Annotated in this window: 162 protein-coding genes, 1 tRNA gene, 2 pseudogenes and 1 riboswitch; of the genes and pseudogenes, 98 read left to right on the top strand and 67 right to left on the bottom strand. The window is 68.9% G+C overall.

Annotated features, from left to right (window positions below; genetic code table 11):
• Positions 1-79: 79 nt before the first annotated feature.
• The 4 genes from ACTJLF_RS06225 (at position 80) to ACTJLF_RS06210 (ending at position 3,458) form a co-directional block, all read left to right on the top strand.
• Complete coding sequence (locus ACTJLF_RS06225; protein WP_019658515.1) at positions 80-850, top strand: SDR family oxidoreductase; 771 nt, start codon at positions 80-82, stop codon at positions 848-850.
• Between the two features lie 987 nt (positions 851-1,837).
• Positions 1,838-2,530, top strand: coding sequence for an HAD family hydrolase (locus tag ACTJLF_RS06220; protein ID WP_440882693.1), 693 nt, complete (start codon positions 1,838-1,840; stop codon positions 2,528-2,530).
• 87 nt (positions 2,531-2,617) lie between these two features.
• Positions 2,618-2,944: a thioredoxin family protein gene (locus ACTJLF_RS06215; RefSeq protein ID WP_354411726.1), complete on the top strand. Its 327-nt coding sequence runs from the start codon at positions 2,618-2,620 to the stop codon at positions 2,942-2,944.
• Between the two features lie 40 nt (positions 2,945-2,984).
• Positions 2,985-3,458, top strand: a complete 474-nt coding sequence (locus ACTJLF_RS06210) for a hypothetical protein (protein WP_440882692.1) — start codon at positions 2,985-2,987, stop codon at positions 3,456-3,458.
• A gap of 145 nt (positions 3,459-3,603) precedes the next feature.
• On the opposite strand, the gene ACTJLF_RS06205 is transcribed toward ACTJLF_RS06210, so the two are convergent.
• The gene (locus tag ACTJLF_RS06205) at positions 3,604-4,632 is read right to left on the bottom strand and encodes an AraC family transcriptional regulator (RefSeq protein ID WP_440882691.1); all 1,029 of its coding nucleotides are present in this window, start codon (positions 4,630-4,632) and stop codon (positions 3,604-3,606) included.
• A 141-nt stretch (positions 4,633-4,773) separates the two neighbouring features.
• Between ACTJLF_RS06205 and ACTJLF_RS06200 the strand changes: the two genes are divergently transcribed.
• The 9 genes from ACTJLF_RS06200 (at position 4,774) to yfcF (ending at position 16,040) form a co-directional block, all read left to right on the top strand.
• Positions 4,774-5,946 (top strand): isovaleryl-CoA dehydrogenase, encoded by a 1,173-nt coding sequence (locus tag ACTJLF_RS06200; RefSeq protein ID WP_354411733.1) that lies wholly within the window; start codon positions 4,774-4,776, stop codon positions 5,944-5,946.
• A gap of 147 nt (positions 5,947-6,093) precedes the next feature.
• On the top strand, positions 6,094-7,776 hold the full coding sequence (locus ACTJLF_RS06195) for an AMP-binding protein (protein ID WP_440882690.1): 1,683 nt from the start codon (positions 6,094-6,096) through the stop codon (positions 7,774-7,776).
• Between the two features lie 117 nt (positions 7,777-7,893).
• Positions 7,894-9,516 (top strand): carboxyl transferase domain-containing protein, encoded by a 1,623-nt coding sequence (locus ACTJLF_RS06190; protein WP_019656409.1) that lies wholly within the window; start codon positions 7,894-7,896, stop codon positions 9,514-9,516.
• Between the two features lie 43 nt (positions 9,517-9,559).
• The gene (locus tag ACTJLF_RS06185) at positions 9,560-10,678 is read left to right on the top strand and encodes a dienelactone hydrolase family protein (protein WP_440882689.1); all 1,119 of its coding nucleotides are present in this window, start codon (positions 9,560-9,562) and stop codon (positions 10,676-10,678) included.
• Complete coding sequence (locus ACTJLF_RS06180) at positions 10,675-11,475, top strand: enoyl-CoA hydratase/isomerase family protein (protein ID WP_440882688.1); 801 nt, start codon at positions 10,675-10,677, stop codon at positions 11,473-11,475. The genes ACTJLF_RS06185 and ACTJLF_RS06180 overlap by 4 nt, the downstream gene beginning before the upstream one ends.
• Positions 11,476-11,500: 25 nt before the next feature.
• Positions 11,501-12,175: a DUF4126 domain-containing protein gene (locus ACTJLF_RS06175; protein ID WP_019656406.1), complete on the top strand. Its 675-nt coding sequence runs from the start codon at positions 11,501-11,503 to the stop codon at positions 12,173-12,175.
• Between the two features lie 110 nt (positions 12,176-12,285).
• Positions 12,286-14,298: an acetyl-CoA carboxylase biotin carboxylase subunit gene (locus ACTJLF_RS06170; protein WP_440882687.1), complete on the top strand. Its 2,013-nt coding sequence runs from the start codon at positions 12,286-12,288 to the stop codon at positions 14,296-14,298.
• 72 nt (positions 14,299-14,370) lie between these two features.
• Positions 14,371-15,327 (top strand): DUF4349 domain-containing protein, encoded by a 957-nt coding sequence (locus ACTJLF_RS06165; RefSeq protein WP_440882686.1) that lies wholly within the window; start codon positions 14,371-14,373, stop codon positions 15,325-15,327.
• Positions 15,328-15,410: 83 nt separating this feature from the next.
• Entirely contained in the window at positions 15,411-16,040 is a 630-nt protein-coding gene (gene yfcF / locus ACTJLF_RS06160) for a glutathione transferase (protein WP_354425410.1), read from the top strand.
• Between the two features lie 22 nt (positions 16,041-16,062).
• Here the strand turns inward: yfcF and ACTJLF_RS06155 are convergent, their stop codons facing one another.
• A complete protein-coding gene (locus tag ACTJLF_RS06155; RefSeq protein ID WP_126184809.1) occupies positions 16,063-16,377 on the bottom strand; it encodes an EthD family reductase in 315 nt (104 codons plus the stop codon).
• A 128-nt stretch (positions 16,378-16,505) separates the two neighbouring features.
• Here ACTJLF_RS06155 and ACTJLF_RS06150 point away from each other — a divergent pair, with 128 nt between their 5' ends.
• The 14 genes from ACTJLF_RS06150 (at position 16,506) to ACTJLF_RS06085 (ending at position 27,951) form a co-directional block, all read left to right on the top strand.
• A complete protein-coding gene (locus ACTJLF_RS06150) occupies positions 16,506-17,426 on the top strand; it encodes a 2-hydroxyacid dehydrogenase (protein ID WP_019656401.1) in 921 nt (306 codons plus the stop codon).
• A 96-nt stretch (positions 17,427-17,522) separates the two neighbouring features.
• On the top strand, positions 17,523-18,272 hold the full coding sequence (locus tag ACTJLF_RS06145; protein WP_440882685.1) for an IclR family transcriptional regulator: 750 nt from the start codon (positions 17,523-17,525) through the stop codon (positions 18,270-18,272).
• Positions 18,269-18,667, top strand: a complete 399-nt coding sequence (locus ACTJLF_RS06140) for a cupin domain-containing protein (protein WP_019656399.1) — start codon at positions 18,269-18,271, stop codon at positions 18,665-18,667. Before ACTJLF_RS06145 ends, ACTJLF_RS06140 begins: the two co-directional genes overlap by 4 nt.
• 31 nt (positions 18,668-18,698) lie before the next feature.
• Positions 18,699-19,715, top strand: a complete 1,017-nt coding sequence (locus tag ACTJLF_RS06135) for a Bug family tripartite tricarboxylate transporter substrate binding protein (RefSeq protein WP_132800912.1) — start codon at positions 18,699-18,701, stop codon at positions 19,713-19,715.
• Positions 19,716-19,842: 127 nt separating this feature from the next.
• Positions 19,843-21,069, top strand: coding sequence for a CaiB/BaiF CoA transferase family protein (locus ACTJLF_RS06130; RefSeq protein ID WP_440882684.1), 1,227 nt, complete (start codon positions 19,843-19,845; stop codon positions 21,067-21,069).
• Positions 21,066-22,235, top strand: coding sequence for an acyl-CoA dehydrogenase family protein (locus ACTJLF_RS06125; protein ID WP_440882683.1), 1,170 nt, complete (start codon positions 21,066-21,068; stop codon positions 22,233-22,235). Before ACTJLF_RS06130 ends, ACTJLF_RS06125 begins: the two co-directional genes overlap by 4 nt.
• A gap of 16 nt (positions 22,236-22,251) precedes the next feature.
• Positions 22,252-22,548, top strand: coding sequence for an acylphosphatase (locus tag ACTJLF_RS06120; RefSeq protein ID WP_440882682.1), 297 nt, complete (start codon positions 22,252-22,254; stop codon positions 22,546-22,548).
• Between the two features lie 139 nt (positions 22,549-22,687).
• A complete protein-coding gene (locus tag ACTJLF_RS06115) occupies positions 22,688-23,608 on the top strand; it encodes a hydroxymethylglutaryl-CoA lyase (RefSeq protein ID WP_019656395.1) in 921 nt (306 codons plus the stop codon).
• A gap of 42 nt (positions 23,609-23,650) precedes the next feature.
• Complete coding sequence (gene rhtB / locus ACTJLF_RS06110; protein ID WP_440882681.1) at positions 23,651-24,286, top strand: homoserine/homoserine lactone efflux protein; 636 nt, start codon at positions 23,651-23,653, stop codon at positions 24,284-24,286.
• Between the two features lie 37 nt (positions 24,287-24,323).
• Positions 24,324-24,812 carry a YbaK/EbsC family protein gene (locus ACTJLF_RS06105; RefSeq protein WP_019656393.1) on the top strand — a complete coding sequence of 163 codons (489 nt, stop codon included), beginning with the start codon at positions 24,324-24,326 and terminating at the stop codon, positions 24,810-24,812.
• On the top strand, positions 24,809-25,078 hold the full coding sequence (locus ACTJLF_RS06100) for a DUF1289 domain-containing protein (RefSeq protein WP_126184803.1): 270 nt from the start codon (positions 24,809-24,811) through the stop codon (positions 25,076-25,078). The genes ACTJLF_RS06105 and ACTJLF_RS06100 overlap by 4 nt, the downstream gene beginning before the upstream one ends.
• A complete protein-coding gene (locus ACTJLF_RS06095; RefSeq protein ID WP_440882680.1) occupies positions 25,075-25,722 on the top strand; it encodes a 2-hydroxychromene-2-carboxylate isomerase in 648 nt (215 codons plus the stop codon). The genes ACTJLF_RS06100 and ACTJLF_RS06095 overlap by 4 nt, the downstream gene beginning before the upstream one ends.
• 189 nt (positions 25,723-25,911) lie before the next feature.
• The gene (locus tag ACTJLF_RS06090; RefSeq protein ID WP_019656390.1) at positions 25,912-27,606 is read left to right on the top strand and encodes an MFS transporter; all 1,695 of its coding nucleotides are present in this window, start codon (positions 25,912-25,914) and stop codon (positions 27,604-27,606) included.
• 195 nt (positions 27,607-27,801) lie between these two features.
• Positions 27,802-27,951 carry a hypothetical protein gene (locus ACTJLF_RS06085; RefSeq protein WP_019656389.1) on the top strand — a complete coding sequence of 50 codons (150 nt, stop codon included), beginning with the start codon at positions 27,802-27,804 and terminating at the stop codon, positions 27,949-27,951.
• A gap of 114 nt (positions 27,952-28,065) precedes the next feature.
• On the opposite strand, the gene ACTJLF_RS06080 is transcribed toward ACTJLF_RS06085, so the two are convergent.
• Together ACTJLF_RS06080 and ACTJLF_RS06075 are read right to left on the bottom strand one after the other, a co-directional pair.
• Positions 28,066-29,178, bottom strand: coding sequence for an ABC transporter substrate-binding protein (locus ACTJLF_RS06080; RefSeq protein ID WP_132753402.1), 1,113 nt, complete (start codon positions 29,176-29,178; stop codon positions 28,066-28,068).
• Between the two features lie 179 nt (positions 29,179-29,357).
• Positions 29,358-30,470 (bottom strand): ABC transporter substrate-binding protein, encoded by a 1,113-nt coding sequence (locus tag ACTJLF_RS06075; protein ID WP_132753404.1) that lies wholly within the window; start codon positions 30,468-30,470, stop codon positions 29,358-29,360.
• A 186-nt stretch (positions 30,471-30,656) separates the two neighbouring features.
• Here ACTJLF_RS06075 and uvrA point away from each other — a divergent pair, with 186 nt between their 5' ends.
• From uvrA to ACTJLF_RS06055, 4 genes are all read left to right on the top strand, one after another.
• Entirely contained in the window at positions 30,657-36,497 is a 5,841-nt protein-coding gene (uvrA, locus tag ACTJLF_RS06070) for an excinuclease ABC subunit UvrA (RefSeq protein WP_019656386.1), read from the top strand.
• A 203-nt stretch (positions 36,498-36,700) separates the two neighbouring features.
• Entirely contained in the window at positions 36,701-37,750 is a 1,050-nt protein-coding gene (locus ACTJLF_RS06065; protein ID WP_440882679.1) for an ornithine cyclodeaminase, read from the top strand.
• A 33-nt stretch (positions 37,751-37,783) separates the two neighbouring features.
• Positions 37,784-38,830, top strand: coding sequence for a histone deacetylase family protein (locus ACTJLF_RS06060; RefSeq protein WP_132753412.1), 1,047 nt, complete (start codon positions 37,784-37,786; stop codon positions 38,828-38,830).
• Between the two features lie 125 nt (positions 38,831-38,955).
• Entirely contained in the window at positions 38,956-39,933 is a 978-nt protein-coding gene (locus tag ACTJLF_RS06055; RefSeq protein WP_132753414.1) for a tripartite tricarboxylate transporter substrate binding protein, read from the top strand.
• 14 nt (positions 39,934-39,947) lie between these two features.
• Here the strand turns inward: ACTJLF_RS06055 and ACTJLF_RS06050 are convergent, their stop codons facing one another.
• Complete coding sequence (locus tag ACTJLF_RS06050) at positions 39,948-41,012, bottom strand: Fic family protein (protein ID WP_132753416.1); 1,065 nt, start codon at positions 41,010-41,012, stop codon at positions 39,948-39,950.
• Between the two features lie 106 nt (positions 41,013-41,118).
• The gene (locus ACTJLF_RS06045; RefSeq protein ID WP_132753418.1) at positions 41,119-41,691 is read right to left on the bottom strand and encodes a TetR/AcrR family transcriptional regulator; all 573 of its coding nucleotides are present in this window, start codon (positions 41,689-41,691) and stop codon (positions 41,119-41,121) included.
• A 90-nt stretch (positions 41,692-41,781) separates the two neighbouring features.
• Between ACTJLF_RS06045 and ACTJLF_RS06040 the strand changes: the two genes are divergently transcribed.
• Positions 41,782-43,047, top strand: coding sequence for an MFS transporter (locus tag ACTJLF_RS06040; RefSeq protein ID WP_132753420.1), 1,266 nt, complete (start codon positions 41,782-41,784; stop codon positions 43,045-43,047).
• 181 nt (positions 43,048-43,228) lie between these two features.
• On the opposite strand, the gene ACTJLF_RS06035 is transcribed toward ACTJLF_RS06040, so the two are convergent.
• Positions 43,229-44,059, bottom strand: coding sequence for an HAD-IIB family hydrolase (locus tag ACTJLF_RS06035; protein WP_132753422.1), 831 nt, complete (start codon positions 44,057-44,059; stop codon positions 43,229-43,231).
• 95 nt (positions 44,060-44,154) lie between these two features.
• Here ACTJLF_RS06035 and ACTJLF_RS06030 point away from each other — a divergent pair, with 95 nt between their 5' ends.
• From ACTJLF_RS06030 to ACTJLF_RS06020, 3 genes are read left to right on the top strand one after another with little or no spacing between them, the layout of a single operon-like run.
• Entirely contained in the window at positions 44,155-45,150 is a 996-nt protein-coding gene (locus ACTJLF_RS06030; RefSeq protein ID WP_126184789.1) for an ABC transporter ATP-binding protein, read from the top strand.
• Complete coding sequence (locus tag ACTJLF_RS06025) at positions 45,147-45,998, top strand: ABC transporter permease (RefSeq protein WP_132753424.1); 852 nt, start codon at positions 45,147-45,149, stop codon at positions 45,996-45,998. The genes ACTJLF_RS06030 and ACTJLF_RS06025 overlap by 4 nt, the downstream gene beginning before the upstream one ends.
• Before the next feature lie 14 nt (positions 45,999-46,012).
• The gene (locus tag ACTJLF_RS06020) at positions 46,013-46,816 is read left to right on the top strand and encodes an ABC-2 family transporter protein (RefSeq protein ID WP_132753426.1); all 804 of its coding nucleotides are present in this window, start codon (positions 46,013-46,015) and stop codon (positions 46,814-46,816) included.
• A gap of 6 nt (positions 46,817-46,822) precedes the next feature.
• On the opposite strand, the gene ACTJLF_RS06015 is transcribed toward ACTJLF_RS06020, so the two are convergent.
• From ACTJLF_RS06015 to ACTJLF_RS05975, 9 genes are all read right to left on the bottom strand, one after another.
• On the bottom strand, positions 46,823-47,482 hold the full coding sequence (locus ACTJLF_RS06015) for an SIMPL domain-containing protein (protein ID WP_126184786.1): 660 nt from the start codon (positions 47,480-47,482) through the stop codon (positions 46,823-46,825).
• Between the two features lie 9 nt (positions 47,483-47,491).
• The gene (locus ACTJLF_RS06010; protein ID WP_019656373.1) at positions 47,492-49,120 is read right to left on the bottom strand and encodes a peptide chain release factor 3; all 1,629 of its coding nucleotides are present in this window, start codon (positions 49,118-49,120) and stop codon (positions 47,492-47,494) included.
• 80 nt (positions 49,121-49,200) lie between these two features.
• Positions 49,201-49,815 carry a GNAT family N-acetyltransferase gene (locus ACTJLF_RS06005; protein WP_126184785.1) on the bottom strand — a complete coding sequence of 205 codons (615 nt, stop codon included), beginning with the start codon at positions 49,813-49,815 and terminating at the stop codon, positions 49,201-49,203.
• On the bottom strand, positions 49,812-50,900 hold the full coding sequence (locus tag ACTJLF_RS06000) for an alpha/beta fold hydrolase (RefSeq protein WP_440882678.1): 1,089 nt from the start codon (positions 50,898-50,900) through the stop codon (positions 49,812-49,814). The genes ACTJLF_RS06005 and ACTJLF_RS06000 overlap by 4 nt, the downstream gene beginning before the upstream one ends.
• Positions 50,897-51,340, bottom strand: coding sequence for a hypothetical protein (locus ACTJLF_RS05995; RefSeq protein ID WP_440882677.1), 444 nt, complete (start codon positions 51,338-51,340; stop codon positions 50,897-50,899). The genes ACTJLF_RS06000 and ACTJLF_RS05995 overlap by 4 nt, the downstream gene beginning before the upstream one ends.
• Before the next feature lie 51 nt (positions 51,341-51,391).
• The gene (locus ACTJLF_RS05990; RefSeq protein WP_440882676.1) at positions 51,392-52,312 is read right to left on the bottom strand and encodes an alpha/beta fold hydrolase; all 921 of its coding nucleotides are present in this window, start codon (positions 52,310-52,312) and stop codon (positions 51,392-51,394) included.
• Between the two features lie 43 nt (positions 52,313-52,355).
• Positions 52,356-52,850 carry a TIGR01841 family phasin gene (gene phaP / locus ACTJLF_RS05985; protein ID WP_019656368.1) on the bottom strand — a complete coding sequence of 165 codons (495 nt, stop codon included), beginning with the start codon at positions 52,848-52,850 and terminating at the stop codon, positions 52,356-52,358.
• A gap of 168 nt (positions 52,851-53,018) precedes the next feature.
• A complete protein-coding gene (locus ACTJLF_RS05980) occupies positions 53,019-53,669 on the bottom strand; it encodes a hypothetical protein (protein WP_019656367.1) in 651 nt (216 codons plus the stop codon).
• 155 nt (positions 53,670-53,824) lie between these two features.
• A complete protein-coding gene (locus ACTJLF_RS05975) occupies positions 53,825-55,903 on the bottom strand; it encodes a hypothetical protein (protein WP_440882675.1) in 2,079 nt (692 codons plus the stop codon).
• A gap of 187 nt (positions 55,904-56,090) precedes the next feature.
• Positions 56,091-56,159, top strand: a riboswitch (S-adenosyl-L-homocysteine riboswitch).
• A 66-nt stretch (positions 56,160-56,225) separates the two neighbouring features.
• Between ACTJLF_RS05975 and ahcY the strand changes: the two genes are divergently transcribed.
• From ahcY to ACTJLF_RS05955, 4 genes are all read left to right on the top strand, one after another.
• Positions 56,226-57,665 carry an adenosylhomocysteinase gene (gene ahcY, locus ACTJLF_RS05970; protein ID WP_019656365.1) on the top strand — a complete coding sequence of 480 codons (1,440 nt, stop codon included), beginning with the start codon at positions 56,226-56,228 and terminating at the stop codon, positions 57,663-57,665.
• A 31-nt stretch (positions 57,666-57,696) separates the two neighbouring features.
• On the top strand, positions 57,697-58,482 hold the full coding sequence (locus ACTJLF_RS05965) for a TlyA family RNA methyltransferase (RefSeq protein ID WP_440882674.1): 786 nt from the start codon (positions 57,697-57,699) through the stop codon (positions 58,480-58,482).
• Positions 58,483-58,492: 10 nt separating this feature from the next.
• On the top strand, positions 58,493-59,317 hold the full coding sequence (gene metF, locus ACTJLF_RS05960; RefSeq protein ID WP_019656363.1) for a methylenetetrahydrofolate reductase [NAD(P)H]: 825 nt from the start codon (positions 58,493-58,495) through the stop codon (positions 59,315-59,317).
• 62 nt (positions 59,318-59,379) lie between these two features.
• Positions 59,380-60,000: a septal ring lytic transglycosylase RlpA family protein gene (locus tag ACTJLF_RS05955; protein WP_019656362.1), complete on the top strand. Its 621-nt coding sequence runs from the start codon at positions 59,380-59,382 to the stop codon at positions 59,998-60,000.
• 28 nt (positions 60,001-60,028) lie between these two features.
• Here ACTJLF_RS05955 and ACTJLF_RS05950 read toward each other — a convergent pair whose 3' ends face one another.
• Positions 60,029-60,982, bottom strand: a complete 954-nt coding sequence (locus tag ACTJLF_RS05950) for a 23S rRNA (adenine(2030)-N(6))-methyltransferase RlmJ (RefSeq protein WP_145761399.1) — start codon at positions 60,980-60,982, stop codon at positions 60,029-60,031.
• 197 nt (positions 60,983-61,179) lie between these two features.
• Here ACTJLF_RS05950 and rplM point away from each other — a divergent pair, with 197 nt between their 5' ends.
• From rplM to mdtD, 4 genes are all read left to right on the top strand, one after another.
• Complete coding sequence (gene rplM / locus ACTJLF_RS05945; RefSeq protein ID WP_019656360.1) at positions 61,180-61,611, top strand: 50S ribosomal protein L13; 432 nt, start codon at positions 61,180-61,182, stop codon at positions 61,609-61,611.
• Between the two features lie 12 nt (positions 61,612-61,623).
• On the top strand, positions 61,624-62,016 hold the full coding sequence (gene rpsI / locus ACTJLF_RS05940; protein ID WP_019656359.1) for a 30S ribosomal protein S9: 393 nt from the start codon (positions 61,624-61,626) through the stop codon (positions 62,014-62,016).
• A 189-nt stretch (positions 62,017-62,205) separates the two neighbouring features.
• The gene (gene erpA / locus ACTJLF_RS05935) at positions 62,206-62,571 is read left to right on the top strand and encodes an iron-sulfur cluster insertion protein ErpA (protein ID WP_019656358.1); all 366 of its coding nucleotides are present in this window, start codon (positions 62,206-62,208) and stop codon (positions 62,569-62,571) included.
• Between the two features lie 100 nt (positions 62,572-62,671).
• Positions 62,672-64,096, top strand: coding sequence for a multidrug transporter subunit MdtD (gene mdtD, locus ACTJLF_RS05930; RefSeq protein ID WP_019656357.1), 1,425 nt, complete (start codon positions 62,672-62,674; stop codon positions 64,094-64,096).
• Between the two features lie 7 nt (positions 64,097-64,103).
• Here mdtD and ACTJLF_RS05925 read toward each other — a convergent pair whose 3' ends face one another.
• Together ACTJLF_RS05925 and ACTJLF_RS05920 are read right to left on the bottom strand one after the other, a co-directional pair.
• Positions 64,104-65,231, bottom strand: coding sequence for an anhydro-N-acetylmuramic acid kinase (locus tag ACTJLF_RS05925; RefSeq protein WP_132753444.1), 1,128 nt, complete (start codon positions 65,229-65,231; stop codon positions 64,104-64,106).
• 10 nt (positions 65,232-65,241) lie between these two features.
• Complete coding sequence (locus ACTJLF_RS05920; RefSeq protein WP_126184777.1) at positions 65,242-66,588, bottom strand: M23 family metallopeptidase; 1,347 nt, start codon at positions 66,586-66,588, stop codon at positions 65,242-65,244.
• A 185-nt stretch (positions 66,589-66,773) separates the two neighbouring features.
• Between ACTJLF_RS05920 and tyrS the strand changes: the two genes are divergently transcribed.
• Positions 66,774-67,982, top strand: a complete 1,209-nt coding sequence (gene tyrS / locus ACTJLF_RS05915; RefSeq protein WP_145761402.1) for a tyrosine--tRNA ligase — start codon at positions 66,774-66,776, stop codon at positions 67,980-67,982.
• 44 nt (positions 67,983-68,026) lie between these two features.
• Here tyrS and ACTJLF_RS05910 read toward each other — a convergent pair whose 3' ends face one another.
• Positions 68,027-68,650, bottom strand: a complete 624-nt coding sequence (locus tag ACTJLF_RS05910) for an OmpA family protein (RefSeq protein ID WP_051127628.1) — start codon at positions 68,648-68,650, stop codon at positions 68,027-68,029.
• Positions 68,651-68,655: 5 nt separating this feature from the next.
• Positions 68,656-69,198 carry a FecR family protein gene (locus ACTJLF_RS05905; protein WP_240650067.1) on the bottom strand — a complete coding sequence of 181 codons (543 nt, stop codon included), beginning with the start codon at positions 69,196-69,198 and terminating at the stop codon, positions 68,656-68,658.
• A 155-nt stretch (positions 69,199-69,353) separates the two neighbouring features.
• Here ACTJLF_RS05905 and ACTJLF_RS05900 point away from each other — a divergent pair, with 155 nt between their 5' ends.
• Together ACTJLF_RS05900 and dtd are read left to right on the top strand one after the other, a co-directional pair.
• On the top strand, positions 69,354-70,271 hold the full coding sequence (locus tag ACTJLF_RS05900; protein WP_132753450.1) for a cation diffusion facilitator family transporter: 918 nt from the start codon (positions 69,354-69,356) through the stop codon (positions 70,269-70,271).
• Positions 70,268-70,711 (top strand): D-aminoacyl-tRNA deacylase, encoded by a 444-nt coding sequence (dtd, locus tag ACTJLF_RS05895; protein ID WP_126184774.1) that lies wholly within the window; start codon positions 70,268-70,270, stop codon positions 70,709-70,711. Before ACTJLF_RS05900 ends, dtd begins: the two co-directional genes overlap by 4 nt.
• Positions 70,712-70,729: 18 nt before the next feature.
• On the opposite strand, the gene ybeY is transcribed toward dtd, so the two are convergent.
• Together ybeY and ACTJLF_RS05885 are read right to left on the bottom strand one after the other, a co-directional pair.
• Positions 70,730-71,197, bottom strand: a complete 468-nt coding sequence (ybeY, locus tag ACTJLF_RS05890; protein WP_019656349.1) for an rRNA maturation RNase YbeY — start codon at positions 71,195-71,197, stop codon at positions 70,730-70,732.
• 1 nt (position 71,198) lies between these two features.
• Positions 71,199-72,146 (bottom strand): PhoH family protein, encoded by a 948-nt coding sequence (locus tag ACTJLF_RS05885; RefSeq protein ID WP_019656348.1) that lies wholly within the window; start codon positions 72,144-72,146, stop codon positions 71,199-71,201.
• A gap of 168 nt (positions 72,147-72,314) precedes the next feature.
• Here ACTJLF_RS05885 and ruvA point away from each other — a divergent pair, with 168 nt between their 5' ends.
• Positions 72,315-72,887 carry a Holliday junction branch migration protein RuvA gene (ruvA, locus tag ACTJLF_RS05880; protein WP_019656347.1) on the top strand — a complete coding sequence of 191 codons (573 nt, stop codon included), beginning with the start codon at positions 72,315-72,317 and terminating at the stop codon, positions 72,885-72,887.
• A gap of 24 nt (positions 72,888-72,911) precedes the next feature.
• Here the strand turns inward: ruvA and ACTJLF_RS05875 are convergent, their stop codons facing one another.
• The 8 genes from ACTJLF_RS05875 to ACTJLF_RS05840 all read right to left on the bottom strand — a co-directional run bounded on the left by ACTJLF_RS05875 (position 72,912) and on the right by ACTJLF_RS05840 (position 82,475).
• Positions 72,912-73,910, bottom strand: coding sequence for a Bug family tripartite tricarboxylate transporter substrate binding protein (locus ACTJLF_RS05875; protein ID WP_440882673.1), 999 nt, complete (start codon positions 73,908-73,910; stop codon positions 72,912-72,914).
• A gap of 24 nt (positions 73,911-73,934) precedes the next feature.
• Positions 73,935-75,212, bottom strand: a complete 1,278-nt coding sequence (locus ACTJLF_RS05870; RefSeq protein WP_145761404.1) for an alkyl sulfatase dimerization domain-containing protein — start codon at positions 75,210-75,212, stop codon at positions 73,935-73,937.
• Complete coding sequence (locus tag ACTJLF_RS05865; protein ID WP_440882672.1) at positions 75,209-76,552, bottom strand: DUF1254 domain-containing protein; 1,344 nt, start codon at positions 76,550-76,552, stop codon at positions 75,209-75,211. The genes ACTJLF_RS05870 and ACTJLF_RS05865 overlap by 4 nt, the downstream gene beginning before the upstream one ends.
• Positions 76,553-76,554: 2 nt before the next feature.
• A complete protein-coding gene (locus ACTJLF_RS05860; protein WP_184607012.1) occupies positions 76,555-77,970 on the bottom strand; it encodes a DUF1254 domain-containing protein in 1,416 nt (471 codons plus the stop codon).
• 8 nt (positions 77,971-77,978) lie between these two features.
• Positions 77,979-78,962, bottom strand: coding sequence for a Bug family tripartite tricarboxylate transporter substrate binding protein (locus tag ACTJLF_RS05855; RefSeq protein WP_405054331.1), 984 nt, complete (start codon positions 78,960-78,962; stop codon positions 77,979-77,981).
• 22 nt (positions 78,963-78,984) lie between these two features.
• Positions 78,985-81,096 carry an acetate--CoA ligase family protein gene (locus tag ACTJLF_RS05850; protein ID WP_440882671.1) on the bottom strand — a complete coding sequence of 704 codons (2,112 nt, stop codon included), beginning with the start codon at positions 81,094-81,096 and terminating at the stop codon, positions 78,985-78,987.
• 23 nt (positions 81,097-81,119) lie between these two features.
• On the bottom strand, positions 81,120-82,184 hold the full coding sequence (locus ACTJLF_RS05845; RefSeq protein ID WP_440882670.1) for a porin: 1,065 nt from the start codon (positions 82,182-82,184) through the stop codon (positions 81,120-81,122).
• Positions 82,185-82,319: 135 nt separating this feature from the next.
• Positions 82,320-82,475 (bottom strand): hypothetical protein, encoded by a 156-nt coding sequence (locus tag ACTJLF_RS05840; protein ID WP_019656339.1) that lies wholly within the window; start codon positions 82,473-82,475, stop codon positions 82,320-82,322.
• Between ACTJLF_RS05840 and ACTJLF_RS05835 the strand changes: the two genes are divergently transcribed.
• On the top strand, positions 82,474-83,085 hold the full coding sequence (locus ACTJLF_RS05835) for a Crp/Fnr family transcriptional regulator (RefSeq protein WP_126184766.1): 612 nt from the start codon (positions 82,474-82,476) through the stop codon (positions 83,083-83,085). The genes ACTJLF_RS05840 and ACTJLF_RS05835 overlap by 2 nt on opposite strands.
• Before the next feature lie 20 nt (positions 83,086-83,105).
• Here ACTJLF_RS05835 and ACTJLF_RS05830 read toward each other — a convergent pair whose 3' ends face one another.
• From ACTJLF_RS05830 to ACTJLF_RS05800, 7 genes are read right to left on the bottom strand one after another with little or no spacing between them, the layout of a single operon-like run.
• Positions 83,106-83,699: a YdeI/OmpD-associated family protein gene (locus ACTJLF_RS05830; protein ID WP_354411834.1), complete on the bottom strand. Its 594-nt coding sequence runs from the start codon at positions 83,697-83,699 to the stop codon at positions 83,106-83,108.
• A complete protein-coding gene (locus ACTJLF_RS05825) occupies positions 83,696-84,652 on the bottom strand; it encodes a phosphatidate cytidylyltransferase (RefSeq protein WP_019656336.1) in 957 nt (318 codons plus the stop codon). Before ACTJLF_RS05825 ends, ACTJLF_RS05830 begins: the two co-directional genes overlap by 4 nt.
• Positions 84,649-85,341, bottom strand: coding sequence for a lysophospholipid acyltransferase family protein (locus ACTJLF_RS05820; RefSeq protein ID WP_063827422.1), 693 nt, complete (start codon positions 85,339-85,341; stop codon positions 84,649-84,651). Before ACTJLF_RS05820 ends, ACTJLF_RS05825 begins: the two co-directional genes overlap by 4 nt.
• 53 nt (positions 85,342-85,394) lie before the next feature.
• On the bottom strand, positions 85,395-85,841 hold the full coding sequence (locus ACTJLF_RS05815) for a hypothetical protein (RefSeq protein ID WP_019656334.1): 447 nt from the start codon (positions 85,839-85,841) through the stop codon (positions 85,395-85,397).
• On the bottom strand, positions 85,831-87,174 hold the full coding sequence (locus ACTJLF_RS05810; RefSeq protein WP_440882669.1) for a phosphatase PAP2/dual specificity phosphatase family protein: 1,344 nt from the start codon (positions 87,172-87,174) through the stop codon (positions 85,831-85,833). The genes ACTJLF_RS05815 and ACTJLF_RS05810 overlap by 11 nt, the downstream gene beginning before the upstream one ends.
• Positions 87,171-88,937: a bifunctional alpha/beta hydrolase/class I SAM-dependent methyltransferase gene (locus tag ACTJLF_RS05805; RefSeq protein ID WP_440882668.1), complete on the bottom strand. Its 1,767-nt coding sequence runs from the start codon at positions 88,935-88,937 to the stop codon at positions 87,171-87,173. The genes ACTJLF_RS05810 and ACTJLF_RS05805 overlap by 4 nt, the downstream gene beginning before the upstream one ends.
• Positions 88,934-89,560 carry a CDP-alcohol phosphatidyltransferase family protein gene (locus tag ACTJLF_RS05800; RefSeq protein WP_132753470.1) on the bottom strand — a complete coding sequence of 209 codons (627 nt, stop codon included), beginning with the start codon at positions 89,558-89,560 and terminating at the stop codon, positions 88,934-88,936. Before ACTJLF_RS05800 ends, ACTJLF_RS05805 begins: the two co-directional genes overlap by 4 nt.
• A 169-nt stretch (positions 89,561-89,729) precedes the next feature.
• Here ACTJLF_RS05800 and ruvB point away from each other — a divergent pair, with 169 nt between their 5' ends.
• Together ruvB and dmeF are read left to right on the top strand one after the other, a co-directional pair.
• Positions 89,730-90,794, top strand: coding sequence for a Holliday junction branch migration DNA helicase RuvB (gene ruvB / locus ACTJLF_RS05795; protein WP_019656330.1), 1,065 nt, complete (start codon positions 89,730-89,732; stop codon positions 90,792-90,794).
• Between the two features lie 5 nt (positions 90,795-90,799).
• The gene (gene dmeF / locus ACTJLF_RS05790; RefSeq protein ID WP_354425468.1) at positions 90,800-91,768 is read left to right on the top strand and encodes a CDF family Co(II)/Ni(II) efflux transporter DmeF; all 969 of its coding nucleotides are present in this window, start codon (positions 90,800-90,802) and stop codon (positions 91,766-91,768) included.
• Positions 91,769-92,017: 249 nt separating this feature from the next.
• Here dmeF and ACTJLF_RS05785 read toward each other — a convergent pair whose 3' ends face one another.
• Positions 92,018-93,766 (bottom strand): lysoplasmalogenase family protein, encoded by a 1,749-nt coding sequence (locus ACTJLF_RS05785; RefSeq protein WP_440882667.1) that lies wholly within the window; start codon positions 93,764-93,766, stop codon positions 92,018-92,020.
• 94 nt (positions 93,767-93,860) lie between these two features.
• Here ACTJLF_RS05785 and ACTJLF_RS05780 point away from each other — a divergent pair, with 94 nt between their 5' ends.
• The 6 genes from ACTJLF_RS05780 (at position 93,861) to ACTJLF_RS05755 (ending at position 101,559) form a co-directional block, all read left to right on the top strand.
• Positions 93,861-94,730: a UDP-2,3-diacylglucosamine diphosphatase gene (locus ACTJLF_RS05780; RefSeq protein ID WP_019656327.1), complete on the top strand. Its 870-nt coding sequence runs from the start codon at positions 93,861-93,863 to the stop codon at positions 94,728-94,730.
• 510 nt (positions 94,731-95,240) lie between these two features.
• The gene (locus ACTJLF_RS05775; protein ID WP_440882666.1) at positions 95,241-96,437 is read left to right on the top strand and encodes an acyl-CoA dehydrogenase family protein; all 1,197 of its coding nucleotides are present in this window, start codon (positions 95,241-95,243) and stop codon (positions 96,435-96,437) included.
• 10 nt (positions 96,438-96,447) lie between these two features.
• Positions 96,448-97,590 (top strand): acyl-CoA dehydrogenase family protein, encoded by a 1,143-nt coding sequence (locus tag ACTJLF_RS05770; protein ID WP_440882665.1) that lies wholly within the window; start codon positions 96,448-96,450, stop codon positions 97,588-97,590.
• Between the two features lie 73 nt (positions 97,591-97,663).
• Positions 97,664-98,776: a CaiB/BaiF CoA transferase family protein gene (locus ACTJLF_RS05765; RefSeq protein WP_440882664.1), complete on the top strand. Its 1,113-nt coding sequence runs from the start codon at positions 97,664-97,666 to the stop codon at positions 98,774-98,776.
• Positions 98,777-98,807: 31 nt separating this feature from the next.
• On the top strand, positions 98,808-100,367 hold the full coding sequence (locus tag ACTJLF_RS05760) for a long-chain-fatty-acid--CoA ligase (protein WP_440882663.1): 1,560 nt from the start codon (positions 98,808-98,810) through the stop codon (positions 100,365-100,367).
• Positions 100,368-100,410: 43 nt separating this feature from the next.
• A complete protein-coding gene (locus ACTJLF_RS05755) occupies positions 100,411-101,559 on the top strand; it encodes an acyl-CoA dehydrogenase family protein (protein WP_126184753.1) in 1,149 nt (382 codons plus the stop codon).
• A gap of 21 nt (positions 101,560-101,580) precedes the next feature.
• Here the strand turns inward: ACTJLF_RS05755 and ACTJLF_RS05750 are convergent, their stop codons facing one another.
• The 4 genes from ACTJLF_RS05750 to ACTJLF_RS05735 all read right to left on the bottom strand — a co-directional run bounded on the left by ACTJLF_RS05750 (position 101,581) and on the right by ACTJLF_RS05735 (position 106,849).
• Positions 101,581-101,958 (bottom strand): hypothetical protein, encoded by a 378-nt coding sequence (locus ACTJLF_RS05750; protein WP_019656320.1) that lies wholly within the window; start codon positions 101,956-101,958, stop codon positions 101,581-101,583.
• A gap of 73 nt (positions 101,959-102,031) precedes the next feature.
• Positions 102,032-102,838 (bottom strand): AP2 domain-containing protein, encoded by an 807-nt coding sequence (locus tag ACTJLF_RS05745; RefSeq protein WP_440882662.1) that lies wholly within the window; start codon positions 102,836-102,838, stop codon positions 102,032-102,034.
• 254 nt (positions 102,839-103,092) lie between these two features.
• Positions 103,093-103,944 carry an AP2 domain-containing protein gene (locus tag ACTJLF_RS05740; RefSeq protein ID WP_440882661.1) on the bottom strand — a complete coding sequence of 284 codons (852 nt, stop codon included), beginning with the start codon at positions 103,942-103,944 and terminating at the stop codon, positions 103,093-103,095.
• Between the two features lie 223 nt (positions 103,945-104,167).
• Positions 104,168-106,849 (bottom strand): LuxR C-terminal-related transcriptional regulator, encoded by a 2,682-nt coding sequence (locus ACTJLF_RS05735; RefSeq protein WP_440882660.1) that lies wholly within the window; start codon positions 106,847-106,849, stop codon positions 104,168-104,170.
• Positions 106,850-106,951: 102 nt separating this feature from the next.
• On the opposite strand from ACTJLF_RS05735, the gene ACTJLF_RS05730 reads away from it, so the two are divergent.
• The 3 genes from ACTJLF_RS05730 (at position 106,952) to ACTJLF_RS05720 (ending at position 110,202) form a co-directional block, all read left to right on the top strand.
• Complete coding sequence (locus ACTJLF_RS05730; RefSeq protein WP_019656316.1) at positions 106,952-107,734, top strand: SDR family NAD(P)-dependent oxidoreductase; 783 nt, start codon at positions 106,952-106,954, stop codon at positions 107,732-107,734.
• A gap of 48 nt (positions 107,735-107,782) precedes the next feature.
• Positions 107,783-108,961 (top strand): acetyl-CoA C-acetyltransferase, encoded by a 1,179-nt coding sequence (locus tag ACTJLF_RS05725; protein ID WP_019656315.1) that lies wholly within the window; start codon positions 107,783-107,785, stop codon positions 108,959-108,961.
• Positions 108,962-109,032: 71 nt separating this feature from the next.
• Positions 109,033-110,202, top strand: a complete 1,170-nt coding sequence (locus ACTJLF_RS05720) for a GGDEF domain-containing protein (RefSeq protein WP_126184750.1) — start codon at positions 109,033-109,035, stop codon at positions 110,200-110,202.
• Positions 110,203-110,314: 112 nt separating this feature from the next.
• Here the strand turns inward: ACTJLF_RS05720 and ACTJLF_RS05715 are convergent, their stop codons facing one another.
• Positions 110,315-110,986, bottom strand: a complete 672-nt coding sequence (locus ACTJLF_RS05715) for a nitroreductase (RefSeq protein ID WP_440882659.1) — start codon at positions 110,984-110,986, stop codon at positions 110,315-110,317.
• 120 nt (positions 110,987-111,106) lie between these two features.
• Between ACTJLF_RS05715 and ACTJLF_RS05710 the strand changes: the two genes are divergently transcribed.
• The gene (locus tag ACTJLF_RS05710; protein WP_126184748.1) at positions 111,107-112,747 is read left to right on the top strand and encodes a long-chain-fatty-acid--CoA ligase; all 1,641 of its coding nucleotides are present in this window, start codon (positions 111,107-111,109) and stop codon (positions 112,745-112,747) included.
• Between the two features lie 455 nt (positions 112,748-113,202).
• Positions 113,203-113,514 (top strand): hypothetical protein, encoded by a 312-nt coding sequence (locus tag ACTJLF_RS05705; protein WP_126184747.1) that lies wholly within the window; start codon positions 113,203-113,205, stop codon positions 113,512-113,514.
• A 63-nt stretch (positions 113,515-113,577) separates the two neighbouring features.
• Here the strand turns inward: ACTJLF_RS05705 and ACTJLF_RS05700 are convergent, their stop codons facing one another.
• The 5 genes from ACTJLF_RS05700 to ACTJLF_RS05680 form a co-directional block, all read right to left on the bottom strand.
• Positions 113,578-114,036, bottom strand: a complete 459-nt coding sequence (locus ACTJLF_RS05700; protein ID WP_126184746.1) for a hypothetical protein — start codon at positions 114,034-114,036, stop codon at positions 113,578-113,580.
• Positions 114,037-114,348: 312 nt separating this feature from the next.
• Positions 114,349-114,828, bottom strand: a complete 480-nt coding sequence (locus ACTJLF_RS05695) for a copper chaperone PCu(A)C (protein WP_026346548.1) — start codon at positions 114,826-114,828, stop codon at positions 114,349-114,351.
• A 39-nt stretch (positions 114,829-114,867) separates the two neighbouring features.
• Positions 114,868-115,482: an SCO family protein gene (locus ACTJLF_RS05690; RefSeq protein WP_019656303.1), complete on the bottom strand. Its 615-nt coding sequence runs from the start codon at positions 115,480-115,482 to the stop codon at positions 114,868-114,870.
• A gap of 126 nt (positions 115,483-115,608) precedes the next feature.
• Positions 115,609-116,010, bottom strand: a complete 402-nt coding sequence (locus ACTJLF_RS05685) for a DUF2946 family protein (RefSeq protein ID WP_354325535.1) — start codon at positions 116,008-116,010, stop codon at positions 115,609-115,611.
• Positions 116,011-116,092: 82 nt separating this feature from the next.
• Positions 116,093-116,169 (bottom strand) — tRNA-Met (locus ACTJLF_RS05680).
• Between the two features lie 222 nt (positions 116,170-116,391).
• Between ACTJLF_RS05680 and ACTJLF_RS05675 the strand changes: the two genes are divergently transcribed.
• The gene (locus ACTJLF_RS05675) at positions 116,392-117,060 is read left to right on the top strand and encodes a sigma-70 family RNA polymerase sigma factor (RefSeq protein WP_440882658.1); all 669 of its coding nucleotides are present in this window, start codon (positions 116,392-116,394) and stop codon (positions 117,058-117,060) included.
• On the top strand, positions 117,057-118,448 hold the full coding sequence (locus ACTJLF_RS05670) for a hypothetical protein (RefSeq protein WP_440882657.1): 1,392 nt from the start codon (positions 117,057-117,059) through the stop codon (positions 118,446-118,448). The genes ACTJLF_RS05675 and ACTJLF_RS05670 overlap by 4 nt, the downstream gene beginning before the upstream one ends.
• A 15-nt stretch (positions 118,449-118,463) precedes the next feature.
• On the opposite strand, the gene ACTJLF_RS05665 is transcribed toward ACTJLF_RS05670, so the two are convergent.
• Positions 118,464-119,243 (bottom strand): enoyl-CoA hydratase, encoded by a 780-nt coding sequence (locus tag ACTJLF_RS05665; RefSeq protein WP_019656299.1) that lies wholly within the window; start codon positions 119,241-119,243, stop codon positions 118,464-118,466.
• Positions 119,244-119,349: 106 nt separating this feature from the next.
• Between ACTJLF_RS05665 and ACTJLF_RS05660 the strand changes: the two genes are divergently transcribed.
• Both ACTJLF_RS05660 and ACTJLF_RS05655 read left to right on the top strand, forming a co-directional pair.
• On the top strand, positions 119,350-119,685 hold the full coding sequence (locus ACTJLF_RS05660) for an SMR family transporter (protein WP_440882656.1): 336 nt from the start codon (positions 119,350-119,352) through the stop codon (positions 119,683-119,685).
• 66 nt (positions 119,686-119,751) lie between these two features.
• Complete coding sequence (locus ACTJLF_RS05655) at positions 119,752-120,339, top strand: DUF2325 domain-containing protein (protein WP_354411871.1); 588 nt, start codon at positions 119,752-119,754, stop codon at positions 120,337-120,339.
• A gap of 7 nt (positions 120,340-120,346) precedes the next feature.
• Here the strand turns inward: ACTJLF_RS05655 and ACTJLF_RS05650 are convergent, their stop codons facing one another.
• From ACTJLF_RS05650 to ACTJLF_RS05640, 3 genes are read right to left on the bottom strand one after another with little or no spacing between them, the layout of a single operon-like run.
• Complete coding sequence (locus ACTJLF_RS05650; RefSeq protein WP_440882655.1) at positions 120,347-122,176, bottom strand: M61 family metallopeptidase; 1,830 nt, start codon at positions 122,174-122,176, stop codon at positions 120,347-120,349.
• Positions 122,176-122,898, bottom strand: coding sequence for a DsbC family protein (locus ACTJLF_RS05645; RefSeq protein WP_019656295.1), 723 nt, complete (start codon positions 122,896-122,898; stop codon positions 122,176-122,178). The genes ACTJLF_RS05650 and ACTJLF_RS05645 overlap by 1 nt, the downstream gene beginning before the upstream one ends.
• A gap of 56 nt (positions 122,899-122,954) precedes the next feature.
• Complete coding sequence (locus tag ACTJLF_RS05640; protein ID WP_416492061.1) at positions 122,955-124,082, bottom strand: FAD-dependent monooxygenase; 1,128 nt, start codon at positions 124,080-124,082, stop codon at positions 122,955-122,957.
• Positions 124,083-124,276: 194 nt separating this feature from the next.
• Here ACTJLF_RS05640 and ACTJLF_RS05635 point away from each other — a divergent pair, with 194 nt between their 5' ends.
• Complete coding sequence (locus ACTJLF_RS05635; RefSeq protein ID WP_019656293.1) at positions 124,277-125,158, top strand: MOSC domain-containing protein; 882 nt, start codon at positions 124,277-124,279, stop codon at positions 125,156-125,158.
• 117 nt (positions 125,159-125,275) lie between these two features.
• Here ACTJLF_RS05635 and rbsD read toward each other — a convergent pair whose 3' ends face one another.
• The 6 genes from rbsD to ACTJLF_RS05605 all read right to left on the bottom strand — a co-directional run bounded on the left by rbsD (position 125,276) and on the right by ACTJLF_RS05605 (position 131,432).
• Complete coding sequence (gene rbsD, locus ACTJLF_RS05630) at positions 125,276-125,671, bottom strand: D-ribose pyranase (RefSeq protein WP_354425509.1); 396 nt, start codon at positions 125,669-125,671, stop codon at positions 125,276-125,278.
• Complete coding sequence (gene rbsK, locus ACTJLF_RS05625; protein ID WP_019656291.1) at positions 125,668-126,645, bottom strand: ribokinase; 978 nt, start codon at positions 126,643-126,645, stop codon at positions 125,668-125,670. Before rbsK ends, rbsD begins: the two co-directional genes overlap by 4 nt.
• Positions 126,642-127,739, bottom strand: coding sequence for a LacI family DNA-binding transcriptional regulator (locus tag ACTJLF_RS05620; RefSeq protein ID WP_019656290.1), 1,098 nt, complete (start codon positions 127,737-127,739; stop codon positions 126,642-126,644). Before ACTJLF_RS05620 ends, rbsK begins: the two co-directional genes overlap by 4 nt.
• A 34-nt stretch (positions 127,740-127,773) precedes the next feature.
• Positions 127,774-128,766, bottom strand: coding sequence for an ABC transporter permease (locus ACTJLF_RS05615; protein ID WP_132753510.1), 993 nt, complete (start codon positions 128,764-128,766; stop codon positions 127,774-127,776).
• Positions 128,763-130,361 carry a sugar ABC transporter ATP-binding protein gene (locus tag ACTJLF_RS05610; protein WP_440882654.1) on the bottom strand — a complete coding sequence of 533 codons (1,599 nt, stop codon included), beginning with the start codon at positions 130,359-130,361 and terminating at the stop codon, positions 128,763-128,765. The genes ACTJLF_RS05615 and ACTJLF_RS05610 overlap by 4 nt, the downstream gene beginning before the upstream one ends.
• A gap of 117 nt (positions 130,362-130,478) precedes the next feature.
• On the bottom strand, positions 130,479-131,432 hold the full coding sequence (locus tag ACTJLF_RS05605; RefSeq protein WP_019656287.1) for a sugar ABC transporter substrate-binding protein: 954 nt from the start codon (positions 131,430-131,432) through the stop codon (positions 130,479-130,481).
• Between the two features lie 208 nt (positions 131,433-131,640).
• Between ACTJLF_RS05605 and ychF the strand changes: the two genes are divergently transcribed.
• From ychF to ACTJLF_RS05585, 4 genes and pseudogenes are all read left to right on the top strand, one after another.
• The gene (ychF, locus tag ACTJLF_RS05600; RefSeq protein ID WP_019656286.1) at positions 131,641-132,732 is read left to right on the top strand and encodes a redox-regulated ATPase YchF; all 1,092 of its coding nucleotides are present in this window, start codon (positions 131,641-131,643) and stop codon (positions 132,730-132,732) included.
• A 25-nt stretch (positions 132,733-132,757) separates the two neighbouring features.
• A pseudogene (locus ACTJLF_RS05595) lies at positions 132,758-133,275 on the top strand (AAA family ATPase).
• A complete protein-coding gene (locus tag ACTJLF_RS05590) occupies positions 133,272-133,457 on the top strand; it encodes a hypothetical protein (protein ID WP_440882653.1) in 186 nt (61 codons plus the stop codon). The pseudogene ACTJLF_RS05595 and the gene ACTJLF_RS05590 overlap by 4 nt, the downstream one beginning before the upstream one ends.
• Positions 133,458-133,521: 64 nt before the next feature.
• Positions 133,522-134,196 carry a glutathione S-transferase gene (locus ACTJLF_RS05585; protein ID WP_019656283.1) on the top strand — a complete coding sequence of 225 codons (675 nt, stop codon included), beginning with the start codon at positions 133,522-133,524 and terminating at the stop codon, positions 134,194-134,196.
• 83 nt (positions 134,197-134,279) lie between these two features.
• On the opposite strand, the gene ACTJLF_RS05580 is transcribed toward ACTJLF_RS05585, so the two are convergent.
• Complete coding sequence (locus ACTJLF_RS05580) at positions 134,280-134,750, bottom strand: YqaA family protein (protein WP_019656282.1); 471 nt, start codon at positions 134,748-134,750, stop codon at positions 134,280-134,282.
• A gap of 176 nt (positions 134,751-134,926) precedes the next feature.
• Here ACTJLF_RS05580 and dusB point away from each other — a divergent pair, with 176 nt between their 5' ends.
• Genes dusB through purH form a run of 3 tightly spaced genes read left to right on the top strand, consistent with a single transcriptional unit; the run spans position 134,927 to position 137,875 of the window.
• A complete protein-coding gene (gene dusB, locus ACTJLF_RS05575) occupies positions 134,927-135,991 on the top strand; it encodes a tRNA dihydrouridine synthase DusB (RefSeq protein ID WP_354325559.1) in 1,065 nt (354 codons plus the stop codon).
• A gap of 19 nt (positions 135,992-136,010) precedes the next feature.
• Entirely contained in the window at positions 136,011-136,247 is a 237-nt protein-coding gene (locus ACTJLF_RS05570; RefSeq protein WP_007838304.1) for a Fis family transcriptional regulator, read from the top strand.
• 20 nt (positions 136,248-136,267) lie between these two features.
• A complete protein-coding gene (gene purH / locus ACTJLF_RS05565; RefSeq protein ID WP_019656280.1) occupies positions 136,268-137,875 on the top strand; it encodes a bifunctional phosphoribosylaminoimidazolecarboxamide formyltransferase/IMP cyclohydrolase in 1,608 nt (535 codons plus the stop codon).
• 50 nt (positions 137,876-137,925) lie between these two features.
• On the opposite strand, the gene ACTJLF_RS05560 is transcribed toward purH, so the two are convergent.
• A complete protein-coding gene (locus tag ACTJLF_RS05560; RefSeq protein WP_440882652.1) occupies positions 137,926-138,648 on the bottom strand; it encodes a TetR/AcrR family transcriptional regulator in 723 nt (240 codons plus the stop codon).
• A 132-nt stretch (positions 138,649-138,780) separates the two neighbouring features.
• Between ACTJLF_RS05560 and ACTJLF_RS05555 the strand changes: the two genes are divergently transcribed.
• Positions 138,781-139,224 carry a hypothetical protein gene (locus ACTJLF_RS05555; protein ID WP_026346545.1) on the top strand — a complete coding sequence of 148 codons (444 nt, stop codon included), beginning with the start codon at positions 138,781-138,783 and terminating at the stop codon, positions 139,222-139,224.
• A gap of 17 nt (positions 139,225-139,241) precedes the next feature.
• Here the strand turns inward: ACTJLF_RS05555 and ACTJLF_RS05550 are convergent, their stop codons facing one another.
• The 3 genes from ACTJLF_RS05550 to thiD all read right to left on the bottom strand — a co-directional run bounded on the left by ACTJLF_RS05550 (position 139,242) and on the right by thiD (position 142,109).
• Positions 139,242-139,727 carry a hypothetical protein gene (locus tag ACTJLF_RS05550; protein ID WP_440882651.1) on the bottom strand — a complete coding sequence of 162 codons (486 nt, stop codon included), beginning with the start codon at positions 139,725-139,727 and terminating at the stop codon, positions 139,242-139,244.
• A 5-nt stretch (positions 139,728-139,732) separates the two neighbouring features.
• Positions 139,733-141,019, bottom strand: a complete 1,287-nt coding sequence (gene hemL / locus ACTJLF_RS05545) for a glutamate-1-semialdehyde 2,1-aminomutase (RefSeq protein WP_440882650.1) — start codon at positions 141,017-141,019, stop codon at positions 139,733-139,735.
• 124 nt (positions 141,020-141,143) lie between these two features.
• Positions 141,144-142,109, bottom strand: coding sequence for a bifunctional hydroxymethylpyrimidine kinase/phosphomethylpyrimidine kinase (thiD, locus tag ACTJLF_RS05540; RefSeq protein ID WP_184607049.1), 966 nt, complete (start codon positions 142,107-142,109; stop codon positions 141,144-141,146).
• Positions 142,110-142,220: 111 nt separating this feature from the next.
• On the opposite strand from thiD, the gene ACTJLF_RS05535 reads away from it, so the two are divergent.
• From ACTJLF_RS05535 to ACTJLF_RS05510, 6 genes are all read left to right on the top strand, one after another.
• Positions 142,221-142,391, top strand: a complete 171-nt coding sequence (locus ACTJLF_RS05535) for a rubredoxin (RefSeq protein WP_007838397.1) — start codon at positions 142,221-142,223, stop codon at positions 142,389-142,391.
• An 84-nt stretch (positions 142,392-142,475) separates the two neighbouring features.
• Entirely contained in the window at positions 142,476-142,874 is a 399-nt protein-coding gene (locus ACTJLF_RS05530; protein ID WP_019656274.1) for a response regulator, read from the top strand.
• Positions 142,874-143,239 carry a response regulator transcription factor gene (locus ACTJLF_RS05525; RefSeq protein ID WP_019656273.1) on the top strand — a complete coding sequence of 122 codons (366 nt, stop codon included), beginning with the start codon at positions 142,874-142,876 and terminating at the stop codon, positions 143,237-143,239. Before ACTJLF_RS05530 ends, ACTJLF_RS05525 begins: the two co-directional genes overlap by 1 nt.
• 19 nt (positions 143,240-143,258) lie before the next feature.
• Positions 143,259-143,792, top strand: a complete 534-nt coding sequence (locus tag ACTJLF_RS05520) for a chemotaxis protein CheW (RefSeq protein WP_019656272.1) — start codon at positions 143,259-143,261, stop codon at positions 143,790-143,792.
• Between the two features lie 43 nt (positions 143,793-143,835).
• Positions 143,836-146,142, top strand: coding sequence for a methyl-accepting chemotaxis protein (locus tag ACTJLF_RS05515; RefSeq protein ID WP_126184733.1), 2,307 nt, complete (start codon positions 143,836-143,838; stop codon positions 146,140-146,142).
• A gap of 186 nt (positions 146,143-146,328) precedes the next feature.
• The gene (locus ACTJLF_RS05510; protein WP_440882649.1) at positions 146,329-152,562 is read left to right on the top strand and encodes an Hpt domain-containing protein; all 6,234 of its coding nucleotides are present in this window, start codon (positions 146,329-146,331) and stop codon (positions 152,560-152,562) included.
• 70 nt (positions 152,563-152,632) lie between these two features.
• Here ACTJLF_RS05510 and ACTJLF_RS05505 read toward each other — a convergent pair whose 3' ends face one another.
• Entirely contained in the window at positions 152,633-154,132 is a 1,500-nt protein-coding gene (locus ACTJLF_RS05505) for a cryptochrome/photolyase family protein (RefSeq protein WP_440882648.1), read from the bottom strand.
• Between ACTJLF_RS05505 and ACTJLF_RS05500 the strand changes: the two genes are divergently transcribed.
• The 6 genes from ACTJLF_RS05500 to ACTJLF_RS05475 all read left to right on the top strand — a co-directional run bounded on the left by ACTJLF_RS05500 (position 154,133) and on the right by ACTJLF_RS05475 (position 159,205).
• Positions 154,133-154,732, top strand: a complete 600-nt coding sequence (locus tag ACTJLF_RS05500) for a YqgE/AlgH family protein (RefSeq protein ID WP_019656268.1) — start codon at positions 154,133-154,135, stop codon at positions 154,730-154,732.
• 118 nt (positions 154,733-154,850) lie between these two features.
• Positions 154,851-155,282 carry a Holliday junction resolvase RuvX gene (ruvX, locus tag ACTJLF_RS05495; protein ID WP_020723217.1) on the top strand — a complete coding sequence of 144 codons (432 nt, stop codon included), beginning with the start codon at positions 154,851-154,853 and terminating at the stop codon, positions 155,280-155,282.
• Between the two features lie 144 nt (positions 155,283-155,426).
• A complete protein-coding gene (pyrR, locus tag ACTJLF_RS05490) occupies positions 155,427-155,927 on the top strand; it encodes a bifunctional pyr operon transcriptional regulator/uracil phosphoribosyltransferase PyrR (protein ID WP_440882647.1) in 501 nt (166 codons plus the stop codon).
• Positions 155,928-156,890 (top strand): aspartate carbamoyltransferase catalytic subunit, encoded by a 963-nt coding sequence (locus ACTJLF_RS05485; RefSeq protein ID WP_019656265.1) that lies wholly within the window; start codon positions 155,928-155,930, stop codon positions 156,888-156,890. It begins immediately after the preceding gene.
• A 139-nt stretch (positions 156,891-157,029) separates the two neighbouring features.
• Positions 157,030-158,316 (top strand): dihydroorotase, encoded by a 1,287-nt coding sequence (locus ACTJLF_RS05480; RefSeq protein ID WP_126184730.1) that lies wholly within the window; start codon positions 157,030-157,032, stop codon positions 158,314-158,316.
• Between the two features lie 142 nt (positions 158,317-158,458).
• Positions 158,459-159,205 carry a lysophospholipid acyltransferase family protein gene (locus ACTJLF_RS05475; protein ID WP_019656263.1) on the top strand — a complete coding sequence of 249 codons (747 nt, stop codon included), beginning with the start codon at positions 158,459-158,461 and terminating at the stop codon, positions 159,203-159,205.
• Positions 159,206-159,281: 76 nt separating this feature from the next.
• Here the strand turns inward: ACTJLF_RS05475 and ACTJLF_RS05470 are convergent, their stop codons facing one another.
• Positions 159,282-160,079 (bottom strand): IclR family transcriptional regulator, encoded by a 798-nt coding sequence (locus ACTJLF_RS05470; protein WP_019656262.1) that lies wholly within the window; start codon positions 160,077-160,079, stop codon positions 159,282-159,284.
• 186 nt (positions 160,080-160,265) lie between these two features.
• Here ACTJLF_RS05470 and ACTJLF_RS05465 point away from each other — a divergent pair, with 186 nt between their 5' ends.
• The 12 genes from ACTJLF_RS05465 (at position 160,266) to ACTJLF_RS05410 (ending at position 172,049) form a co-directional block, all read left to right on the top strand.
• Positions 160,266-162,026, top strand: coding sequence for an FAD-dependent oxidoreductase (locus ACTJLF_RS05465; RefSeq protein ID WP_019656261.1), 1,761 nt, complete (start codon positions 160,266-160,268; stop codon positions 162,024-162,026).
• Between the two features lie 43 nt (positions 162,027-162,069).
• Positions 162,070-162,846 carry an SDR family NAD(P)-dependent oxidoreductase gene (locus ACTJLF_RS05460; RefSeq protein WP_440882646.1) on the top strand — a complete coding sequence of 259 codons (777 nt, stop codon included), beginning with the start codon at positions 162,070-162,072 and terminating at the stop codon, positions 162,844-162,846.
• Between the two features lie 67 nt (positions 162,847-162,913).
• Positions 162,914-164,122 carry an ABC transporter substrate-binding protein gene (locus ACTJLF_RS05455; RefSeq protein WP_019656259.1) on the top strand — a complete coding sequence of 403 codons (1,209 nt, stop codon included), beginning with the start codon at positions 162,914-162,916 and terminating at the stop codon, positions 164,120-164,122.
• Positions 164,123-164,197: 75 nt separating this feature from the next.
• Complete coding sequence (locus ACTJLF_RS05450) at positions 164,198-165,121, top strand: branched-chain amino acid ABC transporter permease (RefSeq protein WP_019656258.1); 924 nt, start codon at positions 164,198-164,200, stop codon at positions 165,119-165,121.
• Positions 165,118-166,908, top strand: a complete 1,791-nt coding sequence (locus ACTJLF_RS05445) for a branched-chain amino acid ABC transporter ATP-binding protein/permease (RefSeq protein ID WP_440882645.1) — start codon at positions 165,118-165,120, stop codon at positions 166,906-166,908. The genes ACTJLF_RS05450 and ACTJLF_RS05445 overlap by 4 nt, the downstream gene beginning before the upstream one ends.
• A 20-nt stretch (positions 166,909-166,928) precedes the next feature.
• On the top strand, positions 166,929-167,639 hold the full coding sequence (locus tag ACTJLF_RS05440) for an ABC transporter ATP-binding protein (RefSeq protein ID WP_019656256.1): 711 nt from the start codon (positions 166,929-166,931) through the stop codon (positions 167,637-167,639).
• A gap of 30 nt (positions 167,640-167,669) precedes the next feature.
• A complete protein-coding gene (locus ACTJLF_RS05435; RefSeq protein ID WP_019656255.1) occupies positions 167,670-168,638 on the top strand; it encodes an MBL fold metallo-hydrolase in 969 nt (322 codons plus the stop codon).
• 168 nt (positions 168,639-168,806) lie between these two features.
• Positions 168,807-169,070, top strand: a complete 264-nt coding sequence (locus ACTJLF_RS05430; protein ID WP_440882644.1) for a hypothetical protein — start codon at positions 168,807-168,809, stop codon at positions 169,068-169,070.
• A gap of 9 nt (positions 169,071-169,079) precedes the next feature.
• Entirely contained in the window at positions 169,080-169,769 is a 690-nt protein-coding gene (locus tag ACTJLF_RS05425; protein WP_440882643.1) for a DMT family transporter, read from the top strand.
• A gap of 12 nt (positions 169,770-169,781) precedes the next feature.
• Positions 169,782-170,972, top strand: coding sequence for an NADH:flavin oxidoreductase/NADH oxidase (locus tag ACTJLF_RS05420; RefSeq protein WP_416492048.1), 1,191 nt, complete (start codon positions 169,782-169,784; stop codon positions 170,970-170,972).
• A complete protein-coding gene (locus tag ACTJLF_RS05415; protein ID WP_440882642.1) occupies positions 170,969-171,670 on the top strand; it encodes an EthD domain-containing protein in 702 nt (233 codons plus the stop codon). The genes ACTJLF_RS05420 and ACTJLF_RS05415 overlap by 4 nt, the downstream gene beginning before the upstream one ends.
• Positions 171,671-171,725: 55 nt before the next feature.
• Positions 171,726-172,049, top strand: a complete 324-nt coding sequence (locus ACTJLF_RS05410; protein ID WP_019656251.1) for a hypothetical protein — start codon at positions 171,726-171,728, stop codon at positions 172,047-172,049.
• 219 nt (positions 172,050-172,268) lie between these two features.
• On the opposite strand, the pseudogene ACTJLF_RS05405 reads toward ACTJLF_RS05410, so the two are convergent.
• A pseudogene (locus ACTJLF_RS05405) lies at positions 172,269-172,801 on the bottom strand (hypothetical protein); the annotation flags it as partial.

The following is a 172,801-nucleotide window of genomic DNA, read 5'->3' as shown; positions in this document are numbered from 1 at the left end:
GAGGTGCGGCGAGCGCGACGCGACGCACAATAAGCTCGGTTTCCTGAACCCGATCACTCATTCAGGAGACATCCGCACCATGGACACCACCCAACTCTTCTCGCTGAAGGGCCGCACCGCGCTCATCACCGGCGGCTCGCGCGGCATCGGCCGCATGATCGCCGAGGGCTTCCTCGCGCAGGGCGCGCGCGTCTACATCTCGGCGCGCAAGGCCGCGGCCTGCGACCAGACGGCGAAGGAGCTTTCGGCATTCGGGCACTGCGTGTCGCTGCCGGCCGACGTGTCGACGCTCGAGGGTGCGCAGGCGCTGGTCGATGCCTATGCGAAGCACGAAGGCTCGCTGGACATCCTGGTGAACAACGCCGGCGCTGCCTGGGGCGCGCCATACGAGGAGTTCCCCGAAAGCGGCTGGGACAAGGTGGTCGACCTGAATCTGAAGACGCCGTTCTTCCTGACCAAGGCCCTCACCCCGATGCTCAAGAAGGCCGCGACGGACCACCTGGCGAAGGTGATCAACATCGCCTCGATCGACGGGATTTCGATCAATCCGCAGGAGACGTACTCCTATGCGGCCAGCAAGGCGGGCTTGATCCAGCTGACTCGCCGGATGGCGCTGCGGCTGGCGCAGGACCGCATCGTGGTCAGCGCGATTGCGCCTGGGGCGTTTGCTTCGGACATGAACAAGGTGGCTCGTGACCACGGGGATGAGATCAAGGGGCGGATTCCTGCGGGGCGGATCGGGGTGCCGGAGGACATGGCGGGGGCTGCGATCTACCTGGCTTCCAGGGCTGGGGACTATGTGATGGGGTCTACGTTGGTGGTGGATGGGGGGGTTACTCACGCTCGGTGAGTTGGTTGTTGTTGTTGCTGGCTGCTTGCTTCCCGGGGCCGGGACTCGCCCCGGCGGGCGACCTACTTTCTTTTGCTTCGCCAAAAGAAAGTAGGCAAAGAAAAGGCGACCCCACTGTCTGCGACCCCTTCGCTGCGCTACGGGGCAACCTGCGGTGCTCGCGTTTCGCGGGGTCTCGCCCAAACTCGCTTCGCTCAGACAAGGGCGAGCCCTGATCCGCGAAACGCTGCGCTCCTCGGCGCAGCCAGAGGGGAAGGGAGACGGTCGGGCCATCGCTGCGCTCGGCCTCCAAGGCACTGCAGGCGCTGCGCGCCTACAGTGCTTGGAATGAATTGAGAGGTCGCCGCGGGTCTTTTCGAGGGGCGCTTGCTGGTGGTACGCAGCGGTGCCGGGAGCCGAGAGTCTTCTTGTGCACCTCGAGCGCATCAGCATCTCACCGAAGACAACGATCCTGAACGCAGGCTCGAAATCAATCCGCGGCCCAAATCCCTGGCCGAGCAAAGCGAAGGCCAGCCCAGGCTGCTCAAGAAGCCGAGCGAAGCGATGGCGCGGGTCGCTCCCTTCTGGCTGCGCCGAGGAGCGCAGACGTAGGAGGGACAAGGGCCGCAGCTGTCTGAGCGCAACGCAGTGGAGCGAGTTCTGCGGACCCCCTCCTACGTCGAGCACCGCAGGTTGCCCGTAGCGAAGCGAAGGGACGCAGACAGCAGGGTCGCCTTTCTTTTGCCTACGTTTCTTTGGCGAAGCAAAGAAAAGTAGGTCGGCCGCCGGGCCGAGACCCGGCCTCGGGAAGCAAACACTCAAAAGCTTCTCGTCAAGGCAAAAGCCTGCCGGGGCCCCCCGAGAGGCAACCACCCCACAGCGTCTAATCAAGCCAAACGCTAGCGCAATGAGTTAGCAAAAGGCCAAGACCCGACCTCGGCAGAAGAAGCCAGCCCAACAGCCGATTGCTACCATCAAGGCCAGTCCCCAAGTCAGGCCCCAAAAGCAATGCCCTCCTTCCCCTTCTCAGCAGTCCTCTTCGACTGCGACGGCGTCCTCGTCGACTCCGAACCCATCACCAACCGCGTCCTCGCCGAAATGCTCGGCGAGCTGGGCTGGCAAATCACCACCGAAGAATCGATGAACACCTTCACGGGCAAGGCCGTGAAGGACGAAGCCGCACTGATCGAGCGGAAGACCGGCTTCAGGATCACCGACGATTGGCTCAAGACCTTCCGCGCCCGGCGCAACGAGGCCCTGGAGCGCGACCTCGTCGCGATTCCGCGCGCCCCCGAAGCCATCCGCGAGATCCACGCCAGGCTCGACGGCCGGATCGCCTGCGCCTCGGGCGCCGACCGCCACAAGGTGGAACTGCAGCTCGCCAAGGTCGGGCTGCTGGAGTACTTCGAAGGGCGCATCTTCAGCGGCCACGAGATGCCGCGCTCCAAGCCGCACCCCGACGTGTACCTCGCGGCGGCCAAGGCGCTGGAGGTGGAGCCCGGGCGCTGCGCCATCGTCGAGGACACGGTCACCGGGGCGATGGCCGGGGTGGCGGCGGGTGCGACGGTGTTCGGCTACAGCACGGGCGAATCGGGCCACAGCGGACCGGGGCCGCTGCTAAGCGTGGGGGCGGTGAGGGTGTTCAGCGACATGTCCGAACTGCCTGCGCTGCTTTCTGGGTACGGACTGCAGGCCGCCTGAGTTTCTGTTGGAATGCAGGGAGACTGGCCAGCTCCCGAACACACGAGACGGAAGGCCGGCCCGCAGGAAGCAAGGAACCAAGCACCCATGACCTCCGAATACAAAACCGAGCAGCCCGACCGCAGCGAGATCGACGCGCTCACCGGCCCCGCCGTGGTCGAGTTCGGCACCAACTGGTGCGGCATCTGCAAGGCGGCCCAGCCGAACATCACCGAAGCGTTCGCCAAATACCCGAACGTGCGCCGCATCAAGGTGGAGGACGGCAGCGGCCGGCCGCTGGGCCGCTCGTTCAACGTGCGGCTGTGGCCCACGCTGGTGTTCATGCGCGACGGCAGGGAGGTCGCGAAGCTGGTCCGTCCGGAAGACAGCAAGTCGATCGCCGATGCGCTGGCGCTGATCGATCAACCGGCCTGAAGCTTCACGCGGTACATCCGCGCGGCGCGGCAGCAGTCTCATGAACACCGAACTGCATCGGCTCGCGAAGACGGCCGATCTCGACGCGCAGGCGCACACGCAACTGCGGCTGCGCTTCGGCCATGCATGCGCACAGCGCGTGCGGCACCTGCTGGAGTCGCCCGAGGCCGTGGAAGGGCTGGACGTGCTGGGCGCATTCCTCGAGGGCAAGGCCGATTCCGCCGTCCTGGCATCGGCCGAACAGCGGATGGCCTTGGTGGCCGGCAGCCATCCGGGTTCCCGCTCCATCGACGGAACGGCGCACGCAGCGGTCTCCGCGACCTATGCCGTTTACCAGGCCGTCGCCGGCCGCGCGCTGCAGGCCGCCGAATACGCGGCCTATGCGACCGTCTACGCATACGGCGCCTACGCCATCACCGATCCCGACGCCTTCGCCGAGGAGTTCGCGTGGCAGGTCTCGACGCTCGATCGGCTCCTGCGCGAAGAGCAACCCCTGTCGATGCGAGCCGGCTGAAATCGCACCAGTCATCGACCGAGAAAATCTGCGCTAAATCCGCAGAAGAAACCAAGACCGTCTTTCGGTTTTTCCTTTCGCGTCCTTCGCGAAACCTTCGCGCCCTCTGCGTACGGCTGTCCGATCCCGGCCCCGACGCAGCTCCCTACTTGTCCCGCAGCCTGAAGTCCCGCGGCGCCTGCCCCGTCCACTGCTGGAAGGCACGCGAGAAGCTCTTCTCGTTGCGGAAGCCCACTGCCAGCGCCACCTGCTTGATCGGCCGCGTGGTGCGGCGCAACTGCTCGATGGCCATCTCGTGGCGCACTTCGTTCTTCAGCGCCTGCAGCGAGGTGCCTTCCTCGTGCAGCTGGCGGTGGAGCGTGCGGCCCGACACGTTGAGCAGCGCGGCCAGCGCCTCCGCAGTGGTGGCTTCGCCAGCGCGCGAGCGCAGCAGCTCGCGCACGCGCTGGCCCAGCAGGCGGTCGCGGCGGTATTGCAGGATGGTGAGCGGCAGCGCGCGCTTGAGCATGGTGCGCAGCGCGCGTTCGTCGCGCTGCAGCGGCAGGGCGAGGTAGCGCTCGTCGAAGGCGATGCCGGCCTGCGGCGCGCCGAAGCGCACGTCGGGCGTGAACATCAGCGGATAGGCGTCGCTGTGCGGCGGCGCAGCGAACGGAAAGCTCGCGTGGCGCAGCGAGATGCGCGAATCGATGGCCCAGCACATGTAGCCGTGCACGAAGCGCAGGATGGTCACCAGGCAGAACTCGCGGAAGGCGAGATCGAGTGCGCGGTGCTCCGCGATGCGAAGCGTGGCCAGGCCGCCGGCCACGTCGAGCGACAGGCCGATGTCGTCGGTCAGGAGCCGGTGGTGGCGGCACCAGCGCTTGAGGGCCACGCCCAGATTGGGCGAGCTCAGCGAGGCGCGGCACAGCATGCCGTAGCTGCCCCAGGGCAGACGCCGCGTGAACCAGCCGAGCGTCTCGTCGTCGAGCTCCTGCATGGCGTGGCTCGACAGCGCCTCGAATTGCGCGGCAGTGACCCGTGCGCCCGGCCGGGTCAGTTCGCGCGGCGTGATCTGTGCCGCCTTCAGGGCCTCGGTGGGGTCCTTGCCGTACCCCTCGTAGGCCTGCACGATGGCTCTCACGAACGCCATCGGCGTGACGGCGCGGGTGGGGCGGAGGAACGACGGATGGGACATGACTTGGCGGGCGGCTCGTGGCGCAATTTGCAACCATTGTGGCGCCAATTGAGGCACGGCGAAGCGTAAGCTGCGGTCTTTCAAGCAAGCGCCATTCCGCGCGGGTAGCTCTGCGCGCCGACCTCAGAGGAGACAAGACCCATGCACGATCCCGGACTGAACTTCGACCTGGGCGAGACCATCGACTCGCTGCGCAGCGCGATCCAGGACTTCGCCGCCAACGAGATCGCACCCCGCGCCGCCGACATCGACCGCGAGAACCTGTTCCCGCACGACCTCTGGAAGAAGCTCGGCGACCTCGGCCTGCACGGCATGACGGTGAAGGAGGAGTACGGCGGCACCGAGCTGGGCTACCTGGCCCACATCGTGGCCATGGAGGAGGTCTCGCGCGCGTCGGCCTCGGTGGGCCTGTCGTACGGCGCGCACTCCAACCTGTGCGTGAACCAGATCCACCGCAACGGCAGCGAGGCGCAGAAGAAGAAGTACCTGCCCAAGCTGGTGAGCGGCGAGCACGTGGGCGCGCTGGCCATGAGCGAGCCCAACGCCGGCTCCGACGTGGTGAGCATGAAACTCAAGGCCGAGAAGAAGAACGGCTACTACGTGCTCAACGGCGGCAAGATGTGGATCACCAACGGCGGCGATGCCGATACGCTGGTGATCTACGCCAAGACCGAGCCCGAGATGGGCGCACGCGGCATGACGGCCTTCATCGTCGAGAAGAGCTTCAAGGGCTTCTCGGCCGGCACCAAGCTCGACAAGCTGGGCATGCGCGGCTCCAACACCTTCCCGCTGTTCTTCGACAACTGCGAGGTGCCCGAAGAGAACGTGCTCGGCGGCGAAGGCATGGGCGCCAAGGTGCTGATGAGCGGCCTCGACTACGAGCGCGCCGTTCTCTCGGGCGGCCCGCTGGGCATTATGGCCGCATGCATGGACGCGGTGATCCCCTACATCCACGAGCGCAAGCAGTTCGGCCAGAGCATCGGCGAATTCCAGCTGATGCAGGGCAAGATCGCCGACATGTACTCGACCTGGCAGGCCACGCGCGCCTACGTCTACGCCGTGGGCAAGGCCTGCGACCGCAACGACCATGCGCGCACCTTCCGCAAGGACGCGGCCGGCGCCATCCTCTACTCGGCCGAGAAGGCGACGTGGATGGCCGGCGAGGCGATCCAGGCGCTGGGCGGCGTGGGCTACACCAAGGAGTTTCCGGTCGAGCGGCTGTGGCGCGACGCGAAGCTGTACGAGATCGGCGCGGGCACGAGCGAGATCCGGCGCATGCTGATCGGCCGCGAGCTTTTCGCAGAGACGGCCTAGGATGTTTTTCTCCCTCCGCCTCTGGGGGAGGGCTGGGGTGAGGGCAAGCAGCGTCGAATGAGGCATTGCGCTGAACCAGCGCCGCCTGCCCCCATCCCCACCTTCCCCCGGAGGGGGAAGGTGCCAGACAAGGAGACAAGGAAGGAAATGAGCATGACCGCTGCATTGACCGAGAGCTACGGCAAGGGCGCCACCGACGTCCCCCTCATCGAACAGACCATCGGCGACTTCTTCGACGACATGGTCGCGAAGCAGCCCGATCGAGAGGCGCTCGTCAGCCGCCATGAAGGCAGGCGCTACACCTACCGCGAACTGCAGGCCGAGTCGAACCGCCTCGCCAGCGCGCTGCTGAAGCTGGGCCTCGTGCCCGGCGACCGCGTCGGCATCTGGTCGCACAACAACGTGCCATGGGTGCTGATGCAGATCGCCACCGCGAAGGCCGGCCTGATCCTCGTCAACATCAACCCGGCCTACCGCACCTCCGAGCTCGAATACGCGCTCAACAAGGTCGGCTGCAAGGCGCTGGTGACGATGGCGCAGTTCAAGACCAGCGACTACCTCGGCATGCTGCGCGAGCTGGGCCCAACGCGCCTTCCGCAGCTGGCCCACACCTTCTGGATCGATGCGAAGCCGGGCGAGGGCGAGGAGCAGCCCGGCATGCAGCGGTTCTCGCAGCTGCTCGCGAGCGGCGACGCCGGCGACCCGCGCGTCGCGCAGGTGCAGAAGACGCTGAAGGCTACCGATCCGATCAACATCCAGTTCACCAGCGGCACCACCGGCTTCCCGAAGGGCGCGACGCTCACCCACCGCAACATCCTGAACAACGGCTTCTTCATCGGCGAGTGCATGAAGCTCTCGCCAGCCGACAGGCTGTGCATCCCGGTGCCGCTGTACCACTGCTTCGGCATGGTGCTGGGCAACCTGGCCTGCCTCACGCACGGCTCGGCCATCGTGTACCCGAACGACGGCTTCGACCCGCTGACGGTGCTGGAGACGGTGCAGGCCGAGAAGTGCACCGCGCTGCACGGCGTGCCGACGATGTTCATCGCCGAACTCGACCATCCGCGCTTCAAGGAGTTCGACCTCTCGACGCTGCGCACCGGCATCATGGCGGGCTCGCCGTGCCCCATCGAGGTGATGAAGCGCGTGGTCAGCGAGATGCACCTTGGCGAGATCACCATCGCCTACGGCATGACCGAGACCAGCCCCGTGAGCTGCCAGAGCAGCACCGACACGCCGCTGGACCGCCGCGTGTCGACCGTGGGCACGGTGCAGCCTCACCTGGAGGTGAAGATCGTCGACCCCGAGACCGGCGCGATCATGCCGCCGGGCAAGTCGGGCGAGCTGTGCACGCGCGGCTATTCGGTGATGCACGGCTACTGGGACGACGAGGCGAAGACCCGCGAGGCCATCGACGCCGAGCACTGGATGCACACCGGCGACCTCGCCACCATGGACGCAGAGGGCTACGTCAACATCGTCGGCCGCATCAAGGACATGGTGATCCGCGGCGGCGAGAACATCTACCCGCGCGAGATCGAGGAGTTCCTCTACCGCCATCCGAAGGTGCAGGACGTGCAGGTGGTCGGCCTGCCCGACCCCAGGTACGGCGAGGAGCTGTGCGCGTGGATCATCGTCAAGCCCGGCCAGAGCGCCACCGAAGACGACATCCGCGAGTTCTGCAAGGGCCAGATCGCACACTACAAGGTGCCGAAGTACATCCGCTTCGTCGCCGAGTTCCCGATGACCGTGACCGGCAAGATACAGAAGTTCAAGATCCGCGACGAGATGAAGGCGCAGCTGGGGCTGGACGAGGCTCGTACTGCATGAAGACGGATGCCGGACGCGCAGGGCTCGAAGGTTTCGCGAAAGACGCGAAAGGACAACCGGACCGTTCGACTGAATTCTTCGCGTCCTCTGCCTCCTGCCCCCGAATTTGATTCCAACATGACCCAACTCGAAACCAAACTCAACGCCCGCTCGGCGGACTTCCAGGCCAACGCCTCTGCCATGCGCGCACTGGTCGACGACCTGCGCGCACAGTTCGCGAAAGTGGAGCAGGGCGGCGGCGAGGCCGCGCGCGCCAAGCACACGGCACGCGGCAAGCTGCTGCCGCGCGACCGCGTGGCCGAGCTGCTCGACCCGGGCACGCCCTTCCTGGAGATCGCGCCGCTGGCCGCGCATGCGATGTACCTCGACGGCAAGGGCGTGGAGTCCGCGCCGGGCGCCGGCATCATCGCGGGCATCGGCCGCGTCAACGGCGTGGACTGCATGATCGTGTGCAACGACGCGACGGTGAAGGGCGGCACCTACTACCCGATGACGGTGAAGAAGCACCTGCGCGCGCAGGAGATCGCCGAGCAGAACCGCCTGCCGTGCATCTACCTCGTCGACTCGGGCGGCGCCAACCTGCCGAACCAGGACGAGGTGTTCCCCGACCGCGAGCACTTCGGCCGCATCTTCTACAACCAGGCCAACATGAGCGCCCAGGGCATCCCGCAGATCGCGGTGGTGATGGGCTCGTGCACGGCCGGCGGCGCCTACGTGCCGGCGATGAGCGACGAATCGATCATCGTGAAGAACCAGGGCACCATCTTCCTGGGCGGCCCGCCGCTGGTGAAGGCTGCCACAGGCGAAGTGGTGACGGCCGAGGACCTGGGCGGCGGCGACGTGCACACGCGCCTGTCGGGCGTGGCCGACCACCTCGCGCAGAACGACCTGCATGCGCTGGCGCTCGCGCGCGCGGCGGTGGCGAACCTCAACGCCAAGGCCGCACCAGCCCCGGCGAAGGCCGAGGTGCGCGAGCCCGCGTACCCGCGCGAGGAGCTCTATGGCGTGATCCCCACCGACACGCGCAAGCCCTTCGACGTGCGCGAGATCATCGCGCGCATCGTCGACGGCAGCGAGTTCCACGAGTTCAAGGCGCGCTTCGGCGCCACGCTGGTCTGCGGCTTCGCCGAGATCGAGGGCATGCCGGTGGGCATCGTCGCCAACAACGGCATCCTGTTCTCCGAATCGGCGCAGAAGGGCGCGCACTTCATCGAGCTGTGCTGCCAGCGCAGGATTCCGTTGGTGTTCCTGCAGAACATCACCGGCTTCATGGTGGGCCGCAAGTACGAGAACGAGGGCATCGCGCGCCACGGCGCCAAGATGGTGACCGCCGTGGCCACCGCCAACGTGCCCAAGTTCACCATCATCATCGGCGGCAGCTTCGGTGCCGGCAACTACGGCATGTGCGGCCGCGCGTACAGTCCGCGCTTCCTCTGGATGTGGCCCAACGCGCGCATCAGCGTGATGGGCGGCGAGCAGGCCGCGAGCGTGCTCGCCACCGTGAAGCGCGACGGCATCGAGGGCAAGGGCGGCAGCTGGAGCAAGGAAGAGGAAGAAGCCTTCAAGGCGCCGATCCGCCAGCAGTACGAAGACCAGGGCCACCCCTACTACGCCACTGCGCGGCTTTGGGACGACGGCATCATCGATCCGGCCGACACGCGCCGCGTGCTGGCGCTGGGCCTGGCCGCTTCGCGCAACGCGCCGGTGCCGGAGCCGAAGTTCGGCATTTTCCGGATGTGAGGCGATGACGCTCGCGCCCATGATCGGCTCAAGGATTCGGCGGATGGCGGCCCTGCTCGGGCTTGCCGCTGCCGCGCTGGCATGCACGCAGGCGCTGGGCGCGGCTGCGCTGCTGGAATCGATGGTGATGGTGCCGAAGAAGTCCGGCCTGTTCACGACCGAGCTGGAGACCACGATCTACCGGCCCGATGGCGCCGGGCCGTTTCCGATCGCCGTGATCAACCACGGCAAGGCTGGGGGCGATCCGCGCTTCCAGGGCCGCTACAGGCCGCTGGGTGCGGTCCGCTTCTTCCTGGCTCGAGGCTACGCCGTGGTGGTGTCGATGCGGCAGGGCTTCTCCAAATCTTCCGGCAGCTACATCGGCGGCGGCTGCAACGTGGAGAGCAATGGCCGCGAGCAGGCCGGTGACGTTGCTGCCGTTCTCGACTACGTGACGGCGCAACCCTGGGCCGACAAGACGCGCATCGTGGTGGCAGGCCAGTCGCACGGCGGCTGGACCACGCTGGCCTTCGGCACGCTGGACTATCCGGGCGTGAAGGGGCTGATCGACTTCGCCGGTGGGCTCAAGCAGGAGCAATGCGTCGGCTGGCAGCAGGGCCTGATCGGCGCGGCCGGCAGCTACGGCAAGCAGACCGGCGTGCCTTCGCTCTGGTTCTACGGCGACAACGACAGCTACTTCCCGCCCTTCGCATGGAAGGGCATGCACGAGAGCTACACGGCTGCGGGCGGCAAGGCGAGGCTGATCGCCTTCGGCACCTTCGGAGGCGACTCGCATTCGATGTTCGGTGCTGCTGACGGCGCACGCATCTGGCAGCCTGAGGTCGCCAGGTTCCTGCGCGAGATCGGCCTGCCCGACGAACCGCGCGCGGAGTTCGCGCGCTACGAAGCGGAACCGCCGATGCCGGCCAGCGGCTATGCGGCGCTCGATGCGATGGAACGCCTGCCGGACCAGAGCGCAGCCGCGCTCGATGGCTACCGCGTCTTCCTGGGCAAGTCGTCTCCCCGCGCCTTCGCCGCCAGCGCGCAGGGCGGCTGGGGCTCCGCCTGGGGCGGAGAGGATCCGCGCGGCCGCGCCATGGAAAGCTGCGCGCGCAAGGCGCGGTCCGGCGGATGCCAGCTCTATGCCGTCGACGGCAACGTCGTCTGGAAATCGACACCATGAACGAATACACCAAACTCCAACTGAACTTCGAAGGCGCCATCGCCCGCATCTGGCTCGACCAGCCCGATGCGCGCAACGCCTTCGACGACGTCGTCATCGCCGAACTCACGCGTGCCTTCACCGAAGCCGGTGCCGCGCCGCAGGTCAAGGCCGTCGTGCTGGGCGCGAACGGCCCGGCCTTCTGCGCGGGCGCGAACCTCAACTGGATGCGCCGCATGGCCGACTACACGCGCGACGAGAACATCGCCGACGCGGGCAAGCTGGCCGCGATGCTGCGCACCATCGCCGAGTGCCCCAAGCCGACGATCGCGCGCGTGCAGGGCGATGTGTATGCGGGCGGCATGGGCCTCGTTGCCGCATGCGACATGGCGGTGAGCGTCGATACCGCCTGGTACTGCCTGAGCGAAGTGAAGATCGGCCTCGTGCCCGCGACCATCAGCCCGTACGTGCTGCGCGCGATGGGCACGCGCGCCTCGCAGCGCTACTTCCTCACGGCCGAGCGCTTCACCGCGGCGGAGGCGCATCGGATCGGCTTCGTGCACGAAGTGGCGAGCGCGGACGCGCTCGATGCGAAGCTCGACGAGCTCGTGAAAGCACTGACCGGTGCGAGCCCTGCCGCGGTGCGCGCCTGCAAGCAGCTGATCGCCGACGTGGCCGGCCGCGAGATCGACGATGCGCTGATCGCGAAGACGGTCGAGGGCATCGCCGACATCCGCGCGAGCGACGAAGGCCGCGAAGGCGTGCAGGCCTTCCTGCAGAAGCGCAAGCCCTCGTGGCTCGAAGCGAACAAGTCCTGAAGACCCATCCTCCGGAGGTCGCGCCATGAACACCAGCCTCGACATGCCGCAGCTGCTCGCACTGGCCGCCGCCATCGGCTGGGCCAGCGGCGTGCGGCTCTACCTGGTCGTGCTGCTGACGGGCCTGGCCGGCTACTTCGGCTGGGTGCCGCTGCCGGGCGGGCTGCAGCTGCTGGCGCATCCGGTAGTGATCGCAGCCAGCGGCTTCATGGTCTTTATCGAATTCTTCGCCGACAAGATCCCCGGCCTCGATTCGCTGTGGGACGTCGTGCACACGGCGATCCGCATCCCGGCGGGCGCGGCGCTCGCGGCCAGCGTGTTCGGTGTGGACCACGGCGTGATGGCGATCGTCGCGGCGCTGCTGGGCGGCAGCTTCGCGGCCACGGCGCATGCGGCCAAGGCCACGACGCGCGCGGCCATCAACACTTCGCCCGAGCCGTTCTCGAACGTCGGCGCCTCTCTGGCGGAAGACACGATGGTGCCCGCGGGGCTGTGGCTCGCGGTGGCGCATCCCTTCGTCTTCCTCGTGCTGTTCGTGCTGGTGCTTGTGGCGAGCGTGTGGCTCATCCGCAAGAGCTGGCGCTTCCTCAAGGCGCTGTTCGCCCGCGTGGCCCGCATCTTCAGCGGCCGGCCCGATCCGGGCGTGGTGCCCGCGTTTCAACTGAAAAAGAATCCTCCGGGAGACACTCCGAATGTTTAAGAAGATCCTCATTGCGAACCGTGGCGACCAGCCGCGAAGCGGCGCAGCGGCGCAGCCAGATTGCCTGGCACGCGCAGCGTGCGCAGGCGATTCCACCGCGAAAGTCCACCATGTTTAAAAAAATCCTTATCGCCAATCGCGGTGAAATCGCCTGCCGAGTTGCCGCGACTGCCCGCCGCATGGCGATCCGCACGGTCGCCGTGTATTCCGATGCCGACGCGCACGCCAACCACGTGCGCGCCTGCGACGAGTCGGTGCACATTGGAGGCAGTGCGCCGAAGGACAGCTACCTGCGCTGGGAAAAGATCCTCGAGGCCGCCAAGGCCACGGGCGCAGAGGCTGTGCACCCGGGCTACGGCTTCCTGAGCGAAAACGAGGAGTTCGCGCAGGCCTGCGCCGATGCCGGGCTGGTCTTCATCGGCCCGCCGCCCTCGGCCATCAAGGCGATGGGCCTGAAGGCCGAGTCGAAGCAGCTGATGGAGAAGGCCGGCGTGCCGCTGGTGCCCGGCTACCACGGCCACGACCAGAACCCGCAGCTGCTGCAGCGCGAGGCGGACCGCATCGGCTACCCGGTGCTCATCAAGGCCAGCGCGGGCGGCGGCGGCAAGGGCATGCGCGCGGTCGACAAGGCCGAAGACTTCGCAGCCGCGCTCGCCTCGTGCCAGCGCGAGGCCATCAACAGCTTCGGCGACGACGCGGTGCTGATCGAGAAGTACGTGCAGCGCCCGAGGCACATCGAGATCCAGGTGTTCGGCGACACGCACGGCAACTGCGTCTACCTGTTCGAGCGCGACTGCTCGGTGCAGCGGCGCCACCAGAAGGTGCTCGAAGAAGCGCCCGCGCCCGGCATGACGGAGGCGATGCGCAAGCAGATGGGCGAGGCGGCAGTGGCGGCAGCGCGCGCCGTGAACTACGTGGGCGCGGGCACTGTGGAGTTCATCGTCGAGCAGCGCGAGGGCGGCGAGATGAACTTCTTCTTCATGGAGATGAATACGCGGCTGCAGGTGGAGCATCCGGTGACCGAGGCCATCACGGGCCAGGATCTCGTCGAATGGCAACTGCGCGTGGCCTCCGGCGAGGCGCTGCCCGCGAAGCAGTCGGAACTGCAGATCCACGGCCACGCCATCGAGGCGCGCATCTGCGCCGAGAACCCCGACAACAACTTCCTGCCGGCCACAGGCACGCTGCGCGTCTACCGCAAGCCGCAGGCCACCGCCTTCCAGCGCAGCCGCGTGCGCATCGACGACGGCGTGCGCGAGGGCGGCGAGATCTCGCCCTTCTACGACTCGATGATCGCCAAGCTGATCGTGCACGGAAGCACGCGCGAGGAAGCGCTGGCCCGGCTCGACGCGGCGCTGGCACAGGTGCAGATCGTGGGCGTGGCGACCAACGTGCAGTTCCTGCGCGGCATCCTGGCGACGCAGTCGTTCTCGAAAGCCGACCTCGACACTGCGCTGATCGAGCGCGAGCGGGCGGTGCTGTTCGACCGCGAGCCGCTGGGGCTGCCGCTGGCCGCTGCCGCCGCGATCACGCGCACGCTGATCGCCGAATGGCCCGGCAAGTTGCCCGAGCCCTTCGCGCGGCGCGACGGATGGCGTTCGCTGGGCGAGTACCGGCGGCACTTCGACTTCGAGTTCCGCGGTGCCGAACAGACCGCCGTGCTGACCTACAGGCGCGACGGCAGCCTGTGGCTCGAAGCCGGCGGTGCCGAAGGTCCGCTGGTCATCGGCCAGTTCCCGACCGGCGAGTTCGAGGTGGAGTTCGCCGGAAGCCGCCAGACGCTCGACGTGCACCTCGATGGCGCCGTGGCCCACGTCTTCGCCTCGAAGGGCGCGACGAAGATCACCGCCATCGACCGGCTGGCCCACGCGGGCGACACGCAGGCCGAAGGCGGCCGGCTCACCGCGCCGATGCCGGGTAAGGTGGTGTCCTTCGCGGTCAAGGCCGGCGACAAGGTCAGCCGCGGCCAGCCGCTGGCGGTGATGGAGGCCATGAAGATGGAGCACACCATCGCCGCGCCGGCCGACGGCACGGTGGAGGAGCTGATGTTCGCGCCGGGCGAGCAGGTGGCCGAGGGCGACGAACTGCTGCGCATGAGCGCGGCGGCGGTGGCGGCTGCCTGAAAAAAATTTAACCCCGTTGCGGGCGCCCGCCCGTATCAGCTGCGGTAGTCAACATTCAAGGGAACACCTTCCATGACCTATCGCATGCCCACTTTCCTCGTCCGCCGTCATGCGGGCATCGCCCTGCTGGCCCTTTTGGCCCTGTCGGCCGCGCTGTCGCTGGCGGGATGCAACCGCAACGGCGGTGAAGCCGGCGTGGTCGCCGAATCGGCTCCGCCGCCGGCGCCCATGCAGGCCGCGGCCGGCTATGCCGGCGGCATGGCCATGAAGGACCAGCGCATGCGCTCGGTCGAGCCTGCCGCCGAGCCTTCGGCCTCCGAAGCACAACAGGACGGCACGCCCCTGCAGCGCTTCCTGGCCGTGCGCCAGGATCTGAGCGTCGAGGTGCCGGCCGAGCAACTGGCCGATGCCTGGGGCAAGGTGCGCGACCTGTGCGGTACGCTGAAGTGCGAGCTGCTGTCGTCGTCGCTGCTGCGCGAGACGCCGCAGCAGCCCGGCAATGCCATGCTGGAGATGCGCGTGGAGCCCGCCGACGTCGACAGGCTGCTCGGCGGCCTCGCCGGCGTGGCCAGCGTGGTCTCGCACACCACCACCAGCGAGGACAAGACCGCCGAGGTGATCGACGTCGAGGCCCGCATCAAGAACCGCACCGAGTTCCGCGACAGCCTGCGCACGATGCTGCGCGACACCGTCACCAAGCGCACCATGACCGACCTGCTGGCCATCCAGCGCACGCTGTCGGACACCCAGGCCGAGCTCGACGCCATCGCCACGCAGCGCAAGGTGCTGGCGCAGCAGACCAGCAAGCAGCACATCCAGATCCAGTTCACGGCCAAGCGGGCGCTGGTGAGCAGCGGCGACGGCTACAGCCCGATGCGCAATGCGCTGCGCAACGCGGGCTCGGTGCTGTCTGAAAGCGTGGGCTCGCTCATCACCTTCATCGCGGCGGTGCTGCCCTGGCTGCTGCTGGTGGTGCTGCCGCTGGGCTGGCTGGCGCGGGTGCTGTGGCGCCGCCGCCGCGCCAGCTAAGAATCAGTCAGTAAGATCGCGCACCTACCGCTTCAAGGCCTTTTGTTTTAAAGGCACCCATTCGCGCAGGAGCCTTCTTCCCGATGCCGGACCCGCTACGCCTCTATGTGGACGCCCAGTTCGTCAGCCCCTATGCCATGTCCGTGTACGTGGCGCTGCACGAGAAGCAACTGGACTTCCACATCTCCGCCGTCGACCTGGGGGCGCTGGAGCACCGGGCGGCCGGCTTCTCGCAGCTGTCGCTGACCCAGCGCGTGCCGACGCTGTTGCACGGCGATTTCGCGCTCTCCGAATCGTCCGCCATCACCGAGTACATCGACGAGACCTTCGCCGGCATCGCGCTGTATCCGCGCGACCCCCGGGCGCGTGCCCGTGCTCGGCAGCTGCAGGCCTGGCTTCGCAGCGACCTGATGCCGGTGCGCCAGGAGCGCTCCACGGAGGTGATCTTCTACGGCCCGGCCGGCGTGCCGCTGTCCGCAGCCGCCCACCATGCGGCCAAGACGCTCTTCCAGGTCGCGCAGGCGCTGCTGCCCGAAGGTGCCGAGAACCTGTTCGGCGACTGGTCGATCGCCGACGTCGACCTGGCGCTGATGCTCAACCGCCTGGTCATGAACGGCGACGCCGTGCCGAAGCGGCTGGCGTCCTACGCCGACCGCCAGTGGCAGCGGCCCTCGGTGCAGCGCTGGGTGGCGCTGGAGCGGCCGCCGCGCTGAGCCTGCGGCGGCGGCGAATCCGTCAGCCCACCACCACTTCGCTGACCTGCGACACCGGCGCGATGTCGGTGTAGTTCTTCACGTCGCCCAGGATTTCCTTCGCGTGCGGGCCGAAGGACTTCTGGAACGATTCGACCGATTCGGCGAAGACGTGGCACATGGCGACGTAGGCGGGCGCGGAGCCCGGCGCGCCGCCGGCGAGGCCCTTGTCGATGGTGTACGAGAGGCAGGCATCGCCCATGCGGGCCTTGAGCAGGGGCATGTGCTTGTCGCGGTAGTAGTCGTGATCGAACCGTGCGCCGGGGGTATGGGGGTACATCACGCTGAACTTGATCATTGCAGGAGTCTCCGGAGGTGGGCGTTCGAGGATAGGAGATGGCCCATGCCCGCACAACCCGGGGGCGATGCCGGGGCGACGCGGGCGCGACCCGGCGCGAGCGTGGTCAGGCCCTAAGATGCGCGCCCATGCGAATCACCGTCTACCTCACCGACAACCGCCCCGAACCCTGGGTCGAAGGCCTGAAGGCCGAACTCCCCGATGCCGTCATCGAAGCCTGGAAGCCCGGCGCGCCGCAGGCCGACCATGCCGTGGTGTGGGCGCCGCCGCAGGAGTTCCTCGACGAGCAGCCGAAGCTGCGCGGCATCTTCAACATCGGCGCGGGCGTCGATGCGCTGCTCAAGCTGAAGGTGCCGGCGCACACGCGCATCGTGCGGCTCGACGACGCGGGCATGTCGGTGCAGATGGCCGAGTACGTCTGCCACACGCTGATCCGCCACTTCCGCGAGTTCGACGTCTACGAGGCCGATGCACGCGAGGGCAAGTGGAGCTACCGCAAGCCGAAGATGCGGCGCGACTTCCCGGTGGGCATCATGGGGCTGGGCGTGCTCGGCGAGCGCGTGGCGAAGGCCGTGGGCCAGTTCGAGTTCCCGGTGCTGGGCTGGAGCCGCTCGCCGAAGCAGATCGAGGGCGTGCGCGTGTTCAGCGGGGAGGCGCAGTTCGACGAGTTCCTGTCGTCCACGCGCGTGCTGGTCAACCTGCTGCCGCTGACCGATGCGACGCGCGGCATCCTCAACCGCGACACGCTGGGCAAGCTGAAGCCCGAGGGCTATCTCATCAGCATCGCGCGCGGCGGCCACCTGGTGGAGGACGACCTGATCCCGCTGCTGGACGCGGGCCGGCTCGCGGGGGCGACGCTCGACGTGTTCCAGGTCGAGCCGCTGCCTTCCGACCACGCCTTCTGGCGCCATCCGAAGATCACCGTGACGCCGCACGGCTCGGCGCGCACGCTGCGCGAGGAGTCCATCGCGCAGATCGCCGGGAAGATCCGCGCGATGGAGCAGGGGCTGCCGATCTCTGGCGTGGTCGATCCGGCGCGCGGCTACTGACGACGGGGGCACGGCCTCCCTCCGGGCCCGCCGGAGTGCATCGCGGGCAGGGGAAACCCTGAAACATTGATTTTTCACAAGTATGAAAATCTTTTCATGACTGTGAAAACTGCGTTTCGGGTGATCGAGATCGTCGAGCTCTTCGCCCGGGAGAAGCAGCCGCTGGCTCTTTCCGAGATGGCGCGGCTGCTCGACATGCCGGTGTCGAGCTGTCTGGGCCTGATTCGCACGCTCGAGGAGCAGGGCTACATGTACGAGACCGGCCGCCGCCAGGGCTACTACCCGACCGGCCGGCTGCTGGCGATGGCGCAGGTCATCGCCGCCCACGACCCGGTGCTCGACCGGGTGAAGGCCACGCTCGAGGAACTGCGCGACGCCGCGCGCGAGACGGTGGTCTTCGGCAAGTTCCGCGACGCGGGCCAGGTGGTGTACCTGGAGGTGCTGAGCGCGCCGCAGAGCATCCGCTACACGGCAGAGTCGGGCGAGACGCGCCCGGCCTACGCCAACTCCATCGGCCGCGCGCTGCTGTCCACGATGGACCCCGATGAGCGCCGCCGGCTGCTCGAAGGCGCGACGCTCGCGCCGCTGACCGACGCCACGCTCACCACTGCCGAGGCCATCGAGGCCGAGCTGCAGCGCTCCGCCGTCCGCGGCTGGTACGGCAACGTCGGCGAGAGCATTCCCGACCTGATCGGCCTGGCCTGGCCGCTGCGCATCGGCGGCGAGGCCTATGCCATTTCCGTCGCCGGCCCGCGCTACCGCATGGAGTCACGCATCGAGGAGATCGCCGCGATGCTGCGCTCCGCATGCCTCGCCATCGAACCCAAGAACGAAAGCCCCCGATGACAGCAACGACCGCCGCAACCCCCCGCTATTTCGTCCGCGAAGCCGAGATCGCCGGCTACCACCCCGCCAACCACACCGGCACGCTGAACAAGCGCCTCATCGGCCCCGAGACCGTGGGCGCGAAGCAGCTCGAGGTGCTGGTGGGCCACATCCAGAAGGGCAAGGGCGCCCTGCCGCACGCGCACCCGGGCATCGAGCAGGTCTGCTACATGCTCGAAGGCCGCGCGGTCGCCGAGGTGGGCGGGCAGCGGCAGGAGCTGCACCCGGGCGACAGCTGCTTCTTTCCCGCCGACGCGATGCACACCTTCACCGTGGTGAGCGACGAGCCGGTGCGCGTGCTGGTGATCTACAGCCCGCCCTACGAGGAATCGCCGGAGCGCGTGATCCGGCCCTGAGAACCGACAGCGCAACAACCGGAGACAAAGCATGCAGACAACGAAGAACGCGACCGGGCAACCGGCCGCGATGGCGAACCGTCGCCGTTTCATTTCCATCGGTGCGGCCGCCGGCCTCGCGGGAGCCATGCCCTGGGCCTTCGCGCAGGACGGCTACCCCAGGCAGCCGATACGCATCGTCGTGCCCTTCGCCGCCGGCAGCGGCACCGACGCGGTGGCGCGCATCGCGGGGCAGATGCTCGGCGATGCGCTGAAGGGCTCGGTCATCATCGACAACAGGGCGGGCGCCAACGGCGTGATCGCGGCCGAGTACGTCGCCAAGGCAGCGCCCGACGGCTACACGCTGTTCATGACGACCAACACCACGCACTCGGCCAACCCGAGCCTGATGAAGTCGCTGCCCTACGACCCGGTGAAGGACTTCGCGCCGGTCAGCCGCATGGGCAACCTGCCCTTCATGCTGGTGGTGAACAACGACCTGCCCGTGAAGAGCGTGGCCGAGCTGCTGGCCTGGGGCCGCGCGCACCCGGGCAAGCTCACCTACGCGAGCGGCAACAGCACCGGCATCGTCAGCGGCGCCACGCTCTCGCGCATGAGCGGCGTGCCGATGCTGCACGTGCCCTACAAGAGCACGCCGCCGGCCATCGCCGACCTGATCGGCGGGCAGGTGTCGATGATGGTGGTCGACCTCGCCGCGGGCCTGGCCACGGTGAAGGCCGGCAAGATGCGCGCGATCGCCGTCACCACGCAGGAGCGCACCAAGCTCTTCCCCGAGCTGCCGCCGCTGGCCGACACGCCCGAGCTCAAGGGCTTCGACATCACCTCGTGGAACGGCGTGTTCGCGCCGGCCGGCACACCGCGCGACATCGTGCTGAAGCTCAACAAGGTGCTGGCCGAGATGGCGAACGGCCCGGTGTTCCGCGAGCGCGTGGCGAAGCTGGGCTTCGACGCCTTCGGCAGCACGCCGGAAGAGCTGGGCGCGTTCACCGTGTCGGAGCTGGCGAAGTGGAAGAAGCTGATCCAGGCCGCAGGCATTCAACCCGAATGAGCGAACTGAATTTCTCCCTCCCCCGCTGGGGAAGGGCAGGGGTGGGGGCAAGCGGCGTACCCGATGGGCGCTCTGCCTGCCCCCATCCCAGCCTTCCCCCAGAGGGGGAAGGAGCCAAGACCAAGACATGAATACCTCCGGACCTCTTCAAGGCATCCGCATCCTCGACCTCACGGCCGTGGTGATGGGCCCCTACGCCACGCAGACGCTGGGCGACCTCGGCGCCGACATCGTGAAGGTCGAGCCGCCCGGCGGCGACAACCTGCGCGCCGTCGGGCCGATGCGCAACCCGGGCATGGGTGCGATGGCGATGCACCTCAACCGCAACAAGCGCTCCATCGTGCTCGACCTCAAGCAGCCCGAGGGCCGTGAGGCCTGCCTGCGGCTCGCAGCGGGCTGCGACGCGCTGATCTACAACACGCGGCCGCAGGCGATGGCACGGCTCGGGCTCGGCTACGAGGCGGTGTCGGCGGTGAACCCGAAGATCGTCTACCTCGGCGCCTTCGGCTATGGCGAGCAGGGGCCCTATGCAGGCAAGCCGGCCTACGACGACCTGATCCAGGGGGCGGCCGGCGTCGCCTCTCTCTTCGCGCAGCAAAGCGGCGGCGCGCCGCGCTATGCGCCCGTCACGCTGGCCGACCGCGCGGTGGGGCTGCAGGCGGCCATCGCGCTGCTCGCGGCCGTGCTGCACGCGCAGCGCACCGGCAAGGGGCAGGCGGTCGAGGTGCCGATGTTCGAGGCGCTGTCGCAGTTCGTGATGGGCGATCACCTCGGCGGCCACAGCTTCGAGCCGCCGCTGGGCCCCACCGGCTATGCGCGCCTGCTCGCGCCGCACCGCAAGCCCTACGCCACGGCCGACGGCTACCTCAGCGTGCTGATCTACAACGACAAGCACTGGCAGGCCTTCTTCGACGTGATCGGCCGGTCCGAGCTGCGCGACTCGCCGATGTTCGGCACGCACACGGCACGCGCCGCGAACATCGGCGCGGTGTACGCCTTCGTGGCCGAGGTGATGGCCACGCGCACCAGCGACGAATGGTTCGCCGCGCTGTCCGGCGCCGACATCCCGGTCGCGCGCCTGCACAGCACCGAAAGCCTGCTCGACGACCCGCACCTGCGCGCCGTCGGCTTCTATCCCGAGCTCGACCATCCGAGCGAAGGCCGCATCCGCACGCTCGCGCCGGTCGGCCGCTACAGCGCCACGCCGGCCGGCATCCGCCGGCCGGCGCCGCGCATCGGCGAGCAGAGCGTGGAGCTGCTGCGCGAGGCGGGCTATGGCGACGAGGCCATCGAACGCATGCTCGAGCGCGGCGTCACGCTGCAACCGGAACCCACGAAAGACAGCGAAGAATGAACTTCTCCCTCAACGAAGACCAGCGCTCGCTGGTCGCCGCCATCGAACGCCTCTGCGAGGACTTCCCCATCGACTACTGGCGCGACCACGACGACCGCGCCGTGTTCCCGCACGAGTTCCATCGCGCAGTGGCCGAGAGCGGCTGGCTAGGCATCGCCATGCCCGAGGCGCAGGGCGGCGCGGGACTTGGCATCACCGAGGCGGCGCTGATGATGCGCGCCATCAGCGCATCGGGCGCGGGCATGTCGGGCGCGTCGTCGGTGCACATGAACATCTTCGGACTCAACCCGGTGGTGGTGTTCGGCAGCGAAGCGCAGCGCCAGCGCTTCCTGCCGCCGCTGATCGCGGGCACCGAGAAGGCCTGCTTCGCGGTGACCGAGCCCGATGCGGGGCTCGACACCACCCGCCTCAAGACGCAGGCCGTGCGCCAGCCCGGCGGCAGCTACGTGCTGCACGGCCGCAAGATCTGGATCTCGACCGCGCAGGTGGCCGACCGCATGCTGATCCTCGCGCGCACCACGCCGCTCGACCAGGTGAAGAAGCCCACGCAGGGCCTCACGCTCTTCTACACGCCGCTGGACCGCAGCAAGGTCGAGGTGCGAGAGATCCACAAGCTCGGCCGCGCGGCGGTGGACTCCAACATGCTCTTCATCGACGGGCTCGAGGTGCCGGAGGAGGACCGCATCGGCGAGGAGGGCCGGGGCTTCGAGTACATCCTGCACGGCCTCAACCCCGAGCGCATATTGATCGCGGCGGAAGCCATCGGCATCGGCCGCGCCGCGCTGCGCATCGCCTCGCAGTACGCGCAGGAGCGCGTCGTGTTCGGCCGCCCCATCGGCCAGAACCAGGGCGTTGCGCATCCGCTGGCGCGCGCCTGGGCCAACCTGGAGGCGGCCGACCTGATGATGCTCAAGGCCGCCACGCTCTACGACGCGGGCGAGCCCTGCGGCACCGAGGCCAACGCCGCCAAGTACCTCGCTGCAGAGGCGGCGCACGACGCCTGCCAGAACGCGGTGCTCACGCTCGGCGGCATGGGCTACGCGAAGGAATACCATGTGGAGCGTCTGCTGCGCGAGAGCTACATCCCGCGCATCGCCCCCGTCAGCCCGCAGATGATCCTGAACTTCATCGCCGAGAAGGCGCTGGGGCTGCCCAAGTCGTACTGATCTCTTCTGTCGAGCCATGAACACCGTCACCCGCCATCTCTTGATCCGCGGCCTCGTGCAGGGCGTGGGCTACCGCTGGTCGATGGTGCAGGCGGCCAGGCGGATCGGGCTGCGCGGCTGGGTGCGCAACCGGCGCGACGGCAGCGTGGAGGCGCTGGCGGCCGGCGAGGCTTCCGCGGTGGAGGAGCTGATCCGATGGGCGCGTCGCGGACCGCAGGGCGCGCGCGTCGATGCGCTCGACGCGGGCGAACCGGCCGGCGCCATCGCGGCCCAGGTGCTGCCCGACGGCTTCGAGCAGAGGGAGACGGCCTAGCAACAGCTGCCTGGCGCCATTTGCAACCTCGCAGGCGCGCATTGCTACCTTCCCCGACTGCCGCCGCGGACAGGGGATTTCCATGTGGCCGACAATCCAGGGCGGTCTTCCATCCTCCAGCGATACAAGAGACATCCCCATGAAACTCCCCACTAAAGTCCAGCTCGTCGACGTCGGCCCGCGCGACGGCCTGCAGAACGAGAAGCAGCCCGTGTCCGCCGAAGTGAAGATCGGCCTCGTGCACCGCCTGCAGGACGCGGGCCTGAAGGAGATCGAGGTCACCAGCTTCGTGAGCCCGAAGTGGGTGCCGCAGATGGCCGACAACGCCGAGGTGATGCACGGCATCGAACGCAGGCCCGGCGTGCGCTATTCGGTGCTCACGCCCAACATGAAGGGCTTCGAGGCGGCCATCGCCGCACCGCGCGAGGAGTGGCCCGACGAGATCGTGGTGTTCGGCGCGGCGAGCGAGGCCTTCAGCCAGAAGAACATCAACTGCTCCATCGCCGAGAGCATCGAGCGCTTCGCACCGGTGGTGGCCGCGGCGCTCGAAAAGGGCATCCAGGTGCGCGGCGCGATGTCGTGCACGGTCGGCTGCCCCTACGAGGGCGAGATCGCGCCGGCCAAGGTCGGCTACCTCGCCCAGCTGATGAAGGGCATCGGCGTGCAGCGCGTGGACGTGGCCGACACCATCGGCGTGGGAACGCCGCGCAAGGTGCAGGCGGCGATGGAGGCCACGCTGGCGCACTTCGGCGTCGACGCAATCTCCGGCCACTTCCACGACACCTACGGCCAGGCGCTGGCCAACACGCTGGCGGCGCTTGAGCTGGGCGTGTGGAACTTCCAGTCGTCCTCGGCCGGCCTGGGTGGCTGCCCCTACGCGAAGGGCGCGACGGGCAACGTGGCGACGGAGGACGTGGTCTACATGCTGCACGGCATGGGCATCGAGACCGGCATCGATCTCGACCGGCTGATCGACGCGGGTGTCTACATCAGCGAGGCACTCGGCCGCGAGCCGAACTCGCGCGCGTCGAAGGCCATCCGCACGAAGCGGGCCGGCTGAATTTCCTTGTCGATTGCTGTATTGAATGAACGGGAGTAGGTAGTGGATCTGCATGTCTGGCTTGCATTCCTGGTGGCCAGTTGCGTCATCGCGGTGTCGCCCGGTTCGGGCGCTGTGCTCAGCATGAGCCACGGGCTCAGCTATGGTGTGCGGCGCACCACGGCGACCATCGTCGGGCTGCAGCTGGGGCTCGCGGTGATCCTGCTGGTGGCCGGGCTCGGCGTGGGCGCGGTGCTCACCGCCTCGGCCAGCGCCTTCCTGGTCGTCAAGGTGGTCGGTGCGTGCTATCTGCTGTGGCTGGGCTGGCGCCAGTGGCGCGCCCCCGTCGCGAAGATCGAGGGCGACGCGGCGGAGGCTGCCGAGCCCGACCTCAGCGCATCGCAGCGCGTGCTGCGCGGCTTCCTGACCAACGTGACCAACCCCAAGGGCATCGTCTTCATGGCGGCCGTGCTGCCGCAGTTCATCCAGCCGACCCGGCCCCTGTGGCTGCAGCTGCTGGTGCTGCTGGCCACGACGGTGATGGTCGACGTGACCGTGATGCACGGCTATGCCTGGCTGGCCGCGCGGCTGCAGGGCGTGCTGCGCAGCGTGCGTGCGCGCCGGGCGCAGAACCGCGTCTTCGGCGGCGTGCTGATGGCCATGGGCGCGATGCTGTTCATGTTCAAGCGCAGCGCCTGAGGGCGCCCCTTCTCAGCCTGATAGATTCGAAGCCATCATGTGCGGATCCGAACTCCATAAGCTCCCCGAAGGCGTCCAGCGCGTTTCCCGCGCCCTGCAGGATGCCGGCCACCCCCATTCCCCACGCATGCTCGACGACGCCTGCCGCACTGCGCAGCAGGCGGCCGACGCGCTCGGCATCTCGGTCGGGCAGATCGCCAAGAGCATCATCTTCCGGCGCAAGAGCGACGAGTCGGCGGTGCTGGTCATCACCTCGGGCGACAAGCGCGTGGACGAGAAGAAGGTCGATGCGCTGGTCGGCAAGACCGGCCGTGCCGACGCCGACTTCGTGAAGTCGCGCACCGGCTTCACCATCGGCGGCGTGTCGCCCGTGGGCCACCTGACGCCGCCCGTGGTGCTGATCGACCGCGAGCTCTTCCGCTTCGAGGAGATCTGGGCGGCAGCCGGCCATCCGCACGCGGTGTTCCAGCTGCGCCCGCACGACCTCGAGAAGCTCACCGGCGCGCCGGTGGCCGACGTGGTGTGAACTTCGCGGAAGCCGAGACGCTGGCCGAACGAGCCGTGGCGGTGCAGGCCTCGGCGGGCGACGTGCCTTCGCCGTGCTGCTCGGTCTGCCGCATGGATCGCCTGAGCGGCTTCTGCGAAGGCTGCCTGCGCACCATCCCCGAGATCGCGGGCTGGAGCAAGATGGAAGACGAGACCCGGCGCCACGTGTGGCGGGCGATCGAGCTGCGGGCCAAGGCCGGCATCTGGCGCGTGCCCGCGGCGAATCCAGGAGACAGCAGCCCATGAAGCACATCGACTTCCATCTCGACTTCATCTCTCCGTATGCGCATCTCGCCTTCGAGCACCTGCCGCAGGCGCTCGAGGGGCTGAGCTACAGCGTCGCCTACAGGCCGGTGCTGCTGGGCGCGCTGCTCAAGCAGCACGGCCAGCTCGGGCCGGCGGAGATTCCGTCGAAGCGCAGCTGGACCTATCGCCACGTGCTCTGGCTCGGCCACACCCACGGCATCGAGATCCGCATGCCGGCCTCGCATCCCTACAACCCGCTGGCGCACCTGCGGCTGGCGGTCGCCACGAGCGACGACGGCACCATCAGCCGCCTCGTGGCCGAGACCATCTTCCGCCACGTCTGGCGCGGCGGCGAGGAAGCCGCGGACCCGGCACGCCTTGCCGCGCTCACCGGGCAGCTCAAGCCCAAGCGCGACGCGAACAGCGACGAGAGCAAGGCCCTGCTCAAGCGCAACACCGACGAGGCCCTGCAGCAGGGCGTCTTCGGCACGCCGACCTACGTGGTCGACGGGCGCCTGTTCTGGGGCTTCGACGGCCTGCAGATGCTGCGCGCCTACCTCTCGGGCGACGCGTGGTTCGACGGCCCGGACTGGGCTTCGGCCGACCAGCGCCCGGCCTTGCTGCGCAGCAGCAAGGCCGCCTGAGGACAAACCCGCGGTACGCGGGAAAGCGCCCCGATTTCCTACAGGCTGAAACGAGCCGCGCGGGTTTCACCCTAGAACGTAAGCGCCGGTTCAGTTTCGCGAAAGGATCGGGTCAGTCGCGTCTCCAAGAATGCCTTCACGGTCCCGGATGCCGGGTGCCGCAATGAACGCAAACACAGGAGACGACCAATGGCAGCCACACTAGATTCGAGGGGAGTGCCGCACCCGGCCCCCCGGCCCATGTCCTCGGAGGAGAAGAAAGTCATCTTTGCCTCCTCGCTCGGCACCGTGTTCGAGTGGTACGACTTCTACCTCTACGGCTCGCTGGCCGCGATCATCGCGAAGCAGTTCTTCAGCGGCCTCGATGCGGGCGCTGCCTTCATCTTCGCGCTGCTGGCCTTCGCGGCGGGCTTCCTGGTGCGTCCGTTCGGCGCGATCGTGTTCGGCCGGCTGGGCGACATGATCGGTCGCAAGTACACCTTCCTGGTGACCATCCTGATCATGGGCCTGTCGACCTTCATCGTCGGCCTGCTGCCGAGCTACGCGACCATCGGCGTCGCGGCGCCGGTGATCCTGATCGCGCTGCGCATGCTGCAGGGCCTCGCGCTCGGCGGCGAGTACGGCGGTGCCGCCACCTACGTGGCCGAGCACGCGCCGCACGGCAAGCGCGGCGCCTACACCTCGTGGATCCAGACCACCGCCACGCTCGGCCTGTTCCTGAGCCTGCTGGTAATCCTGGGCGTGCGCGAGTTCATGGGCGAGGCCGCGTTCAACGACTGGGGCTGGCGCGTGCCGTTCCTGGTGTCGATCCTGCTGCTGGGCATCTCGGTGTGGATCCGGCTGACGCTGTCGGAGTCGCCCGCCTTCCAGAAGATGAAGGCCGAGGGCAAGACCTCGAAGGCGCCGCTGGCCGAATCCTTCGGCCAGTGGAAGAACCTGAAGATCGTGATCCTGGCGCTGGTGGGCCTGACGGCCGGCCAGGCGGTGGTCTGGTATTCGGGCCAGTTCTACGCGCTCTTCTTCCTGACTGCGCAGCTGAAGGTCGATGCGACCACGGCCAACCTGATGATCGCCGCCGCGCTGCTGCTGGGCACGCCCTTCTTCGTGGTGTTCGGCACGCTGTCGGACAAGATCGGCCGCAAGCCGATCATCATGGCCGGCTGCCTGCTGGCCGTGGTCACCTACTTCCCGGTCTTCAAGATGCTGACCGAAGCCGCCAACCCGGACCTGGCCCGCGCCCAGGCCACCGCCGGCGTGACGGTGACGGCCGACCCCGCGACCTGCTCTTTCCAGGGCAACCCGGTGGCACGCGAGATCGACTTCAAGAGCTCCTGCGACATCGCCAAGCGCTACCTGGTGCAGAACTCGGTGAGCTATGAGAACGTGGCCGGCGCGCCGGGCTCGAAGGCCATCGTGAAGATCGGCGACAAGTCGATCGAGGCGCCCATCGGCAACGTCGTCAATTCCAAGTTCGACGAGAACTCCACCAAGGAAATCGCCGCCTTCAAGAAGGGCGTGGCGGAGGACCTGAAGGTCGCCGGCTACCCCGCCAAGGCCGACCCCGCGAAGATGAACAAGGTGCTGACGGTGGTACTGCTGTTCTGGCTGGTGCTGCTGGTGACCATGGTCTACGGTCCGATCGCCGCGATGCTGGTCGAGCTCTTCCCCACGCGCATCCGCTACACCTCGATGAGCCTGCCGTACCACATCGGCAACGGCTGGTTCGGCGGCCTGCTGCCGACCACCGCCTTCGCCATCGTGGCCTCGACCGGCAACATGTTCAACGGCCTGTGGTATCCGATCATCATCGCCGGCATCACGCTGGTGGTGGGCACGCTGTTCATCCGCGAAACCAAGGACGTGGACATCTACGCCAACGATTGATTGACCCCCAGGCTTCGCGCACTTCGTGTGCTTCGCCAACCCCCTCTCCGAGGGGGCAACACCAGCGGCCCGGCAAAGCCGGTTCCGCGGTGTTCCTTGCGAAATACCGAGACCGCCTTTTCTGCCTGTTCAACAAAGAGGCTTCATGCCGACCGCATGAGGCCTTTTTCTTGAACCATCCAGGAGACAAAACCCATGTGGAAACTCGTCGTCGGCTTCGTCATCTTCGCCGCCATTGCCCTGTACGTGATCTCGAAGGCCGGTGACAAGGTCGACATGTCGGGCGAGAAGCATGGTGGCGACACCACCACGCACGAGCCCGCGCCCGCCGCTGCGCCGAAGTAGGCCCGGGGATTCTTCAGGCCGGAACACCGCGGAACCGGCTTTGCCGGGCCGCTGGTGTTGCCCCCGGTGGGGGGTGGAGAAGCGACACGAAGTGCGCGAAGCCTGGGGGCGAGCCTATCGCCTGAATCGGCCGTCGCTCACGATCGAGAGGTCGACGTAGTCGATCCCCGTGTGGTCGGTCGGCGAGTAGCTGACGTCGAGCCCGCCGCCCACGTCGTACTGGAAGCTGTTGAGCGTGGCGATCAGCTTCGCGCGCGTGGGCTTCGGGCCCGTGCGGCGCAGCGCCTCCACCATCACCTTCGTGGCGACGAAGCCTTCGAGCAGTGCAGGCGAGAGCTCGTTCTGGCCCTTGGCCTTGGCCAGCGCCAGCGCTTCCTTGATGAGCGGATGGCCGAAGGCGCGCTCGTAGGGCAGCACCTGCGTGACGATCACGCCCGCACTGGCCGAGCCCAGTTCCTTGATGAAGCCCGAGGCCGCGTTGTTCGACAGCGTGATGATCTGCGCAGCCGAGCCCGCCGCGCGCAGCGCCTTGATGCCGTCGGTCACGGCGGTGCCGGAGCCGATCCACAGCACCGCCTGCGCGTTGGCCTTGGTGAGCTGCGGCACGATGGCCGCGTAGTCGGGCTTGCTGCGGTCGGCCAGCGCCACCACGGCCGGCTTCAGGTTGGCCTTCTCGAAGCCCTTGCTCGCGCCTTCCATCGCGTCCTTGCCGAAGGAGTCGTCGGCCTGCACGACGGCGATGCGCTGGATGCCGGTGGTCTGCAGGTGCTGCACCGCCTTCTCGGCCTCGCGCTGGTAGGTCGAGCGCACGTTGAAGATGTTCTTCTGCACCGGCTTGTGCAGCGCCATCGCGCCGGTGGAGGGGCCGACCAGCGGCACGCCGTGCTTGTCGAGCAGCGGGATCACCGCGAGCGTGTTCGGTGTGCCGCGGTTCAGCAGCAGCGCGAGCACCTTCCTGTCCTCGATGAGCACGCGCGTGTTCTCCAGCGAACGCTTCGCGTCGAGCCCGTCGTCCATGCGGATCACCTCGATCTGCTCGCCGTTGATGCCGCCCTGCGCGTTGACCTGGTCGATGACCAGTTGCGAGCCCAGGATGGTTTCCTTCACGCTGGCGGCCACCGGGCCCGAGAGGTCGGCCGACTGGCCGATCAGTATCTGGGCCGCCGCGCCCGGCGCCGCCAGGGCGAACAACAGCGCAGCGGCGCAGGACGTGAGCGTCTTCTTCATCGAGCGAAGCCTTTCCGGGGCGTGTGCCTGTGTCAGAAACTGTGTAATGTGTTGCTGAACGTCACTTGTCGCCAGTTGACGCAAACCCTGTCAAACCAAGGTTTCCAGCGCCCGGAAAAAAAGCGGCCCGCCGGTGCGCCGGCGGGCCGTTCAAACTCGCCCCTTCCGGGGCGGGGGACTCAACGCTTGAAGCGACCGTCGCTGATGATCGACAGGTCCGCGAAATCGATGCCGCTGTGGTCGGTGGGCGAATAGCTCACTTCGAGCCCGCCGCCGAGGTCGTAGCCGCGCAGGCCGTCGAGGGCGGCCACCATCCTGGCCCGCGTGGGCTTGGGCCCGGCGCGGCGCAGCGCCTCCACCAGCACCTTGGCCGATGCGAAGCCTTCGAGCGCGGCCGGCGACAGCTCCGACTGGCCCTTGGCCTGTGCGAGCGCCAGGGCTTCCTTCACCATCGGATGGCCCAGCGAGCGCTCGTTGGGAAACACCTGCGTCACGATGACGCCCTTGCTCGCGTCGCCCAGTTGCTTGATGAAGCCCGACGAGGCGTTGTTCGACAGCGTGACCACCTGCGCGGCCGAACCCGCGGCGCGCAGCGCCTTGATGCCGTCCACCACCGCTACGCCGGAGCCGATCCACACCACCGCCTGTGCGTCTGCGCCCTTGATGGCGGGCACGATGGTCTTGTAGTCGGGCTTGTCGCGGTCGGCCGGAATGGTCACGGTGGGTTTCGCCTTGCCCTTGGCGAAGCCGGTCATCGCGCCTTCGAGCGCGTCGGCGCCGAAGGAGTCGGTCACGTGCACGACCGCGATGCGCGTGAGGCCGATGGTCAGCAGGTGCTGCACCGCCTTCTCGGCCTCGCGCTGGTAGGTGGCGCGCACGTTGAAGACGTGCTTCTGCAGCGGCTTGTGCAGCACCATCGCGCCGGTGGAGGGGCCGATGAGCGCCACGTCGTACTTGTCGAGCCAGGGAATGATCGCCTGCGAGTGCGGCGTGCCGCGGCTCATGAAGAGCGCCAGCACCTTCCTGTCCTCGATCAGCACGCGCGCGTTCTCGCTGGCGCGCTTCACGTCGAAGCCGTCGTCCATGCGCAGCACCTCGATCTTCTCGCCGTGGATGCCGCCCTGCGCGTTGGCCGCGTCGATCACGAGCTGCGCGCCGCCGATGGTCTCGTTCACGCTCGCGGCCACCGAGCCGGTCATGCCGGCGGTCTGGCCGATCAGGATCTGGGCCGACGCGCCGAGCGCGCTGAAGGCCAGCAGGGCTGCGGCGCAGAGCGTGCGTGTTCTCTTCATGGAGTCCTTTCGAGGCAATGCAGTCGCGCTGTCGGGCAACGATGCAAACAAATGTGGTATTTGTTTCTGAAAGTGTCCTGAATGCCATCAGGACAAACCCCTGCGCGGCCATCGCCCTTGTGACCTAGTGCGCAAACCCGTCACGGACCACTCCCTAGAATGTTTGCCCCACCCCCCAAGGCACTCATGACACAGGGCTCCATCCGGATTCGCGGCGCGCGCCAGCACAACCTCCAGAACCTCGATCTCGACATTCGCACCGGCGAAATGACGGTGGTCACCGGGCCCAGCGGCTCGGGCAAGTCGAGCCTCGTTTTCGACACCCTCTATGCCGAAGGCCAGCGGCGCTACGTGGAGACCTTCTCCGCCTACGCGCGCCAGTTCCTGGACCGCATGGACAAGCCGGCCGTCGACAAGGTCGAAGGCGTGCCGCCCGCCATCGCCATCGACCAGACCAACCCGGTGCGCTCCTCGCGCTCCACGGTCGGCACGATGACCGAGCTGAACGACCACCTGAAGCTGCTCTTCGCGCGCGCAGCCAACCTGTTCGACCGCGAGACCGCGCTGCCGGTGCGCCACGATTCGCCCGACAGCATCTACGCGCAGATCGTCGAGCGAGCGGCTGCGGCAGGCGATCCGCGGCTGGTCGTCACCTTCCCGGTCGAGCTGCCCGCGAGCACCACGGCCGACGAGGTGCAGCAGTGGCTTTCGGCCAGCGGCTTCACGCGCGTGCAGGCCGAGCGCGAAGTGGCCACGCCCACGGGCCCGCGCAAGGTGCTCGACGTGGTGGCAGACCGCTTCCGCGCATCGAGCGCCGAGCGCTCGCGCGTGGTGGAGGCCATCGAGGTCGCGCTCAGGCGCGGCAGCGGGCGCGTCACGGTGCATGCCACGGGGGCCGAGGAAAACGCGCCGACCGATGTCTGGAAGTTCTCCACCGGCCTGCACTGCCCCGAGAGCGACATCCGCTACGCAGACCCGATCCCGTCGATGTTCTCGTTCAACTCGGCCGTGGGCGCCTGCGACACCTGCCGCGGCTTCGGCCGCGTGATCGGCGTCGACCTGGGCCTGGTCATTCCGAACGACAAGCTCACGCTGCGCGCCGGCGCCATCAAGACCATCCAGACGCCTGCCTGGAAGGAAGCGCAGGACGACCTCATGCGCCATGCCGAAACGGCCGGCATTCCGCGCGATACGCCCTGGAACAAGCTCACCGACGAGCAGAAGCACTGGGTGATCGAGGGCACGCCCAACTACAAGGAAGGCAACTGGAACAAGCAGTGGTACGGCGTGCGCCGCTTCTTCGCCTACCTGGAGAGCAAGGCCTACAAGATGCACATCCGCGTGCTCTTGTCCAAGTACCGCAGCTACACGCCGTGTCCCACCTGCAGCGGCGCGCGCCTGAAGCTCGAGAGCCTGCTGTGGCGCATCGGCAGCAAGGAAGACGCCGACGCGGTGCTGCCGCCCGAGAAACGCTTCATGCCGACCGGCGCGAAGTGGACCCGCGCGCAGCTGGAGGCGCTGCCGGGGCTGTGCCTGCATGACCTGATGCTGCTGCCCATCGAGAGGCTGCGGCAGTTTTTCGACCGCATGGGCCAGGGAATGGCTCCGTCCCCCTCCGGGGGAGGGCAGGCGGCCTCCGCAAAAGCCGTGGCCGTGGTGGAGGCCGAGAGCCCCCATCCCAACCTTCCCCCAGCGGGGGAAGGAGCAAGACAGGGCGAGGCGCAGGCGCTGAAACTGCTGTTCGAGGAAATCACCACCCGCCTGCGCTACCTCCACGACGTCGGCATCGGCTACCTCACGCTGGACCGCCAGAGCCGCACGCTCAGCGGCGGCGAGGTGCAGCGCATCAACCTCACCACCGCGCTCGGCACCTCGCTGGTCAACACGCTGTTCGTGCTCGACGAGCCCAGCATCGGCCTGCATCCGCGCGACATGAACCGCATTACCGAGGCCATGCTGCGCCTGCGCGACGCGGGCAACACGCTGGTGGTGGTCGAGCACGACCCGGCCGTGATGCTGGCCGCCGACCGCGTGATCGACATGGGCCCGGGCCCCGGCGCACGCGGCGGGCAGGTGGTGTTCGACGGCACCACCGACCAGCTGCGCGATGCCGACACGCTCACCGGCCAGTACCTGGGCGGGCGCAAGAAGATCGGCATGGGCTTCAAGCGGCTGGTGAGCGAGAACACGCACCGGCTTATCCTAGAGGGCGTGCGCGAGCACAACCTGAAGAACGTGACGGTCGAGTTCCCGCTGGCGCGCCTGGTGTGCGTCACCGGCGTGAGCGGCTCGGGCAAGTCCACGCTGATCCAGGACGTGCTGGCTCCGGCGCTCATGCGCCACTTCGGCAAGGCCACCGAAAGCCCGGGCGCGCACGACCGCCTGCTCGGCGCAGACCACCTGGGCGACGTGGTGTTCGTCGACCAGTCGCCCATCGGCAAGACCGCGCGCTCCAACCCCGCGAGCTACGTGGGCGCCTGGGACGCCATCCGCGAGATCTTCGCCACGGCGACGCTGTCGCGCCAGCGCGGCTACACCGCGAGCAAGTTCAGCTTCAACTCCGGCGACGGTCGCTGCCCGACCTGCGGCGGCTCGGGCTTCGAGCATGTCGAGATGCAGTTCCTGTCCGACGTGTACCTGCGCTGCCCCGACTGCGACGGCAAGCGCTACCGCCCCGAGATCCTCGAAGTGCGCGTGGAGCGCAAGGGCAAGAGCTACAACGTCGCCGACGTTCTCGAACTCACCGTGGCCGAGGCCGCGGCCGTGTTCGAGGCCGACCGCGACGTGCTGCGCGTGCTGCAGCCGATCTCCGACGTGGGCCTGGACTACGTCAAGCTCGGCCAGCCCGTGCCCACGCTCTCCGGCGGCGAGGCGCAGCGCCTGAAGCTCGCGGGCTTCCTGGCCGAGGCTGCGAAGAACGCCACCGCCAGCAAGCAGTCGGTGGCGCGCAAGGGCACGCTCTTCCTGTTCGACGAGCCCACCACCGGCCTGCACTTCGACGACATCGCGCGGCTCATGCGCGCGCTGCGCAAGCTGCTCGATGCCGGGCACTCGTTGATCGTGATTGAGCACAACCTCGACGTGATCCGCGCGAGCGACTGGCTGATCGACCTCGGCCCCGAGGGCGGCGAGGGCGGCGGCCAGGTGGTGGCCGAGGGCACGCCCGAGCAGCTGCGCGAGAACCGCGCCTCGCTCACCGGCGCCGCGCTGGCCGACTACGAACTCGCCATCGGCCCCGAGGCCTACAAGGTGGCCGAGCGCGCAGCGCGCCGCTACGTCGCCAACGCCAAGACGGCGCCGGGCGCCGATGCGGTGCAGATCGTCAACGCGCGCGAGCACAACCTGAAGAACCTGAGCGTGGACATCCCGCGCGGCAAGTTCAGCGTGGTGACGGGCGTGAGCGGATCGGGCAAGTCGACGCTGGCCTTCGACATCCTCTTCAACGAGGGGCAGCGCCGCTACCTCGAATCGCTCAACGCCTATGCGCGCAGCATCGTTCAGCCGGCGGGCCGGCCCGAGGTGGACGCGGTGTACGGCATTCCGCCGACGGTGGCCATCGAGCAGCGCCTGTCGCGCGGCGGCCGCAAGAGCACCGTGGGCACGACCACCGAGGTGTGGCATTTCCTGCGCCTGCTGTACGTGAAGCTGGGCATCCAGCACTGCATCCACGACGGCGCGGCCGTGCAGCCGCAGACGCCCGACAGCATCGCCGCACAGCTGATGCGCAACTTCAAGGGCCAGCACATCGGACTGCTCGCGCCGCTGGTGACCAACCGCAAGGGCGTCTACACCGAGCTGGCCGACTGGGCGCGGCCGCGCGGCTTCACGCACCTGCGCGTGGACGGCGAGTTCCTGCCGACCACCGGCTTCCCGCGCATCGACCGCTTCAAGGAGCACAGCATCGAGCTGCCGGTGGCCAGCCTCGACGTGCTGCCCTCGAACGAGAACGAGCTGCGCGCGGCGCTGGCCAAGGCGCTGGAGCACGGCAAGGGCGTGGTGCACGTGCTCAGCGATCTCGACGGACTGCGCGCCGCGATGATGGCCGGCGTGTCCACCGCGGGCATCGGCCGCGTGAACGTGTTCTCCACGCTGCGCGCCTGCCCGGTGTGCAGCACCAGCTACGCCGAGCTCGATCCGCGCCTCTTCAGCTACAACAGCAAGCACGGCTGGTGCCCCGACTGCGTGGGCACCGGCGTCAAGCTCAGCAAGGACCAGCGCAAGGTGTTCGACGACTCCGTGCTGGCCGGCGACGACAAGGGCCGCGAGCAGACCTTCGCCGAGCCCGAGGTGGAAGACCTGGCCGACGTGGCCTGCCCGACCTGCGAGGGCACGCGCCTGAACGCCACCGCGCGCGCCGTGAGCTTCGGCACCGCGGCCGACGGCACGGGCGGCATCGGCATCACCGAGCTCGCGCGCATGAGCGTGACCGAGGTGCGCCAGTGGTTCGAGGGCCTCGCGCTCACCGGCCGCGAAGCCGAGATCGCGCGCGACCTGGTGCCGGAAATCAGGAGCCGTCTCGAGTTCCTGGAAGAAGTGGGCCTGGGCTACCTCACGCTGGACCGCGGCGCGCCCACGCTCTCGGGCGGCGAGGCGCAGCGCATCCGCCTGGCGGCGCAGCTCGGCAGCAACCTGCAGGGCGTGTGCTACGTGCTCGACGAGCCGACCATCGGCCTGCACGCGCGCGACAACCAGATCCTGCTCGATGCGCTGCACAAGCTCGGCGACAAGGGCAACACGCTGGTGGTGGTGGAGCACGACGAAGACACCATCCGCCGCGCCGACCACATCATCGACATCGGCCCGAGCGCCGGCAAGCGCGGCGGCCGCCTGGTGGCCGAGGGCACGGTCGCCGACATCCAGAAGGCCGACGACTCGCAGACCGGCCGCTACCTGCGCGACGCCATCCGGCACCCGCTGCAGGCGCGCCGGCTGATCCCGTCGCCCGACCCGAAGGCCGAGGAAAGCGGCGAGTGGCTCACGGTGCACGGCGCCGACCTGCACAACCTGCAGGACGTGACGGCCACGCTGCCGCTGCGCCGCCTGGTGGTGGTCACCGGCGTCAGCGGCTCGGGCAAGTCGACGCTCGCGCGCGACGTGCTGCTGGCCAACGTGCAGGCCATCGTGACGCAGCGCTCGACCAAGGCGGGCCGCGATGCCGACGCCGCCGGCAAGCGCCCCGCGTGGGCGGGCTGCCGCAAGGTCGAGGGCTACGAAACCGTCGACCGTGTGCTCGAGGTCGACCAGACGCCCATCGGCAAGACGCCGCGCAGCTGCCCGGCCACCTACATCGGCTTCTGGGACACCATCCGCAAGCTCTTCGCCGACACGCTGGAGGCCAAGGCGCGCGGCTACGGCCCGGCGCGCTTCAGCTTCAACACCGGCGAAGGCCGCTGCCCGGGCTGCGAGGGCGCGGGCGTGCGCACCATCGAGATGAGCTTCCTGCCCGACGTGAAGGTGCCCTGCGAGGTGTGCCACGGCGCACGCTTCAACCCGGAGACGCTGGCCGTGAGCTGGCGCGGCAAGAGCATCGGCGACGTGCTGAAGATGGAAGTCGACGAGGCCGTCGAGTTCTTCGCGAGCATGCCCAACATCAGCCACCCGCTGCAGCTGCTGAAGGACGTGGGCCTGGGCTACCTCACGCTGGGGCAGCCCTCGCCCACGCTCTCGGGCGGCGAGGCGCAGCGCATCAAGCTGGTCACCGAGCTGAGCAAGGTGCGCGACGACATCACCCGCCGCGGCCAGAAGGCACCGCACACGCTGTACGTGCTCGACGAGCCGACCGTGGGGCTGCACATGGCCGACGTCGAGAAGCTGATCCACGTGCTGCACCGGCTGGTGAACGGCGGCCACAGCGTGGTGGTGATCGAGCACGACCTCGACCTGATCGCCGAGGCCGACTGGATCCTCGACCTCGGCCCCGAGGGCGGCAGCGCCGGGGGGCGCATCGTCGCGGCGGCGCCGCCGGAAGAGGTGGTGCGGCTGGGCACGCACACCGGCGTGGCGCTGAAGCCGGTGCTGGCGCGCTGAGCGCGAAAAGGGCCTCGCCGGTGCAGGTCGCCGGCGAGCCTCTTCACCTCGGCGCATAGGCCTTTCGAGGGTATCGCCAAGGTCATGCAAAGCGGCGCACAATGGCTTCCAACCCTTGGCGCAGGCGCATCCTGAATCAGCCACGGTGGAGTGAACATGCGAGGGATGAAGCGCCGCGGCGGGGCTACGCAAGGAGCCATGTCATGACCCGCTTCATCGATGTTCACAGCCTGGTCCGCCTGGTCGACGAGACCGGCGTCCCGCAGTTCCTGACCGCGCTGGCCGACGCGCTGCGCGACGACTTCATGCGGTGGCGGGAGTTCGACAAGAAGGCGCGCGTGGCCAGCCATTCGCACCTCGGCGTGATCGAGCTGATGCCGGTGGCCGACGACGGCGCGTACGCCTTCAAGTACGTCAACGGACATCCGCACAACACCGCGGTCGGGCTGCCGACCGTCATGGCCTTCGGTGTGCTGGCCGAGGTCGACACGGGCTACCCCGTGCTGCTTTCCGAACTCACGCTCACCACCGCGCTGCGCACGGCCGCCACCTCGGCGATGGCCGCGAAGGCGCTGGCGCGGCCCGATTCGCGCAGCCTCGCGCTGATCGGCAACGGCTCGCAGAGCGAGTTCCAGGCGCTGGCCTTCCATGCGCTGCTGGGCATCGAGGAAGTGCGCGTGTACGACATCGATCCGCACGCCACCGACAAGCTGGTGCGCCACCTGTCGGCCTGCACGCCGCTGGAGATCGTGCGCGCCCGCTCGGTGGCCGAGGCGGTGCGCGGCGCGGACATCGTCACCACCGTCACCGCCTACCAGGGGCGTGCGACGGTGCTCACACCCGACATGATCGAGCCGGGCATGCACATCAACGCGGTGGGCGGCGATTCGCCCGGCAAGACCGAGCTGCATCCCGGTGTGCTCGACAAGGCGCGCGTGTTCGTCGAGTACGAGCCGCAGACCCGCGTCGAGGGCGAGATCCAGCAGGTGGCCGCCGACTTCCCGGTGAGCGAACTCTGGCGCGTGCTGCTGGGCGAAGTGCCCGGGCGAGAGAGCCCCGCGCAGGTCACGCTGTTCGACTCGGTGGGCTTCGCGCTGGAGGACTACACGGCGCTGCGCTACATCCAGCGCATCGCCACGGAGCGCGGCATCGGCCGGCAGATCGCGCTGGTGCCCGAGCTCGACGACCCGAAGGACCTGTTCGGGCTCACGGCCTCCGGCAGGCGCCGGGCGGTGCTGCGGCGTGCGGCATGATGGGCGGCTTCGCCACTGCCGCCTTCCGTCTTCATGCTCACCATCTACAACGACCGGCACGCTCTCCACCAGGGCAAAGTCGAGATGTTCCGCGGCGAGCTCGTGCCGTGCTTCGAGGTGCCTGCCCGCGTCGACCATGTGAGGCATGAGCTGGAGCGCAGGCGCATCGGTGCGCTGCAGGCGCCCGACGCCTTCGACGAAGCGCTGCTCGCGAAGGTGCATGCGCCGCGCTACCTGGATTTCATCGCCCATGCGTGGGACGAGTGGGTGGCGCTGGACCCGTCCAACGCGACGCGCGATGCGCTGCCCTCGTACTGGCCCACGCGCGGCATGCGCAGCGACGTGCTGCCGAAGAGCTTTCCCGCGCGCCTGGGGTTCTTCTCCTTCGATGCGGGCACGCCGTTGATGGCCGGCAGCTGGGCGGCGGCGCGACACGGCGCGGCCTGCGCCTGGACCGCGGCCCAGCGCGTCGTAGGCGGCGAGCGCGCTTCCTTCGCGCTGACGCGCCCGCCGGGCCACCACGCGGGCGCCGATTTCTTCGGCGGCTACTGCTTCCTCAACAACGCCGCCGTGGCGGCGCAGGCGCTGCGCGACGCGGGTGTCGAACGCGTCGCGGTGCTCGACGTCGACTACCACCACGGCAACGGCACCCAGGCCATCTTCTACGAGCGCGACGACGTGCATTTCGCAAGCCTGCACGGCGATCCGCTGACCGACTACCCCTACTACCTCGGCCATGCCGACGAGCGCGGCGCCGGACGCGGCGAGGGCTTCAACCACAACCTGCCGCTGCCCCGCGGCACCGACTTCGCCGCATGGCGAGCCGCACTGAAGACCGCGCTGGCCCGCATCGCCGAAGTGAAGGCCGGTGCGCTGGTGGTCTCGCTGGGCGTCGACACCTTCGAGGGCGACCCGATCTCCGGCTTCAGGCTCAGGAGCGACGACTACCTGCGCATGGGTGAAGACCTTGCGCGGGCCGGATTGCCGACGGTGTTCGTCTTCGAGGGCGGCTATGCAGTGGCGGAGGTGGGCGTCAACGCGGTGAACGTGATCGAAGGGTTCGCGCAGGCCGGCAGCTGACGCACAGGCGACTCGGACGCCGGAATTCGCCCTGTTTTCCCACGGAAATCAGGGCAGCCCCGATTGCCTTCGCCGATGCGGCGGGGCCCAATCGGCGCTTTTCTCTCGTCAGGATCCAGTCAGCCATGCTCCGCCGCTCCACCTTTCTCCGTACCGCCGCCGCCATCGCCGCAGCCGGCGGCCTCGCCCTTCCGATGGCAGCGCTCGCGCAGGCCTTTCCCGCCAAGCCCGTCAAGCTGGTGATCGCCTTCCCGGCGGGCGGCCCGACCGACATCACCATGCGCCAGCTCGCGGAGAACGCGAGCAAGATCCTCGGCCAGCCGGTCATCATCGACAACAAGCCCGGCGCCGGCGGCACGCTGCCCGCGCAGGCGCTGCAGACCGCGCAGCCCGACGGCTACACCGTCGCGCAGATCCCGCTGGGCGTGTTCCGCCTGGGCTACACGACCAAGATCAACTGGGATCCGCTCAAGGACATCACCTACGTCATCAACGTCACCGGCTACGCCTTCGGCATCGTCGTGCCGGCCGACAGCCCGTTCAAGACCTGGGCCGACTTCGTCGCCTACGCCAAGGCCAACCCCGGCAAGCTGACCTACGGCTCCACGGGCACGCTGACCAGCCCTCACCTGACCACGGAGATCGTCGCGCAGAAGGCCGGCATCCAGCTGCAGCACGTGCCCTACAAGGGCAGCGCCGACCTCATGCTCGCGGTGGTCAGCGGCCAGCTGATGGCCGCGGCCGACAGCACCGGCTTCGCACCGCAGGTCGAGGCCGGCAAGCTGCGCGTGCTCAACACCTGGGGCGAGAAGCGCCTGGCCAAGTTCCCCGACGCCCCCACGCTGAAGGAACTGGGCTACGACGTGGTGCAGAACTCGCCCTTCGGCATCGGCGCACCCAAGGGCACGCCGCCCGAGGTGGTGAAGAAGCTGCACGACGCCTTCAAGCAGGCGATGGAAGAACCCAGCTACGTGGCCGCGCTGGGCCGCTACGACATGCTGCCGAACTACATGAGCTCGGCGACCTACACCAGGTTCGCGCAGGACACCGTGGTGAAGGAGAAGGCGATCATCGAGAAGCTGGGGTTGGCGAAGGAAAAGTGAGCCGACCTTAGGTGTCACCCCCTCAGGATGGATGCGAGCGCTATGTTGATGTAGTAGTTGCTCCGTCCCATCCTGTGTTTCTGGACGAAGCCGCCTTCGACCAGTGTCTCGAGATACTTGGTTGCGGTGAGACGCGAGACCTGCAGGTCCTGCTGCACGAATTCGATTTTCGTGTAAGGGTGCATGAAGAGGTTGTTGATCAGGTCCTGGCTGTAGAACTTGTACTTCTCGCGAATGCGGTGCTTGTAGTCGAACAACGCCGACTTGATCGCATTGATCGTCTCGATGGTCTGGCTGGCGGTCTGCTCCACCGCCTCGAGCAGGTACAGCACCCACTCTTCCCATGCGTCCTGGTCCCGCACTGCCTGCAGTAGTCGGTAATAGTCGGCTTTCGTCCGCACTATGTGACTGCTCAGGTAGAGCACCGGAATATCGAGCAGCCGTTCCTTCACCAGGTAGAGCACATTGAGAATTCGACCGGTACGGCCGTTGCCGTCGTAGAACGGGTGAATGCTCTCGAATTGATGATGGATCAGCGCCATCTTGATCAAGGGATCGGCGGCGAACGAATCTGTCTCGTTGACGAAGCGCTCCAATGCGCGCATCAGCGCCTCGATCTCGCCCGGATCCTGCGGCGGCGTGTAGACGATGCGGCCAGCCGCGTCCTTCAGGGCGGTCCCTGGCAGCTTGCGAAAGCCCGCGTTGTTGCGTTCGAGCTCGGACTGGATCCGGATGATGTGGTTCGACGTGATCAATCCGCTCTCGCGGACTTGCTCGAAGCCCACACGCAAGGCCTGCCGGTAGCGCAGCACTTCCTTGGCTGAGGGATTCGCGAAGGCCTCCGGCAAGACATCGTCCTTGAACAACTCGTCGTGTGTCGTGACGATGTTCTCGATTTCCGAGCTGTCCTTGGCTTCCTGGAGGGCCAGCGTGTTGATCAATATTCCCTGATTGGGTATTGCGGCAGCAATTCCCTTGAGTTCAGCCAACCTGCGGCTGGCGCTGGCGAGCTTCTTCAGTATTGCGGGGGTGTCGAACCGCGTGGGGTTCAGTTGGTCGAGCGACGCAAGGATATGCATGGAAATCAAGGGTTTCCATACATGTTAGGCCCGACATGTATAGAAATCCTAAATTTCTATACATGAAGGCAGACTCAAGTCCGCAAAAACCAGAAAACTGCACAGATCATCGATGCGGATGGATTGCAAACAGCTCGTCCACCAGCCGGCCCGCCAGCTCCGGCTGCACCCCGTCCCCGCCGAACACCAGCCGGAACACGATCGGCGCGATCAGGTGGTCGATCACCTGCTGCGGCTCCGGCGCGGGCTCGCCGCGGGCGTGGGCCTGCTCGACCAGGGTGAGCGCTTCCCTGCGGCGATTGCGCAGGCAGTCGGTGTCGGAGTTGCCGTTGGCCAGCGCGGCCGCGGCTTTCAGCAGCGAGGTATTGCACGGCCTGGACAGGTGCTCGATGAGTTCGCGCGCCCAGGCTTCGAGGTCGGCGCGCAGGGTGCCGGTGTCCGGCAGCGGGCGGTTGGGATCGAGCCGGTGGGTGGCGGTTTCGGCCAGCAGGCCCTGCAGGTCGCCCCAGCGGCGGTAGATGCTCGATGCGCTGACGCCCGCCCGCTCGGCCACGGCCGGCACCGTGACGCGCTCCCGTCCCTGTTCGGCCACGAGTTCCTCGAGGGCGGTGCGCACGAGCGCCTGCACCTGGGCGCTGCGGCCGCCGGGGCGCTTGTTGGGGAGGGCGGTGTCGGTCATGGCGATGGACTTTAACGCAAAGATATTTGCTTTAGTGGATTCACAGTTCTAGAATCACAAAAGCAAAAAAAGTTGCGTTAAGGATTCGCCATGCCGTCCTCCTGCCCCGAACTCGCCTCCGCCACCGCCGAGATCGCTGCCCGCTCCAGGCCCTGGCGCCTGCCGCAGCGCGCCGCCTTCGCGCTGCTGGCGACGGTGCTGTTCGCCTTCTTCTTCGCGGCGGCGGCGCCTTCGCCTCTCTTCGTGGTGTTCCAGCATGCCTGGCACTTCTCGTCCTCGCTGCTCACGGTGGCTTTCGCGGTCTACGCGATCGCGCTGCTGGTCTCGCTGCTGGTGGCGGGGTCGCTGTCGGACCACATCGGGCGGCGACCCGTCGTGCTGGCGGCGCTGGTGCTGCAGGCGGTGGCGATGGGGCTCTTCCTGCTCGCGAACGGCATCGGCGGGCTGATCGTCGCGCGCGTGGTGCAGGGCATCGCCACGGGTGTGGCGAGTGGCGCGCTGAGCGCGGCGGTGGTCGAGGCCGCGCCGGCTTCGCGCAAGCGGCTGGGGGCGATGATCACGAGCGTGTCGCCGCTTGCCGGCCTTGCCGCCGGTGCGTTGCTCACGGGCGTGGCGGTGAAGTTCTCGGTGCAGCCGGTGATGCTGGTGTTCGGCGTGCTGGCCGCCGTGTTCGCACTCGGGGCGGCAGTGGTGCTGTGGATGCCAGAGACGGTCACGCCGCGCGCCGGCGCGCTGGCCTCGCTGGTGCCGCGCGTGTCCATTCCCGCCAAGGCGCGCGCCGAGTTCGCGCGCGGGCTGCCGGTGTTCGTCGTGGTTTGGGCACTCGGCGGGCTGTACCTGTCGCTGGCGCCTTCGCTGATGCTGCACGTGTTCGGCATCGACAACGGCGTGGTCAACGGCCTGACCGTGGCAGTGCTCTCGGGCACGGGAGCGATCGCGCCGACGCTGCTGGGCCGCCTCGCGGCACCGCGCCCGGCCATCGCCGGCATGGCCAGCATCGCGCTCGGGCTGCTGCTGCTGCTGGCTTCGCTCGCCACGCGCTCGCTCGCGCTCTTCTTCGTCGGCACGGCGGTGGCGGGCGTCGGCTTCGGCGGGGCCTTCTCGGCGCTGGTGCAGACGCTGGCGCCCATGGCGCAATCGCACGAGCGCGGCGAGCTGTTCGCGGCGATCTTCGTGGTGAGCTACCTCGCGTTCAGCCTGCCTGCGATGCTTGCGGGCTTCCTGGTCGCGCCGCTGGGCTTGCTGAACACCACCGAAGGCTATGCAGCGGTGCTGCTGCTGATCGCGGCCTTCGGCACCTGGAGCCAATGGGCCTTGCTGCGCCGGATGCGGCGCGAGCTGCCTTTGCGCGGGTGAGCGAAGGGAGTTGCTCGGGTCAGGCCTTCCATGCCCTGGTTCCAGCCGTCTCGGCTCCCGCGGCGTGACGGATATCGGCAGCTACCTGTGGGCCGGCTTCCGACTCGAAGCGATAATCACCCACGACGAGGGCGCCACCGGCATCTCCAGCCTCAGTTGACCCCCTACCGCGAGCCCGGCCTCAGCGTGCCGACAGAACCGCGCGCGCCGCCTCGGCGAAGCCGGTCCCGCGTTCGCCCTGCGTCACGTAGCGCGGCAGATGCTCGAGCTGCGGCACGAAGCGCGCGACGTTCGCCACGCCGATGCTGTGCGCGAAGGTACGGAACATCAGCTGGTCGTTGGTGGAGTCGCCCACGTAGGCCCAGCGGTCCATCTCGTCGTCGAGCCGGCGGCCCCACAGCTCGCGCACGATCCAGCGCGCGCCCTCGAGCTTGTCGTTGTCGCCGTACCAGCCGTTGACGTGGATGCTGCTGACGGTGGCGTGCATGCCCTCGCCGCGCATCAGCGCAACCACCTGCGCGATGGTGTCTTCGCTCAATTGCACGAACTCGCTGTGGTCGATGGCGATGTCGGTCTCGCGCCCCGGCGAGTCGGTGGCGCGGCCCACGCCCGGCAGCTCGCGCTCGATGCGCTCCAGCACCGACTGCATGCGCGCGAAGTTGGCCGCGCGCGTGGGCTCGTCCTGCTGGTAGCGTTTCTCGACCTTGCCATCGGCAGACGGCAGCAGCGCCACTGCGCCGTTCTCTGCCACGATGGCATCGACAGGCCAGGTGTTGACGAAAGGAAGGCTCCAGCCCATCGGTCGGCCCGTGATCGCCACCACCGAGAGGCCCGCCGCCTTGAGATCGCCCAGCGCCTGCAATGCATCTGGCGTGATCGCGCCCTCGTGCGTGAGCGTGTCGTCGATGTCGGTGAACACACCGATGAGCCCGGCGCGCGCAGTCTCGGGCCAGTCGGCCAGCGGCAGCAGATGATGGGGCGAGGAGGGCAGGGAAGGCGGCTGCGAAGGCATGGCGGAAAGAATGCGAAAAGGAGCGGCGATCGTACCGGCGCTTTCGTGTAGCATCCCGCCCCCGCCGTGCCATGGAGGCCGGTGCGGCGCCCTCCATGCCCCACATCCTCGTCGACGACCTCCGCAAGACCTACCGCATCTCCGAACGCGACCCTGGCGTGATCGGTGCGCTGCGCGGCCTCGTGCAGCGCCGCCATCGCACGGTGGAGGCGCTGTCGGGCGTGTCGTTCGCGCTGGAGCGAGGCGAGCTGCTGGGCTTCATCGGGCCGAATGGCGCGGGCAAGTCGACCACCATCAAGATCCTCTCGGGCATCCTGCGGCCCGACGGCGGGCGCGTGGAGATCGACGGGCGCGACCCCTTCGCCGACCGCGAGCGCCACGTGGCGCGCATCGGCGTGGTCTTCGGCCAGCGCACGCAGCTGTGGTGGGACCTGCCCGTGGGCGACGGCTTCGACCTGCTGCGCGACATCTACCGCGTGGAGCCCGCGCGCTACCGCCGCACGCGCGACGAACTGGTGGCGCTGCTGAACCTGGAGCGCGTGCTCGCGCAGCCGGTGCGGCAGCTCTCGCTGGGCCAGCGCATGCGCGCGGAGATCGCGGCGGCGCTGCTGCATGAGCCCGACATCCTCTTTCTCGACGAGCCCACCATCGGCCTCGACGCGCCCTCGAAGCTCGCAGTGCGCGACTTCGTGCGCCGTGCCAACCGCGAGCGCGGCACCACGGTGCTGCTGACCACGCACGACATGCACGACATCGAGGCGCTGGCCCGCCGCGTGATCATCATCGGCCACGGCCGCGTGCTGGCCGACAGTCCGGTCGAGGCGCTGCGCGCGCAGGTGATGGCCGAGCGCCGCCTCGTCGTCGATTTCGCGCAGGGTGCCGAACTGCCTGTGGAAGTGGCCGGCGCCAGGGTGCATTCGCGCGACGGCCAGACGCTGGTGCTCGACTTCGATCCATCGCAGACCGCGGCGCCAGCGCTCATAGCGCGCATCGCCGCCGCGCACCCGGTGGAGGACATCCGCCTCGAAGGGCTGGCGATCGAAGCCGTCATCGCGCGCTTCTACGCCATGCACGGGGCGGCAGAGGCATGACGGCGGCCAGCCCGCGCGATCTTGCGCGCCCGTACCTCGCGGCCTTCGCATCGCGTTTCCTGCAGATGCTGCAGTACCGCACCGCCGCGCTCGCCGGCTTCGCCACGCAGTGCTGGTGGGGCGGCATCAAGGTGATGGTGTTCGCGGCCTTCTACGGCCATGCGGCCACGACGGGAGCCAGCACGTCGATGTCGCTCGCCCAGGCCATCACCTACACCTGGCTCGCCCAGGGGCTGCTCGTGCTGCTGCCCTGGCTGGGCGATCCGGAAGTGGCGCAGGCCGTTCGCACCGGCGCAGTCGCCTACGATCGGCTGCGGCCCGTCGACGCCTACGCGCTGTGGTTCGCGCGCAGCGCCGGCTGGATCGCCGCGCGCGTGCTGCCGCGCGTGGCGCTGATGGCGGCCTTCGCGATGGTCGCGCTGCCGCTGCTCGGCCTGGGCGAGTGGGCATGGCAGCTCCCGGCGGGCGTGGCGGCGGGGCTCGCGTTCGTGCTGTCGGCCGTGCTGGCGCTGCTGCTGTCGACGTCGATGGTGATGTTGCTGAACGTGGCGGCCACCGCCGCGCTCAACGAACGCGGCATCAGTGCGGTCGCCACGCCGGTGGTCATCGTGTTCTCGGGCAACCTGCTGCCGCTCGCGATGCTGCCCGACGGCTGGCAGACCGCGCTGCTGCTGCAGCCCCTGGCCGGGCTGATGGACATTCCGGCGCGGCTGTACTTCGGGCAGCTGCAGGGCTGGCAGGCCATCGGCGGGCTAGGGCTGCAGGTCTTCTGGATCGCGGTGCTCGTGGCGCTGGGACACATGGCGATGAGCCGTACCATGCGCGGCCTGCAGGTGCAGGGCGGATGAAGGTGGTGAGGGCGATGGGATCGATTCCGCTCTTCTTCCGGCTGGTGGGCGCTTCCCTCGGCGGCCAGGCGCGCTACCCGGCCTCGGCGCTGATGCTGACCGTCGGCCAGTTCCTCGGCACTGGTATCGAGGTGATCGCCGTATGGGCGCTGTTCCACCGCTTCGGCGACGTGCAGGGCTGGCGCATCGGCGAGGTGGCCCTGTTCTACGGCCTGGTGAACTGCATGTTCGCGCTGGCCGATGCGCTGGGCCGCGGCTTCGACCTGCTCGGCACCGAGTTTTTGCGCACCGGCGCCTTCGACCGCCTGCTGCTGCGCCCGCGTCCGCTCGCGCTGCAGCTGATGGGCAACGACTTCCGCATCAGCCGACTGGGCCGGCTGCTGCAGGGGCTGGCGATGGTGGCTTTCGCGACGCAGCAGACGGGCATCGCGTGGACGCCGGGCGCCATCGCCATCGCGCTGCTTGCCATCGCGGGCGGCGTGGCGCTGTTCCTCGGCATCCTGGTGCTGCAGGGCACCCTGGCCTTCTGGACCGTCGAGAGCCTCGAGATCGCGAACGTGCTGACCTACGGGGGCGTGCAGGCCGCGCAGTACCCGCTGGCGCTCTATGCGCGCTGGTTCCGGCGCGTGCTGACCTTCATCGTGCCGCTGGCCTGCGTGGCGTACTACCCCGTGCTGGCGATCCTGGGGAAGACCGATCCGCTGGGGGCGCCGGCGTGGGCGGGGCTGGTGTCGCCGCTCGTGGGGTTCGTGTTCCTGGCGGCGGCGTTCGGGGTGTGGCGCTTCGGGTTGCGCCGCTATGCGTCGACGGGGAGCTGAGGAGCTTCAGCCGATCAGGAAGCGCACGCGGTAGCGCAGGGTGCGGGTCCGCTTTGCTCCGGCCAGTTCCTCGAAGTCGCTTTCTGGGCTGCCGGAAGCCGATGCCGCGGCGCCTCCGGCGTACGCCCAGGTGTGGTCGCCATAGGCACCCGAGTTGTCCGCCTGCGAACCGAGTTCTTCCACCTGTGCGATTGCACCCAGCGTGACGCCCGCTTCCTTCGCAAGGATCAGCGCCTTGCCGCGCGCATGCCGGATGGCGGCCATCCGTGCCTCGGCTTCCGCGCCTTCCTGTGCTTCGAAGCGGGGCTGCTGCATGTCGACGCCCATGGTGTAGCGGGAGTTCGTGAACAGCGGTTCGAGGGCGTCGAGTGCCTGATAGAGACGACGCGTCTCCTTGCAGGCGATCAGCACGCGGTGCGCCACTTCCTGGCCCACGCTGCGCTTGAGATACCAAGGCTGCCAGGCGTCGCGCCCGCCTTCCGTGATCTCGTCGGACGTGAGGCCGGCCTCTTTCAGCGTCCGGATCGTGTCATTGCGAAGGCTCGTCGCTTCGGCCAACGCCACCTCGGTCTTCGAGGCCTTGACTGTGATCGTCAATGTGGCTCGCTGCTCGGTGACCCGTTCGATCAAATCACCGAGCCCTGCGACCTGGATAAAGGTTTCCATGACGGCTCTCTAGCCCGCGCTCTGCAGCGCCAGCCCCGCATGCTCGCGCAGCGGATGGAAGTGGATCTTCGGAAACCGCTCCTGCGCCAGCCGCACGTCGTAGGGCGATGTGCACAGGAAGGCCAGCGTGTCTGCCGCGTCCTTGGCCATGCGCTGCGGGTAGGCATTGACGAACTCGCGCAGCTCGGCCGGCGTATCGGCCGTGATCCAGCGCGCGCCGGTGTACTGGCAGCCTTCGAGCCGCACGTCGGCGTCGTACTCGGCCTTCAGGCGGTGCTGCACCACTTCGAACTGCAGCTGGCCGACCGCGCCCAGCAGCATCGGGCCGCCGATCTCGGGGCGGAACACCTGGATCGCGCCTTCCTCGCCGAGCTGGGCCAGGCCCTGCTGCAGCTGCTTGGTGCGCAGCGGGTTCTTCAGGATCACGGTCATGAAGAGCTCGGGCGCGAAGAAGGGCAGGCCGGTGAACTGCAGGCTGGCGCCATCGGTGATGGTGTCGCCCAGCTGCACGCCGCCGTGGGTGGTGAAGCCCACGATGTCACCCGCGTAGGCCTCTTCCACAGCCTCGCGGCGCTGGCTCATGAAGGTCACGACGCTGGTGGGGCGCAGTTCCTTGGCGGTGCGCTGCACCTTCAGCTTCATGCCCGGCGTGTACTTGCCCGAGGCCATGCGCACGAAGGCGATGCGGTCGCGGTGGTTGGCGTCCATGTTGGCCTGCACCTTGAAGACCACGCCCGCGAAGTCCTTGTCCTCGGGCTGGATCTCCTTGGTCACCGGCTGGCGGTTGACCAGCGTGGTGCTGATGCGCGAGCGCGGCGAGGGCGCCAGGTCGACCAGCGCGTCGAGCACCTCCATCACGCCGAAGTTGTTCACGCCGGAGCCGAAGAACACGGGGGTCTGCTTGCCGGCCAGGAAGGCCTCGCGGTCCCAGGCGGGCGAGGCGCCGGTGGCGAGCTCCATGCTCTCCATGGCGGTCTCGAAGTCGGCGCCGAAGCGCTTGACCAGCGTGTCGCGCTCGGCAAGCGGGATGGTCTCGAAGTCCTGCGGCAGGCGCTCGCTGCCCGACTCGAACACCGTCATCGCCTGCGTGCGCAGGTTCATGATCCCGCGGAAGCTCTTGCCCTGGCCCACGGGCCAGGTCATGGGCACGCACGGCATGCCCAGCTCGCGCTCCACCTCGTCGAGGATGTCCAGCGGCTCGCGCACTTCGCGGTCCATCTTGTTGACGAAGGTGATGATGGGCGTGTCGCGCTGGCGGCAAACCTCGATCAGCCGCCGCGTCTGCGCTTCCACGCCGTTGGCCGCGTCGATCACCATCAGCGCCGAGTCGACGGCGGTGAGCACGCGGTAGGTGTCTTCCGAGAAGTCCTTGTGGCCGGGCGTGTCGAGCAGGTTGATGACGTGGTCGCGGTAGACCATCTGCATCACCGACGAGGCCACGGAAATGCCGCGCTGCTTCTCGATCTCCATCCAGTCGGATGTGGCATGGCGCGAGGCCTTGCGCGCCTTCACCGAGCCGGCGATCTGGATCGCGCCGGAGAAAAGCAGCAGCTTTTCGGTCAGCGTGGTCTTGCCGGCGTCAGGGTGGGAAATGATCGCGAAGGTGCGGCGGCGGCGGGTTTCGGCTACGAAAGACAAGGTGGGCAATCTGCGGGGGGAATCCGCGATTTTAAAAGGCTGGCGGCTTGCGGCCCCTCCGCCCCCGTGCCAGGGGCGCTTCAGCTCCCCAGCGCCTCGCCCATCCCATACGCCCGCATCTGTGCCTCGAACCGCGCCACGTCCTGGCTCAGCACCACGAGGTCGTGCGCCAGCCCCTGGCGATCCTTCACGTGCTTGTTCAGGAGCGCCTCGGGCTTGAAGCCCAGGGCCTGGAAGACGGCGATGGCACCGCGCTGGTCGACGGTCATGCGGGCGACGAGCTTTTCGGCCCCGCGCTCGATGGCCAGCGCGCAGGCTTCGCGCGCGAGCTTGTGGCCCAGGCCGCTGCCTCGCAGCTCGGGCGCGGCGAGCACGCGCAGCTCGGCGACGTGGCTCGACCAGGAGTGCGGATCGCGGATCACCGCCGCGCAGCCGAGCACGGTTTTCTCGCGCACCGCGAGCACGCTGTCGATGTCGCCGCGCTCGATGGCGCGCACCCAGGCGTTCATCACCTTGGGCTGGGTGATGTCGCGCGGCAGAAAGAGCAGGTCGTGCGCCGGCAATGCCTGTGCGAAGGCGAGCACGGCATCGGCGTCTTCGGCGGCCATCAGGCGCAGGACGATGCTGCCCTCGCTGCTGGTCACGGTGCGCGGGTAGGTCCGCGAGAAGGAGTCGGTCACGGTGGTGATGCTCATGTCGATCGCACTCCAAGCCATTCGTCGAGTCTGGGCCACAGCCGGCGCACCGCGTTGGGCCCGGCGGCGAGGCTGACGTGGCCGCCCTTGAGCACCACTTCCTCCTTGTCTGTGGAGCCGATGCCGGCCACCAGCGGCTGCCCGGCCTCATACGGAACGATGTGGTCGTGCTGCGCGAGCGCATGCAGCACCGGCACCCGGATGTTCTTCAGCCGCACCTTCTGTCCGCCGATCACCAGCTCGCCCTTGTGCAGCTTGTTGCCCCACATGAGTTCCTTGACGGTCTGGCGGAAGTACTCGCCGGCCAGCGGCAGCATCTCGTTGCCCCAGCGGTCGAACATGCGGTACGACTTGACGAATTCGTCGTTGTCCATGTTGTCCCACAGCTGCACCATGCCCGCGCTTCGGCCGGCGGGGCGCAGCATGTCGAAGGAGGTGAAGAGCATCTCGGGCGGCACGTTGCCCACGGTGTCGACGAGGCGGTCGACGTCGAAGTAGCGGCGGTCCGACCACGCATGGAACAGCTTCATGCGGCTGAAGTCGACGGGCGTGGTGAAGAGTGCGAGGTTCTTCATCGGCCCGCTGGGGTGCAGCGCGGCATAGAGCGTGGAGAGCACGCCGCCCATGCAGTAGCCCACGAGCGTGACGTCTGCCTCGCCCGAGCGCTCCTGCACGCGGCGGATCGAGTCGGGGATGAAGTCGAGCACGTAGTCCTCGATGCGCAGGTACTTCTCCTGCGGGCGCGGCGCGTTCCAGTCCATCATGTAGACGTCGTAGCCGCGCAGGAGCAGGTGCTCGACCATGCTCTGGCCCGGCGCGAGGTCGAGGATGTAGCCGCGGTTGGTAGTCGCCATCACGATGAGCAGCGGCACTCGGTAGATCTCGTCGGCCATCGGCCGGTAGTGGTACAGGCTCAGCGTGCCGCGACGGTGGATCTCGTCCTTGGGCGTCTGCCCCACGGCGGGCGCGGCGGTGGTGAGGAAATCCAGGCCCTTGATGTTGCGCTGGATCGTGCGCTCGATCTCGGCGGCCATGTCGACCGCGATGTCGGGCAGGGCGAATGTGTTGTCTGCCCCGGCGGTCATGGCGAGCGCTTTCCTGCGGGCTTGCGTGTGCGGGCCGGCGCCTTCGGCACTGGCGGCGATGTCGGGGTCATGGAGGCCGCAGGCGGCTGCCGGGTACGGCGCGGTCCCGGCGCCGCCTTGGCCGATGCAGCGGCCGCAGAGGGGCCGGCTTCCACCGCACGGGCGATGCGCGCCAGGTGGTCGTCGATGCGCTGCAGCTGCTCGCCCAGCACCTGCAGGTCGGCGCGCGTGGGCAGGTTCAGCATCGCGAGGTAGCGCGCCATCAGGTCGCCCAGTGCCTTCTGCGCGGTGAACGAGGCGTTCATGCCGCCGTGCATGCCCTGTCGGAACGGGTCCGAGGCCATGGTCTCGTTGGCGAACTCGTTGGTGCTCTTCTCCCACTGGGCGGTGAGCTCGCGCCACATGGCCATCGGGTCGAGGGGGGAGAACTTGTTCGTCATGGCGGATGCTCCCTTCTTGTCTGTCGCCTCGTCGCTCGTGTCCCAGCCGTTTCAGGTGCCGGCGTGTCTCGCCGTGTGCGCCGCGATGGCGTCGATGATCTGCGGCCACATCGGGATCGGCAGGGCGTGCCCCATGCCCGGAATGCGCAGCAGCTGCGCGCCTGCGATCGCATCGGCCACGTCGATGCCGCAGGCCACCGGAACCAGCGGGTCGTCGTCGCCGTGGACCACCAGCGTGGGCACGCGCACCTTGCGCAGCGCGGGCTTGCGGTTGCCGGAGGCGAGGATGGCCGCGAGCTGCCGCGCCACGCCGGCCGGGTTGAGCCCGCGCAGGAAGACGAGCTGCGCCTTCTCGGCGTCGCGCGATTCGTCGAGCGGGAAGCTCCCGGGCCCGCGCAGCACGCGCCACACCTTCGCGTAGTGCGCCTGGTAGGCCGCGAAGGTGGTCGGCGCGGGCGAGAACAGCACCGCCATCGCCTCGGGCGTGGGCGGCGGCAGGCCCGGCGCGCCGGTGCTCGACATGATGCTGGTGAACGACAGCATCCGCTGTGGATGGTGGATGCACAGTTCCTGCCCGATGGCACCGCCCATCGAGGCGCCCACGACGTGGGCCCGCTCTATGCCCAGCGCATCGAGCAGCCCGACGCAGTCGGCCGCCATGTCGCGCAGGTCGTAAGGCGTCCGCAGCGGAAGCCCGGCCACCGCCTGCGCCATCAGCGCCTGGATGTCGGGCACGCCCAGCAGCGTGAGGTGCGTCGAATGGCCGATGTCGCGGTTGTCGAAGCGGATCACGCGGTGCCTGCCGGCCTCGGCGAGCCGGGCGCAGAAGGCGTCGTCCCAGGCCACCATCTGCGCGCCGAGGCCCATCACCAGCAGCAGCGGCTCGGCGGCCGGGTCGCCGAAGCTGTCCCAGGCCAGCTCGATGCCGTTGGCGCGCGTGCGGTGCTCGATGCGCGGTGGAATTGCAGTCATGGCTGCGCGCGGAGGCCGTCCGTCGGAGCTGTCTCTTGCCGGCTCACTTGCGCTGCAGCATCTTCGTCACTTCGTCGACGTTCGCCTGGATGCGCTGGCGCACCACGTCGAAGGCATCGGCCTGCGACTTGGCCGCCAGGTTGGCCAGCTCCTTGATGTCGTCGATGGCGCGCTGGAACGACTGGCGGCCCAGTTCGTCGAGCTTGGCGAGGTTCTCCTTCGGGTCCTTGCCCGGCATCTCCTTGGCGGCGGCCTGCCATTCGGAGATGGCGCTCTTGATCATCTCGGTCTGGCGCTGCACGACGGTCTGCAGGCCCTGGTAGGACTTCTCGTTGGCCTCCATCAGCGCCGCGAGGTCCTTGCGTCCCGCTTCCAGCAGCTTGCCGGCGCCGCCGGTCAGGTTCAGGCCCTGCAGCCGGTCGGCCATGCCCTTCAGCGGATTGAGCATGTCCGCGACGTCGGGCGCCGCCTTCTTCGCGCTGGCGGTGCTGCTGCTGGCAGTGGTCTTCTTGGCGGCGGCTTTCTTGGCAGTGGCCATGGTGCGGAATCTCCTGTGACGGTGGACGTTGGTAGGGAGGGACCGGCCCGGCGGCCGGAAACCCTCGCCACGATACGCCGCGCCGGCGCGCCGGAGCTCACCGCGGCCGCAAAAATGCCTGCGGGATTTCCCTTGGGTGCGTGCCGCCTTCGCTGCCCGCCTTCACTCCTACATCGGCGGCGCGAAGCCGTTGCGCCCGGCCGTCACGCGCAGCGCGGTGGGCGTGCCGTTCTTCTCCTGCGCATTCACCAGCACCCGTGCGCCCGGCACCAGCAGTGCGTCGGTACCGGGCCGGAAGGTGACCACCGGAACGTCGGGCGGCACCACGACGGTCTTCTCGCCGCCCTTGTAGGTCAGGTGCAGCTGCTGGCCGCCGCGCACCGACTTCGGCGCCGCGGCCAGGTCTGCGACCGTGGCGTTGGTCATGGTGCTTTCGGGCAGCAGGTCCCAGGGACGATGGCCCTCGCCCGTGCCGCGCGCAGCCTCGGGGAACACGACGACTTCGAGCGCCTTCTGCGTGCCGTCGGGTTGCGGCATGGCGGCGGTGCCGATGAAGCTGCCGCGCTTGATGTCCGAGAGCTTGATCGGGTAGACCTCCGACACGGGCAGGCCGGCGGGCCGGGCGAGCGAGACGACCTCGCCGCTGCGGTCCTGCACGACCAGGGTGTTCGCATCGACGCGCACGAGGGTGCCGCGGATGCGGACGGTGTCGGCGTTCTGGGCGGACGCGCCCGCCGGAAGCAGGGCGGCGGCCAGGCCGACGGCTGCAGCAAGGGCTGCGAGCAAGGTCCTGGGCGTGCTGGAGGAGTGGATCTGCATGTTGGCTTTCAGGGGCTGTGGGCCGGCCAATGTACGTCGCGCCGGCGAAACGTGCAGGCGGCCGTCTTAGGCCTGAATGAGCAACGAAAAAAGGCCGCATGCCACGCGATGCGGCATGCGGCCTTCCTGGCTTTCAGGGCGAAGCGCCCGCGGCGTCAGTCGATCAGGCCGATCTCCATCGCGCCGGCCGTGGCCGGGTTGCGCGAGCCGACCATCGCGAAGAGCTTGCTGCTCTGGCTCGCGAAGTGGTAGTTCGGGCCGATGAAGGTCGCCGCGCGCATGTTGAGCGGGCCGTTCGTGCCCATCGGAGCCAGCGACGCGTTGAGCGTGGCGCTGGTGCCGTCGGGCAGCGTCTGGGTGCGCGTGTAGTAAGACGCGTCGATGCCGGTGCTGCCCCAGCCGCCGATGGTGGCGCCGCCGCGCGCGATGACGGTGGGCCATGTGGCGCGTTCGGGCAGGCCGATGCGGAACACCGACCTCGGGGGCGTGGACGCCACGTTGCCGGCCGAGAGGTAGATGTTCTCGCCTGCGACGCGCGCGACCGCGAAGGTGCCGTTGTCCGACGGATTGGCCACGTTCACGATGCGCCAGGTGTCCACGGTGGTGCCAGCCGACACGGTGTACGTCAGCACGGATGCGGAAGGACAGTTGTCGATCCGGTAGATCACGTTGTCGTTGCACAGGTAGAGCACGGTGCCGCCGTTGGCGATCTGGATCTGGGTGATCGACGAATCGCCGCCGGTGGCCGTCATGTTGATGCCCAGCCGGTTGTAGGTGCCGTCGAGCGCAGCCTGCGTCTTCACCAGCGCGCGCGATGCCACGAAAGGCCGCACGGCGTAGCTCTCGGGCGTGACCTGCGCGACCGCGAACGGGAACGCGCCGACCACCGTATCCGTCGTGAAGCGGAAGCGTGCCGTGTTGGCGGCGCCCGTGATGCGGCTGCTCGCGAAGATGAAGCTGCCCGGCTCGGCCGTGTCCTCGGCGAAGCTGCCCGAGGCGACGGTGCCGGCGGCATCGGTCATCTCGTAGCGCTTGCTGTCGACGTTCAGCGCCAGCGTCTGCCGCGAGCCGTTGGTGGCGTAGACCTTGTAGCGCCCGTTGCGTGCGTCGGGCGTGGCGCCGTTGTCGATCAGGTTGAGCTGGATGTAGCCCTGCGTGGCGGTGTTGCTGCGCGCGCCCACCAGCACCGAAAGCTCGCCGGCCTGCATCGCGAAGTACTTGTTCGCCCCGGTGAAGTTGACGCCGCGGATGCCCAGGGGCTGGTTCGCGTAGGCGGTGCTGTCCACCGGCATCGTCAGGGTGCCGTAGGTATCGTCGGTGCCGGTGGAGGTGCGCACCGTGCTGGTCGTGCTGATCAGGTTCGTGCCCCAGCTGCCCGTGGTCGACGAGCCGATGCCGCGCGTGGTGGGCCAGCTCGACGACTCGGGCAGGGCGATGCGCAAGAACTGCTGGGCCGGCGAGACGCTGACGCCTGCGCCGAGGTACACGTTCTGGCCGCCGATGCGCGCCACGCGGAAGTTGGCGACGTCGCTGCTGTTGGCCACGTTGGTCGCGACCCAGGCGTCGTCGACCCCCGGCGTGACCGCATAGGTGCGCTTCGAGGCGGCGGGGCAGAGGTCGATCCTGTAGACGATGGCGTCGTTGCAGAACTCCAGCACAGTGCCGCTGCCCGACAGGCGCATCGACAGGATCGTCGAGTCCTGCGCGCCGCCGGGGCTGCGCGTGACGCTGAAGCGGTTGTAGGTGCCGTCGATCAGCGCCGCGGTGGTGACGAAGTCGCGCGCCGCCACGAAGGGCTGCGCGGCGTAGGCAGCGGGGCTCGAGTACGCGGTCTGGAACGGGAACGCGCCCACGATGGTGTCGCTCGTCACGCGGAAGCGCGAGGTGTTGGCCGCGGTGGCGATGCGGCTGCTCGCGAACACGTAGGTGCCCGGCTCGGTGAAGTCCTCGGCGAAGGTGCCGGATTCGGCCACGCCGAGGTTGTCCGTCATGGTGTAGCTGCCGGCGTCGAAGTCGACCGAGAGCTGCTGCTGCGTGCCGTTGGCCGCGTAGACGCGGTAGTTGCCGCTGCGCGCATCGGCCGTGGTCTTGGCTGCCGCCGCGGGCGCTTCCGGCTTCGTGCTGCCGCCGGTTCCCAGCGAAAGCCCGCCGCCGGAGCCTCCGCCGCCCCCTCCGCAAGCTGTCAGCAGGGCGACGAGGCCCAGGCTTGCGAGATGTCTTTTTTCCATCCTCATGTGACGCTTCCCTCTCTTTTTGAATGGGCCCGGCAGGGCGCCGGCCGGCTCCTGGACCGAGCCCGGGAGAATCGTAACCAAAGGTCAACACGGGGCCGGGGACGCCGGATGTCAGCCCCCCGGCAGCTGCGGCGCGGCCAAATCCCGCGGCATTGGCGCGCCCGGTCGCCCCGTCTACAATCCGCCCCTCCGAGGAGCGTTGCAGCGCCGTCAGGCGTGAGGCTCGGACCACATACCGCAACGACGCTCACCCGCTGTTCTTGCGGTGAGCCCATTTCCCGTATCCGGCGGCATCTTTCAAACCAGTTTTGTTGGAGTTCCCATGAGCGCTGTTCTCAAGCCCACCCCCGTTTCGACCGCCGACCAGGCGATCGCCGACCTGTCCCTGGCCGCCTGGGGCCGCAAGGAAATCCGCATCGCGGAAACCGAGATGCCCGGCCTGATGGCCATCCGCGAGGAGTTCGCGAAGTCGCAGCCGCTGAAGGGCGCGCGCATCACCGGCTCGCTGCACATGACGATCCAGACGGCCGTGCTGATCGAAACGCTGCAGGCGCTCGGCGCACAGGTGCGCTGGGCCTCGTGCAACATCTTCTCGACGCAGGACCACGCCGCCGCCGCCATCGCCGAGAAGGGCACGCCGGTGTTCGCGATCAAGGGCGAGTCGCTGAAGGACTACTGGGACTACACCCACGCCATCTTCGACTTCGGCCCCAAGGGCTCGAAGGGCGAAGGCCCGAACATGATCCTGGACGACGGCGGCGACGCCACGCTGCTGATGCACCTGGGCCAGCGCGCCGAGAAGGACCAGAGCGTGCTCGCCAACCCGACCAGCGAGGAAGAGCGCATCCTCTACGCCGCCATCAAGGCCAAGCTGGCCGTCGACGGCACCTGGTACACCCGCAAGTCGGCCGAGATCATCGGCGTGACGGAAGAAACCACCACCGGCGTGCACCGCCTGAACGAGATGTCCGCCAAGGGCACGCTGCTGTTCCGCGCGATCAACGTGAACGACTCCGTCACCAAGAGCAAGTTCGACAACCTGTACGGCTGCCGCGAGTCGCTGGTGGACGGCATCAAGCGCGCCACCGACGTGATGATCGCCGGCAAGGTCGCCTGCGTGGCCGGCTACGGCGACGTGGGCAAGGGCTCGGCCCAGGCGCTGCGCGCGCTGTCGGCGCAGGTGTGGGTGACCGAGATCGACCCGATCAACGCCCTGCAGGCCGCCATGGAAGGCTACAAGGTCGTGACGATGGAATACGCCGCCGACAAGGCCGACATCTTCGTGACCACCACCGGCAACCGCGACGTGATCCGCCACGAGCACATGGCCGCCATGAAGGACCAGGCCATCGTCTGCAACATCGGCCACTTCGACAACGAGATCGACGTCGCTTCGATCGAGAAGTACGAGTGGGAAGAGATCAAGCCGCAGGTCGACCACATCAAGTTCCCCGACGGCAAGAAGATCATCCTGCTGGCCAAGGGCCGTCTCGTGAACCTGGGCTGCGGCACGGGCCACCCGAGCTTCGTGATGTCGTCGTCGTTCGCGAACCAGACCATCGCGCAGATCGAGCTGTTCACCAAGCCCGACGCCTACCAGGCCGGCAAGGTCTACGTGCTGCCGAAGCACCTCGACGAGAAGGTCGCGCGCCTGCACCTGAAGAAGGTCGGTGCCATGCTGACCGAACTGACCGACGTGCAGGCCGCCTACATCGGCGTCGACAAGAACGGCCCCTACAAGCCGGACACCTACCGCTACTGAGCGGGGGTGGCAGCGACAGCCGCAGCAGCGCATGCGCGCCGATCAGTTGCTGGTGGAGCGCGGCCTGGCCGCGTCGCGTTCGCAGGCCGTGCGGCTCATCGCCGGCGGCTTGCGCTGGCGTGACGCGGGCTCGGGCGACGCCTGGCGCAATGTCGTCAAGAACAAGGACGACGTGCCGGAGTCTGCCGAGCTCGAACTGGTCGATGCGGCGGAAGCGCGCTATGTTTCGCGCGGCGGGCTCAAGCTCGAGGGCGCGCTGGCGGCGAGCGGCATCGACCCGGCCGGCTGGCTGTGCCTCGACGTGGGCCAGTCGACCGGCGGCTTCACCGACTGCCTGCTGCAGCGCGGCGCCGCCCGTGTGGTGGGCGTCGACGTCGGCCACGGACAGCTGCATGCGCGGCTGCGCGAGGACGAGCGCGTGGTGGCCATCGAGGGCATCAATGCGCGTGCGCTGTCGGCCGACGATCTCGGCGAAGAAGGCGATGAAGATGGACCCCGCTTCGACCTGATCGTGGGCGACCTGTCGTTCATCTCGCTCACGCTGGTGCTGCCGGCGGTCGTCGGATTCATGGCCGATGAAGGGCGCCTGCTGATGCTGGTCAAGCCCCAGTTCGAGCTGCAGCCGGGCCAGATCGGCAAGGGCGGCATCGTGCGCGACGACGCGCTGTACGCGGTGGTCGAGAAGCGCCTGCGCGATGCCTGCGAGGCGCTCGGCCTGCGGGTGCTGCAGTGGTTCGACAGCCCGATCGCCGGGGGCGACGGCAACCGCGAGTTTTTCATTCACGCCGTTCGCGCTGTTCAGGCGAGCGGTTCCTAAGGAGACGCAGGTGCGCCTTCCGTTGAGTTTCGAATTCTTCCCGACCAAGACGCCCGAAGGCGCGGTCAAGCTGCGCGCGGTGCGCCAGCAGCTGTATGCGCGCAAGCCGCAGTTCTGCTCGGTCACCTACGGCGCGGGCGGTTCCACGCACCAGGGCACCTTCGGTGCGGTGCAGGAGATCCTGTCCGAAGGCGTGGACGCCGCGAGCCACTTCTCGTGCATCGGCGCCACGCGCGCCACCGTGCGCGAGCAGCTCGCCGAGTTGAAGGCCATGGGCGTCAAGCGCCTGGTGGCCCTGCGCGGCGACCTGCCCAGCGGCTACGGCATCGGCGGCGAGTTCCAGTATGCGAGCGACCTCGTGGGCTTCATCCGCGAGGAGACCGGCCGCGACTTCCACATCGAGGTGGCCTGCTACCCCGAGATCCACCCGCAGGCCCGCTCGCCCGAGGCCGATCTGCAGGCCTTCGCCGCCAAGGTGAAGGCGGGCGCCGACTCGGCGATCACGCAGTACTTCTTCAGTCCCGAGGCGTATTTCCGCTTCGTCGACGACGTGCGCAAGCTGGGGCTCGACACGCCGATCGTGCCGGGCATCATGCCGATCACGAGCTCGACGCAGCTCATGCGCTTCTCGGACGCCTGCGGCGCAGAGATCCCGCGCTGGATCCGCCTGCGGCTGCAGAGCTTCGGCGACGACACGGCGTCGATCAAGGCCTTCGGCCTCGATGTGGTCACCGACCTGTGCGCGCGCCTGCAGGAAGGCGGAGCGCCGGCGCTGCACTTCTACACGATGAACCAGTCGGCGGCCACGCTGGCTGTGCTGGAGCGCCTCGATTGAGAGGGCGCGCGGGGTTCCGGGCGGCGCTTGTCGCGGCGACCTGCGTTCTTGCGGGATGCGCCATGCCGCCTGCCACCGACGCCGAAGGCGGCGGTGACGGGACGAAGCTGCTGCCCCTGCCTCGCGCCATCGCGGTACCTCCGGGCGCTGCCGCGCGCTCCAGCGTGCCGGCGGTGCGCTATGACCTCGCCGTCTCAGGCATGGGCGAGCAGGCCCCGGACGACGGTATTCCCGACGACGGGCCGCGCGAAATTTTCGAGCGCGGCGGCGCCTCGTGGTACGGCATCCAGTTCCACCAGCGCAAGACCGCCAGCGGCGAACGCTTCGACATGAGCGCCATGACGGCGGCCCACAAGACGCTTCCATTCAACACGCGCGTGTGCGTGCGCAGCCTCGTCAACGGCAGCGAGGTGCTGGTGCGCATCAACGACCGCGGCCCCTATTCGGCGGGACGCGTCATCGACCTGAGCCGCGCGGCGGCCGACCGGATCGGCCTGACGGGGCTGGGCATCAAGCAGGTGGCGCTGACGGTGATCGACCGCGACGGCATGCGCTGCGGCGGCCTGCCGGTCGAGGCCGGCGATGCGGCGGCGCCCGTCGCTTCGAGCGAACCGCAGCAGCGGGCGCGTGCGCCGGCTCCGGCGCGGCGCAAGGCCGTGGTGCCGCCCCGCCGCCGCAAGTAGGCAGGCAGATGCGACAAGGGCGGCTTGCTCAGCCGTCCGAATCGAGCGAGAAGGCGGCGTTGCGGTCCTGGCCCAGGCGCTGCACCAGCTGCGGCAGCGCGGCCGCCAGCAGCGGCTTCAGCGTGTAGGGCGGGTTGATCAGGAACATGCCGCTGGCCGGCAGGCCCGGCCGGTGCGTCGCGCCCGATGCGGCGTCTTTCGTGATCTTGCTGGACTTGACCGTCAGCGTGGCGTGGAGCCACGACTTGCCGGCCTTGGTCGCCATTGTCTTGAGCCGGCGCGGCAGGTCGTGCGCCTCGGGCCGCGGAATGATCGGATACCAGACCGCGTAGGTGCCCGTGGCGAATCGCTTGAGCGCCTCGGCCATGAAGTCGAGCACGCGGCCGTAGTCGGTCTTCATCTCGTAGCTGGGGTCCATGAGCACCAGCGCGCGGCGCGACGGCGGCGGCAGGAACTTGGTGGCACTGCCGAAACCGTCCTCGCGCAGCACCGCGATCTGGCGGCCGGCCTCGAGCTGGGCGATGTTGGCGTCCAGCGTGCGCGCGTCGGTGGGGTGCAGCTCGAAGAGCTTGAGCTTGTCGTGGTCGCGCAGCAGGTGCTGCACGATGAAGGGCGAGCCGGGGTAGACGCGCGCGCCGCCCTTGGGGTTGAAGTCGCCGATCACGCCCAGGTAGCGGGCGATGGCGTCGGCCAAGGGGGCATCGGCCTCGGCTGCCGCTTTTTTGATAGCAGGCTTCGCCGGGGCGGCGGGGCTGTCGGACGTTTTACTGTCGGAAAGGAGGCGCAGCACGCCGTCGGCAGCCTCACCGCTAGTGCCGGCGTAGTCGCCGTCCAAACGGTAGAGGCCGGCGCCGGCATGGGTGTCGACGACCGTCAGAGCTGCCTCTTTTTCGAGCAGGTGGTCGAGCGTGGCAATCAGCACCGTGTGCTTGAGCACGTCGGCGTGGTTGCCGGCATGGAAGGCGTGGCGGTAGCTGAACATAGGGGGAGGATGGTAACGGTGTTGGGGCCGCCAAGGCATGAATTTGCCTGCGTGGGGCCATTCTTCGTATAATCGTGGGCTTCGCAGCGTTTTTGTGGTCCCGCGGCGAAGACTTCGAAACCCACCTAAGAGATTCCCGTCAGAGGAACGCCGACCGTGGAAAAGGGCCCGCCAAACCTTCTTGCAAGAGAAAACTCATGACCAAAACGTTCAGCGCCAAGCCCGCTGACGTGACGCACGAGTGGTTTGTGATTGACGCGACCGACAAGGTCCTCGGACGAGTAGCCAGCGAAGTTGCTCTCCGTCTGCGCGGCAAACACAAGGCCATTTATACGCCTCACGTCGACACCGGTGACTTCATCGTCATCATCAACGCATCGCAACTGCGCGTCACCGGCGCCAAGTCGATCGACAAGGTGTACTACCGTCACTCGGGCTACCCGGGCGGTATCACGGCGACCAACTTCCGCGACATGCAATCCAAGCATCCGGGCCGCGCCCTGGAAAAGGCCGTCAAGGGCATGCTGCCCAAGGGTCCGCTCGGTTACGCGATGATCAAGAAACTCAAGGTGTACGGTGGTGCTGAGCACCCGCACGCCGCCCAGCAGCCCAAGACGCTGGAAATCTAAGGAGCCTTGAGAATGATTGGTGAATGGAACAACGGCACCGGCCGTCGCAAATCGAGCGTCGCCCGCGTGTTTCTGAAAAAGGGCTCGGGCAAGATCACGGTCAACGGCAAGGACATCCAGGATTTCTTCGGCCGTGAAACCTCGATCATGATCGCGAAGCAACCCCTCGCGCTGACCAACAACCTCGAAACCTTCGACGTGATGGTCAACGTGCACGGCGGCGGCGAATCCGGCCAGGCCGGCGCGACCCGCCACGGCATCACCCGCGCGCTGATCGACTACGACGCAGGTCTGAAGTCGGTGCTGAGCCAGGCTGGCTACGTGACCCGCGACGCTCGTGAAGTCGAGCGTAAGAAGGTCGGTCTGCACTCCGCCCGTCGCCGCAAGCAGTTCAGCAAGCGCTGATCCGCTTCCTGCAAGCGAACAAGAAGCCGCCTTCGGGCGGCTTTTTCATTGGAGGCCCTGGTGCCAGGTTGCTCCGACCCCACTTGCAATGGGGTGCGAGCCGGCCATGGCCTGCCGAGATCGCCTCATTGCAGTAGGATTCGTCCCATTGGCCGCACATCCGGCCCCCTCCCAAGGAGTTATCAGTCCATGAGCGCCGTAGCCGAAAACATCCAGACCCAGATGCCCGAGCCGATCATCTTCACCGACAGCGCGGCAGCCAAGGTGGCCGACCTGATCGCCGAAGAAGGCAACCCCGACCTCAAGCTGCGCGTGTTCGTGCAGGGCGGCGGCTGCTCCGGCTTCCAGTACGGCTTCACCTTCGACGAGATCACCAACGAAGACGACACCACCATGACCAAGAACGGTGTGTCGCTGTTGATCGACGCGATGAGCTACCAGTACCTGGTCGGCGCCGAGATCGACTACAAGGAAGACCTGCAGGGCGCCCAGTTCGTGATCAAGAACCCGAACGCCACCAGCACCTGCGGCTGCGGCTCGAGCTTCTCGGCCTGATCCGCCGGATGCCGTTGAACCCCCAGCCCGCCTGAAGAAGAAAGCCGCCTTCGGGCGGCTTTTTCGTTCCCGTCCCTTCTTTCTGCCCAGCCCGCCCCCCATGACTTCCGAGGCCGAAGCCACCGAACATCCCGTCCGCAAGAGCCTGCTGTGGCTCGTCGCCGTCGGCTTCTTCATGCAGACGCTCGACGCCACCATCATCAACACGGCGCTGCCGGCGATGGCCGCGAGCCTCGGCGAAAGCCCGCTGCGCATGCAGTCGGTGGTGGTGGCCTATGCGCTCACCATGGCGATGCTGATTCCCGCCTCGGGCTGGATCGCCGACCGCTTCGGCACGCGGCGAGTGTTCTTCTCGGCCATCGTGCTGTTCGCGCTGGGTTCGGTGCTGTGCGCGCTTTCGCACAGCCTGGGCCAGCTGGTGGCGGCGCGCGTGCTGCAGGGCCTCGGCGGGGCGCTGCTGCTGCCCGTGGGCCGGCTGTCGCTGCTGCGGACGGTGCCGCGAGGGGAATTCCTCCAGGCGATGAGCTTCGTGGCCATCCCGGGGCTCATCGGGCCGCTGCTGGGGCCGACGCTGGGCGGGTGGCTGGTGCAGTACGCCTCCTGGCACTGGATCTTCCTGATCAACGTGCCCGTGGGCCTGCTCGGGTGCATCGCCACCCTCAAATACATGCCCGATCTGCGCGGCGTGACGCTCAAGCGCTTCGACAGCGTGGGCTATGCGATGCTGGCCTTCGGCATGGTGGCGATCTCGCTCGCGCTGGATGGCGTGGGCCTGCGCCAGGGCGGCGTGCTGGTCGTGCTGATCTTCGGCTTCGCGAGCATTGCCGGCTACTGGCTGCGGGCCTCGCGCACGCCCGAGCCGCTCTTCGCGCCCTCGCTCTTCCGCGTGCCTACGCTCAGCATCGGGCTGATCGGCAATCTGTTCTCGCGGCTGGGCAGCAGCTGCATGCCCTTCCTGGTGCCGCTGCTGCTGCAGGTGTCGATGGGCTACTCGCCCGTGCACGCCGGGCTGATGATGCTGCCGATCGCCCTGGCCGGCATGGCCATGAAGCGCGTCGCCACCCCGCTGATCAGGCGCAACGGCTACCGCAAGGTGCTGGTGATCAACACCATCCTCGTGGGCTGCACCATGGCCAGCTTCGGGCTCACGGCGCCGGGCCAGCCGATGGCGCTGCACGTGCTGCAGCTGCTGGCATTCGGGGCGGTCAATTCGCTGCAGTTCACGGCCATGAACACCATCACGCTGAAGGACATGGACGGCAGCATGGCCAGCAGCGGCAACAGCCTGCTGTCGATGGTGCAGATGCTTGCGATGAGCATGGGCGTGGCAGCCGCCGGTGCGGTGCTGGCGGGCTACAACGGCGTCTTCGGCACCGACACGCCGGCCCACACGCTGGACGCCTTCCAGGCGACCTTTGCGACCATGGGGCTCATCACGATCGCTTCTGCCTTGATCTTCTGGCATCTGCCGTCAGAAGTGCGCGCGCCGCACCCGGCACAGCCGGAGGTTTCCGGCCAGGGCTGACCCGGCCTCAGGCGGGGTAGATCGCGCCCAGCACCCGCGCGCCGCGCGCGCCGGTCACGCTGGCGAGATTGCCGGGCTCGCGACGCACGGTGGCGCGGGCAAGCCAGGCGAAGGCGGCGGCCTCGACCTGCAGCGGCGGCAGACCGTGGTCTGTGGAGGCCTCGACCGCAACGCCCGGCAGCAGGGCGCGCAGCCGGTCGAGCAGGTGGCCGTTCAGTGCGCCGCCGCCGCAGACGATCAGCAGCCTGCCATCTTTTCCGTAGCTCTTGAGGTCCGCTGCGCAGGCGTGTGCGGTCAGCTCGGCCAGGGTCGCCTGGATGTCTTCCGGGGCCATGGCGGTGGTGCCGAGCTGCGCCGCCAGCCAGGCGGGGTTGAAGAGGTCGCGGCCGGTGCTCTTGGGTGGCGTCCGGGCGAAATACGGATCCGCCAGGAGCTGCGCGAGAAGCTCGGGCAGCACCTTTCCGCTGGCCGCCCACCGGCCGCCGCTGTCGAAAGGCTGCCCTTGATGAGCCTGGCACCAGTGGTCCATCAGCGCGTTGCCGGGGCCGCAGTCGAAGCCCAGGACGCTGACCGTACCCTCCGGCCTGTTGGTGGCCGGCAGCAGGCTCAGGTTGGAGATGCCGCCAATGTTCAGTACCGCGACCGTCTCGTCGGGCCTGGCGAACAGCGCGCGGTGGAAGGCCGGCACCAGCGGCGCGCCCTGGCCGCCGGCCGCGAGGTCGCGGCTGCGGAAGTCGGCCACCACGTCGATGCCGGTCAGCTCGGCCAGCAGCGAGGGGTTGTTGATCTGGAGCGTGTAGCCGACCTCGTCGAACTCGAGCGGCCGGTGCCGCACGGTCTGGCCGTGCGCGCCGATGGCGGTGACTGCGCCGGCGTCGGTGCCGCTGTCGGCCAGCAACTGGGCCACGACACCCGCGTAGGCGCGGGCCAGCCCGTTTCCGGCCAGTGCGGCGCGGTGGAGTTCGTTGTCGCCCGGTGTGTTCAGCGCCAGCAGCTCGGCGCGCAGTGCCACCGGAAACGGGGCGGTCGCGTAGGACCGCACCGCGATGCGTCCGCCTGAAAAGTCGGCGAGCACGCCATCGACGCCGTCGAGCGAGGTGCCCGACATGAGGCCGATGAAAAGCTCGGCCGCCATCGCCGCGGAATCAGTCGGCGCTGGCCTGGATGACGGAGAAGGCCGCAGCCAGTTCGGTGCGCGCGCCGGAAGCGACGCGCTCGAAGGCCGGACGCATGGCAGCGGTGATCGGCGCGCCGCCTTCCTGTGCGATGGAGGTCGGGTCCTGGTAGACGCCGCCCACGCGGAATTCGAAGTGCAGGTGCGGGCCGGTCGCCCAGCCGGTGGAACCCACCGCGCCGATAGCCTGGCCCTGGCTCACCGCCTGGCCGGCCTTGACGTCGATGCGGCTCAGGTGCGCATACGCCGTCTGCTGGTTGTTGCGGTGGTTGATGATGACGATGTTGCCGTAGCCGTTCTGCGTGCCGGCGAAATCGACCGTGCCGTCGCCGACGGTGCGCACCGAGGTGCCGGTGGGCGCTGCGTAGTCGATGCCGTTGTGCTGGCGCCAGCTGTTCAGGATCGGGTGCATGCGCATCGCGAAGCCGCTGGACACGCGCGAGAACTCGACCGGCGTCGCCAGGTAGGCCTTGCGCAGGCTGTCGCCGTTCGGGCGGTAGTAGCTGCCCTTCTGGCCCGCGCCCGGGGGCTGGAACCAGACCGCCTGGTGGATCTTGCCGTTGTTCTCGAACTCGGCCGACAGCACGCGGCCGCTGCGCAGCGCCTGCCCGTCGGCCTCGAAGGTCTCGTACACCACGGCGAAGCGGTCGCCCTTGCGCAGGTTGCGCACGTCGACGTCGCCCGCGAAGATGTCCGCGAGCTGGCTGGCCACGGCGTCGGGAATGCGCGAGTCGTCGGTGGCGGCGAACAGCGAAGTGCGGATGGTGCCGCTGGCCAGGCGCGTGCCCGGGGTCAGCGAGTCGCGCTCGGTCACGCCGGAGAAGCCGGTGGGCGTGCGCTCGATGACGAAGCGCTTGAAGCCGCCGTCGCCGTCGGGAATCCAGCGGGCGCTGAGCTTCTTGAGCTGGTTCTCCTGCGTGGCCTCGGCCGTCACGGTGCGGCCGGCGCGCGAGAAGAGCGCGTTGCGGGCCTCGACGCTGCCGCGCACGAAGGCGGTGGCGGCCGGGTCGGAGATGCCCAGGCGCTTCAGGAGCGCATCGGCGGTGTCGCTGGAGCGGGTGACGTCGGTGCGAAAGAGGGTGAAGCTGAAGTTCTCGAGCGATTCGCTCTGGTCGGCGAACGAGACCGGCGCCGTGGCTTCGAGGATCTGGTGGACGGGGAGGTCGGATGCGTCCGGACCGAGCGATGCCACCGCGAGGGTGCCGGCGCTCAGCAGCACGGTGGCGATGGCCGCGGTGATCTGCCTTGGGTACGTCCGGAATGTATAGGCCACGCGAGAAGCGAGAAGCTCCTCGGCGGCAAGAATGCCGTTGATCAAACTATGAATTCCAGCTCAGGTTCTGCAGGTCCGTGCTGCAAGGCCCAGTCACGTTCAGGGCGGCAGGAGACGGTGCGGAAAGAAGCGCCGCTTAGAATCCGGCGCTTGAAAAGTCGGGCTGAGTATAGCTTCGGCCCCCCGAAAATCAGCAAAAAAAGCCCGTAAAGGCCGATTCTGTTACATCCATGAGCCTCTCGAATAGTGTAGGACGCGCGCTCGAAATCTCCCTCCGGGGCGCCGACGAGCTGCTGCCACAGGACGAATGGGTGCGCAAGCTCCAGCGGTCCGAAGCCACCGGAACCCCGCTGCGCATCAAGCTGGGCCTGGACCCGACCGCGCCGGACATCCACATCGGCCATACCGTGGTGCTCAACAAGATGCGCCAGCTGCAGGACCTGGGCCACCGGGTGATCTTCCTGATCGGCGACTTCACCACCACCATCGGCGACCCCTCCGGCCGCAACAGCACCCGCCCGCCGCTCACCCGCGAGCAGATCGAGGCCAACGCCCAGACCTACTACAAGCAGGCCAGCCTGGTGCTCGATCCCGAGAAGACCGAGATCCGCTACAACTCCGAATGGAGCGACCCCCTGGGCGCCCGCGGCATGATCCAGCTGGCCGCCAAGTACACGGTGGCCCGGATGATGGAGCGCGACGACTTCAACAAGCGCTTCAAGGCCGGCCAGTCGATCTCGGTGCACGAATTCCTCTACCCGCTGATGCAGGGCTACGACTCGGTCGCCCTCAAGAGCGACCTGGAACTGGGCGGCACCGACCAGAAGTTCAACCTGCTCGTCGGCCGCCATCTCCAGCAGGAATACGGCCAGGAACCGCAGTGCATCCTCACCATGCCGCTGCTGGAAGGGCTCGACGGCGTCGAGAAGATGTCCAAGAGCAAGAACAACTACATCGGCATCAGCGAAGACGCCAACACCATGTTCGCCAAGGTGCTGTCGATCTCCGACGACCTGATGTGGCGCTGGTACACGCTGCTGAGCTTCCAGTCGCTCGAGCAGATCGCGGCGCTGAAGGCCGAGGTGGAGGGCGGGCGCAACCCGAAGGACGCCAAGGTTGCGCTGGCCAAGGAAATCACCACCCGCTTCCACAGCGCAGCGGCGGCCGATGCGGCCGAGCAGGACTTCATCAACCGCAGCAAGGGCGGCGTGCCGGACGAGATTCCGGAGGTGTCGCTGTCGGGGGCGCCGCTGGGCATTGCCCAGGTGCTCAAGCAGGCGAACCTGGCGGCTTCGGCTGGAGAAGGCAACCGCCTGATCGACGGCGGCGGCGTGCGGATCGATTCCGCCGTGGTCAGCGACAAGGCGCTGAAGCTGCCCGCGGGCAGCTACGTTGTGCAGGTCGGCAAGCGCAAGTTCGCGCGCGTGACGCTGAGCTGAACCGGAACGAGCCCCCGCGGGGCCTGCTCCGCATCCTTATTTATCTACCGGACCTCGATGGTCACGCGCCGGTTGCGCGGCTCGTCCACCTCGTCGGCGGTCTGGACGGCCAGGTCGCGTTCGCCGCGGCCCACGGCCTCGATGCGGTTGGCCGGGAACTGGCGCTCGACGAAGAGCTGGGCCACTTCCTGCGCCCGGCGGCGCGATAGCTCGTCGTTCTGCGGACCGCTTCCCTTGGTGTCGGTGTGGCCGGTGACCACGATGTCGCCGCCGCTGCGCGCCAGCGCTGCCGCCAGCGCCTCGCTCATGATCTGCTGCGACGCCGGCGTCAGCGTGGTTCCGCCGAGCTCGAAGTAGACCGTGTAGCGCTGCGGCGGAGGCGGGCGCATGTCGAACAGCGGCTTGTTCTCCGCCTGCACCTTGGCCGGATCGACGTTGTCGACCACCGGGGCGCCCTTGGCGCCGACTGCGGCCGTGGCGCGCTGGTAGGGCGTGGAGAGCACTTCCTCGCCGTCCTTGGCGCGGACCACCACCGCCGAGGGCTTGCCGTCGGCCTGCGGCAGCAGCACCACCCGCGTGCCGGGCGTGGAGCAAGCGGCCAGCAGGGCGGCGGCCAAAGTGGCTGCGAGAAGGGAGGGGAAACGGGAGGATGGGAGTTTCTTCGGCATCTTGATCATGGCTGGCCGTCGGCTTGCACGATGAAGTCGGTGCCGCGGATGCCGATGGTGGCAGTCTGCGTCTCGACCCGCACCGCGTCGGGGTTGGTCTTGCCGATGAGGCCGGTGATCATGCGCATGGAGCCGCGCAGCAGCGAGAGCAGGATGCCGCCGTCGCGCGTGGTGCCGTCGAAATGGAATTCCTTGAGATCGAGGCGCGTGGAGGGCCCGACCACCAGCGTCGTGTCGTCGCGCAGCACCAGGGAGGCCGAGGAGTCGGGGCCGGTCACGATGCGGTCCACCGCGCCCACCGCGTCGCCTGCGCTGGCCGTGCGGGCTGCGCCGGCTCCGTTGAGCAGCTGGACGCTGCCGCGCACCGACTTCACGAAGCCGGCCTGGAGATCGGGCTTGGCGGCAGGCACTGGCGCGGGAGCCGCTTCCGCAGCTGCCGGCGCGGGTGCTGGAGCGGTCGCGGGAGCGGCCGGCGGCGTCTGGGCCTGCGCCAGCGCGGCGTATCCCGCGATGGCGATGCCGCCGAGGACGGTCACGAGGTTTTTCATCATCTGGCTCTCTGTGCTAAGAGTTGCGCAACGTTAGTCAAACATTATTAATGCGAAGGCGTTACATATGGACACGAGGCCGATAATTCAGGCTGTTTCTGCGCCCTTTTACCGCTTTTCGCCCTGCTTCCTGCACTGTTCACGGTGGTTTTCGAATGATGTTTACCCCTAAGGCGCTGCTTCGCGCGTCGGTTGCCGTGGCTTTGATCACGATCGTGCTCAAGGGACTGGCCGGCTACATGACGAATTCCATGGGCCTGATCTCGGACGCCATGGAGTCCTTCGTGAATCTCGCGAGCGCCGTCTTCGCGCTTGCGATGGTGACCATCGCCGAGCGGCCGGCCGACGACGACCACCCCTACGGCCACCACAAGGCCGAGTACTTCTCCTCGGGTTTCGAGGGCATCCTGATCGTCGGGGCGGCCATCGCCATCCTCTGGGTCTCGGTGCAGCGGCTGCTGTCGCCCCAGCCGCTGGAGCAGCTGGGCTGGGGCCTGGCGCTGTCGGTGATCAGCTCGGGCTTCAACGCGGGGCTGGCCCTGCTGCTGTTCCGCGCGGCGCGCGCCCACCGCTCGATCGCGCTGGAGGCCGACGGCCGCCACCTGATGGCCGACGTCTGGACGTCCGCCGCCGTGCTGATCGGCATCGTCGGCGTGATGGTCACCGGCTGGCTCTGGCTCGATCCGATCCTGGCCATCGGCGTCGCGCTGAACATCGCGCGCGAGGGCGTCAAGCTGGTTTGGCGCTCCTCGCAGGGGTTGATGGACGAGGCGGTCGACTCCGAAACCCTCGGCACCGTGCGCGCCACCATCGATGCCTTCGCCGCCCGCGTGCCCGAAGGCCGGCGGCTGCGCTTCGACGACATGGTCACGCGCAGCGCCGGCCAGCGCCGCTTCGCCGACCTGCACATGCACGTGCCCGGCGACTGGACGCTGCAGCACGCCGCCGGCATGCGCGACGAGCTCGAGCAGGCGCTCATGGACGCCGTGCCCGGCCTGCGCGTCACCATCCAGCTGTTGCCCTTGACCATGGAAGCCCGCGCCACCCAGGCCGGCGAACATCACCCCCTATGAAAGCCGTTCTCCAGCGCGTCGCGAATGCCCGCGTCGACATTTCCGGCCGCACCGTCGGCGCCATCGATGCAGGCCTGCTCGTGCTGCTGTGCGCCGAGCGCGGCGACGTCGACGCGCTCGCCGACCGCATGCTCGCCAAGATCCTCAAGCTGCGCATCTTTGCCGACGAGGCCGGCAAGATGAACCGCAGCGTGCAGGACATCGGCGGCGGCCTGCTCGTGGTGAGCCAGTTCACGCTGGCGGCCGATGCGAGCGCAGGCAACCGCCCCAGCTTCACCCAGGCCGCGCCGCCCGACGAAGGGCGGCGCCTCTACGAATACTTCGTGGCGCAGGCCCGCGCCGCGCATCCGGTGGTGGCCACCGGCGAGTTCGGCGCCGACATGCAGGTGCACCTGCTCAACGACGGGCCGGTCACGATCCCGCTGCAGATGACGGCGTAGCGGCGGCCGGCCGCCCGGCTATTTGCCGTAGGGGTTGCGCACGCCCAGCCCCGCGAGGATCTCGATTTCGTACGCCTCCATCTCGTCGGCGTCGGCCTCGCTGGTCTCGTGGTCCCAGCCCTGGGCGTGCAGCGTGCCGTGCACCAGCAGGTGCGCGTAGTGGTCGGCCAGCGTCTTGCGGTTTTCCTTCGCCTCGCGCGCGACCACCGGCGCGCACAGCACCAGGTCGGCCATCACGACGGGGCCCTGCGCATAGTCGAAGGTGAGCACGTTGGTCGCATAGTCCTTGCCGCGGAACTCGCGGTTCAGGCGCTGGCCTTCGTCGGCATCGACGATGCGCACCGTGATCTCGCCGTCGATGTCGAGCGCATGGCGTATCCAGCGCGTCACGCTGTGGCGCGGCAGCGCGGCGCGGTGGCGCTCCACGCCCTTGAAGCGGCCGAACTGCAGCGACAGCGAAAGCGCCGGGAGCTTCGATGCCGCCATCTCAGTGGCTCCCCGCGCGCTTGCGCTGGCCGTCGTAGGCATCGACGATCTTCGCCACCAGCGGGTGGCGCACCACGTCCGCGCTCGTGAAGTGCGTCATGGCGATGCCGTTCACGCGCTTGAGCACGCGCTCGGCGTCGATCAGGCCGCTCAGCTGGTTCTTGGGCAGGTCGATCTGGCTCACGTCGCCCGTCACCACCGCGCGCGCGCCGAAGCCGATGCGCGTGAGGAACATCTTCATCTGCTCCGGCGTGGTGTTCTGCGCCTCGTCGAGGATCACGAAGGCGTTGTTCAGCGTGCGCCCGCGCATGAAGGCCAGCGGGGCGATCTCCAGCGCATTGCGCTCGAAGGCCTTCTGCACCTTCTCGAAGCCCATCAGGTCGTAGAGCGCGTCGTACAGCGGGCGCAGGTACGGGTCGACCTTCTGCGTCAGGTCGCCCGGCAGGAAGCCCAGACGCTCGCCTGCTTCCACCGCCGGGCGCGTCAGCACGATGCGCTGCACCGCGGCGCGCTCCAGCGCGTCTACCGCGCAGGCCACTGCCAGATACGTCTTGCCGGTGCCGGCCGGGCCGATGCCGAAGGTGATGTCGTGCTTCGCGATGTTGTCGAGATAGATCGCCTGCGTGGGCGTGCGCGGCCGCAGGTCGCCGCGGCGGGTGACGAGCATCGCCGCATCGTCGTCGCCGTCGAGCATCCCGCCGTCGCCGGCCAGCGTAAGCTGCACCACGGCCGCGTCGATCGGCCGCTGCGCGATCTCGTAGAGCGCCTGCAGAACGTCCATGGCGCGCTGCGCGGGGGCCTTGTGGCCCTCGACCTTGAACTGCTCGTGGCGGTGCGCGATCTTCACGTCCAGCGCCTCCTCGATGCGGCGCAGGTGGGCGTCCAGCGGGCCGCACAGGTGGCTCAGGCGCGAGTTGTTCAGTGGGGTGAAGGTGTGTCGCAGAATCACGCGGTATCCATTTCCATCTAATCGGCAGCCCATGCAAGACCAGCCACGCTCGAAAAAACGCAATCCAGGGCGGGAAACACCGCGGAACCGGCTTTGCCGGGCCGCCGGTGTTGCCCTCTTGAGGGGGAAAGCGGCTACACGGAGTGAGCAAGCAACGGGGGGAAGCCAATGATAGGCAAACTGACCGGCACCCTGGCCGAGCGCAATCCGCCGCAGGTCGTTGTCGACTGCAACGGCGTCGGCTACGAGGTCGACGTGCCGATGAGCACGTTCTACAACCTGCCGAACGTCGGTACCAAGGTGTCGCTGCTCACGCACTTCGTCGTGCGCGAGGACGCGCAGATTCTCTACGGCTTCGGCACTGCCGAGGAGCGTGCGGCCTTCCGCCAGCTCATCAAGATCACCGGCGTGGGTCCGCGCACCGCGCTGGGCCTGCTTTCGGGCATGAGCGTGGGCGAACTCTCGCAGGCGATCACCACGCAGGAGCTGGGCCGGCTGGTGAAGATCCCCGGCATCGGCAAGAAGACGGCCGAGCGGCTGCTGCTGGAGCTCAAGGGCAAGCTCGGCGCCGACATCGGCCTGCCGGCGCACGCCGCCTCCGACGCGCAGGCCGACATCCTGCAGGCGCTGGTCGCCCTGGGCTACAGCGACAAGGAAGCCGCGCTCGCGCTCAAGGCGCTGCCCAAGGACGTGGCGGTGAGCGAAGGCATCAAGCTGGCGCTGAAGTCGCTGGCCAAGTGAGGCCGGCGGCGCCGGCGCTTCTCTTCACTCCAGCGTCAGTCCGATGTCCTTCACCAGCACGTTCCAGTCGTGCAGGTCCTTCTGGATGGTGGCGGCGAACTGCTCGGGCGTGTTCTGCGGCAGGTCGGTGAAGTTGAGTTCGCGCAGGCGCTGCACCACCGCCGGGTCCTTCAGCAGCTGGTTCACCGCGAGGTTGAGCTTCTTGACGATGGCCGGCGGCGTCTTCGCGGGCGCCAGCAGGCCGTACCACGAATAGTTCGCGAAGGGGTAGCCGGCCTCCGTCATCGTCGGCACGTCGGGCAGCATCGGGATGCGCGAGGGTCCGCTGTTGGCCAGCGCCTTCAGCCGGCCCGCGCGCACCAGCTCCACCGTGGACGACATGTCGGCGAAGGCCGCATCCACCTGCCCGCCCATCAGGTCCTGCACGCAGGGACCGCTGCCCTTGTAGGGCACGTGCGTCATCGCAAGGCCGGCCTGCTTCCTGAGGCTCTCCATCGCGAGGTGGCCGCCCGAGCCGTTGCCCCACGAGCAGTAGTTGAGCTTGCCCGGGCGCGCCTTGGCATAGGCGACGAATTCCTTGAGCGTCTTCACCGGCAGGTCCGGCCGCACCAGCAGCAGGTTGCCGCCGCGCCCGATCTGCGCCACGGGCGCGAAGTCCTTCACCGGGTCGTAGGGCAGCTTCCTGTAGAGGCTGGGGTTCACCACCATCGCCGCGGCGTAGGTGAACAGCAGCTTGTAGCCGTCGGGCGTGGCGCGCGCCGCGAGCTCGGTGCCGAGGATGCCGTTGGCGCCCGGGCGGTTGTCGATGATGAAGGGCTGCTTCATCGACTTGGAGAGCGCGTCGGCGATCAGCCGCGAGATGGTGTCGGTGCCGCCCGCCGCCGCCGTGGGAACGATCAGCGTCACCGGCTTGTCGGGGTAGGCATCGGCATTCCCCTGTGCATGGACGGCCATCGCCGCCCACGCCGCGAGCGCGCCCACGGCCAGCGAGCGCAGGCGGTGCCGGAGGAGTGTGGTTGTCATGTGTTGTCTCCTGTCGTCTGTTTTTCAGTGGATGCCGAAGCGCGCCTGCGTTCCCTGCTCGATCATGTCCGCGCCCACGCGATACAGGTTGCGCGAGACGTAACTCGGCACCTGCCGTGCACGCTCGCGCAGCCATTCGGCCTTCAGCGAGCGCGCCTCCACGATCTCGGGCGCGTCGCCCTCGGCGATGGCCAGCAGGTCGATGACGTGCAGCGCGAGCTGCCAGCGGCCTTCCTTCGCGAGACCGCATGCACGCGCGATCACGCCGCGCTTGTCGGTGATGGCCTCGGCCACGGCCCGGCCGACGGTCTCGGGCGCCTCGGGGTGCAGCGAGGTCGGGTTGCGGTCCCACCAGCCGTTCTCCGAGCGGTAGATGTCGCGCACGATGTAGCCGGGGTCGCCGTAAGTCGGCTTCATCCACTCGACGCCGAACAGCTCGTCGGGAAAGCGGATGCGCGCGAGCACGCCGCGCTCGTTGTGCCCCTCGTTCATCAGCCGCACGACCTCGGCGCGTAGCCAGCGCAGCGCACGCGCGGTGTGGGTGAGCACATGCCGCACCTGCTCCTCGCCTTCGAGCGTGGCGCCGAACTCGCGCACCGCCTTGTGCGCGCCGAGCGCCGCGAGCGCTTCGAGCGTGTCGGCCCAGCGCACCGTGTCGCGCATCGTGCGAAAGGGCGTGCCGATGTTGGGAATCGAATCGATCAGCGCAGCGCCGCCGTAAAGCACGCGCTGCGACGGGCTCCACAGCGCGATCGCGTCGTCGGTTTCCGATGGCGCCCAGCGCAGCTCGACATGGCTGTCGCCCTGGCCGATCTGCAGCCGGTCGTCGAAGGTCTCCGTGGGCGCGTGCATGGTGAGCCGGCGGTCGAAGAAGCCCGCCGGCCGGTTGAACTGGATCTCCGCCATGCGGTGCTGCAGCGCCTCGGTCTCGCGGTAGCGGGCCTGGCGCCGCAGCACGTTGCGGTGCGCGATGACGCGCGGCGGCGCATCACCGCGCTGCTCGGCATGCGCGAGCCACATCGGCACGCCGGAGTTGTAGCCCACGTGCCCGTGGCTGTAGCAGAGCGCATGCAGCGGCGCGTTGCTGAGCTTGCGCACCGCGTCGATCATTCCCTGCGTCACCGGGCCGCCAGGCCCGGCATCGATCACCACGAGGCCGGCGTCCGTCTCGGCCACGAAAGACTGCCCCTGGCCGCGCAGGATGTGCAGGCCCGGCGCCACCGTCTCGGTGCCGGTGCCGACGATGAGGAAAGGCTTCTCCTGTCCGGCGCCGTTCGTGTTGTTCGTGTCGTTCGTGTTCATGCGGCCTCCCCGGTACGCACCAGCGCCGGCAGCGCATAGCGGCCGTCCAGCATTTCCTCGCGCGGCACGTAGGCGCGCAGGCACAGATAGAAGTCGCCCGCGGGCGCCGGCAGCCAGTTCGCCTGCGCGGCTTCGTCGTCCGGGCGCGCATGCTGGATGTGCAGCGTGAGCCCGCCGTCCGGGTCGCGGCGCAGCCCGGGCGTGCGGTCGCCGATGGCGTAGCGGTCGATGGGGTTGTCCACCAGCATGTAGTCGCGGCTGTCGTACATCGTGAGCGACCAGAAGGCATCGACCGGCGGCAGCGCGCCGGGCGCGAAGCGCAGCGTGTAGCGGCCGCTGCCGTCGAGCTTGCGCCCGGATGCGTCGTGCCACGCCAGCGGGTAGGTCGCCTCGCGGCTCTCGAGCATGCCGATGTACTTGAGCGCCACCAGCGCGCGCGCCAGGTGGTCGTCGCCGAAGCTGCCTTCGACCAGCGGCATCTGCACCCAGCCGGTGGAAGAGGTGGCGCCCGACTGCGCATGGCGCAGGCGCGGCAGCACGGCGTCGAGCGCTTTCTGCAGCACGGCGAGCTGCGCCTCGTCGGGTTCGCCGGTACCGAGGCCCAGCCCGAGCCGCGTGAAGCGTGCCAGCAGCCCGGCATCGCGCGCCGGCGGCGGGTTCTCGCGCAGTGCGCGGTTCACCTGCGCCGCGAAGTGTTCGGCGCTCAGCGGCGCCTTCGGATCGCAGGCCGGGTCGAAATGCTTCGGCATCGACGAGGCCTTGCCGGCCCGCCAGTCGCCGAGCGTGCGCACGACGAAGCCGTCCTGCAGCGCATTCACGGCCGGCACGTCGCCGGGTCCGTCGACCAGGATGCGGCCGATCACCCACAGCCAGCGCGTCGGCGCCTCGATGTGCGAGCCGGGCCGCGCGAATGCGGCCGGCACTTCCCCGCGCCAGCCCGGCGGCGTGACGAGGAAGGAGCGCGCCGCCGTTCCGGTGAGCCGCTGGCCGATGTGCGCGAAGGGGTTCGTGTAGAAGTCCAGCAGGCCCAGCACGTAGTAGCGCCCGGCCGTGTCGGGCACGTCGATCACCAGCGGGCCTTCGCCCAGGTCGAGCCAGGCGTTGGTGTAGAGCGTGTCGTTGTTCGGCGTCACCACGCGGCTCTTGCCTGCGCTCAGCAGCTGGCGTGCGTGGGTGAACACGTTGCACCAGCGATGCGGCCTGGGTGCTTCTCCCGCGGTGTCGGTGCGCTGCGGCGAGGTGGCCGCGCGCATGCGGCTCATCTCGTAGAGCGGGAAGGCGTAGACGACGGCCTCCTCGGCCAGCGTGCGCAGTCCGTCGTCGATGGTCGTGGTCTGCATCCTCAGGCCTCCCGTGCCCGCAGGGCGGGAATGCGCCAGCTCTGCACGCCCTCGCGCGGGTAGTACATGCGAAGGATCAGATAGAAGCGGCCGGCCGGCGCGGGCAGCCAGTTGGACGCGTCGGCCGGGCGCACATGGCCGAACTCGATCTCCAGGCTGCCGTCGGCTGCGCGCTTCAGGCCGGGCGTGCGGTCGCCGATGGCGTGGCGCCTGATCTCGTTGGGGTAGAGGAAGCGGTCGGCGTCGTAGAGCGTTACCGACCAGAAGGCGTCCGCGGGCGGCATGTCGTCGGCCTCGAAGCGCATCGTGTAGCTGCGCTGGCCGTCCAGCGGCTCCTGCCTCTCGTCGTAGTGCGCGGCGGCGTACACCGCCTCGCTGGTGGCCAGCGCACCCAGGCCCAGGTAGGCGGTGCGGGCGCGGCCGAGAAACTCGTTGCCGTAGCGGCCGGTGGAAGGCGTCATCGACCAGGGCTTGGGCCGCCGGTTGCGGCCCACGGCGCCGACCAGCTGCACGCCTTCGGCGAAGCCCTCGATCAGGCCTTCGCGCGTGGGCTCGTCCAGCGTGTCCCATGAGAACGCGGCGTCCGGCCGCAGCCCGGCTTGGCCGAACCACGCGACCAGCGCGCGGTCCTCCACGCGGCCCGGCGCCTCGGCGAGCTCCCGGCACATGTTGGTGAAGAAGCGCGGCGCCACCTGCGCGGCCGGCTCGCCGTTCTCGAAGGCCGCGGCCATCGCGTCGACCGCAGGGCCGTCCCAGTGCTCGACGGCGGACGGCCGACCCTGCAGCACAGTGCCGGGCGCGGGCGCCAGCCCGATCTCGGACTGCAGCGTGCGTGCGGCGGGCCAGTCGCTTTCGTCGCCCACGAGGATGCGGCCGATCAGCCAGACGAGATCGGTCGGGCAACGCACCACGCGGTGGCCCGCGAGCGATTCCGGCACAGTGCCGCCCGGCCCGACGAGCACCACCGTCTCGCCCTCCGGGTTGCAGTTGCGCGGCCCCAGGTTCTCGAAGTTCTCGGTGTAGGCGTCGTACAGCGGCAGCACGAAGTAGCGGCCCGGATGGCGCGACGATGCGGGCACCGTCAGCAGCATCGGCCCATGGGCCAGGTGCACCCACGCGATGGTGTAGAGCAGGTCGTTGGCCGGCGTCACCACGTCGCGGTCTTCATGGGTGGAGGGGCGCGGCGCGTGATGCAGCGTGTTCAGCGGCGCACGCACGTCCGATCCGTGCGAGGCGCCGGCGCGGCGCTCGGCCTGGGGCGCGGTCTGCATGGCGCAGGTGCGGTAGGTCTCGGTGAGCGGGTAGCCGTAGACGAAGGCGGCCAGGCCGATGGAGCGGGCCAGCGCCTTGCGCGCGAGGACAACGGCGAGATTGGGATCGGGAGCGTTCATGTCGGATGTCTCTTTGCTGGAGTTCATGGATCGGTTCAATCGAGCTTCACGCCCGTGGCCTGCGTCAGGCGCAGCGTCACGGGGAGGAATGCCTTGTAGGCAGCGGTGGCCTCGGCCGGCAGGTTGCCCACCGGTTCGGCGCCCAGCTCCTCGATGCGGCGGCTGACCTCGGGCTGGCGGATCACCGCGCTGACTTCGCGTCCCAGCCGTTCGACGATCGCATCGGGCGTCTTCGCGGGCGCCATCAGCGAGGTCGGGCCGGTGAGCGCATAGACCTCGTCGGCGTAGCCCTGCTCGGCGAAGGTCGGCACGTCGGGCAGCGCCTTGGCGCGGCGCGGTCCGGCAACGGCCAGTGCGCGCAGCTTGCCGGCCGCGATGTACGGCTGCAGCGTGGTGACCGAGCCCACGGTCATGTTGATGACGCCGCTGATCAGGTCCACCGCCATCGGGCTCTCGCCCTTGTAGGGCACGTGCAGCGTCTGCAGGCCGTAGGTCTTGTCCATGTAGACCTGGATCTGGTGCGGCTGCGTGCCCGGGCCCCACGAGCCCATCGTGTACTTGCCGGGCGCGGCCTTCACCGCGGCGATCAGGCTCTTGAAGTCCTTCGCCGGCACCGAGGGGTGCACGGCCAGCACGGTGCGCGTGGTGGCGATGTCCGAGACCATGCGCAGGTCGGTGCGCGGGTCGTAGGGCAGCTTGCTGTAGAGCACCATGTTCGCGGTGACGGGGCCCGGCACCGTCAGCAGCAGCGTGTAGCCGTCGGGCGCGCTCTTGGCGACGTAGTCGGTGCCGATGATCCCGCCCGCGCCGCTGCGGTTCTCGACCACCACCGGCTGGCCCAGCCGCTTTGACAGCCCCTCTGCCACGATGCGCGCGAGGATGTCGGTGGAACCGCCCGCCTGGTACTGCACCACGATGCGCAGCGGCTTCGACGGAAAGGGCGCCTCGGCCTGCGCACCGCCGGCCGCGAGCGCGATGGCTGCGCCGAGCATGGCAAGTTGTCTCTTCGATGTCGTCATGCGGTGTGTCTCCCGTGGTTGTTCATGCGGCGCGCCCGACCACCAGCGCATCGACCGCCACGCAGCCGCCATCGGCCCGGGGCCGCGCGATCAGCGGGTTGATCTCGGCGCTGTCGAGCGAGTCGCCGGCACGCAGCGCGAAGCCGGCCAGCGCGCACAGCGCATCGGCGATCGAATCGAGATCCACCGGCGCACGGCCGCGCGCGCCGTCGAGGATCGCGAAGGCGCGCAGCTCGCGCACCATGGCCAGCGCGTCGCCGCGCGTGATCGGCAGCGCGCGCAGCGACACGTCGCGCAGCGTCTCGACGTGGATGCCGCCCAGGCCGAACATCAGCACCGGGCCGAACACCGGGTCGCGGTGCACGCCTGCGATGCATTCGACGCCGCCTGCCAGCATGCGCGCCACCAGTGCGCCGTCGAGCCGTGCGTCGGGCCGTGCGGTGAGTGCCCGATCGCGCGTGCGCTCGAAGGCCGCCTTTGCCTGCGCCGCGCCGCGCAGCCCGAGCGCCACCCCGCCGACGTCCGACTTGTGCGGGATGTCCGCGCTCACGATCTTCACCACCACCGCGTCGCCGATGGCCTCGGCGGCGGCTGCTGCCTCGTCGGCGCTGCGCACCACGCGGTGCTCGACGACAGGCACGCCGGCTTCGGCGAGCAGCGCCAGCGCGTCGGGCTCGGACATGGTGCCGGGGGACAGCTTCAGCGGATTCGAGGCGAGAGCCGGGACCGCCGAAGGCGGCGCACCGGTCTTCAATCCGGCCAGCGCGGCGATCGTGCGGATGCCGTCCGACGGATCGGCGAACACCAGGCAGCGCATCGCTTCCAGCTCGGCGCGGCGCTCCGGCGCCAGCAGCGTGCTGATGGCGAGCAGCGTGTCGGGATAGGCCGCGCGCAGCGAGCCCACCAGTTCTCGCAGCACTGGCCAGAACGCGTCCGACGCGCCTGCAGCCGCAAGGAAGCCCATCCACGACGCGAAGCCGCGGTCGTCGAGCATCACGCGCGCGCTGCGCTCCAGCAGGCTCATGTCGTTCGTGACCTGGCCGGTGATGTCGACCGGGTTGCGCGGCGCCGCGAAAGGCACCCAGCTGCGCAGCGTGTCCTGCGCGGCATCGCTCAGCGGCTGCACGTCCAGGCCCTGCGCCGAGGCCTCGTCGGCCATCAGCGCGCCCACGCCGCCCGAGAGCGTGAACAGGCCGATCGAGCGGTCGCGCGGGCGGCCGGCCACGGCCGCGCTGTGGGCCAGGTCGAAGAACTCGGTGAGGTTGCGCGCTCGCAGCACGCCGTACTGGCGGAACACCGCGTCGTACACCGCGTCGTCGCCGGCCAGTGCCGCGGTGTGCGAGGCCGCGGCCTGCGCGCCCAGCGCGGTGCTGCCGACCTTGACCATCACAACCGGCTTGCCGTTCGCCTGCGCGAGGGCCAGCGCGGCGCGCAGCCGCGGACCGTCGCGGCAGCCTTCCATGTAGCCCATGATCACGTCGGTGGCCGGGTCCTGCGCGAGCCAGGCCAGGCAGTCGGCGAACTGCACGTCGGCCTCGTTGCCGGTGGTGGCCCACAGCGACAGGCCCACGCCGCGCGCCCGCGCCATCGAGTAGGCGTACGCGCCGAACGCGCCCGACTGGCTCACCAGCCCGATTCGCCCCGCGCTCACGCGGCCCACGCCGGGCGCCGGCGAGAAGGTCGCGTAGACATTGCGCGCGATGTTCATGAAGCCCAGGCAGTTCGGGCCGACGAGCCGCACGCCGGCCGCGCGCGCCTTGTCGCCGAGCCGGGCCTGCGCGGCCATGCCATCGGCGCCGGTCTCGGCGAAGCCAGAAGAAAACAGCACCACGCCCTTCACCTTCGCGGCGATGGCATCGTCGAGCGCGCCGTCGACCAGCGCGGCCGGCACGGCGAGGATGGCCAGGTCCACCGGTCGGCCGATGGCGCTCAGGGTGGGCCAGGCCTGCAGGTCCTGGATGCGGTCGGCCTTGGGGTTGACCGGATAGAGCGCGCCGTCGAAGCCGAAGCGGCGCTGGTAGTCGACCGGTATGCCGCCGATCTTCTGCGGGCTGGAAGAGGCGCCGACCACCGCGATGGAGCGCGGCGCGAACAGGGCCGAGAGCGATTCGGCCTGGGAGCTGAAGAAATCCATGGGTCGATGCGGGAAGAGCGGGTTCAGAAGTTGTGGCGGATGCCGGCGGCGAGCACGCGCACGCCGTTGCCGCTGTCGGGCGCGACGGTGATGGTCGCGAGCGAGGCCGAGGCGCCGTTGCGGTTGAGCAGGCGCAGCCAGCGCGCGTAGAGCACGGTGCGCTTGCTCAGGTAGTAGTCGTAGCCCAGCGTCCAGGCCAGCTGCGAGCGGCTGGAGTCGTCCACCTTGCGCTGCATGGCCTCGAACATCAGGTTCGAGGCGGGCGTCACGTTGTAGGTGACGCCCAGGCTCGCGAGCTTCGCCGTGGGTACGCGCGGCAGGTTCGAGCTGTTGCGCACGTAGTTGGCGTAGAACTGCAGCCCGATGTCCGGCAGCTCGTAGGCGCCGCTGAGCGCCTGGTAGGTGGTGGCGGCCGGCTGGGCCACGGGCGCGGCGGCCGAGCCGGAGCGCGCGCGCTGAAACGCATAGGCGATGTAGTAGGGCTTGCGCGACCAGCCGAGGCTGCCGCCGTAGAAGTTGCCGCTCTGGTGGCTGGGCGCGCTCGATTCCCCGGGTGCGAAGGCGATGTCGGCGAAGAAGTCGCTGCTGGCCGGCGTGCGGTAGCGCACCATGTTGCTCGCGCGGGCCGCGAAGGGCGTGAGGCCCGGCTGCGCGTCGGTGGCGGCCACCAGGTTGATCGGCGAGAACACCGAGTTCACGCCGTACGGGTCGGCCTTGAACAGCGTGTAGAACATCGGCGTGTACATGCGGCCCGCGTCGATCTGCCCCCACGGCCCCGACAGGCCGACGAAGGACTGCCGGCTGAACGACATGGCCGGCCCCGGCAGCGTGCCGTTGCCGGTGTCGGGCGCGAAGCCGCTTTCGAGCGTGAAGTGCGCGCTGAGCCCGCCGCCGAGGTCTTCGGTGCCGCGAAAGCCCAGGCGCGAGGCGGTCTGGCCGCCGTCTTCGAGCCGCTTCGACGAGGTGATGCCCGACTTGGCGAAGGCCATGTAGAGGTCGACCGTGCCGTAGATGGTCACGCTGCTCTGCGCCGGCGTGAGCGATGAATAGGCCGCCAGCGCGAGGCCGGCGGCTGCTGTCTTCTTCATGTGCTGCTTGTCTCCGGTAGGGCTTGCCGCATGCGGGTGCATGGCGGTGCCGCTTGTGTGCTTGTGGATGTCCGGTGCTTACGATAGAAATGACGCCCTCCCGAATCTGTCAACGCTTTGACAGATTCATGAACATCACGGCAGGGAGAACCCGCTGACCCGATCGCCTCGCTCGACCCCCAGGAACGCCGAAGAGAGCGCCGCGCTCATCGAGCGCGCGCTGCGCTGGAACGAGCTGTTCTCGCGCTGGCCCGACGCGCGCCGCGCCGAGCTCATGAAGTCCGCGCGCATGGAGCGCTACAGCCGCCGCACGCAGGTGCTCGCGCACGACCGCCATCGGCGCGAGCTGCTGGTGGTGGTGTCGGGCTGCCTCGAGATCAGCAGCATGAGCACCCACGGGCGCAAGTACGTCAATGCGCTGCTGGGACCGGGCCAGGTGGCGCCGCTGGTGCGCCTGCTCGAGGACGTGCCGCTGCCCTACGACTACCACGCGCACGAGGACTCGGTGATCATCCACCTGCCCAGCGATGCCGTGATCGCGGTGCTCGACGCCGAACCGGTGCTGTGGCGCGACGTGGCCAAGCTCGGCCTGCAGCGCCAGCGGCTGAGCATCGTGCTGCTGCAGAACCAGATGCTCAACTCCATCCACGGGCGCGTGGCCGCGACGCTGATGAGCCTGGTCCACTTCTACAACGGGCAGGGACCTGGAACGGGAGAGAGCGACGGCGGCCCGCTGGTGCGCCTGTCGCAGAACGACCTGGCGGCCATGCTCGGCCTCTCGCGCCAGACCATCAACAAGGAACTGGGGCGCCTGGTGGAAGAGGGCGCCATCGACATGCGCTACAAGCGCATCCGCATCGTCGATGCCGAACGGCTGGCGCGCATCGCGGCCGGCACCTGAGCGGAAAACTCAGCAGGGGCTCAGGGGTAGATCTTCTCGCCCCTGGCCAGCATCTCCACGAACTGTGCGATGCGGCGTGCGCGGGTCTCGGGCTTCTTGGCGCCCTGCGTGCGGAACAGGATCGCGAAGCGGTTGCGCGAGTCGAGCGTGGCGAAGAACTTCGCGGCCTTCCTGTCGGCATCGAGCGCGGCCTGCAGGTCGGGCGGCACGGTGGCCTTGGCGACCCCCTCGTAGGCCGCGTCCCAGCGGCCGTCGGCCTTCGCGCGTTCGATCTCGGCATGGCCAGCCGGCTGCATGCGGCCTTCGTCGATGAGCTTCATCACCTTGTCGCGGTTGACCTGCGACCAGATGCTGCGCCGGGTGCGCGGCGTGAAGCGCTGCATGAAGTAGTGCTCGTCCTGGCTCTTGCGCTGGCCGTCGATCCAGCCCCAGCACAGGGCTTCCTCTACCGCGGCGGGATAGTCGATGGAGGCGATGCCGCTGTCTTTCTTTGCGATGCGAAGCCACACGCCGGCGGCGCTGGCATGGTGGCGCTTGAGCCAGCGCGCCCACGAGGCCGCGTTGGTGCACTCCACCGGTGTGTCGTGCACGATGCGCTCTTCCGTCTTGCTCAAGGCACCCACCAGTAGCGCAGCGCGTGGAAGTAGATCGGCGCCGCGAAGATCACCGAATCGAGCCGGTCGAGCATGCCGCCATGGCCCTCGATCATCGAACCCCAGTCCTTCACGCCGCGGTCACGCTTGATGGCCGACATCACCAGCCCGCCGAAGAAGCCCATGAGGCAGATGGTGAGCGACATCAGCGCCGCCTGCCACGGGTTGAAGGGCGTGGCCCAGTAGAGCGCGGCACCCAGCGCGGTGGCACTCGCGACGCCGCCGACCAGGCCTTCCCAGGTCTTGGAGGGCGAGAGTTCGGGCGCCACCTTGCGCTTGCCGAAGAGCTTGCCCCACACGTACTGCAGCACGTCGCTGCCCTGCACCACGATCACCAGGAAGGCGATCAGCAGCAGGTTGCGGCCCTCGAAGCCCGGGATCTGCAGCGTGAGCAGCGCGGGCACATGGCTGATGCAGAACACGCACACCATCAGGCCCCACTGGATCTTCGAGGTGCGCTCCAGGAAGCGCCGCGTGTCGCCGCTCACCGCCGCCAGAATGGGCAGCAGCAGGAAGGCATACACCGGGATGTAGATGGCGTAGAGCCCGTACCAGTCGATCCAGATCAGGAAGTACTGTCCCGGCAGCGCGAGGTAGAAGGCCAGTGCGATCGGTGCATGGTCGCCGCGGCGCGTGTAGGCGAGGCTGATGAACTCGCGCAGCGCGTAGAACGAGATCAGGTAGAACAGCACGATCACGCCGCCCTTGCCGAAGGCGAAGGCGATGCCGATCACCGCCACCATCACCCACCACGCGTTGACGCGCGAGTTGAGGTTGTCGATCACCGAGTGCGGCTGGCCGTGGGCCACCTTCCACTTGAGCAGCGCGCCGATGGCCGATGCCAGCACCAGCACGCCGGCCACGCCGCCGAAGAGCTTGAGCGTGGTCCACGCGAAGGGAGAGAGCTCGATCATGCTGCGGCCCCTCCGTTGCCGTTCTGGCTGCCGGCCGTGCCGTTCTCCTCGATGCGGTCGTACTCGGGCCGCAGGTCCAGCATCGCCGTGCGGGCCCGGGCGATGAAGCTGTTCTTGTCTTCGCCCTCGGCCAGCGAGATCGGCGCGCCGAAGCGCACCGTGCAGGCCAGCGGGATCGGCACCAGCGTGCCCTTGGGCAGCACGCGCTTGAGGTTCTCGATCCATACGGGCACCAGCCGCACGTTGGGGCAGGCGCGCGCCAGGTGGAAGAGGCCGCTCTTGAGCGGCAGCAGGATCTCGTCGCCGGTGTTGCGCGTGCCTTCCGGGAACATGATGAGCGAGTCGCCGGCGTCCAGCGCCTGCTTCATCTGCTCGACCGGGTTCTCGCCCTGGCCCGAGCCGTCGCGGCGGATCATCAGCGCGTTGAACACGTCGATGCCGATGAACTGCCGCAGCTTCGAGGCCATCCAGTAGTCCTGTCCGGCCACCGGCCGCGTCAGCGCGCGCAGGTCGGGCGGCAGCGTGGCCCACAGCAGCACGAAGTCGCCGTGGCTCGTGTGGTTGGCGAAGTACAGCGTCTGCTCGGCCTTGGGCGTGGAGCCCGACCAGATGGCACGCACGCCGGTCAGCAGCCCGGCCGCGCCGATGATGAGCTTGCCCGCCACGATGGCGAGGCCGCGCCGCAGCACGGTGCTTTCGGGCTTGTCGTCCTCGATCTTCTTGTCGTTGTTTTCTTCCGGGTTCAAGAGAGGTCCTGTGTCATCAAGGCAAGGAGGAACATGGCGCTCTGGCAGGCCACCACGATGGCGTGGCGCTGCATGAGCTGGCGGGTGCCCTGCACGCGGTCGTCGAGCGGGCGGGGCGCATGCTGCGAGGCCGGCGGCTCGCGCAGCCCGAGGGAGGCGAGCGCGCGGTCGAGTGCGTCGAGCGAGGCGACGGTGTTGCGAGCGAGGCCGTCGAACAGCGCCTCGTCGAAGCGCAGCCGGAACGCGAAGTAGCGCTCCAGCGCGCCGAGGATGACGACCGCGCCGAAGCCCATGGTGGCAGTGGTGGAGAGCGAGCGCAGCGTCAGCGCGAGCACCAGTGCCGAGATGCAGGTGAGCGCGAAGCCCCAGAGGGCCAGCAGCGCCACGGCGCGCAGCAGCGCCGCGAGCGCGGCGCAGGTGGTTCTGTCGTTGTCATCGGTCATGGGGCGGCACCTCCTGCAAGGGCTCGAACGGCTCCAGGGAGACCCGCCACGCATCCCGCAGCACGATCTGCGGCCGTGCCCGGCGCACCGCGTCCTCGGCCTGGGCGACGCCGCCGGCCGCCCCGTAGCGGCCCAGCCAGGCGATCACCGCCGCCGCGCTGCGCGAGAAGCCGAGCGCGCAGCAGACCCACACTGTGGCACCGTCCGCGCTCCTGCGCTGGCCTTCGATGACGACGGCCGCGCGCTGCAGGCGCACGGTGGGCGGCACCGTCAGGTCGAGCACCGGCACGCAGCGCGCGTGCGGCACGCCGGCGGGCATCTGCAGCTCGGCGCACAGGCTCACCAGCCGGGGCCGGCCGGCGGCCAGCCACTCGGCATGCGTCGGCCGCCGGCCCAGCCGCAGGCCCGGCACCACCTCGACCGAGGCCGGCAGGCTGCGCGTCCAGAGCCAGGCATTGACAGCGGCGCCGAGCCGGTAGGGTGCCAGCATCCAGCGCGCCGCCCAGCCCATGCGGCCGCGGCCATCTATCTGGAAGCCGCGCGCGCCGAAGCCCGCGTAGTTCAGCGCCACCAGAGCCAACGAGGCAGCCGGCCACGCGAGCCACAGCGCGATGCCGCCGCCGTAGAGCGCCGCCGCCAGGAACAGTGCCGCACCCACCGCGTAGAAGCCGGCCAGCTTCCAGCGCTGCGGGTCGCGCGTGGTGCGCCATGCGCGCGGCATCGACACCACGCGCTCCAGCGGCCACAGCCACACGCAGAACAGGCCCAGCAGCGCGCCGGTCGGGATGTCGATGAAATGGTGCTGCCAGGTCGTGAGCACCGAGGCGCAGATGGCGAAGGCCCACGCATGCAGCACCAGCCGTGCCCACAGCGGCCGGATGAACTGCCGGTACCAGTCCCACAGGATCACCGCCAGCGCGATGTGCAGCGAGGGCGCCTGGTTGAAGGGCTGGTCGAAGCCCCGCAGCGCGTTGAACAGGAAGGCCGGCGCGCCGTCGACCGGCGGCTGTCCGAAGCTGAAGTGCAGCGGCCACAGCACGAAGCAGGTGCAGGCGACGAGCGTCGCCGTCAGCAGCCGCAGCGCATGCCGGTCGAGCGCGTGCCTGCTGCGCGCGAGGAAGAGCGACAGCGCGTAGAAGGCGTTGATCGTCCAGTACGGGAAGATGGTCCACGGCCAGAACGGCACGTGCCGCTCCCACTCGAAGGCCATCGACGGCACGTTGGCGCGCGTGGTGGCCCACCAGTTCGCGAAGCCGTAGGTCGCGTAGAACAGCGGTCCCAGCAGCACCAGCCATGCGGCGGCGCGCTTCCAGGGCCGTGGGGTGCTCTTCATTGCGTGACGCGCACCGCCAGCGACACCGTGAAGATGCCCCACTCGTCCACCCGCTGGTCGATCTTGCGGAAGCCGGCTTCCTCCACCAGCTGGTCCATCTCGTACTGGGTGCGGCGGCGCATCACCCAGGCCTCGCCCTGGCGGTGGCTGGTGAGGGCGCGCGCGATCATCTCGAGCTGCGGGTGCCAGGGCTGGCCGGTGTAGACCAGGTAGCCGCGGTCTTCCACCGCGTCGCCCACGCCCGCGAGCGAGCGGCGCACCATCTCGTTGTCGGGAAAGAGCTCGTACAGGCCCGACACCACGGCCAGCGTAGGCCGTGGCGTGACGCTGGCCAGGCTCATGCGGTCGAAGGCGTCGGCCTGCACGAACTGGGCGATGTCTTCCAGGCCCTTCTCGGCGATGAGCGCGCGGCCGTCGCGCACGTTGATGTCGCTGTAGTCGCGCAGCAGGATCGAGCTCGCCTTGACGGGGCTCGCCAGCACCGCGTCGAGCACGTAGCGGCCGTGGCCGGCGGCGATGTCCATCACGCGCACCTCGCGGTGCATCTCGGCCAGCCGCTCCATCGCGATGCGCAGCAGCTCCTCGACGTGGATCTTGCGCTGGCGGATGCCGCGCCAGCCGATCGACTCCAGGTAGGTCTTGTCGATGGAGCGGCCGATGAACGAGCTGCCCTGCGGATGGTTGCGGTAGACGTAGTCGAGCGTGCTGCCGGAGTCGAAGCCGGTTTCGTGGCCGAGCTTGATGCCTTCCGACATGGTGCCGCCCAGCTTCAGCCCGGCGCGGGTGATGGCCCAGTAGGCGCCGCGCGGCGACAGGGGCGAGAGCGGCTCGGCCAGCGCGCGCGACTCCTCGGCCGTCTCGCCGCTGAGGTGCGCCTCGCGGCGGTCGACCGGCACGGCGGGCTCGTCGAAGCGCTGCAGGATGAATTCGCGGATCTGCGCCACGGCCGGCGCCCTGTCCTTCTCGCCCAGCGTGTCGTGGAAGAAGCCCGGCAGCTCGACCTTGGTCTTGACCGCGCTGCCCAGCCGCTCGAAGAACTGGTGCTGCGGCTTGTGGTGCACCACCCAGTCGGCACCCGATACGAGCAGTTGCACCGGCAGCGTGATCGCGTTGGCGTCGGCCACCACGCGCTCGGCCGCCTCGTACAGGCCCAGCAGGATGTTGACCGCGATCGGCCGGCTGATGAGCGGATCGCTCTCGTAGCTGGCGATGCGCTCGGGGTCGTGCGTGAGGAACTTCGCCTTCACGTAGCTGTTGACGAAGAAGAGCCCGCGCAGCTTGTGCATCAGCGCCAGGCCCGGCCGCGCGAAGGGCACGTAGAGCTTGACCTTGAAGGCCGGCGAGGCGAGCGTGAGGCCGCGCACCTTGGGCGCGTAGTCGTGCGCCCAGGTGGCGATCAGCACTGCGCCCACGCTCTGCGCGACCACGTGGATGTCGTGCTCGGGCACGCCGTGCACGGCGCCGATGTGCTGCACGAAGGTCTGCACGTCGCGCACCGAGGTGCCGAAGCTGGGGCTGTAGCCGCGCTGGCCGGGCGAGCGGCCGTGGCCGCGGGCGTCCCAGGCGTAGAAGTCGAAGTCGGGCAGGTCGAGCTCGTCGACCAGGTGCGCCATGCGCGCGCCGTGCTCGTGGCCGCGGTGGAACAGCAGCACGGCGCCGCGCCGCGCGGCACCGGTGGCGGGCCAGCGGCGGTAGAAGAGCGATTCGCCGTCGTGCGTCTGGAAGTGGAGTTCTTCGGCGATGCGAGGAGTCGTGTTTGTCATTGAGTCCCTGTTGAATTCTTGTCGTCTGCCTCCGCCAGTGCCCGGCGGATGCGGTTGATGGTGGTCCAGGCCACGAGCGCGGCCAGCAGCGGCATCAGCCAGGCCGTCCAGCCCGGCAGCGGCCCGCCCAGCGCCACGTACAGGCCGAGCGCGCCGAAAACGAAGGCCCGGTCGCTCTTGCCCAGCGGGCCGTCGTAGCGGCGCGAGGCGCCGACCGTGGGGCCCAGCGCGCCGGCGAATTCGCTCAGCCCGGCCAGCACGATCACGGTGCCGACCCAGAAGCCGCTGAAGGGCTGCACCAGCGCGAAGGGCAGGTACAGCGCCGCGTCGGAGACCACGTCGGTCAGTTCGTTGAGGAAGGCGCCGAGCCTGCTTTGCTGGTTGTGCTCGCGCGCCAGCATGCCGTCGATGGCGTTGAAGGCCATGCGCAGGAACATCCACAGCGGGATGAGCCCGAAGGCCGCCAGCGAGGGCGCCGCGAAGAAGAGCCAGAGTCCGAGCGCCACCGATACCGCGCATGCCGCCAGCGTCACCTGGTTGGCGGTGACGCCCATCGCATGCAGGCGGACCACCAGCGGCCGCAGCAGTGCCTGGAAACGCGGCTTCAGTTCGTAGATCGACACGTGCTGGCTTCCCCTCGTTCGTTATATGGCCGAAGCATTCTGCCAGTGAAGGACGGGCCCCCACGCTCGGCACTGCGTGTCCTCGCTGCCCCCCCGGGGGGCGCTCGCTTGCTTGGGGCGGCCCGGCGCGGCGCTCGGGACTAAACTCGTCGGCGCACACTTCCAGCAAATGACCATCCAGACAGACGACTTCGCGCCCGCCCCCCAACGCGTGGTGTCCGCGGCCCCCGCATCGCCCAACGAGGAGGCGATCGAACGGGCGTTGCGCCCCAAGCTGCTCGACGAGTACGTCGGCCAGGCCAAGGTGCGCGAGCAGCTCGAGATCTTCATCGGCGCCGCGCGCAAGCGGAAGGAAGCCCTCGACCACGTGCTGCTTTTCGGCCCGCCGGGCCTGGGCAAGACCACGCTGTCGCACATCGTCGCGGCCGAACTGGGCGTCAACCTGCGCCAGACCTCCGGCCCCGTGCTCGAGAAGCCCAAGGACCTGGCGGCGCTGCTGACCAACCTGGAGCCGAACGACGTGCTCTTCATCGACGAGATCCACCGGCTGAGCCCGGTCGTCGAGGAAATCCTGTATCCGGCGCTGGAGGACTACCAGATCGACATCATGATCGGCGAGGGCCCCGCGGCGCGCAGCATCAAGCTCGACCTGCAGCCCTTCACGCTGGTGGGCGCCACCACCCGCGCCGGCATGCTGACCAACCCGCTGCGCGACCGCTTCGGCATCGTCGCGCGGCTGGAGTTCTACACGCCCGAGGAGCTCGCGCTGATCGTGCACCGCAGCGCCGGCCTGCTGAAGGTGGAGGCCGATGCGGCCGGCGGCTTCGAGATCGCCCGCCGCTCGCGCGGCACGCCCCGCATCGCCAACCGCCTGCTGCGCCGCGTGCGCGACTACGCCGAGGTCAAGGGCAACGGCCGCATCACCGAAGACATCGCGCATCGCGCGCTGGCCATGCTCGACGTCGATCCGCAGGGCTTCGACCTGATGGACCGCAAGCTGCTGGAGGCCGTCATCCACCGCTTCGACGGCGGCCCGGTCGGCCTGGACAACGTGGCCGCCAGCATCGGCGAAGAGCGCGACACCATCGAGGACGTGATCGAGCCCTACCTGATCCAGCAGGGCTACCTGCAGCGCACGCCGCGCGGACGCATCGCCACGCTGGCCGCCTACCGCCACCTGGGCGTGGCCCCGCCCTCGGGCCGTGCCGACGGCCCCGATCTCTTTGGAGCCTGATTCCCATGCACACCCATGACCTGAGCGCCTGGCAGCACGACCACCATTTCGGCGCCGACACCTCTTCCGCCGAGCGCAGCACGCGCCTGGTGATGTGGATCACCTTCGCGATGATGGTCGTCGAGATCGGCGCCGGATGGTGGTTCAACTCGATGGCGCTGCTGGCCGACGGCTGGCACATGAGCTCGCACGCGCTGGCCATCGGCCTGAGCGCCTTCGCCTATGCCGCCGCGCGCCGCTATGCGCGCGACCCGCGCTTCGCCTTCGGCACCTGGAAGATCGAGGTGCTGGGCGGCTTCGCGAGCGCGCTGGCGCTGCTGGGCGTGGCGGCGCTGATGGTGGTGGGCTCGCTGGAGCGGCTGTGGTCGCCCTCGGCCATCCATTACCCCGAGGCCATCGCCGTGGCGGTGCTGGGGCTGGTGGTCAACCTGGTCTGTGCGCGGCTGCTGGGCGGGGCGCATCACCATCACGGGCACGACCATGGACATGCACACGACGACCATCACCACGGGCACGGCCATCACGATCACCATGGCCACGACCTGAACCTGCGCTCGGCCTACCTGCACGTCGTGGCCGACGCCGCCACCTCGGTGCTCGCCATCGCGGCGCTGCTGGGAGGCTGGTTCTACGGCTGGGCCTGGCTCGACCCGGCGATGGGCATCGTTGGCGCGGTGCTGGTGGCGGCCTGGGCCAAGGGGCTGCTGAAGGAGACCGGCAAGGTGCTGCTCGACCGCGAGATGGACCACCCCGTCACCGCGGAGATCAAGGAAGGCGTCGAGACCCTGCTGGCCGATTCCGAGACCCGCGTGGCCGACCTGCACGTGTGGCGCGTGGGCCGCGACGCCTACGCCTGCGCGCTCACCGTGGTGACCCACTCGCCGACGCTCACCGCCGACCAGGTGCGGGCCTGCTTCTCGATGCACGAGGAGATCCGCCACTCGACGGTGGAAATCCAGCGCTGCGTGGATTAGGTTCTTCCTCCTTCCCCCGCTGGGGCAAGGCTGGGATGGGGGCACGACGGCGCGACCATTCCAACGCCGCCTGCCCCACCCCAACCCTCCCCCAGCGGGGGAGGGAGCGAGCCGAAGTCAATTGACCGGGGCGCCCTGTTCTTTCTCCTTCCCCCTTTGGGGGAAGGTTGGGATGGGGGCACGACAGCGTGCCTATTCCAACGCCGCCTGCCCCCACCCCGGCCCTCCCCCGGAAGGGGACGGAGCAAGTCAAATCGAGGCGCTGCGCCTCGCGTGCCGCACGATCAACACCTGCGCCGCGTAATACGTCGCCAGCACCCACAGCTGCGCCAGCGGCAGCGGCATCACGAACCGGTTGATCGCCAGCAGCGAGTCGCTCAGCATGAAGAAGCAGGCACCCACCGCCACCCATGGCGCCGATGGGTCGCTCCGGCGCAGCACCGCCGCGCGCCCGATGGCCTGCGCCGCCATGCAGGCGATCACCACCACATAGGCGCCGACCGGAATCCGCAGCGCCGCCGGCAGCCCGCCATGCCAGAGGAAGGCGTACATCGCCGCGCCGACCAGCAGCGTGGCCGCCAGCGCCCCGGGGCGCGGGAACAGTCCCACGCCGATGCGGAACAGCGCGATGTAGGCGAGGTGGGCCAGCAGGAAGCACACGAGGCCGGGCACGAACATCCCGGCCGGCCCCATCAGCAGCACGTCGCCTGCCAGCGAAGCGACCAGGCCCGCCACCAGCAGGCCGTCGAAGCCGGTGACCGGGCCGGCCGCGAGCGCCCGCCGGGCCGCGAGGAAGATCGCGATCGACAGGGCCAGCGGCTTGAAGACGTGGTGCAGCCAGCCGATGCCCAGTGCCGCGCTGGCCGTGGCCAGGGCTGCGGTCTCGATCAGCAGCACCTCGGTGACCGTCAGCCGCCCCTGCAGAACGCCGCCGATCGCCCACAGCATCGCCGTCAGCGTGGCCAGCCAGACGGCGGCGTGCGACAGCGGCATGAGGTCGGAGAACCACAGGAAGACCACAGCGCACCCGACCAGCAGCAGGAACTGGATGCCCGCGAACCACTGCACGCCCGCGCTCACCGCCGGCTCGTAGCGCGTCACCTTCGCGATGTCGAAGGCCGGCTTGGGAAAGCGCGCCGCCACGTCCGCCGGCCGCCAGCCCGGCGGCTTGAGCCACACGCGCAGCTTGTCGGCCCAGCTGCGCGCGTGCCATGAATCCTTCGCGAGCGCCCAGTAGACCTCGGCGTTGGCCCACAGCGGGTCCCAGCTGCGCAGCCCGCCGCGCGTGCCGTAGATGCAGCGCTCGTCCTCCTCGCGGAAGGTGCCGAAGATGCGGTCCCACACGATCAGGACGCCGCCGTAGTTGCGGTCGAGGTACTTGTCGTTCACCGCGTGGTGCACGCGGTGGTTCGAGGGCGAGCAGAACCAGCGGTCGAACCAGCCCAGCCTGCCCACCTGCTCGGTGTGCACCCAGAACTGGTAGAGCAGGTCGACGAGCGCCACCACGCCGAACACCAGCGGCGGCACGCCGGCCACCGCCATCGGCAGGTAGAAGATCCAGCCCAGCAGCGCGCCGCTGGAGGTCTGGCGCAACGCGGTCGACAGGTTGTAGTGCTGGCTCTGGTGGTGCACCACGTGCGCCGCCCACAGCACGGCCGACTCGTGGCCCATGCGGTGCAGCCAGTAGTAGCAGAAGTCGTAGAACACGAGCGCCAGCAGCCAGCCGTACCAGGTGGTCCAGAACTGCCGGGCCGCTTCCTGCGGAAAGAGCGAGATCGCCGAGTACACGGCCGTGTAGATGCCGATGCGCAGCAGGCCGGTGAGCACCGCGCTGACTTGGCTGAGCATGCCCAGCCCGACGCTGTTGATGGCGTCGGCGAGGCGGTAGGTGTCCTGCCCGGTGCCGCGGCGGGCCCGGGCACGGCCGACCGCGAACTCGATCCCCATCAGCAGGAAGAAGACGGGTGTCGCAAGAACGATGATCTGGCCAGGTCGCATCGCGCGATTGTGGCGTTGCTGCACTGCCACAAGTCACCGGCATGTCACGGGGTCGCCATCGTACGGTCACCCGGCGGTGGGAGCCTACCGGGCCATGCAACGCGACGACGCTTTCCTTCGCGCATGGCGCGACACCGCGGCCCGGGCACTCGACCCGGAGGACGACGATCGCGGGCGTCCGCCGCTGCACTTCCGCACCCTCTGGATCTCCGACCTGCACCTGGGCACCCCCGGCTGCCAGGCCCGGGCCCTGCTCGATTTCCTCAAGCACACAGAGTGCGAGACGCTGTTCCTGGTCGGCGACATCATCGACGGCTGGCAGCTCAAGCGGCACTGGTACTGGCCGCAGGCGCACAACGACGTGATCCAGAAGCTGCTGCGCAAGGCGCGCAAGGGCACACGCGTGATCTTCATCCCGGGCAACCACGACGAGTTCGCCCGCAAGTACCTGCACCACAACTTCGGCGGAATCGACGTGGCCGACGAATGGATCCACGAGACGGCCGACGGCCGCAAGCTCTGGATCATCCACGGCGACCTGTTCGACGGCGTGATCCAGTGCGCCAAGTGGCTGGCCTACGTGGGCGACTCGCTCTACGAGTTCACGCTCAAGCTCAACCGCCACCTCAATTCGCTGCGCGCGCGCATGGGGCTGCCTTACTGGTCGCTTTCCAAGTACCTCAAGGGCAAGGTGAAGCGCGCCGTGAGCTACGTGGGCGACTTCGAAGTGGCCGTGGCGCGCGAGGCCAGCAAGCGCGGCGCGCAGGGCGTGGTCTGCGGCCACATCCACCATGCCGAGATGCGCGACATCGACGGCATCCTCTACTGCAACGACGGCGACTGGGTCGAGAGCCTCACGGCGCTGGCCGAGCATGCCGACGGCACGCTCGAAATCATCGACTGGGCCAGGCACATGCCCGTGCCGTCGAAGGCGACGCCGCAGCGCGAGGCCGTCGCCGCCTGAAGCGCGGAAAAAAGAGGCAGGGCTGCCGCGCTCAGCCTCTGCGGTCGCGCCCGGTCGAGCTGCTCGCGCCAGGCGTCGTAGTGCTTCAGCATGCTCCTGCCCAGCTCGTCCATCCACAGCCACCAGGCCAGCGCGAGGTTCTCGGGGCCGTCGGAATCGGGTGGGTCGAGGGCAGGCGTGGCGCCGGGCTGTTCCGGCAGCTCGTAGTCGCACAGGCGCTCGACGCTGCTGTGCGGAAAGCCGGGAATGACAGTGCTCACTGCAGTGCTCCTTCGAGGGCGGCGCTTTCTTCTCTGCCGCACGGAACAGCTCCCCGCGAACGATTGAAGCAGCAACCGATGCCCCGCCGTATCGGACTATCCCGCATGCAAACCATGTTCCACGGAAATCCGTGAGCCTCCGCAGTGCATGCATGGGGCGCGCCGCCACGTTCGTCCGATCCGACGATGCCGGCCGGCCCGGACGGCATCACACTCGGCCAGGGCATTCCCGAAGGAGACGACGAACACCATGGCCTGGGCACTCACGACCGCGGAGGCCGCGTTCCGCGACGAGGTCAGAGACTTCCTCGCGCGCGAGCTGACGCCGGAGCTGCGCGCCGCCGGCCGGCGCAGCTCCGGCATCTTCAGCGACCATGAATACGGCAACCGCTGGCACCGCATCCTCGCCGGGCGCGGCTGGAGCGTGCCGCACTGGCCGGTGGAGCACGGCGGCACCGGCTGGACGCCGATGCAGCACTACATCTTCTCGGCAGAGCTGGCGGCCGCCGACGCCCCGCCGCGCGCCCCGATGGGCCCGGGCATGGTCGCGCCGGTGATCATCGCCTTCGGCACCGAGGCGCAGAAGAAGGCCTGGCTGCCCGGCATCCGCTCGGGCGAGGACTACTGGTGCCAGGGCTACTCCGAGCCGCAGTCGGGCTCCGACCTGGCCTCGCTTCAGTGCAAGGCCGTGCGCGATGGAGACCACTACGTCATCAACGGCACCAAGATCTGGACCACCCACGCCCAGTACGCCAACCGCATGTTCTGCCTGGTGCGCACCGCCTCGGGCGGCAAGCCGCAGCAGGGCATCAGCTTCCTGTGCTTCGACATCCCGGCGCCGGGCATCACCATCCGGCCGATCGTCAGCATCTCGGGCGACCACGAGCTCAACCAGGTGTTCTTCGACGACGTGCGCGTGCCGGCCGAAGGGCTCATCGGCGAGGAGAACCAGGGCTGGGCCATCGCCAAGTACCTGCTGCAGCACGAGCGCGGCGGTGCGTGGGCGCCGATGCTGCGCGCGCGCCTGCGCCGCCTGCAGCAAGCCGCGGACGCAGCCTTCGCGGCGGCGGGCGACGCGCAGGAGGCCGACGACATGGCCCTGCGCCTGGCCGAAGCCGAATGCGCCATCGACGCGCTCGAGGCCACCGAGCTGCAATCGCTGCGCGCCCAGGCCCGCGGCGAGCCGCACGGCATCCGCCCTTCGATGGGCAAGGTGCTGGGCTCCGAACTGCGCCAGCGGCTGACCGAGCTCGGCGTCGAGATCGCCGCCCACTACGCAGCCGCCGACCTTCCGCTGGACGACCAGCTGCAGGGAGGCGAACTGCCCGTTCCGGAGGACGGCGTGTTCTCGATGTCGGCCTACCTCAACGACCGCGCGGCGTCGATCTACGCGGGGTCCAACGAGGTGCAGCGCAACATCGTCGCGGCCCATTTGCTGGCGAACTGAGGGCTGTGCCATGAACGCCACCACCGAACGCGACGACACCCTGGCGATGCTGCGCGACAGCCTCGCGCGCTACCTCGACGACAACCACGGCTTCGAGCAGCGCCTGTATGCGCTGCGCAAGGCCGACGACGCGCCGCCGCCTTTCTGGCAGGGCCTTGCCGGCGAACTCGGCCTGCTGGGCGCGGCGCTGCCCGAACCGCAGGGCGGCCTCGGCGGCGGCATGCCCGCGCATCTCGCCGTGATGGAAACGCTGGGCGGCGCACTCGCCGCCGAGCCCTACCTGTCGACCATGGTCATCGGCGCCGGCCTGCTGCAGCGCAACCCGGGCGTGCAGGCCGATGCGCTGCTCGCTCGCACGGTCGCGGGCGAGGCCGTGCTCGCATTCGCCCATGGCGAGCCGCAGAGCCGGCACGACCGCGCCGATGTGCGGACCGAAGCCGTGCGCGATGCCGACGGCTCCTTCTGCCTGAACGGACGCAAGGCCGTGGTACACGCCGCGCCATGGGCCAGCCACCTGCTCGTGAGCGCGCGAGGCGGCGCCGGTCTCTCGCTCTTCGTCGTTCCGAAGAACACGCCCGGCCTGAGCCTGCGTGCCTACCCGACGCGCGACGGCGGCCGTGCGGCGGAGATCGCATTCGACGACCTGCGCCTGCCGGCCGACGCATTGCTGGGCGAGGAGGGCGGCGCGCTGCCGCAGATCGAACGGGCGCTCGACGAGGCCACGCTCGCCGTGTGCGCCGAATCGGTCGGCGTCATGCGCCGCCTGATGCGCGACACGCTCGACTACGTGCGGCAGCGCAGGCAGTTCGGCGTGCCGATCGCGAGCTTCCAGGTGCTTCAGCACCGGTTGGCCGACATGCACATGGCGCTGGAACAGGCCGCGGCGCTCACGGCCAGCGTCGGCGAAGCCATCGACGGCGCCTCGCCCGGCGAACGCGCACGCGCCGTCTCGTCCGCCAAGGTGGCCGCCGCCAGGGCCTGCAGGGCGGTCGGGCAGGGGGCGGTGCAGCTGCATGGCGGCATGGGCATGACCGAAGAGCTGGCAGTGGGCCACTACGTGCGCCGCGCCACGCTCATCGAGGGCCAGTTCGGACCGCCTTCGTGGCACCTGCGCCGCGTCGCGAAGCTGCGCGCCGCGGCGGCGCTGGCGTAGCGCATTCGTCGCTTTCGACGATGCGGCGCCAGGGGGGCGGCGCCAAGATGCCTCCACACACAGGAGACAGACCATGGCAGGTCCACTGCAAGGCCTTCGGGTGATCGAGATGGCGGGCATCGGCCCCGGCCCGTTCTGCGCGATGCTGTTCGCCGACATGGGCGCGGAGGTGATCCGCATCGAGCGCCCCGGCACGCGCACCACGCCGCACGACATCCTCGCGCGCGGGCGCAGCACGCTGCAGGTCGACCTGCGCGCGGAAGGCGCCGCGCAATCGGTGCTCGACGCCATCGCCAGGGCCGACGTGCTCATCGAGGGCTTCCGCCCCGGCGTGATGGAGCGCCTGGGCCTCGGCCCCGCCGAATGCCACGCGCGCAACCCGCGGCTGGTTTACGGCCGCATGACCGGCTGGGGCCAGCACGGTCCCCTCGCGCATGCGGCGGGCCACGACATCAACTACATCGCCATCAGCGGCGCGCTGCACGCCATCGGCCGCGCGGGCGAGCCGCCGGTGCCGCCGCTGAACTACGTGGGCGACTTCGGCGGCGGCGCGATGCTGCTGGCATTCGGCATCCTCGCCGCGCTGCACGAGGCCAAGGGCTCGGGCCAGGGCCAGGTGGTCGATGCCGCCATGACCGACGGCGCGGCGCTGCTGTCGGCCATGATGTACGGCTTCAGGTCGGCCGGACAGTGGAGCAGCCAGCGCGGCGAGAACATGCTCGACGGCGGCGCGCACTTCTACGACACCTACGCCTGCGCCGACGGCAAGTACGTGGCCGTGGGCGCCATCGAGCCGCAGTTCTACGCGCTGCTGCGCGAGCGCTGCGGCATCGCCGACGACACCGCCTTCGACGCGCAGATGGACGCCGACCGCTGGCCGATGCTCAAGCTGCGCATGGCCGACGTGTTCCGCACCCGCACGCGCGACGAGTGGTGCGTGCTGCTCGAGGGCAGCGACGCCTGCTTCGCGCCCGTGCTCGACTGGGACGAGGCCCCGGAGCATCCGCACAACGTGGCGCGCGGCACCTTCGCCAACGTGGGCGGCGTGGTGCAGCCCGCGCCCGCGCCGCGATTCAGCCGCACCGCGCCGACGGTGCCGCAGGCCACTGCCGGCGAAGACGGCCCCGCCGTGCTGCGCCGCTGGGGCGTGGCGGCGGAAGCCATCGCGCCGCTGTGCGGTGCTTGAACAGAGAAAACAAGAACGGAGACAGCCACCCATGTTCCTCACCCAACCCCTGCACAAGGGCCGGCGCGAGAAGCCGAAGGGCACCGCCATCGTCTGCGGCGCCACGCGGCAGGACTTCGTCACCCTCGCCGATCGCGTCGCGCGCCTGGGTGCGGTGCTGAAGCGACTGGGCATGGCGAGCGGCGACCGCGTCGGCATGATGAGCCTCAACTCGCACCGCTTCGTCGAATACTTCTTCGGCACCTGGTGGGGCGGCGGCGTGATCAATCCGGTCAACATCCGCTGGAACCCGAAGGAGGTCGCCTATTCGCTGGACGACTGCGACACCCGCATCCTGCTGGTGGACGACCTGTTCGTGCCGATGGTGCCGTCGCTGCGGCAGCTCTCGGCCTCGCTGCGCACCGTGGTCTATTGCGGCGACGGCGCGGTGCCCGAGGGCATGGTGGGCTACGAGGCGCTGCTGGGCGAGGCGCAGCCCATCGAAGATGCGCCGCACGCGCCCGACGAACTCGCCGCCATCATGTACACCGGCGGCACCACCGGGCAGCCCAAGGGCGTGATGCTCACGCACGGCAACCTGTGCATCAACGCGCTGAGCACCGTGGCGGCGCTGCCGCGCGATGCGCAGAACGCGGTGGCCCTCGTCGCCGCGCCCATGTTCCACGTGGCCGGCTGCGGCGCCACCATCCAGAACATGCTGCGGCTCACGCCCACGCACGTGCTGCCGATGTTCGACGAGCTGGCCGTGCTGCAGGCGGTGCAGTCCGCGCGCATCACCGAGATGTTCATGGTGCCGACCATGATCAAGCGCGTGATCGAGCATCCGCGCTTCGCGGAGTTCGACCTGTCTAGCCTGCGCCTGCTGTTCTACGGCGCTGCGCCGATCGATGCCGCGCTGCTCGACCAGGCGATGCGCGCCGTTCCGGGCGCCGCCTTCGCGCAGGTCTACGGCATGACGGAGCTGTCGCCCGTGGTCACGGCGCTGTCGCCCCGTTGCCACCTGCCCGGCCCCGATCGCGACCGGCTGCTGCGCTCCGCCGGCACGCCGGTGCCCATCGCCGAAGTACGCATCGTCGACGGCGAAGACAACGAACTGCCGCCCGGCCAGGTCGGCGAGATCGTCGCGCGCGGCCCCATGGTCATGAAGGGCTACTGGAACAAGCCCGAGCAGACCGAGGCCGCGCTGCGCGGCGGATGGATGCACACCGGCGACGGCGGCTACATGGACGACGAAGGCTTCGTCTATGTGGTCGACCGCATGAAGGACATGATCGTCAGCGGCGGCGAGAACGTGTATTCGGCCGAGGTCGAGAACGCCATCGCGAAGATGCCGCAGGTGCTGATGTCCGCGGTGATCGGCGTGCCGGACGACCAATGGGGCGAGCGCGTGCACGCGGTGATCGTGCGGCGCGAGGGCAGGGCGCTGGAGGCCGAGGCCGTCATCGCCCACTGCCGCGAGCACATCGCGAACTACAAGTGCCCGCGCAGCGTGGAGTTCCGCGACGCGCTGCCGCTGTCGGCGGCCGGCAAGCTGCAGAAGTTCCAGCTGCGCGAGCCCTTCTGGGCCGGCAGGCAACGGCGCGTGGGCTGAGCCGCGGGATCCGGCAGAAACAAGGAAAGCAAAGGAAGACAACATGGCCATCGATTTCCGCCGCTCCTGGAGCGACGAAGACCTGGAGCTGTACCGCGACAACGTGGTGCGATTCATCGAGACCGAAGTGCTGCCGCACGACGAGGAGGCCCGCAAGCGCGGTCACGTGGGCCACGAGGTGTGGCGCAAGGCCGGCGCGCTCGGCCTGCTGTGCGCCGACATTCCCGAGGAGTACGGCGGCGCCGGCGGCGACTTCCGCCACGAGGCCGTTTTCTACGAGGAGATGTCGCGCCGCGCGCTGACCGGCATGGCGACCTCGGTGCACAGCATCGTGGCGCACTACTTCCTCAACCACGGCACCGAGGCGCAGAAGCGCCACTACCTGCCGCGCATGGCGCGCGGCGAGCTGGTCGGCGCCATCGCCATGACCGAGCCGGGCGCGGGCTCCGACCTGCAGGGCGTGCGCACCCGCGCCGAGAAGAAGGAGGGCGGCTACGTCGTCAACGGCTCCAAGACCTTCATCACCAACGGATTCCTGGCCGGCGTGGTGCTGGTGGTGTGCAAGACCGACCCGACCCAGGGTGCCAAGGGCACCTCGATCCTCATCGTGGAGACGGAGGGCTGCAAGGGCTTCCGCGTGGGCCGCGTGCTCGACAAGATCGGCATGAAGGCGCAGGACACCTCCGAGCTCTTCTTCGACGACGTGCGCGTGGGCGCCGACGCGCTGCTCGGCGGCGCGGAGGGCCAAGGCTTCTTCCAGCTCATGAGCGACCTGCCCTATGAGCGCACCATCATCGGCCTGAGCGCGCTGGCCACCATGGAGGGCGCCTACCAGGCCACGCTCGACTACGTGCGCGATCGCAAGGCCTTCGGCAAGCCCGTCGCCGAGTTCCAGAACACGAAGTTCAAGCTCGCCGAGATCGCCACGCAGATCAAGGTGGGCCGCGCCTTCATCGACCGCTGCATCGAGGACCTGGTGGCCGGCAGGCTCGACACCGCCACCGCCTCCATGGCCAAGCTCTGGGGCTCGGAGGCGCAGGGCCGCGTGATCGACGAGTGCCTGCAGCTCTTCGGCGGCTACGGCTTCATGAACGAATACATGGTGGCGCGCATGTACGCAGATGCCCGGGTGCAGCGCATCTACGGCGGCACCAACGAGATCATGAAGGAGGTGATCGCCCGGGCCCTGTGAGACCCGGCTCTCCGGGCACGCTCAGGACAGCCGCCTGATCTGCGCCCGAGCGATCTCGCGGTGGGGGTAGGAGGGCGACAGCCCGATGAACTGCGTGTACTTCTCGCGCGCGGCCTCGGGGTTGCCTGCGTCCTCCAGCTCCAGCGCCTCCATCGTGTACTGGGTGAAGAGCAGGTTGGCATCGCTCTCGCGCGAGTCGGCTGCCAGCGACCTGGGCTGCAGCTCGGGCTGCGCGGCGTAGAGCTGCCGCTGCACCTCGATCACCTCGATCAGCGCGCGGCCGATGCGCTGGATGTTCTCGTCCACGGGGCCGAGATCGGTGCTGCGCACTTCCGCCGCGGCCTGGTCCATCAGGTGCGACGCGACGCGCAGCAGCTGGTGCAGGTGCTTGTGATTCATGGGCGGGCCGCTCCGCGCGGACGGCCGTCCCCTGGCCTCGCGGCGCGCGCGAGGCCTGTTCCTTGCAATGGACTCATCCGTTGTTCCGCCTCGTGCCGGTCGTCGCGCGGACGCCGGCCTCGACTTTTCCTCTCTGATGTCGTTCTTCTTCCCCGGCCGCAAGCTGCTTCAGGGCGAGCTGGTTCGCGCGTTCGGCGATGGCCATGTTCTTCGCCGCCTCGGCGCCGTACGTCTTCACCGAGAAGGCCTTGCTCACGCTGCCCTTGCCGGCGGTGTAGGTGATGGCGAGCCAGTAGCCCGGGTGGCTGGGGTTGGGCGCCTTGAAATGCACGCCGCTCACGCCGCTGGTGTTGTTGCGCCGGGTGATCTCCGACTTCGAGCGCTTGGGTTCGCGCGGCCCGGCAGGGTGGGCCGACAGCCCCATGCGGATCGCCTCCTCGGCCGGGTGGATGCGCGCCAGCCCGGTCATGCGCTTGAGCTGCTGTGCGCGCTCCTGGATCGCGAGCGCCTGCGCGTCGTCGCCCAGCTCGGCGACGGAGAAATCGGTGCGCAGTATCTCGTCGGGCGCGATGTAGGTCTTGGCCATCCAGGCGCGCACCCGGCCGCTGGGCGCGAGGTGGTGGAACACGCCGGTCACGCCGGTGCTGTTGTTGGCGCGGGGCTTCTCGGCCCGCGCACTGCGCGGCAGCGGCGGCACGCTGCGCACGATGTGGTCGCGCCAGTCCTGCGCGTGAAGCAGCGCCTGTTCCGCGCTGCCGTAGCTGGCCTTGCCGAACAGCCTGTGATGGCGGACGCCGTTGCGGACGATGGAGACTTCGAAACCCCAGGACCTGGCGTAGATGCCATACATGGCTGCCGGGTTCGGTACACCTTTGGGCATTCTCGATGTGATGCTGCTGCTTGCGTACTCAGCATCGCCGATGCTGATTCCGATGGGCTCCCCGGCTCGCGCGTCGCCGTCGCCATTGCTGTGGCTATCGGGCGCGCATTTTTCGCAGCTATTCTGGCCGAAGCGCCGCCATGAATCCGTCCGGGCGGCGGAGGCGGTCGGAAAAATATCCCCGGCGGCCCGCGCCGGGCACGGATATCCGCCGGCCGCCGCGCGAACGGCGCCGGGCGCGGACATCCACGGAATCACTGCGCCGGCCTCGCCTCGGCGGCGGCCATGCCGTGCAGCAGGGAGGAAGCCCGGAAGGGCTGGTCGGGCAGGAAGGGGATGGAGATCGCCGGCGTCTTCGCCGCGGCGCTGCTTTCCTGCTGCATGAACGCGTGCTTCTGCTCCAGCTGGCGCTGGCGTTCCTCGATGGCCAGCTGCTTCGCCTTCTCGGCGCCGTGCTCCTTGATGGAGAAGGCCTTGCTCACGCTGCCCCGGCCGGCCGTGTAGGTGATGGCGAGCCAGTACCCCGGATGGCCCGGATTCGGCGCCTTGAAATGCACGCCGCTCACACCGCTCGAATTGGTGCTGCGCTTGATCTCGGACTTGGAGCGCTTGGGCACCAGCGTCTCGGCCGGAGAGGCCGGCGGGCTCGTCCGGATGGACTCCTCGGCCGGATGCAGCCTGGCCAGGCCGTCCATGCGTTCGAGCTGCCGCGCCCGCTCCTCGATGGCCAGCGCCTGCGCCGCCTCGCCCACAGTGTTCACGGGAAAGTCGGTGCGCAGGATCTCGTCCTGCCCGATGTAGGTCTTGGCGACCCAGGCCCGCACCTTGCCGCCCGGCGCGACCTGGCAGAACACGCCCGACACGCCGGTGGTGTTGTTGACGCGCAGCTTCTCGGCGCGCGTGCGCCGAGGCACCGGCGGCACGCTGCGCACCACGCCGTCGCGCCATTCCTGCGCCTGGCGCAGCGCCTGGGCGTCGCCGCCGTAGCTGGCGCGGCCGAACTGCTGGAAATAGCGCTTTCCGTTTCGCACGATCGACACCTCGTAGCCCCAGCTGCGGGGGTAGATGCCGTACATGGCTGCGGAGTTGGGGATTCCTTTGGGCATGGTGCTTCGGCTCGAGTCCGCTCTCTGGTTCTTGCATGGCTTTCCCGCCGGGCGCTGGGGGGGGGCGGCGCCGGGCGAGGATTCCCGTGCGCCGCGATGCGCCTTGCGCTATCGCGGCAGTTGGAACACAGAGGGAAATGCTAGGGAAGCAGGCACCGGTGGGGTATCACCGGAATCCGTAGTTCAGGGGGTAGGCGGCGCCGGAATGAGGCCGGATGTAAGGCTATCGGATGACACCCAGCCTGCGCGCGATCGCCACCGCCTGCGTCCGGCTCTTCGCGTCCAGCTTCATGTTGATGTTGCGCAGGTGCGTGCGCACCGTGCTGTCGGAAACGAAGAGCTTCTCGGCCATAGCGCTGTTCGAGTAGCCCTCGGCCAGCAGCTGGAGCACGCGGATCTCCTTGCGCGTGAGCGGCTCCTTCATCGCCTCGCCGCCGGAGAGAGCCTCCGACTCGGCCGGCGCCGGCATCGGCCCCACGGCCTGCAGCAGCCGCTGCAGGTGGTCCGCCAGGATCGGGTCGCCGGCGCCGCCTTCCTGCATCGCGGCGGCGCTGCGGTGCACCAGCGTGCCCACGGCCGGGCCCTCGTCGAGGATCAGCCGCATGAAGCCCTCCTGGCTCGCGGACTGCAGCACGCCGGCGAACTCCTCGGTGGCGGCGGCCGGGTCGCCGGCGCGCTGCAGGGCCAGCGCACGCAGCACCCTGAGCTTGAGCGCGCGCCGGTTGCGGGCCGCGGCGAGCGCGGCGTGCAGTTCGGCGTCGAGCACGGACAGCGCCGCGCGCGCGTCGCCGAAGGCGATCTCCCAGCGCGCCTTGGCCAGCGCCAGGTAGTCGAGGTCGTGGGCCGGCAGGCGCTGGCGGCGCTCGCGGTCCCACAGGGCGGGGTCGTCGGCGCGCAGCAGCTCGTCGTGCGAGGCGGGGCCGTTGCCCTGCAGCAGCAGCATGCGCGAGCGCTCCAGCTTGGCGCCGGCCACCACGCGCGGCAGCTGGCGCTGGTGGCCCAGGTACTCGAGCTCGGTGAGCGCCTGGAAGGCCGCGTCGATGTCGCCCGCGTGGAAGGCCAGCCGCGAGCGCATCGCGTGGCTCAGGATCATGTGGTCGGGCAGGCCCACGTCGCGCGCCAGCGGCAGGTAAACGTTCAGCAGGCGCTCGGCCTGCACGAGCTGGTTGGTCTCGTACACGGCGCCCGCGTAGAGCACGCCGGCCCATGCGTTGCCGTGGCTGTGGTTGTACGACACCGCATGCGTGGAATCGACCGCCATGCGCAGCCGCGCGGTGGCCTGCCGCAGCCGGCCTTCGTGCAGGTCGAACAGGCCCGCCAGCGACTCGGTGTACATGCGGTTGAAGGCGCTGTTGCCCTGCTCGCGCCGGGCCGCGTCGAGCAGCCGCTGCGCCTCGTGTTGGTCGCCGCGCACCGCGAGGATGTGCGCCATCGCGTTGAGCAGCACGCTGTCGGCGAAGGCCAGGCCGGTGGGCAGGCGCGCCAGGCTCTGGCGGCCGGCCTCGTAGGCCTCGTCGTGGCGGTCCTGCATGGCCAGCAGCAGCGGCACCAGGGTGTGGGCGCTCGCGCGCACCTCGGCGATGGGGCTGTCGAGGCAGCCCGATTCGTCGAGCTGCCGCATCGCGTCCCACGGGCCGTGGGTGAAGCAGGTGGCCCACAGCGAGATCGGCTGCAGGAACGGATGCCCGCGCAGCTGGTGCTCGGGAATGGCCGAGAACCAGCGCGCCAGCATGCGCATGCGGCCCTCTTCGAGGAACTGCGCGGCGTGATGGTCGAGCAGGTTCAGCGCATGCGGATGGTCGCCGCCCTCGATCGCATGGTCGATCGCCGGCACCGGGCGGCCGTGCGATTCGTACCAGCCCGAGGCCGCAAGGTGCAGCCGCGCAGGCTCGCCAGGCATCTCGCGCGCGAGCTGCGCGCGCAGGAAGTCGGCGAAGAGGCTGTGGTAGCGCCACGCATCGCCATCGCCGCTCACCGGCGTGAGGAACAGGTTCGACGCGGCCAGCTGCTCGAGGATGGCCGCGCAGTCCACGCGCGGGCACAGCGCCTGGCACACCGATGCGTCGAGCTGCCTCAGGATGCTGGTGCGCAGCAGGAAGTCGCGGATCTCCTTCGGCTGGTGCGCGAGCACGTCCTCGGCGAGGTACTCGGCCACCGCGCGGTCGGAGCCCGAGAAGCGCTCGACAAAAGCAGTGGCGGTGGCGCCCGCCGAGCCCGCGCCGTGGCGCTCCAGCGCCATCGACGCGAGCCAGATCGCCGCCACCCAGCCCTCGGTCTTGCGGTGCAGCAGCGAGAGCATCTCGGCCGGCAGCGACTGGCGCAGGCCGAAGAAGGCGCCGGTCTCCTCCAGGCTGAAGCGCAGCCGGTCGGTGTCGATCTCGGTGAGCTGCCCGCGCGCGCGCAGCCGGCCCAGGCCCAGGTCGGGCAGGCTGCGCGAGCCGATCACGATCTGCCCGCGGCGCGGCAGGTGTTCGACGATCTCGCGCACCAGCCCCAGCACGGCCGGCTCCTGCACCCGCTCGAAGTCGTCGAGGAAGAGCGTGAAGGGCGACTCGTGCGCCGCCAGCGCGGCCACCGCATCGAAGGGGTTGTTGCCGCCGTTGCCGCGCGGGTCTTCCACGCCCAGGCGCTGCACGGCCTCGGCCAGGCAGTCGAGGAAGCGCGAGACGTCGTTGTCGGCGCGGTCCAGCGTAAGCCATGCGGTGGCGATGCCCCGGGCCTCCATGCGCTCGCGGATCTGCGCCATGGCGGTGGTCTTGCCGAAGCCGGCCGGCGCGCGCACGAGCACCAGCTTCACGGCCGCCGAGGCGACCTCTTCCCCGATCGCGGTGCGCGGCACCTGCGTGGCGACGAAGGCCGGGGGATTGAGCTTTGTTTCGAGGATCCGGGGGGTGGACGGCTGCATGCGGCGCTGAAATCCCGTCGTTTCCGACGATGTGTGCGGCCGATTCTGCTTCCTAAACTGGACGGGGACAAACCGTTCAAGACACCTCAAGGACACCAGCAGATGCAACTCGATTCCAGCATTGCCGCCGTGGTCACCGGCGGCGCCTCGGGCCTGGGCGCCGCCACCGCGCGCCGGCTCGCGGGCCACGGCGTGAAAGTCGCGCTCTTCGACCTCAACGCCGAGCAGGGCGAGGCGCTGGCCAAGGAACTCGGCGGCATCTTCTGCAAGGTCGACGTCACGTCGGAGGAACAGGTGGACGCCGCCTTCGCCAAGGCCCGCGCGGCGCACGGCCAGGAGCGCGTGCTCGTCAACTGCGCCGGCACCGGCAACGCGGTGAAGACCGCGAGCCGCGACAAGGCCACCGGCGAGATCAAGCACTTTCCGCTCGCGAATTTCGACCGCATCATCCAGATCAACCTGGTGGGCACCTTCCGCTGCATCGCCAAGTCGGCCGCCGGCATGCTCACGCTCGACATGCTGGAAGACGGCGAGCGCGGCGCCATCGTCAACACCGCCTCGGTGGCCGCGCAGGACGGGCAGATGGGCCAGGCGGCCTACACGGCCTCGAAGGCCGGCATCGTCGGCATGACGCTGCCCATCGCGCGCGACCTCATGAGCGAGGGCATCCGCGTCAACACCATCCTGCCGGGCATCTTCGACACGCCGCTGCTGCAGGGCGCGCCCGACAACGTGAAGGCCGCGCTGGCGGCCTCGGTGCCGTTCCCCAAGCGGCTGGGCAACCCGGCGGAATACGCGACGCTGGCCGAACTGATGATCACCAACGGCTACTTCAACGGCGAAAGCGTGCGGCTCGACGGGGCCATCCGCATGGCGCCGCGCTGACACGCCACCCGAACCCGCACAGATAGACAGAAACACAGGAGAACTCCCATGCCCGAAGCCTTCATCGTCGCCGCCGCCCGCACCGCCGGCGGCCGCCGCAACGGCCGCCTCGCCGGCTGGCACCCGGCCGATCTCGCAGCACAGGTGCTGAACGCGCTGGTGGACCGCACCGGCGCCGACCCGGCGCTGGTCGAAGACGTCATCATGGGCTGCGTCGACCAGGCCGGCGAGCAGTCTTCCAACATCGCGCGCAACGCGGTGCTGGCCTCGAAGCTGCCCGAGTCGGTGCCGGCCACCTCGGTCGACCGGCAGTGCGGCTCGTCGCAACAGGCGCTGCACTTCGCGGCGCAGGCCGTGATGTCGGGCACCATGGACATCGTGATCGCCGCTGGCGTGGAGAGCATGACGCGCGTGCCCATGGGCATGCCCGTCACGCTGCCGCTGAAGAACGGGCTGGGCTTCTACGTGAGCCCGCTCATGGCCAAGCGCTACCCCGACGTGCAGTTCAGCCAGTTCACCGGCGCCGAGATGATCGCGAGGAACTACGGCATCGAGAAGGACGAGCTCGACCGCTATGCGCTGGAAAGCCACCGGCGCGCCATCGCCGCCACCAGGGCCGGCCATTTCGAGCAGGAGATCGTGCCCGTGTCGGTGCGCATGGCCGACGGCACCGAGCCCGGCGAGCAGCACACCGTGGACGAAGGCATCCGCTTCGACGCCACGCTGGAGAGCATCGCCGCCGTGAAGCTCATCGCCGAGGGCGGGCGCTGCACCGCGGCCACCGCCAGCCAGATCTGCGACGGCGCGAGCGGCCTGATGGTGGTGAACGAGCGCGGCCTGAAGACGCTGGGCGTGGAGCCGCTCGCGCGCATCCACCACATGAGCGTGATGGGGCACGACCCGGTGATCATGCTGGAGGCCCCGCTGCCGGCCACGCAGCGCGCGCTGAAGAAGGCGGGCATGAAGATCTCCGACATCGACCTGTACGAGGTCAACGAAGCCTTCGCGCCGGTGCCGCTGGCCTGGCTGCAGACGCTGGACGCCGACCCGGCGCGGCTCAACGTGAACGGCGGCGCGATCGCGCTGGGCCATCCGCTGGGCGCGTCGGGCACCAAGCTCATGACCACGCTCGTGCATGCGCTCGGCCAGCGCGGCAAGCGCTACGGCCTGCAGACCATGTGCGAGGGCGGCGGCATGGCCAACGTGACCATCGTCGAGCGGCTCTGACGCGTCGGCAGGCCAGGCGCGGGAGGCCGCCTGCGGGGCGGGGAATGCCGATGCCAACATAATCGGGGTCCATGGGCGCCTCGCCATCCATCCTCGATCCCCGTTCCATCATCCTGCTTGCGGGAGTGATGGGTGTCATGATGGCCCTCGTGGTCTTCTTCATGCAGCGCAGCTATCCGCGCAGCATCCAGGGGCTGGGCGACTGGGCGAAGGCCCCGCTGGTCGCGTTCGTGAGCACCATGCTCTTCGCGGCGCGCGGGTACTTTCCCGACTTCCTCACGATCGTTGTCGCCAACTTCGTGCTGTACCAGGCCTGCATCCTGTACTACGCCGGCAGCCAGAAATTCCTGTTCGGACGCAGCGACACCCGCAGCTGGACGGTGCTGAACTGCGTCCTGACGGCGGCGCTGTTCTGGTTCGGCATCGTGAAGCCCGACTTCGAGATGCGCCTGCTGTTCGTCACCCTGGCGGTGGCGGCGCTGTTCTTCCGGCACGCGCAGCTCTACATGCGGCATGCGGGCGAAGTGTTCGGCAAGCGGCTGATGACCGGGCTGCTGCTGGCGCAGGCGCTGGTGGCGGCGCTTCGCTTCGTGTCGGTGGTGGCCGGGATGGCGGGCAACGGGCTCATGGAGGGCTCGTGGATCCAGTCGATCTACATCAGCATGTACTCGTTCACCGTTCTGCTGCTGTCCATCGCCGTCATCCTGATGGCCACCGACCGCGTGCACACCGAGTTCGAATACCTCGCCACGCGCGACCCACTGACCGGCGCGCTCAACCGCCGCGCCGTGCTCGAGGCCAGCGAGCGCGCCTTCTCCTCGGGCGAGCGCGGCGGCGCGCTGCTGATGGTGGACCTGGACCACTTCAAGGACATCAACGACCGCTTCGGCCACCAGATGGGCGACGCCGTGCTGCGCGAGGCGGTGCGCCGCATGCAGCGCGCCATCGGCGACAAGGGCGTTCTCGGCCGCTACGGCGGCGAGGAGTTCGTCGTGCTGCTGCCCGAGGCCGGCCAGTCCGAGGCGATGGCGATCGCGGCGCGCCTGAGGCACGCCATCGGCGAGCCCTTCCCGGCGGACTCGAGCATGGCCGTCGTCGGCTCGATGGCCGTGAGCATCGGCGTGGCGGCCGGCGCGAGCAGCGCAGGCGGCTCCAGCATCGACGACATGCTGGCGCTGGCGGATGCGGCGCTCTACCGCGCGAAGGCGATGGGGCGGGATCGGGTGATTGCTGCGGCCTGAGCGATGCGCTCAGCGTTGCTATTGCACAGTAGCGGGCTGCAGGCTTGCATGGCGGCGCGCCGCAGACGACGCACGGCGGACGTGAAGCTCGGGTAGTGATGCGGGGCCGTGCTCAGATCCCCACGAACTCCGCCACCTCCGACAGCGCCGCGCGCTCGGTCACCAGCCCATCGAGCGGCCGGCTGCGGTCGGCGTAGCCGATGGCCATGCCGGTGAAGAGCATGCGCTCGGGCGGCAGGTCGATGAAGCTGCCGATGGTCTGCGGGTAGATCGCCCAGCATTCCTGCGGGCAGCTGTCCAGGCCCTCGGCGCGCAGCAGCAGCATCACGTTCTGCAGCAGCATGCCCAGGTCGGACCATTGCGGCGGGCCCATGCGGTGGTCGACGCTGCAGAAGAGCGCGAGCGGCGCGCCGAAGAACTGGTAGTTGCGCGCGAACCATTCGCGGCGCGCGGCCTTGTCCTCGCGCGGAATGCCCAGGCGCGCGTACATCGCCTCGCCGACGGCGAAGCGGCGGTCGCGGTAGGGCGCGACCAGTTCGCGCGGGTAGATGTCGTACTCGCTGCCTTCGCCGGCGGGCGCTTCCTTCACGCGCGTGCGCATGATGGCCTTGAGCTCGGCGAGCTTTTCGCCGCCCACCACGTGCAGGTGCCAGGGCTGCAGGTTGCCGCCCGAAGGTGCGCGCAGCGCCTGTTCGATCACACGGCGGATGACGTCGCCGGAGACGGGCGTGTCGAGAAATTCGCGCACAGAGCGGCGGGTGGCGATGGCGTCCTGAACGTTCATTCCAAAGTCCTCTTGAGGGGATGCTAGGGGCAACCCTCGGATGCGCTCAATCGTCCGTTCCGACGATGCCGCGCGGCGTGGCGCCTGCCTAGCATCCGCCCAGCGTACAGGAGACAAGACATGTTCGGATTGATGCAAGACCGCCCGCTGCTGATCTCGTCGCTCATCGACTATGCGGCCACTTTCCATCCGCACGCGGAGATCGTGGGCCGTACCGTCGAGGGGCCGGTGCATCGCACCGACTATGCGCAGATACAGCGCAGCGCCAAGCAGGTGGCCAATGCCTTGAAGACGCTGGGCATCGAGCCCGGCGACCGCGTCGGCACGCTCGCGTGGAACACATGGCGGCACCTCGCGCTGTACTTCGGCGTGTCGGGCTCGGGCGCGGTGCTGCACACGGTGAACCCGCGGCTCTTTCCGGAGCAGATCGACTACATCGTCAACCACGCGGAAGACAAGGTGCTGTTCTTCGACACCACCTTCGCGCCGCTGGTGGAGAAGCTCGCGCCTGCACTGAAGTCGGTGCGCGCCTTCATCGCGATGACCGACCGCGCGCACATGCCGCCCGTCGACGTGCCCAACCTGCTGTGCTTCGACGAGCTCGTCGGTTCGCAGAGCGAGAAGTACGAGTGGCCCGAGTTCGATGAGCGCACCGCGTCGTCGCTCTGCTACACCTCGGGCACCACGGGCAACCCGAAGGGCGTGCTGTATTCGCATCGCTCGACCGTGCTGCACTCGCTGATGGAGTGCGCGCCCGACACCTTCGGCGTCAACTCGCAGATGACGCTGCTGCTCGCGGTGCCGATGTTCCACGCCAACGCATGGGGCATGCCGTACGCGGCGGCGATGACCGGCATGAAGCTGGTCATGCCCGGCCCGCACATGGACGGCCAGAGCCTCTACGAGCTGATGCGCGACGAGAAGGTCGGCTTCTCGCAGGCCGTGCCGACCATCTGGCTGATGCTGTTCCAGTACTTCGATGCGCACCCCGAGATCGACACGCGCGCCATCGGCCTCAAGCGCATCGGCGTGGGAGGCGCGGCCACGCCGCGCAGCATGATCGAGCGCTTCGAGCGCGACTTCGGCGCCGACTTCGTGCAGGGCTGGGGCATGACCGAGACCAGCCCCATCGGCGTGATCGGCAACCTGCTGCCCAAGCACCTGTCGATGCCGAAGGAAGAACAGCTGCGCGTGAAGATGCGCCAGGGCCGCGGCGTGTGGGGCGTGGAGCTGAAGATCGTCGGTGACGACGGCCAGCGCCTGCCGCACGACGGCAAGGCCTTCGGCCACCTGCACGTGCGCGGTCCGTGGATCGCGAGCGGTTACTTCAAGGGCGAGGGCGGATCGGTGCTCGATGCCGAGGGTTTCTTTCCGACGGGCGACGTGGCCAACATCGACGAGGACGGCTACGTGCAGCTCGTCGATCGCGCGAAGGACGTCATCAAGTCGGGCGGCGAGTGGATCTCGTCCATAGACCTCGAGAACTCCGCGAGCCTGCACCCCGCGGTGGCCGAAGCGGCGGTGATCGGCATCGCGCATCCGAAGTGGCAGGAGCGTCCGCTGCTCATCGTGGTCAAGCGTGCGGGGATGGAAGCCACGCGCGAGGAACTGCTCACATTCCTCGCGGAGCGCGTCGCGAAATGGTGGCTACCGGAAGACGTGGTCTTCGTCGACAGCCTGCCGCATACAGCCACCGGAAAACTGCTGAAGACGAAGCTGCGCGAACAGTTCAAAGGTTACGTGGCGACGACATCTGTTTGACAGTTCGGTGACTTGTTCGATTTTTCTGTGGACAACTCTGTGAGTTGTGGGTGGAGGCGGGACAGCGGAGCGAGAACTGGCGTGGCTTCCCGCCACGTTGCCTGTTGAATAGGCAGCGGTGCCGGCCCGGTGCAAGTTCGTGCGAGCCGCATCGGGATGCGGGGGCTTCGGCGTCGATTGACGGGGGTAGGGCTGACGGCTACATTCCAGACCGCCTCGCGATGAGCGAGGCCGGGTTTAGCAGCCTGAAGTAACCGCGGCGAAGAGCCGCATACCGCAATGGTCTCGCGGCTTTTCTATTCCAGCTTCCCGTTTCAGGCGGCTCGGATGGGAGGGCTCGCGCCCTGCCGGTTTCGCCTAGCGGTTCCCGGTCTGCTAACCCGTTCGAGCCGCCGCCTTCGTTTAGCAGCGGATGCGGCGGTTGCAGCAAAGCCGAACCGACAGGGAGGGCCGACATGGCCGATTCATCAAGTACCGCGCAAAGCACAGGCGCGGAGTTCAAGCCGTTCGCATGGAACCCCGTTGACGGGCTCGACCACGAGGAGCGACGGCGGGCCTCGTTCCTCAACGATGCGCGCGACGTGATCGACGGCGCGCACACGCTGATGCAGCTGCTCGCGTGGGACGAAGGGCGGCGCGACGCAGCGCAGCCCCTGCTCGACGAAACCCATCGCTCGTCGATACAGCGCCTGCTGATCGCATCGCTGGGCATGCTGCACGCCGGCATCGAAGGCCAGTGCGAAGCGCTCGAAACGGCGCGGATATAGGCGAAAGAAGCGCCGCCGGCCAGGCCGCGAAGCCGGTCTGTCGAAATTCCGAAAGCCGCGAAATCACCTGGTGGCGCCGCGCGCGAGCTGCGCGCGTCCGAAGGGCGTGATGCGCTTGATCACCGCCAGCTCCTGCGGCTCGCCGCCGGCATCCTTCCATGCCAGGGCAGGGCTGATGACGGCATCGACGAAGCCGGCCTGCTTCAGCGCCTCGACGCAGCCGATCTCCTGGCGGTCTTCCACGCGAAGGGGGAAGGCCGAACGTTCTATGGCGCGCAGGTAGTCGAGCGGTTCGAGCTTCGACTTCGATGCCTTCTTCGGCGTTGCGCCGCTGCCCTCGCGGCCGCGCAGCCTCTCGATCTCGGCATGCCCCTCGTCGGTGATGCAGACCACCAGCGCGGCCTGCGCGAGCCTGTAGCTGCCCTGCGCGGTGTCGTAGGCCGGATCGATGGCGGCCTCGATGAGGCCGGTCGCCTTCAGGACCGAAACCCGACGCACGTCCCGCGCGTCGGTCACGTGCATGGGCAGGCGAGCATTCTCCAGATGGAGGAGGTAACTGAGCGGCACGGAACAACCCCTGTGTACACCTCCCTCGGCCGTCGATGCCACCCGGAGTCACCCAGCCGGAGCAGGATCGGCGCGAACGCCCTCCTGCTCCCCGGACAACCTCACGAGCCCCCGCGCGATCCGTTCCACGAAAGGGCCGGCCGGGGAGGGGATGAATTGTGAATATTTGTCAACATTCTTCTGTGTCCCAGGGGTAGGCGCCATCACCGAAACAGGGTAGTCCCTCCGGCCAGTCTCCGTGGTGCAGGGGTGGCCGGCTCGGGCCGCTCAGTGCTTGTGGCTGCCGTGCCCGGCAGGCTGCGCCGACGCATTCAGCGCCCGCACCGGCGCCTTTACCTCGACCGATTCGCGCTGGCCGTCCTTGCCTTCGAACACCAGCGTGAGCGGCACGGTGTCGCCTTCCTTCACCTGCTGCTTGAGGTCGAGCAGCATCACGTGATAGCCGCCGGGCTTGAGCTCGACGGTCTTGCCGGCGGGCAGATCGAGCGCGGGGATCTGGCGCATGCGCATCACGTTGTCCTGCATGGCCATCTCGTGCACCTCCACCACGGGGGTGACGGGCGAGCTGGCCGAGACCAGCTTCGTGTCTTTCGCGGCGCTGATCTGCATGAACGCGCCGGTGGCCTTCTGCTGCGGCACGGTGGCACGCACCCATGCGTCCTTCACGGTGACCTGCGCGTTCGCGGCATGCGCGGTTAGCAGCGCGGCGCTTGTGATGGCGAGGATGTGTGCAATGCGGTTCTTCATGGTCATGGTCTTTATCTCCTTGGATTCGAATGATGGAAGTCAGGCCCGCAGGAGCCTGCGCAGGTCGTCGGCGCATTCCTGCGCGCTCTGCTCGTGGCGCAGCACGATGCGGATCTTGCCCTTGGGGTCGAACACATAGCTGAAGGCCGAATGGTCCATGGTGTAGGAGGAGCCGGTGGGCACCTTCCGATAGAACACCTTGAAGTCCTTCGCCGTCTGGCTGGTGCGCTGCATGTCGCCGTACAGGCCGATGAAGCTCGGGTCGAAGGCCTGGGTGTAGGCCTTGAGCACGACGGGCGAATCGCGCTCGGGGTCGACGGTGACGAAGATCACCTGCAGGCGATCGCCGTCGGCGCCGAGCATCTTCCTGATCTCTGCCGCGCGCACGAGGGCGGTGGGGCAGACGTCGGGGCACTGGGTGAAGCCGAAGAACATCATCACGGCCTTGCCCTTGAAGTCGGCCAGCGTGCGCTCGCGGCCGTCGGCGTCGGTCAGGCGGAAGTCCTGCGCGTAGTTGGCGCCGGTGATGTCGACGCCGTTGAAGCGCTCGGGCAGCAGCCTGTCGCAGCCCGCAAGGCTCGCGACGGCTGCGAGGCCGCCCGCGCAGAGCAGCAGGCGCCGCCGCGTCGGAGGGTGGGATTCGTTTCTGGTCATTGGATGGACTCGCTCCGGCGCCTGCAGGAGGCGCCGATGGATTCGTTGCAGGAACGCGCGCGGCGTATGAGAGACGGGCCTCGTCGGGAGGCCGGCATCACGCGCGCGAAGACTGGGGAAGAAGCCTCAGACGAGCGAGGGAGGCCCGCGGGCCGGCAGTGGCGCGGTGGCGGCCGCCGCAATGTGCGCCGACGGAACCGGCCGCACCACACGGGCCAGCGGCGCGAACGCCGGCAATTCGACGGTGGGCGTGGTCGCGGGCGGGGCACCGCTGAGCACGCACAGCGGGCAGTCCATGTGGCCCGCGCCCATCTCCTGTACGCCGTCGTCGCCATGGATGATGGCCTTGACCGACCCGGCGTTGGAGCAGACCAGCTCCACCGTCTGCGGATGCACGAGCGGTGAGGCCATGGCCACGCCCAGCGAGAGCGCGAACCACAGCAGCGCCAGGCGGACCAGGCCCACACCCGGCCGCGGCAATGCCAAGCCGGGGCGGCTGGGCAGGAAGCGGAAAGGCGTCGCAGGCATCTCCGGGGATTATCGGCCAGTGCCGCGCCGCAAAGAAAAAAGCCTTGCAAGTCGTTGACCTGCAAGGCTTTTTCGGTTGTTTTGGTGGCTCTTCACGGACTCGAACCGCGGACCTGTGGATTATGATTCCATCGCTCTAACCGACTGAGCTAAAGAGCCTTTCAGTGAGTTGCTCACCGAGCCTGCGATTATAGCCCAGACTTTTGCGGCCGCTCAACCACCCGAAGGCAACCGGCCCAATTCTTCCGCTAGATCCTCCGCGCAAGGCTTTCGGTCCGCCGCCTGTGGTGCAGGTGGCCGACGATGCTGCTCGTCGTGTTTTTCCCGTCCCGAACCCCGATGCGCCTCTTGGCCCGTACAAGCTCGGGTGAAAATCCTCCGATGTCCGCGCTCCCCCGCGCCCCTTCAGCCAAGAACGCCCCCGAGCGAGACGCCATGCCCGACGATCAGTTGATGCTGGCCTACGCGCAGGGCGACGCCGCCGCGTTCGACGTGCTCTACGCGCGCCACGAGGGCGGGCTGTTCCGCTTCGTCAAGCGTCTGCTCGGCGCGCGGCTCGCGGCGCAGGCCGACGAGGTGTTCCAGGACACCTGGGTGCGGATCATCTCCGCGCGCGAGAGCTTCTCGCCGCAGGGCGCGGCATGGCGCACCTGGGCCTTCACCATCGCGCACAACCTGGCGATGGACCGCCTGCGCGTGAGCGGGCGCGAAGTGGTGCTCGAATCGCACGCGGACGACGACGACAGCCCCGTGCCCACGCTCGAGCACGGCGTGCGCGGCGCAGCGGCCGATGCAGCCTCGCATCCTTCGGCCGAGGAACTCGCGTTCTGGCGCGCCGCGGGCCGCCGCCTGCTCGCCTGCCTGGACGAACTTCCGGCCGAGCAGCGCGCCGCCTTTCTGCTGCACCATGAAGACGGCCTCACCGTCGAGGCGCTGGCCACGAGCCTGGAGATCGGCTTCGAGACCGTGCGCAGCAGGCTGCGCTACGGACTGCAGAAACTTCGCGGCTGCATGGAGCGCTACCTGTCGGTGCTGGAGAAGCGGGCATGAGCGGCGGCAACGACAACTCCAACTTCGACGACCTGCACGACCCGGCGCTGCGCCGCGCGCTCGACCACGCGCCGGACAGCGAGGCCACGCCGCATCCGCGCACGCGCGAGGCGATCCTGAAGATGGCGCACAACCTGGCCGCTGCTCCCGTCGATGCAGGCGCGGCAGCCAACAACGCCAGTGCCGCGCCCTGGTGGCGCCGCCTCTTCGGCGGCGGCGAACCGCATGCGCGCATGCCGTGGAACGCCGCCTTCGCCACCGTGCTGGTTGCGGCTTTCGTGACGGTGCTCTGGCACAAGGAGCCCGTGCCGGACGCGCAGCTCGATGGCGAGGCGCGCGTGGGGGGAGCGGCTGCGCCGGCACAAGCACCTGCAGCGCTGCCAGCACCGGCAGCACCGGCAGCACCGAAGCCGGCCCAGCCTCCAGCAGAGGCTGCCGCGGCGCAGGCAGAGACACAGGCAGCGCCCGCCGCAGCGGCACCGGCTCCCGCAAGAACGCCCGCAGCACGTACGCCCGAATCGGAACAGCGCGCCAGGATTGCGCGCGAGTCGGCAGACTCGTCCGCCAAAAGGGCGCCCAAGGAGGCCGCCAATACGGCGAACGCGGATGCCGCACGCAAAGCCGAGCCGGCGCCTCCACTGCTGCAAGCGACGCCTGCTGCGCCTAGCGCTCCGGTTGTTCCGGCTGCTCCGGCACCTGTCGCGCCACCCGCTCCGTTCGCATCGATCGCACCGGCTCCGCCGCCTCCGGCCGTGGCCGAGCGGGCTGAACCGGCACCGCTGCCCGCGCCGCTCGCGCGCGATGAGCGTCGGGAGGCGCAGGTGGAGGGCGAACAGCGGCGCCGTGCCTACGCGGCGGGGGCGCCTGCGGCAGCCGCCCCGGCATTGCCGCCGGCGACCGTCGTTCCTGCGCCCGCACCTGGCGCGGCGCAGGCGTATCGCGAACCGCTCCAGGATTCCGCGCCCGCGCTCGCCCGTCAGGACCACGCCGACGCAACTGCCTCCGGCGCGGTGCGCCCATCCGCACCGGCACCGTCGGCAGCCAAGGCCATTGCGCCCAGAAGCGCTGCGCCTTTCTCGGCGCTGGATCGATGGACTTCCCTGGGCTTTACGCGCAACGGCGAGAGCGTGCGCCGCGAGCGCGGCGACGTCGAAGGCTTGGCGGCGCTGGTCGGCACCGTCGCGCGTTCGGCCACCGCGCCCGACGAGCCGCTGGCCGCACCGGTGGAGGCGCGGCTCGAGCTCTATCGGGGCAAGGCGCTGGTCGCGGTGCTGGAGATCGCCGGCGACCAGGTGCGCTGGACGCCGCAGCCCGGCGGCGCCGCGCTGGTCGGCACGCCGCCGGCCCAGGCGCTCGACGCGCTGCGTTCGCTGCTGTCGACGCGCTGACCGGATCGGCCGGCGTCAGGCGTTCTTGAAGTCGGGCTGGCGCTTGGTCAGGAAGGCGTCCATGCCTTCCTTCTGGTCCTGCGTGGCGAACAGCGCGTGGAACAGGCGGCGCTCGAACATCACGCCGTCGCTCAGGCCGCTCTCGAAGGCGCGGTTGACCGACTCCTTGGCCGCGATCACCGAGATCTGCGAGAAGCCGCAGATCACCAGCGCCGCGCCCAGCGCCTCGTCGGCGAGTTTCTCGAAGGGCACCACGCGGCTGACGAGGCCGGCGCGCTCGGCTTCGGCCGCGTCCATCATGCGTGCCGTGAGCACCATGTCCATGGCCTTGCTCTTGCCCACCGCGCGCGGCAGGCGCTGCGTGCCGCCGGCGCCGGGGATCACGCCGATCTTGATCTCTGGCTGGCCGAACTTGGCGTTGTCGGCCGCGATGATGAAGTCGCACATCATCGCCAGCTCGCAGCCGCCGCCCAGCGCGAAGCCGGCCACCGCGCCGATCACGGGCTTGCGGATCGAGCGGATGGTTTCCCAGTTGCGCGTGATGTAGTCGCCCTTGTAGGTGTCGATGAAGCTGTACTTGGCCATCGCCGCGATGTCGGCGCCGGCCGCGAAGGCGCGCTCGCTGCCCGTGAGGATGATGCAGCCGATGGCGTCGTCGGCATCGAAGGCCTTCAGGGCCTGGCCCAGCTCGGTCATGAGCGCGTCGTTCAGCGCGTTCAGGGCCTTGGGGCGGTTGAGGGTGATGATGCCGACCTTGCCTGCTTCGGTCCGCACTTCGATGTTTTCGTAGCTCATGGTGTCTCCGGGGGGAACGGGAAAGAGGAGGGAAAAACGCGCTTCACTATACCCAGCATGGCCGGCGGGGGCGCGGGGCATTGCCGGTTCCCATAGAGTGGCCGCCATGAACTCCAACTACGCCTTCCTGTTCGTCGCCATCGTGGCCGAGGTCGTCGCCACCAGTTTCCTCAAGGGCTCCAAGGGCTTCACGCGGCTGTGGCCCGCGCTGGCTGCGGTGGCGGGCTACGCGGTCGCGTTCTACTTCCTCTCGCTGACGCTGCGCACCGTGCCCACGGGCATCGCCTACGCGATCTGGTCCGGCGTGGGCATCGTGCTGATCTCGCTGGTGAGCTGGCTGTGGTTCGGCCAGAAGCTCGACGCGCCTGCGATCGCCGGGCTCGGGCTGATCATCGCGGGCGTGGTGGTAGTGAATGTGTTCTCGAAGTCGGTTGCCCATTGAGAGGCAAGGGTCGAGTGCTCCAATTGAGAATTGCTCTCATCTAGAATGCCCGCCATGGAGTTCCCGATGCAAGAACATGCCGTGTTGCTGCGGGCCTATGCCCGGGTGCAGGAGCGCTGCTCGCGCCTGCTGGTCGAGCAGGCCGCCCTCATCGAAAGGCTCGAAGCGCAGATCGTGCGGCTGCGCGGTGCCCTGGTGGCGCGGGATTCGGCGGTCGCCATCGTGCGCGAGGAACTCGCGGCGCGCGCCCTGGCCGGCAGCGCGCTGCCGAAGCGGCTGCACGCGCTGCTGGCGCCTGGCGGCAGGCGGCACCTGAAGCCGTCCGGCACGCCTGCGCCGGCCGACCTGCGCGAGAAGGCGGTGCTGTGCGTGGGCCAAGAGCAGGAGGCGCCGTCGTCGCTCGCGCGCCAGCTGGTGGAGATCGCCGGCGGCCGCTACCTGCATCACGACGGCGCCGACGATGCCGACGACGCCGCGCTCGAAGCCAGCCTGCGCGCGGCCGATCTCGTGATCTGCCAGACCGGCTGCGTCAGCCACGGCGCCTACTGGCGCGTGCAGGACCACTGCCGGCGCACCGGCAAGCCCTGCGTGCTGGTGGGGGAGCCCCAGCCGATGATGTTCGTGCGCCACCCGAAGACGGCGGAAAGCGCCTAGCTGCCGGCTAGCCGGCCAGCCAGCCCGTCACCTTGGCGGCATCGTGCGAGAACAGCCGCCAGGTGGTCGCGCCGGTGGGCAGCACGAGCGGCAGCCTGATGAGCTTGCGGTCGCGCGCCACGATGGCGGTGCACTTCGTCGCATCGCCCAGGTAGAGCGCCAGGTCGTCGAGCTTGGCGATGCGCCAGGCCTGGGCCGGCCGCTGCTGGCTCTTCCTGCCGGAGGCGGGCAGTTCGATGCCGATCCACTCGTCGTTCGCGGAGAAGCCGGCTTTCTCGGCAGCACCGCCGCGCAGCACCACCTTCACCTGCACGCCGCCGTTGGCCTCGGCCACGCGCAGGCCCAACGCCTGTGCCGGCTGCGAGGGGTCTTCCAGTGTGGCGACGCCATGCGAGCGCAGCAGCAGTGCCAGCGGAAGCTCCTCGGTCGAGTGCACCCAGCGCGCCAGCTCGGCCTTGTACGAGCGGCCGCCCACGGCTTCGAGCGCCGCCGCGATGTCCTGCTCGCTGATCGGCCCGCCCTCGCTGTGCTTCCACAGGTGGCGCATCACGTCGTCGAGCGTGCCCTTGCCTTCGTGGCGCAGCGTGAGGTCGAGGCACAGCGCCACCAGCGCGCCCTTGGTGTAGTAGCTCACCGTGCTGTTGGGCGTCTGCTCGTCCTGCCGGTAGTACTTGACCCAGGCATCGAAGCTCGCGTCGGCCACCGGCTGCACGAGCCTGCCCGGCGTCTGCACGACCTGGTTGATGGTCTTGTTGAGCAGGCGCAGGTAGGCCGCGTCGTCGATGCGACCGGCGCGCCGCAGCAGCAGGTCGTCGTAGTAGCTGGTGAAGCCCTCGAAGAACCACAGCAGCTGCGTGTAGTTCTCCTGGCTGTAGTCGTAGCGCGCGAACTCGGCCGGCCGCATGCGCTTGACGTTCCAGGTGTGGAAATACTCGTGGCTGATGAGGCCCAGCAGCGTGGTGTAGCCCTCGGGCTGCCTCTTCTTGTCGCCGCGCTGCGGCAGGTCGCGGCGGTTGCAGATCAGCGCGGTGGAATGCCGGTGCTCGAGGCCGCCGTAGCCGTCGTCGACCACGTTGAGCATGAACACGTAGCGGTCGATCGGCGGCTTCGGGCCGCCGCGCTTGCCGACCTTGTCGCCGTGCCAGAAGCGCATCTCGGCCTCGCAGATGGCCTTGGTGTCGGCGATGAGCCGGTCGCCGTCGAAGGAAGCCGCAGCGCCGGCCACCACGAAGCGGTGCGGCACGCCGCAGGCCTCGAAGTCGGCGCTCCAGAAGGCGCCCATCTCCACGGGGCTGTCGGCCAGCTCGTCATAGCCCGACGCGATGTAGCTGCCGAAGCCGTGCCTGTCGGCCTTCAGCGGCACGAGCGCGGTGGCGCACGACCAGCGCGCGCTGTCGTCGCCGACGTGCGCGGGCGCGACGATCTCCATCGCATGCGACGATTCGGTCTGCCCTTCGACGCGCAGGCACACGCTGGTGCCGTTGAAGAAGCCGCGTTCTGCGTCCAGCCAGGCGGTGCGCACCGAGTTGTCGTAGGCGCAGACCTGGTAGTTCAGCACCAGGGGCTGGCCGGGCGTGCATTCGACGAGCCAGCTGCACTTGTCGAGCTGCGTCAGCGCCGGCTTGCGGCGGCCCTGCGTGGCACGCAGGCCCTGCAGGTTCTTGGCGAACTCGCGAATCAGGTAGCTGCCCGGAATCCACACCGGCAGCGACACGCGCTGCTGCGCGGCAGGCGCGTCGATGGTGAGGGTGACGCCGAACAGATGCGCGTGCGGGTCGGCGCATTCGAGGCGGTAGTGCACGCCTGCCGCGTGCTGCGCTGAGGCCTTCGTCGCCATCAGCTGGACGACGCGGCGAGTTGCTTCTCGACCTGCTCCGCGGGAATGGCACCCGGCGTGCGCGTGCCGTCGCTGAAGATCAGCGTGGGCGTGCCGGTGATGTTGTACTTGCGGCCGAAGTCGACGTTGCGCTGCAGCGCGGTCACGTCGCAGCTCGCGGGCGCGGTGGCCGGGCGGGTGCTCGACTCCATCCAGTCGCTCCAGGCCTTGCCCTTGTCCTTGCTGCACCAGATGTCGCGCGACTTGACGTTCGAATCGGGGCCCAGCACCGGGTAGAGGAACAGGTACACGGTGACGTTGTCGACCGTCTTCATGTCCTTCTCGAAGCGCTTGCAGTAGCCGCAGTTCGGGTCCTCGAACACCGCGAGCTTGCGCTTGCCGTTGCCGCGCACGATCTTGATCGAGTCCTTCAGCGGCAGCTGGTCGAAGGCGACGGCGCTGAGCTTCTCGACGCGCTCCTCGGTGAGGTTCTTGCGCGCCTTCACGTCGATCAGGTTGCCCTGGAAGAGGTAGTTGCCCTGCTCGTCGGTGTAGAAGATCTGCGAGCCGTTCACGCGTACTTCGTACACGCCCGGGATCGGCGACTTCGACACCTCGTCGATGGCCGGGAACTGCGGAATGCGCGCCGGCAGGTTCTTGCGGATCTCGGCCTCGCCTGCGGTGGCGGCCACGACCGCGCCGAGCGTGCAGGCGGCGAGGAGAAGGTTGCGTACGAATGTCATCGGGTGTCCGTTGGTTCGGTCGGAGTTCGGTCGGATGTCGTCTGAGGAGATGGGCCTCAGGCCTTCAGGCCCATGGCCTGCGCGGTGATCCAGTGCTTGACGAGGCGCGTGCGGTCGAAGCCGCGCATGCCCCAGTTGCGCAGCGCCTGCAGCGGGCCCAGGTTGTGCGCGAAGAGCTGCTGCAGCCCGTCGGTCGCCAGGCTCATCTGCAGCACGTCGGCGCGGCGGGCGCGTTCGTAGCGGCGCAGCAGGCGCGCGTCGCCCACGCTGCGCCAGTAGTCGCGGTTCTTGATCACGTCGGCCAGTTCGGCCGCGTCGGCCAGGCCCAGGTTCAGGCCCTGGCCGGCCAGCGGATGCACCGTGTGGGCCGCGTCCCCCGCCAGCGCCCAGGAGCGGCCGGGCTGCCCGGGCATGGTGCCGGTCCAGCGGTCGGCGATGGCGCGGGCCAGCGGCCAGGCGGCGCGCTCGCTGGTGAGCCGGAGCGCGCCGAGCGCGTTGTGGCTGGCTTCGGTGACCGCGGCGGCGAACTCCTCGTCGCCCTGGGCGAGCAGGTCCGGTGCGCGCAGCTGGTCGGCCGACCACACCAGCGCGACCGTCTTGCCGTGCGTGCCGTCCAGCGGCAGCAGCGCGAGCACCTCGCCCTTGTCGTTGAACCACTGGCGTGCGATGCCGTCGTGCGACTGGGCGGCTTCCAGCCGCGCCGCGATCGCGTGCTGCGGATAGCGCGTGACCTCGTAGCTCACGCCGAGAGCTTCGCGCGTAGTGCTGGACTTGCCTTCGCACACCACGGTCAGCGGCGCGGCCACGGGCTCGTTCACCACTTCGATCTGGGGCTGGAAGCGCACCGCGTCGGCCAGCTGCTTTTCGAGCGCGGGCACGTCGACGATCCAGGCCAGCGCCTCGACCTTCTGGCGCGCGGCGCTGAACTGCACCCGGCCGCCTTCGTCGCCATGCACCAGCATTTCGCGCACGGCCGTGGCGTGGGCCGCATCGGGCCAGGCGCGCAGCGATTCGAGCAGCGCGCGGGAGGCGGAATTGAGCGCGTAGGCGCGGATGTCTTCCTTGCCCTGCGCGGCCGGCGGCACCACCAGCGCGACGCGGACCCGCTCGCGGGCGAGCAGCAGGGCCAGCGTACGGCCGACGATGCCGGCGCCGCGAATGCAAACTTCTGGAGGGAGGGCCATCGAGGGATTGTATGGATTACGCCAAGGATCAGGTCCGCCCCCAGGCTTCGCGCACTTCGTGTCGCTTCGCCAACCCCCTCGCGGGGGCGATACCAGCGGCCCGGCAGAGCCGGTTCCGTGGTATCCCTGGAAGGGGGCGGGGATTCTTCGGGAGCTGCGGGACAATCGCGGCCGAATTTCAAGGAAACCCCACCGTGTCCCAGCCCGCCTTCGATCTCCAGGCCACCATCTCGCGCCTGTTCGTCTACCCAGTGAAATCCTGCGCCGGCGTCGAGCTTCCCGAGATGCTGCTGACCGAGACGGGGCTGGAGTTCGACCGTGCCTGGATGGTGGTCGATGCGCAGGGCGAGTTCGTCACCCAGCGGCAGCTGCCGCGCATGGCGCTGATCAAGCCGCAGATGAAGCACACCGAGGTGGTGTTGCGCGCGCCCGGCATGCTGGCGCTGCACCTGGCCTTCGACCGGGTCGAGAAGCCGGTGCGGGTGCGCGTGTGGAAGGACGAGGTGGCTGCCTACGACATGGGCGACATCGCCGCGCAGTGGTTCAGCGACTTCCTCTCCGAGCCCGGCAAGCCGCAGACCCTGCGCCTGGTGCGCTTCGACCCCGAGCACAGGCGCCTGTCGAGCATGAAGTGGACCGACGGCGTCGAGGCGCAGACGCAGTTCGCCGACGGCTACGCGCTGCTGGTGGCGAGCGAAGGCTCGCTGGCCGAGCTCAACGACCGCCTCGCGGCGCAGGGCCATGGGCCCGTGGGCATCGAGCGCTTCCGCCCGAACATCGTGCTCGCGGGCATCGAGTCGCATGACGAGGACCGCGTCGAGGCGCTGCACATCACCACCGGCGAGGGCGAGGCCGAACTGCGCCCCGTCAAGCCCTGCACGCGCTGCCCGATCCCCGACATCGACCCGGCCACCGCGCTGAGCAGCCCCGAAGTCGGCAACACGCTGCGCACCTACCGCGCCGACGCGCGCGTGGACGGCGGCATCACCTTCGGCATGAACTGCATCGTGATCCAGGGCGTGGAGCACACTCTCAAGGTGGGGCAGCAGGTGGGCGCGAATTACCGCTTCGAATAGCCGGCACAGGCTCTGCCTGTTTCAGGAATACAGCGGAACCGGCTTTGCCGGGCCGCAGGTATTGCCCGCTTGCAAGGGGGTGTGCGGCCACGCGAAGTGGGCAAGCCCGGGGGGGCGTCAGAACTTCACTCCGGCGACGAGGATGATGTTCGCGTAGGGCGTGCACTCGCCGGTGCGCACCATGGCGCGGGCCTTCACGGTGCAACGCTTGAATTCCTCGTGCGACACGGTCTGGGGCTCGATGCCCAGCGACTGCGGGTACCAGCCCGGCAGCTTCTTCTCATCGCCGGCCAGGGCCTCCTCGGCGATCACGATGCCTTCCACCTGCATCTCCGAGAGCACCGCCTGCAGCACCTCGCCGAGCGTCGGCACGCCGCGTGCCACGGCAAGGTCGATGCGGCGCGGGCCGTCGGGAATGGGCAGGCCGGCGTCGCCGAGCACGAGCATGTCGCCGTGGCCCAGCGAGGCGATCACGTGGGAGAGTTCGGCGTGCAGCAGGGCGGTGCGTTTCAAAGCTTGATCCAGTCGGGGGGCATGGGGCTGCGCAGCACGGCGTCGCGCTGCGGGATGGAGGGCTGGGCGCCGGGCTGCTGGATGCACAGCGCCGCGGCGCGGATGCCCAGGCGCACGGCCTCGTCGAAGCCCTGGCCTTCGCCCAGCGCGACGGCGAGCGCGCCCAGGAAGGTGTCGCCGGCGGCCGTGGTGTCGACCGCCTGCACCTGCGGCGCGGGATGGTGGCGTGCGCCGTCGGCATCGATGGCCACCGCGCCGCGCGCGCCCAGCGTGACGACCACGCGCGCGATGCCCCTGGCGCGCAGCGCCTGGCCGGCCCGTGCCGCCTCTTCGGGGCTGTCGGCGGACTGGCCGCACAGCGTCTGCGCCTCGATCTCGTTGACCACCAGCGTGTCGATCTTCGGCCACAGCGGCTCGGCGATGGCCTGCACCGGCGAAGGGTTCAGCAGCACCTTGCAGCCCGCCTCGTGCGCCACCGCGATGGCGCGCGCGACCTGGTCCAGCGGCGTCTCGAATTGCGCCACCAGGAAGGCGGCGCCCTGCACCTGCTGTTTCAGCGTGGCCTCGTCGGCCTCCAGCCGGGCGTTGGCGCCGGGGATCATCACGATGCGGTTCTGCCCGCTGTCTTCCACCAGGATCAGCGCGGTGCCAGTGGGCTCGCCCGCAACGGTGCGCAGGGAGGCGGTGTCGATGCCGTCGCGCTCCAGCGAATCGCGCAGGGCCTTGCCGTGCGCGTCGTCGCCGACGCAGCCGATCATCCGGACGCTGCCGCCTTCGCGCGCGCAGCTCACCGCCTGGTTGGCGCCCTTGCCGCCGGGAATGTCGGCGATCGAATGGCCCAGCAGGGTCTCGCCCGCGGCCGGCGCGTGCGGCACGCGCACGACCAGGTCCATGTTGAGGCTGCCGAACACCACGATGCGCGGTGCCGCGGCACGGCCATCGGTGCTGCTGCTGGAAGAAGGCTTCAGGCTCACGAGGTGCGGGACTTTCGGGTTTGCGGGGAGGGCGTTCCGGCGGCCGCCGGTGCGGGAGCGGGGGCTTCGCGGAAGCTCGCGTGGCGCGCGGTCGAGGCGCGCACGCACAGCTCGGGCTGCAGCACCACCTTGCGCGCATCGCGGCGCTTGCCGCCCACGCGCTCCAGCAGCATGTCGACCGCCAGCGCGCCGATGCGCTCCTTGGGCTGCGCGACGGTGGTGAGCGCGGGGCTGGTGTAGGCCGAGAGCTCGATGTCGTCGAAGCCGACGATCGAGAGCTCGTCGGGCACCCGCACGCCGCTCTCGTGCGCGGCGCGCAAGGCGCCGATGGCCATCAGGTCGTTGCAGACGAACACGGCCGAGGGCTTCTGCTCGGTGCGCAGGATGGCGTGCATCGCCTCGTAGCCGCCCTGGCTGGTGAAGCCGCCGCGCCACAGCAGCGAATCGGTGCTGGCGATGCCGGGCGCGGCACCGGCCTCGGCCAGCGCCATGCGCCAGCCCTCGATGCGCTGCTCGCTGGGCATCACGCCCACCGGGCCGCCGATGCAGGCGATGCGCTTGTGGCCCAGCGACAGCAGGTGCCGCACGGCGAGCAGGCCGCCTTGCATGTGGGCGGTCTCGACCAGGTCGCAGACGGGGTTGGCGATCTCGCGGTCGACCAGCACGGTCGGCACGCGCAGCCCGTTGAGCTGCTTCGCCAGGTCGTCGTCGCCGCTCTCGCCGGTCGACACCACGATCAGCCCGTCGATGCGGCGCTCGGCCAGCACCTGCAGGTAGACGCTCTGGCGCCGGGGCTCGTCGTCGGTGTTGCACAGCACCAGCGTGTAGCCGGCGCCGAAGCAGCGGTCTTCCACGATCCGCACGATCTCGGCGAAGTAGGGGTTCGAGCTGTTGGGAATGAGCATGCCCAGCGTCGATGTGGTGTTGCTCTTGAGGCTGCGCGCCATCGCGTTGGGCACGTAGCCCAGCTCGCGGATGGCGAGTTCCACCCGCTCGCGCACCTTGGCGCTCACGTGGCGCGTGTCGTTGACCACATGCGAGACGGTGGTGACCGACACCTCCGCCTTCAGCGCGACGTCCTTGATGGTGGCCATGGTTCTTTCCTGTTGCTGGATGGACGGGAGCCGATCAGGCCAGCCGGCGTTCCGCGCGGCGCTGGCGCAGCGTGTCGATGATCACCGCCACCACGATCACCGCGCCGGTGATGATCCGCTTGCTCGGCTCGCTGGCGCCCACCTGCGCGAGGCCGGCCTCGAGCACCGCGATGATCAGCACGCCGAAGAAGGTGTTGACGACCGAGCCGCGCCCGCCCATCAGGCTGGTGCCGCCGATCACCACGGCCGCGATCACCTGCAGCTCGATGCCCACACCCGCGTTCGGGTCGGCGGCCTCGAGGCGGGCGGACTGCATCAGGCCCGCGAGGCCGGCCAGCAGGCCGGTGACGGCGAACACGATGATGCGGATGGGCCGCGGATCGACGCCCGCCAGGCGCATCGCCTCCTCGTTGGTGCCGATGCCCACCACGTGGCGGCCGAACACGGTGCGCGTGAGCACCAGCTGCCCGATGACCACCAGCACCACCGCCAGCACGAAGGCGGCGGAGATGCCGCCGATCCACGGCGCGGCCAGGCCCGAGATGGCGTCGCCCACGTACTGCGTGCGCGAATCCGTCACGAGGTAGGCGCCTCCGCGCACCGCCTCCAGCATGCCCAGCGACACGATGAAGCTCGGCAGCCGCCAGGCCACCGACACCGCGCCCGTGACCGTGCCGCACACCAGGCCCGTGGCCAGTCCGAGCACGGCGGCCAGCGGCACCGAGAGCTTCCATTCGAGGATGGCGGCGGCGGTGACGGCGGCGCTGAGCGCCAGCACCGAGCCCACCGACAGGTCGATGCCCGCGATGATCAGCACGAAGGTCATGCCGACCGCCATCACGGCCAGCGCCGGGATCTCGTTGGCGATGGAGACGAAGGTCTCGCGTGTCAGGAAGTATTCGCTGAGCGAGCCGAAGAGGGCGATCATGCCCACGAGCACGATCGTCAGGCCCAGGTAGGTGCCGAGCTGGCCCTTGAGCGCGGAAGGCGCGGGCGGTGTATTGGATTTCGGGGAAGCGGCGTTCATGGTGTGTCGGCGGCGACCGGGGTCGGGTCGGAAACGGGGGATACCGTCGGCGGTTGGGCTGCTGGGTGTCCCGTGGCGTCGCTGAATGCCGCGGCCAGCAGCGATTGTTCGGTCCATTCTCCGCGCTCGAATACCGCGACCAGGCGGCCGGCGCTCATCACGCCGATGCGGTCGCACATGGCCATGAGTTCGCGCAGGTCGCTCGACACCATCAGCAGCGCCTTGCCGGCGTCGGTCATGCGGTCGAGTTCGGCATAGAGGTCGGCGCGCGCGCCGACGTCCACGCCGCGCGTGGGTTCGTCGAGCAGCAGCACCTTGCATTCGCGGTGCAGCCAGCGCGCGAACACCACCTTCTGCTGATTGCCGCCGCTGAGCGTGGCAACCGGCTGCTCGATGCTGCGCGAGCGGATGCGCAGCAGCTCCACCAGCTTGCGCGCGATGCTGCGCTCCTTGGCGCCGCGCAGCCAGCCGGCATGCGCGATCGCGCCCAGGTCGCTCAGCGTGGCGTTCACGCGGATCGATTGCGGCAGCAGCAGGCCCTGCGACTTGCGATCTTCGGTGACCAGGCCGATGCCTGCGCGGATCGCCTGCATCGGCGAGCGCCAGCCCTTGCGCACGTGGTGGGTGCTCTTGCCGTCGGCGTGCAGCGTGATCTCGCCGCGGTCGGCGCGGTCGGCGCCGAACAGCAGGCGCACCAGTTCGGTCCGGCCCGAGCCGACCAGGCCGGCCAGGCCCATGACTTCGCCCGCGCGCAGGTCGATGTTCACGTCGCGAACGACCTGCGCGCTGCCGATGCCGCGTGCGCTCAGCAGCACGGGGCCTGCCACGCGGCGGTCGCGGCCCTCGTGCTCGTGCACCGCGCGGCCGACCATGCGCTGTACCAGTTCGGATTCGCGCACGCCGGCCATGGGGCGCACGTCCACCAGTCGGCCGTCGCGCAGCACCGCCACGCGGTCGGCGATGCGCTGCAGTTCTTCCAGGCGGTGCGACACGTAGACGATCGCCACGCCGCGCGCCTTCAGCAGGTCGATCTGCTCGAAGAGGTGCGAGGTCTCGCGCGGGGTGAGCATGGCGGTGGGCTCGTCGAGCACCAGCACGCGCGTGTCGTCCTGCAGGTTGCGCGCGATCTCGACCATCTGCTGCTGGCCGATGCCCAGTCGCGCCACGGGCGTGGCCGGGTCGATGTTCTGCATGCCGATCTTGGCGAGCTGGCGCGCGGCCAGCTCGTGCAGCCTGGCCTTGCGAATCCAGCCGGTCTTGTTGGGCAGGCGGTCGAGCAGCAGGTTCTCGGCCACCGACAGCGTCGTGACGAGGCCGAGCTCCTGCATCACCATGCGAACGCCCAGGCGCTCGGCGTCGCGGCGCGAGGTGGGCGCGAAGGGCTTGCCGTCGAGCAGCATCTGGCCGCGCGTGGGCTGCACCAGGCCGCAGACGATCTTCGACAGCGTGCTCTTGCCGGCGCCGTTCTCGCCCGTGAGGGCCAGCACTTCGCCGGGGTTGAGCACGAGCGAGACGTCGTCCAGCACCGGCGCCGCATAGTCCTTGCCCATGGCGCTCAGCGAGAGCACGGGCGCGCCGGGATCGTTGTCAGCCATCGATAAACCTTATTCCGGAAACACCGCGGAACCGGCTTTGCCGGGCCGTCGGTGTTGCCCCCGGCAGGGGGTTGGCGAAGCGACACGAAGTGCGCAAAGCCTGGGGGCGAGCAACATTTACTTCGAGTCCTTGGTGACGAGCACCACGTCGGTCTTCACCTCGGCGGGCATGTCGGCCTGCTTCTTGCCCTCGGCCAGCGCCTTCAGCGCGGTCTCGATGCCGAACACGGCCTGCTTGGCGGCGAACTGGTCGGCCGTGGCGAGCACGCGGCCGTCCTTGAGCATCGGCTTGATGGCGCCGATGTTGTCGTAGCCGACCACCAGCACCTTGCCGGTCTTGCCGGCGGCCTTGACGGCAGCCACGGCGCCCAGGGCCATGCTGTCGTTGCCCGCGAGCAGCGCCTTCAGGTCGGGGTGCTCGCGCATCATGCCGGCGGCCACGGTGTTGCCCTTGTCGATTTCCCACTGGCCCGACTGCACGCCCACCACCGTCACGCCGGCGGCCTTCATCGCGTCCTGGTAGCCCAGCGTGCGCTGCTGCGCATTGAAGGTGGTCGACACGCCTTCGATGATGCCGACCTTGTCGCCCGCCTTCAGCTCCTTGGCGAGCGCATCGCCCACCAGCTTGGCGCCGGCGCGGTTGTCGGGGCCGACGAAGGGCACCTGAATGCCCTTTTCCTTCAGCGCGGCGGCGTCGAACTGGTTGTCGATGTTGACCACCAGGATGCCCTTGTCGATGGCCGCCTTCACGGCCGGCACCAGCGCCTTCGAATCGGCAGGCGCGATGACCAGCGCGTTGATCTTCTGCGCCACCATCTGCTCGACCATCTTGATCTGCGCGGCGGTGTCGGTCTCGTCCTTGATGCCGTTGGCCACCAGCGTGTACTTGGCGGCGTTGGCCTTCTGGTGCGCCTTGGCGCCGTCTTCCATGGTGCGGAAGAATTCGTTGGCCAGCGACTTCATGACCAGCGCGACCTTGGGCTTTTCCTGCGCGAGAACGGGCGTTCCGGCCATGGCGCCCAGCAGCGTCAGTGCGGCAGCGCTTTGCAGGGTACGGCGGGTGAACTTCATGGTGGTTGTCTCCTGGGATGGGTGGATCGAAACGGTGCGCCGGTCTTGGCCGGGGCGCCGATGTTAACTTACGGAAACGTTTGCGCAAACGTTTGCCGATCGGTGCTAACCCTGATCGCCGAGGGCTCGGCCGGCGGGCTGGAAGACCTGTCGGATGGGCATCGGGACATGCTCGCCTAAAATTGCCGGTTACCCAAGAGGACCTCCCATGAGTTTGCAATGCGGCATCGTCGGCCTGCCCAACGTCGGTAAATCCACCCTTTTCAATGCGCTGACCAAGGCCGGCATCGCGGCGGAAAACTATCCCTTCTGCACCATCGAGCCCAACGTGGGCGTGGTGGAAGTGCCCGACCCGCGCCTCGACCAGCTCGCCGAGATCGTCAAGCCCGAGCGCGTGGTGCCCGCCATCGTCGAGTTCGTCGACATCGCCGGCCTGGTGGCCGGCGCCAGCACCGGCGAAGGCCTGGGCAACAAGTTCCTGGCCCACATTCGCGAGACCGACGCCACCGTCAATGTGGTGCGCTGCTTCGACGACGACAACGTCGTCCACGTGGCCGGCAAGGTCGACCCGATCTCCGACATCGAGGTGATCCAGACCGAGCTGTGCCTGGCCGACCTCGCCACCGTCGAGAAGGCGCTGGCCCGCCACACCAAGGTGGCCCGCTCGGGCGACAAGGACGCGCAGAAGCTGGTCGGCCTGCTCGAGCGCTGCCAGACCGCGCTCAACGAGAACACGCCGGTGCGCGCGCTCGAGTTCACCAAGGAAGAGCGCCCGCTGATCAAGACCTTCTCGCTGATCACCGCCAAGCCCGCGATGTTCGTCGGCAACGTGTCCGAAGACGGCTTCGAGAACAACCCCTACCTCGACCGCCTGCGTGAATATGCCGCGAAGCAGGGCGCGCCCGTGGTCGCCATCTGCGCCAAGATCGAGGCCGACCTGGCCGAGATGGACGACGAGGACAAGAAGATGTTCCTCGCCGAGATCGGCCAGGAGGAGCCGGGCCTGAACCGCCTGATCCGCGCGGCCTTCAAGCTGCTGGGCCTGCAGACCTACTTCACCGCCGGCGTGAAGGAAGTGCGCGCCTGGACCATCCACATCGGCGACACCGGCCCCCAGGCGGCAGGCGTGATCCACGGCGACTTCGAGAAGGGCTACATCCGCGCCCAGACCATCGCCTTCGAGGACTACATCGCCTACAAGGGCGAGCAGGGCGCCAAGGACGCGGGGAAGATGCGCTCGGAAGGCAAGGAATACGTCGTGAAGGATGGCGACGTGATGAACTTCCTGTTCAGCTCCTGATTCCCGCCGGTGAGATGCCCCTCGGATGAGTCGTCCCAAGATCGTCATCATTGCGGGGCCCAATGGCGCGGGCAAGACCACCTTCGCCCGGGCTTTCCTTCCGCAGGAAGCGCAGGTTTCGCGCTTCATCAATGCCGACTTGATCGCTGCCGGGCTGTCTCCTTTCGCGCCGGAAGCAGAAGCGATCAAGGCCGGTCGGCTGATGCTCTATGAGATTGCGGGGTGTGTCCGTCGGCGAGAAAGCTTCGCCTTCGAAACGACCTTGTCGGGACTGGGCTATCTGCGCCATATCGGCGCCTGGAGAGCCTCGGGCTATCACGTGAGTCTTTTCTGTCATTGCCCACGGCAGAATTTGCAGTCGCGCGTGTGGCGGAACGTGTTCGCCAAGGCGGCCATCACATTCCTGAGGACGTGATTCGCCGCCGCTTCGCGTCTGGGCGCAGGAACTTCGACGACAGCTATCGCGGTGCGGTCGATGCCTGGGCTCTGTACGACAACTCCGGTGAAGAGCCGGCTCTCATCGAATGGGGAGAAGCGTCATGACCAATGAGCAGCTGTCGCAGGCTAAGGACAAGGACCTCGCCGGGTCGCTGATCGCGATCCGGCGCGCTGCCAGGGCGGCTCGGGAAGCGGCAGTACGCACCAACACCGCCATCGTGGTGCAGCGAGGCCAGAAGCCGGTTCGCATCACGGCAGAGGAGTTGCGCAAGGCCGGCGTGAAGTGAAGCCGCGGCAGCGGGTTGTTGGATAGACTCCGCGCGCCCCGTCTCTCCTCCCAAGGCCAGCCCCATGCTCACCGTCCACCACCTCAACAACTCCCGCTCGCAACGCGTGCTCTGGCTGCTCGAGGAGCTGGAGCTGCCCTACGAGGTCGTGCATTACCAGCGCGATCCGCAGACCATGTTGGCGCCCGCTTCGCTGCGGGCCGTTCATCCGCTGGGAAAGTCACCGGTCGTCACGACGGATGACGGACTCACGCTCGCCGAGTCGGGCGCGATCATCGAGACGGTGATCGAGCGCTACGGCAACGGCCGGCTCGCTCCAGTCGCGGGTTCGCCGGAGGCGGTGCGCTATCGCTACTGGCTGCATTTCGCGGAAGGCACGGCCATGTCTCCGCTGCTGCTGAAGCTGATCTTCGATCGCATCGAGACCGGCAAGATGCCTTTCTTCGCAAGGCCCGTGGCCAAGGCGATCGCGGCGAAGACGAAATCGGCGTTCATCCATCCGAACATCGCGAGCCACCTGAACTACATGGAGGCCGAGCTCGGCAGGAGCGAGTGGTTCGCAGGCGATGCGTTCACTGGCGCGGACATCCAGATGAGCTTCGTGGTCGAGGCAGCGCGGGCGCGCGGCGGGCTCGATGCGAAGCGGCCGAAGCTGATGGCATACCTGGAGCGCATCCATTCGCGTCCTGCGTACAAGCGTGCGCTGGAGCGCGGCGGTCCTTATGAGCTTCTGAACTGAGTCATCCTTCGCGAGAACCGCTTCGGAAAGGCGTCGGCGAAGCGACACGAACGAAGCGCTCGCAGTTCGGCGGTGAGCGACGACTACGACGGGAAGACGTGCAGCAGCGCGACAGTCATGGAGACATAGCGCAGGAATTTCCCGATCGCCATGTAGGCCACGCAGGGCCAGAACGGAAGCTTGAGCCAGCCGGCGACCGCGCACAGCGGATCGCCCACCAGCGGCAGCCAGCTCAGCAGGCAGGCCTTGGGGCCGAGCTTCTCGAGCCAGCCCAGAACACGCACATGATGTTTCGAGTGCGAGTATTTGTCGGCGACCTTGTGCGCGCCGTAGCCCATCCACCAGTCGACTGCGCCGCCGAGCGTGTTGCCCACGGTCGCGACTGCGATGGCGGGCCAGAACATGTCGGGATTGAGCTTGAGCAGGCCGAAGAGAAATGGCTCGGAGCCCACCGGCAGAAGCGTCGCCGAGACGAAGGCAGCCACGAACAGCGTGGAGAGTCCGTACTGCGGCAGTGCCAGCAGCGCAAGGAGAGAGTCGAGCCAGGCTTCCATAGGGTCGGCGCAGTATAGGCAGCGCAGGCACCGCCGACGCGTGGGAGAAAGCCCCGGCGCGCACCGGTATTTGTACGGGGTACCGAGGCGCAAATCGTTTCAGTCGCTGAAATGCGGCGTGGCTACAATCGTGCCTCATTTTTCAGCAGCCGAACGCGCAGCTCCCCCCCTTCCAAATGACCTTGCAGATCGGCAACCACACGCTGGAGAACCGCCTGTTCGTCGCGCCCATGGCCGGCGTGACGGACCGGCCCTTCCGCATGCTGTGCCGTGCGCTCGGCGCGGGGTACGCGGTCAGCGAGATGGTCACCTCGCGCAAGGAGCTCTGGGGTTCGCTCAAGACATCGCGGCGCGCCAACCACGACGGCGAGCCGGGCCCCATTGCGGTGCAGATCGCCGGCACCGACGCGGCCATGATGGCCGAGGCTGCGGTCTACAACATCGAGCGCGGCGCGCAGATCATCGACATCAACATGGGCTGCCCGGCCAAGAAGGTCTGCAACAAGTGGGCCGGCTCGGCGCTGATGCGCGACGAGCCGCTGGCGCTGGAGATCGTGCAGGCCGTGGTCGACGCGGCGCAGCCCTTCGGCGTGCCGGTCACGCTCAAGATGCGCACCGGCTGGAGCATGGAGCATCGCAACGCGGTGAAGCTGGCGCGCGACTTCGAATCGGCCGGCGTGCAGATGCTCACCGTGCACGGACGCACGCGCGAGCAGGGCTACAAGGGCTTCGCCGAGTACGACACCATCGCCGCCGTGAAGGCTGCCGTGCGCGTGCCGGTGGTGGCCAACGGCGACATCAATTCACCCGAGAAGGCGCGCGACGTGCTCGCGGCCACCGGCGCCGACGCCGTGATGGTCGGCCGCGCCGCGCAGGGGCGGCCGTGGATCTTCCGCGAGATCGCGCACTTCCTGGAGACCGGCACCCACCGCGCGCCGCCGCTGGTGGCGGAGGTGCGCCGCCTGCTGCTCGACCATCTGGTGGAGCACTATGCGCTCTATGGCGAATACAGCGGTGTGCGCACGGCGCGCAAGCACATCGGCTGGTACGTGCGCACGCTGCCCGACGGCGAGGTGTTCCGCGCACGCATGAACGCCATCGAGGACTGTGCCGAGCAGCTGCGCGCCGTCGGCGACTATTTCGACGGGCTGGCGGATCACATGGACCGCATGCCCGTGCAGCGCCCCGCGGACGACGACGCGCCGGGCGAAGAAGAGGAGACGGCCTGCACCGTCCATTGAGAGAGGAAAAGAAGAAGCAATGAGCAAGAAACACATCGAGGACTGCGTGCGCACCAGTCTGGACAGCTACTTCCGCGACCTGCGCGGCACCGAACCCGACGGCATGTACGAAATGCTCGTGCGCGTGGTGGAGAAACCCCTGCTCGATGTCGTGATGACGCGCGCCGAGGGCAATCAATCGAAGGCCGCGCAATGGCTGGGCCTGAACCGCAACACGCTTCGCAAGAAGCTGGTCGAACACAAACTCCTGAAATAAATAACTCCCCGGCATATCCAATGGCCCAGACCGCACTCATCTCCGTTTCCGACAAGACCGGCATCCTCGAATTCGCCCAGGCGCTGCACGCGCTGGGCATCAAGCTGCTGTCCACAGGCGGCACCGCCAAGCTGCTCGCCGATGCGGGCCTGCCCGTCACCGAGGTGGCCGACCACACCGGCTTTCCCGAAATGCTCGACGGCCGCGTGAAGACGCTGCATCCGAAGATCCACGGCGGCCTGCTCGCGCGCCGCGACCTGCCCGCGCACGTGGCCGCCATCCAGCAGCACGGCATCGACACCATCGACCTGCTGGTGGTCAACCTGTACCCGTTCGAGGCCACGGTGGCCAAGCCCGGCTGCACGCTGGAAGACGCGATCGAGAACATCGACATCGGCGGTCCGGCCATGGTGCGCAGCGCGGCCAAGAACTGGAAGGACGTGGGCGTGCTCACCGACTCCTCTCAGTACGCCGTGGCGCTGGCCGAACTCAAGGCCGACGGCAAGCTCAGCGACAAGACCAAGTTCGCGTTCTCGGTGGCCGCGTTCAACCGCATCGCCGACTACGACGGCGCGATCAGCGACTACCTCTCGGCCATCGACTTCGACGCCAGCATCGGCCAGCCCGCGCCCAAGCGCTCGCTCTTCCCGGCGCAGAGCAACGGCCGCTTCGTGAAGGTGCAGGACCTGCGCTACGGCGAGAACCCGCACCAGCAGGCCGCCTTCTACCGCGACCTGCATCCCGCGCCCGGCTCGCTCGTTTCGGCCAAGCAGCTGCAGGGCAAGGAGCTGAGCTACAACAACATCGCCGACGCCGATGCGGCGTGGGAGTGCGTGAAGAGCTTCGACGTGCCCGCCTGCGTGATCGTGAAGCACGCCAACCCCTGTGGCGTGGCCATCGGCAAGGACGCGGCCGAGGCTTACTCCAAGGCCTTCAAGACCGATCCGACCTCGGCCTTCGGCGGCATCATCGCCTTCAACCGTCCGGTGGACGGCCCGACCGCGCAGGAGATCGCCAAGCAGTTCGTCGAGGTGCTGATGGCACCGGGCTACACGCCCGAGGCGCTCGAGGTGTTCCAGGCCACCAAGGCCAAGCTCAACGTGCGCGTGCTCGAGATCGCGCTGCCCAAGGGCGGCGCCACCGACTGGGACAACGGTCGCAACGCCATGGACGTCAAGCGCGTCGGCTCGGGCCTGCTGATCCAGACGGCCGACAACCACGAGCTCGCCGCCACCGACCTCAAGGTGGTCAGCAAGAAGCAGCCCACGCCGCAGCAATTGCAAGACCTGCTGTTCGCATGGAAGGTCGCCAAGTACGTGAAGAGCAACGCGATCGTGTTCTGCGCCAACGGCATGACCATGGGCGTGGGTGCCGGCCAGATGAGCCGCCTCGATTCGGCGCGCATCGCCAGCATCAAGGCCGAGCACGCGGGCCTGTCGCTGAAGGACACGGCCGTGGCCAGCGACGCCTTCTTCCCGTTCCGCGACGGCCTCGACGTGGTGGTGGACGCGGGCGCGAGCTGCGTGATCCAGCCGGGCGGCTCGATGCGCGACCAGGAGGTCATCGACGCTGCCGACGAGCGCGGCGTGGTGATGGTGCTGTCGGGCGTGCGGCACTTCCGCCACTGATTCGCCACTGATCGATCGGCGCCCGTTCCAGGGCGCGGCCGGGCCGTTCGCTAGCTCTTCCCTGGCGCGCGCGACTCGGCCTTTTTCTTTTGGGGCGATGCTGTCGTTTCGGCGCTGGACTCCGCCGCGCCCGCGAGCAGCGACATGAAGAAATCCAGCGTGCCCGCCATCGTCTTGGCGGTCGACTGGCGCGAAAGGCTCCATTCCGGAAAGTGTCCGTCCACGGCCATGCGCGCCAAGCCGTAGACCAGTGCGCGCGCGGCGATCTGCGCGTGCGCGGCGTCGGCGGCATTCGTCGTGCCGCCGCCTTGCGCGAATGCCTCGTCGAAGAGCTTGCGCATCTGCGTGCGGATCTTTTCGTTGTCGCTGCGCAGCGTCGGCGAATCGTCGTAGTCGATCAGCGAGCGTTCGCTGATGACGCGAAAGTGCGTCGGGTTCGCGCGCGCCCATTCGATGTAGGCATGGCCGATGGCGCCGAAGCGCGCCAACGGCGGCGCTTCGGACGCGGCCGCCACGGCTTCCTCCACGTGTGTGCGCAGCCGCTGTGTCGCCTGCTCGGCCACGGCCGTCAGCAGCGCGGTCTTGGTCGCGAAATGACGGAACGGCGCGCCCGGCGACACGCCCGCGCGCTTGGCCGCTTCGCGCACGCTGAGCTTGTCGAGGCCGTCGCGCTCGATCAGCTCGACGGCCGCCTCGATCAGCGCCTCGCGCAGGTTGCCGTGGTGATAGGCGCGGGGTTCGGGAGCGGGCGGAGAGGGGGAGCGAGTGGCCATGGGGATGGAGCTTGCTGCATTCAATGTAAGCGCTGCTTATTTTGCGCTAGACTGCGCCCTGCCGCGATGTATGCATTGATTACATGCGCGGTATCCGAAACATTTCCATCCATCGTTCCAACTGGAGCTCTCATGCATATCCGTCTTGCTTTTCTGTTCGCCGCGGCCCTTTGGGCGGGCGCGGCATCGGCCCAGGAGTCCGCACCGACATTGCAGATCGTCTGGCCGCCCGAAGGGGCTGTCGTGCAACTGGGCAGCGATGCCGAGCGCTCCATCGGCGTGGTCGTGCAGAGCAACTACAGGCTGCTCGCCGCCGGCCAATGCGGCGGCGACAAGCGCTGTGGCCACATCCACATGAAGATCGATCCCGAAGGCGACAGCTGCAACCTGCCGGGCCGTCCCTACAACAGCATGAACAGCGACTTCGGCGGAGAGCTGATCAAGGCGCGCTTCGGTCCATGCCCGTCGCCGACGGGAGAGCACGTGATCGGCATCCTGCTGGCCGACGACCAGCACAAGCCTGTCCTGGTGGACGGCAAGCCGGTGACCAGGCTCGTGAAAGTCACGACCCGATAGACAAGCCGAAGGCCGGCTTACTCGTGCGTGCCGAAGCGGTACTTCAGCTGGAAGGTGACCGCGCCGTACAGCCGGTTCTTGATCGTCGGTACGTAGGCGATGTTGAGGCCCCAGTTCTTGCGCTCGATGGCGGCCACCGGAAGGATGGCGGGGAACCAGTTGCCGTTGCGGTAGTTGGGGTAGCCGTCGAAGCCGCCGACCACCGCGCCGAACTTCACGCCGTAGAACTCGAAGGGCAGCGCATACAGCCCCACATAGTTCGACTGCCGGCGGTCGCTGTTGCGGAAGGTGCCCGCGGTGACGCGGAAGGTGTCGTTCAGCGGGTACTCGAAGCCCAGCCCCTGGTTGACGTTCTCCAGGCCCTTGCCGCTGTCGAAATGCGCCGAGTAGAAGCCGGGGTTGATCCAGATGTTCTTCGGATCGAAGGACGAGTCCTGCGCCGCTGCGAAGCCGGGAATGAGAAGAGCGATGCTCAGGGCCGGCAGCGTGCGCAGGGAGTTCATGGTGGCTAGGGTGTGCTGAAGATTTGTCGTGCGGCTTCGATGGTGGCGGCGATGTCCTCGTCGCTGTGTGCCGCGCTCACGAAGCCTGCTTCGTAAAGCGCGGGCGCAATATACACGCCGCGATCCAGCAGACCATGAAACAACGCATTGAACTTGGCGTTGTCGGTTGTCATCACGGTGGCATAGTTCTGCGGCAGGTCCCTCATCAGGAAGAAGCCGAACATGCCGCCTTCGCTGTCGGCGCTGAAGGGCTGGCCTTCGGCCGCCGCGGCAGCCTTGAGCCCGTCGACGAGCGAGCGCGTCTTCTTGCCGAGCGCTTCGTAGAAACCGGGCTTCGCGATCTCCTTCAGCGTGGCGAGGCCGCATGCCGTGGCCACCGGATTGCCCGACAGCGTGCCCGCCTGGTAGACCGGCCCCAGCGGCGCGAGCTGCTCCATGATCGCGCGGGGGCCGCCGAAGGCCGCGAGAGGCATGCCGCCGCCGATGACCTTGCCGAGCACCGTGAGGTCGGGCTTGATGCCCAGCACCCCCTGCGCGCCGTGCAGGCCCACGCGGAAGCCCGTCATCACCTCGTCGAAGACCAGCAGGGCGCCGTGCTGCGTGCAGAGCTCGCGGCAGCGGCGGGCGAACTCGGGCGTGGCGCGCACGAAGTTCATGTTGCCGGCGATCGCCTCGATCATCAGGCAGGCGATGTCCTTGCCGTGCAGCGCGAAGGCTTCTTCCAGCTGCTGCAGGTTGTTGTATTCGAGCACGATGGTGTGCTGCACCACCTCGGGCGGCACGCCGGCGGAGGTGGGATTGCCGAAGGTGGCGAGGCCGGAGCCGGCCTTCACGAGCAGCGCATCGGCATGGCCGTGGTAGCAGCCCTCGAACTTGACGATGCTCTTGCGGCCGGTGGCGCCGCGCGCCAGGCGCAGGGCGCTCATGGCCGCCTCGGTGCCCGAGCTCACGAGCCGCACCATTTCCATCGAAGGCACCAGCGCGAGGATGGCCTCGGCCAGCTCGACCTCGCGCTCGGTCGGCGCGCCGTACGAGAAGCCTTCGAGCACGGCCTTCTGCACTGCCTCGACCACGGCGGGGTGGCCGTGGCCCAGGATCATCGGGCCCCAGGAGCCGATGTAGTCGATGTAGCGCTTGTCGTTGGCGTCCCAGAAATAGGCGCCCTGGGCGCGCTGCACGAAGCGGGGCGTGCCGCCCACGGCCTTGAAGGCACGCACGGGCGAGTTCACGCCGCCGGGAATCACGGCGCGGGCGCGCTCGAAAAGAATGTCGTTGCGGTCGGTACTTGGCATCGGGACTCAGCAGAGGTTTTCAGTGGGAGCGGCCGCGCACGGCCGCCCGAAGCGGCCGGCGCGCCCCCGGCAGGGGCCGGCGAAGCGGCACGAAGTGCGCGCGGCCTGGGGGGCGAGCAGCATTTCAGTGGCGGGTGTCGTGTGGGGGGAGGGCGAAGTCGGGCGGGGCGTCCGGGTCCTCGTCGCCTTCCTCCTCGGGTTCGGGCTCGGCCCAGAAGAGGCGGTCGGGCAGCACGTGGCCCATGCCCGGGCGGAAGCCCGCGTCGAGGCAGCGGTCCATGTAGGCCAGGGCCTCGGTGGTTGCGGCGACCAGGTCGGCGCCGCTGGCGAGCAGGGCGGCCAGCGCGGCCGAGAGGGTGTCGCCCGCACCGGCGAAGACGGCCTCGAGCCGCTCGTACTTCTCGCTGGCGAGCACCGACTGCGGCGAGGCCAGCACGTTGTCGATGAACTGGTCGGGCAGCACCAGGCCGGTCACCAGCGTGTAGGGCACGCCGAACTCGCCTGCGGCCTTGGCGATGTCGCGCGCGCCGGGCGGACGATCGCCGTTCCAGTCCGGAAGCAGCCAGCGCCACAGCGTGCTGTGGTTTCCTACCAACACCGTCGTCTGGGGCAGGACGAGCTCGCGGAAAGCGTCGAGATAGGGCTCGATCAGGTTCTCGTCCCACCACGACAGGTTGGGCATGTAGGCCACCACGGGCACCTCCGGATAGTCGGCGGCGGTTTCCGCGATGGTGCTGAGCGCCTCGGTGGTTCCGGCGAAGCCGACCTTGATCAGCTGGACCTCCACGTCCTCCAGGATCGAGCGCGCCTGCTCGGCGATGGCCTCCTCGTCGAAGGGGAAGTGATCGAAAATCTCGGCCGTGTCGCGGGCGTAGGCGCCCGTGACGACCGGCAGGATGTGTGCGCCTACCGACCCCATGGCCAGGGCGTCCGCGCCAAGGCCGCCCGCGCCGCTGGGGTCGCTGGCGTTGAACACCAGCACGCAGGGCGGATTCAGGTCGTGCTCGGTCTGCTGGCCGGCATCCTGCGAGGGGTCGTTAAGATCGCCCGGTTTACGGGCGTTGTCTGCTGGAAGTAAGTAGATGGTCATACGCCGTGCGGAATCCCCTGGATGGTGGCATAGGCGCGACGTTTACAGTCTGCCAGAGAGATACGCATAGATACACTCGTTGCATTTAATGAACAAGGACTTTAAGCTCCGATGAATACGAAAACTTGGATGTGCCTGATTTGTGGGTGGATCTATGACGAAGCGGTTGGTGTACCGGAAGACGGCATCGCGGCAGGCACGGCCTGGGCCGACGTTCCGATGAACTGGACCTGTCCTGAGTGCGGTGCGCGCAAGGAAGACTTCGAAATGGTTGAAATCTGAAAGCATGGCATAGATAGAGCTACGCGGTCTGCGTCGGTGTTCGGCGCGGCGGGCTTCCAAGTCTCATGAGCAGGAGCGTTTGCAATGGGCCCGAATGGATCTGGTTACAAGGTGCTGGTCATCGACGACAGCAACACCATCCGGCGCAGTGCCGAGATTTTTCTGAAGCAGGGTGGGCATGAAGTTCTTCTCGCCGAGGACGGCTTCGACGCACTCTCCAAGGTCAACGACCACAAGCCGCACCTGATTTTCTGCGACATCCTGATGCCGCGTCTCGACGGCTACCAGACCTGCGCCATCATCAAGCGCAACGCCCACTTTTCCAACGTCCCGGTCGTCATGCTGTCTTCGAAAGACGGTGTATTCGACAAGGCACGCGGCCGCATGGTCGGTTCCCAGGACTACCTGACCAAGCCTTTCACCAAAGACCAGCTGCTGCAGGCCGTGCAGCAGTTTGGCACCGTTCAACAGGAAGCGCAGTAATGCCCATTCGAAAAATCCTCGTCGTCGACGACTCCAAGACGGAACTGGTGTTCCTGTCCGACCTCCTCCAGAAGAACGGCTTCGCCGTCAAGACGGCCGAGAACGCCGACGACGCCATGCGCCGCCTCGAGGAGGAGCACCCCGACCTGATCCTCATGGACGTGGTCATGCCCGGCCAGAACGGCTTCCAGCTCACGCGCGCCATCGCCCGCGACCCGAAGTACTCGGCGATCCCGATCATCCTGTGCACCAGCAAGAACCAGGAGACCGACCGCGTCTGGGGCATGCGCCAAGGCGCGCGCGACTACATCGTGAAGCCGGTCAACGCCGCCGACCTGATGTCCAAGATCAGCGCCCTGAACTGAGCGAAAGCCTGCCGAGTCCATGGCGAATCGCGATGCTCTGAGAGCCTTCCAGTCCCGGCTGGCGAGCCGCCTGCAGGCCGCTCGCACGACGGGCGTGGCCGCCACCTGGCTGGCGGTCGAGGCCGGCGAGGGCAAATACCTCTTTCCGCTGGGACACGCCGGCGAGATCTTTCCCTGGACGCCGCCGCAACCCGTGCCCTACACGGAGCCGTGGTTCCTGGGCGTTGCCAACCTGCGCGGCGGCCTCTACGGCGTCGTGCAGCTTTCGGCATTCGCCACCGGCGTTCCTGCCGCGCTGGCCGCCACCGAGGCGGCGCGCATCCAGTCGCGGCTCGTTGCTTTCAACGAGCTGCTCGAAGTCAACTGCGCATTGCTGGTCGATCGACTGGCGGGGTTGCGGGGGGCGGAGGCCTTCACGGCGTCCGAACCTCCCGGCGCAGACGCACCCGCATGGCACGGACATCTGTTCACCGATGCGGCAGGGGAGCGCTGGCAGGAAGTCAACCTGCAGGCGCTTTCGCAGCAACCCCAGTTTTTGAGCATTGGTGCGTAGCGTCTACGCACGCCGTACCGGAAAACCACCTGAAGGACCGACCGTGAGCTCGATCGCCGACAAGTTCAAGAAATTACTGCCCGTGACCAACGGCAACGACAAGGCCCGCGTCGATGGCTCCGGTTCGATATCGATCGACGATGTCGACACGGTCCAGGTTCCGGACGAGAAGACCGTGCGCATCGACCGCAAGGCCGGCGCGCCCGACACCAGCTTCGGCGACGTCGACCTGCCCGGCGGCGGCGATGCCGCCAACGAACCCGGCGCCGCGGCTGCCGAGATCGCGCCCGACATCACCGGCGGCCGCGCGGGCTCCAACCCGGCGAAGCAGCAGCGTATCCTGGCCATCATGCTGGCGATCGTGGTGCTGCTGCTGCTGCTGGTCGCAGGCTCCGCAATCCTTCGCGCCGAACGCCTCGCGCAGCAGGTGGCGGCCACCGGCCAGTCGCTGATGCAGTCGCAGCGCCTGGCCAAGTCGATCTCGCAGGCCCTCGTGGGCAGCCCCTCGGCCTTCGTCGAGGTGAAGGACGCCGCCGACGACCTCACGCGCCGCGTGCAGGGCCTGACCAACGGCGACGACTCCCTGCGCCTGGAGCGCGTGGGCAACCAGTACGACGAGGAGATGAACAAGATCAATCCTCTGGTCGCCCGTGCCGACGCCAGCGCCAAGGTCGTGCTGGCCCAGCGCCAGATCCTGACGCAGGTGGGCGCCGCCCTGCGCGACATCAACCAGCAGTCGTCCACGCTGCTCGAGATGACGGAGACCGTCGCCTCGCTGAAGATGCAGCAGAACGCCACGCTGCCCGAGATCTCGGCCGCCGGCCAGCTCGTGATGCTGACGCAGCGCATCGGCAAGTCGACCAACGAGTTCTTCACGGTCGAGGGCGTGAACCCCGACGCCGTGTTCCTGCTGGGCAAGGACCTGAACACCTTCCAGGAAACCACCCGCGGTCTGCTCGACGGCAATGCGCAGCAGCGCTTCCCCGGCTCGAAGGACCCGCAGACGCGCCAGCAGCTCGAAGCCATCCTGAAGACCTACGAACAGATGCGCACGCAGGCATCGGCCATTCTGGGCAACCTGCAGGGCCTGGTGGCCGCGCGCGAAGCGCAGGCCTCGATCCTGACCGACAGCGAGCCGCTGCGTAAGTCGCTGGGCGACCTGCAGGAAAAGCTCTCCGCCCGCACCGGCCTGGGCGCCGGCACCATCGTGCTGCTGTTCGTGCTGTCGCTGGCCGCCCTGGCGCTCGCCGGCGCCATCGGTTTCGTGCAGGTGCGCGAAGGCCGCGAACGCGCCGCGGTCGCAGAACGCGAACGTCTGGCCGCCGAACAGGCTTCCGAAGAAGCCAGCCGCGTGAACAACGCCAACCAGGCCGCCATTCTTCGCCTGATGAACGAACTGCAGACGGTGGCCGAAGGCGACCTGACGCAGGAAGCGACCGTGACCGAGGACATCACCGGCGCCATCGCCGACTCGGTGAACTACACGGTGGAAGAACTGCGGCTGCTGGTGGGCAACGTGCAGAACACGGCGACCCGCGTGGCGCAGACGACGTCGCAGGTGGAAAGCACCTCGACCGAACTGCTGGCGGCCTCGACCGAACAGCTGCGCGAGATTCGCGAGACCGGCCAGTCGGTGCTGACCATGGCGGAGCGAATCAACGGCGTGTCCACCCAGGCGCAAGAGTCCGCCACCGTGGCGCGCCAGTCGCTGCAGGCTGCTTCCTCGGGCCTGCAGGCCGTGCAGAACGCCATCGGCGGCATGAACTCCATCCGCGACCAGATCCAGGAAACCTCCAAGCGGATCAAGCGCCTGGGCGAATCCTCGCAGGAGATCGGTGAAATCACGGAGCTGATCTCGGACATTACCGAACAGACGAACGTGCTGGCCCTGAACGCAGCCATCCAGGCCGCGTCCGCCGGTGAAGCCGGCCGAGGCTTCTCGGTGGTGGCGGAAGAAGTTCAGCGACTGGCCGAACGCTCCGCGGACGCCACGCGCCAGATCTCGGCGCTGGTGAAGGCGATTCAGACCGACACGCAGGACGCGGTGGGCGCCATGGAGCGTTCCACGCAGGGTGTGGTCGAGGGGGCCAAGCTGTCCGACAACGCGGGTACCGCGCTGTCCGAGATCGACCGCGTGTCGCGCCGGCTCGCCGACCTCATCGAGCAGATCTCGCAGTCCGCCTCCCGCGAAGCCGATTCGGCGAACGTGGTGGCCGCGAACATCCAGCACATCTTCGCGGTGACGGAACAGACCGGAGAAGGTACGCGCACCACGGCGCAGCAGGTGCGCGAACTCTCGCAGATGGCCGAGGAACTGCGCCGCTCGGTCGCCCGTTTCAAGATTGCGTGATGACGCTCTCCCCCAGCCTTCGCGCACTTCGTGCCGCTTCGGCAACCCCCTTCCGGGGGCAACACCTGCGGCCCGGCGAAGCCGGTTCCGCGGTGTTCCCTGAAGCGGCAGCGGAAGCCTTGTGCATCCGGGGCGCCTTGCGCCCATTGAAAAACTGACAGTCAAAAGAAACGGCGAGCATCCAACGTGTCGATCCAAACCCCTGCCACGGCCCCTCACGCCGGCAACGCGCCGGTCACCGAAGACCTCGGGCCGCTGGCCTGGGTGCTGGGAGAGATCCAGAAATCCCTTGACGGTGTAGGCAAGTCGTTGCGGCGCTTCGTGCGCGAAGTGGATGCCGCGTCCGAGCCGGAGGCCGGCCCGCTGCAGATGGCCCGCCAGCAGCTGCACCAGGCCGTCGGCGCGCTCCAGATGGTGGGGCACTCCTCGCCCGCGCTGGTGCTCGGCGCCATCGAGTTCGCCGTGCAGGGCTTCATCGCCGAGCCGCAACGCTGCACCGAGGCCGCGGTGCTCAAGATCGAGCGTGCGGGCTTCGCCGTCACCGACTTCCTTGGCGCGCTGCTGGCCGGCAAGCCGGTGTCGTCGGTTGCGCTCTTCCCGCAGTACCGCGACGTGCTGGAGCTGGTGGGCAACGAGCGCGTGCACCCGGCCGACCTGTGGAGCACCGCCTGGCGCTGGGTCGAGATCAAGCCCGCCGTCACGCAGGCCGCCGTCGCCTACGACCCGGCCGTGCGCTCGCGGCTCGACCGCGAGGTGCTGCAGGTCGTCAAGAGCGGCGACACCCAGGCGGCGCGCCGCCTCCATGCGCTGTGCCTGGGGCTCGGCCGCGGTGCGCTGCTGCCGCGCGTCTCCAGCTTCTGGACCCTGGCCGCCGGTTTCTTCGAGGCCCTGGCCGCGGGGCTGATCCAGCCCGATGCCTACGTCAAGCGCGCCGCCTCGCGCGTGCTGCTGCAGTACGCCACGCTCGCGCGCGGCGACAGCCTGGTGTCCGACCGGCTCGGCCAGGACCTGCTCTTCTTCTGCGCGCAGGCCGTGCCCGGCCCCGGCGACGACGCCGCCACGCTGCGCACCGTGCGCACCGCCTGGGGCATCTCGGGCGAGCAGCGCGTCGACTACAACGTCGAGCAGTTCGGCCGCTTCGATCCGCTGGTGCTGCAGCAGGCGCGCAAGCGCATCGAAACCGCCAAGGAAATGTGGTCGGCGCTCTCCGGCGGCGACATCACCCGCACCCGCCAGGTGGCCGATACCTTCGCTCAGCTGGGCGAATCGCTGCAGAAGCTGCATCCGCCGATCCTGCCGATGGTGCAGGCCCTGACCCACGCGGTCGAGGCCTCGGTGCGTTCCGGCCAGGCGCCGGGCACCGAGCTCGCGATGGAAGTCGCCACCTCGGTGCTCTACCTGGAGGCCGCCCTCGAGGACCTGGACCCGAGCGATCCCCAGCTCACCGCCCGCACGCTGCAGCTGGCGGGCCGCATCGAGCGCGTGCGCGCCGGCGGCCATTCGGAGCCGCTCGAGCCGTGGATGGAGGACCTCTACCGCCGCGTGAGCGACCGCCAGACCATGGGCACCGTGGTCGACGAGCTGCGCAGCCACCTGAGCGAGCTCGAGAAGTCGCTCGACCAGTATTTCCGCCGCCCGGCCGAGAAGGGCCTGTTGCGCACCGTGCCCACGCAGCTGCTGCAGATGCGCGGCGTGTTCTCGGTGCTCGGTCTCGAGCAGGCCGCTCACACCGTGCAGCGCATGCGCGAGGACGTCGAGGCGATGCTCGTCAGCACCTCGCCGGCCGAGGAGATGGCCGGCTTCGACGCGCTGGGCAACAACCTCGGCGCGCTGGGCTTCCTGATCGACATGCTGGGCTACCAGCCCGCGCTGGCCAAGCGCCTGTTCGTGTTCGACGCCGACGCCGGCGAACTCAAGCCGCTGATGGGCCGCCAGGGCACCGATGCAACGGCCGGCGACGCCCCGGCCGCAGGCCAGGCGCCCGCCGCCGAGGCTGTGCTCAGCATCGAGGAAGTCGACGCGCAGATCGCCTCCAAGCTCGCGGCGCTCGCCGCGCCCAAGGCCAAGCCTTCGCCCATCGAGGAATTCAGCAAGAAGGCCGACAGCTGGACCCAGAAGATCTCCGGCCCGGCCGAGCTGCCCGACACCGAAGTCACCGAGCTCGAAGAAGACGACCTGCAGAACATCTTCCTCGAGGAGGCCCGCGAGGTCGTGCAGAACGGCCTGGCCGCCATCGAGGAGCTCGCCAGCTACCCCGACGACACCGAGGAACTCACGATCCTGCGGCGTGCCTTCCACACGCTCAAGGGCAGCTCGCGCATGGTCGGCCTCACCGAGTTCGGCGACGCCGCATGGGCGCTCGAACAGGTGCTCAACACCTGGCTGGCCGACCAGCGCGCCGCCACGCCGGCGCTGCTGGAAGGCACCGAACGCACGATGAAGGATTTCGGCCAGTGGGTCGAAGCCATCGCAGCGGGCTCAGCACAGGGCTGGCAGTCCGCCCCGTTCAGCCGTGTGGCCAATGCGCTGATGGCCGGCGAGCCGGTGCCCCCGCCGGTGCGCATGGCCGATGCCGAGGCCCTGGCGGTCGCCGCGCGCCACATCGCCGCCGAAGCGCCGGTGACCGCGCCCTCGCCGCTGGAAACTCCGGCGCCCGTGGTTGCGCCGGCGCCGGTCGCGGCGGAGCTGCCGCCGCTGCGTCTTCCCGACCTGCCCGACCTGTCGCTCACGCCGGACGCGCCCGCACCCACGCCTGAGCCCGCACCGGCCGCCGCCTTCGAGCTGCCGCCGCTGCAGCCGCTCGACTGGCAGGAGCCGGTGAAGGCCGGAGCGCCCGAGGCCGACGACGATTTCGCGTCCACCGACTTCCTCGATTTCGAGTCGAAGCAGCAGACCGAAGAACCAGCGCCGCTGGTCTTGCCCAGCGGCGAGATGTTCGACTTCCTCGCACCGCCCGCCAGGACGCCCGCGACCGTCGAACTCAAGCAGGAGCCCGCCGAGCCGGCGGCCCCCGCGCCGGAACCCGTCGCCGTCACCGTGCCCACCACCGCCGGCCTGCCCGACCTGCAATGGGAGCCCGAGCCGCTGCCCGTGCAGGCCGAAGCCCCCGTCGCGGAGCCGGAACCCGAGCCCGTGCCCGCTGCGGAAGCTGTGGAGGCCGTGGAAGCCCCGCTGCCCGGCGAGGCGCCGGCCGCCGTGCCCGAGCCGCTGCTGGCGGTCGAGCCCGAACCCGAACCGCAGCCCGAGCCCGCCCCGGTGGCGCAGGCCGAGGAAGTGGTCGTGCCCATCTTCGAGGCGCCCGCCGTTCCCGCCGAGGCGCAGATCCTCGTCGCCGATGTGGTGGAGGCCCCTGTGCCTGAGCCCGTGGCCAGCGTGGAGCCCGCCGAGCCTGTCGAAGCCCCCGCTCCCGTCGTCGCGCAGGAAAGCGCCGAGGACCAGGTCAAGGTCATCGGCCCGCTGCGCATCGGCATCCAGCTCTACAACGTCTACCTCAACGAGGCCGACGAATGGTCGCGCCAGCTCGCCACCGACGTCGGCGAGTGGGCGCTCGAATCGCACGAGCGCCTGCCCGACTCGACCATCGCGCTGGCCCATTCGCTGGCCGGCAGCTCGGCCACGGTCGGCTTCCACAGCCTGTCGGGCATGGCCCGCCTGTTCGAGGCGGCGCTGCAGCACCTGCAGATGCAGGGCAGCGGCACGCGCGAGCAGGGCATGGTTCTGGTGGCCGCGGCCGACGAGCTGCGCCGCCTGCTGCACCAGTTCGCCGTAGGCCTGCTGCGCGACCCGGCCGAAGGCACGCTGCAGGCCCTGCGCGACATCGCCAATTCGCCGATGCCCACCGAAGTGGCCATGCGCGCCGAAGCCCGGCCACTGCATCAGGTGGTGGCCAGCGAGCCCGTCGCCGACGTGGCGCTGGACGACTCCGAGGACGCCATCGACCTGGCCGACGCGGTCGACGTCGACCTGTTCCCGATCTTCGAGGAAGAGGCGGCCGAACTGCTGCCGCAGCTCGGCGAGGCGCTGCGCCAGTGGGCGCATCACCCCGACGACAGCGCGCCGCGCGCCTCGGTGCTGCGCACGCTGCACACGCTCAAGGGCAGCGCCCGCCTGGCCGGCGCCATGCGTCTGGGCGAGCGCGCGCACCGCATGGAGTCCGAGATCGAAGTCCTGGGCTCCCAGGGCGCCGAGCGGGCCGACATCGAGAAGCTGCTGGGCCGCCTCGACGTGCTGCAGGCCACCTTCGACGCGCTGCGCGCGGCCGACGACGCCACGCAGGTCGAACTGGCCCAGATCGTTGCCGCCGCCACCTCGGCCGCGCCCGTCGCCGTCGCTTCGCAGGCGCCCAAGGCTGCCGTGCCGGCCAACGATGAAACCGTGGAGCCCGTGGCGAGCCTGGAAGACCAGCCCGCCGCCACCTCGGCGGAGGCCGCGGCCGATCACGCCGCTGCGCCGCAGGTGGCTGCCGCCGCCAGCCCGCAGCCGCGCCCGGCGCCGGCCGCGCTGGTGGCGCCGCTGCGCCCCGCGAGCGGCCAGGCGGTGCGCATCCGCACCCAGCTGCTCGACCGCCTGGTCGCGCAGACCGGCGAGGTCATCATCACGCGTTCGCGCCTGGAGGCCGAGCTCGGCCAGCTGCGCGGCTCGCTCGCCGACCTGACGGGCAACCTGGACCGCCTTCGCCAGCAGCTGCGCGACATCGAGGTGCAGGCCGAAAGCCAGATGCAGTCGCGCCTCGCGCAGGCCAAGGACTCGCAGCAGAGCTTCGACCCGTTGGAGTTCGACCGCTTCACCCGCGTGCAGGAGCTCACGCGCATGATGGCCGAGTCGGTGAACGACGTGGCCACCGTGCAGCGCACCCTGCAGAAGACGGTGCAGGCGACGGAAGACGACCTCAGCGTGCAGGCGCGCCAGACGCGCGAACTGCAGCGCGGCCTGCTGCGCACGCGAATGGTGGAGTTCGAGGGCATCTCCGACCGCCTCTACCGCGTGGTGCGCCAGGCCTCTAAGGACACCGGCAAGCAGGTGCGCCTGGACATCGTCGGCGGCTCCATCGAAATGGACCGCGGCGTGCTCGACCGGATGACGCCCGCCTTCGAGCACCTGCTGCGCAACTGCGTGGCCCACGGCATCGAGGATGCGGCGGTGCGCGAGAGCGCCGGCAAGGACGCCAGCGGCCTGATCGTCATCGACCTGCACCACGAGGGCAACGACGTGTCGGTGAGCTTCCGCGACGACGGCGCCGGCCTCGACCACAGGCGAATCGCCGAGCGTGCGCGCACGCTGGGCCTGCTGGGCGCCGACCAGGAGCTCACGGCCGAGGAGGCCACCGAGCTGATCTTCAAGCCCGGCTTCTCGACGGCGGGGCAGGTTTCCGAACTCGCCGGCCGCGGCATCGGCATGGACGTGGTGCGCGCGCAGATCGCGGCGCTCGGCGGCCGCATCGAGACGCACAGCACGCCGGGCCAGGGCACCACCTTCAAGCTGGTGCTGCCGCTGACCACCGCCGTGACGCACGTGGTGATGCTGCGCGCGGGCGAGGTGTCCATCGGCGTGCCGTCGAACCTGGTGGAGCTGGTGCAGCGCGTGGGCGCGTCCGACCTCGAGGCCGCCTACCTGCACAACAGCCATCCCTTCGGCAGCGAGCAGGTGCCGTTCTACTGGACCGGTGCACTGCTGCAGGCCTCCACCCGCAGCGAGCACGGCCCGGCCAAGAACAACACCATCGTGGTCGTGCGAAGCGCGGCGCAGCGCGTGGCGCTGCACGTGGACGAAGTGCTGGGCAACCAGGAAGTCGTGGTGAAGAACCTCGGCCCGCAGCTCGCGCGGCTGCCCGGCCTGGCCGGCATCTCGGTGCTGGCCTCGGGCGCGGTGGCGCTGATCTACAACCCGGTGGCGCTGGCCGCGGTGCACGGCGAACAGGCGCGCGAGCGCCAGGCCGCCGCCGCGATCGCCGCCGCGGCCCCGGCGGATCAGGGCGAGGCCGAGCAGGGCGCGCCGCAGCAGCCCCTGCAGGCGCTGGCGCCGGTGGTGCCGCAGATCCCGCTGGTGCTGGTGGTGGACGACTCCATCACCGTGCGCCGCGTCACGCAGCGCCTGCTGCAGCGCGAAGGCTATCGCGTGTCGCTCGCGGCCGACGGCTTGCAGGCGCTGGAGCGGCTGCAGCAGGAGCGCCCGGCGGTGGTGCTGTCGGACATCGAGATGCCGCGCATGGACGGCTTCGACCTGGCCCGCAACATCCGCGCCGACGCGGCCCTGGCCGAGCTGCCGATCATCATGATCACCTCGCGCATCGCCGAGAAGCACCGCGACTACGCGCGCACGCTGGGCGTGAACCACTACCTCGGCAAGCCGTACTCGGAAGAGGAACTGCTGCGCCTGGTGCGTGCGTACACGAGCGAGCCGGCGCTGGCGGTCGCGGCCTGACGCGACCGGTCTGCCGCTCCATCGAAAAAGGGCCCCTGGGGCCCTTTTTTTTTGCCGGTTCCGGCGGTCGCTATTTTTGCAGCGCCTTCGCCCGCGCCACGCCGTAGCGCTGCAGCGTCTTCTCGCGCGCCTCTGCATGGTCGACCACCGGCTTGGGGTAGGTCTCGCCGAGCTTGATGCCGGCGGCTTCCAGCTCCACCGGCGAGGCCAACCAGGGCGCGTGGATCGTGGTGTTCGACAGCCCCGCGAGCTGCGGCAGGTAGCGGCGGATGAACTTGCCCTCGGGGTCGAAGCGCTCGCTCTGGGTCACCGGGTTGAAGATGCGGAAGTAGGGCTGGGCGTCGCAGCCGCTGGAACTGGCCCACTGCCAGCCGCCGTTGTTCGAGGCCAGCTCGAAGTCGTTCAGGTGCAGCGCGAAGTAGGCCTCCCCGCGGCGCCAGTCCAGACCCAGGTCCTTGCACAGGAAGCTCGCGGCCACCATGCGCAGGCGGTTGTGCATGTAGCCGCTCTGGTTGATCTGCAGCATGGCGGCGTCCACCAGCGGGTAGCCGGTGCGGCCGTTGCACCAGGCATCGAAGAGCTGGTCGGCGTGCTTGCCGTGGTGCCACTGGATCTTGTCGTACTCGGGGCGGAAGCTCTTCGACTCGCCGCCCTGGTGAACGTGCGGGAAGTGCGCCAGGATCTGGAAGTAGAACTCCCGCCAGATCAGTTCGCTCAGCCAGGTCGCCGCACCCGTGTTGCCCTGCAGCGAGAGCTGGTGCGACACGCTGGCCAGCTGCCGGATCGACACCGTGCCGAAGCGCAGGTGGATGCCCATGTAGCTGGGGCCGCGCACGGCGGGGAAGTCGCGCGCCTCGTCGTAGCGGTCGATGCGCTCGAAGAAGTCCTCGAAGAGCTTGCCGGCGCCGCGGGTGCCGGTGGGGATCTCCAGCGTCGAGAGGTTGCTCTTCTCGAAGCCGATCTCGCGCAGCGTGGGCACCGGCTCGCCGTAGGCCTGGGGCGAGGGGGCGAGCGCATCGGCGTGGTTGCGCACCGGGTACGACTTCAGGAAGAAGGCGTCGAGCTTCGCCAGCCAGGCCCGCTTGTAGGGCGTGAACACCGTGTAGGGCTGTCCGGTCTTGGTCATGACCTCGTCGCGGTCGAAGACGGTCGAGTCCTTGTAGGTGTGGAAGGTCACGCCCGCGTTGGCCAGCGCGCCGAAGACCTTGGCGTCGCGCTCCAGCGCGTCGGGCTCGTCGTCGCGGTTGGCGAAGACGGCCTGCACGCCGAGCTCGCGGGCCAGGGCCGGAATTTCCTGCGCCGCCACCGCATGCCGCACGATCAGCCCTCCGCCCAGCGCGCGCAGCTCGGCCTCGAGCTCCACCAGCGATTCGCGGATGAACTCCACCCGGCGGTCGACCGTGGGCAGGGCGTCCAGGATCGCCTTGTCGAACACGAACACGCACAGGACCTGCCTGCAGGCCCGGAGCGCACGGTAGAGGGCGGCGTTGTCGTCCACGCGCAGGTCGCGGCGGAACCACATGAGCCCTTTGGGATAGGTCTTGTCGACGGCCAGTAAAATCGGAGGCATATGGCCGCCGATTCTGCCCCGATGAACCTCACGCATCACTTTTTGATAGCGATGCCCGGGATGGAAGACAAAACTTTCAACCGCAGCGTCGTGTACCTCTGCGAACACAGCGAGCGCGGCGCGCTCGGCCTGGTGATCAACAAGCCCAGCGACATCAACCTCAAGGTGCTCTTCGAGAAGATCGAGCTGCACCTGGCCCGCCCCGAGCTGGGCGAAGCCCCCGTCTTCCAGGGCGGGCCGGTGCAGACCGAGCGCGGCTTCGTGCTGCACGAGCCGGTCTTCTCCCAGGCCGAGAAGCCCGAGGAATCCGTCTACGCCTCGACCATGACCATCCCCGGCGGGCTCGAGATGACCACTTCCAAGGACGTGCTGGAGGCCCTGGCCACCGGCGCGGGCCCGCGCAAGGTGCTGGTCTCCCTGGGCTACGCGGCCTGGGGCGAAGGGCAGCTCGAATCCGAGCTGGCCGAGAACAGCTGGCTCACCGTGGGCGCCGACCCGGCGGTGATCTTCGACACCCCGATCGAGCAGCGCTACGACAAGGCGCTGATGCTGCTGGGCCTGGAGGCCTGGAAGCTGTCCCCCGACGCCGGACACGCCTGATGAACCTGGCTCGCCCCCAGGCTGCGCGCACTTCGTGCCGCTTCGCCAACTCCCTGCCGCGGGCGGGCCGGCCGCTCCGGGCGGCCGTGCGCGGCGGCCCCCTGTGAACGGACCGGCGATGTCTGACAGCGCCCGGTCCCCAGCGCCTGCCGTTGTTCCCTCCCATTTCCAGAGCTTCCTGGCCTTCGATTTCGGCCTGAAGCGCACGGGCGTGGCCAGCGGCAACCGGCTGCTGCGCACCGCCACGCCCCAGCCGACCATCAAGGCCGAGGGCGACGCGCGCTTCGCGCAGGTCGAGGCGCGCATCAAGGAATGGCAGCCCGACGCGCTGGTGATCGGCGTTCCCTGGCACCCCGATGGCGCCGCGCACGAGAACACCCGCCGCGCGCAGAAGTTCGCGCGCCAGCTGCGCGGCCGTTTCAATCTCCAGGTGTTCGAGGTCGACGAGCGCTACAGCACCACCGAGGCGCTGGCCTCGGGCGCGCGCGATGCCGACGCAGCGTCGGCCTGCATCATCCTGGAGCAGTTCCTGAGGAGCCTGGAGCAATGAGGCTCTCCCTCGGGTTTCGCGCACTTCGTGTCGCTTCGCCAACCCCCTCGGCGGGGGCGACACCTGTGGCCCGGCGGAGCCGGTTCCGCGGTGTTTCCCGAGCGTCCGTTCCCCTTCCCCTTGCCTTGTCCTGGAGCAATCATCTTGAGTTCTGTCGTTCCTGACGCCGAGGCGTTGTATCTCGATCTGCTGGCCGGCGTGAAGCCGCTGGTGCGCCCTGAAACGAAGCTGGTGGGCATCACCTCCGGCGGCGCCTGGCTGGTCGAGCGGCTGCAGAAGGACCTGGGCCTGCCCGGCGCGCCCGGCGTCATCTCATCGGCCATGCACCGCGACGACTTCGCGCGCCGCGGCCTTTCGGCCAGCGCGCAGACCTCGCTGCCCTTCGACGTGAACGGCGCCGACGTGCTGCTGCTCGACGACGTGCTCTACACCGGCCGCACCATCCGCGCGGTGCTCAACGAGCTGTTCGACTTCGGCCGTCCGGCCAGCGTGCGCCTCGCGGTGCTGGTGGATCGCGGCGGCCGCGAGCTGCCGGTGGCGGCCGACTTCGCCGCCGCCACGTTGACGCTGCCCGACACGCAACTGCTCGCCCTTGCACGCGCCGATGACGGCGCCTTCAGCCTCAAGGTGGAGGAGAACAGGTAAATGCTCTACAAGCGAAACCCCCAGCTCAACAAGAACGGCGAGCTGATCCACCTGCTGTCGATCGAGGGCCTGCCCAAGGACATCGTCACGCACATCCTCGACACGGCCGCCAACTTCACCAGCGTGAGCGACCGCGAGGTGAAGAAGGTGCCGCTGCTGCGCGGCAAGAGCGTGTTCAACCTGTTCTTCGAGAACAGCACCCGCACGCGCACCACCTTCGAGATCGCGGCCAAGCGCCTGAGCGCCGACGTGATCAATCTCGACATCGCGCGCTCCTCGGCCACCAAGGGCGAGTCGCTGCTGGACACCATCGCCAACCTGAGCGCCATGGCCGCCGACCTGTTCGTGGTGCGCCACAGCGAGTCGGGCGCGCCCTACCTGATCGCGCAGCACGTCGCGCCGCACGTGCACGTGGTGAACGCCGGCGACGGCCGCCACGCGCACCCGACGCAGGGGCTGCTCGACATGTACACGATCCGCCACTACAAGAAGGATTTCTCGAACCTCACGGTCGCCATCGTCGGCGACGTGCTGCATTCGCGCGTGGCGCGCTCCGACATCCACGCGCTCACCACGCTGGGCTGCGCCGAGGTGCGCGTGGTCGGCCCGAAGACGCTGGTGCCCGGCGACATGGCCGGCATGGGCGTGCGCGTGTGCCACACGCTCGAAGAGGGCATCAAGGACTGCGACGTGGTCATCATGCTGCGCCTGCAGAACGAACGCATGAGCGGCGCCCTGCTGCCGTCGTCGCAGGAGTTCTTCAAGACCTTCGGCCTCACGCAGGAGAAGCTGCAGCTGGCCAAGCCCGACGCCATCGTGATGCACCCGGGCCCCATCAACCGCGGCGTGGAGATCGACTCCGCCGTGGTCGACGGCAAGCAGAGCGTGATCCTTCCGCAGGTCACTTTCGGCATCGCCGTGCGCATGGCGGTGATGAGCATCGTGGCGGGCAACGAGGCATAGAAATGTTGCTTGCCACCAGTCTTCGCGCACTTCGTGTCGCGTCGCCAACCCCCTGCCGGGGGCAACACAGGTGGCCCGGCGAAGCCGGCGCCGCGGTGTTTCCCGAAAAGGCCCTGACTGTCAGCGGAAGTACAGACGCATGAACATCCAAATCACCAACGGCCGCGTCGTCGACCCCGCGTCGGGCACCGATCAAAAGGCCGACATCGCCATCGCCGACGGAAAGATCGCCGGCATCGGCAGCAGCATCCCCGCCGGCTTCCAGGCCGAGCGCACCATCGACGCCTCGGGCTGCATCGTCGCGCCCGGCCTCGTGGACCTGGCCGCGCGCCTGCGCGAGCCGGGCTACGAGCACGAGGGCATGCTCGAGAGCGAGATGGCCGCGGCCATCGCCGGCGGCGTCACCAGCCTCGTGTGCCCGCCCGACACCGACCCGGTGCTCGACGAGCCCGGCCTGGTCGAGATGCTCAAGTTCCGCGCCGAGAAGCTGCAGGCCGCGCGCCTGTTCCCGCAGGGCGCGCTCACCCGCGGCCTGGCCGGCGGCGTGCTGACCGAGATGGCCGAGCTCACCGAGGCCGGCTGCATCGGCTTCGGCCAGGCCGACGTGCCGCTGGGCGACACGCAGGTGCTGCAGCGCGCGCTGTCGTACGCCAGCACCTTCGGCTACACCGTGTGGCTGCGCCCGCAGGACCGCGACCTCGGCAAGGGCGTGGCCGCCAGCGGCCCGCTCGCCACGCGGCTGGGCCTGTCGGGCGTGTCCGTGTCGGCCGAGACCATCGCCATCTTCACCATCGTCGAGCTCATGAAGAGCACCGGCGCGCGCGTGCACCTGTGCCGCATCTCCAGCGCCCGCGGCGTGGAACTGGTGCGCCAGGCCAAGGCGCAGGGCCTGCCGATCACCTGCGACGTGAGCATCAACTCGCTGCATCTGGCCGACACCGACATCGGCTACTTCGACAGCCGCGCCCGACTGAACCCGCCGCTGCGCCAGCAGGGCGACCGCGACGCGCTCTCGGCCGCGCTGGCCGACGGCACCATCGACGCGCTGGTGTCCGACCACACGCCGGTCGAGGCCGACGCCAAGACGCTGCCCTTCGCCGAAGCCGAGGCGGGCGCCACCGGCCTCGAACTGCTGCTGCCGCTCGCGCTGCGCTGGGGCGAGCGAAGCGGCGCCGGCATCGCGCGCGCCATCGAGGCGGTCACCGCCGCGCCTGCGCGCCTTCTGGGTGCCGACCATGTGGCCACCGGTATCGGCCGCCTGCAGCAAGGCGGCGTGGCCGACCTGTGCATCGTCGATCCCGCACTCGAATGGCAGGTGGAGCCCGGCGCGCTCAGGAGCCAGGGCAAGCACACGCCGTTCGCGGGCTATCCGCTGCAGGGCCGTGCGCGGCATACGCTGGTGGCCGGCCGCGTCGTCCACGAATAGAAATGAAGCGCACCCCGAGGCTTCGCGCACTTCGCGTCGCTGCGCCAACCTCCTTGCAGAGAGCAACACCTGCGGGCCGGCAAAGCCGGTTCCGCGGTGTTCCACGACCCTGCATGGAAGCCACCCAGAGGGCGCCCGTGCGATGCTGCATTCGCTGAAAGCCTGCTGGCGCCTGCTGCGCGCGGTGATGCATGCGGCCTCGGGCTGGTGGACGATCCGCTTCACCTTCCCGAAGCTCTCGCCCGACGAGCGCAACGCGCGCGTGCAGGCGTGGTCGCGGCGCATGCTGGAGCTCATGGGCATCACGCTGGTGGTGCAGGGCACGCCGCCCGCCAAGGGACCGGCGCTGCTGATCTGCAACCACCTCTCGTGGCTGGACATCACCACCATCCACGCAGCGCGGCACGTGCGTTTCGTGTCGAAGTCGGACGTGAAGTCGTGGCCGCTGATCGGCACGCTGTCCAACGGCTCGGGCACGCTCTACATCGAGCGCGAACGCCGCCGCGACGCGCTGCGCGTGGTGCACCACATGACCGACGCGCTGCGCAACGGCGACCTGATCGGCGTGTTCCCCGAAGGCACGACCAGCGACGGCCGGGGCCTGCTGCCCTTCCACGCCAACCTGCTGCAGGCGTCGATCTCCTCGGGCGCACCGGTGGTGCCCGCCGCGCTGCGTTTTGCCGATGCCGCCACCGGCGAGACCAGCCAGGCCCCGCGCTACGTCGACGACGACAACCTCGTCGTGTCGCTGTGGAACACGCTGCGCGCGCCGCCGCTGCTGGCCATCGTGCGCTTCGGCGAGCCGCAGGACCCGCACGGCCGCGACCGCCGCGCGTGGGCGCAGTCGCTGCATGAAGACGTGCAGCAGCTGCGGCGCGAAACGCACTGACCGGTTCGGCACCAAGGAAAAAGGCGCTTCGTGAAGCGCTTTTTTTCCATTGTCGACAAGCCGGTGACGACCTCGATCAGTCCTGCTCGCCCGTGGGCACGAAGCCCAGTCGGCGCGAGATCTCCAGCGCGCAGGCTCGCAGCGGCGCGGCCACGCGGCCGTCCCACTCGCGGTCGAAGGTGGCTTCGGGCCCCATGGCGGTGATGCCCAGCACCAGGTTGTTGGTGGAGTCGAACACCGGTGCGCAGAAGGCGTCGATGCCGGGGATCGGCTGGCCCAGCGTGCGCGACATGCCGTGCAGCCGCGTCTCGACCAGCAGCGTCTCGATCTCTGCGCGCGAGAGCTCGGCGGTGGCGCCGCGGCCATCCGCGGGGCGGGTGCGCGCCAGGTCTTCCAGCATCATCTTTTCGACCACCTTGGGCGGCAGGTAGGCCGCGAAGAGCCGGCCGGTCGCGGTGTAGGCGAGCGACATGACGGTGCCCGTGCGCAGGTTCACGTGCAGCGGGTGGATCGGCTCTTCCAGCCGCACCACGGTCGGCCCGAAGTTGCCCCACACGGCCACCGCGATGCTCTGCTCGGTCTCCGAGGCGAGCTGTTCGATGAGGGGCGACGCCTCCTTGATCGGATCGAGCCGCTGCAGCTTGGCCAGCCCCAGCTGCAGTGCCAGCGGGCCCAGCTCGTAGCGGCCTGCGCTGTCCTGCACGACGAAACCGACCTTCAGGAAGCTGACGAGATAGGGGTGCGCCTTGCCGGGGGGGACGCCCGCGGCCTTGCCCAGGTCGCGCAGCGCCATGGGCGCCACATGGCGCCCGAGCGCCACCAGCAGTTGCGTTCCGATTTCGACGGACTGAATGCCACGTCTTGGCTTTTCCATGGGGCGCCCGGCGTGGGGAGTGAGAGTGGGGGCGAGTATAGCCATCGGGGTTTCTACTGATATGGTCGTATTCAATCGATGATGATTGATCATCTGATAGTAACGAAGACACTTGACCATATCAATGTCGCTGCCTAAACTGCGCCGCAACTTTGGTCTTACACAAACACGCGAACAGACAGAGACATGGAACAGAACACTTTTGAATGCGACGTGCTCGTCGTCGGCAGCGGCGCATCGGGCATGGCCACCGCGGTCACTGCGGCATCGCAGGGGCTGAAGGTGCTGGTGGTCGAGAAGGAGCCGCGCTTCGGCGGCACCACCGCACGCTCGGGCGGGTGGCTGTGGATTCCGGGCACGCGCCTGGCCACGGAGCAGGGCATCCACGAGCCCGAGGGCGCCGCGCTCGAATACATGAAGCACGAGGCCACCACGCACTTCGACGCCGCGCGCGTGGGCACCTTCCTCGAGATGGGCCCGAAGGCCATCGACTTCTTCACGCGCAACACCTGCGTGCAGTTCGACATGCCGGCCGTCTTCCCCGACTACCACGCCGAGGCGCCCGGCGGCCAGCAGGGCGGCCGCTCGATGGTCACGCGCCCGTTCGACGGACGCGAGCTGGGCAAGCGCATCAAGCAGCTGGCGCCGCCGCTGCCCGAGCTCACCGTGTTCGGGATGATGTTGGGCTCGGGCCCCGAGATCAAACACTTCATGCGGGCCTTCAAGTCGCCCACCTCGTTCTGGTACGTGACGAAGCGGCTGAGCCGCCACTTCCTCGACGTGCTGCGCCATGGCCGCGGCATGACGCTGACCAACGGCAACGCGCTGGCCGGCCGTCTCGCCAAGGCCGCGATGGACAAGAACATTCCCGTGTGGCTCTCGTCGCCGGTGAAGAAGCTGGTGGTGGAGTACGACGGCGTCTCCGGAGCCGTGGTGCAGCACGAAGGCCAGAACGTGCGCGTGGTCGCGAAGCGCGGCGTGGTGCTGGCCTGCGGCGGCTTCCCCTACGACGTGGAGCGCCGCAAGCAGCTCTTCCCGCACGCGCCCACCGGCCGCGAGCACTACTCGCCATCGCCCTCGACCAACACCGGCGACGGCCTGCGCCTGGCCGAAGCGGTGGGCGGCCGCGTCGACGGCACCATCCCGCACGCCGCGGCCTGGGTGCCCGCGTCGGTCACCACGCGCCCGGACGGCAGCAAGGGCGTGATGCCGCACTTCATCGACCGCGCCAAGCCCGGCGTGATCGCGGTCACCGCCAAGGGCCGGCGCTTCACCAACGAAGGCAACTCGTACCACGACTTCGTGCAGGCGATGGTCAAGGCCTGCGAGGGCGAGCCCGAAGTCACGGCCTGGCTGCTGTGCGACCACAAGGCGCTGCGCAACTACGGCCTGGGCTGCGTCGCGCCCGCGCCGCTGCCCATCGGGCGGCACCTCAGGAGCGGCTACCTCAAGCGCGGCGCCACCGTCGGCGAACTGGCCAAGGAAATCGGCATCGCGCCCGCCACGCTCGAAGCCACCGTGCAGGAGTTCAACAAGGGCGCGCGCAACGGCGACGACCCGGCCTTCGGCAAGGGCAGCAAGGCCTACAACCGCTACCAGGGCGACGCGAACGTCACGCCGAACCCGTGCGTGGCGCCGCTGGAGAACGGCCCGTACTACGCCATCAGGCTGGTGATCGGCGACATCGGCACCTTCGCCGGCCTCGTCACCGACGAGAAGACGCGCGTGCTCGACGCCAACCGCCAGCCGATCAAGGGCCTCTACGCGGTGGGCAACGACGCGGCCAGCGTGATGGGGGGCAACTACCCCGGAGCCGGCATCACGCTCGGCCCGGCGCTGACCTTCGGCTACGTCGCCGGGCTGCAGGTCGCGCAGGCCGAGGCCAAGGCCGCGGCGCAGCTGAAGGTGGAGCAGCGCGAGGCCGTGCCGGTCGGGCGCGCCGCCTGAGCCTCATCCATACATACATAGACAGAGAAAGAAGGAGACACCGATGGCCTTTCCATCCACCGTCGCACCCCGCCTGCTCGAAGGCCGCCTGGCCTTCATCACCGGCGCGGGCCAGGGCAACGGCCGTGCGCTCGCGCTGGGCCTTGCGCAGGCCGGCGCGCGCGTCGTCGTCACCGACATGAACGACGCCACCGTCAGCGAGACCGCGCAGCTGGTGCGCGACGCGGGCGGCGAGGCCTGGTCCTTCGTGCTCGACGTCACCGCGCCCGAGGCCTGCCATGCGATGGCCGAGCGCGTGGGCAGGGAGATCGGCAACGTCGACCTGCTGGTCAACAACGCCGGCATCATCATCCGCGAGAACACCAGCAGCCCGAATGCCGCGGCCAACTGGAAGAAGACCATCGACGTGAACGTGCACGGCACCTTCAACACCACGCTGGCCTTCATCCCGGTGCTCAAGCAGACGAAGGGCTCGATCGTCAACATCGCCTCCATCGCCGCCTATGCGGGGCAGGGCGCGAGCCTGGGCTACTCGCCCTCGAAGGGCGCGATCAAGATGCTCACGCAGTCGCTCGCGCAGGAACTCGCGCCTGCCGGCGTGCGCGTCAACGCGCTGGCCCCCGGCGTGATCGAGACGCCCATGACCGCGGCCACGCGCGAGAACCCGCAGCGCCTCGAATCTTTCATGACGCGCATCCCGATGGGCCGCGTCGGCCAGACCGAAGACCTGGTGGGCCCGGTGATCTTCCTGGCCAGCGACATGTCGCGCTACGTCACCGGCATCGTGCTGCCGGTGGACGGCGGCTTCCTCGCCGTCTGAGCCTCCTTCCTGCCTTCTGCTTTCCGCTTTTTCCGCTTCCTCGTCCGTCAACCTCAGGAGACAAAAAATGAAAACCATCCGTCTGTACAAGACGCTGCTCGCCGCAGCCGCGTTCGCCGCCTTCGCGGCCGGCGCAACCGGCGCCATGGCGCAGGACATCAAGGTCGGCTACAACGGCGACCTTTCCGCATCGCCCTCGGCGCAGAGCGGGCAGGCCGCGGTGCTGGGCATGGAAGCGGCCATCGCCGACATCAACGCCGCCGGCGGCGTGCTCGGCAAGAAGCTCGCGCTGGTCACGCGCGACGACGTGTCGGCCCCGCCCAAGTCGATCCAGAACATGAGCGACCTGATCGACAACGAGAAGGTGGTGGCGGTGTTCGGCCCCACCAACTCGGGCAACGCGATGGCGTGGAAGCACATCGCCAACCAGAAGAAGATCCCAGTGCTGGGCAACGTGGGCTCGGGCACCGACATCACCAAGCCGATGAGCCCCGGCGCCGACAACTACATGTTCCGCGTCTCGATGGTCGACCGCGAGCAGGTCGCCGCGCTCATGGCCTACGTGAAGAAGAACACCGCCGGCTCCAAGGTGGTGGGCCTGATGGCCGAGACCACCGGCTACGGCCAGGGCGGCCTGAAGGACATGGAGGAGATCGCCAAGCTGCAGGACATCAAGATCGCCGCCACCGAGCGCTTCGGCGTCGGCGACACCGACATGACCTCGCAGCTGTCGAAGATGAAGGCCGCCAACGTCGACACCGTGGTGGTGTGGGCGCAGGGCACGCCCATCGCGCAGCTGGTGCGCAGCATGGAGAAGATCAACTACTTCCCGCTGACGCTCACCTCCTGGGCCGCCGACAACATCACCTTCTACGACGCGGCGGGCAAGGCGCTGGCCGAGAAGCCCATCTTCATGCGCACCGTGAGCGAGACCCGCACGCCCGCGCAGCAGAAGCTGTTCGACCGCATCGGCGCCAAGCTGAAGGCGCCCGGCTCGTTCTCGTTCGCGCTGCACGGCTACGACTCCATGCAGCTGCTGGCGCAGGCCATGAAGCAGGCCAACAGCACCGACGGCGCAGCGGTGCGCGCGGCGCTCGAAGACCTGAAGACGCCCGTGCAGGGCGTGCTGAAGACCTACGACAAGCCCTTCAGCAAGACCAACCACGAGGCGCTGACCGCCAAGGACCTGGTCTGGATCCGCTGGAAGGACGGCAAGCTGCTGCCCTACAGCGACGCTCTGATCCAGGGCCTCAAGCCGGCCGACTTCAAGCAGTAAGCAAGACAGAAAGATGAGGCGCGACCGGCCTGCCCGCGCGGCAGCCGGCGCCGTCTCGCAACGGAGATACACACCATGGTTGAAGCGCTCCTGCAGGCGCTCATCAGCGGGCTCGCCGTCGGCGGTGCCTATGCGCTGGTGGCGCTGGGATTCAGCATCACGTTCACGACCACCAAGACGCTGAACTTCTCGCACGGCGAGTTCGTCTCGGCCGGCGCCTTCATCGGCATGAGCGCCCTGTTCCTGGTACTGGGCAAGCCGCTGAGCTCCACCACCTTCGGCGACGCCGTGCCCGGCGCGGGCGCGCAGCTGTTCGCGCTGCTGGCCGCGCTCGGCGTGATGGGGCTGCTGGGCTGGCTGCTCTATGTGCTGGGCGTGCGGCCTTTCGCCGGCCGCCCCGGCATGGCCTGGGTGATGAGCACGCTGGGCTTCGGCGTGATCCTGCAGAGCGTGGGGCTCGCCATCTGGGGCCCGAAGCCGGTGGTGGTGCCCGCGCCCGTGGGCGACACCGTGATCCGCCTGTTCGGCGTGGGCGTGCGTCCGCAGGAGCTGCTCACGCTCGGCGTGGCCGTGGTCGTGATGCTGGGTTTCGACCGCGTGATGAACCGCACCATGGTCGGCAAGGCGATGCGCGCGGTGGCGCAGAACGGCAACGTCGCGAGCCTGATGGGCATCAACACCAACGCGATGATGATCGGCGCCTTCGTCGTCAGCTCGGCGCTGGCAGGGCTCTCGGGCTTCCTGCTCGCGCCCATCGCGCAGGCCTCGCTCTTCATGGGCCTCACCGTGGGGCTCAAGGGCTTCTCGGGCGCGATGATCGGTGGGCTGAGCAATCCGCGCGGCTGCGTGATCGGCGGTTTCCTGCTCGGCGTGCTCGAGTCGATGGTCAACCTCTGGCAGGCGCAGTGGCGCGAGGTGGCGGTGTTCGCGCTCGTCATCCTGGTGCTGGCATTCCGCCCCACGGGCCTCTTCGGCCGCTCGACGGTGGAGAAGGTATGAAGCGCCTGGCCCATCCCCTCGCCGTGGTGCTGGTCGCGGCGGTGCTCTGCGGCATCGTCTCGAAGTCGGGCAACGACTACTACCTGCGCATCGCCTTCATGATGTGCGTCTACTACCTCTGCGCCGCCGGCATGAACGTGCTGGTGGGCTACGCGGGGCAGAAATCGCTTGGCCAGGCCGGGCTGTTCGCGGCCGGCGCCTACGGGGTGGCGCTGCTGACCTCGCGCACCGACATGGACCCGTGGCTCGCGCTCGCACTGGCCGCCGTCATCTCGGGCCTGTGCGGCGTGCTGATCGCGCTGCCCTCGCTGCGCGTGAAGGGGCCGTACCTCGCCATGGTCACGCTGGCCTTCGGCATCGTGGTCGAGAAGCTCGTGGGCGAATGGACCGACGTGTTCGGCGGCGCCCAGGGCATCTACGGCATCCGGCCGCTGACCTGGAAGGGCGCGCCGCTGGACACCACGCAGTGGGTGATCCTCGGCATCGTGCTGTGCGCGGCACTGCACCTCTTGCTGCGCAACCTGCTGGGCGGCCGCTTCGGGCGCGCGCTGCTGTCGCTGCAGGCGGACGAGATCGCGTCGTCCTCCGTGGGCGTTCGCGTGTACCGCGCCAAGGTCATGGCCTTCGTGGTCGCGGCCGTCACCTGCGGCATCGCGGGCGCGCTGGTGGCGCAGCAGAACCAGTACATCAACTCCGACTTCATCACCTTCCACCTGTCGATCTTCATCCTGCTGCTGGTGCTGTTCGGCGGCGCGGGCTCGATGTACGGCCCGCTGGTGGGCGCGGTGCTGCTCACGCTGACCGACGCGCTGCTCGCGCGCTGGCCCTCGGCGCAGCACTTCCTGTACGGCTTCCTGCTGCTGTTCGCGCTGTACGTGATGCCCGGCGGCGTGGTGGGCCTCTTCAACAAGTGGTTCATGAAGTCGCGCCATCGCGGCGAAGGCGCGGGCGGCAGCGGCGTGCCGGGCCAGATCGGCCCCGGCGGCGAAGGCGAGCTGCTGGTGGTGCAGGGCGTGACCAAGTCATACGGCGGCGTGAAGCCGGCGCAGGACGTGTCGTTTCGCCTGCAGCGCGGCCACATCCATGCGCTGATCGGGCCGAACGGCGCGGGCAAGAGCACCATGATCAACATGCTCACCGGCGTGATCGAACCCGACGCGGGCTCGATCCGCTTCCTGGGACGCAACATCGTGGGCCAGCCAGCGCATGCCATCTGCTGCATGGGCATGGGCCGCACCTTCCAGAACCTGCGCCTGTTCGCGGATCTCTCGGTGCTCGACAACGTCATGCTCGGGCGCCACAGCCGCATGAGCAACGGCTTCGTGTCGTCGCTGGTGGCCTGGCCCACCGCGAACCGGCAGGAGAAGGCGACGCGCGAGCGCGCGCTGCAGCTGCTCGACCTCGTCGACCTCGGCCACCTGGCGCACTGGCCCGCGGGCAGCCTGCCCTACGGACTGCAGCGCCGCGTGGAACTGGCGCGCGCACTGGCCACCGAGCCGCAGCTGCTGCTGCTCGACGAACCGGCCGCGGGCCTCAACCCGCAGGAGACGGCCGAGCTCGGCGAGCTGCTGCTGCGCATCGGCAAGTGCGGCGTGTCGATCCTGATGGTGGAGCACCACATGGACCTGGTGATGTCGATCTCCGACCACGTGATCGTGCTCGACTACGGCATCAAGATCGCCGAGGGCCGGCCCGCCGAGGTGCAGGCCAACCCGCGCGTGGTCGAGGCCTACCTGGGCGTGGACGACGAAGAAGAAGAGGCACTGGCCACGGCCATGCCGGCCTGAGCAGAAAGACCGAAACCATCATGCTGAAAATCGAATCGGTGAAGGTCTCCTACGGCGCCATCGAGGCCGTCAAGGGCGTGAGCCTGGAAGTGCGCGCGGGCGAGGTCGTCACCATCATCGGCGCCAACGGCGCCGGCAAGAGCACGCTGCTCAAGAGCATCGTCGGGCTGGAGCCCGTGGCCGAGGGCCGCGTGCTGATCGACGGCAACGACTGCACCCACGTGCCCTCGCACAAGCGCGTGGGCCTGGGCGTGGCGCTGTCGCCCGAGGGGCGCGGCGTGTTCCCCGACCAGACCGTGCGCGAGAACCTGATGCTCGGCGCCTATTCGCGCCGCGGCGACAAGGCCTTCGTGGAGCGCGGCATCGAGCGCGAGTTCGCGCGCTTCCCGCGCCTGAAGGAGCGCCAGCACCAGCCTTCGGGCACGCTGTCGGGCGGCGAGCAGCAGATGCTCGCGATCGCCCGCGCGCTGATGAGCGAGCCGCGCCTGCTGCTGCTCGACGAGCCCTCGCTGGGCCTGGCGCCCCTCATCATCAAGGACATCTTCGACGCCATCCGCCAGCTGCGCAGCTCGGGCCTGACCATCCTGCTGGTGGAGCAGATGGCCAAGCAGGCGCTGGGCGTGGCCGACCGCGCCTACGTGCTCGAGACCGGCTGCATCACGCTCGAGGGCTCGGGCCGCGAGCTGCTCGACAACCCCAAGGTGAAGTCCGCGTACCTCGGCACGCATTGACCCGCATCGCTCATTTCAAAGGAACTCCCAATGACCACCAAGAAATTCGCCAGCCACGCCGACCTCGAGGAAAAGAAGGTCTCGTTCACCCGCCTCTCGGAGAACGCCTACGCCTACACCGCCGAGGGCGACCCCAACACCGGCATCTTCATCGGCGACGAGGCCGTGATGGTGGTGGACACGCAGGCCACGCCGGCGATGGCGCAGGACGTGATCCGCCGCATCCGCGAGGTGACGCCGCTGCCCATCAAGTACGTGCTGCTGTCGCACTACCACGCGGTGCGCGTGCTGGGCGCCTCGGCCTACTTCAAGGAGGGCGCCGAGCAGATCATCGCCAGCCGCGACACCTACGACCTGATCGTCGAGCGCGGCGAGCAGGACAAGGCCAGCGAGATCGGCCGCTTCCCGCGCCTGTTCCGCAACGTCGAGTCGGTGCCGCCGGGCCTGACCTGGCCGACCATGACCTTCGACGGCACCATGAGCGTGTGGCTGGGCAAGAAGCTCGAAGTGAAGATCGCGCAGGTGGGCCGCGGCCACACCAAGGGCGACACCATCGCCTACCTCGAAGACCAGAAGATCTGCTTCGCGGGCGACCTGGTCGAATACCAAAGCACCGCCTACGCCGGCGACTGCTACTTCCGCGACTGGCCCGCCACGCTCGACCGCCTCGCCGGCTTCGGCTTCGAGAAGCTGGTGCCCGGCCGCGGCGCCGCGCTGGAGAACGCAGCCGACGTGCGCAAGGCCATCGCCTCCACGCGCGCCTTCATCTCCGACGTGTACACGCTCGTCAACAACGGCGTGGCGCAGGGCAAGACGCTGAACGCGATCTACAAGGAGACGGTGGCGGCGCTGCGCCCCACCTACGGCCACTGGGTGATCTTCGACCACTGCATGCCCTTCGACGTGACGCGTGCGTACGACGAAGCGACGGGTCACGTCCACCCGCGCATCTGGACCGCGGAGCGCGACATCGAGATGTGGAACGAGCTGGAGGGATGACCTCCCCAGGACTGTTGATCACCCCCAGCCTCGCCCACTTCGTGTGGCTCGGACACCCCCTCGCGGGGGCGCACCCTGCGGCCCGGCAGAGCCGGTTCCGCGGGAGCCTGCGAAGGGGCCTCGCTGCGCGGGCCGTGGCGTGGTGTTGTCTTTCGACGAACGATTGAAATGAACAAGTCTGCGCCGTCGTCATCTTCATCGTCCTCTGCGGGCGCCACACCGGCCGCCGTGCAGGCCTGGCTGCTGCTGGGAATGCTCGTGTGGGGCGTGAACGTGTCGGCGGTGAAGGTGCTGACGGGCTTCTTCGAGGCGCTGCCGCTGGCGGCCTTGCGCATGGTGGTGGCCTGCATGGCGCTGAGCGCGATCGTGCTGTGGCGGCGCAGCGGGGTGCCGGCGTTCGGCATGCGGCGTCTCGCGGCACTGGCCGGCTGAGGCTTCCTGATGGTGTACGCCAACCAGATCCTGTTCGCGCTGGGGCTGCAGCGTTCGACGGCCACCAATGGCGCGTTGATCATGGCGCTGAGTCCGCTGGTGTCGGCGCTGATGGCGGCGCTGGTGTTCCGCGAGGCGCTCACGGCGCGGCGTCTGATTGGCGTGGCGCTGGGCTTCACGGGTGTGGCGGCGGTGGTGCTGAGCCATCCGGGCGCGAGCCTGTCGCATGCGGGGCTGGGCGACCTGATGCTTGCGCTCTCGGTGGTGAGCTTCGCCGTCGGCGGCGTGGGCGTGCAGCGCCTGGCCCGGCAGATCGATCCGCTGTCGATGAGCTGGGGAATCTACGTGATGGGCACGGCGATGCTGGTGGTGCACGCGCTGCTCGGGCCGTCGCCGCTGGGCGCGGCGCAGCTCTTTCCGGGTGCGTGGCCGTGGGCGCTGGTGCTGTTCTCGGGCGTGGCCGCCACCGCCGCGGGCAACCTGATCTGGAACCGCGCCATCTCGGTCATCGGCGTGGCGCGCACCGCCGTCTTTCTCTACTGGGTGCCGGTGTTCGGCGTCGCGGTGGCGGCGCTGCTGCTGGGCGAGAGGCTGACATGGTGGCACCTGTTCGGCTTCGCCGCGGTAATGAGCGGCACCTGGCTGGGCACACGGCCCGCCGCTGCCGTTGCCGCAACCGTGTCCAAGCCTGCTCCCTGATTTCTTCCATCCATGTCTTCCGTCGATTCCCTTCCCCTGCTGTTCCAGCCCCTGCAGCTGCGCGGCCTCACGCTGGCCAACCGCGTCGTCATTTCGCCGATGTGCCAGCACGCCGCCGACCGCGGCCATGCCACGCCGTGGCACATGGTGCACCTGGGCAAGTTCGCGCTCGGCGGTGCGGGGCTGATCCTCACCGAGAGCACCGCGGTCGATCCGCGCGGGCGCATCGGCACGGCCGACCTCGGGCTGTGGAAGGACAGCCAGATCGCGCCGCTGAAGGCCGTGGTCGACTTCGTCCATGCCCAGGGCAGCGCCATCGGCGTGCAGCTCGCGCATGCAGGGCGCAAGGCCGGCAGCGAGCCGCTGTGGGAGGGCGGCGCCGCGCTGGGCGACGCGCGCATGGCCGCCGACGAGGAGCCTTGGGAGCGCCTGGGTCCGAGCGCGATCGCGGCGGGGCCGGGCTGGTCGGTGCCGCGCGCACTCGACGCCGACGGCGTCGCGGCGGTGGTTCAGCGCTTCGTCGATGCCACGCTGCGCGCGGACAAGGCGGGCTTCGACGTGGTCGAGCTGCACTTCGGGCACGGCTACCTGGTGGCGAGCTTTTTGTCGCCCAACGCCAACCATCGCGACGACGCGCTCGGCGGCAGCCGCGACAACCGCATGTGGCTCGCGCTGGAGATCGCGCAGCGCGTGCGCGCCGCATGGCCCGCGCACAAGCCGCTGTTCTGCCGCCTCTCCGCGGTCGATGGCACGCTCGACGGCTGGAACCTCGACGACTCGGTGGTGCTCGCGCGCGAACTCAAGCGCTGCGGCGTGGACGTGATCGACTGCTCGTCGGGCGGGCTCACCGAGGAGACGCGCGCGCTGCCCGTGCCGCGCGGGCTGGGCTTCCAAGTGCCGTTCTCGGCGCGCATCCGGCGCGAGGCGCAGGTGCCGACGCAGGCGGTCGGGATGATCGTCGATGCGCATCAGGCCGAAGCCGTGCTCGCGGCTGGCGACGCCGACCTGGTCGCGCTCGGCCGCGAGGCGCTGTTCGATCCTTACTGGGCACACCACGCAGCCGCCGCGCTCGGCGCGGACCCGGGCTTCGAGCGATGGCCGGTGCGCCACGGCGTGTGGCTGTCCAAACGCGCGCCCGGCCTGGCGCGTGCGCGCGCCGAAGCCCGCGAACAGCAACCCGACGACCAGGAGACAAGCAGATGACCGAACCGACGACACTGCGCATGGGCCTGATCCGCAAGAAGCCCGCATGGACCGACGAGGCCTTCCGCAGCCACTGGCGCGACAGGCACGGCCCGCTGGTTGCGCAGCTGCCCACGCTGCGCAGCTACCACCAGAACCTCGTGCTCGACCGGCTGCAGCGCGGCATCGACTTCGCGCGCGGGCCTTGGGACTTCGACGGCTTCTCGCAGCTGCGCTTCGACGAGGACGCGCAGGCCGATGCGGCCTTCAACACGGGCGAGCTGGCCGCCGCCATCCGCGCCGATGAGGAGCGCTTCCTCGGCGGCCTGCACATCGTGACCGTCGCGCAGACCGAGGTGGTCGCGCTGCCGCCGAAGCCGCAGGGGCTGCTCAAGCGCATCTCGCTGCTGCGCCGGCCCATCGAACAGTCGGAGGACGACTTCCGCCGCGAGTGGAAGGTGCACGCCGACCACGTGCGCCGCATGCCCGGCGTGAGCGGCTACCGCCAGAACGTGGTGACCGCGCACGAGTTCGTGAAGGGCACGCCCTGCGGCTATGCCGAGCTGCCGATCGACGGCATCGTCGAGCTCTGGTTCGAGAACACGGACACGCTGGATGCCGCCTTCGCCTCGCCGCAAGGGCGGGTGACGATGGCGCACGCGCTCACCTTCCTCTCGGAGATCACGGCCTTCGTGGTGGAGGAGTACCGCGTGGTGTGAGGCCGAGGGCACGCCAGCCCTAACATCGGCGCTCCTCGACACCGGACCGGCACGCATGGAACGCACTCGTATCTTCTTCCTGGGCATCGTCATGGCTGCCGCAGCCTGTGGCGCGCCTGCCCAGACGCCCACGCCGCTGTCGCCCGGAGTGGCCGGCGTGTTGCGCATCGACGCCGGAACCGACTACGTGTTCCTCGACCGCCCCACCACCATCGGCGGCGCATGCAGGGGCTGGAAGGCGGTGTCGATCCAGGCGCCAGGCCCGGTGGGCTCCGGCCGCACCAATCTCATGTGCTGGAAGGAGTCGAACGGCCAGCTGCTGACGGCGACCGAAGCCAGGGTCACGCCGCAGGCCGTGCCGATGAGCGCCCTCCGCTGAGGGCTGCGAGTCTTCCGGTGCGTACCCGCGCAAAAAAAAGCGCTCCTCGAGGGAGCGCTTAACGACGCACGAATGCGCCGTGAGGAGGAACCGGGATCCACGGAACCCCCACATTGACTCTGCGCACCGCCCACCCATGCGGGACAGCGCAAGGCAAGCACGTGAGTCCTTGCCTACATCGCCGCCCCGGGCCGGCGGCGGACCGGGCGGGTGGTCCACTCAGCCCAGCAGGCCGTGCAGGATGTTGGTGACCGGGCTCACCACGTGGCTCACCGTCTGCTCGACCTGGCTGGTGATCGGCGCCACCGCCTCGGCCACGCCGGAGGCGACGCTGCCGGCCGCGCCTTCGGCCACATGCGCCACCGTCTCGACCACCGGCGCCGCGGTGCCGGCAGTGCCGGCCAGGATGTCGGTCGCCGGCGCCGCCGCGCTGGAGGCCGCATGCGCCGCCGGAGCGGCCGCCTCGCTCGTCGCCGACTGCAGCACGTTGGCCACGGGGGCAGCGTCGCCGCCCAGCGAGCCGAGCAGGCGGCCGACCAGGCCATCGGCGCCCAGCACGCTGCCCACGAGTCCGTCGTCGCCAAGCAGGTTGTTCACCAGCCCGTCCTCGCCGAGCACGCCGCCCAGCAGGCCACCCGAGGCGCCACCGCCGGTCACCCCGCCGAGCAGGCCGCCGACGATGCCGTCCTCGCCCAGAAGACCACCGACCAGGCCACCGGCATCGCCGCTGGTGACGGCGCCGAGGACGCCGC

This window comes from Variovorax sp. 22077 (assembly GCF_052044195.1).
In the GTDB taxonomy this organism is placed as follows: Bacteria; Pseudomonadota; Gammaproteobacteria; order Burkholderiales; family Burkholderiaceae_C; genus Variovorax; species Variovorax atrisoli.
This window is presented reverse-complemented; position numbering and strand designations above follow the sequence as displayed.

Coding starts and splice junctions, on each gene's coding strand:
- ACTJLF_RS06225 (WP_019658515.1), top strand. CDS start 80: ATGGACACCACCCAACTCTTCTCGCTGAAGGGCCGCACCGCGCTCATC.
- ACTJLF_RS06220 (WP_440882693.1), top strand. CDS start 1,838: ATGCCCTCCTTCCCCTTCTCAGCAGTCCTCTTCGACTGCGACGGCGTC.
- ACTJLF_RS06215 (WP_354411726.1), top strand. CDS start 2,618: ATGACCTCCGAATACAAAACCGAGCAGCCCGACCGCAGCGAGATCGAC.
- ACTJLF_RS06210 (WP_440882692.1), top strand. CDS start 2,985: ATGAACACCGAACTGCATCGGCTCGCGAAGACGGCCGATCTCGACGCG.
- ACTJLF_RS06205 (WP_440882691.1), bottom strand. CDS start 4,632: ATGTCCCATCCGTCGTTCCTCCGCCCCACCCGCGCCGTCACGCCGATG.
- ACTJLF_RS06200 (WP_354411733.1), top strand. CDS start 4,774: ATGCACGATCCCGGACTGAACTTCGACCTGGGCGAGACCATCGACTCG.
- ACTJLF_RS06195 (WP_440882690.1), top strand. CDS start 6,094: ATGAGCATGACCGCTGCATTGACCGAGAGCTACGGCAAGGGCGCCACC.
- ACTJLF_RS06190 (WP_019656409.1), top strand. CDS start 7,894: ATGACCCAACTCGAAACCAAACTCAACGCCCGCTCGGCGGACTTCCAG.
- ACTJLF_RS06185 (WP_440882689.1), top strand. CDS start 9,560: ATGGCGGCCCTGCTCGGGCTTGCCGCTGCCGCGCTGGCATGCACGCAG.
- ACTJLF_RS06180 (WP_440882688.1), top strand. CDS start 10,675: ATGAACGAATACACCAAACTCCAACTGAACTTCGAAGGCGCCATCGCC.
- ACTJLF_RS06175 (WP_019656406.1), top strand. CDS start 11,501: ATGAACACCAGCCTCGACATGCCGCAGCTGCTCGCACTGGCCGCCGCC.
- ACTJLF_RS06170 (WP_440882687.1), top strand. CDS start 12,286: ATGTTTAAAAAAATCCTTATCGCCAATCGCGGTGAAATCGCCTGCCGA.
- ACTJLF_RS06165 (WP_440882686.1), top strand. CDS start 14,371: ATGACCTATCGCATGCCCACTTTCCTCGTCCGCCGTCATGCGGGCATC.
- yfcF (WP_354425410.1), top strand. CDS start 15,411: ATGCCGGACCCGCTACGCCTCTATGTGGACGCCCAGTTCGTCAGCCCC.
- ACTJLF_RS06155 (WP_126184809.1), bottom strand. CDS start 16,377: ATGATCAAGTTCAGCGTGATGTACCCCCATACCCCCGGCGCACGGTTC.
- ACTJLF_RS06150 (WP_019656401.1), top strand. CDS start 16,506: ATGCGAATCACCGTCTACCTCACCGACAACCGCCCCGAACCCTGGGTC.
- ACTJLF_RS06145 (WP_440882685.1), top strand. CDS start 17,523: ATGACTGTGAAAACTGCGTTTCGGGTGATCGAGATCGTCGAGCTCTTC.
- ACTJLF_RS06140 (WP_019656399.1), top strand. CDS start 18,269: ATGACAGCAACGACCGCCGCAACCCCCCGCTATTTCGTCCGCGAAGCC.
- ACTJLF_RS06135 (WP_132800912.1), top strand. CDS start 18,699: ATGCAGACAACGAAGAACGCGACCGGGCAACCGGCCGCGATGGCGAAC.
- ACTJLF_RS06130 (WP_440882684.1), top strand. CDS start 19,843: ATGAATACCTCCGGACCTCTTCAAGGCATCCGCATCCTCGACCTCACG.
- ACTJLF_RS06125 (WP_440882683.1), top strand. CDS start 21,066: ATGAACTTCTCCCTCAACGAAGACCAGCGCTCGCTGGTCGCCGCCATC.
- ACTJLF_RS06120 (WP_440882682.1), top strand. CDS start 22,252: ATGAACACCGTCACCCGCCATCTCTTGATCCGCGGCCTCGTGCAGGGC.
- ACTJLF_RS06115 (WP_019656395.1), top strand. CDS start 22,688: ATGAAACTCCCCACTAAAGTCCAGCTCGTCGACGTCGGCCCGCGCGAC.
- ACTJLF_RS06105 (WP_019656393.1), top strand. CDS start 24,324: ATGTGCGGATCCGAACTCCATAAGCTCCCCGAAGGCGTCCAGCGCGTT.
- ACTJLF_RS06095 (WP_440882680.1), top strand. CDS start 25,075: ATGAAGCACATCGACTTCCATCTCGACTTCATCTCTCCGTATGCGCAT.
- ACTJLF_RS06090 (WP_019656390.1), top strand. CDS start 25,912: ATGGCAGCCACACTAGATTCGAGGGGAGTGCCGCACCCGGCCCCCCGG.
- ACTJLF_RS06085 (WP_019656389.1), top strand. CDS start 27,802: ATGTGGAAACTCGTCGTCGGCTTCGTCATCTTCGCCGCCATTGCCCTG.
- ACTJLF_RS06080 (WP_132753402.1), bottom strand. CDS start 29,178: ATGAAGAAGACGCTCACGTCCTGCGCCGCTGCGCTGTTGTTCGCCCTG.
- ACTJLF_RS06075 (WP_132753404.1), bottom strand. CDS start 30,470: ATGAAGAGAACACGCACGCTCTGCGCCGCAGCCCTGCTGGCCTTCAGC.
- uvrA (WP_019656386.1), top strand. CDS start 30,657: ATGACACAGGGCTCCATCCGGATTCGCGGCGCGCGCCAGCACAACCTC.
- ACTJLF_RS06065 (WP_440882679.1), top strand. CDS start 36,701: ATGACCCGCTTCATCGATGTTCACAGCCTGGTCCGCCTGGTCGACGAG.
- ACTJLF_RS06060 (WP_132753412.1), top strand. CDS start 37,784: ATGCTCACCATCTACAACGACCGGCACGCTCTCCACCAGGGCAAAGTC.
- ACTJLF_RS06055 (WP_132753414.1), top strand. CDS start 38,956: ATGCTCCGCCGCTCCACCTTTCTCCGTACCGCCGCCGCCATCGCCGCA.
- ACTJLF_RS06050 (WP_132753416.1), bottom strand. CDS start 41,012: ATGCATATCCTTGCGTCGCTCGACCAACTGAACCCCACGCGGTTCGAC.
- ACTJLF_RS06045 (WP_132753418.1), bottom strand. CDS start 41,691: ATGACCGACACCGCCCTCCCCAACAAGCGCCCCGGCGGCCGCAGCGCC.
- ACTJLF_RS06040 (WP_132753420.1), top strand. CDS start 41,782: ATGCCGTCCTCCTGCCCCGAACTCGCCTCCGCCACCGCCGAGATCGCT.
- ACTJLF_RS06035 (WP_132753422.1), bottom strand. CDS start 44,059: ATGCCTTCGCAGCCGCCTTCCCTGCCCTCCTCGCCCCATCATCTGCTG.
- ACTJLF_RS06030 (WP_126184789.1), top strand. CDS start 44,155: ATGCCCCACATCCTCGTCGACGACCTCCGCAAGACCTACCGCATCTCC.
- ACTJLF_RS06025 (WP_132753424.1), top strand. CDS start 45,147: ATGACGGCGGCCAGCCCGCGCGATCTTGCGCGCCCGTACCTCGCGGCC.
- ACTJLF_RS06020 (WP_132753426.1), top strand. CDS start 46,013: ATGGGATCGATTCCGCTCTTCTTCCGGCTGGTGGGCGCTTCCCTCGGC.
- ACTJLF_RS06015 (WP_126184786.1), bottom strand. CDS start 47,482: ATGGAAACCTTTATCCAGGTCGCAGGGCTCGGTGATTTGATCGAACGG.
- ACTJLF_RS06005 (WP_126184785.1), bottom strand. CDS start 49,815: ATGAGCATCACCACCGTGACCGACTCCTTCTCGCGGACCTACCCGCGC.
- ACTJLF_RS06000 (WP_440882678.1), bottom strand. CDS start 50,900: ATGACCGCCGGGGCAGACAACACATTCGCCCTGCCCGACATCGCGGTC.
- ACTJLF_RS05995 (WP_440882677.1), bottom strand. CDS start 51,340: ATGACGAACAAGTTCTCCCCCCTCGACCCGATGGCCATGTGGCGCGAG.
- ACTJLF_RS05990 (WP_440882676.1), bottom strand. CDS start 52,312: ATGACTGCAATTCCACCGCGCATCGAGCACCGCACGCGCGCCAACGGC.
- phaP (WP_019656368.1), bottom strand. CDS start 52,850: ATGGCCACTGCCAAGAAAGCCGCCGCCAAGAAGACCACTGCCAGCAGC.
- ACTJLF_RS05980 (WP_019656367.1), bottom strand. CDS start 53,669: ATGCAGATCCACTCCTCCAGCACGCCCAGGACCTTGCTCGCAGCCCTT.
- ACTJLF_RS05975 (WP_440882675.1), bottom strand. CDS start 55,903: ATGAGGATGGAAAAAAGACATCTCGCAAGCCTGGGCCTCGTCGCCCTG.
- ahcY (WP_019656365.1), top strand. CDS start 56,226: ATGAGCGCTGTTCTCAAGCCCACCCCCGTTTCGACCGCCGACCAGGCG.
- ACTJLF_RS05965 (WP_440882674.1), top strand. CDS start 57,697: ATGCGCGCCGATCAGTTGCTGGTGGAGCGCGGCCTGGCCGCGTCGCGT.
- ACTJLF_RS05955 (WP_019656362.1), top strand. CDS start 59,380: ATGCCGCCTGCCACCGACGCCGAAGGCGGCGGTGACGGGACGAAGCTG.
- ACTJLF_RS05950 (WP_145761399.1), bottom strand. CDS start 60,982: ATGTTCAGCTACCGCCACGCCTTCCATGCCGGCAACCACGCCGACGTG.
- rplM (WP_019656360.1), top strand. CDS start 61,180: ATGACCAAAACGTTCAGCGCCAAGCCCGCTGACGTGACGCACGAGTGG.
- rpsI (WP_019656359.1), top strand. CDS start 61,624: ATGATTGGTGAATGGAACAACGGCACCGGCCGTCGCAAATCGAGCGTC.
- erpA (WP_019656358.1), top strand. CDS start 62,206: ATGAGCGCCGTAGCCGAAAACATCCAGACCCAGATGCCCGAGCCGATC.
- mdtD (WP_019656357.1), top strand. CDS start 62,672: ATGACTTCCGAGGCCGAAGCCACCGAACATCCCGTCCGCAAGAGCCTG.
- ACTJLF_RS05925 (WP_132753444.1), bottom strand. CDS start 65,231: ATGGCGGCCGAGCTTTTCATCGGCCTCATGTCGGGCACCTCGCTCGAC.
- tyrS (WP_145761402.1), top strand. CDS start 66,774: ATGAGCCTCTCGAATAGTGTAGGACGCGCGCTCGAAATCTCCCTCCGG.
- ACTJLF_RS05910 (WP_051127628.1), bottom strand. CDS start 68,650: ATGCCGAAGAAACTCCCATCCTCCCGTTTCCCCTCCCTTCTCGCAGCC.
- ACTJLF_RS05905 (WP_240650067.1), bottom strand. CDS start 69,198: ATGAAAAACCTCGTGACCGTCCTCGGCGGCATCGCCATCGCGGGATAC.
- ACTJLF_RS05900 (WP_132753450.1), top strand. CDS start 69,354: ATGATGTTTACCCCTAAGGCGCTGCTTCGCGCGTCGGTTGCCGTGGCT.
- dtd (WP_126184774.1), top strand. CDS start 70,268: ATGAAAGCCGTTCTCCAGCGCGTCGCGAATGCCCGCGTCGACATTTCC.
- ybeY (WP_019656349.1), bottom strand. CDS start 71,197: ATGGCGGCATCGAAGCTCCCGGCGCTTTCGCTGTCGCTGCAGTTCGGC.
- ruvA (WP_019656347.1), top strand. CDS start 72,315: ATGATAGGCAAACTGACCGGCACCCTGGCCGAGCGCAATCCGCCGCAG.
- ACTJLF_RS05875 (WP_440882673.1), bottom strand. CDS start 73,910: ATGACAACCACACTCCTCCGGCACCGCCTGCGCTCGCTGGCCGTGGGC.
- ACTJLF_RS05870 (WP_145761404.1), bottom strand. CDS start 75,212: ATGAACACGAACGACACGAACAACACGAACGGCGCCGGACAGGAGAAG.
- ACTJLF_RS05865 (WP_440882672.1), bottom strand. CDS start 76,552: ATGCAGACCACGACCATCGACGACGGACTGCGCACGCTGGCCGAGGAG.
- ACTJLF_RS05860 (WP_184607012.1), bottom strand. CDS start 77,970: ATGAACTCCAGCAAAGAGACATCCGACATGAACGCTCCCGATCCCAAT.
- ACTJLF_RS05855 (WP_405054331.1), bottom strand. CDS start 78,962: ATGACGACATCGAAGAGACAACTTGCCATGCTCGGCGCAGCCATCGCG.
- ACTJLF_RS05850 (WP_440882671.1), bottom strand. CDS start 81,096: ATGGATTTCTTCAGCTCCCAGGCCGAATCGCTCTCGGCCCTGTTCGCG.
- ACTJLF_RS05845 (WP_440882670.1), bottom strand. CDS start 82,184: ATGAAGAAGACAGCAGCCGCCGGCCTCGCGCTGGCGGCCTATTCATCG.
- ACTJLF_RS05835 (WP_126184766.1), top strand. CDS start 82,474: ATGGAGCGCTACAGCCGCCGCACGCAGGTGCTCGCGCACGACCGCCAT.
- ACTJLF_RS05840 (WP_019656339.1), bottom strand. CDS start 82,475: ATGCGCGCGGACTTCATGAGCTCGGCGCGGCGCGCGTCGGGCCAGCGC.
- ACTJLF_RS05825 (WP_019656336.1), bottom strand. CDS start 84,652: ATGATCGAGCTCTCTCCCTTCGCGTGGACCACGCTCAAGCTCTTCGGC.
- ACTJLF_RS05815 (WP_019656334.1), bottom strand. CDS start 85,841: ATGACCGATGACAACGACAGAACCACCTGCGCCGCGCTCGCGGCGCTG.
- ACTJLF_RS05810 (WP_440882669.1), bottom strand. CDS start 87,174: ATGAAGAGCACCCCACGGCCCTGGAAGCGCGCCGCCGCATGGCTGGTG.
- ACTJLF_RS05805 (WP_440882668.1), bottom strand. CDS start 88,937: ATGACAAACACGACTCCTCGCATCGCCGAAGAACTCCACTTCCAGACG.
- ruvB (WP_019656330.1), top strand. CDS start 89,730: ATGACCATCCAGACAGACGACTTCGCGCCCGCCCCCCAACGCGTGGTG.
- dmeF (WP_354425468.1), top strand. CDS start 90,800: ATGCACACCCATGACCTGAGCGCCTGGCAGCACGACCACCATTTCGGC.
- ACTJLF_RS05785 (WP_440882667.1), bottom strand. CDS start 93,766: ATGCGACCTGGCCAGATCATCGTTCTTGCGACACCCGTCTTCTTCCTG.
- ACTJLF_RS05780 (WP_019656327.1), top strand. CDS start 93,861: ATGCAACGCGACGACGCTTTCCTTCGCGCATGGCGCGACACCGCGGCC.
- ACTJLF_RS05775 (WP_440882666.1), top strand. CDS start 95,241: ATGGCCTGGGCACTCACGACCGCGGAGGCCGCGTTCCGCGACGAGGTC.
- ACTJLF_RS05770 (WP_440882665.1), top strand. CDS start 96,448: ATGAACGCCACCACCGAACGCGACGACACCCTGGCGATGCTGCGCGAC.
- ACTJLF_RS05765 (WP_440882664.1), top strand. CDS start 97,664: ATGGCAGGTCCACTGCAAGGCCTTCGGGTGATCGAGATGGCGGGCATC.
- ACTJLF_RS05760 (WP_440882663.1), top strand. CDS start 98,808: ATGTTCCTCACCCAACCCCTGCACAAGGGCCGGCGCGAGAAGCCGAAG.
- ACTJLF_RS05755 (WP_126184753.1), top strand. CDS start 100,411: ATGGCCATCGATTTCCGCCGCTCCTGGAGCGACGAAGACCTGGAGCTG.
- ACTJLF_RS05750 (WP_019656320.1), bottom strand. CDS start 101,958: ATGAATCACAAGCACCTGCACCAGCTGCTGCGCGTCGCGTCGCACCTG.
- ACTJLF_RS05745 (WP_440882662.1), bottom strand. CDS start 102,838: ATGCCCAAAGGTGTACCGAACCCGGCAGCCATGTATGGCATCTACGCC.
- ACTJLF_RS05740 (WP_440882661.1), bottom strand. CDS start 103,944: ATGCCCAAAGGAATCCCCAACTCCGCAGCCATGTACGGCATCTACCCC.
- ACTJLF_RS05735 (WP_440882660.1), bottom strand. CDS start 106,849: ATGCAGCCGTCCACCCCCCGGATCCTCGAAACAAAGCTCAATCCCCCG.
- ACTJLF_RS05730 (WP_019656316.1), top strand. CDS start 106,952: ATGCAACTCGATTCCAGCATTGCCGCCGTGGTCACCGGCGGCGCCTCG.
- ACTJLF_RS05725 (WP_019656315.1), top strand. CDS start 107,783: ATGCCCGAAGCCTTCATCGTCGCCGCCGCCCGCACCGCCGGCGGCCGC.
- ACTJLF_RS05720 (WP_126184750.1), top strand. CDS start 109,033: ATGGGCGCCTCGCCATCCATCCTCGATCCCCGTTCCATCATCCTGCTT.
- ACTJLF_RS05715 (WP_440882659.1), bottom strand. CDS start 110,986: ATGAACGTTCAGGACGCCATCGCCACCCGCCGCTCTGTGCGCGAATTT.
- ACTJLF_RS05710 (WP_126184748.1), top strand. CDS start 111,107: ATGTTCGGATTGATGCAAGACCGCCCGCTGCTGATCTCGTCGCTCATC.
- ACTJLF_RS05705 (WP_126184747.1), top strand. CDS start 113,203: ATGGCCGATTCATCAAGTACCGCGCAAAGCACAGGCGCGGAGTTCAAG.
- ACTJLF_RS05700 (WP_126184746.1), bottom strand. CDS start 114,036: ATGCACGTGACCGACGCGCGGGACGTGCGTCGGGTTTCGGTCCTGAAG.
- ACTJLF_RS05695 (WP_026346548.1), bottom strand. CDS start 114,828: ATGAAGAACCGCATTGCACACATCCTCGCCATCACAAGCGCCGCGCTG.
- ACTJLF_RS05690 (WP_019656303.1), bottom strand. CDS start 115,482: ATGACCAGAAACGAATCCCACCCTCCGACGCGGCGGCGCCTGCTGCTC.
- ACTJLF_RS05685 (WP_354325535.1), bottom strand. CDS start 116,010: ATGCCTGCGACGCCTTTCCGCTTCCTGCCCAGCCGCCCCGGCTTGGCA.
- ACTJLF_RS05675 (WP_440882658.1), top strand. CDS start 116,392: ATGTCCGCGCTCCCCCGCGCCCCTTCAGCCAAGAACGCCCCCGAGCGA.
- ACTJLF_RS05670 (WP_440882657.1), top strand. CDS start 117,057: ATGAGCGGCGGCAACGACAACTCCAACTTCGACGACCTGCACGACCCG.
- ACTJLF_RS05665 (WP_019656299.1), bottom strand. CDS start 119,243: ATGAGCTACGAAAACATCGAAGTGCGGACCGAAGCAGGCAAGGTCGGC.
- ACTJLF_RS05660 (WP_440882656.1), top strand. CDS start 119,350: ATGAACTCCAACTACGCCTTCCTGTTCGTCGCCATCGTGGCCGAGGTC.
- ACTJLF_RS05655 (WP_354411871.1), top strand. CDS start 119,752: ATGCAAGAACATGCCGTGTTGCTGCGGGCCTATGCCCGGGTGCAGGAG.
- ACTJLF_RS05650 (WP_440882655.1), bottom strand. CDS start 122,176: ATGGCGACGAAGGCCTCAGCGCAGCACGCGGCAGGCGTGCACTACCGC.
- ACTJLF_RS05645 (WP_019656295.1), bottom strand. CDS start 122,898: ATGACATTCGTACGCAACCTTCTCCTCGCCGCCTGCACGCTCGGCGCG.
- ACTJLF_RS05640 (WP_416492061.1), bottom strand. CDS start 124,082: ATGGCCCTCCCTCCAGAAGTTTGCATTCGCGGCGCCGGCATCGTCGGC.
- ACTJLF_RS05620 (WP_019656290.1), bottom strand. CDS start 127,739: ATGGCCACCATCAAGGACGTCGCGCTGAAGGCGGAGGTGTCGGTCACC.
- ACTJLF_RS05615 (WP_132753510.1), bottom strand. CDS start 128,766: ATGAACGCCGCTTCCCCGAAATCCAATACACCGCCCGCGCCTTCCGCG.
- ACTJLF_RS05610 (WP_440882654.1), bottom strand. CDS start 130,361: ATGGCTGACAACGATCCCGGCGCGCCCGTGCTCTCGCTGAGCGCCATG.
- ACTJLF_RS05605 (WP_019656287.1), bottom strand. CDS start 131,432: ATGAAGTTCACCCGCCGTACCCTGCAAAGCGCTGCCGCACTGACGCTG.
- ychF (WP_019656286.1), top strand. CDS start 131,641: ATGAGTTTGCAATGCGGCATCGTCGGCCTGCCCAACGTCGGTAAATCC.
- ACTJLF_RS05590 (WP_440882653.1), top strand. CDS start 133,272: ATGACCAATGAGCAGCTGTCGCAGGCTAAGGACAAGGACCTCGCCGGG.
- ACTJLF_RS05585 (WP_019656283.1), top strand. CDS start 133,522: ATGCTCACCGTCCACCACCTCAACAACTCCCGCTCGCAACGCGTGCTC.
- ACTJLF_RS05580 (WP_019656282.1), bottom strand. CDS start 134,750: ATGGAAGCCTGGCTCGACTCTCTCCTTGCGCTGCTGGCACTGCCGCAG.
- dusB (WP_354325559.1), top strand. CDS start 134,927: ATGACCTTGCAGATCGGCAACCACACGCTGGAGAACCGCCTGTTCGTC.
- ACTJLF_RS05570 (WP_007838304.1), top strand. CDS start 136,011: ATGAGCAAGAAACACATCGAGGACTGCGTGCGCACCAGTCTGGACAGC.
- purH (WP_019656280.1), top strand. CDS start 136,268: ATGGCCCAGACCGCACTCATCTCCGTTTCCGACAAGACCGGCATCCTC.
- ACTJLF_RS05560 (WP_440882652.1), bottom strand. CDS start 138,648: ATGGCCACTCGCTCCCCCTCTCCGCCCGCTCCCGAACCCCGCGCCTAT.
- ACTJLF_RS05555 (WP_026346545.1), top strand. CDS start 138,781: ATGCATATCCGTCTTGCTTTTCTGTTCGCCGCGGCCCTTTGGGCGGGC.
- ACTJLF_RS05550 (WP_440882651.1), bottom strand. CDS start 139,727: ATGAACTCCCTGCGCACGCTGCCGGCCCTGAGCATCGCTCTTCTCATT.
- hemL (WP_440882650.1), bottom strand. CDS start 141,019: ATGCCAAGTACCGACCGCAACGACATTCTTTTCGAGCGCGCCCGCGCC.
- thiD (WP_184607049.1), bottom strand. CDS start 142,109: ATGACCATCTACTTACTTCCAGCAGACAACGCCCGTAAACCGGGCGAT.
- ACTJLF_RS05535 (WP_007838397.1), top strand. CDS start 142,221: ATGAATACGAAAACTTGGATGTGCCTGATTTGTGGGTGGATCTATGAC.
- ACTJLF_RS05530 (WP_019656274.1), top strand. CDS start 142,476: ATGGGCCCGAATGGATCTGGTTACAAGGTGCTGGTCATCGACGACAGC.
- ACTJLF_RS05525 (WP_019656273.1), top strand. CDS start 142,874: ATGCCCATTCGAAAAATCCTCGTCGTCGACGACTCCAAGACGGAACTG.
- ACTJLF_RS05520 (WP_019656272.1), top strand. CDS start 143,259: ATGGCGAATCGCGATGCTCTGAGAGCCTTCCAGTCCCGGCTGGCGAGC.
- ACTJLF_RS05505 (WP_440882648.1), bottom strand. CDS start 154,132: ATGCCTCCGATTTTACTGGCCGTCGACAAGACCTATCCCAAAGGGCTC.
- ACTJLF_RS05500 (WP_019656268.1), top strand. CDS start 154,133: ATGGCCGCCGATTCTGCCCCGATGAACCTCACGCATCACTTTTTGATA.
- ruvX (WP_020723217.1), top strand. CDS start 154,851: ATGTCTGACAGCGCCCGGTCCCCAGCGCCTGCCGTTGTTCCCTCCCAT.
- ACTJLF_RS05485 (WP_019656265.1), top strand. CDS start 155,928: ATGCTCTACAAGCGAAACCCCCAGCTCAACAAGAACGGCGAGCTGATC.
- ACTJLF_RS05480 (WP_126184730.1), top strand. CDS start 157,030: ATGAACATCCAAATCACCAACGGCCGCGTCGTCGACCCCGCGTCGGGC.
- ACTJLF_RS05475 (WP_019656263.1), top strand. CDS start 158,459: ATGCTGCATTCGCTGAAAGCCTGCTGGCGCCTGCTGCGCGCGGTGATG.
- ACTJLF_RS05470 (WP_019656262.1), bottom strand. CDS start 160,079: ATGGAAAAGCCAAGACGTGGCATTCAGTCCGTCGAAATCGGAACGCAA.
- ACTJLF_RS05465 (WP_019656261.1), top strand. CDS start 160,266: ATGGAACAGAACACTTTTGAATGCGACGTGCTCGTCGTCGGCAGCGGC.
- ACTJLF_RS05460 (WP_440882646.1), top strand. CDS start 162,070: ATGGCCTTTCCATCCACCGTCGCACCCCGCCTGCTCGAAGGCCGCCTG.
- ACTJLF_RS05455 (WP_019656259.1), top strand. CDS start 162,914: ATGAAAACCATCCGTCTGTACAAGACGCTGCTCGCCGCAGCCGCGTTC.
- ACTJLF_RS05450 (WP_019656258.1), top strand. CDS start 164,198: ATGGTTGAAGCGCTCCTGCAGGCGCTCATCAGCGGGCTCGCCGTCGGC.
- ACTJLF_RS05445 (WP_440882645.1), top strand. CDS start 165,118: ATGAAGCGCCTGGCCCATCCCCTCGCCGTGGTGCTGGTCGCGGCGGTG.
- ACTJLF_RS05440 (WP_019656256.1), top strand. CDS start 166,929: ATGCTGAAAATCGAATCGGTGAAGGTCTCCTACGGCGCCATCGAGGCC.
- ACTJLF_RS05435 (WP_019656255.1), top strand. CDS start 167,670: ATGACCACCAAGAAATTCGCCAGCCACGCCGACCTCGAGGAAAAGAAG.
- ACTJLF_RS05430 (WP_440882644.1), top strand. CDS start 168,807: ATGAACAAGTCTGCGCCGTCGTCATCTTCATCGTCCTCTGCGGGCGCC.
- ACTJLF_RS05425 (WP_440882643.1), top strand. CDS start 169,080: ATGGTGTACGCCAACCAGATCCTGTTCGCGCTGGGGCTGCAGCGTTCG.
- ACTJLF_RS05420 (WP_416492048.1), top strand. CDS start 169,782: ATGTCTTCCGTCGATTCCCTTCCCCTGCTGTTCCAGCCCCTGCAGCTG.
- ACTJLF_RS05415 (WP_440882642.1), top strand. CDS start 170,969: ATGACCGAACCGACGACACTGCGCATGGGCCTGATCCGCAAGAAGCCC.
- ACTJLF_RS05410 (WP_019656251.1), top strand. CDS start 171,726: ATGGAACGCACTCGTATCTTCTTCCTGGGCATCGTCATGGCTGCCGCA.